Here is a 227,858-nt window from a genome sequence, read left to right on the forward strand (position 1 = left end):
GTCTTGCCGGCCTTCAGCGCGGCATTGCGTTCCATCGAGGTCAGGAAGCGCGCCGCGCCGTAGGGATCGAAATGCGCCTTCGCCGAGATGCCGACGCCGATGCCGTCGGCCTCGAACTCCTGCGTGCGCGAGAAGCTCGCCATCGTCAGTTTTGTTTTCGCCAGCGCCAGCGCGGTCAAATCAGGGTCGTTGCTCATGTCGGTGACGACGCGCGTCACCACCGCCGCCTGCCGCGCCTGGTCCTCGCGGATCGAGGCGTGCTTGGCGAGTACATGCGCCATCTCGTGAGAGAGCACCGAGGACAGTTCCGAGGTGTCGCTGGCAAGGGCGATCAGGCCGCGCGTCACATAGAGCTGGCCGGTCGGCAGCGCGAATGCGTTCACCGCGCCGGAATTGAGGATGGTCACCTTGTAGGCCTGGTCCGGGCGATCGGACGCCGCGACCAGCCGGTCGACGGTCTTGCCGATCAGCGCCTCCAGCCTCGGATCGTCATAGGCACCGCCATAGGAGGACAGGATGCGCTCATGCTCGCGCTCGCTGGCGGGCGTCTGCGCCACGGTGCGGTTCGGCTTGATCGGCGAGATGGCCGAAGACGGCGCCGCGGTCTCGAACCGGCCAATATTGCCACAGGCTGAAAGCGTGAAAGCGGCGCACAAAAGTACAGTCGCCGCAAAAAAGCGGCGCCTGATGCCTCGCTCGCGATGTTCCGCACACGCCATCACGTCAGCCAATCGTGATCTCTATTTTCCGCCGAGCACTTCGATCTGCCCCACCCGGAGCACCTCGACCCGTGGTCCTCCCCGCGACGAGACAAAGCCGCGGACCCGAATCCGTCGATTTTCGAGGGACTTAGGCGAAAGCCCGGCCGCCTCGAACGCCGGGATCATGCGCCTTGAAATAGTCGCAGCAAAGTCCTGTGTCCAGTTCCGTCCGAAATTCAGGTAGGTCACAGACCCTGCCTGTCTTACGGACAGAACCTTGCCCTCGACCACAGTGAAGCGCCCAATCCCTGCCAAAATATCGCCGGGACTTTCCGCGTTTTTTATGGCCGCGGGGGCGGACCAGATTCCTATTTTGGCCTTGATGGCATCGGCCTCGGCGGCGGCAAGGGTTCCGGCGCAATCCCTGTCGGCGACATCGGCGGAAAACAGCGCCTGGCCGCGGCGCAACAGTTCGCTCTGCACCGGCGTCTCTGCCAAAAAACACGAAGGCAGTCTGGCGGCCGTAACGATCCGGCGTGTCGTCCTCGCCGTGCAGCGTCACGTCGTGTCCGCCGATAACCGCCGCCAGCGCGGCTGTGCCTTTTGCCTTGTCGGTATCTGCCGGCTCAATCCCGGCCAGGCGGATCTCGCGGCCGTCGTCGAGGCGAAAGCTGCGCGCATCGATCACGGCGGCGACCCGGCCCTCGCCGAGGCTTGCGAACAGGCATCCGGCGGCGTGCGCCTGCCCGAGCGCGAACAGCGCCAGACACGCCGCGACAGGCGCCCGGCACGGCAAGGCCAACCCGGTCATGACGTACCTCGCAATCCCGCCTGTCCTGTATGCTTGCGGTCAATGTTACTGCTATCCGAAAAAACCGCGGAGGGGGAGACGATGGAAATCAACGGCGTCGCGCATATTTTTCTGACCGCCTCGAATTTCGAGCGGTCGCGGGAATTCTATCGCAAGCTGCTGCCGTTTCTCGGGCTCAAGCCGGTGATCGATACCGAAACGACATATTACTGCGTCGGCGGCCGCACCGCGGTCGGCATCAGCGCGCCGTCGCCCGAGTACGCGGGCGCAGCCTTCGAGCAACAGCGCGTCGGCCTGCACCACCTGTGTTTTCGCGCCCGCGAGCGCGCCGACATCGACGAGCTGCATGCTTTTTTGAAGACGCTCGGCACCAGCATCATTCGCGCGCCGCGCGAAGATCAATGGGCACCGGGATATTATTCGATCCTGTTCGAGGATCCCGATGGTATCCGGCTCGAGGTCAATCATGTGCCGGGGAAGGGGCTGTTGACGTAGTTCGTAGGATGGGTGGAGCGCAGCGATACCCATCAATTGCTACGCGTGAAGTCGATGGGTATCGCTGCGCTCCACCCATCCTACGGATCATTCCGCTTAGCGGAAAAACACCGTTCGCGCGCATCGCCTTCACGCCTTGCCGCTGTGGGTGCCATGCGGCATGATCGCGCCGAAATTCAAAGCTGCAGGCAATGCAGCAAGTCATACAGGGAGGCCTCGATGAAGCGGGTTGTGACAGGCATTTTCGCCGCCGCGTTGGCGATGTCGGCGACCTCGGCACTGGCGCAAGCCAAGCCGCCGCTCAAGCTCGGCGGCATCCTTGATATGTCGAGCCTTTACGCGGATATTACCGGCCCGGGTTCCGAGATGGCCGCGAAAATGGCGGCCGAGGATTTCGGCGGCGAAGTGCTCGGCCGCAAGATCGAGATCATCGCGGCCGATCACCAGAACAAGGCGGATCTGGCCGCCAACATCGCCCGCGACATGCTCGACAACCAGGGCGTCGAGATGATCTTCGACGTCGCGGCGTCCGCGACCGCGCTTGCGGCCGGCGAGATCGCGAAGGCGCGCAACAAGATCATCATGTTCAACGGGCCCGGGTCGATCCGGCTCTCCAACGAAGCCTGCGGCCCCTACACCGTGCACTATGTGTTCGATACGTTCGGCCAGGCCAATGTGACCGGTCTCGCCGCCGTCAAGAACGGCCTCGACAGCTGGTTCTTCCTGACCGCCGACTATGCGTTCGGTCAGGATCTCGAAAAGGACACCGCCAACGTCGTGACCAAATCCGGCGGCAAGGTGCTGGGCAGCGTGCGGCACCCGCTCAATACGTCCGACTTCTCTTCCTTCCTGCTGCAGGCGCAGGCCTCCAAGGCCAAGGTGATCGGGCTTGCCAATGCCGGCGGCGATACCGTCAACGCCATCAAGCAGGCGGCCGAGTTCGGCCTGATGAAGGGCGGCCAGAAAGTGGCACCCTTGCTCGCCTTCGTCACCGATATCGACAGCATCGGTCTCGAAACCGCGCAGGGGCTGTTGCTGTCGGAAGCCTTCTACTGGGACCTCAACGACGACACCCGCGCGTTCTCAAAGCGTTTCATGGAGCGCGTCAAGCGCGTGCCGACCTCGGCGCAGGCCGGCGTGTATTCGTCCGTGACGCATTACCTCAAGGCGGTGAAGGCGGCAGGCACCACCGATTCCGCCGCGGTCATGAAGCTCATGAAGGATACTCCGATCAACGACATGTTCGCCAAGAACGGCCGGATTCGCGAGGACGGCCGCATGGTGCACGACATGTACCTGTTCGAGGTCAAGAAGCCATCGGAGTCCAAGGCGCGTTGGGACGACTACAAGCTGCTCGCGACCATTCCCGGCAACGAGGCGTTCCAGTCGCTGGAACTGTCGCGTTGTCCGCTGGTGAAGAAATAATGGAGATGGCGCGAAAGCGCAAAATATAAACGCCGTCATTCCGGGATGGTCCGCAGGACCAGACCCGGAATCTCGAGATTCCGGGTTCGATGCTTTCGCATCGCCCCGGAATGACGGAGAGGCAATCAACAACAACCAAGAAAGAACAACACATGAGCGCAAATGAAATCGTTCTCCAGAATCTCGATCACGGCCTGCTCACCATCACCATGAACCGTCCCGACCGGCGCAACGCGCTCAATCCCGACATGACGCTCGGGCTGGTGGCGGCGGCGCGGCGGGCGGCGGAGGATCATGAGGTGCGCGCGGTGCTGCTCAAGGGCGCCGGCGGCACCTTCTGCGTCGGCGGTGACGTCAAGTCGATGGCGGAGGGGCGGGCGCCGCTGCCGTTCGAAGCCAAGATGACCAATCTGCGCCGCGGCATGGAAGTCTCGCGTATCCTGCACCAGATGCAGAAGCCGGTGGTGGCGCAGGTCGACGGCGCTGCCGCCGGCGCCGGCCTCTCGATCGCGCTGTCCTGCGACCTGCGCGTCGCCAGCGCCTCCTGCAAGATCACCACCGCGTTCGCAAAAGTCGGTCTCTCCGGTGACTACGGCGGGACGTATTTTCTCACCCAGTTGCTCGGCAGCGCCAAAGCGCGCGAGCTCTATCTGTTGTCGCCGGTGCTGACGGCGCAGGAGGCGCTCGCGCTCGGCATGGTGACCAAGGTGGTGCCGGATGCCGAAGTGGGCGCGGCGGCGCATGAGCTTGCGATGTCGCTGGCGCAGGGACCGTCGGTGACGCTCGGCTATATCAAGCGCAACATCAACAATGCCGAGACCATGTCGCTGGAGGAATGTTTCGACGGCGAGGCGATCCATCACTCGCGCTCGGGCGAGACCGCCGACCACAAGGAAGCGGCGAAAGCGTTCGTGGAGAAGCGCAAGCCCGCCTTCTTAGGCCATTGAAAATGGCCGAGGCCGCTGACATGACTTCGTACCTCAGGCTGCGTCAGATCTGCCTGGTGGCGCCGCATCTGGAGCCCGTGATCTCGGATATAGCCGGGATCATGGGGCTCAAGGTCTGCTACCGCGACGGCAACGTCGCCAAATACGGCCTGGAGAATGCGCTGCTCCCGGTCGATACCATCTTGCTGGAAGTGGTGGCGCCGACGCAACAAGGCACCGCGGCAGGCCGTTTCCTCGACAAGACCGGCGGCCGCGGCGGCTATATGGCGATCTTCTGCTGCGACGATCCCGATGCCCGCGGCAAGCACGCCAACGGCATCGGCGTGCGCACCGCGAACGTGATCACGCACGCGCCGTATCACGGCGTGCAATTGCACCCGCGCGATTGCCGCGCCGCCTTCATCGAGTTCAACCACTCCGATGGCAGCGACGATATTCTGGGCGTCTATCCGCCCGCCGGTCCCGACTGGCAGAAATCGATCGCCAAGGACGTGACGCAGGCGTTGACGGAAGTCGAGATGCAGAGCCCGGATCCGCTGGGGCTGGCCGAGCACTGGGGCAGGGTCACGGGCATCGCCGTCAGCAAGGGTAGTGGTGGCGAACCCGAATTGAAGTTGCCCAATGCCAGCTTTCGCTTCGTCAAGGGTGCCAGCGACCTGATGAGCGGGCTGACGTTCAAGGTCGCCGATGTCGCCAAGGTGCGCGAAGCGGCCAGGGCGAAGGGCTGCAAAGTGTCCGGCGACGGCTTCGATCTGTGTGGTGTGAGGTTTACGCTTTCGGCGTAACGGGTGTCGTCCCTGCGAACGCCGATGTGCAATTGCACATCGGGGGACCCATACCGCGTGATCTGTCGATGATGTGCGGCTGAGATCATTCGCACGACGACTGCCGCGGCGTATGGGTCCCGGCTCAAGGCCGGGACGACATGTTGAGAGGTCTGTGCGAGCCTACCTTCCCTTGAAATTCGCGACGCGGCGTTCGGAGGTGGCTTTGACGCCTTCCTTGAAGTCTTCGGTGGAGCGCAGCTTGTTCTGCTCGACAAGTTCGTGGTTGGTCGCGGCGAGCACGCGGTCGGCGAGGCCGGCGCGCATGGTGGCGCGGGTCGAGATCAGGCCGAGCGGCGAACATTCGGCGATCTCGGCCGCGAGCTTCATCGCCTCGGCGCGCACCTGATCCTGCGGCACGCAGACATTGGCAAGGCCCATCCGGGTGGCTTCCTCGCCGGTGACGCGGCGGCTGGTGTAGAAAATCAGCTCCGCATTGTTCTTGCCGACCAGTTCGGGAAGCGTCGCGGTGAGACCGAAGCCCGGATGGAAGCCGAGCTTGGTGAAGTTGGCGGCAAAGCGCGCTTCCGGGCAGGTGACGCGGAAGTCCGCCGAAACCGCGAGGCCGAGACCGCCGCCGATGGCGGCACCATGCACGGCTGCGACGATCGGCTTCTTGTTGCGGAAGATGCGCACGGCCTGGACGTAGAGATGGTTGATCGGCAGGTTGGCGGCCGGATCCTTTTTCGACTCCGCTTCCTGCTCCTGCCGCTTCGGATCGGAGAAATCGGCGCCGGCGCAGAACGCCTTGCCCTGCGCTGCCAGCACCGTGGCGCGGATTTCGACATCCTTGTCGAATTCTTCCAGCGCATCGGCGATCTGGTTGATCAGCGCGACGTCGAAGAAGTTCAACGGCGGCTTGCGGATCTCGATCAGGCCGACATGACCATGCTTCTCGACGCCGATATCAGTGTACTTGCTCATTGGGTTTCCTCGTTGATTTGATCTAAAGCGTGGCCCGCGCTTAGCGCAGACCAAGCCCGCGGGCGATGATGCCGCGCAGTACTTCGGTGGTGCCGCCCTGGATCGTCAGCTTCGGCGCGGTTTTGATCGCGAACGACAATTGATCTTCCAGCGTCTCGCGGTTGGTGGCGGTTTCCTCGACGAACGCCGCCAGGTCGCGGACGCGATGCGGCAGCGCCTGCTCCCACACGGTGCCGATGTCCTTGACGATCGAGGCTTCCACCACCGGCTCCTTGCCGGCCTGCAGCATGCCAGCCACCGACACCGACATGCGGCGCATGGTGTGCAACTGCGCGACCAGGCGGCCGATGCCCTCGGCGCTGCGGGTGTCCGGATTCTTGCCGACCGCGCGAACCAGTTCGGTCAGCACGTAGTAGGTTTCCAGAAAACGTTCCGGTCCCGAACGCTCATAGGCGAGCTCGCTCGTCGCCTGCTTCCAGGCTCCGTCGACTTCGCCGAGCACGTGATCGTCGGGCACGAAATGGTCGGTGAAGACGACTTCGTTGAATTCGTATTGTCCGGTGATCTGGCCGATCGGGTTCACCTCGATGCCCGGCTGCTTCATCTTGACCAAAAACTGGGTCAGGCCGTGGCGGCGGTTTTCCTTGGTCGGCGGCGAGGTGCGGAAGATCGCGATCATGTAGTCGGCGATATGGGCCGAGGAGGTCCAGATCTTGGTGCCGTTGATCAGGTAGCCGCCATCGGTCTTGGTGGCGCGGGTTTTCGCCGCGAACAGGTCCGAGCCGGAATTAGGCTCGCTCATGCCGATCGCAAAGCAGACCTCGCCGCGGCAGATCCGCGGCAGGATGTCCATCTTGATGTTCTCGGGCGCGTATTTCAAAAGCACCGGGCCGCTCTGGCGGTCGGCGACGAAGAAACGCCGCGTCGGTGCGTTGGCGACGCGCATTTCCTCGGTCACGACATAACGCTCGAGGAACGAGCGCTCGTGGCCGCCATACTTCTTCGGCCAGGTCATGCCGAGCCAGCCCTTGGCGCCGACCTTGCGGGAAAATTCCGGCACGTCGGTGTCTTCGCGGTTGGGCTTGTGCGGATCGAAGGTGCCGGCGGCGATTTCCTCGGCGAGGAACGCGCGCACTTCCTTGCGCAACTGTTCGCATTCGGGCGGCAGGCGGATCGGATCGAAACGGAGGGCTGCGGTCATGGAATGATCTCGACTTTGATGCAGGCAAACGGGTGTGAATCAGCGCGAGGCGACCAGCGGCCACAATTCGTCAGCGCCGCGGTTGGCCACAAGCTTGCCGAGCTCGACCGCCCAGTAGCTCTCGGAGCCGAAATCGTCGCGCCACGCCAGCGCGCGCAACGAATAGCGATGCAGGATGTGCTCGATGGTGAAACCGATCGCGCCATGCACCTGATGGGCAATGCCGCCGCCCTTTTCGGCCGCCTCCGAACAGCGGATCTTTGCCGCGGCCGCTTCGAGAAATACCTCGTCGTTGAACGCGGTGGCGTTGGCGATGGCATCCGCGGCTGACGTCGCCGCCGCCAATGCCGCCGCCGACTCGCCGGCCAGCCGCGCCAGATTGTGCTGCACCGCCTGGAATTTCGAGATCTTCTTCTCGAACGCGACGCGCTCGTTGGAATAGCGCACGGAAATTTCCAGCATCGATTCCAGCGCGCCCGCGATCTGCAGGGACCGTGCGACGCCGCCCATCAGCATCAACTGGGTCTGATCGAAACCCTTCGGCGCGGGCTTGATCGCGACCGGCTGAACCTTGTCGAGCGTCACGGTATCGGAATGGTCGCCGCCGAGACCGATGCCGGCTTCGATCCGGCACTTGCCGGCCTCGACCAGCGCGATCTGGAGGCCCGCAATACCGCTGGCCAGCACCGCGATGTGCTTTGCGGCCTTGGCGAACGGCACGCCGCGGGCTTTGCCCGACAGGCTGCCATCGCTGTTGACGGTGATGCGGTCCTTCGGGCTTGCGGGAGCGACCGTCATTTCGCCGTCGGGCGAGGAAATCTTGGCCTGCGCCAACAGCCAGCCCGCCAGCATGGTTTCGGCGAGCGGCACGGCGACCGCGAAACGTCCGGCGGCGCTCAGCACGCCAAAACCTTCGGCGAGGCTTGCACCCGAGCCGCCGCAATCTTCCGGCACCCAGGCCAGCGGCAGGCCGGCTTCGGTCAGTGCCTTCCAGAGCGGGGCTTGCCACGCGTCCTTCTTGTCGCGATTGATGGTTTGGGCATCGGCCAGATCGGCGAAAATCTTTTCCGCGGTCTCGGCAACAATGTTCTCACTCTCCGCCACAGCGTTCCTCATTTTGATTGGCACAGTTCCGGCCCGGCTTTTCGCCAGGTCCCGGTTGATGTCTCGGTGCGATCTTTTCTTGCGCTTTATGATGGGCAAAAGCCATAGCCCTGACAAGCGCTGTCCGCAGAGCCGCCTGCGAGGGCGGCATGAAGCCCGTCAGGCAAAGACTAAATTCCGCGCAATGGATTTTCGCGGATTTGCAGGCACTTTGCCGCACGATATGCTAGGCCCGGAGCCACCAGCGGGCCGTTCAAAACAGCTCACAACAACAAGAGGAAATGCGGATGTCGAAGGATGGTTTGTGCGCGATCGTGACCGGTTCTGCTTCGGGTCTGGGGGCAGCGACCGCGGCCATCCTGGCCAAGGGCGGCGCGCGCATCGTGGTCAATTATTCCAGCAGCAAGGCCGAGGCCGAAGCGACCGCCGATCTCTGCCGCAAGGCCGGCGCCGAAGTCGTCGTGGTGCAGGGCGACGTTTCGCGCGACGAGGATTGCAAGAAGATCGCGGCGGCCGCCGCCGCGTGGGGCGGTCTCGACGTGCTGATCAACAATGCCGGCACCACCAAGCATGTGCCGCACGGCGATATGGACGGCCTGACGGCGGAAGATTTCCAGCGCATCTATGCTGTCAACACCATTGGCCCGTTTCAGATGATCCGCGCCGCGCGCGCGCAGCTTGAGGCGGGCGCGAAAGCGTCGGGACGGCCGTCCGCCGTGGTCAACGTGTCGTCGGTTGCCGGCATCTCCGGCGGCGGTTCGTCGGTCGCTTATGCTGCCAGTAAAGGCGCGCTCAACACCATCACGCAATCGCTGGCCCGTGCGCTGGCGCCCTTGATCCGCGTCAACACGGTGTGCCCCGGCTATATCGATACGCCCTGGTTCACCAAGGGCCGCGGCGAGGCCGGCGCCAAGGCGGTGCGCGATGCCGTGGTGGCGAAGGTGCCGCTGAAGGTGGCGTCAACGGCGGATGACATCGCGCAACTGGTGTGCTTCCTCGCCTCGCCGGCGTCGAGCAACATGACCGGTGAATTCGTGCGCATGGATGCGGGAATGCATCTGGTGCTGTGAGCTGTCATCGCGAGGAGCGCGACTCGTAGGGTGGGCAAAGCCAACGGGTCGCGCGAATGCGCGCCCGATGACAGGCTCCGCGTGCCCACCGCCTCGTCTTCGGAAGACCATGGTGGGCACGGCGCGAAGAGCGCCTTTGCCCACCCTATGATCTTTACTTGCTGCCGGGATCGCCAATCACCCGGCTCGCAACCAGCCGGTTCCAGATGAACAGCACGATCAGCGCGCCGATGGTGGCGGTGATGAAGCCGGCGCCCTGGTCGGGACCGTAGTGGCCGATCGCCTGGCCGATGAAGGTGGCGAGGAACGCGCCGGCGATGCCGAGCACCGTGGTCAGGATGAACCCGCTCGGATTGTTCGGGCCCGGTGAAAGCAGCCGGGCAATAATTCCTGCGATGAAGCCGACAACGATGATCCAGAGAATGCCGCTCATTTCTGTCGTCCTTTTGTTAAGGTGCTGAAGGGTGATGCCGCGCGGCGCTGTCGGCGCCGCGCACATGCCGCGTCAAATCCGGCCCGATACTTCGTTCTCGTTCGGCACGCGTCCGTCCGGCGTCAGGTGGTTGACCACGTCGGGCAGATATTTGCTCAGGCCGCTAAGCAACTCGTCACGCGACAGGCCGCTTTGGGCCGAGAGCGATTCAATCTGGTCGGCGCCGAGCGCGTTGGCGAGATCGCCGGGCGCGATCTGCTTGTTGGGGCCGTTGCTGACCCAGGAGTTCGCGGTGTCGCCATGACCCTTCTGCTGAAACTGGTTCAGGAGGTCGCCGAGGCCGCCGCTGATCACGCTGCCGGCTGCGCCACCCGCGAGCAGGCCACCCAGTCCGCCCTTGAGCACATCGCTGAGACCGCCGCCGCCACCGGGCAGGCTCGCGGTCACATTGCCGGGCAATTTGGTAGGCGGAGCCTGCGTCGGCGCCGCACCAGGCTGGCTGCCGCCGAAATGCTTGACCGCCTTCCAGGCCAGCAGCGCCAGGATCGCCATCGTCATCGGCGACATCCCGCTTTTATCGGATGGATCGCTTGGGGCGCTGGGCCCACGCGGGCCGTTCTGCATGCCGTTGAGTACGTCGAGTAAACCCATAGTCCTCTCCTCAAGCCTGACAGCCCCCGTCTGCGAAACATAACGGTGGCCCATGACGGTTACAAGGCGCGGTTACAAGGCAGGGTTGCAAGGCGCAGCCGGCAAGCGCCCGGCACGTTCAATAGGCACCGGCCGGCCGTTCTGCTATCGAACCTCTACTAAAAAACCTTGGCGTAACGGGGATGAATGGCGAATGAATTCGGGCCGTACCATCGGTATCGCAGGCGCAGGCAGCATCGGCTGCTTTGTCGGCGGCATGCTGGCGGCAGGTAGCCGCCGTGTCGCGCTGCTGGCCCGACCGCGCGTGATCGGAGAGATCGAGGCCAACGGCTTGCGGCTGACGAGCTTTGAAGGCTCCGATCAAACCGTCGCCGCCAGCCGGTTCGCGCTGTCGGAAAATCCTTCCATTTTCGGCGATGCCGGCGTGGTGCTGGTCACGGTCAAGAGTGCGGATACCGCTGACATGGCTGACGTGATCGCGCGAAACGCGCCGCCCGACGTCGTCGTCGTCAGCCTGCAGAACGGCATCGGCAATACTGCTGTGCTGCGCAGCCGCTTGCCGGGCCGCCGCGTGCTCGGCGGCATGGTGCCGTTCAACGTGGTGGCGGCCGGCGAGGGGCGGTTCCATCGCGCTACGTCGGGCGACATTGTCGTGGAGCGGGACGACGCACACACCGCGGACCAACTGTCGGTGCCCGGCTTGAAGATGCGTCCGACCGACAACATCGATGGCGTGCAGTGGGGCAAGCTGCTGGTCAATCTCAACAACGCGCTCAACGCGCTCGCCGACCTGCCGCTGCGCCGGCAACTCGCACAGCGGCCGTGGCGCCGGTTGTTCGCCGATCAGATGGCGGAAGGATTGGCGGCGATCCGCGCCGAGGGTATCCGGCCGGTGTCGCCGACGCCGATCCCGGCGCCCTGGATGCCGCCGCTGCTGCGCCTGCCGGATGCGATCTTCGAAGCCCTGCTGGGGCGGACCATGAAGATCGATCCCGAGGCACGCTCGTCGATGTGGGAAGACCTGCAGCGCGGCCGCCGCACCGAGATCGATTATCTGCAGGGGGTCATCACCGAAATTGCCGAACGGCGCGGCCTCGACGTGCCGGTGTCGCGCCGCGTCGTGGAACTGATCCGGCGTGCGGAGCTTGAGGCCAGGGGCTCGCCCGGCCTGACGCCCGAACAGATACGGGCGACGGATTGAGTCACGCGCGCCTTGAAATGGCGCCGATCCGGCGCGAAGCTCGCCAACGATCGATGGGAGAAGCGGTATGACGCGAACGAGTCTTGTGTCTCTGGCGGCTATTGCCCTTGCGGGATGGGCCTCCCTGATCGCGGCCCATGCCGCGCCGCCAACGGTGACGCCGTCGCCGGGCTATGACGCGCGGTTGCAGGAGCAGCGGGCGGCGACATCGACGGTCCAGCAGCCGGTCGCGCCGGTCGTCACGCCGGCTCGGCCGCGTCGCGGCAAGAAAGCGCCTGCGCATTGATGCATCCAATGCCGGCACGATCCGCAGTGGGGCCGCTTTTGCTCGCGCTCTGCCTGGGCCTTGCCTTCACGGCCGTGGCGAGTGCGGCCGACTATGGCAGGCGCTGTCAGCGCCTATCGCAAGGCGCATGGTCTGTCGGCGGTGAAACTCGACGGCAGACTGAGCGCGGCCGCGCGCAAGCAGGCACAGGCGATGGCGGCCACCGGCTCGATCAGTCACAGCGCGGGAGGAAGTTTTTCGTCGCGGATGGCGCCGTTGCGCCGACGTGGGGCGGCCGAAAATATCGGCGCCGGATTCCTGACCTATGCCGAGATGCTGAAGGAGTGGGAGAATTCAACCGGCCATCGCGAAAACCTGCTGCTGCCGGCCGTGCGCCGCATCGGCGTCGCCTTTGTCGACAATCCGAAATCACCTTACCGGAAATTCTGGGCGATGGTGCTGACGGATTGATACGACGTCATGCCCGCGAAGGCGGGCATCCAGTACTCACCGGCGATGCTCTTTTAATTTGCGGGAAAGCGCTGTGTCCCACGATAGGCCCGTGGGTACTGGATTCCCCGCTTGCGCGGGGAATGACAGAGTCTATCCCCGCTTGCCCTTGCTCGGCGTCGAGCTGAACAGCTTCTTCAGGTCGTTGATGCTCTCTGAAAGCCGCGGCCAATCGCAGGAGAACGAGCTCTTGGCGCAGTTCGCCGCCTTGATGCGGGGGCGGACACCCGCTTTGGTGTGCATAATCGGCCCAAGTTGGACATCGTGCAATGTCCGAAAATCAACTTCGGAAATTTTTGACGGCTTAGAGGACCTGGGGAAGAGCCAAGAAGCTGGTCAAAATCGAATAGGGATGCAGAGGCGGAACATGCTCCGCTGCACGCTCTGGCCTACAACATCAAAGGGTGATGTGCATTCTGGGTGTTGGCGGCCTAATGGAAGCGATCAGGACATAAGATCGACTCCCCGAGCACCTGGCCGCGGGGCATGTCAAACATCTGCGTTTTTTTGCATGGGCTGGGTCATGGAACGAGCGAATATTGGTTTCAGACTCGAAACCAAAGTTGCGTAACTACGCCTCGGGTAACGCCAGCGGCGACGTTTCCGGAAATTCATTGATCTCAAGGATGAGGACGCTATCGCCCGCCTGATATCGGAAAAGTCTAAATTCCTGTTTTTTGAGCGGCGAATGGAAGGTCACGGGCGTTTCGTCCGACCACCTGCTGAGTTCAGACTTCAAATCGCCGACCGTCAAATTGGTTACGGGCTCGATCACGGACGATCCTTTGCTGACAGTTGCAGCCCAACGGTCCGCACGATGTTGGTGGCACTATCAAGCTGGGGATGAAGCGTTGCTTTTTCCGGCGTTTTTAGGCTCTCCACGGGCGGATTTTATTGCATGGTCGCGCTCAACGGCCTTCAGGCGCGCGAGACCGCCCACGGTCAGCCGCTGCTCGTCTTGCTCACCCTGATCGATCATACCGTAAATATGTTGTGTAAGAATTTTTCGTGCTTGTAGTATCACCGAAGGGTCCTGCGGATGTAGCTGCTCATAGACACCGAGTGCGCGTTCAATAGCGGCCGGAGCAACTACCAATTCGACGAGGTTGGTTATGGGCGGCGCGTGTTGCTTCATGACTTCCTCCAACGCCCTCCTTCCCTAGAACCATAGAAGCTCCAAAAAGTTCCAGAGGTTGGAACGGTTGTCTGGTGCAAAGCGTCCAGGTCGGATGCCCGCTTTGGGTGTGCGCCGTGGAAAGGCGGCGCTTTCCAGTGGGTGTAAGTCCCACCCGGCAACCGCTCCAGCCGGAAGCAACCGGAGCAGTCATGGAGGTAACAAAGTGGCTGAAGCCTTCGGTATGCGTGTCACGAATTGGTGACAGCGCGAGTGTGCAGGCCGTAACGCGAGTAAACGCCGAGCAAACCTCGAAAAGGACGATGCGCAGGCCGACCCGACCACTCTTTCGGGGAAGGCTGATACGGTTGGGTGCAAGAGCGAATTAATACTCCCAGCCGCTGCGCCGGGGTAGTGGCGACGGCATGTACACAAGGAAAGCGTACGCAACACGGGAAGCCCCATGGCGTGGCCAGCGATGACCAACCGAACGCCCGCGAGGGACAGGTCGGGCGCCTTGGGGTGGCGGAGAGGTTCGCAGTACCGCTGAAGCCGGGTAACGCCGGTGGAGGGAAGGGACCTCAGTTCAAGACAGACGCAACAAGTAGTGAGGGATTTGGAGATTGGGTAACCTATCAACTCCGAAAACTGTTCAGAAACTGCAGAAGGCGTTGCACGCGAAAGCGAAGGCAGAAGCCGGCTATCGGTTCTATGCCCTGTACGACAAGATCAGCCGCGAGGACATTCTGGCCCATGCCTATGCCCAGTGCCGCTCCAACAAGGGCGCACCGGGTGTGGACGGTCAAGACTTTGCGGATATCGATGCGTATGGCGTAGGGCGATGGCTTGGCGAACTGGCGCTTGCGCTCCGGGAGGAAAGCTACCGACCGGATCCTATCAGAAGAGTGTTCATCCCGAAGGCCAACGGCAAGCTCAGGCCGCTGGGCATCTCGACCGTGCGGGATCGGGTCTGCATGACGGCAGCGATGCTGGTGCTGGAACCGATCTTCGAAGCCGACCTTCCACCCGAACAGTACGCGTACCGTCCTGGGCGAAATGCCCAGCAGGCGGTAATTGAGGTGGACCGGCTGCTGTTCCGAGGCCATCCGGAAGTCGTTGACGCCGACCTCGCGGACTACTTCGGGAGCATCCCCCATGCCGAACTACTAAAGTCGGTAGCGCGCCGGATTGTTGATCGGCGCGTGCTGCATCTGATCAAGATGTGGCTGGAATGCCCCGTAGAAGAAACCGATGATCGAGGAAGGAAGACACGCACGACCGAAGCCCGGGACAACCGGCGAGGCATCCCGCAAGGGTCACCCATCTCCCCACTACTGGCGAATATTTACATGCGCCGGTTTGTGCTGGGATGGAATATGCTCGGGTTGGAGCAAAGCCTCGGCTCTCGTATCGTGACCTACGCCGACGATCTCGTGATCCTGTGTCGGAGAGGCAAAGCCGAAGAAGCCTTGCAGCAACTGCGCAAGATCATGAGCAAGCTGAAGCTCACGGTCAACGAGGAGAAGACACGAATCTGCAGGGTTCCGGAAGGTGAGTTCGACTTCTTGGGCTACACGTTCGGACGGATGTTCTCAGAGAGAACCGGCCAGGCGCGCCTGGGATACCGGCCATCGAAGAAGAGCATCAAGCGCATGGTTGAGAAAATCCACGCACTGACAGACCGAACGGGGACATGGCAAGAAACCACAAAGCTGGTGGGCAAGGTGAACCGCACGCTGCGCGGATGGTCGAACTACTTCCAAGTAGGCACTGTCAGCAAGGCGTATCGGGCACTCGATAGCTACACCGCGATGCGGTTGCGCCGGTGGTTGCGCATCAAGCACAAGGTCAGGCGACGCAAGGGCGGGACCTATCCACTCCCGCATCTCTACGGGCACTTCGGGCTCGTACGGCTGAGCATGCTTGGGCACGACGTGCCGTGGGTGAAGGCGTGACGTTTTGTCCGAGAGCCGGATGCGGGAAATCCGCCTGTCCGGTTCGATGAGCGGAGTGTGAAAACGGGGCCATGGTCGAACCAGTAAGGCACCGCCAAACGAAAGGGGCGGAAACAGATATGTTCGAACCTAAAACTACCGCGTCACACTTCGACTCTACCAAATTCGGGGGGGGGCCGGGCGCGCACCGGGCGGTCCGCTTTCGTCAGCCGGTTCTGTCAGGTCCGAAACGTGCCCCATAAAAATCGGCGGTTGATTCGGTCATCTCGGGGGTCGAGAAACGGGTGCGCGGAAAGATAAGAGGTTAGGGGCCACACCACATTTGCAAACCGGCTTTCTGTGCGCGCGGGAACCGAAACAGACCTTGTCAGTTAGCTTTCCGAGACTTCATCTTTGGAGTGTACGCCATGGACAAAGATCGAATTGTCGGCTCGGCGAAGGATTTCGCTGGTAAGGTCGAGAGCACCGTCGGCAATGTTGCCGGCGACGCAAAGACCCAGGCAGCGGGCCGCGTCCGCGAGGCGGCCGGCGAGGCGCAGAACCTATACGGCCAAGCCAAGGACGTAGCGCGCGAAACTACGGATGCCGCCGTGAGCTATGCCAAGGAAGCCTATGAGAACAGCGGCGATACTTTTCGCGACGGCTCGCAAGCGATTGCGAAGAAAGTGCAGGAGAACCCGCTTGGTTCGATGTTGATCGCGGGCGGGATCGGTTTTGCGTTGGCGCTGTTGATGACGCGCCCGCCGCGCCGCCCGCCGACGCGATATTATGGCTAAGACAGCCATATCGGAAGAAATCACACTTTCGATTGATTGGCTGTTTGTTGGTTTGGAGATTAAATCGTGAGTGATGACGTCCCGCTGGCCCCTTTCGTCTACGAAGGCTTGGATCCTGTTCCAGAACCGAGGTCCACCATCGCGGATGTCTCCGATGCCGTGAAGGGGACTGTCAATCGAGTTAGCGGCGCGATAGAAGCGGGTCGAAAGCCCGGTATGCCATTGAGCGTTTTAAGCAATATCGCGCGCGAAGCGCCTCTCGGTTCGCTGTTAATCGCGTTCCTGTTGGGAGTTGCCGTCGCCCGCCGCCGGTGATTGTTTGAGAGCGCGCTAACAGAACGCGACACCGATCCACTCTTCTTTTCGCTAAACGATAAGACAGAGCGACGTTTTAGACTTTGGCCGATTACTTCCGATCCTCCCCCGGAAGCGGACGTCGCTGATGCCAATAAGCGAGATTGCGCGCCGGTTCGACCATGACCGGTCACCCGACCTCCTTTTTCGAAGTTGAGTGCACTCAACATTAGACCTGGACTAGAAAAAATTTCATCTCTGGTTATCCGGTTGTCGGAACGCTTTCGGGGATGACGAGTTTGTGCCGGCTGCGAGCTAACAACCAACGAGGATTCCATGGCGAGAGACGAGCACAACAAGGCTGCCGAACACCACGAAAACGCTGCCAAGGCACATCGTTCCGCCGCCGAACATCACGGTAAGGGCGACCACGGCAAGGGCAAGGAGCACGCGAGCAGTGCTAAACAACACTCGCAGGCTGCAAACCAGCATAGCGATCAAGCTCATTCGAAGAGTCAGCAGCAGAAATAACGAGGCACGAAAGGCCCGGGTCATCCCCGGGCCTTTCAGTTTCCGTACGCGCGGTGACATTTCTTTCAAAAGGGAGCAATTGGGATGCTGTTATCGAAACAGAAAAAGTAAAGTTATTTAGCAAGGAGAACGAAATGTCCAAAGAGCCAAAGATCGACCACGACTATCATGCGGGCAAGGACAAGCTGACGATAACCATTCATCGGTATTCGCTGAAGAGCAAAAGAACTCGAGATGCCATCATGGAGAAGCTTATGGCGGATCTTGAAAGCAAGCCGGATCGCCTCATCGCCGGGACAAAGAACAAATCGAAAAATGGACCGGCCAAGAAGCAACGTGGTCAACAAAAGGCATCCAAGCTAATTGTGGTTGGCGACTGAAGGCAGGTGTCAATGCAGAGTCTACGGATCAACGGGAATTTTGCTTGTTAATCCTCATCAAAGCTGGGGACCGCGAACTCGCCTTTGCCCGACAACGTCTGCCGCAAGCACCGCTGCCAATCGTCGTTCCACCGTTCACCGGTCAAGCCCCTGGAAAATCAGCCCGGCTGTCGGGTTACTGTTGGGCTCGACGCTGCAATGTCCGTTCTGGGTCCAGGCTGTGTGAAAACACGCTCCGGCGAAGGATGCGCAGAATTGTTTTCTCAATTGCCTTCTTCCGTAAGAGGTTGCCAGTACGATCGACTCCCATATCGACGAAATCGAGATGGAAGTTCTACACGCAAGTTGGGCATCGGAGTTTTCACACAGCCTGAGCCAAAAGCGCCGGGCAGTCTCTGACCGGCATCTTTTGGGCCTTGCGCTCATGCGCTTCCGTCAGCCCCGCTTGCCCTTGCTCGGCGTCGAGCTGAACAACTTCTTCAGGTCGTTGATGCTCTCCGAGAGCCGCGGCCAATCGCAGGAGAACGAGCTCCGGGCGCAGTTGGCTGCCTTGATGCGCGCGGCCCGCTTGACCGGGCTCGCCACCGGCACCGGTACCTTTGCGGCTTCAGCGCGCGCGGGTTCCTGTTCCGATCGCAGCGAGACCTGCTGCACTTGCTGCTGCTGATGCTGCTTGGCCATCAAAGCCGCAGCGATGGTGTTGCGCCGCTCCCGATCGAGATAGGCGGTATACTGCTCGTCGATTTTCTTCTGCTCTTCAGGCGTCGGATTGGGACCTGCGATATCGAAGGTCCGGTCCTGCATGAAGTCGTAATAGGTGTAGCCGCCGCCGGGCTTGCGGCGGCCGGCGAACTTGGCGTTGCACTCGGCAAGCGACGCCGTTCTTTCTTCCTTGGTCTTGGCCTTTTCGGCCGCGTCGGCGCAGGCCTCGAAATCGGCCGGCGCGCTGCGCCACCACTGCGCGTGGGCGCGCACCGGCGTCAGCACGACGAAGGTTCCAATGGCGGCAACAAACAGCGCCGATGGTCGTGACACGAACACGGGACGATACTCTCCAGTCGAATTCTCTCGGGAACTTGCAAGGGGGAACTTGATTGAGTCGATTGTCATCATTTTGGCAGAGCTTGTCACCCCGGAACCGTATTGTTTTCCCACCGGGATGTTGACCTGTGGAACAAGGATGTCGGTGCAATCAAAAATTGCTGAGTGAATTCAACGGTGAAAGAAGCGGTTCACGCGCGGTGCCGCGGCAAACGCCCGACGATGCCGATTTGGGTGGACGGACCGGGCGCGCCACATTGTGGCAACAATCAGCCAAGATCCGTTCGCACGGGCGCGCGCTTGGCGACGGCACGCCGGTCCTGCTAAAGCGCCATTGTTCGTCGGGAAGCCGGCGGGATACGATTTCGATCTGGCAATTGCAGTAGGAATGTTCGATGCGGCGGTTTCTGTTTGCGATCGGCTTGACGGGTTTCCTGACCGTTTTTCTGGCGGGCCTGGCGCAGGCCGGCGTTTTCAAAATTCCCGAAGAAGGTGCGACTGCGATCTCGATCGATGTGCCGGATTCCTGGAATCCCAACGTGTCCGATGACTCCATCGACACGGCTTCGCCCGATCGGGCGGTGTTCTTCTGGCTCACGGTCGAGAAGGAAGCCGACGTCGCCGCAGTGAAGGCCGAAGCGCTGAAGGCGCTCACCCGCAACGGGTTGAAGATCGATCTGGCCGGCGTCAAGGAAAGCACGAGCGCCTTCGCAGGCATCGACTCGACGGAATGGGTGTATTCGGCGACCGATAACGGCCAGCCCAGAACCGTCAAGATCCGCGCGACCGCCCTTGGCAATAATCGCTTCATCCAGCTCGCGCAATGGGGCCCGCAGGCCGCCTTCGACAAGCACGCCGCCGCGCTGACCAAGATTTTTGCTTCGGTGAAGGCGGTCGGGAAGTAGCGCAAACACCCGGATCACGGCGCGGCCGAAGGCTCAAAGGCCAGCCGATCCGGGGTAGCGATTCCGGAGGAGCTCTGGTATGGAATTCGCGATACCCGTGCTTCGGCCGGGTTCGCGGTCCCGTAGCTCAGCCGGATAGAGCGACGGTTTCCTAAACCGTAGGTCGCATGTTCGAGTCATGCCGGGATCGCCAACGTCCAAACCTCGAAACGCTCCATAAAATAGGGCCTTTGCCAGCTGCGTTTCAAGAGCAACGGCATGATGTTGCTGCGCGGCGCCGCAGTTTAAGAAAAATCCAAATACGGGCACGCATGGAGGCGAGCGATCACATGCCATGTGCGTGTCGGATGTTATCTAGAAACTGGCGGGCGCTTTCCCGCCACGTAAAATTCAGCGCATAGGCGCGGCATTGTTGGCGCGAGATATCCAATGCGCCGATAGCGGCGCGGTGCAGATTCATGTCGAGGCGGCCGCATCCTGACCGGTCGATCACGTCGAGCGGTCCCATGACCGGAAATGCCGCAACCGGCAGGCCGCAGGCCAAAGCTTCGAGCAGAACAATACCGAAAGTATCGGTAAGGCTTGGAAAGACGAAGACATCAGCTGATGCATAAACTTCGGCAAGCGCTTCCCCACTCCGGACGCCGAGAAAATGGGCGTTCGGAAACTCGGTTTCCAGCTTCGCGCGTAACGGCCCGTCGCCAACAACGACCATCGAGCCGGGCAGATCCAGCGCCAGAAAGGCCGCGATATTCTTCTCAATGGAAATGCGGCCGACAAACAAAAAAACCGGCTTGGGGAATGCGAGCGGACGCTCAAGGCGCGGGCGGAAAACGTCGGCGTCGACGCCCGGCGACCACTGCATGAGCTTGCAAAATCCTCGAGCCTTTAGGTCGCGCTCAAGCGTTGGCGTGCCGACCATGATGCCGGCGCCGCTGTTGTGAAACCGTCGCAATGCCGAGTAGCTCCACGCCAGCGGCACGGGCAGCCGAGCTGCAAGATATTCTGGAAAGCGGGTGTGGTAGCTCGTCGTAAAGGGATAGCCTTCTCTCCGGCACACAGACCGGGTGACCCAACCAATGGGACCTTCGGTTGCGATGTGCACCGACTCGGGTCGCGCCGCGGCGATGGCGCGTTTGACGGTGCCGGGCGACGGCAAGGCAAGCTGTATTTCGCGATAGCCGGGCAACGGCAGCGTTGGAAAATCCTGGGGTGTCAGGAAGGTGATATCGGCGCCGAATGAAGGCGCCTCAGTCGCCAGATTTTCCAGCGAGCGAACGACCCCGTTTACCTGAGGGCGCCAAGCATCGGTCGCGACCAGCACGCGCATTACGCCGCGACCTTTGCCGGCGGGCTCGACGGCGTCTCGATTGTCAGGGGATGCAACCGCGGCCCGACCCATCGCAGGATCTCGAAGCGGCCATCGTAATGCTCGACCACGGCCGAGCAGGATTCCACCCAGTCCCCGGCGTTGATATAGCGCACGCCGAAGTCGTCGTGCATGACGGCATGGTGGATATGACCGCAGATCACCCCCTGGACATCATGCCGATGCGCCTCGGCTGACAGCATCTCCTCGAAACGGCCGATATAATTGACGGCGTTCTTGACGTTCAGTTTCGCCCAGGCAGACAGCGACCAATAGGTGAAGCCGAGGTGGCGGCGCACGAAATTGAGATACCGGTTGCAAGTCAGCGCGGTCCGATAAGCCCAATCCCCGAGAACGGCGAGCCAGCGCGCGTGGTTGACGACGAGATCAAACTGATCGCCATGGATGACCAGATAGTCCCGGCCGTCAGCGGCCTTGTGGATCGCGTGCGCGACTATTTCGATGCCGCCGAACGTTGACCCGACATGATCGCGCAGGAATTCATCGTGGTTGCCGGGAACGTAGACGAGGCGCGTTCCCTCATTCGCCATGCGTAACAGCTTTTGCAGGACATCATTGTGCATCTCCGGCCAGTACCAGTTCGACTTCAGGTGCCAGCCATCGACGATGTCACCGACGAGAAATACGGTGGCGGCATCGTAGCTGCCAAGAAATTCGATCAGCAGGTCGGCCTGGCATCCCTTGGTGCCGAGATGTACGTCGGAGATAAAAAGAGTTCGGATTTTGGTGACGGCCTGGGATTGGGCCTCCTTTGATGGCGGCGCCTTGCCTGTATCGACGGCGGCATTCCTGCTCGCGAACTCATTGCAGCCATTGCCGGGGTATTCCTCACCAACCTTGTCGCGCTGGACCATCGTCGCGGTCAATGCTGCGAAGCTGATAATGGCCTTGGTTGCGTCGCGGCTGGCTTGCCTCTTGAGAGCCGAGCGCAGCCAGCAAATACTCGCGATCAAGAGGACGAATGTGAAACCGGCCCCCCGGCGTTGGTCATCAGCGAGAAAGGGCGCAAGCTTGTAGCTCGAAAAAAGAACCATGGCCGTGGCCGCTGTGCGCTCAAGAGCGTCAGCGCTGGGCCTCAAGTGGGATAGGGAAGCTCTCATGCAAACTACTCCGCAGGGATGGGATCAGTGCGATCGATCATGCGATGCCGGGCCCGATCAATTTCAGTGACGTTCAGATGCTGCTCTTGCGTTCGCCCGCAGCTATCCCGGAAGAAACCGCGACGGGCCTTTTGCAAAAGCGAAATCCCAGGAGGATGGCGAATTCTGCCGCAATGAGGGTCACCGCCACCCAAAAGCCGATGCTGACCGGATCGTGACTGCTGCCGCGCAATGCGTATCCGAGGCTCAGGAATGGCGTGTTCCAGATCAGCGTGCCGAGCGACGTGGCGGCGAGAAATGCCCTGGGCTCGAGCTTGAGCACGCCAGCCGGCAAAGCCAAATAGATCCGCACGGTCGGAAGGGTCTGGCCGATCAGCGTTACCCAAAAGTGATTGCTGCGGTAGGCGCTCGTTAGTTGTCCATAGAGCGAGGGTCGGAGAAAAATAAATTTCCCGTAGCGAGCGACCAAATTCTCGATTCGCTGTGATCCCAGAGCCCTGCCAAGTCCGTACCAGCCGACGGCTCCGATGACTGATCCGACTGTGGTCACCATGATCGTCATGGTGAGAGTTGTGCTATCGGAGACGGTCATCCCGAGAAACATCAGCAGGACGTAAGACGGAAACAGCGGAACGAATTTCTCGACGATGGCCAGGCAGCCGATTCCCGCGAGGCCGAAGCTCAGCAGTGTTGCGATGGTGCTCGAATTTTCCATAATGCCTCAGGTTGCGGTCGGCTTGCGCCTGGTGATGCGGTACACGGAGGCCGGAGGCACATTGCGCATTGTGTGGCCGATGCAGGTTGCCTGGAGATCGAGGTCATCGAGAATGCTGTCTGCGATCGGGCAGCGCGGACCGTAGGTGATTTGATAGAAGGCGCCTTCCGGACGCAGGTAGCTGAACGCGCCGCTCAGGATGGCGACAACCTTGTGGGGCGGCATCGTGAGCAGCCCGAGGCCGCTGACGACAGCGCCGGCCGGTGCGTTCTCGAACAGCCGGTACTTCTCCAGCCAGGTAGCGTCCATCCAGAACACGCGGGCGTGCGGGAAGCGTGCGTGCAACAACCGAACGAAATCGGAGGCATATTCAACCAACGTCAAATCCTGCTCCCGCACACCGCGCTCCAGCAGCGCATATGTGAAGGGACCGGTGCCTGGGCCAAGTTCGATGACGGGCCCCGTTTTCGCCGTGATCTCCTGCGTCATGAGTGTTGCGACGGCGGTGCCCGATGGCGCCACCGCGGCGACCCGCAGTGGATTGCGAATCCAGGAAAGCAAGAACGGCAGAATGTCAGCGGCCGGCATATCGGTTATCCATCGCGATGAGGGCGCGGCCGGGTTCAGGGTCGTCGTTCGATCTCAAAATCATTTGTCTCTTTCAGGTGGCGCATTCGCATTTGCTGCGGGAAGAGGGCATACGGCCGAGCCGTAGAGCGATACCGATCGGTGACAGAGTGGAAATCGCCCGGTCCGGCCGACGGGGTGCTGTGTCTCATGGCTAGATTGCGGGAACCTGTCGCGCATGCGCTCTGAAGAAAATAATCGGCACGGCGTCCGCGGAGTTCCGGTGCAAGGTTGCCGCAATGAAAGGTCGATAGAATGGATTGCGTAAGACGGAAGAGCCGGGTGTGGCGAGGCGGGGGAATCTAGCTGATGCGCGTATTGTTGGTGGAAGACCACCTGGAAATGGTCGCTGCCCTGCGTGCCGCCCTGACGCGGCATGACATGATCGTCGATCACGCACTCAACCTGTCCGAGGCTGAAGTAATCGCCGCGGATGGCAACTACGATGTCGTGGTGCTGGATCGTCAGTTGCCGGACGGCGATGGCCTGTCTCTTATTCCGAAACTGCGCGCCAGCGGCAACGTCGTGCCGGTGCTCGTGCTGACCGCCCGCGGTGATCTCGCCGACCGGGTTGCCGGCCTCGACAACGGTGCGGACGATTATCTCGCCAAGCCGTTTGCCTTCGAGGAACTGCTGGCCCGGTTGCGGGCTCTCTTGCGTCGGCCGGCTGGTGTGCAATCCGATATTGTGCGGGTCGGGCGCATCTCGTTCGACTTTACGCATCGCGAGGCGAGTATCGAGGGAAAGGCGCTGGAAATGCCGCGTCGCGAGTTGCTGGTGCTGGAAGCCCTGGTGCGTCGCATGGGACGAATGGTGCAGCGGGCTTCCCTGATGGAAGCGGTCTTTGGCCTTGACGACGAGGTTCAGCCCAATGCGCTCGACTCCCACATCTCGCGGCTGCGCCGCAAGCTCGCAGAGGCAGACGCCGGGGTAACGATCAACGGCATCCGTGGCGTCGGATACCTTCTGCGTGATACGCCATGACCTTGCTGCGGCCGCGATCCCTCAGGTGGCGCCTGGTCGGGCGCCTGGTGCTGTTGCAGGCGACGGTGCTGAGCGCGCTGATCGTGCTCGTCCTGCTGGTCGTCGCGGCATTGTGGTGGAGCGGCGTTCTGGGCGAAGACTATGAAGGCAGCAGCCTCGATGTGCTCAAGGAGGCGGTGGAACGCGATGCTGGCGGCGGATTGACGCTGCGCCCGACGCCGGAACTCGCAAATCTGCGATCGGAAATTTCCGGCCTGTGGTTCGTCGTCCGGGACGCGCAGGGGCATCGCCTGTCGGAGGGCGTCGTGCCACCGGACTTTGTGTCGATCGCCGGTGCGCTTGACCACGTCCGGGAGGCACGGCTCTCATGGACGGCAGGACAAACGTCGCCGCTGGCGGGGCTCGTCAAATGGGTTGATAGCCGAGCCGGGAGCGTTCAAATCATGACGGGAACGCAGGGGCGTATCTCGGTTGGCAGGGTTATCGCAGTCGCGCCGCCTGTGTTCCTGAACTTCTTGTTGCCGATTATCGGGCTGATGGCGTTTGCGACACTCGTCGCGACGCCGTTCGTGGTTCGCCGGGCCATGGCGGGCCTGGGGCAAGCGGCCGCGCAAGCTGAACGGATCGACATCGACCGCCGCGGCGTACAGTTGTCTGTGGACGAAGTCCCAACCGAGATCATTCCGCTGGTCAAGGCGGTCAATGACGCCCTCGGCCGCCTCGACAAGGGCTATGAGCGTCACAAGCGCTTTCTGGCCGATGCGGCGCATGAGCTTCGAACCCCGATCGCCATTCTGACGACGCGGGTCTCTTCGCTTCCGACGGGACCGGAGAAGACGCGGCTGCTTGAAGACGCCACCCGCCTGACAGTGCTGACCGGGCAGCTTCTTGACCTTCAACGGCTCGATCAACAAGGCGACCGGCTTGTCCCGGTCGATCTGGTCGGCATCGCCCGGCGTGTTGTCCTTGATTTGGCGCCGCTCGCGTTCGCTGCAGGCTACGAAATGTCCTTCGAACCAGAAGATGAAGACATCGAGGTAAGAGGCGATCAGACCTCTCTCGAGCGGGCATTGACCAATCTTGTGCAAAACGCCATCGACCACGGCGGCCGTCGCGGCACAATCATGGTTCGCGTGGCGCGTGCCGGATGGATCGAGGTCTGCGATGACGGAGGCGGCATTCCGGTCGCGGAGCGCGAGCAGATATTTGAACCGTTCTACCGCCTGCAGCAAGGCGGACGAGGCGCGGGCCTCGGTCTCGATCTCGTGCGGAAGATCATGTATCTGCACGGTGGCCGCGCTGAAGTGGTCGCTGGGCCATCTGGAGGGGCGTGCTTGAGAATGACATTCCCAAATGTTCAGCGCGCCGTTTCGTAGTTTCTAACGAGCGAAACAATGATCGTCATGATTCCGCGTGGAGTGACCGGGATCGCCCGGCTCGGGGCCTAAAGGAAACCTGTGAAACACTACCGTAATCCCCGCGCCGATCCGCACGGTGGGTATCGAGATGCCTAAGGGCGGAGGGCGCACCTTCGATGCTTATCCTCACACCAACACGGCGAGGTGCGCTTGGCCTTGGCGACAGCGGCGCCTTCTGATCGGAGGACTTCGCCATCATATCGAAGGTGGCGCCGTCGCATGAGCGGCCTCCGTGCGGCAGGCTTGAGGACTCACCTTCGCCGAAACACCTCGCGAACAAGATGAAGTCACCTCTGCTTCACTGCATTAAAACAGAACGCGGCTTCTCGAATGGCAGTCGACGTCAGCAATTGCTGGCGCGATCGCCAACCGTAATGCGCGACAGTCGGCGGGCGGATCATTTTCAAGGATGTGCAAATGAGGTCCCGGGAATTTTTTCGATGGCAATCCATCGCCGGCTCTCTCATGGTCTGAGCGATCGCTCGGCATCTGCTTCCTCCGGCCGCAGCGCCGAGAGAAGAGCGTGGCCCCTTCGATGCAATCGCCAATCCAGCAACACGACACCTCCAGCAGACGAAACCTTCCCCTTGATGGCGTGACCGTCGTCGATCTCGGCCAGGTCTATCAGGGGCCGTATGCCACGTTCCTGATGGCGCAGGCCGGCGCCGATGTGATCAAGATCGAGCCGTTGACCGGCGAGCCGATCCGCGAACGCGTTCATGTCAGCAAGGGCTCGGCAGTCCCCTTTGCCATGCTCAACGCCAACAAGCGCGACGTGTCGCTCAACCTCAAGAGCGAGCGCGGCCGGGACATTCTCAAGCGCCTGACGGCGAACGCGGACGTGCTGCTGGAGAACTATGCGCCGGGCGTGATGGAGAAGCTCGGCGTCGGCTGGTCCGTCATGAGCCAACTCAACCCGCGTTTGATCTATGCGTCGGGCTCCGGCTACGGCCTGTCCGGGCCGGATCGCGATAATCTGGCGATGGATATCACCGTTCAGGCGGCATCGGGGATGATGAGCGTCACCGGGTTTCCGGACGGGGCGCCGGTCAAGTGCGGTCCCGCGGTGGTCGATTTTCTCAGCGGCATTCATCTCTATGCCGGCATCATGACCGCGCTTTACGAACGGACTTTCACCGGCAAGGGACGGCTTGTCGAAGTGGCGATGCAGGAAACGGTTTACCCCGCGCTCGCCTCGAACCTCGCCTTCGTTTACGACAAGGGCATTGCGCCGCCACGCACCGGCAATCGCCACGGCGGCCTCGCGGCGGCACCTTATAATGTCTATCCGACGCGCGACGGATACATCGCGATCATCGGCATCAACGAAAATCACTGGAACAATTTGCTCAAGGCGATCGATCGCGAAGACCTCGTTGGTGACGAACGGTTTTCGACCAAGCCCGCGCGGGTCAGGCATATCGAGGAAACCGACGAACTGATCACCGAATGGACGCGGCGGCACACCAAGGCGGAGGCGTTTGGCGTCTTCGGCAAGTACAAGGTCCCGTCGGCGCCGGTTCGCGATCTCATCGAGGTCACCAACGACAAGCATATGCATGAGCGCGGCATGCTCGAATGGATCGATCATCCGCAGTTCGGACGGATTGTGGTTCCGAACAGCCCGCTGCGCATTCATGGTGCCGATAAAGTCGAGCGCACCGCGTCGCCGCGTCTTGGCCAGCACAACCACGAAATCCTCGGTCAGATGCTCAAACTGAGTGCCGACGAGATCGGCCGGCTCGAGGCAGATGGGGTGATCGGGACCGCCGAGGCGTAATCCCTGGAAGCCTCCCGCCACCGCCGATCTTGCCCGCAGTAGGGTGCTTCCTGCGGTGCACGCCCGCGTCGTTCTACCTGAAGGCGAGATTGGATTTTATTTAATTATATCAATGGTTTTCGGTGACTGGAGCCGGCTCGCGAAACTTGACATTCCCTGCGATAAATTCACACTGGAGGATGTCATTTCCACATCAATGAAAAAGGCTTCCCGGGTGGCACCGCAGGATAGCGTGATCAAGACGGCGAGGCGGCTGTTCGAAGTTCTCGAATACTTCGACGAGGTCCAGCATCCGATCAGCCTCAAGGATCTCTCGCTCCACTTCAGCTATCCGGTCTCGAGCGCCTCGGCGTTGCTGAAAAGCATGGTCGTGATGGGGTACCTCGACTACGACAGCTACTCCCGCACCTACATGCCCACCATGCGCATCGCCACGCTCGGCAACTGGGTGCAAGGCGCGCTGTTCGGCGAGAGCCGTATTCTCGCGCTGATCAAGCACATGAGCGACGCCACCGGCGAGATGATCAGCATCAGCACGCAGAGCGATCTGTTCGCACAATATATTCACGTCGAGCCGTCGCAGCATCCGATCCGCTTTCATCTCAAGCCGGGTACCGTCCGGCCGCTGGCGAGATCCGGTGTGGGCTGGCTGCTGCTGAGCGCCCGAGCGGACGACACCATCGATCGGCTGGTGCGGCGGATCAACATCGAGGAAGAACCTGCCAACCGGATCGAACTGGTCGACCTGATGCAGCGGATCCGCGAGATCCGCGAGCAGGGCTTTGTGTTTTCGAAGCACACCGTGATCGCAGGCGCCGGCGTCATCGCCAAGCTGCTGCCGATCAGGCGGCACGGCCGTATTCTGGCGATCGGTGTTGGCGCACCGGTCGACCGGCTCGAAGCGAACGAAAGCCAGATCGTGCGTGAACTCACCGACGGGATCGCACGCTTCGTTGATCGCGACGAATAGTCCCAAGGCGAATAGTCGCAAGTCGCGTCACGCCAGCATTTTCACGGATATGGAAGTGAATTCCAGCATCTGAATAGACTTGGCTCAGCGCTTTGCTGCGCCCCATAATGCCCAGGCCCGGACGGCATCCGCCGCCGTGGCTAAACAAGAAAATCAGGGCAGGGAACGCACGCAAGATGCGGGAAACGGTCGTCGATCTACAGACTAAGGACGGGTTGATGAACACTTTCGTGTTTCATCCGGATGGCCCTGGGCCATTCCCCGTCGTTATTTTTTACATGGACTCGGTCGGGGTTCGCGAAGAACTCTGCGACATGTGCCGCCGCATCGCGACCGTCGGCTACTACGTCATCATGCCCAACCTCTATTATCGCCTCGCCCGTTCGGTCGATCTCGATGCCGATCGCCTGCACGATCCGGCCTATGCCGAGAGCCTGGCCTGGATGTGGAAGCTCAACCGAAGCCTCTCCAATACGATGGTCGAACAGGACACCCAGGCGGTCTTCGGTTATCTCGACACCGACAAGGCGGCGCGGAAGGGAAAGCTCGGCGTCGTCGGCTATTGCATGAGCGGCCGCTTCGTCTTCCGGGTCGCTGGTGCGTTTCCGGACCGCGTTGCGTCCTCGGCTTCGGTGTATGGCGCGAGGCTGATCACGGATGCACCTGACTCCGCGCATCTGCTGGCGGACAAGATCAAGGGCGAGATGTATTTCGCCTGCGCCGAGCACGACAGCTACGCCCCTCCGGAGACGCTCCGGGAGCTGCAAGGCGTTCTGGACAAGGCGAAGATCAATTCGAGGATCGAGATCTATCCCGAAGCCGAGCACGGCTTCGCGTTTCCCAAGCGCCGGCTGTTCCACAAGACCAGCACGGAGCGCCATTGGGAACGGCTGTTCGACATGTTCCGCCGCACCTTGGCGGCGTAAATCACATCAACCTCACGAGGCAGGTCTAATGTCACGCTTTTCGACTTTCGCGATTCTTTCCCTCGCTGCCGGCCTGCTGGCTGCAAGTCCGGCGTCAGCGGCCGATCCGGTCCGCATCGGAATTGCAGCGCCGTTTTCCGGTTCGGCGGCGACCTATGGGCAGGACACCAAACAGGGCGCTGAACTTGCGGCGGACGAAATCAACGCCAAGGGCGGCATTCTGGGCGGCCGCAAGATCGAACTCGTGTTCGAAGACGACAAGGGCTCGCCGCAGGGCGGCGTGGCCGCGGTGCAGAAGCTGATGTCGGTCGAGCGCGTCAACGCGATTACCGGCGGTACCAACAGTTCGGTGGTGCTGGCGGAATCTTCCGTGACGCGCAACAAGGTGCTCCACGTCAACGCCGCCGCGCAAGCCGACGCCATCACCGATCAGGGCAGCCCGTGGCTGTTCCAGGTCAACAACACCGTGTCGGGCAATTCGAGCGCGTTCAACGACTATATCGTCACGACGATGAAGCCCAAGAGCGTCGCCTACATGGGCGAGAACACCGAATTCAACAAGACGGTGCTCGAGCTGCTGAAGGAGAAGCTGAAGGGTGCCGGCATCGAACTGGTGAATGTCTCGACCTACGACGCCGAGACCAACGACTTCACCTCGATCATCACCAAGATCAAGTCGCTCAATCCCGATATGTTGTATGTCGCCGATGCCTATCCGGCCCGCGCCGCGCAGCTCTGGAAGCAGGTCCGCCAGCTCGGTGGTTTCTCGAAGGAAGTGATGTCGCCCGGCGTGATCGTCCCCGGCATGCTGAAGCCGGCGGAAGGCGCGATGGATGGCGTCATCACCGGCGAAATCTTCATGGTTCCGGCGCCGTCGCCGGAGGCCAAGGCCTTCATCGAAGCCTTCAACAAGAAATGGAACGGCAATCCCGGCAAGGGCCATCTCGTGATCTACGAGGCGGTTCACCTGATTGCTGCCGCCATGGACAAGGCCGGCACCGAAAAGGACTATGCCAAGATTTCGCAGACCATTCGCGACAACGCCTGGCCGTCGCCGCGCGGCGAATTGAAATTCGATGCCAAGGGCCGCGCCCGCGCACCGTATTTCTTCATCCAGCAGGTCAAGGGCGGCGTGCTCACGCAGCTCGAAGTGGCCAAGGTGAATTGATTTCGCAGGCGCCGGGCACGACATGAACCTCTTCCTGCAAACCCTGGCGAACGGGCTCGTCCTCGGCGCGAGCTACGCCGTCATCGCGGTCGGGCTGACGCTGGTGTTCGGGATCCTCCATATTGCCAACTTTGCGCATGGCGCGTTCTTTGCGATCGGCGCCTATGCGGTCCTGCTCCTGAGCATGTGGGGCGTGCCGTATCTGGTGACGCTGCCGCTCGCCATCCTGATCGTCGCCGTCGTGGCCTGGGTGACCGAGTTCGTCATCATCCGGCGCGCGATCTATGGCGAGGGCCATCACGGATCGATCATCGTGACGTTCGCGTTGGGTCAGGCGCTGGTCGCCTCGCTGATACTGATCTTCGGACCCGATCCGCAGCCGATCGGTTCTCCGTTCGCGCAAAGCACCTGGTCGGGCCTTGGCATTCTGATCGCGGGTCAGCGCATCTTCATCCTCGCGGCCTCGATCCTGGTGCTGGCCGGGTTCGGCGCCTGGCTGAAATACACCGTCAAGGGCCAGCAGGTGCTGGCGGTCGCGCAAAATCCGCGCGGCGCGCTCTATTCAGGGATTAACGTGCCGATGATCCGCAGCCTGTCCTTTGTGGTCGGCGTCGCGGCGGCGGGATTTGCCGGCGCCTTGCTGGCTCCCATCGTCACGGCCTATCCGACGATGGGCAACGCGACGCTGATCACAGGCTTTACCGTTGTGATCCTGGGCGGCATGGGCAGCATCTCCGGCGCCATGCTGGGTGCGCTCCTGATCGGCGTCGCCAATGCGATGTTCGAGACCTATGTCTCGGTGTCGTGGACGCCCGCGCTCGGATGGATCCTCGTAATCGCCGTCCTGCTGCTGTGGCCGCAGGGGCTGATGGGCCGTGCCCAATTGCACAGGCACTGATCAATCATGTCCGAATCCTCATCGGTTGAAACCATCGTCGTGCCGGCCGTCTCGTCGATCGCACGACCTGTCGCGCCTTCGAAATCACCGTTCCGCCTGCCACTGATCGTGCTCGGCGCCGTCGCCCTGGCCGCGCTGTTCGGCTTCCAGGTCAGCAACGTCTTCATCGTGACGCTGGCAGGCTACACCTGTGCCTTTGCGCTGTTTGCGCTCAGCATCAACATCATGCTCGGCGGCCTCGGCGAGGTTCCGCTCGGGCAATGCATCTTCTTCGGCATCGGCTCCTATGGCGTCGGCATCGGCATGGTGAAGCACGGCCTGTCGTTCGAGACCGCCGTTGCCATCGCGATGCTGGTATCGATGGCGGCGGCGGCCATCATCGGCTGGCTGACGTTGCGCCTGACCGGCGCCTATTTCTCGATCGTGTCCTGGGGGCTTTCGGGTGTCGCCATGGTGGCGGCGATGAACCTGACGCAATTCACCGATGGTCCGCTCGGCATCTTCGGATTTCCTCCGATCATGCTGGGCCCGATTCTGCTGGCCGAACCGAGAAACTATTTCTTCGCGACGTTCTCCATTCTCGTGATCGTGCTGCTCGTCCTGCTGGCGGTCAAGAATTCGAAATTCGGCGGCGCGATCGAGAGCATCAGGCAGAATCGCCATCTGGCGCAATCCGTCGGCGTCAATGTGTTTCGCGAGCGGTTGAAAGCATTCGTGCTCAGCGCGCCGATCGCCGCACTCGGCGGCGCGCTGTGCGTGCCCTACACGCAGATCGTGACGCCGGAAGTGTTCTCGGTCACCAATACCGTGGACGCGTTGCTGATGGTCCTGATCGGCGGTACCGGCGTTCTGGTCGGACCGCTGATCGGCGCCGTCATCTTCAGCATCATCCCGTATTATCTCAATCTCGATCCGAATGTTCGTATCTTGATCTTCTCCTCCGCCATCGTGCTCATCATGATGTTTGCGCCGGGCGGCCTGCACCAGATTGCCACGCGGCTGTTCAACCGTGTCACCGGAGGCCGCCGTGCAAGCGACAGCTGACACCAACGGCCGATCTCCGATCGTGCGCGCCGTCGACATCCGCAAGCGGTATGGCGGCGTTCGCGCGCTGGACGGCGTCAGCCTGACGGTGAACGCGGGCGAAGTCTTCGGCATCATCGGCCCGAACGGCGCCGGCAAATCGACGCTGTTCGATATCCTCTGCGGCATCACCAAGCCGACCAGCGGCAGCATCGAGGTACTCGGGCACGATGTCGGGCAAATGAGCCCGCATCTCGTCGCCCGGGCCGGCGTCGGCCGCACCTTTCAACGCACCGCCGTGTTCGGCGAGGCGACCGTCTACGACAACCTGCTGTTCGGCCGCCATATGGAATTTCGTCATTCCGTCGTCGGCCGGATGTTCGCCAGCAGGACCTGGCGGACCGAGCAAAAGCAGTTCGAGGACAAGGCCGAATATGTACTGACGCTTTCGGGCCTGCAGGAGGACCGCGATCGGGTCGCCAGCGTGCTGGCCTACGGCGTTCAACGGCGGCTGGCGGTTGCCGTTGCCCTGATGTCGGATCCGAAGATCCTGTTTCTTGACGAGCCGGCCGCCGGCATGAACGGCCGCGAGACGGCCGATTTCATCGCGCTGATCGAGACCATCGCGCCGGGGCGCACGGTGGTGATCGTCGAGCACGATATGACAGTCATCAAGGCGCTGTGCAGCCGTGTGCTGGTCGTGGTCGACGGACACCCGGTGACGATCGATGCGCCAGGCGAGGTCTTCAAACATCCGGAAGTGATATCGGCCTATCTTGGGGCGGAAGATGACTGATCTGCTCAGGGTTGACGGAATAGAAGCGGCCTACGGCAAGGTCACCGCGCTCAAGGATGTCTCGATCGCGATCAGGCCGGGAGAAATCGTCGCCATTCTCGGCGCCAACGGCGCCGGCAAGACGACGCTGCTCAACGCGATTTCGGGCGTGCTGCCGGTGACCGCAGGCGAGATCCGGTTCGACGGCGCGCCAATCAACGGCAGGAAGCCGTGGCAAACCAGCCGTCTCGGCATCAGCCACGTCCCGGAGGGGCGCGAAATCTTTCCGGACATGACGGTCGAGGCCAACCTGAACATTGTCGATTCCAACGGCGGCGGTCCGGCGTTCACTGTCCCCGACATTCTCGAGATGTTTCCGCGGCTGCAGGAGCGTATTTCCCAGCTCGCCGGCGGCCTGAGCGGCGGCGAGCAGCAGATGCTCGCGATCGGGCGTGGCCTGATGGCGCGCCCGCGACTGATCCTGTTCGATGAGCCGTCGCTGGGGCTTTCGCCGGTGCTGACCAAATTCGTGCTCTCTTCGATCGCAGGGTTAAGAGCAAAGGGTATCGCGACGCTGCTGGTCGAGCAGAACATGCGCGCGGCGCTTCGGATCGCCGATCGCGCCTATGTGCTGCGGGTCGGACGCATCGTGCGGGCCGGCACCGCGGCGGAAATAGCGAATTCGCCGGACATCCAGGAAGCCTATCTCGGCGTCTAGAAGACCATGCGGCTGAAGCAAGAAGGAAAAAGAAAATGGCGTCAGAGCTTCGTTTCCCCGACGGCAGTTGCGATTGTCATGTCCACATCTACGGTCCCTATGATCGCTTTCCCGCGCAAAGCGAAGGCCGCTTCTCGCCGACACAGGCAAACCCGGTCGAGTCGCTGTTTGCGATGTGGGACTCGATCGGCGTCAGCAGGGGCGTCATCGTTCATGCGCTGGCGGCGGGCGAGGACAATGAGGTGACGCTGGACGCGTTGCGAAGGTATCCGGAACGGTTGCGCGCGGTTGCAATCCTCAAGCGCGATGTTTCGGACCGGCGTCTCGACGAGATGACTGATGCGGGTTTCAAGGGTGTGCGGATCAACCTGCTGCGCCAGGACGGCAAGCCGGTCTCGTCGGGCGGCATGAATCTCGACGACCTCAAGGCGCTGGCGCCGCGTCTGGCGGAGCGCAAATGGCACGCGCAGCTCTGGATCGAAACCGGCGACCTCGACGCGCTGGCGCCCGAACTGGAAAAGCTTCCGCTGGATTTCGTGATCGACCACATGGGCCGCACGATGGTCGACAAGGGCATCGACTATCCCGGCTTCCAGAAGTTCTGCGAACGCCTCAAGACCGGGCGCTACTGGGTCAAACTGTCAGGCGCCGACCGCAACACCCGTGCGGGTGCGCCCTATGCCGACACCGCGGTATTCATGACGGCGCTCGCGCAGGCGAACCCCGATCGGCTGGTTTGGGGTACCGATTGGCCGCATGTCGGCCACACGCCTGAATCCTTCCCGAAGGAAGCTGATCTGATCGACCTGTTCTCCAAATGCGCGCCGGACGAAGCCGCGCGCCGCAAGATACTGGTCGACAATCCGGTCCGCCTTTACGGCTTTTGATTCAAGGAACGGCGCCGATCGCAGCGGATGCGTTGCACGGCGACAGCTTGCAAGGAGTTCGTCGAATGACTGACAAATCTCTCAACGGCGACACGGCCGCGCGGCCGATGCTGTTCCAGCCCCTCACGATCCGGGGGCTGACGCTGAAAAATCGCCTCGTCGTGCCGCCGATGGTCCACTATCGCTGCGACCCCGGCAATACCTGCGGTACGTTTCACGTCGTCCATCTCGGCCGCTACGCGCTGGGCGGCTTCGGCCTCGTCTTCGTCGAGGTGACGGCGGTCGAGGAAGTTGGCCTCACCAACGAGAACGACCTCGGCATCTGGAACGATGCGCAGGCCGAAAGCTTCAAGCCGCTGATCGCTTTCATGAAGCGACAGGGGACAGCGATCGGCATTCAGATCGGGCACGGCGGTCGCAAATCCTCGGCGCAGAGTGCCATGCAGGGCATGGGGCCGTTGACCGAGGCGGACCTGAAAGCCGGCGCCAAAATCTGGCAGCCGGTGGGACCGACGGCCGAGCCGGTCGCCAAGGGCTGGCTCACGCCGCACCAGCTGACGACTGCGGAATGCAAGGCGATGGTCGGCACCTGGGCGGCTGCCGCAAGGCGGGCGGTCGCTGCCGGATTCGACACCATCGAAATCCACACCGCACATGGTTATCTGCTGGCCTCGTTCCTGTCGCCGGTCTCCAACACGCGCAATGACGAGTACGGCGGCGACCGCGCGGGGCGCATGCGGCTGCCGCTGGAGATCGCCGAGGCGGTCCGCCGCGAAATGCCAGATACGATGCCGTTGTTCGTCCGCGTCTCGTCGGTCGATGGTACGGTCGAAGGCTGGAACATGGATGATACGGTTGTTTTTGCGCGCGAACTGAAGGCGCGTGGCGTCGACGTGGTCGATTGCTCCTCGGGCGGCATCGCCGGCGCGGCCACCGCAGCCCAGGTGCCGCGCAGTCTCGGATTTCAGGTCCCGTTTGCCGAGCGCGTCCGCCAGGAGGCCGACATGCCCACCATGGCCGTCGGCATCATTCTCGAGGCGGAGCAAGCCGAAGCCATCCTCCAAAAGGGCCAAGCCGACCTGATCGCGGTCGGCCGCCAGTCGCAGTTCAATCCCAACATCGCCCACCACTGGGCGCATGATCTCGGCATCAACGCGCGCTTCGAGGACTGGTCGCCCGAGTTCGGCTGGTGGCTCGAGAAGCGGATCAGGACCCTGCAAGGCTTCGCCACGCCGACGGGCGTCGTTACGAGCCAGCTTTGACCGCGCGTCAGGTCTATGGCGTTTTCGAGCGAAGTGGATGCCGGTTCGCGTCAGGAAAACGCGTCACGACAAAAGTCTAGGCTGGAATTCCAACGACCTTTCGTTCGACCAACGAGGCGATGTCTTCATCGCTCAGGCCGGCCTCCTGCAAAACGGCCTGCGAGTGTTCGCCGAGCCGGGGAGGCATGCGCCGGATGGCCGCGGGACTTTCCGAAAACCGGGCTGAGGGACGCGCCTGGCGTATCTCTCCCTCGGTCGGGTGATCGAGCGTCGGGAACATGCCGACAGCCTTGAGGTGCGGTTGCTCCGCGATCTCGGTAACTTTTGCAAATGCGGCGTGAGGGACATCGATCCGCAGCAGCAACGCTTCCCATTCGGCCGTTGTGCGGGTCAGCGCTATCTCGGCCATTTTCTGGTAGATGCGGTCGATATTCTGCGCGCGCGCAACGGGATCCCGCACCGCAAAGTCTTCAATACACTCTGGATGCCCGACAGTTTCGAAGAACGAGCACCAGTTATCGCCAGAGTAGGGCAGCATCGTAAGCCAGCCGTCTTTGGTACGTATGGGGCGCCGTTCCTTCACCCGCTTGTAGCCGGCGGGACCGATCGGAGGAACAAAGGCGTGACCACCCAGCATTTCAATGCTGTTGAAGGCGGCGATGGTCTCGAGCATGGGTATCTCGACCATCTGTCCTCTACCGCTCCGCTCGCGGTGCACTAGCGCAGCCGATATCGCCGCCGTCAGCACCAATCCGCAGATCTTGTCGCCGACCAGGCTTGGAACGAAGACGGGCTCCTCGTCGGTGCCCATCGAGGAAGCAAAGCCGGAGCTTGCCTGGATGATCTCGTCAAAGGCCGGACGCGCGGCCCACGGACCATCCTGTCCGAAGCCGGTCGCCGCCGCATAAACCATTCGCGGATTGAGTTGCTGGCAATCCTCGTAGCCAAAGCCCAGCCGTGCCAACGCTGCCGGACGGATGTTGGTCACCAGGACATCGGCCTTGGCGATCAAGCGCTGCAACACAGCCTTGCCGTCGGGATGCTTCAGATCCAGTGCCAGGCTGCGCTTGTTCCTGTTGGTCGCCATGAACTGGCCGCTCATGCCGCGGGTGCGAAACTGGCCGGCATATCGCCACGTGTCTCCCGTCAGGGGCTCGACCTTGATGACTTCGGCGCCCCAGTCGCCGAGCGTCTGCGCCGCGTACGGACCAAACAGCACGCTGGTGAGATCCAGAACCTGGATGCCGGCGAGTGGACCAGTGGATTGATTCATCGGAATGAGAACCTCAAGTGAGTATTATGGGAGTTCTGGACAGGTTCGCAGCGCGGCATCGCCGCTTTTTTCGGCGCCTACGCGCCCTTGTCCAGTAACGCCTTGAAATCGGCGCGTGCGGCTTGTGCCTCGCGCTTCGCGGTCTCGGAGGCCTCGCCGAGGCCGAAATAGCCGTGAATCAGTCCGGCGCCATGATGATATTGGGTCGGAACGCCGGCAGCTTGCAACGCGTCCGCGTAGGCCTTGCCTTCGTCGCGCAAGGGATCGAACCACGCTGTGGTGACCACCGCGGGCGCGAGGCCTGCGAGGTTTTTCGCGCGCAGCGGCGAGACACGCCAGTCGGTACCGTCAGAGGGATCGGCGAGATAATGGCCGCAAAACCATTCCATCACGGCGCGTGACAGAAAATAGCCCTCGGCGTTTTCCGCGCGCGAGGGGAAGCGCGCGTTCGCTTTTGTATCGGCGAAATTACCGGCGACGTCGGTGACGGGATAGACCAGCAACTGCGCGGCGAGCTTGATCCCGGCGTCGCGGCAGGCGATCGCAGTGGCCGCCGCCAGATTGCCGCCGGCGCTGTCGCCGGCGACGCCGACGCGCGCAGCGTCGCCGCCGAACTCGGCGATGCGGGCCATCACGTCTTTGGTGGCGGCGAAGGCGTCCTCGAACGCGCCGGGAAAGCGCACTTCGGGCGGGCGGCGGTAGTCGACGGAGATGACAACCGCACCGGTTTCGATGGCAAGCAGGCGCGCTTGCCGGTCATGGGTTGCGAGATCGCCGGCGACCCAGCCGCCGCCGTGAAAAAACACCACCGTCGGCGATTTGCCGTTCGAATTGCGGTAGAGCCGCGCGGCAAGCGGGCCGGCGGCGCCCTTTACCTCGATATCTTCCGCGCTCATGACCGGCGGCGGAGGCACGGCCGCGCGTGCGGCTGCCAGCGCGCTGAGCGCGTCGCGTGCGCTCTGCGGGGTCATGTTATCGGGGTCACGCAACGGCAACAGCGGAATGATCTGGGCGATGACGGGATCGAGCGGCGTAGTCATGCGGGGCCTCGCGTTGGACAGGGCGGCACCATAGGTCGCGCCTCACGCGCCCGCAATTATGTTTGCTGCATGCCCGCAGCACGCCGGCGCTGGCTTGCGTTTTGCGGCAGCGACGAAGAGGTGCGCAACGCCCATTTCGATCAATTGCCCGCTCACACCACCGGCACGCGCCGTGCGGCGACGGCGGCGGGTGAGATCACGTCGATGTCCAGCGGTACGCGCCACCGTTCGGTCAGCCGGATGCGCGGTTCCTCGTTGCTGACCGTGGCGCCCTCGATGACAAAGCCTTCAAAGCCGTTGCTCATGACCTCGTTGCACTTCTGCACATAGACCGGGAAGCCGCCGATATAGGGCATGAACACGCGCGGCCGTCCCGGAATGTTGGCGCCGACATACCAGGAGCTGCAGGTCGACCGCAGCGACACTTTTGAAACTTCGTTGACGTGTTCGACCCACTCGTCCTCGTCGGACTGCACCGGTTCGATGGTGGCGGCGCCAATGTCACGCAGATGCGCCATGCAGTCGGCCATCCAGTCGACATGCTGCTCGATCGCCTGGATCATGCTGGCGAGCACCGACGGGCTGCCCGGTCCGGTGATCGTGAACAGGTTGGGAAAGCCCACCGTCGCAACGCCGAGATAGGCGCGGGGGCCGGCGCGCCATTTCTCGGCGAGTGTTCGTCCCTGGCGGCCGGTGATCCTGATCCTGTCGAACGAACCCGTCATCGCCGCAAAGCCGGTCGCGCAGACGATGGCGTCAAGCCTGTATTCGGTGCCGTCGACCTCGATGCCCTCGGCGGTGAAGCGCTCGATCGGCGTTCGGGAGACGTCGACCAGTTTCACATGCGGCAGGTTGTAGGTTTCGAAGTAACCGGTATCGACGCACAGCCGCTTGCAGCCGAACACATTGTCGGGGCACAGCAGCTCGGCGGTGGCGGGATCCTTGACGATGGAACGGATCTTGTTGTGCGCGAATTCGGCAATGGTGTCGTTGGCGGCCTTCTCGAACAAGAGGTCGCCATAGGCGCCGAGGAACGGCAAGCCGCCGCGTTCCCAGGCTTCCTCATACTGCTGCTCGCGCTCTTCCGGCGTGGCTTCCAGCGCGGGCTTCATGTTGAAGGGGAAATAGAAGCCGGTCGGCCGTCCCCGCGCCTTGGCGCGCAAGGCCGGGTAATCGGCCTTGATCGAGTCACGGTATTCCGGCGTCAGCTTGGCGTTCCAGGCCGGCACTGAATAAGTCGCGGTGCGCTGGAACACGGTCAGGTGTGAAGCCTGTTGCGCGATGATCGGGATCGACTGGATCGCCGACGAGCCGGTTCCGATGACGCCGACGCGAAGCCCAGTGAAGTCAACGCCCTCGTGCGGCCATTCGCCGGTGTGATAGATGGGCCCGCGAAAATCCTCGCGTCCGCTGAACGGCACATGGTTTGCCGCCGACAGGCAGCCGACCGCCATGATGCAGAATTTGGCGGCAACCCGGTCGCCGCGATCGGTCTCGACCTGCCAGCACTTTGCGGTTTCGTCGAAGGTCGCTGCGATGACGCGGGTATCGAACTGAATGTGCCGGCGCAGGTCAAAGCGGTCGGCGACATGGTTGGCGTAGCCAAGGATCTCGGGCTGCGGCGCGTACTTCTCCGACCAGTTCCACTGCTGATCGAGCTCTTCGGAGAACGAAAACGAATATTGCATGCTCTCGACGTCGCAGCGCGCCCCGGGATAGCGGTTCCAGTACCAGGTACCACCGACGCCGCCGCCGGCTTCATAGACACGCGCGGTGAAGCCGAGCCCGCGAAGGCGGTGCAGCATGTACAGGCCGGCGAAGCCTGCGCCCACGATGACGGCATCAAAGACCGTATCGGTCTCGGGCTGATGATGGTGACCATTGGTGGTGCCAGTCATGGTGCGTTTCCAGATCGAGTGTTTTTTTGTTGTTCTTGCCTAGATCAACCCAAAGAGCGCCGGGGGTCAATCGCACAGGCCCGGTCCTGTCCCGGCCGTTGCGCTGGCCTGACATGTCCGCATGCGGGGCTCGCGCGGGCCAGCGACGCGGCGCGCGGCGGTCGTCGCATCCAAGGGATTGTGAAACAGGTCACGATCTCGCCGCGGAGTGGAAGGCTGAGTTGTGAGATAGGCCGTCATGCCCGGCCTTGTGCCGGGCATCCACGTCTTTGCTGACTGTGAGAAAAGGCGTGGATGGCCGGGTCCCGGCTACGCCCCGGCTCGCCGAAGCTTTAGCGAAGGCGGCAAGCCCGGCCATGACGAAAAGAGAGAACATTCCTCACAGCGTCTTGAGATACTCGATCAGCGCCTTGCGTTCCTCGGGAGCCAGTTTCTTCTTGCCGATCACGCCATCGCCCGGGGTGTCGCTGAATTCGTGGCCCTTGTTGGAGTTGCCGCGAATCGAGGTGTCAAACTCGAAACCGTTGGGGAGATAGTCGGTCTTGTAGCCGAGGTTGACCGGATCATATTCGCGGTTGCCCAGCCAGAACTTCTTCGGCCGTTCCGCAACCGGCGACAGCAGCGCGTAGACGCTCGGCACCGAGGCGTTGTGGAGATAGGGCGGGGTCGCCCAGACGCCGTTGAGCGGACGCACCTTGTATTTCATTTCGCCCCGCAGTTCGTTCGGCATATATCCGTCCAGGCGCTGCCGCTCCGCCTCGCTCAGCGGCGGTTTCGGCTTGCCGTTCTCGTCCAGCGGCGGCTGCGGCCGGTCGTAGATGTAGTTGACGGTCTTCTCGACCACTTTGCCCAGCGCAAAGGCGAATCCGGTCTCGTCGATTCCGAGATTGGCGGGAAGCGCGACCGTTCGCGCAATCATGTCAGCGGCCTGCGCGGGATCGGTGCCGACATGATCGATCGGGATGTTTTCGAGCACCATCACGTGCTCGCCGTTCTGGTTCGTCCGCCACCAGTCTTTGTTATTGAAGTCGTAGAAGGCCTCGCTAGTGATGGGCGGGCGATGGCATCCCTGGCAATGCTCCTCGTAGAGTTTGGCGCCCTTTGCAGCCAGCGCCTGGTCGATCGGCGGCAGAATATCGGCGGGCCATTTTGGAGACTGCAGGCCCGAGAATCCGTCCTTGGCGTTCGGCGGGTTCTTGCCTTTGATCATCTCCTCCATCTCGTAAAGCGTTTCCGTTTTCACGCTCGATTTGAACAGGCCCTTCGACGGGTCGGTCAGATTGAGTTCGGATGAGACGCCGAGGGACTCGCCGGCGTTGCGCACCATCGGCTGCATGATCGAGCCGTTATACTGCACCCAGTCGAACCACGGCGTGTTCCAGATCCGGGGGTAGTGCACCGGCGCCGAGGAGCTGGCATAGTTGTCCGGATTCTTCAGGTCGATGGAAAACACCTGGTTGCCGATCCGGTTCAGCGCGTCGAGCCGCCCGTAGCCTTCCTCGATGCTGCGGGAGGCGACGCGCTTCTCGAGGGCGAGAGTCTGGTTGTACTGGTTCAGGACCTGGTCGATCTGGTATTTCAACGCTTCGCGTTCGTCGAGTGTCGAATCCGGCCCCAGAATAAGTTTGGCAAACCGGCCGAAGCGGCCCGGCAGATACCGGGTCTCGAACAGTGCGACGCCGATCCCCTGCTTCAACTTGAGCAGGTCGGTCAGCGCCGGTCCGCCGTTGATGATCACGGCGGTGTCCTTGTAGGTGAACCGGCCGGTGTGGCAGGCCGCGCAGGTCAGCCCGATGCCGGTCATGTCCTGCTTGTTGCTCGGGTTGCGCCAGGGCTCACCCGTCGGATCCAGCATCGCGTCGCCATGCGCGAAGCCGATCGGCAGCGCCTTCTTGTCGAGGGGATCGGGAATGAAACCGTAGCGATCCAGATAGGCCGGATCGCTGAACGGATCGGCCGACCAGAGCATCGCCGACAGGCTGGGTTGCTCCAGCGCCATGAACCATTCATAGGGGATGCCGAAGGTCCGCGTCCCTTGGTCGGCGTGGTAGAACCAGCCGATATCCTTGTCGCTGACGTTCTGATTGAGCCACTTGGTGTTCTTCGGCGCCGGGTATTCTGCAAGCTTCACATGAAGCCCGTCCCAGAACTGCGTGATGTCGTCCTTCAAATAGGCGTAAGCGCCGATGGCGACTAATACCGCGATAGCAATCTTTGTCCTGCGACGCATTGCCGGCCCCTGTCTCGCTGCGCCCGAAGCGCAAAAATCATCTGTTATCAAAAGCCAGCGGAGAGCGTTTCGCCTCTGGCGTGTATTCGATCAATATACCATCTTACAAGGGCGTCATGTTTCTGTCCATGAATCCGGTTGTGCCGGCCTTGCCGGCGCTGAACCGGCCGGCCGGCGTGCCGCGGCAGGTTTGCGTGCGCCGCGCCTGGAATGTAGAATCAGGCGCGTTCAATAACATAGCTGAAATCTCACATTTGAGATCACATACTCAAAATCACCTACTCAAAATTGCGTCGTTGGGGATCGCCGATTTGAAAGCCGTTGACGCGCAAAAGCTCGAGATCGCGATCCCGGATGCGGCGCCGGTCTCCGCGTTGCTGATCCGGCCCGCGCGGGCGCGCGCAGCTTACGTGTTCGCGCACGGGGCCGGCGCCGGCATGACGCATGCGTCGATGCAGGCGATCGCAGCCGGCCTCGGCGAGCGCGGGATTGCGACGCTGCGCTACCAGTTTCCCTATATGGAGAGCGGCAGCAAGCGGCCGGATTCGCCCGCCGTCGCTCACCTCGCGGTACGTGCCGCGGTGACGGAAGCCGGACGGTGTTGCGACGGGTTGCCACTGGTCGCCGGCGGCAAATCGTTCGGCGGCCGGATGACGTCGCAGGCGCAGGCACTTTCACCCCTGCCCGGCGTGCGGGGGCTGGCGTTTCTCGGCTTTCCCTTGCACCCGGCCGGCAAGCCTTCCAGCGACCGGGCCAAACATCTCGCCGATATCCGTATCCCCATGCTGTTCCTGCAGGGGACGCGCGACGCGCTCGCGGAATTGAGCCTGCTCGAACCTGTCGTCAAAGGGTTGGGACGCCTGGCGACCTTGCATCTGGTTGACGAGGCCGATCATTCCTTCCACGTGCTGAAGCGTTCTGGACGAAACGACCGCGAGGTGATGGACGAGGTGCTGGACAGTTTCGCGGCGTGGGTTGACGGGTTGTGAACTGACGCGCGATTTCAGCCCGCGCGCTGATCGCCATAGATCTTGTCGCGCAGCCGCCGCATGCCGGTCAGCCAGCGATCGCGGCTGGATGCCTTGCGCTGCATGTATTCCCCGACCTGCGGGTGCGTCAGGATGAGAAACTGTTCGGCTTCCATTGCCTCGATCACCATGCGCGCCACCTCCGGCGGCTGCAAGACGCCATCGACCCGCGCGGCGCTGGGACCGGGGGTGGTCATGCCGGTCTGCACCGATTGCGGGCACAGCACGGAAACGCGGATGCCGCGGTCGCCATATTGAATGGCCAGATGCTCGGCCAGCGCCACGGCGGCGTTCTTGGTGACTCCGTAAGGCATCGAGTTCAGCGAGGCCAGCAGGCCGGCTGCCGATGCGGTATTGAGCAGATAGCCGGAGCCGCGTCCGAGCATGCCGGGGACCAGCGCGCGCGCCGCAAACACATGGCTCATGACATGGACCCGCCAGCTGACGTCCCAATCGGCGTCGGAGGCGCTTTCCTGTCCCTTGCGCGACAGGCCCGCGTTGGAAAAGAACACGTCAACCTGGCCATATTTGTTCTCGGCCGCCGCCACCAGCGCCTTGATATCGTCTTCGAGGCCGACATCGCCGGTCACGGCGAGCCCATCGATATCGCCGGCGACTTTCGCCAGCTTGTCACGCGAGGTCTTGAGGTCGGCGACCACGACGCCGCGCGCGCCGGCGTCGGCATAAGCGCGCGCCACCGCTTCGCCGATACCGCTCGCCGCCCCGGTTACGACACAAACCTTGTCTTTGACGTGCATGTTCCGTCCTCGCGCACCGGCATCCGCTGGCTTCATAACGCAAGATTGATATCAGTGCGCGGTGTACGGTCAATGCCGTCGCGCGGATAATCGACGCGCGCTGGTTTCGGTCTCGCTATTGTGCAATAAGCCCGCCGAGATCGAAGTCCCGGAGAATACGAATGCTTGAACTGAGCAACGAAAAGAATGTGGCGACCGCGGTCGCACCGGCATGGACAGCGGAGGCCGCATGGTCGATCTACCGGCTCCCGTTCAACGACCTGCTGTTCAAGGCGCAATCCATTCACCGGCAGCATTTCGATCCCAACCGCGTGCAGTTGAGCAAGCTGCTGAACATCAAGACCGGGGGCTGCCCGGAGGATTGCGGCTATTGCAGCCAGTCCGCGCACAATGCGACGGGCTTGGCGGCCTCGAAACTGATGGATGTCGAAAAGATCGTCACCGAGGCGCGCAAGGCCAAAGCGGCGGGCGCGACCCGTTACTGCATGGGTGCAGCCTGGCGCAATCCGAAGCCGAGGGACATGGACGCCATCGTTGAAGTCGTGGGCGCGGTGAAAACGCTCGGGCTCGAGACCTGCATGACCCTGGGTATGTTGGATCGCGAACAGTCGGATCGGCTCAGCGCGGCCGGTCTCGACTATTACAACCACAACATCGATACATCGGAGCGCTACTATCCGCAGGTCACCTCCACGCGGACATTTTCCGACCGCCTCGACACGCTGGAAAATGTTCGCCAGTCCGGCATGAGGGTCTGTTGCGGCGGCATCCTCGGAATGGGTGAGGAAGAGGTCGACCGCGTCGATATGCTGGTGACGCTGGCCAACCTGGCTGAGCCGCCCGAAAGCGTTCCGATCAACATGCTGATTCCGATTGCCGGCACCCCGCTGGCCAACGCTGCCCCGATCGGGCCGATCGAATTCGTCAGGATCATTGCGCTGGCGCGGATCATGATGCCGAAATCGCATGTTCGCCTGTCGGCCGGTCGCTCGGCCATGACAGACGAGATGCAGGCGCTCTGCTTCTTTGCGGGGGCCAATTCGATCTTTGTCGGCGATACCTTGCTGACCGCGGGCAATCCGGCAAACGAGGCCGACACAAAACTGTTCGATCGGCTGGGGTTGCTGCCGGCCTGACGCCGCGACGGCTCGCGCTATCCTGCCTGATACAGCCCCTTCTCCCGCGCCTGGCGGATCGCCAGTGCGGCCATCAGATCGAGCATCGGCGTCGAAAGTCCGGCGGCGCGCGCGAACGCGGCGGGTGCGCGGACCAGCACGTCGATCTCCATGGCGCGGCCGAGCTCGTAATCCTGCAGGATCGACGGCTTGTGGTCCGGCGCGGGGCCGGTGCGGCTGACGCGCTTGACCTCGGGGAAACAGGTTTGCGCGATGCTGTTGGCCTCGTCGAGCAGGCGCGGGATGACCTCGGCCAGCGAAGGATCGTCGCGGACCCCGCGTGCGGTCTGCCCGGTCAGCGAACACAGCACCGACATCGACATGTTGGTCAGGAGTTTCGACCAGATCGTTTCCCTGATCTGCGGCACCTCCGGCGATTCGATTCTGGCCTCGTTCAGCGCCGCGCGCAGCTTTGCAATCCGATCGCCGGCGCGGTCGTCGCATTCGCCGATCAAGAGCCGGTTGCGCTCGGGCGAGAGGTTGGCGGCGATGCCGGGCGCAACGATTTCGTTGGAGGAAAAGATCACGCCGCCGATGATGCGTTCCCTGGGGATCGCGGCGCGCAGCCGTCCGCCGGGATCGAGAAAGCCGAGATCAGGCACCGGCGGATGCTTGGGGGAGAGTCCGATATCGTACCACCAGGGAATGCCGTTCTGCGCGAACACGACGGAAGTGTCGTCGCGCAGCAGCGGCTGAAGGCCGGTGGCGAGGCTGGCCACGCCAGTCGCCTTCAATGTGCTGATCACGACATCCTGTGCCCCGAGCGCTGCCGGGTCGTCGGATGCTTTCACGTTGGCCTTGAACGCGGCGTCCCCGACCCGAAGCGTCAGGCCGTTGGTCTTTGCCGCGTCGAGATGCGGGCCCCGCATCACGCAGGAGACATCGTGTCCCGCCAGCGCCAGCCGCACCGCTATGTGGCTGCCGACGGCGCCCGCACCGAAAACGCAGATACGCATGGAGTTGAGGTCCTGCTGAAGGGATTGACGTGTAAGGCGCCACTTTCCACAAGCTTGCGCCGCAGCGCAACCACTGAAGCGGTTCGAGCTTGCCGCGAGGCGGAAAGTGATGGATCAAGGTCGGCGATATCAGGCATATTGCCCGGCAAACAAACGCAAGAAAACGAAAGGAAACGCCGATGAGCGCCAATCCGGTCCTGTGGAGCCTCAGCGAAAACGGTGTCGGCACGGTCACGCTCAATCGCCCCGAGGTGAACAATGCCTACGATGCCGGCCTGATCAACGGCGTGCTCGCGGCGATGGACGATCTGGGCGGCAAGCCAAATCTTCGCGTCGTGGTGCTGAAGGGCAACGGCAGGCATTTTCAGGCCGGCGCCGACCTGAAATGGATCAACGGTGTGCGGCCGAAATCGGTCGAAGAGAACGAGGTGGTGTCGCGGGCGACGTTCGAGGCGGTGCAGCGGCTCAATACCTTGCCGATCCCGACGGTAGCGCTGGTGCAGGGCGGCTGCTTCGGCGGCGGCACCGGTGTGATTTCGGCCTGCGACGTCGTGATCGCGGCCGACAATGCGCTGTTCTCGATCACCGAAGTGCGCTGGGGGCTGACGGCTGCGATCATCATCCCGCAGCTCTGCGACGCCATTGGCGTGCGCCAGGTCCGCCGCTACGCACTAACCGGCGAGCGCTTTGGCGCGGAAGACGCGCGCCGCATCGGCCTGGTGCATGAGGTGGTGCCGCTGGCCGACCTCGAGGCCGCAGGCGCCAGGGTCGTTGAACAATTGCTCGCCAACGGTCCCGCTGCGATGGCCGAGACCAAGGCGCTGGCGCTGGAAAGTTCGTTCGGCGGCATGAGCGTCGACGATGACGCCTATGCGCGGCTGGTCAAAATGCATTCGGCGCGCCGGCAGACTGCGGAGGCGTCGGAGGGACTGGCGTCGTTTGCGGAGAAGCGCGCGGCGAACTGGAAGTAGTATTCCGCGACGCCACGAGGACAGGAGCTGCCATTTGTCTTTCAAACGCATTGCCATTGCCGGGCTGGGCGAGATCGGCAAGACCGTGGCGCGCAAGCTGGCGCAGGGGCTGCCGGGTCTCGTGCTGTCGGGTATCGCCACGCGAGACCGAGCCAAGGCGCAGGCCTGGCTCGATCGCGAAGGCATTTCCTGTTCGCTGGTCGCGCTCGATGAGCTGCCTGAACATGCCGACCTCGTGGTCGAATGCGCGCCGGCAGCTATCCTCGATCAGATCTGCCGGCCGATGCTGAACGCGGGCAAGCAGGTCATGGTGCTGAGCGCCAGTGCGTTGCTGCCGCGCCACGATCTGATCGAACTGGCGCGTGCGCACGGCGGCCGGATCATCGTGCCGACCGGCGCCCTGATCGGCTTCGACGCGGTCTCGGCCGCCGCCGAAGGCACGATCAGCTCGGTGCAGATGATCACGCGCAAGCCGCCCAACGGCTTGGCCGGCGCGCCTTATCTGGTCGCCAACGGAATCTCGATGGATGGATTGAAGTCCGCGCTGTGCGTATTCAAAGGCTCGGCCCGCGATGCCGCAGCGGCGTTCCCGGCCAATGTCAACGTGGTCGCGGCGCTGTCGCTGGCCGGCATCGGTCCCGATCGCACCACGATCGAGATCTGGGCCGATCCGGCGGTGACGCGCAACTGTCATCAGATCAAGGTCGAATCCGACTCGGCGAATTTTACGATGGCGATCGAGAACATCCCCTCGGAGAATCCGAAAACCGGCCGCATCACCGCACTCTCGGCGATCGCTGCATTGCGCAAGCTCGGCTCGCCGCTGCAGGTCGGGACTTAACCGTCAAGGAAACCGCAATTTGCCTCTCAAAACCGTCACCGAACCCGCGCGCCAGATCCCGCTCTATGGCGAATACGAAGTCGTCGTGCTCGGCGGCGGGCCCGCGGGGATTGCGGCGGCGGTTGCGGCCGCCCGGGCCGGCCGCCGCACGCTGCTGATCGAACGCTACGGCTTTCTCGGCGGCATGGGCACGGCGGCCGGTGTGACGAACTTTTGCGGCCTTCATGCCAATGTCTACGGTGAGGCGCATCGGGTGGTGCAGGGCGTGGCCTCCGATCTGCTTGCTCGGATCGACCGGCTCGGCGGGCTCAATGCGCCGCATTTGATTCTGGGCAAGATTTTCGCGCAGGCCTATGACACCGCGGCCTATAAGATCGCGGCTGACGATCTCCTGGCCGCGCACAAGGTCGATATTCTCTTTCATGCGCTCGGTGCCGGCGTGGTGATGGAGGACGACAGGCGCATCAATGTGCTGATGGTTGAAACCAAGGCCGGCCGGCAGGCGGTACGCGCGGGCATCTTCATCGACTGCTCCGGCGACGGCGATCTCGCGGCCTGGGCTGGCGCGCCGTTCGAGGTCGGCGACAATGCCGGCAGCATGCTTTTTCCTTCCATGATGCTCCGTCTCAACGGCATCGACCCGGAGAAGGCGGGCGACGCCTGGCGGACGATTCCCGCGTTGATGGAAAAGGCGGAAGCCGCAGGTACCCATAAGTTTCCGCGCAAGGGTGCGATCGTGCGGCCGCAAAAATCAGGAATTGAGTGGCGGGTGAATTTTACCCAATTGGCCCGCGAGGACGGCAGCGCGGTCAATGGCCTCGATCCGGACCAGATGACCCGCGGCGAAATCGAGGGCCGCCGCCAGGCGGTGCAGGCGTTCGAGTTCCTGCGCACGGTGCCTGGTTTCGAGAAATCCTACATCGTCGATTTGCCGCCGCAGCTCGGCATCCGCGAAACCCGCCGCGTGGTCGGCGGCTACATGCTCTCGGGGGAGGACGTGCTGGGCTGCGCCTCGTTCGAGGATTCCATCGGCGTCAATGGCTGGCCGATGGAGCAGCATGTCGCCGGCGACGTGGTCTTCAAGTTCCCGCCGATCCCGGAATCGCGCGGGTTCAACGAATTGCCCTATCGCATGCTGGTTCCCGAAGGCGTCGACAATCTGCTGATGGCCGGCCGCTGCGCCTCGATGACCCATGACGGCCAGTCGGCGGCGCGGGTTTCCGGTGCCTGTTTCGCGATGGGGGAGGCGGTGGGCGCCGCGGCGGATCTGGCGCTGTCCGGCAATACGATTCCGCGCGACATTGCGGTGGAAAAGTTGCAACAAACGTTGAAACAACAGGGCGCCTTCATCGGGCGGGACCAGCGCGTGCCCGATGGGCTATAGGTTTTTTGCGGAGGGAACGGAATGAGACGGTTTGCACGGCTCGCGGTGGCGGGTTTGTTGGCGATTGTCGTTGGCGGGATCGCCCGGGCCGATGACGCGCTGAAGGCCAAGGTCGGCGTGCTCCGGCTGTCGTCGTCGGCGCCGGTGTTCATCGCGCAGGACAAGGGTTACTTCCGCGAGGCCGGGCTCGATATCGAACTGAAATTCTTCGACGCGGCGCAGCCGATCGCGGTGGCGACGACCTCGGGCGACGTCGATTTCGGCATCACGGCATTTACGGCCGGGCTCTATAATCTCGCGGGCAAGGGCACGCTAAAGGTGATCGGCGGCATGAGCCGCGAAAAGGCCGGCTATCCCCTGATCGGCTATTTCGCCAGCAACAATGCCTATGCGGCCGGCCTGAAGACACCGAAGGATCTCGCCGGCAAGCGGATCGCGGTGACGCAGGTCGGCTCCAGCTTCCATTATTCGCTGGGTCTGCTCGCCGACAAATACGGTTTCAAGCTCGCGGACGTAAAGGTGCTGCCGCTGCAGTCGCTGTCGAATGCCGCCGCCGCCCTGAAGGGCGAGACCGTCGATGCGGCGCTGCTGCCGGTCTCGACCGCGCGCACGCTGATCGATTCCGGCGGCGCCAAGTTTCTTGGCTGGGTCGGCGACGAAACGCCGTGGCAACTGGGTGCGGTGTTCGCCTCGCCGAAGACGCTGACCCATGGCGCGCTGGTGACGAAGCTCTTGGCCGCGCTGGTGCGCGCCGATCGCGAATACCACGATGTGGTGCTGGCGTCCGTCAAGGACGGCAAGGCCGACATCAACGACAAGACCAGGCCGTTGCTCGAGATCATCGCGAAATACACCAACCTCCCGGTCGAGCAGGTGGTCGGCAATTGCGCCTATGTCGATCCCGACGGCAAGCTCGACGTCAAGAACGTCGGCAACCAGATCGCCTGGCTGCAGGAGCAGGGGTTCGTCGACAAGGGATTTTCGGCGGATGCGATCGTCGCCAAGGAATATGTGAAGGCGGATTGATCTTACCTCTCCCGCTTGCGGGGAGGTCGACGCACGCGATAGCGTGCGGCGGGTGGGGGAAGGTCTCTCCACTCGGCGAGCCGTGGCGGGGAGAGACCCCCACCCCAACCCTCCCCCGCAAGCGGGAGAGGGGGCGCAGCGGAGCAAGGTTTGAGAAACAGGAACCGATGGACCTGATCGCCGACCATATCAGTCACCGTTTCGGCACGCTCGAGGTGCTGGACAAGGTGTCGTTCCAGGTCGCCTCGGGCGAGGTGGTCGCGATCGTCGGTCCTTCCGGCTGCGGCAAGAGCACGCTGCTGTCGATCCTTGGCGGTCTGCTGCGGCCGAACGGAGGGCAGGCTGACCTGCGCGGCGCACCGCCGGCCGACAGCCTCAATCCGCTGACCTTCGTGTTCCAGGATTTTGCGCTGCTGCCCTGGTGCACGGTAGCGGAGAACGTCGAGTTTCCGCTGGTGCATACGGCGCTGGACGTTGCCGCGCGCGGCGCCGTCGTCGACGACGCGCTGCGCCGGACCGGATTGTCCGATTTCCGCGGCGCCTATCCCAAGCAATTGTCGGGCGGCATGCGCCAGCGCGTCGGCATCGCGCGGGCGCTCGCGGTTAAGCCCGCGATCCTGTTGATGGACGAGCCGCTGTCGGCGCTGGATTCGCAGACCCGCGAATTGCTGATGGAGGATTTCATCCGCCTGCTCGCCGACGGCGGGATGGCCGCGGTCTATGTCACGCATAATCTGGAAGAAGCCGTGCGGCTTGCCGATCGCATCGTGGTGCTGTCGCGCCGTCCCGGCCGCGTTCGCGAGGTCGTGACCATCCCGATGACCCGCGACGAGCGCGGCGGCATCGATGCGCGCGGCAAGCTGATCGGATTGCAGAACGAGCTGTGGTCGTTGATCCGCGAAGAGGCGATCGACGCCGAGCGCGAGGTCCAGCATGCTTGACCGCGCGGCATCGCAGCAAGCAGGACCGGACGAGCAGCAAACGCGGCCGGTCGCCTTTCGCGGCGCCGGCTTCACGCCGCGCGCGGGCCGAGCTTCGGGCTGGATCGCGCTGGCGCTGGTGATTGCGTTCTGGCAGTTGGCCGGCAGCGCCGGTTGGGTCAATCCGCTGTTCCTGCCGGCACCGTCGGCGATTGCGGTCGCCATCTACAAGCTCGCGCTATCAGGCGCGCTCTGGCAGCATCTGTCGTGGTCGATCATGCGGATCGGATCCGGCTGGGTGCTCGGCACCACAGCCGGCGTCATCGTCGGCTTCGCGATCGGACTCTCGACCCTGGCGCGCGGTGTTGGCATCACCTTCATCTCGGCGCTGTTTCCGATTCCGAAGATTGCACTGCTGCCGCTGCTGATTCTCTGGCTCGGGATCGGCGAGGAGCCGAAGATCGCGACCATTGCGCTCGGCGTGTTCTTCTCCACCGCGATCTCGGTCTATAGCGGCGTCGATGCGGTGCCGCGCAACCTGATCCGGATGGCGCAGAGCTTTAATGTGCCGTTCCACGCCATTGTGACCCGGGTGATCTGGCCTGGCGCGATGCCCTCGATCCTCGCGGGATTCCGCATCACGGCCTCGGTCGCGCTGCTGCTCGTGGTCAGCGCCGAGATGATCGGCGCCCAATACGGCATCGGCGCCTTCGTGCTGCAGGCCGGCAACCTGATGCAGACCGATCAGCTCCTCGCCGGTGTCGTGATCCTGTCGCTGTTCGGGCTGGCGGTGAGCCGGTTGATCAACTGGCTGGAAGCGCGGTTGCTGCACTGGCGGTAGGGCGTCGGTTGTCATTCCGGGGCGATGCAAAGCATCGAACCCGGAATCTCGAGATTCCGGGTCTGGTGCTGCGCACCATCCCGGAATGACGACGGAAACGACCATCACGCGTTGCCGCGGTCCTCGCGGAACAGATCCAGCTTCTGCTGCACCGGGCGGTCGGAGAAGCTGAACAGCACTGAATCGACCTCCGCCTCGTGGGTGACCCATTGCCAGCTCGGCACCACGAACAGGTCGCGCGCGCCCCACTCGAAGGTCTGATCGCCGACCCTTGTGCGGCCCTTGCCTTCGATAGCGGCGAACACGGTCGCATCGGTCGAGCGATAGCGCGCGGTTTTAAAGCCCTTCGGCAGCATCTGGATGAAGGTGCCGATGGTCGGCATCGCAAAATCGCCGGTTTCCGGATTGGAGAATTTCAGCTTCAGCCCGTGGCAGGCGTCCCATTCGTTGCGGGTCTTGGCCTGCTCCAGCGCCTCGCGGGTGTAGCTGTAGGGATAGTTGAAGATCGGTGACGTCTTCGATTTTCGCTTCTCGTCGACCGGCAGCAGATTGTGCCCGTAGCGGGCAAAGCTGTCGCCGGCGGGACGGGTGATCTTCTGCTGGTCCTCGTTGGAGCCTTCGGCAAACGACGCGTCGAAGAACTGCACCATCGGAATGTCGAGGCCGTCGAGCCAGAACATCGGCTCGGACGTTTCGTTGGAATGGTCGTGCCAGGTCATCGACGGCGTGATCACGAAGTCGCCGGGCTCCATCAAGGTGCGCTCGCCGTCGACTGCGGTTGCGGCACCCTTGCCTTCGAGCACAAACCTCAATGCCGACTGGCTGTGCCGGTGCGCCGGCGCGACGTCGCCGGGGACGACCATCTGCACGCCCGCAAACAGCGAGGTGGTGATTTTCGATTGCCCGCGCAAACCGGGATTTTCCAGCACCAGCACCCGCCGCTCGGCTTCCTTGGCGGTGATCAGCTTGCCGGCTTCGGTCATGTAGTCGCGGATCGCGTCGAACTTCCACAAGTGAGGCCGGCAGGCAGAGCGCGGCTCAGGCGTGATCAGGTCGCCCATCACGTTCCACAGCGCGGAGAGATTTTCGCCGTCGATCTTCTTGTAGAACGCCTCGCGTTCCGGGGTCTTCTGCACGGCTTCCATGTCAGCCTCCCGCCATTCTTGTGGGTCGATTTATTGACAGCATACTGACAATATGGATAGCGTCAATCACGCCATCAGCGGCAAACGACAAATTTACCGGGAGGTTCCGATGAAGCTGCACGGCTATTTCCGCAGTGCCGCGGCATACCGGGTCAGGATCGCACTCAATCTGAAGGGGATGCAGCCTGAGCACCTCGCCCATCACCTTCGCAAGGGGGAGCAATGCGCGCCGGCCTATCTCGCGATCAATCCGCAGGGTCTGGTGCCGGCGCTGGAGAGCGACACCGGCGCGATCCTCACCCAATCGCTTGCCATTGTCGAATGGCTGGATGAGACCCATCCAGAACCGCCGCTGTTGCCGAAGGACCCGCTGCGCCGCGCCAAAGTCCGCGCCTTCGCCATGGCACTCGCCTGCGACACCCACCCGGTGCAAAATCTGAAAGTGTTGAACCGGCTTCGCCAGCTCGGAATATCAGAAGAGAAGGTGACGGAGTGGGCGGCCTGGGCCAACCGCGAGGGGCTGGGCGCCTGCGAAGCCCTGATCGCGGACGAGCCGGGGCCGTTCTGTTTCGGGCCAACGCCTGGTATGGCCGATCTGTCGCTGGTGCCGCAGCTCGGCAATGCGCGCCGCTTCGGTGTCGACGTCTCGGCCTATCCGCGCTTGCTCAAGGCCGAGGCCGCGGCCAAGGAGATGAAGGCGTTCGCCGACGCCGCGCCGGACAGGCAGCCCGATGCCGAGTAAGCCCGCGCCCGCACCCAAGGTACCCGTTACCAAGGCCGCGCCCATCACGATGGATGCGGTCTACACCGCGCCGGGCTATCTGTTCCGGCGGATGCAGCAGATCGCGGTCGCGATCTTTGTCGAGGAATGCCGGGCGTTCGACCTGACGCCGGTGCAATACGCCGCCCTGGTGGCGATCCACACCCATCCCGGGATCGATGCGACGCGGCTGTCCGCGGTGATCGCCTTCGACCGCTCCACGCTCGGCAATGTGATCGAACGGCTGGAGACCAAGACCCTGATCGAGCGCAAGCCGGCGCGCGAGGACAAGCGCGTCAAGCTGCTCTATCTCACCAAGGCGGGCACCGCCCTGCTGCGCGAGATCATGGTGGCGGTCGAGAAGGCGCAGGCGCGGATGCTGCAGCCACTGAAGCCGGCCGACCGCAAGACGCTGCTGGCGCTGCTGACGCAGCTGGTCGATCTCAACAACGAGGCGTCGCGGGTGCCGCTGCGCGCCGAAGACGCGCTCGAACATCTGGGAAAGTCGGGCTGATGGACGTGCGACCGGTATTGATCGCTGGCGGCGGCATCGGCGGGCTGGCCACGGCGCTGGGCCTGGCGCAAAAGGGCATCCGCTCGATCCTGCTGGAGAAGGCTTCCAGCCTCGGCGAAATTGGCGCCGGCATCCAGCTCGGGCCCAATGCGTTTCATGCCTTCGACTATCTCGGCGTCGGTGAGGCGGCGCGCGGCATGGCGGTTTATATCGACCAGCTCCGGCTGATGGATGCAATGACCGCCGAGGAGATCACCCATGTCGATCTGCGCGAGGCGTTTCGCGCACGCTTCGGCAACCCTTACGCGGTCGTGCATCGCGGCGACCTGCATGGCGTTTTCTTAAGGGCCTGCCAGAACCACGAACTGATCGAATTGCGCGTGAGCAGCGAGGTCATCGGCTACGATCAGGACGGATCGTCGGTGACGGCGCGGCTGGCGAATGGCGAGCGCGTCGCGGGCCGGCTCTTGATCGGCGCCGACGGACTGTGGTCGAACGTTCGCAAGCAGGTCATCGCAGATGGCCCGCCGCGGGTGTCCGGTCATACGACCTACCGCTCGGTGATTCCGACCGAACAGATGCCGGAAGATTTGCGCTGGAACGCGGCGACGCTGTGGGCGGGCCCGAAATGCCACATCGTGCATTATCCGCTGTCGGGCTGGAAGGTGTTCAACCTCGTCGTCACCTATCACAACGATGCGCCGGAGCCGGTGGCGGGCAAGCCGGTTTCCGACGAGGAAGTCATGCAGGGCTTTGGCCACGTGCATGAGCGTGCGCGCGAGATCATCCGGCACGGCAAGAACTGGCGGCTATGGGTGCTGTGCGACCGCGATCCCGTCGAGCGCTGGATCGATGGCCGCGTCGCGCTGCTCGGCGATGCCGCGCATCCGATGCTGCAATATTTCGCGCAAGGCGCCTGCCAGGCGATGGAAGACGCGGTCTGTCTGTCGCATATGCTGTCGCATCATGACGATCAGGCCGCAGCGCTTGAAGCCTATCGCGCGCAACGCTTTCCGCGCACCGCCCGGGTGCAGATGCTGTCGCGCGCGATCGGCGAGCACATCTATCACCCGTCCGGCGAGCACGCCCGCATCCGCAACGCGATCATGCGCGGCAAGTCGCAGGAGGATTATCTTGGCGATCTGACCTGGCTCTATGGCGGGACGGGGCTGGCGGGGTAGCACCGCCGTCGTCCCGGGCTTGACCCGGGATCCATACGCCGTGGCCGCGGTTGTCGGAAAAGAAAGACAACGACTATCGAGCAAACGATTGGCGCCGGTGGCTATGGGTCCCCCTGAGTTCACAAACGAAGTGCAACACTTCCGATTGGAGGTGTTGCCATGGGGCGGAGTTACGGACAGCTTTCGCTGGAAGATCGATGCGAGATTGCCCGGCTTTCTGCCAATGGCAGCTCGGTCCGGCAAATCGCGGCAGCTCTGGATCGCTCGCCATCAACGATCTCTCGGGAACTGAAGCGCAATCGCGGCGCCCAGGTGGGGTACAAACCCGGCTACGCCCAGCAGCAGACCAAAGCGCGGCGCTGGAAGGGCCCGCGCCTGGAACGCGATGAGAGCTTGCGAGCCGCCGTCCTTGAGCGGCTCGCGAGCGGATGGTCGCCCGAGCAGATCGCCGGCCGGCTCAAGCACGAGCAGCGGCGCAAGGTGATCTCCTATGAGAGCATCTATCGCTTCATCTACGCCCAGCTTGCCCGCACCAGAGACTACCGTTGGCGGCACTATCTGCCCCGTGGCAAAAGCAAGCGCGGCTGCCGGGGCAGGAAGGGCGGAGGCTCGCCAAACTTCATTGAAGGCCGTGTTCCGGTGGCAAAACGGCCGATCGAGGTCTCCACTCGCCAGACCTGCGGTCACTGGGAAGCCGACCTGATGATGTTCTCAAAATACGGGCAGGCCATCCTGACCGTGCATGAGCGCAAGTCCCGCCTCTTGCTGGCGATCCGGCTGGCCAACAAGGCGGCTCACGGCGTCGCCCGCCATCTCGTCAACCTGTTCGGCTCCATGCCGCAACTGCTTCGTCAGACCGTGACCTTCGACAACGGCACCGAGTTCGCTCGTCACCTCGCGTTGCGCAGCCTGGCGATCGAGACCTTCTTCTGTGATCCCTACGCCCCCTGGCAAAAGGGCGGCATCGAGAACGCCATCGGCAGGATGCGCCGCTTCATGCCCCGCAAAACCGACCTCGCAACACTCTCAAACAGCCGATTTCGCAGTCTCGTTGCCGCCTACAACAACACCCCGCGCAAATGCCTTGACTTCAGGACCCCGGCTGAGACCTTTGCCCAAGTGTTGCACTTCGAGTGTGAATCCACCCCCGGCTCAAGGCCGGGACGACACCGGAGCTTGTAATGACGATCACATCTTCATCACGGCTTGCCGATCAATCTTCCCTGTGCCGGTCTTCGGCAACTCCCCGGTGAACGTGATCTCGCGCGGATATTTGTACGGCAACAGTTTTGCCTTGACGTAATCCTGCAGCCGCTTGGTCGCATCGTTAGCGTCGAAACCGCCCTGGTTCATCACCACTACCGCCTTCAGCGTCATGCGACGATCCGGCAGTTCGGCGGCGTAGACCGCGCATTCCCTGATGTCAGGATGTTCGGCGAGGCAGAGTTCCACTTCGAGCGGGTAGACCCATTGGCCGGAGATCTTTATCAGGTCGTCGGCGCGGCCGCGGAAGAAGTGGAAGCCGTCGCTGTCGCGCACGAAGCGGTCGCCGGTGTAGATCCAGCCGCCGTCGCGGATCGTCTCCGCCGATTTGTCGGGCCGGTTCCAGTACAGCGGCGTGTTGGAGTCGCCGCGCACCCACAGGATGCCTTCCTCGTTGTCGCCGACCTCGCGGCCGTCCTTGTCGCGGAGCGCTACTTCGAAGCCGGGAACGCGCAGGCCGGCGGCGCCAAGCTTTTTCTGCTCGGGCCGGTTGGAAAGATAGATGTGCAGCGCTTCGGTCGAGCCGAGCCCCTCGACGATTTCAAGGCCGGTCAGCGTCTTCCAGCCGTTGAAGACGTCCGCCGACAGCACTTCGGCCGCCGACAGCGCCATTCGCAGCGACGAGAAATCGGCCGTCGATGCGCCGTCGGCCTTTGTCAGCGAGGTGTAGAGCGTCGGTAATCCGAAGAAGTGCGACGGCCGATATTTTCCGATCGCCTCGAAGATCGCGGCCGGCTTCGGCTGGCCCGGCAGCAGCAGCGTCGCGGCGCCGACCGAGAACGGGAAGGTGATGGCATTGCCAAACCCATAGGCGAAAAAGATCTTTGGTACCGAGAAACAGATGTCGTCGGCCGTCAGCTTGAGCACATTGCGCGCGAAGGCCTGCTCGCTATAGGCCATGTCGTGCTGCAGATGCACGATGCCCTTGGGGCGGCCGGTCGAGCCCGAGGAGTACATCCAGAACGCCATCTCGTCCCGGCCCGTGTCGGCTTCCGCCAGCTCAGTGGCAAAGCCTTGCAGCCATGGCTCAGCGATCAGCGCCGTGGGCACGGCGTGTTCGCCGGCGGCGCCGTTGACGACGATCAGAGTTTGCAGGGGCGTGTCCTTGCAGGCCTCGGCGTTGAAACGCGATGTGAATTCGGCCTCGGCGACCGCGACGGTCGCGCCGGCATCCGAGAGATAGAACTGCAACAGGTCCGGCGGCGTCAGCGTGTTGATCAGCAGCGGCACGAAGCCCGAACGCACCGCGCCGAAAAAGGCCGCCGGATAGGCCGGCGTATCGTCGAGGAACATCAGGACGCGATCGCCACGCTTCAGGCCCAGCGACTGAAAACCATGCCCCCATCGCGAGGCACTCGCGCAGAGTTCGGCGTAGGTAGTGTTGCCGCAGGGGCCGGTCAGCGCCAGCCGGTCGCCGCGGCCTTCAGCCAGGTTATCGAACAGAATGCGGCTGGCATTGTAGCGCTCGAGAATTGTAAACCCGATTTCGCGCGCGCCGGGATTTTCCCGCGGGACAGCGTCAGTGATCGCCTGCGTCATGACCGGCTCCCGCTTTGCTTCGCGGCCTCGTAGCGCGCCATGAATTGGGGCGACATCGCGCGCAGCCTGATATCGTCGATGCGGCCGGACCGGGTGATATAACTATAGGCGAAATCCATCAGGTCGCGCTTCATGTGTTCGGGGAAATGCTCATACCAGCCGGCGCTGGTGCGCGCCGCCGTCACCAGCTTCTTCACGACCGGTTTGCGCTCGGCCTGATAGCGGGCGAGGGCTGCGGAAATCTCCGTCTCCGCTTCCAGCGCTTTGGTCAGCGCGATCGCGTCCTCGATCGCGAGCCGCGTTCCCGACCCGATCGAGAAATGCGCCGAGTGCAGGGCATCGCCGATCAGCACCATATTCGCGTGCGACCAGTTCTCGTTCCAGATCCAGGGGAAATTGCGCCACACCGATTTGTTCGATACCAGCGGATGGCCGTCGAGCGTATCGGCGAAGATTTCCTCGCAGATCGCCTGCGACTGCTCGATGGTCTTGTGCTCGAAACCGTAGGCCTGCCAGGTCGCCGCGTCGCATTCGACCAGGAAGGTGCTCATGGCGGGCGCATAGCGGTAGTGATGCGCGTTGAACGATCCGAGATCGGTCTTCACGAAGGTCTGCGACAGCGTGGCAAAGCGCTTGGTGGTGCCGTACCAGGCGAACTTGTTGGTCGAGTGCGAGACCGAGGCGTCGAACGCTTTCTCGAAGCCGCGGCGCACCAGCGAATTCAGCCCGTCGGCGGCAACGATCAGGTCGTAACCCCTGAGGTCGTCGACCGATTGGATCGTCGTTTCGTATCGCGGTGTTACGCCGGCCGCGCGCACACGCTGCTGCAGGATGGTCAGCAATTCCAGCCGCCCGATCGACGAAAAGCCGACGCCGTCGATTTCGACGCTTTCACCGCGCAGGTTGAGCGTGATGTTCTTCCAGCTCTCCATCCTTGGCGTAATCGCATCGACCGTCTCGGGGTCGTCGGCACGCAGGAAGTCCAGCGCCTGCTCCGAGAACACCACGCCAAAACCCCAGGTCGCGCCTTCGGGGTTCTGTTCGAACAGGTCGATCACGGCGTCCGGATGACGCCGCTTCCAGAGATAGGCGAAGTAGAGACCTCCGGGGCCTCCGCCGATCACGGCGATGCGCACGTGCTTCCTCCCAATCAATCGACAGTATACTTACTAATTGGGCCACACTAATCCGCGCCGGCAAAATCCGCCAGAGGAAATTATGCGACGGTTGGTATGAAGTTCGGCTCCGATGGACCCGGAACCGAACCCCGGTGGTCGCCTGGCGCCTTCGTTAAACGCAGCGGCGGACCTTGACGCCGCCGACCCAAACCCAGCGGCAAGCAGCCACCGGAGGCCTGCGGACGACCACCGCGCCAGATACATGTCGGGCGTTGATCCGCCGATCCCGATTTCCCGGCGGTGCTAACGGCAGCTTCTATTTCTTCTCCGCCGCCTCCAGCACTTTCTTGCAGGCGGGCGCGAGCTTGTCGGTCTCCTTGGCAAGGCAGGCGATGATCCGCCCGCCGCCGGGGACGACGCTCTTGCAGTATTTCTCGTAGTCGCCCTTGCAGGCGTCGCGCTGCTCGGCGGTCAATTCCTGCGCGAATGCGGTCTGTGAAACGCAAAGCAGAGCGGCTGCGATAAGGATGGCGCGATGCATCGGGATTCCTTTCGTCGTTTAGACCACGTGAGAATCGGCGGAAGCACCTGCTTTATTGCGCCCTGAACTGGGCCAGCACATCCTGACATGCCGGAGAAAGCCGTGCGGCGTTGGTCGCGAGACATTGCACGATCCGGCCGCCACCCGGCGCCACGCCGCCGCAGATCGTGCGGACATCGCCGCCGCAGGCCGAGCGCAGCACGAACAGTTCTTCGCGCGGCCGCAACGGCCGCAGCACGATCACGGCGGGGGCTGCTGGCGCCGCCGTAGCGGCGGGGGCCGCGCCTGCCGCAGCCGGGGCCGCTTCAGCCGCAGGCGCCGCGCCGCCGGTCGCCGCGGCGACCGCCTTCTCGCAACCGGCCGAGAGCTTGGCCCTGTTCTTTTCCAGACACTGCAGCGCCGGTGCGCCGCCGGTCGGCACGCCCGCGCAGACCTTTGGATAGTCGGAGCGGCACGCGCTGCGAATTGCGGAAATCTGCGCGCTGGTCGGCTGCTTCGCCGCTGCGGCTTTCGGCGCTGCCGCCGCCGCTGTCGACGTCTTGGGCGCCGCGGTCTCGGTGGCCGGCGCAGTCTCGGTCTTCTTCTCCGCCGGCGCGGCCTCGGCCTTCGGGGCGGCCGGCGCTTCGACGGCTTTCACCGCGCTCTGACAACCCGGGGCAAGGCTCGACATGTTCTTCTGCAGGCATTGCAGCGAGGCTTCGCCACCCGGCGGAATGCCGGAGCAATGCGCCATGTAATCGGAGCGGCATTCGGACTTGATGACGTCACGCTGCGCCTGGGTCGGTGCCTGCGAGAACGCAGGTGCGGCACTCGCGAAAATTGCGGCCGTCATCACGGCGCCAAGCGTCGCCGCACGTGTCAACGTGTTGATCATTTGAATAAATCCTTGTCGTGTTGCGAAGAGCCGCCGCTTCAGCCGAAAAAAATCATGATGAGCCGGGGGAAATAACTTCCGCACGATATCATTTTCGCTTTCGGGTTCCACTGCAAGCAGATTGTTGTTACTTTTACGGGATGGCGGAACGACGGGTTCTGAACAGAAGGCCTGTTGCAAAACAAACATATTGGGACACGCAAAATGAAGCCTACGCGTTCGCAACATGTCTTCACCGCACCGCGAATGGCCTTGGTCATATTTGCATCCATGGCCTTAAGTGCCTGCGAACAGAATAGTTTTGTTCCGCCGCCGCCACCGAAAGTTGAAGTCGCCGTTCCCTTGCAGCGCCCGATCACGCGCTATCTGGAAGCCACCGGCAATACCGCGCCGATCAAGAATGTCGATCTGGTCGCGCGCGTGCAGGGCGTTCTGCAGGCGATCAATTATCAGGACGGCACCTTCGTCAAGGAAGGCACCACGCTGTTCACGATCGAGCCCGAAACCTACAAACTGAAGCTCGAGCAGGCACAGGCCGCGGAGGCCGGCGCGCAAGCCTCGGTGCGGCAGACCGATGCCGATTTCAAGCGCCAGTCGGATCTGGTGCAGCGGCAGGCGGTCTCGCAAGCAACGCTCGATAATTCGACGTCGGCGCGGGACAACGCGCAGGCAAATCTGCTGCAGGCCGAGGCCAACACCAAGATCGCGGCGGTCAATTACGGTTACACCAACGTCGTTGCGCCGTTCGACGGCATCGTCAGCGCCCATCTCGTCTCGGTCGGCGAACTGGTCGGAGCGGCGTCGCCGACGCAGCTTGCCACCATCGTCGCGCTCGATCCGATCTATGTGAATTTCAACGTCAACGAACAGGATGTGTTGCGGATTCGCGAAGAGGCAAGGCGGCGCGGCATCACGACGAGCGAACTTCGGCAATTGCCGGTCGAGGTCGCATTGCAGACCGAGAGCGGCTTTCTGCATAAGGGCAAGCTCGACTACATTTCGCCAAGCCTCAATCAGTCGACCGGAACGCTCGCCGTGCGCGGTCTGCTGCCCAATCCCGACCGCGTCTTGTTGCCGGGATTTTTTGTCCGCGTTCGCGTTCCCTTTGATGAGCAGCAAGATGCGCTGCTGGTGCCCGATGTCGCGCTCGGCAGCGACCAGGCGGGCCGCTACGTGCTGGTCGTGAACGGCGAAAACGTCGTCGAGCAGCGCAAGGTCCTGACCGGACCGCTGGAAGGCGAATTGCGCGTCATCGAAACCGGGTTGAAACCGGATGATCGCGTCGTCACGTCAGGGTTGTTGCGCGCGATCCCCGGCCAGAAGGTCGATCCGCAACTGCAGAAGATCGAAGTGCCGCCGGCAGCAAAAAAGTAGGTCGGCCATGATTTCGAAATTCTTCATCGAGCGGCCCGTCCTTTCCAACGTCATCGCGATCCTGATGGTCCTGATCGGCGGCGTCTGCCTGTTTCGCCTCGCCGTCGCGCAATACCCGGATATCGTGCCGCCGACGGTGCAGGTTACGACCCGCTATCCCGGTGCCAGCGCCAAGACGGTGATCGATACGGTGGCGCTGCCGATCGAGCAGCAGGTCAATGGCGTCGAGGACATGCTCTACATGCAGTCCTACAGCGGTGCTGACGGCACCTATTCGCTGACGGTCACGTTCAAGATCGGTACCGACCTCAACTTCGCGCAGGTGCTGGTGCAGAACCGGGTGTCGAGCGCGCTGTCGCAGTTGCCGCAATCGGTGCAGAACCAGGGCGTCACGGTCCAGAAAAAGTCGACCGCGATCCTGCTGTTCGTGACGCTGAGTTCGCCGAATTCGACCTATGACAGCCTGTTCCTGAGCAACTACGCCACCATCAACATCAAGGACGAACTGGCGCGGCTGCCCGGGGTCGGCAACGTCACCGTGTTCGGCGCCGGCCAGTACTCGATGCGGGTCTGGCTCGATCCAAACAAGCTGCAGGTGCGCGGACTGATGCCGCAGGACGTCATCCAGTCGATCCAGCAGCAGAGCCAGCAGGTCACGGCGGGCCAGATCGGCGCGCCGCCGACGCCGGCGGGCCAGGCGTTCCAGTACACGCTGAACGTCAACGGGCGGCTCGACGACAAGAGCCAGTTCGAGGATGTCATCGTCAAGACCGGCAACAATGGCGACGTCACCCGCGTGCGCGACGTCGGCTGGGTCGAACTCGGCGCCCAGACCTACAGCCAGGTGTTTTCGCTCAACAACAAGCCGTCGACCGGCATCGGCGTGTTCCAGTCGCCCGGCGCCAACGCGCTCGAGGTCGAGGCCGCGGTCCAGAAAAAGATGGTTGATCTGGCCAAGGCGTTTCCGCAGGACATCACCTACGCCACGCCGTTCGACACCACCAAATTCGTCTCGGAATCGATCAACGAGGTCTACAAGACGCTGATCGAGGCCGGCTTGCTCGTCCTGGTCGTGATCCTGATCTTCCTGCAGGACTGGCGCGCGATGCTGGTGCCGGCAACCACCGTGCCGGTGACGATCATCGGCGCCTTCGCGGCGATGGCAGCCCTCGGCTTCACCGTCAATATCTCGACGCTGTTTGCGATCGTGCTGGCGATCGGCATCGTGGTCGACGACGCCATCGTGGTGGTCGAGGGCGCGGCGCATAGTATCGAGAAGGGCATGTCCGGCCACGATGCCGCGATAGCCGCGATGGATGCGCTGTTCGCGCCGATCGTCGGCATCACGCTGGTGCTGATTTCGGTGTTCCTGCCGTCGGCTTTCCTGCCGGGACTGACCGGAAAGATGTACTCGCAATTCGCGCTGGTGATCGCGGCGACCGCGCTGCTCAGCGCCGTCAATGCCGCTACCCTGAAGCCGACGCAATGCGCGCTGTGGCTGCGCCGGCCGGTGCCGCCCGAGCAGCGCAACTTCTTCTATCGCGGTTTCAACGCGGTCTATAATCGCGTTGAGGCGGGCTATGGCCGCCTGATGGGCCACCTGGTCGCGCACAGCAACCTGTCCGTGATCTTTGCCTTGATCCTGATCGGCATCGCCGGCTACGGCCTGTCGCGGGTTCCGACCGGTTTCATCCCGATCGAGGACCAGGGCTATCTGCTGGTGGCGGTGCAACTTCCCGATGGTGCGGCGCTCGACCGTACCCAGCAGGTGCTCAATCAGGTCAGCGATATCGCCGGCAAGGCGCCGGGCGTCGATCACGTCATCAGCATTGCGGGCATATCGGCGCTGGACGGCTCTTCAAGCCTCGCCAATGCGGGCGTCGCCTATCTGATCCTGAAGGAGTGGAGCGCGCGCGGCCCGGGCCAGGATCTCCGTTCGCTGTTCGTGGGACTGAACGAGAAAATGTCGGTGATATCAGAAGCGCGGATCCTGGTGATTCCGCCGCCGCCGATCCAGGGCATCGGCAATGCCGCAGGCTTTGCCATGCAGCTGCAGCTCCGTGACGGCAATGCCGACTACGGCAAGCTGCAGGCCATCGCCGGCGCCCTCGTTTCCAATGCGCAGACGCAAAGCGCGCTGCAGCGCGTCAGTTCGTCGTTCCGTTCGATGGTGCCGCAATTCGACGTCGAGGTCGACCGGATCAAGACCCAGACGCTGCATGTCACGACCGACCAGATCTTCTCGACCCTGTCGTCCTATCTGGGATCGACCTATGTCAACCAGTTCAACAAGTTCGGCCGCACCTTCCAGGTCTATGCGCAGGCGGATTCGCAATTTCGGCTGACGTCGCGCGAGATCGAAAGGCTGATGGTGCGCAACAGCCAGGGCGACATGGTGCCGCTGGGAACGGTCGCCAAGATCACGCCGTCCGTCGGCCCCTCGCTGATCAGCCTGTACAATCTCTATCCATCCGCAACCGTCATCGGCCTGCCAGCGACGGGCTTCAGCTCCGGCCAGTCGATGACGCTGATGGAGGAGATCGCCGCCAAGACCTTGCCGCCGGGTACCGGTTTCGAGTGGACGGCGATGTCGTACCAGGAGAAGGTGGTCGGCGGCCAGATCTACTATGCGTTCGGCCTTGCCTTGCTGCTGGTCTATCTCGTGCTGGCCGGACAATATGAGAGCTGGTACGCGCCGATCTCCGTCATTCTTGCGGTGCCATTGTCGCTGCTGGGCCCGATGGCGGTGCTGACGGGTTTGCGTATCGAGAACAATCTCTACACCCAGATCGGCATTATTCTGCTGATCGCGCTGTCGGCCAAGAACGCCATCCTGATCGTCGAAGTGGCGCTCGAGCTTCATGTGCGCGATCGCAAGCCGCTGCTTGAATCCGCCGTCGAGGCGGCGCGGGCGCGGTTCCGGCCGATCCTGATGACGTCCTTTGCCTTCATCCTCGGCGTGGTGCCGCTGGTGCTCGCGACCGGCGCCGGCGCCAACGCCCGCAAGTCGATCGGCATCACGGTGTTCTCAGGCATGCTGGCGTCGACCTGCCTGGCGGTGCTGTTCGTGCCGACCCTCTTTGTCGTGATCCAGCGTTTCGAGAACTGGCTCGCCGAGCGCAAGGCGAGGAAGGCGGGTGCGCAGACCGCGCCGCAAGCGCCGGGCACGGTGCATTAGTGGCCACTTCGTAGGGTGGGCAAAGCGTAGCGTGCCCACCGTTAGGCGGCGAGAGGATCCATGGTGGGCACGGCGCGAAGGGCGCCTTTGCCCACCCTACGAATCCAAGAACTACACCTTCACCATCCGCTTGCCGCGGTTCTCGCCGGCGAGCAGACCGATCAGCGCCTTCGGCGTGTTCTCCAGCCCCGCGATCACGTCCTCCTGCACCTTCAATTTGCCGGATGCGACCCAGGACTGCAGGTCGGCCAGGGCCTGATCGCGCTGGTCCATGTAGTCCATCACGATGAAGCCCTGCATGATCAGGCGCTTCACCACGATCAGGCCGGGCACGCCGCGCGGGCCGGTGGCCGACGGCACGCCGTCATATTGCGAGATCGCGCCACAGCAGGCGATGCGGCCGCGGTTGTTCATCAGCGAAAGGCAGGCCTCGAGGATATCGCCGCCAACATTGTCGAAATAGACGTCGATGCCCTTGGGCGCTGCGGCCCGCAGCGCCTTGAAGGTCGCGCCGTCCTTGTAGTCGACCGCGGCGTCGAAACCGAGCTCGGACGTCAGCCAGTGGCATTTGTCCTTGCCGCCGGCGATGCCGATGACGTGGCAGCCCTTGATCTTGGCGATCTGGCCGACGATCGATCCGACCGAGCCGGCGGCCGCCGATACCACGACGGTTTCGCCGGCTTTCGGCTTGCCGACATCCAGCAGTCCGAAATAGGCGGTGAGGCCGGCGATGCCGTAGACGCTGAGCAGGTGCGTCATCGGCTCCATCCTGGGCATCTTGGTCATGTGCTTGGCGGGGACGGCGGCATAATCCTGCCAGCCGGTATCGCCGAACACGATATCGCCGGGCGCAAGCCCGGGTGCTTTCGAGGACACGACTTCCGCGATGCCGCCGCCGGCCATCACCGTATTGGCCTCCACCGCGGCGCGGTAGGTCGCGCCGTGCATCCAGGCCCGGTTGGCGGCATCGAGCGAGATGTAACGCGTCCGCACCAGGACCTCGCCGTCCTTCGGCTCGGGAATGGCGCCCTTGGCCAGTTTGAAATGTTCGGGGCCAAGCTTGCCGGTCGGCTTCTCGACCAGCAGGATCTGGCGATTGACGGTGTCGTTCATGATGTTCTCCCCTCGGCTGATTGTTGTTCTGGCATTTCCGGTGGCAATTGACTGCGCGTGAGGCGGCCATTGCACAGATTGTGCGCTGCATTGAACGCTAGTCGGGGCGCGCGCGTTTCACAACGGGAACATTTTGGCAAGACCGCTGATGACAGCGACAGTGTTGCGTCGGTTGCGAAATCTGCCAAACTCCCGCCTGCCGGAACTTACGGGGGTGAGAAATGTCCAGCAGGTTTACGCAATTCATTTTGATCGCGATGGCGCTCGGCATCGTGATGGGAACATTGGTTTTCAACTATCTGCCCGACAGCCGGGTAGAGATCGCGGCCGACGTAAACCTGATCGCCATGCTGTTCCTGCGCCTGATCAAGATGATCATCGCGCCGCTGGTGTTCGCTACCCTGGTCGGCGGCATCGCGCATATGGGCTCCGGCGCCAAGCTCGGCCGCATCTTCGCCAAGACCATGGGCTGGTTCGTCAGCGCCTCCTTTGTTTCGCTGCTGCTCGGCCTCGTGATGGTCAACCTGCTGCAGCCCGGCGCCAACTTCCCCGGCACGCTGCCCGACAAGGCACAGTCGACCGGCCTGCCGGTCTCGGCCTTCTCGATCGAGAAGTTCCTGACCCATCTGATCCCGACCTCGATTGCGGACGCGATGGCGCAGAATGAAATCCTGCAGATCGTGGTGTTCGCGGTGTTCTTCGCCGTCGCGCTCGGCGCCATGCCGGAGCGGTCGAAGCCGATCATGGGGCTGATCGACGATCTCGCCCATATCATGCTCAAGGTCACCGGCTACGTGATGCTGTTCGCGCCGATCGCGGTGTGGGCGGCGATCATGGCGACGGTGTCGAAGAACGGCCTCGCCGTGCTGTGGAAGCTGATCGTGTTCATGGGCGGCTTCTATGTCTCGCTGATGATCCTGTGGAGCATCCTGGTCGTGGTCGGATTCATCGTGATCGGGCCGAGATACAGCCATCTGCTGCGGCTGATCCGCGAGCCGCTGATGATCGCGTTCTCGACGGCCTCGTCGGAAGCGGCCTATCCGAAGACGCTGGAGGGCCTCAACAAGTTTGGCGCCTCGTCGCGGATTTCCGCCTTCGTGCTGCCGCTCGGCTACTCGTTCAACCTCGACGGCACGATGATGTACTGCACGTTTGCGAGTATCTTCATCGCGCAGACCTACCACATCGAAATGTCGCTCGCGACCCAGCTCGCGATGCTGGCCACGCTGATGATCACCTCGAAGGGCGTCGCCGGCGTGCCGCGCGCGTCCCTCGTCGTGATCGCCTCGACCTTGAGCCAGTTCGGGATTCCGGAGGCCGGCCTGCTGATGATCATGGGTATCGACACGTTCCTCGACATGGGACGCAGCGCCACCAATGTGATCGGCAACTCGCTGGCGACCGCCGTGGTCGCCAAGTGGGAGGGCGAGCTGAAGGCCGAGCACGAGCTTGGGCCCGATGAAGCCGTGCCGTCCGATGCCATCGCCGGTGACGCCGTGCCGGCGCATTGAGGAAGAGATGCATGCATCAGTCCCCGAGGAGAACAGGTAGCAGGCCGATAGGAGCCGTCGGCCTGTTGCTGACAGCCTGCCTGCTGGCAACAGGCGCTTCGGCCCAAACCGCTGATAGCGAGGGGCTTAGCCCCACGCTCGCCAATATCAAGCAGACGCACGTGGTGCGGCTCGGCTATCGCGAGAGCTCGCCGCCGTTCTCGTTCCTCGATCCGTCGAACCGGCCGATCGGTTACAGCCTCGAACTCTGCGAGGCCATCGTCGAAGAGATCGGCATCGAGGTCGACGACGCCAATTTGAAGATCGAATACGTCAAGGTCACCTCGGATGACCGCATCCCGGCCGTGACGCAGAACAAGATCGATCTCGAATGCGGATCGACCACGGCAAATGCCGAACGCGCCAAGCTGGTGGCGTTCTCGCCGCTGATGTTCGTTGCCGGCACCAAGCTGATGGTGCCGAAGGCCTCGACGATCTCGGCGCCGGCGGACCTGAAGGGCAAGACCGTGGTGGTGACGAAAGGCACCACCAACGAGCAGGCGATGCATAATGTCGACAAGAAGTTTTCGCTCGGCCTCAACATCGTGGCGTCACCCGACCATGAGCAATCCTATCAGATGCTGGTGGACGGCAAGGCCGACGCGTTCGCGACCGACGACATCCTGCTTTACGGCCTGATCGCGCGGCACAAGAGCCAGGACAAGTTCAAGGTGACGGGCGAATATCTGTCCTACGATCCCTACGGCATCATGTTTCGCAAGGGCGAGCCGCAACTGACGGCGGTGGTCGAGCGCACCTTCCGCAAGCTCGGTTCGAACCGCGACCTGATTCCGCTCTACAACAAATGGTTCGTCGCGCGGCTGCCGACCGGCGAAAAGCTCAACGTCTCGATCTCGCCGCAGCTCGAAGAGGCCTTCAAGGTGCTCGACGACACGCAAGGAACGAGCAACAACTAGACGAGCGATAAGATGAATGTGCAAAGGCGGGTCTGGGCGCAGCCCAAGCCCGCCGTTTCATGAATCGGCGTTCGGGCCGAAGATGGTGTCCAGCGCCGCACCGTAGGCCGCATCGACCAGCTCGGGGTGGGATTGGTTCAGCGCTTCCATCATGACGCCCGAGTTGATTTCCAGGACCTTCCAGCAGCCGTCGACCATAACGACATCGATCGAGCCGAAGCGCATTTCGATCGATCGCGCAGCCGCCACGGCAATCGCAATGCAGGCCGCGGCCCGCGCTTCACCACAATCGAGAACGACGGCCTGCGCGCCCGCGCCGAGATTGTGACGCCAGTTCAGGGCATGGCGCCGCCCCGCGGGCGGGACCTCGTCGAGCGAAGCCTTGCTGATATCGCCGGCCAGTCCCGACAACACAGCCGATAGCCGTCCGGCCGGGATCGTTGCGATCGCCAGCTCCAGAACCGAGCGCTTGCCGTCGCCGACGACCGACAGCCGGTTCTTGCTGAACACCACGATCGGCCGATCGTCGATCAGGATGACCCGGACTTCATCGTCGATTTCCAGATAGGGCGAAATCGCGAGACTTCTTTCGGAAGAGAAAATCTCGTTCGCTGCGACTTCAAGTTCCGGTTCGGTCCTGACCTTGAACACGGAAATTCCGCCGGTGCCTTCGTTGGGCTTGACGACAATGCCTTGCGGATTCTGCTTCAGCAGATCGAGCATCGCCGTCCACGCTCCGGATGGGGTGATGTATTTGTACATCCGCGGGCTCAGAAACGCGGTGTGCGGAACGCAGGGAATGCCGCAAATTTCCAGAACATCCGCGGTCGCCGCTTTGTCGTTCGCGATGCGATGAGCGACCGCGCTGTTCAGCCCGAGGTCATAGCCAAAGGCGAAGCGCCGCTTCGACCCGCGCGTCATGGCAATGAGCCAGCCTTGCGCTCTCAGTTCGACGTCGATGCCGCGGCTGGCGCAGTATTTTCTGACGGCGCCTACGAAAGCGCGTTCGCCGTTGCTCATGCCTGACTTTCCCGCTCTGCCATCCAGGTGCTTTTTGGAGGTAATTTATTGCCAGATCGACGACGATTTCAGCAAGTTAATTGCGCGTGCGCCGGTAGCGTTAACGGACCTCGATTGAACCTTTCCAGAAAATAAACCGACCGCCATGCGGAGTTCTCGATTGCGCGTCAATGCATCTTGACTATCTGCATGATTGGCGCAATGCACACGTCAAATCGCCAATGATTTCGGGGGTTTTTCGCATTTTGCGATCCGAAAAACCGAAACGTTCTACACCAAGACGTCAGGAAAAACGAAAACACATGAGCGCGTTCTATAGAGAGAAAGTTCTTTCTGTCCGGCATTGGACCGATACGCTTTTCAGCTTCACCGCCACCCGCGATTCCGGCTTCCGCTTCCAGAACGGCCAGTTTGCGATGATCGGCCTCGAGGTCGAGGGGCGTCCGTTGCTGCGCGCCTACAGCATGGCGAGCGCCAATCACGAGGAGGAACTCGAATTCTTCTCGATCAAGGTCGCCGACGGGCCGCTGACCTCGAAGCTGCAGAAGATCAGGGAAGGCGACGAGATCCTGGTCGGCCGCAAGGCCACCGGCACGCTGATCACCGACAACCTGATTGCGGGCCAGCGTCTGCTGCTGCTGTCCACTGGAACGGGCCTTGCGCCGTTCGCGAGCCTGATCAAGGACCCCGATGTCTACGAGCGGTACGAGACCATCGTGCTGGTTCATGGCTGCCGGCAGGTATCCGAACTGGCTTATGGCGAGGAACTGGTCGCCAAGCTCCGCGACGATGAACTGTTCGGGCCGCTGCTGTCGGAGAAGCTGTTGTATTATCCGACCGTGACCCGCGAGCCGTTCCGCAACCGTGGCCGCATCACCGACCTGATCACGTCGGAACAGTTGTTCAACGACATTCACCAGTCGCCGCTCGATATCGCGACCGACCGCATCATGATGTGTGGCAGCCCGGGCATGCTGGAAGAGCTGCGTCAGATGTTCGAGGGCCGGGGCTTCCTCGAAGGCAGCCACAGCCAGCCCGGCCATTTCGTGATCGAGAAGGCGTTCGTCGAGCGCTGAGGCTTCATAACGTTCATTCCGGGGCGCATCGAAGACGCGAACCTCGGATGCGCAATTGCGCATCGGGGAATCTCGAGATTCCCCGGGGTGCAATTGCACCCCTGAGGTCTGGTCCTGCGGGCCATCCCGGAATGACAGCCCCACCGTAGCGTCCCCCGTTCATCCGCTGCTATAATCTCCTCCGAACGCCGCGCGGCCTTGCCGACGTGGCGACATCGGGGAGCGGGTGCGCTGTGGCGGTACGCGATGAGATCGGGCTAACGAAGACCGCCTTTGTGTTCGCCGGCGGCGGCAGCTTTGGCGCCATTCAGGTCGGGATGCTGCATTCTCTCGCTTCCCACGGCATTACCGCGGACATGGTGGTCGGCTCCAGCGTCGGCGCCTTGAACGGCGCGTTCTACGCCGGCGATCCGACGCTCAAGGGCGTGGAGAGACTGGGGACGATCTGGCGCGGACTGACGCGGCAGGATGTCTTTCCGATGAGCTGGCGCACGGTGCTGAGTTTTCTGTGGCGCCGCGATTTCCTGATTCCCCATGACGGCATCCGCAAGCTGATCGAGGATCACATCCCCTATCGCAATCTGCAGGATGCCAAACTGCCGCTGCACATCGTCACCACCGATATCGTGACCGGCGACAGCGTGGTCCTATCGGAAGGGCCGATCGACGAGGCGATCGTTGCCTCGACGGCGATCCCCGGCGCGTTCGCGCCGGTCCATTACCGGAATTACTACCTCGCCGATGGCGCCATCTCCAGCAACACGCCGATCCAGGTGGCGGTGAAGAAGGGTGCCAGACGGCTGATCATTCTGCCGACCGGGCACGCCTGTGCGACGCAGACGCCGCCGGTCGGCGCGGTCGCGAATGCACTGCATGCGTTGACGCTGCTGATCGCGCGTCAACTGGTCAGCGAGCTGGAAAGCCTCGGGCCCGAGATCGAATATTTCGTGGTGCCGCCTTTATGCCCGCTGGTGGGATCACCGTACGATTTCTCGCGCACGGCTGATCATATCGCTCGCGCCATCGAGACCACCGACGCCTGGTTGGCCCAGCACAGCCTTCAGGAGGGCAGGATTCCCGACGAGATGCGGCCGCATAGTCACTGAGCGATGCCGTTACGCTGCACTGCAATAGCTTGCCGGCCGATGCCGCCCCGCCAGATCGGATCTGAAAAATTTTTCCGGGTTGCTGTCATATCCGCGATTGCCGGGGCGTATATCGTATGGCGCTTATTCCGCTGATTGGACTAAGCTACCGGTCGACAAGCAATAATCCGGCTGAGGGATTTTATGGAAACGCTGCTGCTTCCGTTCTCGCCACGCTTCATCGTGTTGACGATCTGCGCCGTCGTCACGGCATTGCTGCTCGGCATCGGGGTTTTCGACCATAACCCGAAGATATGGGAAGTCGTGCTGATCCCGACCGTGATCTTCGGCGCCCTCACGCTTCTCGGCCTTCGCGACCTGACGCAGAAGAGCCACGCCGTTTTGCGCAACTATCCGATCTCGGCGCACATCCGTTTTCTGCTCGAAGAGATCCGGCCCGAGATGCGGCAGTATTTCTTCGAGAGCGAAAAAGACGGCATGCCGTTTTCCCGCGACACCCGCGCGCTGGTCTATCAGCGCGCCAAGATGGTGCTCGACAAGCGGCCATTCGGTACCCAGGAGGACGTCTACCGCGACGGCTATGAGTGGATGCACCATTCGGTGGCGCCGAAGGCGCGTGCCGAGGAGCAATTCCGCATCACCATCGGCGGTCCCGATTGCACCAAGCCATACTCGGCTTCAGTGTTCAATATCTCGGCGATGAGTTTCGGCGCGCTCAGCCCCAATGCGGTGCGCGCGCTGAATGCGGGCGCCAAAAAAGGCGGCTTCGCGCACGACACCGGCGAGGGCGGCGTCAGCCCCTATCATCGCGAGAATGGCGGTGACATCATATGGGAGGTTGGCTCCGGCTATTTCGGCTGCCGCAACCGCGACGGAACGTTCAATCCGGATGAGTTCGCGCGTGTGGCGTCCGACGACCAGATCAAGATGGTCGAGCTCAAGATCAGCCAGGGCGCCAAGCCCGGGCACGGCGGCGTGCTGCCGGCGGCCAAGGTCTCGGCGGAGATTTCCAAAATCCGCGGTGTTGCCATGGGCGAGGATTGCATCTCGCCGGCCTTTCACCGGGCGTTCTCGACGCCGTTGCAGATGATGGCCTTTATTGGCGAGATGCGAAGGCTGTCCGGCGGCAAGCCTGCCGGGTTCAAGATGTGCATCGGCCATCCCTGGGAATTCCTGGCGATCTGCAAGGCGATGCTGGAAAGCGGAATCTACCCCGACTTCATCGTCGTCGACGGCAATGAAGGCGGCACGGGGGCAGCGCCGCTGGAGTTCATGGACCATCTGGGCATGCCGATGCGCGAGGGCGTCAACTTCGTCCATAATGCGCTTGTCGGCATCAATGTGCGCGACCGCATCAAGATCGGCGCCGCCGGCAAGATCGCGACCGCGTTCGACATGGCGCGGGCGATGGCGATCGGCGCCGACTGGTGCAATTCGGCGCGTGGTTTCATGTTTTCGCTGGGCTGTATCCAGTCGCTGAGTTGCCATACCGATCGCTGTCCGACCGGTGTGACCACGCAGGATCCCTCCCGCGCCCGTGCGCTGGTGGTGCCGCACAAGGTCGAGCGGGTCTACAACTATCATCACGCCACTTTGCATGCGCTTTCCGAGCTGATCGCCGCGGCAGGCCTCGAGCATCCCCGGGAAATCCGGTCGATCCATTTCTCGCAGCGGAGCTCGACGACCGTAGTACAGTCTTTCGCGCAGCTTTATCCGTCGCTGCGGCCGGGCGAATTGATCGATGGCACCGAGGATCCACGCTTCCGCGAAGCATGGGCGATGGCGCGGGCGGATTCGTTCCAGCCGGTGGCGTGACGGCGCCGGCGCTATGGTGTTTTCTAGCGTGACGACGTGCGAAACAAATCGTCGAACCGGAATGAATAGCCAAGGCCTATGATGTAGTTCGGCGAATTCCGGTTGAGGCCGAATGCAAGGTGAAAGTCGATCTGCTGGGTCTTGGTCAGGAGATATCCGCCCCCGGTGTTGAAGAGCTGGACGCTGCTGCCGCGCGAGGGATAATCGCCGATATATTCGACGAACAGCGACGCGCGCTCGGTGACCCTCTTTTCGAGTACGAACGTCGCCTCCGTGGTCTGCTTGTTGGCGGGATCGGACGGGAAGAAGAACGTCGTCACCATGCCGCTGGTCCCCCAGCCGCCGCCGATCTCATACGACCATGGAAATTGCAGGTAAGGCTGCAGACCCGGGCCGGCGATTTTGGGCGAGCCGGTCGGCAGGCCAGCCCCCGCTGTCACCGACAAATTCCAGGGTTCGGGAAGCGCGGCGAACTGCCACTTGATGGCCGGCGCCACATTGCCGAAACCGCTGCCGGCGTCGCCCTTCAGGCGGCCGACATAATCCGGCACGTCGACCAGAATCTCGAGGCAGTTTGCGATGCCGAGGCGGAGCCGGCTGTTGGTGCCGTCGAACGTCTTGTCCAGACCGCGCCGCGCTGTGTTGATGCCGTTTTCGCCCTGCAGGCTGCCAACGGGAACGACGAGACTGGAGTTCGTGACATCGGGCCTGTCGGTGGCGATCTCCGACGCCGAGGTCGGGCATTCGCCGGCCTGCGCGAGCGCCGGTGCAGCTGCGACGAAGAGAAGCGTCAAGGAGGTCCCAAAGCGAATCTTGGCCAAGATCAGCCGGAACGGCACGCGCGTCATCCTCTGTCTATGGATATCCCACGATCAGTATCATCGTTTCCCGGCTTTTATTCCCGGTGCGGCTTTTTTTTGCACAGGATCGCGGCGATTTCGGCACGTGATTTTGCTGATGCCTGGCGCCGCTAGAACTCGCCGTGGAGACGGCCCGAGAAGATGTGAACCGGGCCGCGGTCGGCATTGTAGGCGGGATTGGTGATGAACTGATAGTCGGCGGTCAGGGTGAACTGCTTGTTGAGCGCATAGGCGTAATACGTCTCGAAGATGCGCTCGTTGCGGTAGTTGAGCTGGCCGTCGCCGATCAGCAGGCCGAGGCCGCCGGCGGCGAGGTAATCGCGATGCGCACTGGATAACCCGTTGACCGCACCGCCGATGCCGATGGTATCGCTCGGGCGTCCCCAATAGCTGCCTTTCACCGACAAGCCGCCCGAAATGCTGCGGTCGATGTCGGTGAACGACAGAATCTCGTTCTGCCCGTCATTCCAGCTTGCGCGGGCAAACAGGCCTACATCCCGGGCGATCTGCTGCTCGGCATTGGCATAGAAACCGTATTTCAGATTGTCGCGGCGAATGCCCGCCATGATCGTGTTGATATCGAGCGCCGGGTTCGTCGCCTCGATGGCCAGCGCGTCGCGATAATTGCCGGTGTTGCCGCGATTGCCGAATGCCCCGAGCCGCAATTTGCCCGGCTGATCGAAGATCGCGTAGCGGCCCTCGAATTCGACCACGGCGCCTCCGGTCTTGAAGGTAAGGATGTCGCTATTGGGCGCAGTGGGCACCTGGAACAGTCCGGCGCGTACCGCCCAATCCTTGCGATTGAGCTCGGCCACGGCGCCGCGTGTGTAACCGGGCAGGTCGGCCGGAAAATCGTAAGCCGCCGACGACCACATCGCCCAGTTCATGAAGTCCGCGCGCGGATCCTTCGCATAGGAATTACCGTCGAAGAAATCGCCGATCGCAAAGCGCCCGACGATCAGCGTGACCCGGTCGATGTCGCGTTTCCCCGCCAATTGGTTGGCTGCGTCCGGGACATCTTCCTGTTCGCCGCCGAGGCCGAAGGTTTGCTTGATGTAATAACGCTGCGGGCGGATTTTCGGGAAGGCGGCGCCGGCCTTCTGCGCTTCGCCGTTCGGGAATCCCGCCAATCCCAGCGTGCCGTTCAGGCCAAAACCCTGTGCAAGCTCCGGATTGAAATAGAACTCACCACCCTGCCACAGCCGCGCGCCGATAAACGCCGTCGTGGTCCAGGTCTCCTGCAACTGTCCGGCGCCGGGAAGACTATAGGCGCCGGCATAGGGCGAACGAATGCTGGGATAGGCCTGCGGCAAAAAGGTGGTTTGCGCGTGGATATTCCAGTCGTTCGATTCCGGAAGCAGCGTTTTTCCATCGGCCGGAGCGATCCACGGGGTGTCACCGAACCGGTAATTCAGGCCGAGTTTCACGAGATGGATGCGGGGGTCGACGTTAATTCCCGGCAGGGCGAAGCCGCTGAGGTCGTACAAGCGCCGCGACAGGTCGATGTAGCTGTATTCGGCCTTTGCGCTCCAGTTGCCGCTCACCGCGAACTCGGCGCCGGCACCCGCGGTCCAGCCGGTGTGGTATTGTCCTGGCGATGAGATGATGTCTCTGACGTCGTCGTGGATATTGACGTGGGTGTGTCCCCAGGCGAACCCGCCGGTCAGATAGGGCATCCAGCTTCCGAATGCGTAACCAATGCGGCCGCGCAGGGTGCCGGTATAGTCGATGGTCGCGTTGAACGGAGCCGGCCTCAGCGCCGCGCCGTCCATCGGGCTCGGAAACGACGCGTCCGCTTCGATGCCAAGCACGAACCGGTTCGAGAACTGCCTGCTATAGCCAGCCTGGTAGCCGCCGATCAGTCCGGTAACGCTGTGCGGCAGGAATACGCCCTGCTCGGGAAGCGGATTGGTTCCCGGCCCAAGACTTCCGCCGCCATAGCCGAAGTGGCCGCCGATATAAAAGCCGGTCCAGTCGTAGACGGCTGCCATATCGGCCGCGGCCGCAGGCCCGCCCAGCGCGAGCGCGCCGAGCGCCACACCAGCCAGGACATGCTTCCGATATCGGCGGTCGCGGTTCATCGTGCGGACATTTCGCAAAGGCTGCGGCGGTCTCGCGTCATCACTGCAGATTTGAAGGCCTGCCGCCACCCAAGAAATGAAGTCATCAACCCCGCCGCCCCCGGTCGGATTTTCATGATTCTCCCGGTCCAAGCCAGACCGGGGAACACACCGCTTATGGTCGGTTCTTATTGCAAGTAATTCGCAATAGCAACAAGACTAAATAGCACACCCGTTGGATGGCATTCAGCGATGACAGTTTTGCAACGGGTCCCGCGGCCGGGGCGGCACCGGTCCAAAAAGATTGACGCCGGGGGGGCAAACCGGGCGGGTCGGGTTGCGACGATCAAGGCCTCCTCATTTGCCGACAAGCAGCGGCCTGGCGAACAAGGATGGAATGAGGTCGTCCAGAAAGAACAGCAGTTGCGCCCGTCCGCCGACCGTGCGTCCGGCCGACGAATTGAGCGGTATGATCGCTTCGACGGCGGCTTGCCAGGTCACCGCGACATAGGACAGGCCGGGATTGACGGTTGCGATGGTCTTCTGCCCGCGCGGTGAATCGAACGCGAATTCGACCAGAGGGACCCATTGATTCAAAGGCTCCTCCCTGGGAGGGCAGCCGGTAAATCGGTTGGTCAGGTAGAGGGTGCTGAACTCGATCGCAAAACCCCAATGCAGGATGTCGACGCTCGGACCAGGCAATGGGCCAAGGCGACGTGTTAGCGGATCAATGCCGTCGTTGATCGAGACCGGACTTGTCGGGTGCTCGAGGACAACGGCGCCGGTGATGCCGAACGGCCGCAGCCACGCTACAGAATCCGGCAGGTCACCGAATCCCTTGCCAAAAAAAATCCCTGGCTTGATCGTATCGGGAGCGTTGGCGCCGACGCCCTGTCCTCCCGAATGTCCGATGCCCCAGCTCAATCCAGCCGAAACCAGCATCTCATGGGGGTTGTCGCGGAACACCTCGCCCTTGACGGTGAGGTTGGTGGTGTCGAAACCGGAACGCTGCGCGGTCCCCCAGTTGCGATAGATCCCGCCGCTGTCGATGCCCACCCCGATGGTTGGGGTGAGGAGGCGGAAGAACGTCCAGTTGATCCTGTTGTCGACGACGTCCCCGCCGTCGCCCGGATGTTTCGAACTCGAGACGAGCGGCAAGATGGCTTCGTCGGCGACCGCTGGATCGTCGAATGTGAGCGTGCCGGGAAAAAACCGGTTACCGGCAATGCCGTGGGCCTCGGCGCCCTGAATGCCGCCCAGCAACGCAATCGCAATGATGACCCGTGATGCCGGCATCGGGAGACTGCTCACGTCGTTCGAAGGGCTTCGGAGCCGATCTAGGAAAGTTGCAAAGCGTGCTGGACCTCGACGGTGACGTGCGACAAGTCACCGAATTTCGCCAGCCGCTGCCGGTAATGTGCCGCCTCGCGCGCCTGCGTGGTTGCGACCGAGACGATGGCGCCGAGATGTCCAGGCCCCAACCGCCAAAGATGCAGATCGGTGACCCGGTCGCCGTCGCTCTCGATGACGGCGCGGACTCGCTCCGCCATCCGTGGATCCGCCGTACGATCGAGCAGGATGCCGCCGGTATCGCGCAGCAACCCAACGGACCAGTTGGCGATGACAAGCGCGCCGATCAGGCCAGCCAGCGGGTCCATCCAGAGCCAGCCGAACGTGCGCGCCAGCAACAGCCCGGCAATCACCAGAACGGACACAGCCGCGTCGGCCACGACATGGATCACGGCGGCGCGCATATTGTTGTCGCGGTGATGCGAGCCATGCCCGTCCCCTTGCGCGTCCCCGTGATCATGCTCCTCGAATTCCAGTTCGCGTTCCTGCTGCTGGCCCGCCTGCGTCAGGCGAACCATGGCTGTGAAGGCATGTGGTTCCGGAATTTCGTCGCGTGACTCCAGATAGTGGCCCCAAAGGTCGAACGAAAACAGCTGGCGGCTACCGTCCGGGCGGATGGTCTCGATGTTGACGTCGGAAGCGTCCGGCAACAGGCCGCTTTCCGCGCGCAGGCGGAACCGTGGCGGCACGTTTTCTTCAAAAACCTCGATTTCCAGGAGGCGGGAGCCGAATGCGATGCGCCGAGGCTCCTCGCCATGATCGTGGCCATGACCATGCGAGTGCCCATGATGATGCCCGCCGGACAATAGCCATGCGCTTACGACATTGACCGCCAGACCAAGAACGGCAATCGGGATCGCCTCGTTGAAGCTGATAGCGACGGGGTTAAGCAGCCGCGATACGGCCTCATAGCCGATCAACAGCGCAATCATCGCCAGGACAATGGCGCTTGAATATCCCGCGAGGTCGCCGAACTTGCCGGTCCCGAATGTGAAACTGCGATCATCGGCATATTTGCGGGCGTAGGTATAAGCCAACGCCGCCAGCAGCAGGGCGCCGGCATGCGTCGACATGTGCAATCCATCGGCAATAAGCGCCAGCGAGCCGAACAGCGCGCCACCGACGATTTCGGCGATCATCATCACGGTGCAAAGGGCGATCACCGCCCAGGTCCGGCGCTCCGCCTTGTCGTGGTCTTTGCCCAGGAACACGTGATCGTGCGGCGTAAACTTGAATGCCGATTCCGTTTCGACCATGACGCTTGTCCTCACTTCAGGTAGGTGTGGACCACTTCGATCAACTGATCCGCCGCGTCGGCGTTGAGTGCTCCCGGATTCCTCTCGGGATCGACAAGATGCGTGCGGATGTGGTCCTCGACCACCTCGGCCATCAGGCCCGCCACGCTGCCGCGAATGCCGGCAATCATATGCATGATGCGCTCGCATTCGGCCTCGTCGGTCAGTGCCCGCTCGATCGCCTCGATCTGGCCCCGGATGCGGCCGACCCGGGCGAGCAGCTTTTTCTTTTCTCGGATGGTATGTGCCATAGATTGGATAAATAGGGTACCCCCCTATTCTATGTCAACGGCAAAAGCACGTCGTCGCCGGCCTCCCCAAAAAAGTTGACCCGCCCGGGGGGACAACCGGGCGGGTCGTGTGCGGCACAGGGTGGATGAGGCGCCCGTGCCGGACGCAGGATCCACTAGCGAAGCGTTTTCAAGCGAAGTGGTGACCGGTTCGCGTGAAGAAAACGCGTCAAACAAGAGGCGAAGCGTTTGGGCGTCAGGTCGGATTGCTTGAAGCAACGCTTCTCAAACAGAAATCAAACTCAGTCGATCAATCAGTAGCCGCAGCTACGAACGCGGCCGATGTAGTTGCCGTAGGCGTCGAACTGGCGAACCCAGCCGCAGCGGCGATAGCCGTCGTAGTAGTAACCGTCGTTGCTGGCGGCGATCGCGGAGCCGACGATGGCAGCGCCGACGAGGCCGGCGCCAACGCCCCAGCCCCAGCCGATCGGCTTGGCCTGTGCCTGGGTGGTGGTGGATGCGATCGTGCCGGTAACGGCAAGCGCGGCGAGAGCGAGCGCGGCAATCCTGGTCTTGATCGACATTGGAAACTCCATCCGGTTGCAAGCGGCCATTGGGGTCCGCATGCCAGTTGGACGGAGGCTTTCCGAATCTGGTTCGAATTCCGCGAGGGCGATTCGGAAAATCGATTATTCTGTAATTATTACAATTATTTGGAAGGATTATTCGGGCCGGCTGCCAGCCTGTTCACGTCGAAGTTATCGACGTCGGCGAGCAATTCGCAGAACGCGCGCGCGCCGTGATCGAGCAATCTCTCGCCCTTCTCCGCGGAGCCCTTGGTGGCGTCGCCGACCGCGCCGCTGGGGTGCAGATCCTGCACCTGCCAGGCGAACGGGGCGGGCCGTTGCGTCGAGAGCCAGCGGAATTCCTGCTCCATCGCGATACTCGCGGGACGGAAATCCGCGATCGCTTCGTTGCGCACCGCGTGCGGATATCGCGCCAGCATGATCGAGGTTTCGACCGCGCCACCATGAATGCCGTGGCGCAGCTCTTCCGCCGAGAACAATCCCTCCGGTACGCCGAACCGCGACCAGCTCGTGGTCACCGCGAGCAGGCGGTGCTTCGCGCGCAAATCCTGCGCCACCAGCATCATCCCGGCACTGTTGCCGCCATGGCTCGTCACCATCACCAGCTTGCGGATGCCTCTGCGCGCAACGTCTTCGCCGAGCGCCATCCAGTCCCTCAGCGCGACGTCGGTCGGCAGCGTCAGCGTGCCGGGAAAATCAGTATGCTCGGTGGAGATGCCGATCGGCTGGATCGGGAGAAAGGTGACGGGGATCGTCCGGGGCAAAAACTCGCGGACCCGCGCCAGATAGGCCTCGCCGATCATGACATCGGTTTCCAGCGGCAAATGCGGGCCGTGCTGCTCGGTAGCCGCCAGCGGCAGGACAGCAATCCAGCACGCGGCCTCGGTCGCGGTGACATCCGGCCAGTGGATGTCGGTCCAGTCACGGGGTGGAACAGGCGAAGTCATCGAGCCAAGTGTTTCTTTGGAGAAGCGTTTCATTGGATGAATTTGCAGGATAGTTTGTTAGTTATGCCGGGGAGTATGCCTTGGATAACACGCATAAGACCCCAGAGGACGTGATCCACGTCCGATGCCTTCCTATCATGTTCCCATCATCTTCCTATCTTGGGCCAGAATGACCGACGGAGTCCAACCATGAACCCGGACTTTTTGCCGCGAGCGTTAACCGCCGGTCTTGTGGCGCTGATGGCCGCGCTGATGCCCGCACGCGCCCAAACCCTCGACAAGGTTTCGTTCGGAACCAATTGGGTGGCGGAGGCCGAACATGGCGGCTTCTTCCAGGCGGTCGCCGACGGCACCTACAGGAAATACGGCCTCGACGTCACCATCGTGCCCGGCGGACCCAACACCAACAACCGCATGCTGCTGACCGCCGGCAAGCTCGACTTCTTCATGAGCGCCAATACGCTGCAATCCTTCGACGCGGTTACCAACAAGGTGCCGCTGGTGACGGTGGCGGCGATGTTCCAGAAGGATCCGCTGGTCCTCCTGACCCATCCTGAAATCAAGATCAGCAAGCTCGAGGATCTCAAGCCGCTGACGCTGTTGATGTCGAAGGAGGGGCTTGCGAGCTATTTCCAGTGGCTGAAGTCCGAATATGGTTTCGGCGAGAGCAAGGTCAAACCCTACACCTTCAACCCGCAGCCCTTCATCGTGAACAAGCAGAGCGCGATGCAGGGTTATGTCACCTCCGAGCCCTATGCGGTGCAGAAGGCTGCCGGATTCACGCCGAACGTGATCCTGATGGCCGACTACGGCTGGAGTGCCTATTCGACCCTGATCGAGACCCGTACCGAGACCGTCGACAAGAAGCCGGACCTGGTGCAGCGCTTCGTCGATGCCTCCATCATCGGCTGGTACAACTATCTCTACGGCGACAACAAGCCGGCGAACGAGATGATCAAGAAGCTCAACCCTGACATGACCGACGAACTGCTCGCTTATTCCCTGGCCAAGATGAAGGAATACGGCATCGTCGATTCCGGCGACACCTTGAAGGACGGCATCGGCGCCATGAACGACGCGCGGGTCGCGAGCTTCTTCGACAAGATGGTGCGGGCCGGCGTGGTCAAGGGCGATATCGACTACCGCCAGGCCTACACGCTTCGCTTTGCCAACAAGGCCGTCGGTCTCAATTTGCGGCCGAAGAACTGACGCCCGATGGCGGATCCTGCATTATCCGAGACGGAGTTTGGCAGCGTCGCCGTACGGCTGCGCGGCGCCACCAAGGTCTACGACAACGGCGTAACCGCGCTGGGGCCGCTAGATCTGGATGTGGCGCGCGGCGAATTCGTTTCGCTGCTCGGGCCTTCCGGTTGCGGAAAATCGACAGCCTTGCGGCTGATCGCGGGGCTCACGACACCGAGTTCGGGCACCGTGAGTGTGTCGCATCGCGCCGGCCAGACCGAACGGCGGCATTCCATCGGCTTCGTGTTTCAGGAGCCAACCCTGATGCCGTGGGCAAGCGTGCGGGAAAACGTTCGCCTGCCGCTGAAATTGTCGCATGCCCCGGCCGGCGAAGCGGATGCGCGCATCCGCGAGGCGCTGGTGCAGGTCGGGCTCGCCGAATTTGCCGATGCCTACCCGCGCGAATTGTCCGGCGGGATGAAGATGCGGGTCTCGCTGGCGCGGGCGCTGGTCACCGATCCGGACATTCTGCTGATGGACGAGCCGTTTGCGGCGCTCGACGAGATCACGCGCTTTCGGCTCAACAACGACCTGCTGACGCTGTGGCGTGACCTGAAAAAGACCGTCGTCTTCGTTACCCATTCGGTGTTCGAGTCGGTCTATCTCTCGCAGCGCGTGATCGTGATGACATCGCGGCCGGGGCGCGTCTCAAGCGAATTTCGCATCGATACGCCGGAGCCTCGCGTCGAGGACTTTCGGATGTCGGCCGGCTATGCCGGCTATTGCCGCGAGGTCTCCCAGGCGCTGTCGCCCTCTTATGCGGGGCTGTCAGGCGCATGAGATCGCTCCCGAACCTCGGTCTCTTCCTGCTTCCCGTCGTCGTGCTGGCGGCGGGCCTGGTGGCGTGGGAAGTCGTGGTTGATGTCAACGACATCCAGCCCTATGTGCTGCCGGGGCCGCTGTTGGTGCTTCGGACACTGGTCGGCGATTGGCCGGTGCTGTCGGAATCGCTTGGCGTCACCCTGCTGACGACGCTGGAAGGATTCATTGCCGCAGCCGTCGGTGGCGTCGCGCTGGCGCTGTTGTTCAATCAATCCCGGTTGTTGGAATATTCGCTGTTCCCCTATGCGGTGATCCTGCAGGTCACGCCGGTCATCGCGATCGCGCCGTTGCTGCTGATCTATCTGCCGCAGCAGACCGCGGTCATCGTCTGCGCCTGGATCGTCGGTTTCTTTCCGGTGCTGTCGAACACCACGCTCGGGCTGAATTCGGTCGATCGCAATCTCGCTGGCCTGTTTCAGCTCTATGGGGCGTCGCGGATGCAGACGCTGCGCTACCTGAAACTGCCGGCGGCGCTGCCCTACATCCTGGGCGGCCTGCGGATCGCGGGCGGCCTGTCGCTGATCGGCGCCGTGGTCGCCGAAATCGCGGCGGGCACCGCGGGCGCCGGCTCCGGTCTGGCGTTCCGGATCGCCGAATCCGGCTACCGCCTCAACATTCCCCGAATGTTCGCAGCCTTGCTGCTACTGTCCGCCGCCGGGATTGTCATCTATGGGCTGCTGGCGCTAATTTCACACTTGGTACTAAGGCGCTGGCACGAAAGCGCGCTCGGAAAGGAAAACTGATGGCTGCCGCGAATATTTCATCCGAGAAAGTTGATCTTCTGATCTACGGACCGATCAGGCCGATCCTCGAAAACGGCTTTTCGGACCAGTTCGTCCTGCATACCGCGGAAACGCGTGCCGACCTCGAACGGCTGACTCCGGACACGCTGGCGAAGACCCGCGGCATGGCGGTCACCTATCACTCGGTGCCGGCCGACCGGAAGGCGCTGTCGCATTTTCCGAAACTGGAGATGATCGCAAGCTTCGGCGTCGGCTACGATCACGTCGATTGCAGTTATGCGCGCGAGCACAATATCGTCGTCACCAACACGCCTGACGTGCTGACCGAGGAGGTCGCCGACGTCGCGATGGGACTGCTGATCGCGACCTTGCGCGAATTCGTCAAGGCCGACCGCTATTTGCGTTCCGGCCTGTGGCAGACCCAGAACTATCCCCTGAGTGTCGGCTCGCTGCGCGACCGCAAGGTCGGGATCGTCGGCATGGGCCGGATCGGACAGGCGATCGGACGCCGGCTCGAGGCCTCGCGCGTTCCGGTGTCCTATCACTCGCGCAATCCGTCCCCGGCGGTGTCATACAAGCACTATGGCGACCTGATGGAGATGGCAAAGGCGGTCGATACGCTGATTGTGATCGTGCCAGGCGGCGCCGCTACCACGAAAATGATCAATGCCGACGTGCTGAAGGCGCTTGGGCCGCGCGGCGTCCTGATCAACGTGGCGCGCGGCTCGGTGGTCGACGAGGAGGCGCTGGTCGCGGCGCTGAAGTCCGGCACCATTCTGGCGGCGGGGCTCGACGTCTTCGCCAACGAGCCCAGGGTGCCCGACGAACTGAAGTCGATGCAAAATGTCGTGCTGTTGCCACATATCGGCTCGGCTTCGGTGGTAACGCGCAATGCCATGGATCAACTCGTCGTCGACAATCTGAAGAACTGGTTTGCCGGCAAGGCGCCGCTGACGCCGGTTCCGGAAACCCCGGTGAAGGGGCGCTGATGTTTTCTTGCCGCAGAGTCATTGCGGTGGCGGCGCTGGCGGCGCTGCCGGTGCTTGCGCCGCCGGTCATGTCACCGGTCCTGGCGCAGGATGCGCCGAACCTGAAGAAAGACATGGTCGGCCAGTGGGAGCTGGCGACCACCGAGCGCAGCAAGACCTGCGTCGTCACGCTGAAGGGCGATGCGGCGCCACAGGGACTTAAGCTGGAATTGGAGCCCGGCTGTGCGGCGGCGCTGCCGTTTACCAAGGATATCACTTCCTGGAACATCAAGGGGCTGGGCGACATCGTGCGGCTGCAGGACGCCGCCGGCCAGCCGGTGATCGATTTCACCGAGGTCGAGAGCGGCATCTTCGAAGGATTGCGCACCAACGAGGGCGTCTACATCCTGCAGAATCTTGCCGCCGCCCGCTCGCTCGCCAAATCGATGGACCAGATGATCGGCGACTGGTCGATGGTGCGCGGCAACGGCCAGGCGGTTTGCGGCCTGACGCTGACCAACACCGAGGCCGGGCAGGATAATTTCCAGGTCTTTCTGAAGCCGAAATGCGATCCCGCGGTCGCCGCCTTCGCGCCGACCCAGTGGCGGCTCGATCACGGCCAGATGCAGCTGATGTCGTCCAAGGGCGAGACCTGGCAGTTCGAGGCCGACGACAACGCGCAATGGCGGCGGGTGCCCGACAGCGCCGATCCGCTGATCATGATCCGCGGGCAGTAGCGGCAGCCCGGCGATCGCCCCTAGCGGCCGATCGCCCCTGCGACCTGGGACGCAATCTGCTCGGCGAGCATGCGGTAGCCTTCCGGGGTCAGGTGTTGGCCGTCGGGCTGATGCGGCAATCCCCTGAACGTGCCGTTTGCGACCATGATAACCGGGATACCACGGGCGCTCAGCCGGCTCTGGATCTCGGATGTCCGGTCGGGCGAGCCCTTGCGCCGGTCGTTGCCGCCGGGTTGCAGGATGACGGCGCTGGTCCCGTTCGGCACGGCGTGATCGAGCCGCCGCAACATGCCTTCGGTCGTATCGCCGTTGATGCCGGCATTTACGACATGAATGCCGGCGCCCTTGGCTCGCAAAATCGCTTCGAGTTGCGCGGGAAAGGCCTGATTGCGCGCGACCCCCTTGCCATAGGTGTTGCTCGCTCCCAGCGCCACGATCGTCGCGGCATCAGCCGACGCAGGCACGAAACTCGACAGGGCTGCCAGCACTGCAAGCGCCCCCAAAATACCAGGCCGAAGGGTGCGCGATCTCACAGCTTCCTCCCAAGTATTGATCCGGATATCCTATCGGGCCGGTATCCCGGGTTGCAATCAGCTTCACGGGGCCGTTTGAAAGATTCTCAGGTTGCCTGTCGATTTCCAGCGGTTCCGTTCGTCGATCTCAATAGCGAGACAGTTCTGCGGCGATCGTCGCCGTGGCTCGCCTCAACGGGAGTTTTCCGATGCGCTTCATGTATGTCGTTACCTCGTCGCAGCCGATGCGCGGGCCCACGCCGGCCCTGATGGAAGCCATGCACAAGCTGGCCGAGCGCGAGATCAAGGCCGGCCGCATGCTGGACAGTGGCGGGCTGATGCCGGTCTCGATGGGCGCCCAGGTCAAGATATCCGACGGCAAGCTCAGCGTCGTCGACGGCCCGTTCGTCGAGACCAAGGAGATGATCGGCGGCTACGCCATCTTCGAACTGCGCAACAAGGAAGAGGCGCTGGCCGCGGCGCGGGAATTCATGCAGCTGCACCTCGACCATATGCCGGGCTGGGAAGGCACCTGCGAAGTCCGCATGATGGCCTCGCCGGAAGCGGAAATAGCCTGCCAGGCCGATGCCAAGATCGCCTCTTGAGCAGGCGGTCCCGGCAGCGTCGGCGGCGATGACGGCCGCCGACGTCAACAGCACCATCCTCGCCGTCTGGCGGATCGAACAGCCGCGGCTGATCACGGGCCTGTCCCGGATGCTGCGCGACGTGCCGCTGGCCGAGGACCTCACCCAGGAAGCGCTGCTGGCGGCGCTCGAACATTGGCCCAAGACCGGCGTGCCGGACAAGCCCGGCGCGTGGCTGATGGCTTCCGCCAAACGCCGGGCGCTGGATCATCTGCGCCGCCGTCACATGCTAGCGCGCAAGCACGAGATGCTGGTGCGCGACCTGGAGCAGGAGCAGCAGGCGATGCCCGATCCGGACGCGGCGCTGGACGACGATATCGGCGACGAACTGCTTCGGCTGATCTTCACGGCCTGCCATCCAAAGCTGTCGCGCGAGGCCCGCGCGGCGCTGGCGCTGAAGATGATCTGCGGCCTGACGACGGAAGAGATCGCGCGCGCCTTCCTGCTGCCGGAAGCGACGACCGCCCAGCGTATCGTGCGGGCGAAGCGGACGCTCTCGGAATCGGGACTTGCCTATGAGATCCCGCGCGGCGAGGAGCTCTCCGAACGCCTCGCTTCGGTACTGGAGGTTGTCTACCTCATCTTCAACGAAGGCTACGCCGCGGCCCGCGGCGACGAATGGCTGCGGCCGCAGCTCTGCAACGACGCGCTGCGCATGGGCCGCGTGCTCACCTCGATCGCGCCGCAGGAGGCGGAAGCGCACGGCCTGCTGGCGCTGATGGAGTTGAATGCCTCGCGCACGTCGGCACGCACCGACACCGCCGGCGATCCGATCCTGCTGATGGACCAGAACCGCGGGTTGTGGGACCAGCTCCAGATCCGGCGCGGAATGCTGGCGCTGGCGCGGGCGCGCGAACTCGGCGGCGCGGGTGGCTTCTACGCGCTGCAGGCGGCGATCGTCGCCTGTCACGCCACGGCGGGCACATCGGATGAAACCGACTGGCCGCGCATCGTCCAACTTTACACCGAGCTTACCGATCTGGTGCGCTCGCCGATCATAGAACTCAACCGCGCGGTGGCGGTCGGCATGGCCGAGGGACCGGCGGTGGCGCTGGCGATGGTCGAGAAACTGGCGCACGAGCCCGCGCTGAAAGCCTATCATCTGCTGCCAGGCGTGCGCGGCGATCTGCTCTGCAAACTCGGCCGCTTCGAAGATGCGCGCGCGGCGTTCGCGGCCGCGGCCGAACTCGCGGGCAACCGCCGCGAACGCGATCTGATGCTTCGGCGCGCCGCTGAAGCTGCCGGTGCAACCGAGATCTGACGATTACGCCAGCGATGGAGGCACATATGACGTGCTACACGGGTGGTTGCTGCTGCGGCAAGGTCCGTTACGAGATCGCGGCCGCGCCTATTCGAGGCTTCCAGTGCCAATGCCGTGACTGCCAAAGGGATACCGGCTCCGGACATGCTTCGGTCATGGTGTTCCCGCGAGCCGCTCTTGGTGTCACGGGTATCGTGACCGAGACATTGCGGACCGCGGATTCCGGCGAGCAGAAACTGAAAGGGTTTTGCGGATCCTGCGGCTCGCCGCTTTACAACAAGCCGCTATCCAAGCCTGACATGCTGGGCGTCTATGTCGGCACGCTCGACGATCCCTCCGATTTCAAGCCGGAGTTGGTGATGTTCGCATCCCGGGGGCACGCCTGGGATCATCTGGATCCAGCCCTGCCCAAAATCCCGAACATGCGGCCGTCAAAATTGTCGCCGCCGTGGACGCGCGGCTGAAGCGACCAGCGGCGCGTTACCATCAGGAATTCAGATGAACCGGAACTGGGACCGCTCGCGCTTGGCGAGCTTGGGAATCGCCTGACCGACGATGATGTTCTTGAAGTGGTCGGTCTGCTGGTGATCGGCGAATGCCGATTCACCCGCGAATACCTCGTAGAAAAAGAATTCCCTCGGCTTTGCGATGTTCTGGTGGATCTGGAATTCCCTGACGCCGGGTTCGCGCTGCGCCCGCGGCAAGAAATCCTGCAGCAGTGCCGCGACCGCGCCTTCCTCACCCGAATGGACCTCCCAGAAGGCGGTGACGACCAGGTTCTGGTTTGCGTTGTTGATGGCTGTCATGGTGTTCTCCCGTGAAACCGCGCCGGCCGGTTTCGACCGCCGGCTGAGCGAAGCATGCCCGTTTCCTGACAACAATGCTTCGGCAGCGGTCGAACTGTCATATGCGCCGCTCGCCATCAGGCGAGCGCAACGAAATCGTGCGTACCAATCCCCTGCAAAACGAGGAACACGGCAGAGGTGTCGCCAGCGTTGGTGACAAGATGTGGACGTCCCGGACGAACAGCGTAGGTTTGACCCGCTGTCAGGCACACCTGCTCTTCAGGCTCACGTGTGGAAATACGTATCGTTCCATCTATCACGTAGAACGTGTCCTGCACTTCGCTGTGGTAATGCCATGGTATCTTTTGCGTCGGGCCTATCTGCAACTCGGCGATGCGAAAGCCTGGCCGAGCGGCGTAGTGCACGCGACGTTCAACCTCGTAGCTCCGGCTGACGTCCGTTATCGGTTGCATATCGGCTCTCTCCAGTTCTGCGGAATATGGCTGTTTGCCGTTAGTTTGCGGATCTGTGGCGTCCGAGCCGCGGTAGGGGGCTGGTCTCACTCCGGCATGATGTTGCCCGCCGAGATCACCTTGGCCCACTTTTCGGTTTCGGCGGCGATGAGCTTGCCGAAGTCGGCGGGCGAGAGCGCAAGCACCGTGCCGCCGAGGTCGGCAAACCGCGCCTTGAACGTGGGATCGGCGAGAGCCCTGTTGATCTCCTTGTTGAGCTTGTCGATGATCCCGGCCGGCGTGTTCCTGGGCGCGCCGAGGCCAAATACCGTGCTCGCCTCGTAGCCCGGGACAAATTCGCCCACGGTCGGGATATCCGGCAGAGCCTCCGCGCGCGTTGCGGTGGTCACGGCCAAGGGGCGCAGCGCGCCCGCCCTGATGTACTCTATCAAGCCGGTCACGGTGCCGAAGTAGACTTGCACCTCTCCGGCGAGCAGCGCGGTCAGCGCGGGTGCCCCGCCGCGATACGGCACGTGAACCATGTCGACGCGAGCCATCATCTTGAACAGTTCGCCGGTCACGTGAGGTCCGCTCCCGTTGCCGGCCGACGCCATGTTGATCTGGCCTGGATTGGCCTTGGCATAGGCGATGAACTCGGGAACGGTCCTGGCTGGAAACGACGGATGCACCACCATGACGCTGGCCTCGCGGCTGATGCTCGCGACCGGCGCGATGTCGTGGATGAAATTGAAGTTGAGCTTTTCATAGAACGTCGCGTTGATGACGTTCGCCGCATTCACCAGCAGCAGCGTATAGCCGTCCGCAGGCGCGCTGACGACTGCCCGAGTGGCGATACCGGCGCCGGCGCCCGGCCGGTTTTCGATGACGAATGGTTGGCCGAGCCGCTCCGAGAGCCATTGACCGATCAAGCGCGCGACAATGTCGGTCGTACCGCCTGGCGCAAGGCCGACGACGATGCGTACCGGCTGCGTCGGATAGGTTTGCGCCCAGGCGAAGCGCGATACGGCCGGGAGCGCGGCAGCCCCCGCTACCAGATGCAAGAACTGACGGCGCGGAAGCCTCATGGCGTCCTTCTTTCGTTCCGGACTTGCGAGACGCACGGTCCCGGGTCGACGGCGAAGATACGTGGATGCCGCTATCCATGTATAATGCTATGTTTCGATACGGGTATATCGGTCTTGCAATGGGTGCCGAAATGCAATTGAGCGATCGCATCGGACTCCGGATGAAGCTGCACGACCTCCATGTCCTGATGGCTGTCGTGCAGGCCGGTAGTATGAGCAAGGCCGCCGCGCTCCTCAACACGACCTAGCCCGCCATTTCCAGATCAATCGCGGAATTGGAACGTATGATTGGCGTGCGGCTGCTCGACCGCAACCCGCAGGGCGTCGAGCCGACCGAGTACGGCCGCGCCTTGCTTGATGGCGGCGTGGCTGTGTTCGACGGCCTGCGCCAGGCGGCGAAGAACATCGAGTTCCTCGCCGACCCTGCCGCTGGGGAAGTGCGGGTCGGATGTACCCCATTGCTGGCGGCGAGCTTTGTTTCGACTCTCGTCGATCGGCTCTCGCAGCGATATCCGCGCATCGGATTTCACGTCGTGACCGGATATGTGGAGCCGCTGCACCGCGAACTGATCGAGCGTAACGTCGATCTCCTGATGGTATGGAGATTCGGTAGCGTTGTGGACGAGCGCCTGGATTTCGAAGTTCTGTTCGATGACTCATGTGTCGTGGCGACGGGCGCGCAGAATCCGTGGGCTCGGCGGCGCCGGGTCGGGCTTGCCGAGTTGGCGAACGAATCATGGGTGCTGCCACCGCCGGGAAGCTGGATTGGGTCGGTGGCAAGGGAAGCCTTTCGCGCCGGCGGGCTCGATTATCCCCGTGCGACTGTGGTCACCGATTCTCCCCAGATGCGGATCAGTCTCCTGGAGACCGGGCGCTTCGTCACGATTTTCCCGGCGTCCGCCGTCAAATTTCCTGCCGTTCGCCCGGAGATCAAGGTCCTGCCCGTCGAACTGCCAATGGCTCGTCTGGCAAACGGAATCGTCACCCTGAAGAACCGCACACTCAGCCCGGTCGCGCAACTTTTCATCGAATGCGCCCGCGAAGTCGCAAAGCCGCTGGCGAAGCGAAAATGATGGATGCCATTTTCAAATCAGCTTCATCCCCTTCAGGCTCGCATGCCCGTTCTTGCCGACGATGATGTGGTCGTGCACGGAGATGCCGAGCGGGGCGGCGATGTCGACGATCGCGCGGGTCATCTGGATGTCGGCCTGCGACGGCGTCGGATCGCCGCTGGGATGGTTGTGCACCAGGATCAGCGCGGTCGCGGACAATTCCAGCGCGCGCTTGATGACCTCGCGCGGATAGACCGGCGTGTGGTCGACGGTAGTTGATTGCGCTTGTCGAGGAACAGCAGGCGAAACTGCTCCTTGTCGGCGAACGCCATGCCGGTCCGGATATAGTCGATCAGGTCGTTCCAGGATGACAGCGCGATGCTTCGTTTGATCTCGCCCTTGGCGACCCGGGCGGCCGACGCGGCGAGCACCTTGATCTGGTGGATCGAGGCCTCGCCGATGCCTTCGACTTCGCGCAAGCGCGCCACCGGCGCATGAATGACTTCGGCGAACGAGCCGAATTTCTTCAGCAGCGCTTTGGCCAGCGGCTTGGTATCGCGCCGGGGCAGGGCCGGGAACAGCGCCATTTCCAACAGTTCGTAATCGCTGAGCGCCTCCGGCCCGGCGCCGTAGAAGCGCTCGCGCAGCCGCTCGCGATGGCCGTGATAATGCGGCGTCTCGGCGGATGGATCGGGCTTGTCGCTGGTCTTGGCGGGCATCGGCAGGGAGCATGCCGTGCCGGCCAGCTTTTGCAATCACGAATTGCGGGGCTCGCGCCGCGAAATCAGGCAGCCGGCGGCTTCTCGCCATGGCGTTGCGACAGCGTGAAGATCTCGACACCGGTCGGGGTCACGCCGACCGAATGCTCGAACTGCGCCGACAGCGAGCGGTCGCGGGTCACGGCGGTCCAGCCGTCGGACAGGATCTTCACATGCGGCTTGCCGAGATTGATCATCGGCTCGATGGTGAAGAACATGCCGGGCTTCAGGGCGACGCCTTCGCCGGGCCGGCCGATATGGATGATATTCGGCTCGTCGTGGAACATGCGCCCGAGGCCATGGCCGCAGAAATCGCGCACCACGCTCATGCCTTGCGGTTCGACGAAACTCTGGATGGCGTGGCCGATGTCGCCGGTGGTGGCGCCGGGCTTGACGGCGGCGATGCCGCGCATCATCGCCTCATAGGTGACTTCGATCAGCCGCTCCGCCTTGCGGGCGATCGGCCCGATCACATACATCCGGCTGGAATCGCCGTACCAGCCGTCGACGATGAAGGTGACGTCGACATTGACGACGTCGCCTTCCTTCAGCGCGCGGTCGCCGGGCATGCCGTGGCAGACCACGTGATTGATCGAGGTGCAGGTCGAATAGCGGTAGCCGCGATACATCAGCGTCGCCGGATAGGCGCCGTGGCTGAAGGCGAAGTTGCGGACGAATTCGTCGATCGCCGAGGTCGGGATGCCTTCCTGCACGAGGTCGGTAAGCTCGTCGAGGCATTTGGCGACCAGCGCGCCTGCCTTGCGCATGCCGGCAAACGCACCGGGCCCGTGCAGCTTGATCTGGCCGGTTTTTCGCAAGGAGGTGTCTGTCGCTTCGATATAGCTCATGGGCGGGTCATGCTTCGGCGGTCAAGGGCAGGGTAATGGGCTGATTTGCCGCCTAATTTAATGATCGGAACGGTCAGCGCAAGCCAAGGTTGGGGCTTTGGAGGGGTTCAAGATAGCGTTTTCGAGCGAAGTGGGAACCGGTTCGCATAGTAATCAAGTTTGCGCAGATTACGTAGACTTATCTGCGGTAGAAAACGCGTCAAAACAAAAAGCATCTAGCCGGAAGCCTCCACCACCACGGTCTCGACCGGCAGCGCGCCGCCACGGACCCGGATTTCCCGCACCGGGTAGGGCACCCGGATGCCCTCGCGCTTGAACACGTCCCACAGCGCCAGCATCACGTCGCTCTTCACATTGTCCATGCCGTCGGGGTCGGCGATCCAGAAGGTCAGGGAAAACTTCATCCCGGCCTCGGCGAATTCGGTCAGGATGCAGTTCGGCGGCTTGTTCTTGATGGCGCGCGGGGCGCTCGCGGCGATCTCGATCGCCAGCTTGCAGACCAGCCTTGGTTCGGCGTCGTAATTGGTGCTGAAAAGCACCTTCACCAGCGTGTTCTTGTCGGTGTAGGTCCAGTTCACGACCTTCTGCGTCACCAGATCCTCGTTCGGGATCAGGAACTCGCGGCCGTCGCCGGCGGCGACCGAGATATAGCGCGTCTTCATCGCGCTGATGCGGCCCTGACTGTCACCGATGGTGACGAGGTCGCCGGGCTTCACCGATTTGTCGACCAAAAGGATCAGGCCCGAGATGAAATTGGCGACGATCTTCTGCAGGCCGAAACCGATGCCGACGCCGGCCGCGCCGGTGAATACCGCCAGCGCCGAGAGGTTGATGCCGACCGCGCTGACCGCGATCGCCACCGCGAAGACCATCAGCCCCATCCGAATCATCTTGATCAGCAGCACCTGGATCGACGGCGTCAGGTCGGTCGAGCGGTTGATCCGGCTCTCGGCAAAGTTGCTGGCAATGTTGGTCAGCCACAGCGCCACGATCAGCAGCGCGCCGAGCTTGATCAGAACCAGGGGCGTCAGCCGCAGCCCGCCGAGCACGATCGACACCTGGTCCGCGTCCAGCAACTCGACGGTCGGCCCGAGCTCGCCGAGGATGCTCAGTGCCGCGATCAGCCAGGCCGACACCGACACCACGCGGACGATGAAGGCATTACGGATGACGGAGGTAATGAGCCGGATCACCAGCCAGGCCAGCGCCAGCTTGGCGGCGACGGCGAGCAGGTAACTGCGGCTCGGCCAGGTCGAATGATACATCGTGATGCGCGCCGCGATCACCAGTATCGCGAACACGACGGTCGACGCGCTGCCGACCAGTACGTGGGCAAGCCGCCGCAACGGCAGCGGCCACTTCATCGCCACCGACGACAGGTCGACGCGCGCGCGAATAGCTGCGTCCGCCGCAAAGGCAATGCCGAAAGCGGCCAGGATCAGGCCGAACTGCAGATAGAACCAGGGCGAGGTAATCTCCGCGCCCAGCGACCGCGCGGTCGCGTGCAGAAACTCGATGACGTCCTTCAGGTCCATATCCATTCGCGAAATCTCATGTCTTGTAGAGTAACGTGGCCGCATCCTTCGAGACGCCGCTGCGCGGCTCCTCAGGATGAGGAGATAGACTGACCCCTCATGGTGAGGAGCGCGGCTTGCCGCGCGTCTCGAACCATGAGACCGACGAACGCAGGCCAGCCATTGGCTCCTCCGATTCGAGTGGCCGGTAGATTCTCACAGCCAGGACGTCGGCGCCATCGATACGACATGCCGGCAGTGTGAGTTAGGCCGGTAAATCGGGCACATTGCCGCTCCTGCCATAAAATGGGTTGGCGTCGAAGTGTGGCAACGATAAGGATGCAATTGCAAGTATTTGCAATGATTTGCGAGACCCCGAGAACTCCGAGAATCTAAGGGATTTGTGAGAATTCATGGCGTCACTGGACTCGGTCAGCGTAGCGGTCTTTCTCGGCGCCATTCTGGTGATGGCCGGGATCCTGTCGAGCCTGCTCGCGCTGCGCTTCGGCGCGCCACTGCTGCTGGTATTCTTGCTGATCGGCATGCTGGCGGGCGATTCCGGCCCCGGCCACCTGCAGTTCGACGACGTCCGCACCACCTATCTGGTGGGATCGGTGGCGCTGGCCCTGATCCTGTTCGATGGCGGCCTGAAAACCCGGTTTCAGAGCATCCGCACCGTGCTGGCGCCGTCGATGGTGCTGGCGACGGGTGGCGTGCTGCTGACCGCGCTGATCACGGCGCCGGTCGCCAAATATGCGCTCGATCTGAACTGGACCGAAGCGGCGCTGCTCGGCGCGGTCGTGGCGTCCACCGATGCCGCGGCGGTGTTCCTGCTGGTGCACACCCAGGGCCTGCGGCTGCGCCCCCGCGTCGGCGCGACATTGGAGGCCGAATCCGGCACCAACGATCCGTTCGCCATCTTCCTGACCCTGATGCTGGTCGAATACATTTCGAGCGGCGAAACCTCGCTCGCGCATATTGCGCTGGAATTTGCCCGCGAAGCCCTGCTGGGCGCGGTCGTGGGGGTGATCGGCGGGCGCCTCGTCGTGCTGGCGCTCAATCGCGTGGCGTTGCCGCAGGGATTGCATGCGCCCTTTGTCACGACGGCGGCGCTGGTGATTTTCGGCGCCGCGCAGATCGCGCATGCGTCGGGCTTTCTCGCGGTCTATCTCGCCGGCATCATCATCGGCAACCGGCCGACGCGGGCGCATAATTCGGTGGTGACGTTCCTCGACGCCGCGACCTGGCTGGCGCAGATCGTGATGTTCGTCCTGCTCGGGCTGCTGGTGTCGCCGCATCGCCTGCTGAGCAGCGTCGGCGCGGCGGTGATTGTCGCGTTCGCGCTGATGCTGGTTGCCCGTCCGGTCGCTGTTTTCCTGTGTCTCGCCCCGTTCAAGTTCAACTGGCGGGAAAAGGTCTTCATCGCCTGGACCGGCCTGCGCGGGGCGGTCGCGATCTTCCTGGCCTCGATCCCGATGCTGATCGGGTTGTCGAAAGCCTATCTCTATTTCGACGTCGCCTTTGTCGTCGTCATCATCTCGCTGTTGCTGCAGGGCTGGACGCTGGCGCCGGCGGCGCGGCGCCTGCATGTGGCGCTGCCGCGCGCCGAGCGCGGGCCGCGGCGTGTCGAACTGGATCTGCCGGGCCAGCTCGAGCAGCAATTGGTCGGTTACCCCGTGCGGGCCAAAAGCCTGTATTTCCGGCGAGGGCTTATTCCGTCCTGGTCGAAGCCGACATTGGTGATCCGCGACCAGCGGATCCTGACGCCCGTCGAGGCCGATCCGGTGGCCGCCGGTGACTACATCTATCTGCTCGCGCCTCCGGAAAAGGCCGGGGCGCTGGATCGATTCTTTGTCGACATGCCTCCGAGCACGGCGCCCGATCCGCATCTGCTCGGCGATTTCGTGGTCCTGGGCGAGCACACGCTCGGCGAACTGGCCGAGATCTACGGCGTCGCCGTCCCTGAAGAACAGGCCAACCTGACGCTATCGGACTATTTCGACATTCATCTCGACCACGCACCGAAGGAAGGCGCCGAACTGGCGCTGGATTCCATCGTCCTGGTGGCGCGCAGCATCGGCGGCGGCCGGGTCAACGTCGTCGGCCTCCGCCTGCCCGAGGATGAGGAAGAGACCATGCCGCTGACGCGCGCGCAAAAGTTCAAGCGCAAGCTTGCGGAGATCTGGTCGTCGGTCGCGGGGGTTTAGGGCGGATATCTGCCGCCGGAACCTCTCAAGGTTTTTCGACGCGGTTGCCCCACGCAGCGAATGCATTTGAATTTAATCGGGCGCAATATGGCCCGGTCAAACCGGGCATGTCAGATGCATTGGCGCCTAGGATCTCAGTTCCCGAATGCGATGTTTTGGCCGGCTCTTGCTGCAGCTTCCGCGGGCGAAATTGCCTCGTTCATGTCGGAGCAAATTCTGATGCTCTCGGGCGACGTCGGTGCCGACAGCGCGTCTCAAGAGCCGGAAGGGGCGACGCCGGGTACGATCACACTCGAGTTGAATTCCGTACGTCTTCGGGATTTCACGAGCGGGGCGAATGGCACCCCCGTTCTCCTCTGTACGCCGCTTGCACTGCATGGAGCGGTTCTCGTCGACCTCGTGGCGGGCCACAGCCTCGTTGCCGCTCTTCGATCAGCCGGCATTGACCGGCTGCTGGCAGTCGAATGGCGTTCGGCGAGCGCTGACATGCAGTTTCGTGGAATCGACGACTATCTGGCCGATCTCAACGTTTTGGTCGATCATGTCGATGGATTGGTCGATCTGGTGGGGCTTTGTCAGGGCGGCTGGCTATCCTTGCTGTATGCGGCCCGTTTCCCTGACAAGGTACGCAAGCTCGTCCTGGCAGGAGCGCCGGTCGACATCGCCGCCGAGCAATCCGGATTGTCGGCCATGGCCGACGCAACGCCGCTGGCCGTTTTCCAGGGACTGGTGAGGATGGGCGGCGGTCGCGCGATCGGCCGCCATATTTCGAGGCTGTGGGGCGCTGACAGGCCTGACGCACACGAGACCCACCGATCACGGCAGACGCTTGCACCGGTTGGCTCACCGGAGTTCGCGCGGCTCGAAGCTACCTTCAACAATTGGAATTCATGGACGCTCGATCTGGCCGGAGGCTATTATCTCGAGGTAGTCGAGAAATTGTACAAGCGTAACGAACTGGCGACCGGTGAATTCGTTGCCCTGGGGCAAAAGATTGACCTCTCGCATCTGCGGCTTCCGATCTTTCTTCTTGCCGGGAATGTCGACGCGGTGGTCGCCCCTCAGCAACTATTCGCGTTGGCGCGACTTGCCGGGACGCCCTCTGAGAGCATTCACTGTGAGCTGGCACCAAGCGATCATCTCGGTCTCTTCATCGGCAGACTGGTTCTCGAAGAGTACTGGCCCAGGATTGCACGCTGGATAAAGCAGGAGCCGCTGTCGCCGGGTAGCGCGTAGCAACCACTAAGAAGCAGGCGTTGTCGCCGCCTTGAGCCGCGGATGGGTGTCGTCCCAAATTGCGGTGACAGTGCACTTAACTCGCGGTGAGTTAAGTGCACTGTCACCGTAATCTATCGCTTTCACAGTTGGGGGACAGTGGAAATGTTCCGCACCACGTAACGGTAACGAACTTCCCATTTGCCTAAAATTGTCCCTCGCGCTTAGATTGCGCGAGGGAGATTTTACGTGCCAGGTACACCAAACGATTTACGACCTCTCGCGGATATTGCTGCGAATAATGCGTCGTCCGATGAAGTCGCAAAGATCGCGATTCAAGATACCGCCAGATATCAGGAACAACTCCTAAAGCTGATCTTTTTTCACGACGAAAAAGGGCACAAGGTTCTGTCGATCTATGTGACCGTGATCGCTGCTATCGTGACCGGTTGCTTTGCGCTGAATCAAGTTGGCAAATTTGACCTTTACGCAAAATTGTTTCTCGGAGGAAACGCAGTCACTTTCCTATTGGGCTGTGTATGGGCTTACATCACCGCTTGGAAAGCTCCAATCTACATACCCGGCAGAAAACCTGATTTCTGGATTTGGGCCCTAGAGAATGAGCAGACCGTTCGCGAATCGACTCTCGCCTATCTAAATCAATCCATTGATGTGGTTAGTTTCAACGAGAAACTAAACGATCGTTCATCAAGCCGGCTCAGCAAGGCCTACTCCTGCGGACTGGCTGCGCCACTTGTGGGTGGCGCGCTGGTTTGGCTCGCCTATTGGGGTGGCCTTTAGGGCCTTTGGGGCGGCGTAGGCGCGGGAGGCCTCGGCATCCCACCCTTCTGAAGAGTGGTCGGCGGCGGCGGCGGCGGCGGTGGCCTATTGCTCGACATAGCTTCCTCCAAATCTGAGGCGATTTTGCTGATCCTATCACGCCGAACTAACAATGGGAACTCAATCAGTTTGACGCTCTCGCTCGCACGCGGCGGTTGTCAAACATAACTCTAATGCGATAGCCGACGAACAAGTCCACTAGGCCACTGCCAATCCGGCCACGAACCGAACGCCGACTGCCCGACGGGCAAATCACCCCAGATGTTGGTCAAGCAGCCGTAGAGAAAATAATCCCCTTGGCGATCAGGTGGAATCAAACTTACAAATTCCGCATCCCGTCCCGCCAGAAGGGCGTTGGCCATCGTCGCAAACGAGGGGCGGGGAGCGGTGGGCGCGGCAGCGCGCGAGACGAACGGGCTGCAGCGTACGGTGAAGTCGTGTGGGCCTGACGCCCCGGTGCTGGCGTCAAGTTTCGCAGAGCGATCTGCAAATGACGGTGGCAAGAAAGCCGGTCACCGGGGCGAACGCGTATAAGCCGTAAAGCCATTGCGCAGGGAAGGCCGGGTGTTCTCCGCTGAACCTGTATGCTCGTGTGCATATTTCTTCGCATCTATCGCACGCAAGACCGCGGGTGCAGCGCGCGCCCGGTCTTCCCTGCGCCCTCTGTATTTCGGGGGCAAGTTTTCGGCAAAACTTCGGGCGCATCGCGCCGCGAGAACGAGAAACTGCATCCATTTTCGTAGCCCGGATGAGCGAAGCGACATCCGGGGTCACGCCGGCACCGCCCCGGATATCGCTTCGCTCATCCGGGTTCGATGCTTCGCATCGCCCCGAATGCCGCTGTGGAGGGCCGGGTTGCCATTTCCGCTGTTGAGCAAACCGCGGACTATCACTAGCTTAGCCAAGAGGTCGCCCGGCGGCCCAACGGTGGAAACGCAGGAGAGACAGCAAATGTCCGGCCCCCTCGACGACCAGCTCGGCTTCGCGCCCGATTACGATGCTCCGGTGCCCTACATGCAGCGGACCCGCGACTATTACACCGCGATCGGCTACACCACGCCCTATCGCTGGGCGCACTATATCGATGCGCCGTTCCAGCCGTTGAAGAAGCCGCTGGCCCAGTCGCGCGTCACCATCGTCACCACGGCGGCCCAATATGACCCGGCCAAGGGCGATCAGGGCCCCGGTGCGGCCTATAACGGCGGCGCCAAATTCTACCAGGTCTATGACGGCGATACGTCGAAGCAGCACGATCTGCGCATCTCGCATATCGGCTACGACCGCAAGCACACCTCAGCGACCGACAGCGGCACCTGGTTTCCGCTGCCGCAGCTCCTGAAGGCGAAAGCCGCGGGGCGGATCGGCGAGGTCGCGCCGCGCTTTTTCGGCGCGCCGACCAATCGCAGCCATCGCGTCACCATCGATACCGATGCGCCTGACATCTTCGCCCGCTGCCTCGCCGACAAGGTCGATGTCGCGGTGATCGTGCCGAACTGCCCGGTCTGCCATCAGACCTCCGCGCTGGTGGCGCGGCATCTCGAAGCCAACGGCATTGCCACCGTCGTGATGGGCTGCGCCAAGGACATCGTCGAACACGCCGCCGTGCCGCGCTTCCTGTTCAACGATTTCCCGCTCGGCAATTCCGCCGGCAAGCCGCATGACCTCGAGTCGCAGGCGCTGACGCTCGAGCTGGCGCTGGGACTGCTGGAGTCCGCGTCCGGCGCGCGCACCACGATGCAGTCGCCGCTGCGCTGGAGCGAGGATGCCTCCTGGAAGCTCGACTACAACAACGTTGCGCAGATGAGCCCGGAAGAACTGGCGCGGCGCCGGGCCGAGTTCGACAAGCAGAAAGAGATCGCGCGCGGCAACCGCGCGGCGTGAGGCGGCTCCTTTCCTTCTCCCATCGAAGTCGGATTTATCCGACTTCGACATATTCATATGCCCAACTCGGGTATACCCGAGTTGGGATGGGAGAAGGTGGCAGCCGAAGGCTGCCGGATGAGCGGTCTCTTACCGCGCATTCAGTGTCAGCGGAGACAAACCCCTCACCCGTCTCAATCGCGCGACGCGCGATTGATCCATCCTCTCCCACAAGGGGAGAGGGAAAAAGAAAATCAGGAGGACTGCGTGACCCGACCGTTCGAAGGCGTGAAGATTCTCGACTTCACGCAGGTGCTGGCCGGCCCCTATGCGAGCTACCAGCTCGCTTTGCTCGGCGCTGACGTCATCAAGGTGGAGCGGCGCGAGGGCGAGGACATGCGCCGCACGCCGCTGAGCCGCGAATGGGCCGACCGTGGCCTCGCGCCGGGTTGGCAGGCGATCAACGGCAACAAGCGCAGCCTGACGCTCGACCTGCAAAAGCCGGAGGCCATCACCATCGTCAAGCAATTGGCTGAGCAGGCCGACGTGGTGATGGAGAATTTTCGCCCCGGCGTGATGGACAAGCTCGGCATCGGCTACAAAGCACTTTCGGCGATCAATCCGCGGCTGATCTATTGCGCGATCTCGGGCTTCGGCCAGACCGGTCCTGAACGCTCGGGCGCGGGCTATGACGGCAAGATCCAGGCGCTGTCCGGGATCATGTCGATCACCGGCCACGAAGAGACCGGACCGACCCGCGCGGGCTTTGCGGTCTGCGACGTGCTGTCAGGTGCAACGGCGGCGTTCGGCGTTTCGAGCGCGCTGTTCCAGCGCACCCACACCGGCAAGGGGCAAATGGTCGACGTCTCCATGCTGGAGGCGACGCTGGCGTTCCTGTCCGGTCAGGTGGCGGATTACTCGGTCGCCGGCCATCGCCAGCAACTGTCCGGCAATCAGGCCGTCAGCCGCCGGCCGACGGCCAACCTGTTTAAGGCAGGAAGCGGCTACCTCCTGCTCGCCGTCAACAGCGAGAAGCAATACCGCGCGCTGATGACCGCGCTCGGCCGCGCCGACGCGCTGGACGACCCGCGCTTTGCCGACTGGTTCGCCCGCCAGGAAAACGAGCCCGCGCTGCGGGCCATTATCGAGGAAGCGCTTGCGAAGAAAGACCCGCGCGAGTGGGAAAAGATCCTGGATGCCGCGGGCGCACCCTGCGCCAGCATCTGGAAGGTCGAGGAAGTGATCGATCACCCGCAAATCGCCGCGCGCGGCGCCATCCAGGAGATCGATACGCCCTACGGCCGGCTGCGGTTCGCCGGCAGCGGCTTTCAGCTAGCCCATGGCGGCGGCCGGCTCGAGCGCATGGCGCCGGCGCTCAGCGCCCACACCGAGGAGGTGCTGGCCTCGCTCGGCTATGATAAGAGCGCGATCGCGGACCTGCGCGCGCGTGAAATTGTCTAGGTGAGGCGCGAAAATCACGGTACCGGTCGACGCTTGCTGCGGAGACGCGCGCCATGACGACGATCGGTAGTGCCGAAGCGCCAGCGGCGGATGTTGCCGTCGCGCCCGCGGTCCTGTCGAGCCAGGAACGGCGGAAAATCATTCTCTATCTCGGCATCCTGATCGTCCTGCTGGCCTTCGGCAGTCCCGCCGGAGGCCTGATCGATATTCCGATCAGCTTCCTGTTGAAGAACAAGCTGCATCTGCAGGCCCATGAGGTCGCCGGTTTCCGGCTCATGTCAGCGATCCCGCTCTACCTCGCCTTCGCGTTCGGCTTCATCCGCGACATCTGGAATCCGTTCGGGATGCGGGACCGCGGATTCATGCTGCTGTTCGGCGGCATCAGCGCGCTGCTCTATGTGTTTTTCGCCTTCACCCCGATCAGCTACCTGACGCTGCTGGTCGCGGTGATCGTTCTCACCGTCTCGTTCCTGTTCGTCTCCAGCGCCCAGAACGGACTGACGGCCGTGATCGGCCAGCAGCATGCGATGACCGGGCAGATCAGCGCGGCGTGGAACGTGTTCCTGTCGATCCCGACCTTCGCCGCCTTGCTCGCTGGCGGCGCGCTCAGCGGCCTGCTCGAAGACAGAGGCTCCGATCAGGCCGTCCGCATCCTGTTTCTCGTCGGCGCCGCGATCATGCTGACCGTCGCCGCTTACGCGCTATGGCGGCCGGGCGACGTGTACGACAATGTCCGCATCGAATACGGGGACGACCGGCATCCGATCGAGGACCTCAAGCGGCTGGTGCGGCATTGGCCGATCTATCCGGCAATGCTGATCTGGCTGTTGTGGAATTTCGCGCCGGGCTCAGCGACCCCGCTGCAGTATCACCTGCAGAACACCCTGCATGCCTCGGATGCCCAATGGGGCCAATGGAATGCGATCTTCGCCGCCTCTTTCATTCCGACCTTCATCATCTATGGAATTCTCTGCCGGAAGCTGGCGCTGCAGACGCTGCTGGTGTGGGGCACCGTCATCGCCGTCCCGCAGATGGTGCCGCTATTGTTCATTCACTCGGTGACGGGCGCCCTGATCGCCGCGGTGCCGATCGGGCTGATGGGCGGCATCGCCACCGGCGCCTATCTGGATCTGATCATGCGGTCATGCCCCCGGGGTTTGCAGGGCACGACGCTCATGCTGGCCAGCAGCCTTTATTTCGTGGTCTCGCGGTTTGGCGATCTGCTCGGCACCCACCTCTACGATCATTTCGGCAGCTTTGACGTCTGCGTCATCGCGATCACCGCCGTCTACGCCCTGATGCTTCCGGCCATCCTGCTGGTTCCCAAAGGCCTGATCGCGACCGCGGACGGGCAAATTGTCTGATGCGGGCTCCATGGTGACCATTCGACGCCGGGACCCCGGCTTGAACCCGCAAGTCCCGGCCTGTATCACCCTTGAAGCGCCCGCCCCGCCGGGGTGTGCGCATAGCGCCTCTGCACGGGGGCGCATTTAATCGATTGAAATCACCGTCTAAAAGACGCCCGCACCACATTGCCCAGAGGACACGCCATGCCCGCCTATCGCTCCCGAACCACGACCCACGGCCGCAACATGGCGGGCGCCCGCGGGCTCTGGCGCGCCACCGGCATGAAGAACGAGGATTTCGGCAAGCCGATCATCGCCGTGGTCAATTCGTTCACCCAGTTCGTGCCCGGCCACGTCCATCTCAAGGACCTCGGCCAGCTCGTCGCACGCGAGATCGAAACCGCCGGCGGCGTCGCCAAGGAATTCAACACCATCGCGGTCGATGACGGCATCGCCATGGGCCATGACGGCATGCTCTACAGCCTGCCGTCGCGCGAGATCATCGCCGACAGTGTCGAATACATGGTCAACGCGCATTGCGCCGACGCCATGGTGTGTATCTCCAACTGCGACAAGATCACCCCCGGCATGCTGATGGCGGCGCTGCGTCTCAACATCCCGACCGTGTTCGTCTCGGGCGGGCCGATGGAATCCGGCAAGGTCAACCTCAAGGGCAAACTCCGCGCGGTCGATCTGATCGACGCCATGGTCGCGGCGGCCGACCCCACCGTCAGCGATGCCGACGTCGAGACCATCGAGCGCTCGGCGTGTCCGACCTGCGGTTCCTGCTCCGGCATGTTCACGGCCAATTCCATGAACTGCCTCACCGAGGCGCTGGGTCTGGCTTTGCCCGGCAACGGCTCGGTGCTGGCGACCCATGCCGACCGCAGAGGTCTGTTCGTCGAGGCCGGCCACCTGATCGTCGACCTGGCGCGCCGCTATTACGAGCAGGACGATGAAACCGCGCTGCCGCGGGCCATTGCCAGTTTCAAGGCGTTCGAGAACGCCATGACGCTTGATATCGCCATGGGCGGATCGACCAACACCGTGCTGCATCTGCTGGCGGCGGCCTATGAGGGCGAAGTGCCGTTCACGATGCAGGACATCGACCGGCTGTCGCGCCGGGTGCCGGTGCTGTGCAAGGTGGCGCCGTCGGTCGCCGACGTGCATCTGGAAGACGTGCATCGCGCCGGTGGCGTGATGGCCATTCTCGGCGAACTCGATCGCGCCAAGCTGCTCAACCGCGGGCTGCCGATGGTTCACGCCAAGTCGCTGGAAGACGCGCTGGCGCGCTGGGACATCAAGCAGACCAAAAGCGAGAGCGTCCGCAAATTTTTCATGGCCGCCCCCGGCAATGTGCCCACGCAGGTCGCCTTCAGCCAGGAACGACGGTTCGAGGAACTCGACACCGACCGCGAGACCGGCTGCATCCGCGACCTCGCGCATGCCTATTCCAGGGATGGCGGCCTTGCGGTGCTGTCGGGCAATATCGCCGTCGATGGCTGCATCGTGAAGACCGCCGGCGTCGATGAGAGCATCTTGAAGTTCGAAGGGCCGGCGCGGATCTTCGAAAGCCAGGACGCCGCGGTTGAAGGCATTTTGGGCAACAAGATCAAGCCCGGCGACGTCGTCGTGGTCCGCTATGAAGGCCCGCGCGGTGGCCCCGGCATGCAGGAGATGCTGTATCCGACCAGCTACCTCAAATCGAAGGGGCTCGGAAAGGTCTGCGCGCTCGTCACCGATGGCCGCTTCTCCGGCGGCTCCTCGGGTCTCTCGATCGGGCATCTCTCGCCGGAAGCCGCCGAAGGCGGTTTGATCGGCCTCGTCGAGGACGGCGATCGCATCAGCATCGATATCCCGGCGCGTTCGATCAGCCTCGTGGTCGACGATGCCACCTTGGCGAAGCGGCGCGAGGCCATGCTGGCCCGCGGCGCGGATGCCTGGAAGCCCGCCAAGAAGCGCAGCCGCAAGATCACGATGGCGCTGAAGGCCTATGCGGCGCTGACCACGAGTGCTGCCCGCGGCGCGGTGCGGGTCGTTCCGGAATAAGCCTCCTTCAGGGCATCGTGGCCGGCGTCGAAAACGGCTGCGTGGCGTCGACGACGAACATGACCAGCGCGTTCAGCTCGCTGGTTCCGCTGCTGGAGACTTCCATGGGCATGCCGGGGCCGTGTCCGGGCATCGACTGGCCGGCGTCGACATGGCTTTCGCCGTGCGGGCTTTTCTGGCTCAACTGTCCGGTCAGCACGTAAAAAGTCTCGGATCCGGCATGGGTATGCACCGGCGTCTTGACCCCCGGCGGGCCTCCGGTGTTGTTGATGCGCAGCAAATATGCCGGCGCGGCGATCGGCGGGACCGGTCCGATCTCGGCCACCGTGCTGCCGCCTGAAGACGATCCGCCCTTGGCGCCGAGCGTAAACAGCCAGACCTTGCCTGCCACTTCGGCAGCCAATCCGGTCGGGCCCGCGGCCGCTTGCGCCTGTGCCAGGGTCGGAAAGTTTTCGATCCGCCAGAACAACGGTCCAACCGGCAGTTCGCTGATTTTTTTCTCGGCGACGGACTTGATCTCAAATTTTTGCGCCAGCGCTGCGGAAGGCGACAGCAAAAGCCCCAGCGCCGCCACGGCCGAACAGCAAAGTCCGATCAATCTGACGCGGCTGGATTCCGTCGGATGACCGTTCATGGCTAGTTCCTCCCAGACCTAGTGCGCCAACGCGACCGCCCCCGATGACTGCTCGCGCCGCACGTCGATCCGCAAGCTCATGACCACGGCCGCGCCGACCACGGCGCATCCGGCGAGCAGCAGCAGGCCGACCGTGAAGTTGCCGGTCAGATCTTTCAGGTAGCCCATCGCAAACGGACCGGCGAAGCCCGAGAGGTTGCCGAGCGAGTTGATGGCCGCGATTCCTGCTGCAGCCGAGGCTCCGGTCAGGAAGCTTGCCGGCAGCGGCCAGAACATCGGCGGCACGGCAGAGACCCCGATCTGCGCGAAACAGAGCAGCGCCATGATGGCGACGGGATTGGAAACCAGCCCGGACAATCCAATTCCGACCGCCGCCATCAGCAGTGCCACCGCGACATGGCCTTTTCGTTCCATGGTGCGGTCCGAATGCCGGCCGAGCAGCACCATGCCGATGCCGCCGAAGATAAAGGGCAATGCAGCCAGCAGTCCGGTCTGGGTATCACTCACCCCAAAGTTCTTGATGATGGTCGGCAGGAAGAACGCGACGCCGTAGCTCGCCGCATTCAGGCAGAAATACACCAGGGCGCAGAGCAGGATGCGGACATCGGTGAGCGCCTGAAACAGCGAGAGATGTTCGACACTCTCCTTGTTCCGTTTCTCGGTCGCCTGCACGTTCTCCAGCCACGTGATCTCGTCTTGCTGCAGCCAGCTCGCCTGGCGCGGAAAATCGGTGAGATAGAACAGCACGGCGAGCCCGACCAGCACCGATGGCAACGCTTCCAGAATGAACAGCCACTGCCAACCTTCCAGCCCCCAGCCGCTCAGGTTCAGCAACATGCCGGAGATTGGCGCGCCGACGATCGACGAAATCGGGATCGCCAGCATGAAGAAGCTGATGACGCGCGCGCGATAGACCGCCGGGAACCACAGCGTCAGATAGAAGATGATGCCGGGAAAGAAGCCGGCCTCGCATGCGCCGAGCAACAGGCGAAGCGTATAGAACACCGTTTCGTTCGAAGTTCCGGTGACGCTTGAGATCGATGGGATGAAGGCGAACGCGGCCGAGACGATTCCCCAGGAGATCATGATGCGCGCGATCCAGACCCGCGCGCCGACCCGCTCCAGGAAAATGTTCGAAGGCACTTCAAACAGAAAATAGGCAATGAAGAACAGCCCGGCGCCGAGGCCGAAGGCTGCCTCGCTGAAACCAAGCGCCTGGTTCATATGCAGCTTGGCGAAGCTGACATTGACGCGATCGAGATAGGCAACGAAATAGCACAGGATCAGAAACGGTATCAGCCGCCGCATCACCTTGCCGATTGCGCGCCGTTCGACGTCTTCCATGGCGAGGGCCTCCCGTTTGCACCGTTCGGTATTTTCGGGAAGGCTTGCACCGGTTTACAGCGCAACTATGGCGTGCTCCGGGGCAACGGCCTGCGGGCTTTCGCGATGCGTCTGCCGACGGGCCGTTTGATGCACTGCGGTCCGGGCCGGGTTACGCCAGCACCTTGACCCCGCCGAGCGCGGTGACCCGTCCACGCTGCAGCATCACGATCTGCGTCGCGAGCTGGCGCAGTTCCGCGGCGTCGTGGCTGACATAGACCATTGGAATACCTTCGTCGCGCAGCCGCACCAGATAGGGCAGGATCTCGACCTTGCGGCCCTCGTCGAGCGAGCCCAACGGCTCGTCCAGCAATAGCAGGCGCGGCTTCGATAACAGCGCGCGGCCGAGCGCCACGCGCTGGCGTTCGCCGCCGGATAGCTGGCCGGGGCGGCGATCCAGCAGGTGACCGATCTCGAGCAAATCGGTGATCCGCTCGTGCTGCGCCGGATCCTCGGTGAGGCGGTTCATGCGCCGGCCGTAGTCGAGATTTTGCCGGACATCGAGATGCGGAAACAGCCGTGCATCCTGAAAGACATAGCCGATCCGGCGCCGGTGCGGGGGCACATGGATGCGCGCCGAAGTGTCGTCGAGCACGTCGCCGTCGAGTGCGATAATGCCGCGGTCGGGTCGCAGCAGGCCTGCGATGATGTTGATCAGCGAGGTCTTGCCGGCGCCGGAGGCGCCGAACAGGCCGGTGACGCGGCCCTGGCTTTCGAAGCAGGCCTGAAGCGAGAATTCGCCGAGCTGCTTGGTGATATCGACACGCAGCATGGTCAATTCCCGTGCAGGCGTTGTGTGGCGCGCCGCGCGAACCACTCGGAGGCGATCAGGGCGCCCATCGCGATCACGATCGAGATGATCACCAGCCGGGCCGCCGCAGCATCGCCGTCGGGGGTCTGGATCAGCGAATAGATCGCCGACGAGATGGTCTGGGTCTCGCCCGGGATGTTGGAGACAAAGGTAATGGTGGCGCCGAACTCGCCGATCGCCTTGGCAAAGCCGAGCACCATGCCGGCCAGTACGCCGGGCAGTGCCAGCGGCAGGGTCACGGTCGCAAACACCCGCCACGGTGCGGCGCCGAGCGTGGAAGCCGCCTGTTCCAGCCGGCGATCGATCGCTTCGATCGAGAGCCGGATCGGCCGCACCAAAAGCGGGAATGACATCACGCCGCAGGCGAGCGCCGCTCCGGTCCAGCGGAACGCGAACACGATGCCGAGATGGTCCGCCAGCCACGCGCCGACGAGACCGCGGCGGCCGAAGGTGAGCAGCAGCAGATAGCCGGTCACGACCGGTGGCAGCACCAGCGGCAGATGGATCAAGGCGTCGATGACCGACTTGCCCCAAAAATCCCGCCGCGCCAGCAGCCACGCCAGGGCGATGCCGAACGGTGTCGCCACCAGCGTCGCAATGACGGCGACCCGCAGTGACAGCAGGATGGCCGTCCATTCGGCCGGCGTGATCTCGGACATCAGGTCGTCGGGCTGACCAGGAACTTGAAGCCGTATTTCTCGAGAATGGTCTTTGCCGCGGTCGAGCGCAGGAAAGCGAGATAGTCCGTGGTCTCCGGCTTCGCGGTCGTCGTCGCCGCCACCGGATAGATGATCGCCGGATGGGAATCGGCCGGGAAGGTGCCGACGATCTTGACGCCGGGCTCGACCTTGGCGTCGGTGGAATAGACAATGCCGAGCACGGCTTCGCCGCGCGCCACCAGCGTCAGTGCGGCACGGACGCTCTCGGCCATCGCGAACTTCGGCTCGGCGGCCTGCCACGCGCCCAGCTTCTCCAGCGCCGCCTTGGCGTATTTGCCTGCAGGCACCGACTTGACGTCGCCGGTCGCGATCTTGCCGTCGCCGGCAAGCTTGGCGAGATCGAAACCTTGTCCGATGTTCACATTGTTGATCCTGGAATCCTTCGGCACGATCAGCACGATGCTGTTGCCGAGCAGGTTGACCCGGCTCGGCTCATTGATGTTCTTCTTTCCGATCGCGTAGTCCATCCAGTCGGTATCGGCGGAAATGAACACGTCGGCCGGCGCCCCCTGTTCGATCTGCTTGGCGAGCGCGGAGCTTGCGGCGTAGCTCACGGTGACCTTGACGCCGGTCTTGGCGGTATAGGCCGCGTCGATGTCGTCGAGCGCGTTCTTCATCGAGGCCGCGGCAAAGACCGTGATGGTCTTGTCCTGTGCAGATGCAGGCGAATGCGCTGCTCCGAGTACGATGACAAAGGCGGCAGCAATTCCGGCGAGACGAGACATGATGGCGCTCCTGCATGTTTGCGAACAGCGCATAAGGCGCGCGCAGAACAGGCGTTGGTTGGGTCAGGGATGCGACAGACGGAAGGCGCTGTTCCGGTAATCCAGATGACTTACGGTCGATCGGGATATCGCCAGCCGGGAACATAACAGGCTGACGGACCGGGTAAAGGTGACCGTTTGTCTACCCGGCAGCCATTATTCGGTCGGAAGGATCGCGATCGAGATCGAATTGTCCTTGGTACCGCTGACCTGCAGCACCAACGGGCTCGCCGACAGCTCATATTTCATGGTCTTGCGGATGCCGTCGCAGTCCGTGGCGCCGCTGAACGCCTTGGGCTTCAGGAAGTGGCCGTCCTGCACCACGTCGACCCAGCCGCCCGAGGACAGGCTGACCGTGTAGAGGCCGGCCTTGGGCGCGGTCTTGATGCTGGCGAAGCCGGCAAAGGTTCCTTCCTTGGGCGCCCGCTCCGGCGGCGTCGGCAGCCTGGCGTCGGCGGGCGCGACCAGGGCCAGCGTCATGCCGGTGGCGGGCAAGGCCGCGAGTTCGCCGCCCGACGATAGCTTGGCGCGATCCGGCGCTGTCAGCGCCGCCCGCTCGCGCTCGATCGGCCATTTGAACTTGTCACAGCCGCTCGGTTCCTCCGCCGCCCATGCAGGGGCTGCGCCGAACAGTACCAGTGCGAGGAGAACGACTGTACGCATGTCAGTCCACCGCGATCATGACGTCGGAGGCCTTCACCACCACCGTGGCCTTGCCGCCGGCCTTGATGCCGAGTTCGTCGACGGCTTCGTTGGTGATGGACGAGGTGATGATCTGGCCGTTGCCGATATCGACGCGGACATGCGAGGTGGTCGCGCCCTTCTTGACCTCGACGACGGTACCCTTGATCTGGTTGCGTGCACTGATGCGCATGACGGTCCTCACAAGGCCAGGCGCGCGGGCATGCCGCAGCGTTGCTGCCTCATTGGTTCGATGAGATTTCGGGACCGTCGTCCCCGGTGTGACGCGCGCTTACGGCGCTGCGATATCAGATACTAGCGCATTTTCCGGCGGCGGGGATAGCCTGCCGGGCGGCTATTGCTTGGCGTCGGGTGCGGCCAGCACCGCCTTGCAGGCGGCCGGAAGCGCCGCCATCGTCATTGGCGGCTTGGGCTTGGGCGGGGTCGGCGGCGGTTTGGGATGGAGCACCGAATCCTTGAACCAGAACGCCAGATCGCCGGTGCTGCAGCCTTCGCTCTCCGACGGATCGGGCTGGCTCTCGCATTCGGCGCCGCTGCCGGGCGGGCATTTGATCCGGATGTGGAAATGATAGTCGTGGCCGTACATCGGCCGTACCTTGGAGAGCCAGTGCCGGTCGCCCTTGGCCTCGCGGCACAGCGCCTTCTTGATCGCGGCATTGACGAAGATCCGCTGCACGGTCGGCTCCAGCGCGGCGGCGCGGATCACGGCGAGATGGCCCGGCGTAAACACCTTGGTGTCGACGTCGAGCCGGTCGTTGCGCACCATCATCACCGCCGACATTTCCTCGCGCTCGTTGCGCGACAATGTCCGTTTCGGCATCGGCGTCAGCCAGATGTCGGCGTCCAGCCCGACCTGATGGCTGGCGTGGCCGGTGAACATCGGGCCGCCGCGCGGCTGCGACATGTCGCCGACCAGGATCCCGGGCCAGCCGGCCTCCTTGTGCGCCTTTTCGGAAAGCCGCTTCAGCAGCTCGACCATGTCGGGATGCGCAAAATAGCGATTGCGCGACAACCGCATCACCTGCCAGGTGTCGCCGTTGATGGGCAGCGCTGCCGCACCCGCGATGCAGCCATGCGCGTAAAAACCGAACACGCGCGTCGGCATCGCCGCCGGCAGCACCTTGCGGCCGAACAGTTCCTTGGCGGCGATCTTGGGATCGTTGGGGTTGGCGAGCGGCGGCAGCGGTTTGGCGTCGACCGTGCCCTTGTCCTGCGCCCATGCGGCAGAGGCACTGGCGGCGGCTATTGCGATCAGGAGCGGGATCAGAATCAGGCGGGGGGTCATCGGATCACTCTATCTGCCCGAACGTAGCATGAAACAAGCGAGGCGGGACAAGCGCGACAATCGCAATTGCTTGATCTCCGACAGTCATTGCGATGCCCCGGCCAAACGACATCATGCCACCGGCGCCGCTGTTTGCGCAGGTCCAGCGCAACGGCGCGCGCAGCACGCGCATCGAGATCAACTAGAGCGTTTTCGAGCGAAGTGGACGCCGGTTCGCGTAAAGAAAACGCGTCAAACAAGAGAATAGAGCCCGGTTCTGATTCAATCAGAACCGATAAGGCTCTAGGGCCGACGTCAACCAAAGTAGGGTGTCGGGGACCGCAGTCTTAACCGCCCGATAACCTTGTCGGTCATTGGCAAATATTCATGCGCAGATGAGCCGTTTCGCGCATTCATTGTGCAATCCGGCCACGCATCGCGTTCCCATCATGCGTAGCCGGCAATTTTGCGGTGTTTATCTTCACTTGCTCCGTACAACGACACACGCCTTGCGCGAACCAGCCCGTTTTGCAGGCATGCAGAGCCCGGTCCGCGAACGCGCGGATCGGCAAGAGATACCAATTTTTCAGATACTTATCGGAGAACATGCACGCAGAATGCGGTGGGGCGGAGCAATGCCGAACAAGAAGTCAAAAACAGCCAAGAAGCCGAAACAGCCGGCGCGTGCCCGCCTGTTCGGCCGGCCGGCCAAACCCGGCCCGCAACGCTCCGGCAGCCGCCGCGTTCGCGCCGAGACCGTTGAGATCGCGCGCAAACGCGTCGAGGTCGAGGCCGCGATGGCGGATGCGCGCAAGTCGGACGAGAGGTTGCGCGAGGCGATCGACATCCTGCCGCAGGGCGTCGTGTTTCTCGACGCCGAAGGCCGCTACATTCTCTGGAACAAGAAATATGCGGAGATCTACAACCGCAGCTCGGATCTGTTCGAGCGGGGCGCGCGGCTGGAAGACACCATTCGCATCGGCGTAGAGCGGGGCGATTATCCCGAAGCGGTCGGCCGCGAGGAGCAATGGATCGCCGACCGGCTCAGCAAGCTCTACCAGCCTGGCGAGCGGCATGAGCAGACGCTGGCCGATGGCCGCGTCATCCTGATCGACGAGCGGCTGACCGAGGACGGTGGCGTCATCGGCCTGCGCGTCGATATCACCGAACTGAAGCAGCGCGAGGCTTCGTTCCGGCTGCTGTTCGACAGCAACCCGGTTCCGATGATCGTATGCGCCCTCGACGGCGAACGGATTCTCGGCATCAACGACGCCGCGATCGAGCATTATGGCTACAGCCGCGGCGAGTTCGAAAAGCTGACGATCCGCAATCTGCAGGCCTTCGATCCCGAACTGCCATGGAGCGGCGACCGTTCCAGCGACGAGCAGAACGCCCGAACCTGGAAGCATGTCAGGGCCGACGGCGCATTGATCGACCTGGCGATCTATTCGCGCCAGCTCGTCTACGGCGACAGACCGGCCGTCCTGCTGGCGCTGATGGACATCACCGAGCGCAAGCGCGCCGAGGCGCGGCTGGCCTTCATGGCCCAGCATGACGGATTGACCGGCCTGCCGAACCGCACCCTGCTGCGGCAGCAGATGGACGACATCCTGCTGCACACGCGGCGCAGCGCCGAGAAAGTCGCGGTGCTGGTGCTCGGCCTCGACAATTTCAAGGCGGTCAACGATACGCTCGGCCACGGCGTCGGCGACAAACTGCTGCGTGGCGTCGCCAAACGATTGAAGTCGACGCTGCGCGAGGAAGATACGGTGGCCCGGCTCAACTCCGACGAATTCGCGATCGTCCAGAGCGGTGTGACACGTCCCGAGGACGCGGTGCTGCTCGCGAAGCGGCTGCTGGAGGCGATCGGCGACCCCTATCTGCTGGACGGCCATTCCGTCGTGATCGGCGCCAGCATCGGCATTGCGGTGTCGCCCGGCGACGGTGACGAGTCCGACAAGCTGCTGAAAAACGCCGACATGGCCTTGTCGCGCGCCAAGAACGATTCGCGCGGCACGTTCAGCTTCTTCGAAGCCGAGATGGACGCCCGCGCCCAGACCCGGCGCAAGATCGAGACCGACCTGCGCGAAGCGATCCACAACGATGTGCTGCGGCCGTACTACCAGCCGCTGATCGATCTTTCGACCGGACGCATCACCGGCTGCGAGGCGCTGGTGCGCTGGCGGCATGCCGAGCGCGGCATGATTTCGCCCGGCGAGTTCATTCCGGTGGCCGAAGAGACCGGCCTGATCAACGCGGTCGGCGGCCTGATGCTGCGCCGCGCCTGCATGGATGCGGCACAATGGCCTGACGACGTCCGCGTCGCGGTCAACCTGTCGCCGCTGCAGTTCCGCGTCGGCAATCTGTTGTCGGTGGTGATGGATACGCTGAAGCAATCCGGCCTGCCGCCAACGCGGCTGGAACTGGAGATCACCGAAACGCTGCTGCTGGAAAAGAGCGATCAGGTGCTGGCGACGCTGCACGCGTTGCGCTCGCTCGGCGTCCGCATTTCGATGGACGATTTCGGCACCGGCTATTCCAGCCTGAGCTATCTGCGCAGCTTTCCGTTCGACAAGATCAAGATCGACCAGTCGTTCGTCCGCGATCTCGCCGCCAATCCGGATGCCCAGGCGATCGTTCGCTCGATCATCAGTCTCGGCAAGGGCCTCGGGGTCACGATCACGGCCGAAGGCGTCGAGACCGAAGCCGAACTGAGCTGCCTGCGCAACGAAGGCTGCCACGAGGGGCAGGGTTTTCTGTTCAGCCGCGCACGGCCCAATGTCGAGATCGTCAGCCTGTTGCAGGCGCAGCGCGGCGAGAGGCCGGCGGCGGGTGCGGCGCTGGTGGCGTGAGGTAGACTGTCATTCCGGGGCGATGCGAAGCATCGAACCCGGAATCTCGAGATTCCGGGTTCGCATCTTCGATGCGCCCCGGAATGACATTTCATTATCGCTTCCGCTTCCCCAAATGATACGTCAGCGCCAGCGCTACGCAGTGGCGCAATTCGGCTTCGGGAAGCCTGTCCCCGGCATCGAGCAGGATGGCGCGGTTGCCGCTGTACCTCAGTTCCGGATAGAGCTCGCGAAAGGTCTCGACCAGATTGGTCTGGCAATGGAAATAGACCGCGACCTGGCCGGCCTCGGCCTTCACCTGGTCGATCCGGATCGTGCTGCCGCTCCTGCTTTCGGGCGTGAGATAGCTCGGCTGCCCCCATTTCAGGATTTCTTCCAGCGCGCCCACGCCCTCGGTCGCCTTCGCCGTGGCGAGGATCAGCCGCCGCAGCGCCAGCAATCTTGCTTTGACCGGCCTCGGATAGGCGTCGAACACCCCGTCCACCGCGGGATCTGAATGTCCGGTGCGCCTGGTAGCGACGGCCTTTTTCCTGGTCGACGTTTTCATCCCAGCCCGTCCGCGCATTTCCTTACGGCGGAAAGTCTAGGATATTCGACGCACAATCGGAAGCGGGCCGCGACCGTGACCTAGGCGGCGTCGCGCAGGCCGGCGAGGAAGGTATCGACGCTTTCGTGCAGCGCATCGGCCTGACGGCCGAGCTGGCCAGTGGCGGCCAGCACGTTGTCGGCGAGCGCGCGCGAGCGGTCGGCGGACTGGCTTGCGCCGGTCACGTTGACCGAGACCTCGCTGGTGCCGGTGGCCGCCTGCTGGACGCTGCGCGCAATCTCCCGGGTCGCCGAATCCTGCTGCTCGACGGCGGCGGCGATCGTGGTGGCGATGCCGCTGATCTCGCGGATGGTGTCGCTGATGCCGCCGATCGCGGTTACACACTCGCCGGTCGCGGACTGGATGGCGGCGACCTGCGCGGCGATTTCCTCGGTCGCCTTCGCGGTCTGGCTGGCAAGCTCCTTGACCTCGGAGGCGACGACGGCAAAGCCCCTGCCGGCATCGCCGGCGCGTGCGGCCTCGATGGTGGCGTTGAGCGCCAACAGGTTGGTCTGGCTCGCGATCGCGCCGATCAGGCGCAGTACGTCGCCGATCTTTTCGGCAGCGGTAGCGAGGCTGCCGACCATTTCGGTGGTCTTCCCGGCCTTGACCACGGCGTTGTCGGCGACCTGGCTTGAATGGGTGACCTGGCGGCCGATCTCGGTGACGGAGGAGGCCAGTTCCTCGGTGGCGGCAGCAACCGTGCTGACGCTGGCGGAGGCCTCTTCGGACGCCGCCGCCGCGGCGGCGGCCTGTTCCGACGTGCCGTTGACGCTGGCGGTGATTTCGCCGGCCACGCGCTGCATGTCCGACGTCGCTTTGGCGACGGTCGCGACGACGCTCTTGACGTCGGCCTCGAAGCGATCGGCCATCTGCCGCTGCAGGGTTCTCTTTTCGAGTTCGGTCTGCTGCTTGGAGGCTTCCTGCGCCTCGCGCATGCCGCGCGCCTCGATCATGCTGCGGCGGAACACGTCGACCGCAGCCGCCATGGTGCCGAGTTCGTCGCGGCGTTCGCTGCCGGGGATCGTGACGTCGATTTCACCGCTCGAGAGCCGGTTCATGACGGCGGTGATGGCGGCGAGCGGCCGTGACAGGCCGCGGCCGAGCAGGAACGCGAGCACGATGGCAACCGCCAGGATGGCAACGGTGCCGAGAATCAGGTTGCGTTGTGACGTCGCGGCCGCGGCGTCGTACTCGGTCGTATCCTTGATGATCTCGATGACGGCGACCGGGTGACCGGCATAATCCCTGATCTGCCCGAGAAAGACGGCGGCGGGATGACCGTCGAGCGTCGCATCGCGGCGCAACGCTCCGCCATCCATCACGCCCTTGAGTTCGTCCTGGGTGGCAATCGCGGTCTCGCCAAAAGTCGAGGACAGCTTTTTGAACACTTTGCCGTCGAACGAATGCACCGCAAGGTCGATGCCGAAGCGCCTTTTGGCGCGATCGACGAACTCCTTGCCGAAGGCTGCTCCGACATCGACGTTCGCCAGACTTTTGCCGTCGCGAATGATGGGAGTCATGCCGAAAATGCCGAGCGCTTCTCTCCCGGGCTCGACGCCGACGATCGGCTTGCCTGTCTTGATCGCCTCGACAACCGTGCTCCGGCGGCCGGATACATCGTCGCCGAAAATCTTGGGTTCGTGAACACGATAAAACGAAGTCGCGGGAGGCACCTGGAAGGTGATCAGCGGGATGCCTTGCGCCTTCAATGCCTTGTTGGCATCGCCGAGCAGTGCCGCCAGTTCGTCGCGATTACCCCTGATGATGGCTTCGCTGACCGGCGGCAGGGCTGCGACCACCGAACTCACCGCCAGCGCGGCACGCCCCTCATAGTCGACGGCGGCTATCACACTGTCATATTGCAGCTTGAGTTGCTGATCGAGTGCGAGCCGCGTCAAGGCGCGCTGCTGCAGGATCGAAAAGGTTCCGAGGATTCCGCAGGCGAGGGCGACGGTCAGCGAAATGGCGAGGATCAGGCGGGCCGCGATCGATCGAATTTTGAACATGAAAGGACGGAAGCTCCACGAGGCGGGATTCCGTCACGGTATTTCATAAACTGTTTAACAATCGGACTAGACCGTCGTTACGTAAAATTACGGGACAGGCCCGGCCGCCCCTCAGCGCGCCGTCGGCGGGGTGCCGAGGCTGGCGGAAAGGATCGCCTTGCCGGCATCCTCGTAATGGGTGTCGCGCGCCTGGATCTGCTGGGCGATGGCGTGCATGTCGCGAAAACGCCGCTCGAACTTGTTGGCGGCGAACACGGCGGTGGCGCCGGCCATATGATAGGCGGTGTCGACCACGGCCGCCGATTGATGAATGGTCCAGGTCGCGGCGATGCGAAGCGCGATACGGTGCTGTTCGGTGAGCGGGTCGCCGCGCGCCAGATCGCGCCAGACTTCGCCGGCGGTGGTGTAGAGATAGGCGCGCGCGGCGCGCAGGGTCGCCTCGGTCCGCCCGATCAGGCCCTGCACCGCATTGTTGTCGCGCATCGCCTTGAGGCCTTGCGGTGTCTTGCCGCGGGCGAGATCGGTGGCGGCGTCCAGCGTGGCGCGGGCGACGCCGAGCGAGGTCGCGCCAAAACCCATGCTGAACACCATGTTGGTGGTGAGCTTGTACAGCGGGCCGTTTTCCCGCAGCGCCGTGGGGTCGTCGCGCAGCGCGGCGAATTTTTCCGGGATGAACAGATTCTCGACCGAATAGGAATCGGTGCCGGTTCCCCTGAGGCCGATGACGTCCCAGACGTCGTACATCGTGGCGCTGGCCATCGGGAACAGGATGGTGCGGATCTCTGGCGAACCGTCTTTCTTGCGCCGCTGAGTGCCGTCGGCTTCGACGACCCGGACATGGGCGCCCAACCAGCTCGCCTGCCGCGAGCCGGAGGCAAAATCCCAGCGCGCGCTGGCCCTGTAGCCGCCGGGAACCGCCTGCACTTCATGCGCGACCGCGCCCCAGGCGAGGATGCCGGGCGTGGTGTTGAAAATCTCGCTCGCGGCATCGGGATCGAGATAGGCCGCCGTCATGGCGCAGACGCTGCATTGGCCGAGGCACCATGCGGTCGAGGCGTCGGCCTTGGCGATTTCTTCCTGCATCTGCATGAAGGTTTCGAGCGGCGCCTCACTGCCGCCGAGGCTTTGCGGCAGCAGCGAGCGATAAAGTCCGTTCTCGACAAGGGCCGAGGTCACGGCCGGCGTCAGCCGCCGCGTTCGCTCGATCTCGTCGGCGTCGCCTGCGATCAATGGCTGCAGCGCTCGCGCGCATCCGACCAGATCGATGCCGGGCTGTCTGTTCATGCGCTTCCTCGCAGTCTTTTATTTTTGGCGCAGGCGTGATGGTGACCTATCCGCCGCGCGCGATCAAGCCGGGGAGGGCGTCTGTCCTATCAGCATCACGCCATCGCGCGGCCGAGATCGAGCGAGGGCAGTGGCGGCCGCTTCGCCGAGGGAAAGCTCAGCGCCACCGCGACTGCGGCCATTCCGATGCCGAAGGAGCCGACATAGAGCCAGCCATAGCTCTGGAAGGTGTCGAACACCCATCCGCCGGCCAGCGGTCCGAGCGCCATGCCGAGGCTGGCAAACGCCGACACGGCGCCGAATACGGACCCCATGATGCGGGCGCCGAAATATTCGCGCACCAGCACCGCATAGAGCGGCATCACGCCGCCATAGGCGATGCCGAACACCACCGACAGCGCATAGAACTCGCCGAGCTGGCCGACCGCGAGATAGGTCGCGACCGAAAGCGCCTGCAGGAACAGGCCGCCGACCAGCACCGGCTTGGCGCCGAGACGGTCGGCCATCGCGCCGAGCAGCAGGCGACCGCCGAGGCCGGAGAACCCGGCGAGGCTATAGACCGTGACCGCGGTCAACGGCGCGATGCCGCAGATCATGGCGTAGCTCACCATGTGGAAGATCGGCCCGGAATGCGCCGCGCAGCAGGCGAAATGGGCCAGCGCCAGCGTGATGAATTGCGGCGTCCGCAACGCCTGCGCCACGGTCCATTGCGTTTGCGGCGCGCCTGCCCCGCCTGCCGTGGCGGGTGCTGCGGCCGGCGGCGCCGGGCGCACCAGCAGGGCTGCCGGAATCAACAGCGCCCATGCCGCGATGCCGATCACCAGCATTGCCGTGCGCCAGTCATAGGCCGTGATCAGGTAGCTGGCGGAAGGCGCCACCGTCAGCGGCGCTACGCCCATGCCGGCGGACACCAGTGCGACCGCGAGGCTGCGGTGCTGCTCGATCCAGGCGCTCGCCACCGCGACCATCGGCGCGTAGAAGCTGCCGGCCGCGATCCCGATCAGCACGCCGAACGAAAGCTGGAATTGCCAAAGTGTAGTGGCCTGGCTGGCCGCGACCAGGCCAGTGCCGAGCAGCAGGCTGCCGGCGAGCACGACGATGCGGGTGCCGAACCGGTCGGACAGCGCGCCCCAGAAAAACGCCGCCAGCCCCATGCAGAGGAAATCGATCGTCGCCGCCGCTGAGACGCCGCTGCGCGACCAGCCCATCGCGTTCGATATCGGCTGCAGGAACACCGCCAGCGACAGCATCGCGCCAAAGCCGACGCAGGTCATCATGGCGCCGGCGCCGACCACGACCCAGCCGTAGTTGAATTCCCGGTTGATTTCTTGGGATTTGCTCATGCGCTTCCCCCGCTGTTTTTGTGTTTTTAAACTGAGCGGGGCGATGGTGGCCTATTCACGGCCGTGGGGCAAGGCAGAGGGAGTGGCGGACAGCCTCAGCTATCCACCTTCAGGGCAGCAATGAACGCTTCCTGCGGGATGTCGACCTTGCCGAACTGCCGCATCTTCTTCTTGCCTTCCTTCTGCTTCTCCAGAAGTTTTCGTTTACGTGTGATGTCGCCGCCGTAGCACTTCGCGGTGACATCCTTGCGCAGCGCGCGGACGGTTTCGCGGGCGATCACCTTGCCGCCGATCGCGGCCTGGATCGGGATCACGAACATGTGCGGCGGGATCAGTTCCTTCATCCGCTCGACCATGGCGCGGCCGCGGCCTTCGGCGCGGGTCCGATGCACCAGCATCGACAGCGCATCGACCGGCTCGAGGTTGACCAGGATCTGCATCTTCACCAGGTCCGCCGGCTTGTAGTCGGTCAGGTGATAGTCGAACGAGGCATAGCCCTTCGAGACCGACTTCAGCCGGTCGTAGAAATCGAACACCACTTCGTTGAGCGGCAGGTCGTACTTCACCATCGCGCGGGAGCCGACGTAAGTCAGCTCCTTCTGCGAACCGCGGCGGTCCTGGCACAGCTTCAGCACGCTGCCGAGATATTCGTCGGGGGTGAGGATCGTGGCTTCGATCCACGGTTCCTGGATTTCGGCGATCTTGACCACGTCGGGCATGTCGACGGGATTGTGGATCTCGATCTCCTGGCCGTCGGTCAGATGCATCTTGTAGATCACGCTCGGCGCGGTCGCGATCAGGTTGAGGTCGAACTCGCGGCTCAGCCGCTCCTGGATGATCTCCAGATGCAGCAGGCCGAGGAAGCCGCAGCGGAAGCCGAAGCCGAGCGCGGCGGAGGTTTCCATCTCGAACGTGAAGCTGGCGTCGTTGAGCCGCAACTTGCCCATCGCCGCGCGCAGCGTCTCGAAGTCGTCGGCGTCGACCGGGAACAGGCCGCAGAACACCACCGGGATCGCCGGCTTGAAGCCCGGCAGCATCTCGGTGATCGGTTTGCGGTCGTCGGTGATGGTGTCGCCCACCCTGGTATCGGCGACTTCCTTGATCGCCGCAGTGATGAAGCCGATCTCGCCGGGGCCGAGTTCGTCGACCTGCGTCATCTTCGGCGTGAAGAAGCCGACGCGCTCGACGTCGTAGGCGGCGTTGGTGCCCATCATGCGGATGCGGCTGTTCTTCTTCATCACGCCGTCGACCACACGAACGAGCACGACGACGCCGAGATAGACGTCGTACCAGCTATCTACCAGCAGCGCCTTCAGCGTCGCCTCGCGGTCGCCTTTCGGCGGCGGCAGGCGGGTGACAATGGCTTCCAGCACGTCGGGAACGCCGAGGCCGGTCTTGGCCGAGATCATCACGGCGTCGGAGGCGTCGATGCCGATCACGTCCTCGATCTGCTTCCTGACCTGTTCGGGCTCGGCTGCCGGGAGATCGACCTTGTTGAGGATCGGCACGATCTCATGACCGGCGTCGAGCGCGTGATAGACGTTGGCGAGCGTCTGCGCTTCGACGCCCTGGCTGGCGTCGACCACCAGCAGCGATCCCTCGCACGCCGCCAGCGAGCGCGAGACTTCGTAGGCGAAGTCGACATGGCCGGGCGTGTCCATCAGATTGAAGATATAATCCTGGCCGTCCTTGGCGTGATAGCTGAGCCGGACGGTCTGCGCCTTGATGGTGATACCGCGCTCGCGCTCGATATCCATGGAATCGAGCACTTGTTCCTTACCCGCCATTTCGCGATCGGTCAGCCCGCCCGTCATCTGGATCAGGCGGTCGGCCAGCGTCGATTTGCCATGGTCGATATGGGCGACGATGGAGAAGTTGCGGATGTTGGAAATGGGGACGGTTGTCATGGGCGCGGGATAGCATTCACATCCCCGTGCGGCAACCATATTGCTGTATTTTAAGGGGCTTTCTTCGCGCCTGGCTGATTCCATAGCAACGAAAAACGCGCTACGCACGCAGGCATGTCGACTGCATCCATTTTGCCCGCGAACGCCCGCGGCAGGCGCTTTCCCTCCCTCCGGCGGCTGGGGGCATGGCTGGCCTCGCGCGCCGGCGACCCCAAGGCCAGTCTTTGGCTGGTGATCGGCTTTGCCACGGTCCATGCCGTGCTGTGGACCCTGATTCTGGTCAACCTGAAGACCGGCCAGGACGTCCATATGGACGTCGCCGAAGCCTACGCCTGGGGCCAGAAGTTCCTGCTGGGCTATGGCAAGCATCCACCGCTGTCGGGCTGGGTCGCCGGCGTCTGGTTCATGATCTTTCCGGTCAAGGACTGGGCGACCTACGCACTGGCGATGACGACGCTGGGTTGCGGGCTCGTGATCTGCTGGCTGCTGGCGCTGCGCGTGGTCGATCGCCGCCGCGCCTTCCTGGTCGTGGTGATGCTCGCGCTTTATCCGATCTTCAATTTCAAGGGCTTCAAATACAATCCGGATATCCTGCAGCTCGTGACGCTGCCGCTGTTGATGCTGGCCTATCTGGACGCGTTTGAAAAACGCAGCGTGAAATCCGGTATCTGGCTCGGGCTTGCCGGCGCGCTGGCGCTGATGACCAAATACTGGGTGCTGACCATGATCGGCGCCATCGGCCTTGCGGCATTGATCCATCCCGCTCGGCTGCAGTTCCTGCGTTCGCCGGCGCCGTGGGTCGCGATCGCGACGCTTGCGGTGGCGATGTTCCCGCACTTCCTGTGGCTGAAGCAGGTGAATTTCATCGCGCTGACCTATGCCGGCGACAGCTACACCATCACCGACCGCGCCCAGATCCACGATCTCGCGCTCGGCTATATCGGCCATAACCTTGCGCTGGTGGCGGTGCCGGCGGTGCTGGCGGCGATGGCGCTGGCGTGGCCGCCACGGCGCTGGAGGCTTTTTCCGTTCTGGTCGCGCGGCCCAAATTCCGGTGTCAACGTTTCGCAGGCGCTCAACGTCTGGATCGTCCAGGCCATCGTCGCAATCGGGCCGCCGCTCGGCGCGGTGATATTCCATATCTACATCAAGACCGACTGGGGCATCCCGCTGTTCTTCCTGGTGCCGCTGGCGCTGGTCGCGATACCTGCGGTGCGGGTGCGGCAGATCGCGCTGTCGAACCTCGCGGCGACCTGGCTGGTGATTTCGCTGGTCGTGCTCGTGGCCTCGCCAAAGATCGTCGCCTATGAACTGGATCAGAAGCGCAATGAAGGCGCGACATATCGCGCGCGTTCCGAACTGGCGCGCGAACTGACCGACGTGTGGCAAACCCGGTTTCATTCGCGCTGGCCGGTGGTCGCGGCCTATACCGATACCGGCGAGCCCATCACCTTCTACAGCCCCGATCATCCGGCGCCGCTGACGCCGGACGAGCCGTGGTCGTCCGGCCTGACTTCGCTCGAGGAAGCCAAGCGTTCCGGCTTCATCGGCGTTTGCGAAACCGGCGACTGGAAGCTGGAAAAATGTGAGGCCTGGATGAAGCTCCATGCCGCCAATGGCGAGCGCATGGGGGTCACCACCCGCCGGTTTACGCTCGGTATCGCCAGTGCGGCGACGGCGTGGAACGTCGTCGTTGTTCCGCCGGCCAAATAGCGGTCATCGGGAATTTTCAATACAGGCAAGATGTCGCCGGCGCTGGCCGCGCGCGAAAGCCGCGGGCACCACCGTCGACGACCTCACCTCGCGGATGTTCACCGAGCGCCGGCCGGCCTCGCTGTTGCAGCGTTGTGCCACACCGGAAGAGGTCGTCAATCTGATCTGTTACGTCTGCTCGAAAGCCTCCAGCGCCACCAACGGCGCCGCGCGCCGCGCCTACGGCGGCATCGTCACCAATCCGTTTTGAAAGTGTCAGACCTCATCCTGAGGAGCCGCGCAGCGGCGTCTCGAAGGATGAATGGGGCCTCATGGTTCGAGACGGCGCAAAGCGCCTCCTCACCATGAGGGTTTCTCACGTACCTTCTTCGTTGAACTTGTCGGCGATCAGCGCGGTGAGCGCATCGACCGCGGCCTGGGCTTCGGGGCCGATGGCGGCGACCGTCACCGTGGTGCCGGGGCCCGCCGCCAGCATCATCAATCCCATGATCGAGGTGCCGCCGACGGTCTCGTTGCCGCGCGTCACGAACACCTCGGCATTGAAGCGTTCGACCATCTGAACGAATTTGGCCGAAGCGCGGGCGTGCAGGCCGCGTTTGTTGATGATCAGAAGTTCGCGCGAGACGGCGCCTTCAGGCACGCTCAGCCCGATTTCCTTTTCGGGCTCGACCTCGTCGCTCATTTGCCGGCGAGCACGCGGCTGGCGATGGTGACGTATTTGCGGCCGGCTTCCTGGGCCATGGCGATCGCGTCGGGAAGCGAACGCTCCTCGCGCACCTTGGCGAGCTTGACCAGCATGGGAAGATTGATGCCTGCGAGCACTTCCACCTTCGGGCGGCTCATGCAGGAAATCGCGAGGTTGGAGGGCGTGCCCCCGAACATGTCGGTGAGGATAGCTACGCCGTCACCACTGTCGACGCGGTTCACCGCCTCGATGATGTCACTTCGACACAAATCGGAGTCGTCCTCGGCTCCAATCGTGATGGCTTCAATTTGTTTTTGTGGACCCATGACATGTTCGAGCGCCGCCCTGAACTCGTCGGCAAGGCGCCCATGGGTCACAAGCACTAGACCAATCATCGGAAACTCCTCGTGGGCGCTTTTTGGTGCACCGCACGAACGCGCCACTTTGACCATCCAGAGGCCCCGCGCAAGAGGGCATCTTGGCTATTCTCCCGGATCTGGCGGTAGTGATGGGAGCCTGCGCCGATCTTATTCGGTCGCGATAGTGGGACTTATATGGTTACCAAACCCCTTCAGACAATCGGGCGAATGGTTACCAGAAGATGAACTCTCAGTTGTCGTCAGTGCGGCGACAACCAGCGGGAGGGGTAAGTAGCCCACTGGAACCGGGATTCGCGGTATCAAAACACCATTAAGGCGTGTTGAGAGCGTTTCTGGCGGCGGCAGCCGTTCGGCGTCCGCGGCGGCCAGATCCACCACGAGGCCGACAACAGCCTCGCCGGCGAACTCGCAACGCCGGATTCCGAGCCCCCGGATCTCGATCAGACCGGCCAGTTCCGGTGCAGGGCGAACCCACAATTGTTCCGCGACTGTGTCGAGATGGACACGGTCGTCACCGACCAAAACCGCCGCCGGGAGCTGTCCCGCACGCCCGGCCAGGATCAGGTCGAACGCCAGCCGCGACTTGCCGGCGCCCGAGGGCCCCCGGATCAGCACGGCATGCCGGCCGACAAGCACCGCGGAGGCGTGGACGGTAGGCTCCGGCGTCATGGTGCCGGCAGCCGGACCACGAAGCGCGCGCCGGCGACCGTCGGCTGACCGTCGGCATCGGCCGGGCCAGGGCGATTCTCGGCCCAGATCCGCCCGCTATGCGCTTCGATGATCTGCTTGGAAATCGACAGGCCCAGTCCGGAGTTCTGGCCAAAGCCCTGATGCGGCCGGTCGGTGTAGAAGCGCTCGAAGATGCGCTCCAGCGCATCCTCGCCGATGCCCGGTCCGTCATCGTCGATCAGGATCTCGATTTCCGACCGTACGCGGCGGCAAACGATGCGCACCTTGCCGCCGGCGGCGGAGAAGGACTGCGCGTTGGACAGCAGGTTGGAAATCACCTGTCCGAGCCGCGAATCGTGGCCGGGCACCGAGAATGCATCGGTCGGGCCGCGGCCTTCGAAGCGAACCTCGACCCCGACGTCGTGTCCGAGCCGGGTTTCGTTGGCAACCGTCGTCAGCGTCGTCAGCAGGCGGCGCAGATCGACCGGCGCCATGTCCTGCCGCTGCAGTTCGGCGTCGAGACGGCTGGCGTCGGAAATATCCGAGATCAGGCGGTCGAGCCGTTTGACGTCGTGCTCGATCACCTCGAGCAGCCGCGCGCGGCTGGTTTCGTTGCGCGCCAAAGGCAGCGTCTCGACCGCCGACCGCAGCGAGGTCAGCGGGTTCTTCAGTTCGTGGGCGACATCGGCGGCGAACATCTCGATCGCCTCGATCCGGCTGTAGAGCGCGTTGGTCATGTCGCGCAGCGCGCCGGAGAGATGGCCGATCTCGTCGCGGCGGCGGGTGAAATCGGGAATCTCGACGCGGGTCTGGATGCGGCGGCGGACGCGCTCGGCGCCGTCGGCCAGCCGTCGCACCGGCCCCGCGATCGTGCTCGCCAGCAGCAATGACAGCACGATCATGACGGCGGAGGCGACGCCGCCGACCTTCAGAATCGCGAGCCGCTCGGCGGTCACCATCTGGTCGATGTCGTCACCCTGCGTCGACAGCATCAGCGCGCCATGGACGGCGCGGAACCGCTGCACCGGCACCGCGACCGAGACGATCACCTCGCCGCGGTCGTTGACGCGCACCATGCTGGTCTTGATGCCGTCAAGCGCCTGCACGACTTCCTGATAGCCCTTGCCGTTCTCGGGCCCGAGTTCGCGGTACAGCGGCAGGTCGCCGCGATTGAGCCAGGTGCGGATCGCGATCATGGCGCGCTCGACGAAGCCCGGCTTCTCCAGCGTTGGCGGCGGCAATTCGAAACGCAGCACGTCGCCGCGGCCATAAAGGTTGCGGCTGTCGAGAATCATGCCGCCGTCGCCGCCATAGATGCGGGCGCGGGTCTTGGTCGGCGAAATCAGCCGCCGCAGCACCGGCGCGACCCGCTCCGGATTGATCGGAAAATCGAGCCCGGAATATTCGTCCGGCACGCCGTAGCTTTCGCCGGGCTTGAGGTCGAGCAGCCGGTCCGGATCGATGGTGATGGTATTGGTTTCGACGGTGGCGGATGCAGCTATAGCGCCGGCAATGATCTCGGCCTGCACCAAGAGGCTCTGCGCGCGGGCGTCGATCAGGCCGGCGCGAAACTGCGAAAGATAGAGGATGCTCGCCACCAGCGCGACGAGGCCCGCCAGATTCAGCGAGACGATGCGCCGGGTGAGGCTCGAGAATGACAGGGCGAAGAAGAACTGCCCGGCCCGTCGCAGCCAATCCAGCGGCCGCCGCCAGCCCTTCGCGGACGGGTTGCCGTCGACAACACCATCCCGATCGAGGGACGACGACGCATCCTCGTGGTTCAGGCCTGGATCAGGCTGCGTTCGATCTAGCAATGGCCAAAACTGCCGGTTGTCTCGACTTACCGTCCCGCGATGCGCGCCGCGCGCATATCCTGCCCGGGCATCCTATCCGAGCCGCGTGGGCGGCGTCAGTTAACAAACCCCGCCAAAAATGCGGATCAGGCTTCCTTGAAGCGATAGCCGACGCCGTACAGCGTCTCGATCATCTCGAAATCGTCGTCGACCACCTTGAACTTCTTGCGCAGCCGCTTGATGTGGCTGTCGATGGTGCGGTCGTCGACATAGACCTGATCGTCATAGGCGGCGTCCATCAGCGCGTTGCGGCTTTTCACCACACCGGGGCGCGTCGCCAGCGCCTGCAGGATCAGAAATTCCGTCACCGTCAGCGTGACCGGCTCGTTCTTCCAGGTGCAGGTGTGACGCTCCGGATCCATCCGTAGCAGGCCGCGGTCCAGAGCACGTGCATCCGGCTCCTTCGGCACAGCGGTCGGATCCTTGGGCTGGCCGCGGCGAAGCACGGCTTTGACGCGTTCGACCAGCAGGCGCTGCGAGAACGGCTTGCGGATGAAATCGTCGGCGCCCATCTTGAGGCCGAACAATTCGTCGATCTCTTCGTCCTTGGAGGTCAGGAAGATCACCGGCAGATCGGATTTCTGCCGCAGCCGCCGCAGCGTCTCCATGCCGTCCATGCGCGGCATCTTGATATCGAGGATCGCCAGATCCGGCGGCGAGGTACGGAAACCGTCGAGCGCCGATGCACCATCCGTGTAGGTCATGATGCGATAGCCTTCGGCTTCGAGCGCAATCGAGACGGAAGTGAGAATGTTGCGGTCGTCATCGACCAGGGCGATTGTGGGCATGAGCCTGCTTTCGAAAGAGACAGTGGCTGAAACGGCGGGCAATCCAGCCATGCGCCGCATAAATGGTCTTCGTATACGGTCAACGAGCAATGCAAGCTGGGCTGAAGTGTGACCGAGTTCCGCAAAAAGCTTCCACGAGCGATGGGTACCCCCATATAGCACCCTCCTTGGCCGGGAAAAGGCCCTTTTTGCAATAAGATGGCTGGATCGTAACGATGGAACTGACCGCGGATTTCAATGCTTCCAGGCTCGCCCGCTCGCTGCTGAGGCGTAGCCGCCAGGGGGCGCTGGCGACCCTGATGCCCGGGAGCGGCGATCCCTATTGCTCACTGGTCAATGTTGCCAGCCGTACCGACGCCTCGCCGATCCTGCTGATCTCGCGGCTGGCGCTGCATACCAGGAACATCCTCGCCGACAACCGGGTGTCGCTGATGCTGGACGAGCGTGCCGCGGGCGATCCGCTGGAGGGCGCCCGGATCATGCTGGCGGGCCGGGCCGAGGAGGCCGCGGGCGAAGCGGCCGGAATGCTGCGCCGGCGCTACCTCAACGCCCATCCGTCGGCGGAAGCCTTTGTCGATTTCAAGGATTTCTCGTTCTTCCGGATCGTCCCGTCCGGCGCCCACCTGGTCGCCGGCTTCGGCCGCATCATCGACCTCACGCCGGTGCAATTCCTGACCGATATCGGCGATGCCGGCGAGCTGCTGGAGGCCGAGCAGGGTGCTGTCGCGCACATGAACGAGGATCACCGCGAGGCGATGAACCTCTATGCCACCAGGCTGCTCGGCGCCGAGAGCGCCGACTGGACCTGCACCGGCTGCGATCCGGATGGCATGGACATGCAGGCTGGCACCGCGACGCTCCGGCTGGATTTCCCGGAGCGGGTCACCAGCGGCACCGCCTTGCGCAAGATGCTGGTGCGTCTTGCCGGGGAGGCGCGGGCGAAGGGCTGATTAACGAGCTCTTGGGTTCGCCGGACCGGCATTGAACGGGCGCGGCTTGTTGCGCGACTTAAGCCAAGCCCGCTTCAGTTTGGCCAACCCAAGTCCGGATCATGAAATCTCGAAATCGTTTGGTATTTTCGCTGTGTCTCGCGCTGCTGTCGAGCACCTGCCTCGGCGCGCCTTCATGGGCGCAGAAGGGAGATGGCGCCGCGCTCAGCGCCAAAATCAATGAGCTCAGCCGAGCCGGGAAATATGCCGACGCGGTGGCGCTGGCGCAGGGACAGGTGGAAAGCCTCGAGAAAAAATTCGGACCCGCCCACCGCGACGTCGGGGCGGCGCTGAACAATCTGGCGCAGCTCTACGACAGTCAGGGCAGGGATGGCGAGGCGGAGCCGCTGTTCAAGCGATCGATCGCGATCCTCGAGAAGACCGCCGGACTGGATTCGCTCGAGATCGCATCCGCATTGAACAATCTGGCGGCGCTGTATCAGCGGCAGGAACGCTATGCCGACGCCGAGCCGCTGTTCAAGCGTGCGCTGGCGATCCGCGAAAAGTCGCTCGGCAGCGGTCATCCTGATTTGGGGCAATCCCTCAACAATCTGGCGACGCTGTACGAAAAGCTGGGCCGCCACGGCGACTCCGAACCGTTGTTCAAACGCGCGCTGGCGATCTATGAAAAGGCGGCGGGTCCGGAGCATCCGGCGGTCGCGACGCTCTTGAACAATCTGGGCCAGGTCGACAAGGTCCAGGGCCGCTATGCCGAGGCCGAACCGCTGATCCGGCGGTCGCTGGCGATCCGCGAGAAAGTACTCGGACGCGACCATCCCGATGTCGCGCGCTCGCTGAATAATCTGGCCGATCTTTGCGAACGGCAGGGCCGTTATGCCGACGCCTTGCCGCTCTACCAGCGGGCAGCCGATATCCGCGAAACAGCCCTCGGCGCCAACCATCCCGATGCCGCGATATCGCTGAACAACCTCGCTTCGCTCTACCAAACGCAAGGCCGCACCGCGGACGCCTTGCCGCTGACCGAGAAGACGCTCGCCGGCGGCCGCGCGCAGTTGCGCGTCGCGCTTCCGGTGCTGCTTGCCGCGCAACAGCAGCAGATCATGCCGGCCGGGCAGGCGCTCGACGATGCCCTCAACGCGGTTCAGGCCGGCACCCAGTCTTCCGCGGCGTCGGCCGTCAACAAGCTTGCGGTGCGACTGGCTGCCGGGTCCGACCGGCTCGCGCAACTGGTACGTCGTGATCAGGATCTCGCCAATGAGGCCGGGACGCTGGACAAGGCGATCGTCGCGGCGGTCTCGAAGGAGCGCGCCAAACGCGACGCGGCTTCCGAGCAGAAGAGCCGCGACCGGCTCACGGCCATTACCGCCGAGCGCGCGAGCCTGCAAAAGACCTTTGCCGTCGAATTTCCCGATTACGCCGCGCTGTCGAATCCGCTGCCGTTGAAGGCAAGGGAGATGCAGGCGCTGCTGTCCGATAATGAAGCGCTGGTGCTGTTCGCGGTTGCGGAGAAAGAAAGCTACGTGTTCGCGATGACGCGCGACCGGGTCGACTGGCGACAGATTCCATTGGGCGCGGAAGCGCTGTCGCAGAAGATTGCGATGTTTCGCCGCGGCCTCGATGTCGGCAACGCGAGTGATGCGTCCGGCAAGTCGGGACTGTTCGATCTGGCGCTTGCCCATGAATTGTACGGAACGCTGCTGGCGCCGGTCGACGCGCTGGTGAAGGACAAGCCGTCGCTCTTGGTCGTGCCATCGGGCGCGTTGACGGCGCTGCCGTTCCATCTGCTGGTGACCGAGAAGCCGGCGGCTGCGATTCCGGATACGTTCGACGGCTATCGGGAAGCCGCCTGGCTTCTCAAACGTCAGGCCGTGTCGGTGCTGCCGTCGGCTGCGAGCCTGAAAACGTTGCGCGTGTTGGCGCGCAAGGAGGAGAGCAGCAAGCCGATGACCGGCTTTGGCGATCCGCTGTTCAACCCCGGTTTGAAGCCCGCCAAAGGCCAGCGCTCCGCCACGACCGCGGCACGGAGTCTCGCAGCCGGCGCCTATACCGACTTCTGGCAGGGCGCCGGCGTCGATCGCGCGCGGCTCGTCGATGCCCTGCCGCAACTGCCGGATACGGCCGACGAGCTCAACGCCGTCGCCAGGGATCTCGGCGTTGCCGCTTCCGATATTCATCTCGGCGAAGACGCCAGCGAAACCACGGTCAAGCGCGCCGCGCTTGCCGATTATGGCATCGTCTATTTCGCGACCCATGGTCTGGTCGCGGGTGATGTGAAGGGTGTTGCCGAACCGTCGCTGGTGCTCAGCATTCCCAAAGTGCCGTCGGAGTTCGACGACGGCCTGCTCACCGCAAGCGAAGTTGCGCAACTGAAACTCAATGCCGACTGGGTGGTGCTGTCCGCCTGCAACACGATTGCAGGCGACAAGCCCGGCGCCGAGGCGTTGTCGGGCCTGGCGCGCGCGTTCTTCTATGCCGGCGCGCGGGCGCTGTTGGTTTCGCATTGGGCGGTCAATTCGGAAGCAGCGACCCGGCTGTCGATATCGACCTTCGATCGCCTCAAGGCCGATCCGAAGCTCGGCCGCGCCGAGGCGCTGCGGCAGGCCATGCTGGCCTATCTCAACGACACGTCCTCGCCGCGAAACGCCTATCCGGCGCTTTGGGCGCCCTTTGCCCTGATTGGCGAGGGGGCACGGTAGTTGTGCGCTGCAGCAAGTCGTCCGCCAAACCTCGCTTGCGGCGGATGGTCGCGCAATCATGAAAGCAAACGAAAGAAATGCGCGGCATCAAGTTGATCCAGATCAACGCCATAGCCGGAATAAACCAAAACCTGCCGGATCGGCTTGGCAAGGGCGGCGTTGCCAAGTATTAGGTCGCCGGACCAAGGCCGGAAGGCTATATTCAGGGTCACCGCGACAGAGCGCGTTTGGCGGCATTCGCGCGATCGAGATACGCGGGTTCGAGGAGGATTCTTCGTGCAAGAGACGGGACTACGCAACGGTGCCTTCGGCGCCGATAAATTCGGCTTAAAAAATCTCAAGACGGTGCATTGGAACCTCGGTGCGCCGCAGCTCTATCAATTCTCGCTGTCGGCGGGTGAGGCGGTTCTATCCGCGGATGGCGCGCTTTGCGCCGACACCGGTGACTTCACCGGCCGCAGCCCGAAGGACAAGTTCACGGTTCGCGACGCGACCACCGAAAAGATGTGGTGGGCCGGCAACCAGTCGATCACGCCGGACCAGTTCTCGGCGCTCTATGCCGACTTCCTCAAGCATGCCGAAGGCATGACGCTGTTCGCGCAGGACCTTTACGGCGGCGCCGATCCGACCTTCCAGATCAAGACCCGGGTCTTCACCGAACTCGCCTGGCACTCGCTGTTCATCCGCACGCTGCTGATCCGGCCCGAAGCTGCGGCGCTGAAGGATTTCGTGCCCGAACTGACCATCATCGATCTGCCGAGCTTCCGCGCCGATCCGAAACGTCACGGCGTGCGTTCGGAGAACGTTGTCGCGATCGATTTCGCCCGCAAGATCGTCCTGATCGGCGGGTCTTATTATGCCGGCGAGATGAAGAAGTCGGTGTTCACCACGCTGAATTACTATCTGCCTGCCAAGGGCGTGATGCCGATGCACTGCTCGGCCAATGTCGGCCCGAACGGCGACAGCGCGATCTTCTTCGGCCTCTCCGGAACCGGCAAGACCACGCTCTCGGCCGATCCGAAGCGGACGCTGATCGGCGACGACGAACATGGCTGGGGCTCCGACGGCATCTTCAACTTCGAAGGCGGCTGCTATGCCAAGTGCATCAAGCTGTCGGCGGAAGCCGAGCCCGAGATCTACGCGGCGAGCAAGCGCTTCGGCGCCGTGCTCGAGAACGTGGTGCTCGACGAGAATACGCGGGTGCCGGATTTCGACGACGGCTCGAAGACCGAAAACACCCGCTCGGCCTATCCGCTCGACTTCATCCCGAACGCTTCGCGCACCGGCCGCGCCGGCCAGCCGAAGAACGTGGTGATGCTGGCGGCTGACGCCTTCGGCGTGCTGCCGCCGATCGCAAGACTTTCGCCGGCGCAGGCGATGTATCACTTCCTGTCCGGTTACACCGCGAAGGTCGCGGGCACCGAGCGCGGCCTCGGCAACGAGCCGCAGCCGGAATTCTCGACGTGCTTCGGCTCGCCGTTCCTGCCGCTCGACCCCTCCGTCTACGGCAACATGCTGCGTGAGCTGATTGCCAAGCACAATGTCGACTGCTGGCTGGTCAACACCGGCTGGACCGGCGGCAAATACGGCACCGGCAGTCGGATGCCGATCAAGGTGACGCGCGCGCTGCTGACCGCGGCGCTCGACGGTAGCTTGCGCAACGTCGAATTCCGCACCGACAAGTATTTCGGTTTCGCGGTGCCGACCGCGTTGCCGGGCGTGCCGAGCGAGATCCTCGATCCGGTCAACACCTGGAAGGACAAGGCCGAGTTCGACAAGACCGCGCGTGCGCTGGTCGGCATGTTCCAGAAGAACTTTGCCAAGTTCGAAGCCCAGGTCGACGCCGATGTCCGCGCCGCCGCGCCGGACCTCAAGCTGGCGGCCGAGTAAGGCTCAATCGTCCATCATTTAAAAAAGGGCGGCTCGGTGAGCCGCCCTTTTTATTTCAGAATGTTTCCAGCGCCATCACGGCAACATCCCGACACGGCGATCAAACCCTCGTTAACCGCGCTCACCTGCAAGTAGCCCATCGCGGATTGCAGGTTAAGGAAAACGTCGACATGGGCGACATCATGAGCATTCTCCAGAGCAGCTACTCCTCGGCGTCGCAGAATACGCCGTCGAACACGCCCTATACCAATGTCGATCCCACGCTCTATCAGGGCACCTGGAACGGCACCTATTCGAACAACCAGAAATTCGAGATCTCCGTCTCGCAGGTCAACGGATTTCGCGCGCAGGTAAAGTATCAGAGCGGTTCGACCGTTCGGTATCAAAGCGTCCTGATCAAGGATAGTTCGTTCCGGATCGGCGACACCAAGTTCACGCTTACGGCGCAGGGGACGGCGACCGTTGGGAACGTGGTCACCGATCCCGCGTCCGGCAATACCAGCCTTGTCCAGGGCAGTGCGGCGCTGGCCAGTTGAGGCTCTTTGTTTTCGCGTTTTCTTTACGCGAACCGGCGTCCACCCCGGATCAAGTCCGGGGCAGGCTTTCACTCGAAAACGCTATTGTCAGGTGTTGTCCGGAAATACAGCGTTGCTCGGCGTCGGACGGTCGGTGATCTGCAATCCGAACAGGCTGCCGATCAGCTCGACCGCCACGCGCGCGGTGCGGCCGCGTTCGTCGAGAAACGGATTGAGCTCGACGATATCGACCGATCGCACCAGACCAGAGTCGTGCAGCAGCTCCATGATGAGATGCGCCTCGCGGTAGGTGGCGCCGCCCGGCACCGTGGTGCCGACGCCGGGGGCCACCGCGGGATCGAGAAAGTCGACGTCGAAGCTGACATGCAGCACGCCGTTCTGCGCCCGCACCCGTTCGATCACCTTGCGGATCAGCACGCCGACGCCGAACTCGTCGATCGCGCGCATGTCGGCGATCGCGACGCGGCGCTCGGCCACCAGTTTCTTTTCCAACGGGTCGATCGAGCGGACGCCGAACAGTTCGATCCGGTCGGGGCCGACAGAAGCGCGCGGCCCGCCGCCGAGCAACCCGTCGAGGCCGGGCTCGCCGGCGAGGAAGGCCGCCGACATGCCGTGCATGTTGCCGGTGATCGTCGTGTCCGGCGTGTTGTAATCGGCGTGGGCATCGAGCCACAGCACGAACAGCGGCCGGCCCTGTTGCTGCCAGTGGCGTGCGACGCCGTTCACCGAGCCCATCGAGAGCGAGTGATCGCCGCCCAGGAAGATCGGGACCGCGCCGGAGCGCGCCAGATCGAAGCTGCGGTCGCTAAGCGCACGGATCCAGGCCTTGATCTCATCGTAAAATCTGGCGTTTGACGGCGCCGGTGCTTCCGCTGGCGCGATGCCGGGCGCTGTCATGTCGCCATGGTCTTCGACGCGAAATCCGAGCTGGTCGAGGATGCGGCCGATGCCTGCGGTTCGCAGCGCCGCTGGCCCCATCAGCGTGCCGGCCTGCGAGGCGCCGATCTCGATGGGGATGCCGAGCAGGGCGATCCGCGACTTGCTTGTGTTGGTTTTGGACATCAGGCCTGACTCTCGATGAAATCGTAGGGTGGGCAAAGCGAAGCGTGCCCACCATTCACAAGACACGATTCAGACGGTGGGCACGGCGCATAGCTCGCCTTTGCCCACCCTACGAAGTGCCGAACAGAATTGCAGGTTCCACTACGCCTTGAAATAGGCGATCTGCGTCGTGGTCGCGAGCAGGCGCCCCGACGGCGACCACAACTCGCCGTTCTGGTCGCCATAGCTCTTGTGGAAAATTTTTGCGTCGGCAACCGCCAGAACCCGCGTGATGTCCTCGGCCTCGAGGTCGCCGGCATCGACGTGGAAGTAAGTCGTGATCGACACCGTGCCGAACGGCACCAGCTCGCGCTTGGCATGAAAGATGCGGCCAAAAAACGCATCCGACATCGACATCAGCGAAAGTGCGTCGATCTTGCGCGGCACGCGATCGCCGATCCACAGTTTGGAGTACGAGTTCGGCGGCGCCGAGCTGGTCGTCGGCCAACTCGGCTCGCCCTCGACAAAGCGGAAATCATACTGCTTGACCCAGGGAGCGGCGATCTTGGCGTAGGGCAGGGTTTGCTCGTACGGTTTGGTATCCGGAAACGGCGCTTGCGCGTGCGACCATGACGGCCGGCGCTCGGCGAACACGGCAGTCGCCAGCGTCGCGACCTCGCCGCCGGCCTGCGTCATCTCGACGCTCCAGTGCTGTGACGAACGGTTGGCCTTGACCAGGCGAACGTCGAGATCGAAGCCGCCTTCCGCGACCGGGGCGCAGAAATTGACGGTGAACGACAGCGGATCGCCGGCACGCTGCGGATGGTCGATCAAGGCGCGCAGGACGGTCGCCGCCGTGCAGCCGCCGAACGGGCCGACAAAGGCCCAGTAGTCCGGGCTGGTCTTGCCCTGCCAGCAACTGTCGCCGGCGGTGACCTGGGTGGCGTCGTCAAAGAGGTGCGGGGTCTTGGTGAGCATGGGGCCTTCTTTTCCGTCATTGCGAGCGAAGCGAAGCAATCCAGAAGCGACAAAGCAAGTATGGATTGCTTCGTCGCTATCGCTCCCTTGCACAAACGCTTCGCGTTTGTTGCAGGCAATGACGATCTTTGTCCAATGCGCAGTATCACGCGCGCTTTGCGAAATTCAATGACGTCGGAAGTAATCGTCATGGCCGGGCTTGTCCCGGCCATCCACGCCTTTCTTGCGGTCCAACAGTAAGACGTGGATGCCCGGCGCAAGGCCGGGCATGACGACGGGACGGAGAGGCTGTACTACCGCATCGCCTCACGCGCCTCCAGCAGGCCGGACGCCGCCGCGCGCACCGGGACGTTCCAGATGTCCTCGGCATATTCGCGGATGGTGCGGTCGGAGGAAAACCACGGCATCCGCGCCACGTTGAGGATCGAGGCGCGGGTCCAGGCCGGCACCACCTGCCAGCGCGCGTCGATGCCGCGCTGCGCTTCGTAATAGGAATCGAAATCGGCACAGACCATGTAGTGGTCGAGATAGCGCAGCATGTGTCCGATCGAAGCGAACCGGGAGGGATCGTCCGGTGCGAACGCACCGCTCTCGATGGCGCGGATCGCGCGTTCCAGCCGCGGCGAGCGGCTGATCACGTCGGTCGCGTCGAGGCCCTGTTTGCGCCGGACCATGACGTCGCCGGCCTCCATGCCGAAGATCGCGATGTTCTCAGGCCCGACATGGTCGCGGATTTCGATGTTGGCGCCGTCCAGCGTGCCGATGGTCAGCGCGCCGTTGAGCGACAATTTCATGTTGCCGGTGCCGGATGCCTCCATGCCCGCGGTCGAAATCTGCTCGGACAGATCGGCGGCGGGGATGATCACTTCGGCCAGGCTGACATTGTAGTTGGCGAGGAACACGACCTTGAGCCGTCCGGCGACCACGGGATCGTTGTTGACGACCTCGGCGACGTCGTTGATCAGCTTGATGATCAGTTTGGCGGTGCGATAGCTCGCGGCGGCCTTGCCGGCGAAGATCTTGATGCGCGGCACCCAGTCGCGCTGCGGCTCGTCCTTGATCGCCTGGTACAGCGCGATGGTCTCGACGATGTTGAGCAGTTGCCGCTTGTATTCGTGGATGCGCTTGATCTGGATGTCGAACAGCGCCGACGGATCGACATTGATGCTGAGCCGCTCGCCGATCAGCCGCGCCAGCGCCAGCTTGTTGTGGTGCTTGACGTCGCGGAAACGCTGCTGGAACGCATTGTCGCTGGCGCGGGCTTCGAGCCGCTCGAACAGCGAGAAATCGTCGAGCACGGCCTCGCCGCAGACCTCGCGCAACAGGCCGGTCAGGCGGGGATTGGCCAGCATCAGCCAGCGGCGGAAGGTGATGCCATTGGTCTTGTTGGTGATGCGGCCGGGATAGAGATGGTTGAGATCGTGAAACACGGTCTCCTTCATCAGGTCGGAATGCATCGCCGAGACGCCGTTGATGCGATGCGAGCCGACGAAAGCGAGCTGTCCCATCCGGACCCTGCGGCCGGACTTTTCGTCGATCAGCGATACCGAGGCGCGGAAATCGATGTCGCCGGGGCAGCGCTGGTCGGCCAGCGCCAGATGCTGGCCGTTGATGCGGTAGATGATTTCGAGATGCCGCGGCAGCAGCCGTTCGAACAACTCGACCGGCCAGGTTTCCAGTGCTTCCGGCAGCAGCGTGTGATTGGTGTAGGACAGCGTGTCGACCGTGATCTTCCACGCCTCGTCCCAGCGGAAGTTGTGCAGGTCGACCAGGATGCGCATCAGCTCGGTGACGGCGAGGCTCGGATGGGTGTCGTTGAGCTGCACCGCGACCTTGGAGGCGAGGCTGCGCAACTGCCCGTCGGAGGCGAGATGCCGCTTGATCAGGTCCTGCAGCGAAGCCGAGACGAAGAAATATTCCTGCCGCAGCCGCAGCTCGCGGCCGGCCGGGCTTTCGTCATTCGGATAGAGGAATTTGCAGATCGATTCCGCGCGCGCTTCCTCGGCGACGGCGCCGAGATAGTCGCCGGTGTTGAAGACGTCCAGCCGCAGCGGATCGGGTGCGCGCGCCGACCATAGCCGCAGCGCGTTGACGTGCTGGCCGCGCCAGCCGACGATCGGCGTGTCGTAGGCGACGGCCTGCACGGTCTCGGTCGGACGCCAGGTGGCGCGATCGCGTCCGCGGTCGTCGACATGCTCGACCTCGCCGCCGAAATGAATGTGATAGATCACCTCCGCCCGCTGGAATTCCCAGGGGTTGCCGAAGCCGAGCCATTCGTCCGGATATTCGTGCTGCACGCCCTGCGAAATGATCTGGCGGAACAGGCCGAAATCGTACCGGATACCGTAGCCGGTGGCGGGGATGGCGAGCGTCGCCATGCTCTCCATGAAGCACGCCGCGAGCCTTCCCAGGCCGCCATTGCCGAGCGCCGCGTCCGGTTCGCATTTGCGTAAATCATCGAGCCCGACGCCGAGGTCGCCGAGGGCTGCCTCGAACACCGGCAGCAGGCCCATATTGTTCAGCGCGTCGGTGAACAGGCGGCCGATCAGGAATTCGAGCGAGAGGTAATAGACGCGCTTGCGGCCGGCGTCGTAGCTCGCCTTTTCGGCCATCAGCCAGCGGTGCACGATGCGGTCGCGCAGCGCCAGCGCGGCGGCCTTGTACCAGTCGCGCTTGGTCGCCATGCCGGCGTCCTTGCCGATCGCCAGCCGGAGCTTGGCGAGGATCGCGCCCTTGATCTCGGCCAGCGCCAGCTCGTCGACCGGCTGGCCGGGCACCGGGTAACTCCCTGGGAATTGTTCTTGCAACGCTTCAATCCCTGCGGTTGAGACTCATACAAACGATACGCGCCTTGCACGACAATCGGAACCGCGGAGGGGGATTGTTGTGCACTGCGCTGGTATGTTTTTATGCAAGGACCGGGCCGATTTCGTGGCCTCCGCGCGATCCGATTTGGTGCTAGGATCGGGCGGGAAAGCCGAGAGATCGCGACAGTTTAGGGAGGAATCGGCCATGAGATTGATGATCGAGATCGCCGCCGCCGTACTGCTGTTATTCTGCATCAGCGCCACCAGCGCCGCCTTCGCTGCGGGCATGGCCGGCAAGAGCGCCGACGGCTTGAGCTGCTCCTTCAGCGTCCCCGCCAACGCCTCGCCCGCCGCGCGCTGTGCGTCGATCAAGCGGCAATGCGGCGGAAAATTCTACCCCAACTATTGCGGCGACAAGCTGCTGTCGGCGATGTGAGGGGATTACGCAGTCCAACCGCTGACCGTCGTCCCGGCGCAGGCCGGGACCCATAACCGGCGCTTTTAGAGCAGATGGGAAAGATCATCCCAATCCAGATTGTTTTCTTCGATCAATCGAATCTTCCACTTGCGCTGCCAATTCTTTAGCTGCTTCTCGCGTGCAATCGCTTCGAGGGCTGTTGCAAACGTCTCCACGTGAACGAGCCGATACACTTTGTACTGCTGCACAAAGCGTGATCCTCGACCAGCGCGATGCAGCTCTAACCGTGCCCGCAGATTATTTGTGACGCCGATGTACAGCGTACCGTGCTGGCCGCTGACGAGGATGTAGACGTAGTAGGCTCTCGCTTTGCTCATCGATGGCACCCATCAAACCGCGGCGGTTATGGGTCCCGGCCTTCGCCGGGACGACGATGAGGGAAAAAGGAACAAATTAAGAACACTTTAGCAAGTACTTGATATATCATTGTGATTCGGCGCAATGCCGACACAATATCTATGGTCTATCCGAGTTTGTGAGGACTACATGTCCACCATCGCCTTCGATCAGTTCGCCCTTACCCGCATCGCCGACTTCGCGCGCTCGCTGTCGCGGCTGCATCAGACCTCGCGCCGGCAGGCCGTCGACGACGACGCCATTGATCGCGAGTTCAACGCCGTCTGCATGTCGGTGTGGGGCTACACCACGGACGATTTCAGCGACGATCTGTTCTCCGTCGCGGACCACGCCTGGCTCGACACGCTGGACGAAGCGCATGCGCGCATCTTCGCCGCCGAGCAGGGCTACGACCTCGTCGACGATCAGGGCATGCTGACCGACTGGTGGGGCTATTGCTGGATGATTCTCGCCGAAAAGCGGGGATTGCTGACGCCGGAAAACCGCGCGGCGTCGCGCGCGGCGATCGAGGAGAAATATCTGTCGGCGCCGAACGTGATCGGCGTCATCGTCGGAAGGTAGTTTCCGCCGTAATTGCGCTCATTCGGGCGACGAGCCTACTTTGCATGGGGTTGTTTTCGAAATTTTGTATCGGTCGTGCGGTGCCTATTGCGCTTCCGCCCGCTTCGCCGGTTTCGACGCAGCCGTCTTCGGCACCACCGATGCCGGCAGCGCCACTTCGCGGCTGGCTTCGGGCATGACGGTGTCGCGAACCATTTCGGCGCTGACGGGCGCGACCCTCATTTCACCGAGCCGCGCGCGGACATCCGCCGTCAAACCGGGGTAGCTCGCGACCGGCGTGAATTCCGCGGTCTGCTCGGCGCCGAGCCGGACGCCGGTATAGGCGACCAGACCGTCGGTGGTGGCGACGACGTCGCCGGAGCGCAGCGAGGTGTCGAGCGTCAGGTCAACCGGCGCCAGGCCGGAGGGATTTCGTCCGTTGCAGGTGCAATCGGCGCGCAGCGCCTTGCGGTAGGCGAAGGCGTTTTCGCTGTCCGCATAGCGCTCGCCATTGCTGGATGCCGCGCCGTCGATATGGCTGCCGTAGAACACCTTGGTGGCGCTGGCGGGACAGAACGCCTGGCAGGTCTGAACCGCCGAGGCGTTGCCGCGCATCGTCAGCGGAAAATATTTGCCATCACAGCTTCGGACACAGAAGGCAGGTCCGGAGCCGGCCACGCGCTGCGTCGGCGCAGGCTGTGGTGCCGGCTGGTTATTGCCAAACGGATCGGCGAAGAAGCTGGCCTGGGGCGGGGCAGGCCGCGCCTGCTGTTTCTGGGCGCCGCCGAAAAACATGTCGAACAGGCCTTCGGCAGAAACACTGCCGGGGGCCAGCGTGAGCGATCCCGCTATCGCGGCGGCAACAAGCGTCGCGCGGCGCCGCACGCGCAAAAAAGCCAACTCTGTACGCAACGCTAACTCCACCCAACGCAACAAAACGCGCCGAAGCACAACAGGCCTCAGTGTGATTCACCATAAAAGCGGATGGTAAACGAGCGGTGCACGGCGCGCGGGGGGTGAAAAAGAAATGCGGGCGAGGGAGGTTGGGCTTCTTCGCTCTTCGTCATGCCCGGGCTTGACCCGGGCATCTACGTTCTTGCTTCATTGACGCACCAAAATCGTGGATGGCCGGGTCAAGCCCGGTCATGACGGCAGAGGGATTGCCGCGGGATTACGAGTCCTTCAAAAACTCGCCGGCCTTGTAGAGCGAGCGAAACGCAATGCCGGCTTCGGCGAACATTTCGGTCGCCCCCTCTTCGCGGTCGACCATCGTGAAGACCAGCACGATCTCGCCGCCGGCGTCGCGCACGGCTTCGACCGCCTTCAGCGCCGAGCCGCCGGTCGTGGTGACGTCCTCGACGATCACGATGCGCTTGCCCTGCAGGCTCTCGCCCTTGGCGAGGCCTTCTACGGCGAGACGCGCGCCGTGCTCCTTCGGCTTCTTGCGCACGAAGAACGCGGCGATCGGATGGCCCTTGAGCCACGACAGTTGCGCGATCGCACCGGCCAGCGGCACCGCGCCCATTTCCAGCCCGCCGACGTAATCGAGATTGTCGTCCTTCAGCGCTTCATAAGTCAGTTCCGCCAGGAGCGCAGCACCCTCGGGGTCGAGCATGGTCGGCTTGAGGTTGAAGTAGAAGTCGCTCTTGCGGCCCGAGGCCAGCGTGATCTCACCGCGGCCGAACGAACGCTTGCGGATGATCTCGGCGAGTCGGGCGCGGGAAGCTGATTTGGACAAGGTTTTACTCGGCGTTTTGAGGTGGCGCGCAATCTATCGGTGCTGACAGGGACATTCCAGAGCCGATCTGCGCCGTCAACAGGGTACCGCGAGACGCAGGCGCGGCCCGCGCACAGCGCAGTTGTAGAGCGGCGAGGTTCCGCGCTACGGGAGGTCAAAGCCTTTGTTGGGGAAGCCGGAAATGACCATCGAACTGCATACCTGGAACACGCCGAACGGCCGCAAGATCTCGGTCGCGTTGGAGGAGATGGGGCTGCCCTACAAGGTGTTTCCGGTGAACATCAGCAAGGGCGAGCAGATGGCGCCTGCCTTCCTCAAGATCAGCCCGAATAACCGGATCCCGGCGATCGTCGATCCCGACGGCCCCGACGGCAAGCCGGTCAGCGTGTTCGAATCCGGGGCGATTTTGCTTTATCTCGGCGAGAAGACCGGAAAATTCCTGCCGAAACCGCTGGCCGATCGCATCCCGGTCTATGAGTGGCTGATGTGGCAGATGGGCGGGTTCGGGCCGATGCCGGGCCAGGTGCATCATTTCATCGCGCTGGAGCACGAAACCGACCGCGCCTACGGCCTGAAGCGCTATATGGCCGAGACCCGCCGCCTCTATGGCGTGCTGGACCGGCGGCTGGCGGGCCGCGAGTTCGTCGCCGACGCGTTGTCGGTCGCGGATTTCGCGATCCTCGGCTGGGCCTGGCGCCACCCGCGCCACAAGGTCGAGCTGAAGGATTTTCCCAATGTCGAGCGCTGGTACAACGCCCTGATGGCGCGCCCGGCGACCAGGCGCGGCATGGAAGCGAAGCTGGATTGAGTTCTGGGCGTCATTGCCGGGAGCCGGACGGGCAGAGCGATGCAAATTGATCGCAAGTCATTATCCGATCGACTCGCTGCTTTTCCCCGCCTGGGGTTGGCCAGTTTGCCGACGCCTCTCGAGCCGATGAAGCGACTGACATCTTTCCTTGGTGGACCGCGGCTGTGGGTCAAGCGCGAAGACGCTACCGGCCTCGGTTTTGGCGGCAATAAGTTGCGCAAGCTGGACTACGTCCTGCATGAGGCACTTGCCCGTGGTGCCGATACGATCGTGTCAGGTGGCGTTGTGCAATCGAATAGCCAAAGACAGGTTGCTGCGGCCGCGGCAAAGCTCGGCCTCGCATGCCATCTTGCGGTCTACCATGGCCGGCTCGAACCACCGACGCCGGAATACAGGACCTCGGGCAACGCGTTTCTCAATCGGTTGTTCGGCGCGCAGCTCCATGAAGTGCCGTGGACCGGTGACCGTAACGCAGCCATTCGCACGCTGGTCGGCGACCTCGAAGCGAAGGGCCACAAGCCGTACTTTGTGCCATACGGGGTGTCGAATGCCCTGGGCGCCGTCGCTTATGCCACGACGATTTCAGAGATCGAACCGCAGGCAACGCTATTGGGCTTCGTGCCAAACGCTATCGTGCACTGCACCGGAAGCGCCGGCACGCAGGCCGGTCTCGTGGCCGGTGCCGCCGTGGCAATGCCGAACACGCGGATCGTGGGAATTGATATCGACGCCGAGCCCGTGCGGGTGCGAGCCGATGTCGTGGCGTTCGCGCGCGAGGCGTCCAATCTGCTTGATGTACCGTTCGACGAAGCCGCGGTGGAGGTCGTCGCAGGGCATGCGGGACCCGCCTATGGCGTTCCGCATGAAGCCACAATCGAAGCGATCCGACTTGCAGGCCAGCTTGAGGCCCTCCCGCTTGATCCGGTCTATTCGGGCAAGGGACTCGCAGGATTGATCGCCCTGATCCGCCAGGGGCGCTGGCGCAAGGACGAGGATGTCGTCTTCCTGCACACAGGCGGCGCGCCGGCGCTGTTCGCCTACCAGAGCGTGCTCGGTATCTGAACCGGGCGTTAGCTAAGAGCGAGCTTCGCTCGTCTCGACCCCCGCAAGCGGGAGAGGCAAGAAAGGCCGCGCTACGCCTTCCGCGTCTCCAGCGCCATCCGCACCGCCAGGCCCGCCAGCACCGTCCCCATCAGCCAGCGCTGCACCAACAGCCAGGTCGGGCGGGTGCCGAGAAACATCGCGATCGATCCGGCGGTGAGCGCGATTACGGCATTGATGCCGACGCTGATGACTGTCTGGATCGTGCCCAGCACCAGCGATTGCGTCAGCACGCTGCCGACAGCGGGATCGATGAACTGCGGCAGCAGTGCCAGATACAACATTGCGATCTTGGGGTTCAGCAGGTTGGTGACGAAGCCCATCGCGAACAGTTTGCGCGGGCCGTCGACCTTCAATTGCTTCACCTGAAACGGCGAACGGCCGCCCGGCTTCAGCGCCTGCCACGCCATCCACAACAGACAGGCCGCACCGGCAAACCGCAGCGCGTCATAGGCGTAGGGCACCGCGAACAACAGCGCGGTGATGCCGAACGCCGCGCACAGCATGTAGAATACGAAACCGAGCGCCACGCCGCCGAGCGACACGATCCCCGCCGCGGGGCCCTGCGTCAGCGAGCGCGAGATCAGATAGATCATGTTCGGCCCCGGCGTCAGCACCATGCCGAGCGAGACCAGGGCGAAACCGAGCAGCGTGGCAATGTGAGGCATGGCAGACTCGCGCGAGGGGATGTGCGCGTTCTAGCGCGTCGGCAGTCGCGCTGTCATTTCGGAAATTGCTCCGAGGACATTTCTGGATGCGGTCGCAGTCTGCTCCCTCGCCCCCGCTCTTGCGGGGTCGAGACGAGCGAGGCTCGCTCTTAGAGGGTTGGGGTGAGGGGCTCTGTCGGCGACTTCAGAACGTTGTGAGACCTGTACCCCCTCACCCGGATCACATCTGCGATGTGATCCGACCTCTCCCCGCAAGCGGGGCGAGGTAAGAGCTAATGCGCCTCGTCCCAATTGTTCGCCGCCCGCGCGTCTACCTGCAGCGGCACCGAGAGCAGCACCGCGGGGAACGGCGCGTCCTGCATGACGTGCTGCACCACCGGCAGCGTCGCCGCCACCTCCTTGTCGGGCACTTCGAAGATCAGTTCGTCGTGGACTTGCAACAGCATCTGCGCCGAGAGGTTCTTTTCGGCGAGCGCGTCTTCCATCCGGGTCATGGCGCGGCGGATGATGTCGGCCGCAGAGCCCTGCAATCGCGCGTTGATCGCGGCGCGCTCGTTGAAGGCGCGATGCGAGGCGTTGGAGGCCCTGATATCGGGGTAATGACATTTCCGCCCGAACAGCGTCTCAACGTAGCCGTTGGCGCGGCAGAAATCGCGCGTCGCATCCATGTAGGCGCGGATGCCCGGAAAGCGCTCGAAATACTTCTTGATGTAGGCGGAAGCTTCCTCGCGGGCGATGCCGAGCTGGTTGGCCAGACCGAACGCCGAGATGCCGTAGATGATGCCGAAATTGATCGCCTTGGCCCGGCGCCGCACCTCGCTCGGCATGTCCTTGATCGGCACGCCGAACATTTCGGACGCCGTCATGGCGTGAATGTCGAGCCCGTCGCGGAACGCCTGCTTCAGCACCGGGATGTCGGCGATCTCGGCCAGCAGCCGCAATTCGATTTGGGAATAATCCGCCGACACCAGCTTGTGGCCGGGCGTGGCGACAAAGGCGCGGCGGATCTTGCGGCCGTCCTCGGTACGAACAGGAATGTTCTGCAGGTTGGGCTCGTTGGACGAGAGGCGCCCCGTGGTGGTCGCCGCTAGCGCGTAGGTGGTGTGCACGCGATGGGTCTGCGGATGAACATATTCCGGCAGCGCATCGGTATAGGTCGATTTCAGTTTCGATACCTGCCGCCACTCCAGAATCTTCTTCGGGAATTCGTGGCCCTGCTCGGCGAGTTCGTCGAGCACCTGCGCCGAGGTCGACCATGCCCCGGTCTTGGTCTTGCTGCCGCCCGGCAATCCCATCTTGCCGAAGATGATGTCGCCGAGCTGCTTCGGACTGCCGACATTGATCGGCTCGCCCGCGATTTCCTGAATTTCAGCCTCGACCCGTGCCGCGGTCTGGGCGAATTCGCCCGACAGCCGCGACAAGACCTGTCGGTCGATCGAGATGCCGCGCCGCTCCATTCGCGCCAGCACGCTGACCAGTGGCCGCTCCAGCGTCTCGTAGACCACGTTCATGTGCTCGGCGACGAGGCGCGGCTTCAACAGCCGCGACAGCCGCCAGATCACGTCGGCGATCTCGGCCGAGTATTCGGTCGCTCTGTCGATCGCGACCTGATCGAAGCCGAGCTTGTTCTTGCCGCTGCCGACAAGATCGCCGTAGGCAATCATGGCATGGCCGAGCCAGCGTTCGGCCAGCGCATCGAGCGCATGCGAATTGCGCCCGGCATCGAGCGCGTAGGACATCAACTGGGCGTCGTCGAGGTCGCGCACGGTGATGCCGTGCTGTGCCAGCATCACGGCGTTGAACTTGATGTTGAAGCCGATCTTGAGAACCCCGGCCGACTCCAGCAGCGGCTTCAGCGCCGCCAGTGCATCGGCGGCCTTGATCTGGTCCGGCGCGAGGCCGGCGTCGAACAGGCCGGCACCGCCGCCGGACTGCTTGTGGGCCAGCGGTACGTAGCAGGCATCGTTCGGCCCCAGCGCCAGCGCGATGCCGATGATGTCGGACTGCATCGGGTCGTCGGTATTCGCCTGGGCATCGATCGCAAATGTGCCGGCGTCCCAGGCTCTGATGATCCAGGCCTTGAGTTCGTCGAGGCTGCGGACGGTCTTGTACTTGGTCCGATCGACCGGCAGTTTACGCGCCGCCTCTGCGCGGGCGGCGGCAAGCGAAATCGGCGTGCCCTTGACGCTCGCGGCCTTGTCCTGCCTGTCGGCGCCGGGCTTGGCGGTAGCGGGCGGGCTCGCAAACAGGTCGCCGGTGGCGCCGCCGGCCTTGGCCGCGGCAGGCGAAGGCGAGGCGGCATTGGCGCCGCCGGCCTTGGCCGCGGCAGGCGAAGGCGAGGCGGCATTGGCGCCGCTCTTGCTGGCCGCATCCGCTTCCACATCGGAAGGGTCGATCTGCGAATAGTCGGCGACGCGGCGGGTCAGGGTGGAGAATTCCATCGCCTTGAGGAAGGCGATCAGCTTGCGCGCGTCAGGCTCGTGCACCGCGAGTTCGTCGAGCGGCACGTCGAGCGCGACCTTGTCGTCGAGCAGCACGAGTTTTCGCGAAATCCGCGCCTTCTCGGCGTTCTCGATCAGGGCTTCGCGGCGCTTCGGCTGCTTGATCTCGCCGGCGCGCTTCAGCAGCGTTTCGAGGTCGCCATATTCGACGATCAGTTGTGCCGCGGTCTTGATGCCGATACCGGGCACGCCGGGCACGTTGTCGGTGGAATCGCCGGCCAGCGCCTGCACCTCGACGACCTTCTCGGGCGGTACGCCGAACTTTTCGATCACCTCTGCGATGCCGATGCGGCGGTCTTTCATGGTGTCGTACATGGTCACCTTGTCGGTGACGAGCTGCATCAGATCCTTGTCTGACGATACGATGATCGCGGTGGCGCCGCGTTCGCCGGCCTCGCGGGCGTAGGTCGCGATCAGGTCGTCGGCCTCGAAGCCGCCTTGTTCCAGGCAGGGCAGGTCGAAGGCGCGCACGGCGTCGCGGATCAACCCGAATTGCGGGATCAGATCGTCCGGCGCCGGCGGCCGGTGCGCCTTGTAATCCGGATAAAGCTTGTTGCGGAAGGTGATCTCCGACTTGTCGAAAATGATCGCCAGGTGGGTCGGCCGGTTATCCTCGGGCATGTCGCGCAACAGCTTCCACAGCATGTTGCAGAAGCCGAGCACGGCATTGACCTGCAGTCCGTCGGATTTGCGGTTCAGCGGCGGCAGCGCGTGATAGGCGCGGAAAATGTAGGAGGAACCGTCGACCAGAAAGACATGGTCGCCCTTCTTGAGGGATTTGACGGCGTCGGGCTTTGCGGCGGCTTTGGGGGCTGTTTTCGGCATGGCCGAAATTTAGGGATTTTTGCGCGGGATTGACAGCCTTGGGGACGGGTTTTTGCGTCCAATACACACCGTCATCGTCAGCGAACGCGGCTTGGGGAAACCTACTCCGCCGCTTGCAGCGCCGGTTCCGGCTTTTTCGGCGCGATCCAGAATGCGTCGGGACGCTCGAACAGGAAGTTGGCGTGCAGTGCCAGTGCCAGCCGCCAGATCGCCAGTGCGCCGGCGACGCCTGCGATAGTCACGATCAGCGAGACCGTGCCGATGTCGCCGATCAGCCCGCTGCGCAGCAGCAGCGTGCGGGTCGCCGCCATCGGCAGGAAGAAGGCGAGATAGATGACGATGGAATGTTCGCCGCAATAGCGCAGGAAGTTGAGCCGGTGCGCCCGCGCCAGCAGCGTGCCGATCACGATGATGGCGCAGGCTCCCGCAAACCCGAGCGCCAGCGAAACGAGGGGCCACTCGCTGATATCAGATGCGACCAGACCGCCATTGACGAGCGCCCACAGCGCCAGCCCTGCGAGAGCGAGCGCAGGCCGCGCCCGCGCCCGGTCCGACAGCGCGAACACGTAAGCGGCAGCCCAATAGCCGGAATAGAAATAGACGAAGCGCGCGCAGAATTCGTCGACCACGGTCCAGCCGGTGGCGATATGCGCCGTCTCGAGTGCCGCTGCCACGAGCCAGATCGCCAGCGGCGGGATTCGGCGTGACAGTTTCGTGACGACGAAGAAGATCGGCAGCAGATAAATGAACCACAAGGTGCCGAACGGCTCGATAAAGGATTCCAGATACAGGTAGCCGACATGATGCCAGCTGGTTTCGGCGGCAAACGATGGCGCCTTGAAGCCGAACTGGATCGTCACCCACAGCAGGTAGAAATAGGCGAAGTGGACGACCTTGCGGTCGAGATAGGTGCGCCAGTCGCGGTCGATCACGACGGAGAGGAAAAGCCCTGAAATCAGGAAGAAATCCGGCATCCGGAACGGTTTGGCGAACATCACGAACAGGTGCATGAAACCGGTCTGGCCGGCCGCGGCCTCCACGCCCAGCACCGAATGCATCATCACGACCATGACGATGCATACGCCCTTGGCATAGTCGACCCAATCGACACGGACGGGCCGCGCGGCTGCCCCCGCAAATGCGGGACGCTCTGACATAGCGGATGTGCCGTTTATGGTCATCAATGCCTCTTTTCGGCGCGGTAAACCGGCATCATCTGCCTGATCGGTTTCTTTCTCCTTTATTCATACGAATGACATGCCGGTTCGGCGGCTTTTCCGGATTCCCCTTTGCCCGCAAATGTTTTAAGAGGCGACGCAAAGCTGAACGGGCGTTAACCACCACAGAGCGTTTTCGAGCGAAATCGATGCCGGCTCGGGTAAAGAAAACGCTTCAAACAAGGGCTGAAGACCAAGGTTCTGATCTGGTCAGACCGGTCCGGCCCTGGAAGCAGGTTCTTCGATGCGCATTGCCATGATTGGGACGGGCTATGTGGGGCTGGTATCCGGCGCCTGCTTTGCCGATTTCGGCCACCAGGTAACCTGCGTGGACAAGGATGCCGGCAAGATCGCTGCATTGCTCAGAGGCGAGATCCCGATTTTCGAACCCGGCCTCGATGACTTGGTGGCGTCCAACGTCAAGGCCAAGCGGCTCGACTTCACCACCGACCTGACCGGGCCGGTCGCGGAAGCCGATGCGGTGTTCATCGCGGTCGGTACGCCGTCGCGGCGCGGCGATGGTCACGCCGACCTCACTTACGTGCACAGCGCCGCCCGCGAGATCGCCGCCGCATTGTCCGGCTTTACCGTGGTCGTCACCAAATCGACCGTGCCGGTCGGCACCGGCGACGAAGTCGAGCGGCTAATCCGCGAAACCAATCCCTCGGCCGACGTCGCGGTCGCCTCCAATCCGGAGTTCCTGCGCGAGGGTGCTGCGATCCGCGATTTCAAGTTTCCGGATCGCATCGTGGTCGGCACCTCGGACGAGCGCGCCCGCAAGGTGATGGGCGACATCTACCGGCCGCTGTCGCTGAACCAGGCGCCGCTGATGTTCACCGCGCGGCGGACCGCGGAGCTGATCAAATACGCGGCCAACGCATTTCTCGCCACCAAGATCACCTTCATCAACGAGATCGCCGATCTCTCCGAAAAGGTCGGCGCCAACGTACAGGAAGTCGCGCGCGGCATCGGGCTCGACAACCGCATCGGCTCGAAGTTCCTGCACGCCGGACCGGGTTTTGGCGGCTCCTGCTTTCCGAAGGATACCCGGGCGCTGGTCAAGATCGCGCTCGATCACGATGTGCAGTTGCGGATCGTCGAGGCCGTGCTCGGCGTCAACGACAACCGCAAGCGCGCGATGGCGCGCAAGGTCGCCAACGCGGTGGGCGGCAATCTGCGCGGCAAGACCGTCGCGGTGCTCGGTCTGACCTTCAAGCCGGATACCGACGACATGCGCGAGGCGCCGTCGATTCCGCTGGTCACCGGGCTGCTCGACATGGGGGCCAAGGTGCGCGCCCACGATCCGGTCGGCATGGAACAGGCGCGCAAGGAACTGCCCGATATCGAATATTGCGAGGACCCCTATGAGTGCGTGCGCGGCGCCGACGCGCTGGTGATCGTCACCGAGTGGGTGCAGTTTCGCGCGCTCGACCTCGACCGGATCAAGAGCGCGATGGCGCAGCCCGTCGTGGTCGACCTGCGCAACATCTACCGCGCCGACGACATGGCGGCCCACGGCTTCGTCTACGAGAGCATCGGGCGGGGCGTCGAGCCGGGACTGTAGCCGCAACCACGGTTGTCATACCCCGCGCATGCGGGGTATCCAGTACCCCCGGTCTTCGTAATCGGGGATGCCTGCGTTTACTGGATCACCCGCTCCCGTGCGCAATTGCGCGCAAGGCGGGTGATGACGGGTCAGAGAACTTGCCTCGCACTTTCGATACGCCGCTTCCGATCGACGTCGTGCTCGATGAGCTCGCGTACACGCTGGCCGGCCATAACGCCGCGGTGCTGGTGGCGCCGCCGGGCGCCGGCAAGACTACGCGAGTGCCGCTGGCGCTGCTCGACGCGCCCTGGCTGAAGGGCAAGAAGATCATCATGCTGGAGCCGCGCCGGATTGCGGCGCGCGCCAGTGCCGAACGCATGGCGAAGACACTCGGCGAGCGCGCCGGCGAGACGGTGGGCTATCGCGTTCGCTTCGGCTCGAAGATTTCGCGCGCGACCCGGATCGAGGTCGTGACCGAGGGTATCTTCTCGCGGCAAATTCTCGATGACCCCGAACTCAACGGCGTTGCCGCCGTGCTGTTCGACGAATTTCACGAGCGCTCGCTCGATGCCGATCTGGGCCTGGCGCTGGCGCGCGACGCCCAGACCGGCTTGCGCGAGGATTTGCGCATTCTGGTGATGTCGGCGACGCTCGACGGCGCGCGGGTCGCCAAGTTGCTCGGCGATGCGCCGGTCGTCGCCAGCGAGGGCCGCGCCTTTCCGGTCGAGACGCGCTATCTCGGCCGCAAGCCCGATGCGCCGCTGGAGCGGCAGATGGCGGATGCCATTGCGTCAGCGCTGCGTGCCGATCCCGGCTCGGTGCTGGCCTTCCTGCCAGGCGCCGCCGAAATCCGCCGCACCCAGAATTTCCTCAGCGAACGCGTTCACGACGCCAGCATCGAGATCGTGCCGCTGTTCGGTGCGCTCGATGCCGCCGTGCAGGATCGCGCCATCGCGCCGGCGCCAAAGGGCCAACGCAAGGTGGTGCTGGCGACATCCATTGCCGAGACCTCGCTGACCATCGAAGGCGTCCGCATCGTCGTCGATTCCGGCATGGCGCGGGTGCCGCGCTACGAGCCGGACATCGGCCTGACGCGGCTGGAAACCGTGCGGGCCTCGCGCGCCGCGGTCGATCAGCGCCGTGGCCGCGCCGGCCGCACCGAACCCGGGGTGTGTTACCGGCTGTGGGACGAGCCGCAGACCGCCTCGCTGGCGGCCTACACCCAACCCGAAATTCTTTCCGCCGACCTGTCCTCGCTGGTGCTCGATCTCGCGCAATGGGGCGTCAGCGACCCGACGACGCTGGCGTTTCTCGACCCACCGCCGGCGCCGGCACTGAAGGAAGCGAACAGCCTGCTCAGCGAGCTCGGCGCGCTCGACGGCGATGGCCGGATCACCGCGGAGGGGCAAAGCCTGCGCGCGCTGGCGCTGCCGCCGCGGCTGGCGCGCATGATCGTGGATTCGCACCGGCTCGGCGCCGGCGAGGAGGCGGCCTCGATCGCCGCCATCCTGACCGAACGCGGCCTCGGCGGCGACAGCGTCGATCTCGATGTCCGGCTCGATCAGTTTCGCCGCGACCGTTCGCAGCGCGCCTCCAGCGCACGGAGTCTCGCGCAGCGCTGGGCCTCGCAGGTAGCCTCAACCGAGGGAGCGCCCGCCGAAGACACTGCGCCACCCACCGGCATCATGCTGGCGTTTGCCTTTCCCGACCGGGTCGCGCGCAACCGCGGCAACGGCAGCTTCGTGCTTGCCAACGGCCGCGGCGCCGCGGTCGAGCAGACCTCGTCGCTGGCGCGCGCGCCCTATATCGCGGTCGGCGAACTCACAGGCACGGCGGCGCAGGGGCGAATTCTACTGGCGGCGTCGATCACGCAAGCCGATATCGAGCTGCGCTTCGCCGGCCAGATCGAAAACGCCGAAGAAGTTTCGTTCGATCGTGCGGCGATGGCGCTGCGCGCGCGCCGCAAAAAGACGCTGCACGCGATCACGTTGTCGGAAGCGCCGATGGCGCTGTCGCCGTCGGCGGAAACGGCGCGCATTTTTGCCGCCGGACTGATCGGCGCAGGATTCGACAAATTGCCATGGTCGAAATCGCTGCAACAATGGCGCGACCGCGTCACCTTCCTGCGCAAGGCGGAAGGCGATAGCTGGCCCGATCTGTCGGATGCGGCGCTGGCGGCCGAATCCGAGAACTGGCTGGTGCCTGTTCTCTACGACAAGATTTCGCTGAAAGAGGTTTCGGCCGGCGATCTCTCGGATGCGCTGATGGGGCTGTTGCCGTGGGAGCTGCGCGCCCGGCTGGAGCGCGAAGCGCCGACGCACTTCGAAGCGCCGACCGGCACCATGCTGGCGATCGACTACGAGGCCGAGCAGGGGCCGACGATTGCGGTCCGGTTGCAGGAACTGTTCGGGCTCAACACCCACCCCTCGATCGCCAAGGGCGCGATGCCGCTGGTGCTGGAACTGCTGTCGCCGGCGCAGCGGCCGGTCCAGGTGACGCGCGATCTGCCGGGTTTCTGGCGCGGCAGCTACGCCGCCGTTCGCTCCGATTTGCGCGGCCGCTATCCCCGGCACCCCTGGCCGGAAGACCCCGCCAGCGCGCTGCCGACCCGGCGGGTCAAGCCGCGGGGGACGTAATCCGCGCTCGCCGTTAACACTTCACTCATCCTTTTCGCTGAAATGACGGCCCTGGCCGTCTCCGTTAGTCGCGGCTTGGCGGCTGCCGTGGTGTTATTGGCCGCCCCGGAAACGAGTGTGTGGCGTCATGCGTAACCTGATGATTTTTGCCGCCATCCTGGTCGGCCTCGGCACCTTCATGGCGCAGATGGCGGACAAGATGTCGCCGGCGGCGGCTTCCGCGACCACAGCGCCGCGAAAGGCTTCGGTTGAGACGGAAGCGCCAGCCTCCAGCCGCACCTTGAGCATTGCGCGCGACGCCCGCGGCCATTTCCAGACCGACGGCCGGATAGACGGTCAGCGCATCGACTTCATGGTCGACACCGGCGCCTCGGTGATTGCGCTGAACGAGAAGTCCGCGGCGCGGTTCGGCCTGCGCCCGGCCCGCGGCGACTACAATGCGACCGTCAGCACCGCCAATGGCACCATCAAGGCGGCGCGCACCCGGCTCGCCATGGTCGAAATCGGCGGCCTCATTGTCCGCGACGTCGATGCCATGGTGCTGCCCGACTCAGCGCTGTCGGAAAACCTGCTCGGCCTGTCGTTCCTGTCGAAGCTGAAGCGCTTCGTATACGCCAACGGCAAGATGGTGCTGGAGCAGTAAGGTTTCCCGGTTACCAAACCGCCGCAATTAACCGTCACAAGGCGCCGATCCCGCCTATCGCGGCGCGCATGCATCCGCTAAGGCTGCGGAGTTCCTTTTCATTTTGAAGACAAGGCGATCTGATGTTTCCGAAGCCGAAATCCGTGCTGGTTCCGAATACCTATGCGTTCGAATCTGCCCCGATGGTGAAGGCGACCGGCTTCCGCGAATATGATGCGCGCTGGCTGTTCGAAAAGGAAATCAACCTGATGGGCATTCAGGCGCTGGGCATGGGGCTCGGTGCGCTGATTGCGGAACTTGGCGTCAAGCAGGAAATCGTCGTCGGCCACGACTTCCGCAGCTATTCGGCCTCGATCAAATACGCGCTGATGTCGGGCCTGATGGCGGCCGGCTGCAAGGTGCACGACATCGGGCTCGCGGTAACGCCGATGGCCTATTTCGCGCAGTTCGATCTCGACGTGCCCTGCGTCGCGATGGTCACCGCCTCGCACAACGACAACGGCTGGACCGGCGTCAAGATGGGCGCCAACCGGCCGCTGACCTTCGGTCCCGACGAGATGACGCGGCTGAAAGCGATCGTGCTCAATGCCGAATTCAACAACAAGGCCGGCGGCGCCTATCAATTCCACGAAAATTTCCCGGCGCGCTACATCGCCGATCTCACCGGGCGCACGAAAATCAAGCGCAAGCTCAAGGTCGTGGTCGCCTGCGGCAACGGCACCGCCGGCGCGTTTGCGCCGCAGGTGATGGAAGCGATCGGCTGCGAGGTGATCCCGCTCGACACCGAACTCGACTACACCTTCCCGAAATACAATCCGAACCCCGAAGACATGGAGATGCTGCACGCGATCCGCGATGCGGTACTCGAGCACAAGGCCGACGTCGGCCTCGGCTTCGACGGCGACGGCGACCGCTGCGGCGTGGTCGACAACACCGGCGAGGAAATCTTCGCCGACAAGGTCGGCGTCATGCTGGCGCGGGATATGTCGGCAATCCACAACAATGCGCAGTTCGTTGTCGACGTGAAGTCGACCGGATTGTTCGTGACCGATCCGGTGCTGCAGAAGCAGGACGCGCACACCACCTATTGGAAGACCGGCCATTCCCACATGAAGCGCCGCACCAACGAGCTTGGCGCGCTGGCCGGCTTCGAGAAATCCGGGCACTTCTTCTTCAACAAGCCGTACGGCCGCGGTTATGACGACGGTCTGGTTTCGGCGATTGCGGTCTGCGAGATGCTCGATCGCGCACCCGGCAAATCGATGGCGGACCTGAAAGACGCACTGCCGAAGACCTGGTCGTCGCCGACCATGTCGCCGCACTGCGCGGACGAAACCAAATACGGCGTCGTCGATGCGGTGGTGAAGCATTTCGAGGCGTTGCAGAAAGACGGCGAGAAAGTCGCAGGCCAGAAGATCCGCGATCTCGTCACCGTCAACGGCGTGCGCGTCACCGTCGAGGACGGCAGTTGGGGTCTGGTGCGGGCCTCATCCAACAAGCCGGAACTGGTTGTTGTGGTCGAGAGTCCCGTCAGCGAGCAACGGATGCGGGATTTGTTCGAGGCGATGGATTCGGTGCTGCGCACGCATCCGGAAGTCGGCGCGTATAACCAGAAGATTTAATTCGTCATTGCCGGGCTTGACCCGGCAATCCATCTTCTTGAAAGAGCAATTTACGAAGGTAGATGGATACGCGGGTCAAGCCCGCGTATGACAATCCCTACGCCACGTGCAGCGAACCCAGAAAATTGCCGACCTCGGACTTCAGGCGGTCGGATTGCGACGACAGGCCGTTGGCGGCATCCAGCAGCTTTGACGTCGCCCGGCCGGCCTGTTCGGAAGCGCGGCTGACGCTGAGGATGTTGTCGTTGACCTCCCGCGTGCCGTCGGCGGCCTGCTGCACATTGCCGGCGATTTCCCGGGTTGCGGCACCCTGCTGATCGACGGCGGCGGCGATTTCGTTGGAGATCTCGTCGATCTCGGCAATGGTGCCGCCGATCGCCTGGATGGCGTTGACGGCCTCGGTGGTGGCGTTCTGGATATCCTGGATTTGCGTCGAGATCTCTTCGGTCGCCTTGGCGGTCTGGTTGGCCAGCGCCTTGACCTCACTGGCGACCACGGCGAATCCGCGGCCGTGCTCGCCGGCGCGGGCCGCTTCGATCGTGGCGTTCAGCGCCAGCAGATTGGTCTGGCTGGCGATGTTCTGGATCAGCGTCACCACTTCGCCGATTTTCTGGGTGCCGGCGGCAAGCCCTTCGACCACGCTGTTGGTGCGGCGCGCTTCGCTGGCGGCCTTGTTGGCGATTTCGGCCGAACGCGTCACCTGCTGGGCGATGCTGTTGATCGACGCCGTGAGTTCCTCGGTCGCCGACGCCACCGTTTCCACGTTCGACGAAGCCCGGTTCGACGCCGAGGCTGCTGCCGCCGTCTGCCGCGTGGTTTCCGCGTTGCTGCTACTCATCGAGGAGGACAGGCCCTGCATCTCGCTGGCGGCTATCGCAACCGCCTCAACGATACCGCCGATCTTGCGTTCGAAGCCGGCCGCGAGTTCGCGTCGCGCCGCGTCGCGATCCTGCTTGGCTTGCCGGTCTGCCTCGGTGCGATCGACATTGGCGCGGGCTGCGGCGGCGCTGGCCGCTTCCGCCTCGGCGGTTTTCTCCGCGGAGGTCTCGAACAGTCGCGACAACGTCAGCGAGAGCCAGATCAGCACGCCGGCCTCGATCAGCAGAATGACGGCGTGAAGCACGACGCGGCCGAAGTCGGCGCCGCCGGGATAGATCGCGGCCGGCAGCAGGGAATTCAGCACCAATTGATGCAGCGCGACCGCCACCGTGCCGGCGATGATCGGGCGATAATCGCAATAGGCGACAAGACAGGCGAGTGCGGCAAAGAAGTACATGTGCATGTCGATCTGCCAGGCGTGCCCCGCGAGCTGGAAGGCAAACACCGACACGCCGCCCATCAGGGCGAGGGCAAAGATCAGGCGGGTGGAAAGTCCGTTGCCGGACGCGCGCCACGATACCGTCGCGGCCAGCGCCATCGCCATCATGACGGCGCCGGGTACGATCCAGCCGGTGCCGCGCATCATGCCGATGGTGACGGCAATCGGCACGTGCAGCCACAGCACCGCAAGCAGCGTCTTGCTGGTGGTCTCGCGTAGGTTTGCCAGATCATCGCTTTCGATGGTCATTCCCAGTCCCCCGATTGAGTTCGAAAAGTATGTGTTCTATTTCGCGAAGCAGGTGGCGATCGCCTGCGGATCCATCGTCAGCCAGGCGCCGGCTTGTCGTCGTCTCGTCAGCCCGTCATGATCGTCCGGACGCACCACCAGCAGCGCGGGCAGCGCAGACATCCCGACATGGCGGCATTGGCGGATGCGGCCCCGCTCCATCGCGTGAAGGTATCGTGATGAAGCTAATTGCGCGTAAATGGATAGGTTAATGGATTGTTTAAATGCGATCCCGTGCGACTACGGCCGGTCGAGCGGCATATTCAGCCGTCATACCCCGCGAATGCGGGTATCCAGTACGCCGCGGCCTATCGATTCTAATCGGACCGCTCTGGAATACTGGATCGCCCGCACCAGTGCGCAATCGCGCACAAGGCGGGCGATGACCGTGTCCGTTACGCCGCCGGCACCGGCAAGGCGGTAACCGACTTGATCTTCTCCATCGCAAAGCGCGAGGTGACGTTCTTCAATGGTACGGCGCTGATCAGCTTTTTGTAGAACACGTCATAGGCCGGCATGTCCGCGACCACGACGCGCAGCATGTAATCGACGTCGCCGGCCATCCGGTAGAATTCCATTACCTCGGGCATGGCGCTGACAGCGCCCGCGAAGGTCTTCAGCCACGCCTCGGAATGATCGGCGCTCTCGACCGAGACGAATACCGAAATGCCGAGCCCGATCTTGTTCTGATCGACCAGGGCGACCCGGCGCAGGATCACGCCATCGGCCTCAAGCCGCTGGATCCGCTTCCAGCACGGCGTCGAAGACAGCCCGACCCGGTCGCCGATCTCGGCCACCGACAGGGAGGCGTCTTCCTGCAGCACGGTCAGGATTTTGCGGTCGATGGCGTCGAGGCGGCGATTGGCTTCAGGGATTTGAATGGCTAGGTCGGTCATGAGAAAAATGTTCCATAGAAGAGGTTTATCTACCTCATATATAGAAAAATCTTCTCGTGCAAGTCCCCGCTAGCGACCCGTCCGAGCCGCATCGGCCCCTTGGTTTTGGCTCAAAAGTGCTTCAACTTCAGCACGTTGCGGGGCCGCGAAGGCGCCCCCGAACCGGGTGCATTTCAGCGCTGCGGCGGCGGAGGCGAATCGGAGCGCCTGCCGCAGTTCCTGCTTCTCGGTGATCGCGAGCGCGAAGGCGCCATGGAACACGTCGCCGGCGCCCAGCGTATCCACGGTGTGGACCGGGAAGGCCGGCGTCTCCTGGATGGCCCCGTGCTCGTCGAGCCAGATGGTGCCCTGGGGCCCCCGCGTACCCGCCAGAAACGACTTGGTCAGCTTGGCGATCTTGTGCAGCGCCTTGGCATCGTCGGCGACAGCGGCGGTCTCCTGCAGCGGTTCGCTCGAGAACACCAGATGCGAGGACGCGTTCAGCAACCCCTCGCGCAGCGACATCGCGCGGTCGACGTCGACGATGACGGGGATGCCGCGCCGGACGGCTTCGGCGCAAAGGTCGGTGCAGAACTCCGCACAGCGGCTTTCGGTGAGAATGGCGGCGCAATCGTCCAGCAGCGTCTCGGTGGGCGGCAGGTGAACCTTCCAGAGCTCCGGATCGCGGAAGGTCACGATGGTGCGCTCGCCGCTCGGGTCGATCATGATGGCCGAGATCGGCGTCACGAGGCCCGGCATGTGGACGACGTGCTTGGTCTCGATGCCCTCATGCGCGAGCTTGTCGAGGATATACCGGTCCGAAGTGTCACGGACATCGCCCATCGGCCCGCAGATCGAGGCGCGGCCGCCGAGCCGCACGATGCCGATGGCGGCATTGAGGGCATTGCCGCCGCAGATCTGCTCGAAATGGGTGGCGTTCTCCTTGGAGCCGCGGGCGGGAACGCCGCTGACGCGGAAAGTCAGGTCGCGCACCGGCATTCCGATGCAGAGGATACGGGGCGGGATTTTGGGGGCCTTGTCGTGAAAGTTCATCCGGGAATCCGTCATGCCGGCTCCGCTGTGTGCCGGAACCTTGGTCCGGGGTTAATCGACTGAACCATGGCCGGGTTCCCGCTATGCGCCGGTATCGTTGCCCCCATGCACCCAGCGGCCGATCAGATGGTGCGCGATCGCGAACGGGTGCGCGGCAAACAGGCCGTCGGGATGCTCCCGCTTGTGCATCAGGGTCGCCTCGGCGCGGGTGAACCAGCGCGCATCCTCGAGTTCCGCACGGTCGACGACGATATCCTCCGTGGTGGCGCGCGCGGTGCACCCGATCATCAGCGATGACGGGTAGGGCCAAGGCTGCGTCATGTAATAGTTCACGTCGGTGCAGCGGATCCCGGATTCCTCGAAAATCTCGCGGCGGACCGCGTCCTCGATGGTCTCGGCCGCCTCGACGAAACCGGCCAGGCACGAATACATCCCCGGCATGAACTGCTTCTGGCGGCCGAGCAGGATTCGGTCGCCATGGGTGACCAGCATGATCACGACCGGATCGGTGCGCGGAAAATGCTCGGCCTTGCAGTTCGGGCATTCACGCTTCCAGCCGCCTTCCTTCATCGAGGTGCGGGTGCCGCAATTGGCGCAGAAGCCGTGGCGCTGATGCCAGGTCACCATCGATTTGGCCATCGCGATCGCAGAGAGTTGCTCGACCGGAGCCAGTCCCTGCATCGCCATGCCGCGCAGCTCGGTGATGGCGACGTCGTCGCGGCCGACCAACTTTTCCGCCGCCTGTGCCGCGATGCCCATGCCGAACAGCGGCGCGCCGTCGCGCAGCCCCAGGAAGATCGTGCCGGGGTTGGCGCCGAGTTTCACCGCCTCGTCGATGCCAAGCAGCAGCCGCGGGCCACTGGCTTCCTGCTTCACCACCAGCGAATCGCGATAGATCACATAAGCGCGGGCGTCGCGGTGGCCTTCCAGCGCGAACAGTTTTTCGTCGTTGCTGCGCAGATGCGCGGCGCGGTCGAGAACGTGGGTAACGAAAGCAGGCTTTCCGAGCGGATACTTATCGAATGCAGACATATTTCAACCCAACCAGATCTTGCGGCGAAGTGCGCTGATGAAATTCTGTACTTCCTCGGCGTCATGCGGCAGCGGCGGCATCACGCCCCAGACCGGACGCGGCCAGGCGGCATCGTTCGACCGCCGTGCGATGACGTGGACATGGAGCTGCGGCACCAGATTGCCCAATGCCGCGATGTTCAGCTTGTCGCATTGGGTGACCTCTTTCAGCGCTTTCGCGACCCGGGAGATTTCGGTCATCAACTGCGCCTGTTCGACCTCGTTGAGGTCGATGATTTCCACCGCATTGTTCCGGCGCGGCACCAGCAGCAGCCACGGATAATGCGCGTCCTTGATCACCAGCACCCGGCACAGCGGCAGGTCGCCGATATCGATGGTGTCTTTCTTGAGCTGGGAGTGCAGCGACCAGTCGGAGGCGTCAGAGGGCATAACAGTTCCCGTACCCGATGCATGTCGGGCTTATAAAGTGCCTTCTTGTTGGGGGCACTCATACCGTTTCATATCAAGGCATCATCATCCGCGAAAGCGGATGATCCAAACCCCCGCGGCCTTGCCGTTTTCGGTCGGGCCGCGGGGTACTGGATACCCCGCTTTCGCGGGGTATGACAGGGAAAGCCCCGCTTGCTTTCCGGCCCTTTTGGCCCCAAATAAGGACCGGGAGATTGGCGGTGGACGAGCCTCTCGCCAACCGGGTCAGGTCCGGAAGGAAGCAGCCCTAACGAGGTCCGGATCGGGTCGCTCGTCAGTCTCCTACCTGTTTTTCGAGCGAAAAGCGCATGGAAGCGGCCAGTTCGTACCGTGCGCTTAATTTCGTTCCTTTCCGCAAGCCGGCCTTGAGAGACAATCAATTGCGGATCGACCGATGAGTGATGCTGGCGCTCCCCCCGATCATCCCGATAGCGCCAGCCAGGGCGGTTTCGCGCTTGGCGGCGCGCCGGACGCGACAAAACCCTACCGGGTGCTGGCGCGCAAATACCGCCCCTCCAGTTTTGACGACCTGATCGGCCAGGAGGCCATGGTCCGCACCGTTTCGAATGCGTTCGAAACCGGGCGAATTCCGCAGGCCTGGATTCTGACCGGCGTCCGCGGGGTCGGCAAAACCACCACGGCGCGGATTCTCGCCCGCGCGCTGAACTACGAAAAGCCCGACGGGTCAGTGAAGGGGCCGACCATCCACATGCCGGATCTCGGCGTGCATTGTAAGGCGATCATGGAAAGCCGGCACATGGACGTGCTGGAAATGGACGCTGCCTCCCATACCGGCGTCGACGACGTGCGCCAGATCAATGACAGCGTGCGCTATGCGCCGGCCAGCGCGCGCTACAAGGTCTACATCATCGACGAAGTCCACATGCTGTCGACCGCGGCCTTCAACGCCTTCCTGAAGACGCTGGAGGAGCCGCCGGAACACGCCAAGTTCGTGTTCGCCACCACCGAAATCCGCAAAGTGCCGGTCACGGTGCTGTCGCGCTGCCAGCGTTTCGACCTGCGCCGGGTCGAGGCCGACGTGCTGATGACCCATCTCGGCAACATCGCCACCAAGGAAAACGTCGAGGTCGAACCCGAGGCGCTCGGCATCATCGCCCGCGCCGCAGAAGGCTCGGTGCGCGATTCGCTGTCGCTGTTCGATCAGGCGATCGCGCATGCGGCGGGTACGGTGCGCGCCGACGCGGTGCGGCAGATGCTGGGCCTCGCCGACCGCACCCGCGTGATCGACCTGTTTGATTCGCTGGCGCGCGGCGACATCGCCAGCGCCTTCAACGAATTCCGCGCCCAATACGACGTCGGTGCCGATCCGGTCGTGGTGCTGAGCGACCTCGCCGAATTCGTCAACTTCGTCACCCGCGTGAAGATCGTTCCTGCTACCGCCGACAATGTCGCCTTCGGCGAGACCGAGCGCGTCCGCGCCCGCGAATTCGCATCCAAGCTGTCGATGCGGGTGCTGTCGCGGATGTGGCAGATGCTGCTCAAGGGCATCACCGAGGTGCAGACTGCGACGCGGCCGGCGGCCGCGGCCGAAATGGTGCTGGTGCGCATCGCCTATGTCGCCGACCTGCCGACGCCGGACGAAGCGATCAGAATGATCGAGCAGAACGGCGGCGGCGCGCAGGCGGCCGCCAGCGCCTCGGCGTCGCGATCGGCACCGGCTTCGACAGCGTCGTCGTCTTCGTCCGCGGCTTCGTCGTCGATGTCTTCCTCGCCGATGCGCGTGCCCACGTCGCCGCGAAGCGGCGCCGAAGCATCCGCGCGCCCGCAAATGATGGCGCCTCAGCCTGAGGCGAATTCCGCGCCGGCGGCATTGCGGATCACGAGTTTTCCGCAGCTCGTCGCGCTGGCCGGCGAGAAGCGCGATATCATGGCCAAGACGGCGCTGGAGTCCGACATGCGGCTGGTCCGTATCGAGGACGGGCGGCTGGAAGTGGCGCTGGAGCGCAACGCCGCGCGGGGGCTGGTCAACGATCTCTCCCGCAAGCTGGAACAGTGGACCGGACGGCGGTGGACCGTGATCGTGTCCAACGAGGCCGGCGAACCGACGCTGCGTTCGCAGAACGAGGTCAGGAAGAACGAGCAGGCCCGCGCCGCGGAAGCCGATCCACGGGTGCAGGAAGTGCTGGCGAGGTTTCCCGGCGCCAAAGTCGTCGAAGTGCGCAAACTTGCCGCCGAGCCGCCGGAATCCGATGCTACCGGGGAAGACCCCGCTGAGAGTTCCGACAGCGACGACGATTGATCGATAGACGAGTCTTAAGGAAACATGATGGCTGATTTTCTCGGCATGATGAAGCAGGCGGCGCAACTGCAATCCAAGATGCAGGCGATGCAGGAAGAGCTCGGCAATGTCGAGGTCGAGGGCATTTCCGGCGGCGGGCTGGTCGCCGTGCGCATGACCGCGAAGATGGAAGTGAAAGGCGTCAAAATCGATCCGTCACTGATGAAGGCCGAGGAGCGCGAGGTGCTCGAAGACCTGCTGGTGACCGCGCATAATGACGCCCGCCGCAAGGCGGAGGCGGCGATGCAGGAAAAGATGCAGGCGCTGACCGGCGGGCTTGGTCTGCCGCCAGGTCTTGGTCTTACTTGAGTGCTTGGCCTTATTTGAATGCTTGGTCTGACCTGAAATGGCTTCTGCGGTTGCCGGCCCCGAAATTGAACGCCTGATCCAGCTCTTGGCGCGGCTGCCGGGGCTTGGCCCGCGCTCGGCGCGGCGTGCCGCGCTGCATCTGATCAAGAAGCGCGAGGCGCTGATGACGCCGCTGGCCGGCGCATTGCAGGTGGCGATCGACAAGATCCAGGTCTGCAAGACCTGCGGCAATATCGACACGCAAAACCCCTGCACGGTCTGCACCGATCCGAGGCGCGACGGCGCCACCATCGTCGTGGTCGCCGACGTCGCCGACCTCTGGGCGCTGGAACGGGCCAATGCGACCAATGGCCGCTACCACGTGCTCGGCGCGACGCTGTCGCCGCTCGACGGCGTCGGTCCGCAGGATCTCACCATCGACGCGCTGGTGGCGCGCGCGCATGATCCCCAGGTCGGCGAAGTCATCCTGGCGCTGAACGCCACGGTGGACGGCCAGACCACCGCGCACTACATCACCGATTTGTTGCAGGAAGCTAACGTCCGGGTGACGCGGCTCGCCCACGGTGTTCCCGTCGGCGGCGAGCTTGATTATCTCGATGAAGGTACGCTATCCGCAGCCATGCGGCAGCGTACGCTGTTCTAACCATCTCAGACGGAACTGATCGACATGACGAAACGACGATTCGGCAAACGCTCCTGCTTTGCGGTGATGATGGCCGTGGCGCTGGCTGCGCCTTCCGCACAAGCGCAGCAGGCCGAGCCCGCGCCGGCGAAGGCCGGCAAGCCGATCAATGCCGGCGATGTGCTGTCGGGGGAACTCAGCGCCATGAAGATTCGTGGCGGCAAACGGGGTGCCAAGGTCAATACCTTTCAGGTCACCAGCGAACCGCGCCGGCTGCCGCCGCCGAACGGGCTCTGCAATCTCGAGACCGGGCCCGAGACATTCCAGCTCATCACCAATAGCGACGCGCAGGCGTCGCAACTGAAGAACTTCATCGGCAAGGAAATCTCGGTGAAGGTCGATGAAATCGCCTGCGCGCAGGATGCCGGGCAGATGAGCGAAGCCGTCATCACCAAATGGAGCGTGGTGACCAAGCACTAGGTTGCTGTCATCGCCCGGCAAGAATGTAGGGTGGGTTAGCGAAGCGTAACCCACCATCTTTCTTGTACGCGTCGCGGTGGGTTACGGCTTCGCCTAACCCACTAAATCTAAACCCGCACCGGCCCGAGCGACGCAAAATGGCCGCGCCGTTGCAGCCACGCCAGCAGGATCAGGCTCGGGATTGCGACCACGACGCAGATCGCAAAGAACGCCGGCCACCCCGTGGCCTTCGCCACGTAGCCCGCGCCAGACGACAGATAGGTCCGCCCCACCGCGGCCAGCGCCGTCAGCAGTGCATACTGGGTCGCGGTGTGCAGCGGATTTCTGCACAGCGCCGACAGATAGGCGACGAAGATCACGGTGCCGATGGCGCTGGTGAAATTCTCCGCCGTGATCGCGAACGCCAGCGCCCATTCATTGACACCGACAATCGCCAGCCACGAGAACGACAGGTTGGCGATGGCCTGCAGCACGCCGCCGATCCAGAGGCTGGCGGCCAGCGAATAGCGCCGCGCCACGAAGCCGCCGGCAAAGCCGCCGATCAATGTCGCGGCCAGTCCGACGCCCTTGACGATAGCGGCGTAGTCGTTGCGCGTGAAACCGAGATCGATCACGAACGGGGCGGTCATGGTGCCGGAAAACGCGTCGGTGAATTTGAACAGCACCACGAAGGCGAGCGCTGCGAGCGCGTCGCGCCGGGTGAGGAATTCGGAGAACGCGCCGACCGCGGCCTTCAGCACGCGCGCCAGTGCGGTCTCGGTGCGGGTGGCGGCCTCGGCGCGCGCGGATTGCTCCGGCTCGGTCGCGGCCAGCGCGGTGACGGTGCCGATCAGCACCAGCGCCGCCATCACCACATAGCCCCACATCCAGGCGCTGCTGCGCGCGATACCGGTGCCTTCGAACCCGGAGACGATGAACAGCGCGCCCGCGGTCGAGACCAGCATGCCGATGCGATAGGCCGCGACGTAGGATGCCATGCCGGCGGCCTGTTCGCTTTCCGGCAGGCTCTCGACCCTGAACGCATCGACCACGATGTCCTGCGTCGACGACATCGCCGCGACCAATAGCGCGCCGAGCGCGACAAACAGCGGCGAGCGCGCAGGGTCGGTCAGCGCCAGCAGCAGGATCGCGACAACCAGCAGCAGTTGCGAAAACACCAGCCAGCCGCGCCGGCGGCCGAAGGCGCGCGTGAACAACGGCACATGCAGCGCATCGACCAGCGGTGCCCACAGGAATTTCAGCGTGTAGGGCGTTCCGACCAGCGCGAACAGCCCGATGGTGCCGAGATCGACACCGGACTCGCGCATCCACACCAATAGCGTCGATCCTGACAAGGCCAGCGGCAACCCGGAGGAAAAGCCGAGCAGCAGCACGATCAGGACGCGAGGCTGCAGATAGACCGCGAGGCCATCGCGCCAGGAGGTCGCGGGTCTGGGTGTGGTCGATGTCGGGGGGACGGCTTCGGGAGTGGTCATGCAGGGGTGTTAGCAGATTCGGGCAGGAAATGACCCCGTCTTCAAATACCCTGTCATCGTCCGCGAAGGCGGACGATCCAGTATTCCGCGAAGCTTGCGGTCAACAATGGTCGCGCCGGAATACTGGATACCCCGCCTTCGCGATAGCCGGGTAAGGTCATCCCAATTGGGATTGAGTTGGAATACTGGGGCGCCCGGTCAAGCCGGGCGATGACAGCTTAGTATGTGGCGTCAGCTAAACTCAAACCCACGCTACTCCCCCGCCTGCAGCTTGCGCGGCAGGGGAAACAGTTCGGACGTATCTGCCTTGACCGCACGCGGCAGCTCCGCCGGCGCGTCGGGCTTGCTGAAATCGAGCTCCTCGATCCGCCCCGCCCGTTTTTCGATCTTGTCGGCGGAGATCAGGATTTGCCGGACGTCCTCGTTGGCGTCGCCAAAATGCTTCTGCAACTTCACCACGCGATCGCGCAGGCGGCCGAGGTCGTCGCCGAGGTTGAGCACTTCGGTGCGGATCTGGTCGGCGGCATCGCGCATCCGCGCGTCTTTCAGGATCTGCTGCATCACCTGGATCGCCAGCATCAAGAGCGAGGGCGACACCAGCACGACGCGGGCGCGGTAGGCCTTCTGGATCACGTCGTCGAAACCGTCGTGGATTTCGGCGTAGACCGATTCCGACGGCACGAACATCAGCGCGGTATCCTGGGTCTCGCCGGTGATCAGGTATTTTTCGGCGATGTCGCTGACATGCTTCATGACGTCGTTGCGCAGCCGCTGGGCGGCGAATTTCTTCTCGTCGTCGGTACGCGCGTCATGCAGTGCGGTGACGGCTTCCAGCGGAAATTTCGCATCGATGCACAGCGGCCGCTGGTCGGGCAGGAACACCACGCAATCCGGCCGCTTGCCGGTCGAGAGCGTGTGCTGAAACTCGTACGAGCCCATCGGCATCCCGTCCTGGACGATCGCCTCCATCCGGGCCTGGCCGAAGGCGCCGCGCGACTGCTTGTTGGCGAGCACGTCGCGCAGCGTGGTCACCTGCGAAGTCAGGTCGGTGAGGTTCTTGTGCGCATTGTCGATGATGCCGAGCCGCTCGTGCAGCACGCGGAGGCTATCCATCGTGTTGCGGGTGGTCGCTTCCATCGACTGGCCGACGCGGTGGGTTACCGAATCCAGCCGCTCGTTGACCGCGCGCGCCATCTCGGCCTGGCGGCCGGCCAGCGCCTGCGCCATCGCATCGACGCGGCCGGTGGACTGGTTCTGCGCCTGCAACATTTCGCTGAGCCGCTCTTCCAGTTCGTCGGCGCGGATCGCCTGCGCCATCGCCAGTTCCGCGCCACGGCGGCCCGAGCGGGCAATGACGATGGCGATGACAAGCAGCAGCACCAGCGCGAGCGCGCCAAAGCCGATCAGGGCGTCGCTGAAGCGAATCGGCAGGTCGCCGGCCGTGAAAAGAATCTCGTTCATGCACGCCTTGTAGCCGATTCGGACGCTGGAGCGAACGAAGAGGGAACATTTATGGTTAACAGCAGGTTTATTTTCGTGGTTAACAAAGCCTCAAAAATCATGGTTAAGGCCGGGTTAATGGCTTCCTGCGCGCATTGACCCCGGCAGACCGGCGGCTTAAATCGCGCGATATGGCACTCAGAGAAATCATCATCCTGCCCGACAAGCAGTTGCGGCTCGTCTCCAAACCCGTCGAGAAAGTGACGGCGGAGATCCGCAAGCTTGCCGACGACATGTTCGAGACCATGTACGACGCGCCCGGCATCGGGCTAGCGGCGATCCAGGTCGCGCAGCCCGTGCGGCTGATCACCATGGACCTCGCCAAGCGCGACGAGGACGGCGAGACCACGCCGCGGCCGCGCGTCTTCATCAATCCGGAAATCATCTCGTCTTCGGAAGAGCTGTCGGTCTACGAGGAGGGCTGCCTCTCGATCCCCGAATATTACGAGGAAGTCGAGCGCCCGGCCCAGGTGCGCATTCGCTTCACCGACCTCGACGGCAAGGTGCATGAGGAGGACGCCGACGGCCTGTTCGCCACCTGCATCCAGCACGAGATCGATCACCTCAACGGCGTGCTGTTCGTGGACTATCTGTCGAAGCTGAAGCGCGACCGCGTGCTGAAGAAGTTCACCAAGGCCGCGAAGCGCGCGGCGGAGTAAGTGAAAGACAGGACTCTTGCCCCTCGGCCGGTCTGCTCTCTCCCCCCTTGCGGGGGAGAGGTGGAGAGGGGGGTACCGCGAATTCGGTGCCTGTGGCTTACCCCTCTCCCTAACCCTCCCCCGCAAGGGGGGAGGGAACGCATCGAGTTCTTGTCATGCCACTCCGCCTGATCTTCATGGGCACGCCCGATTTCGCGGTGCCGACGCTGCTGGAACTGGTGGCCCATGGCCATGAGGTCGTGGCGGTCTATACCCGCGCGCCGAAGCCGGCCGGGCGGGGCATGAAGCTGCAGCCGACCCCGGTGGAGCAGGAAGCGCGGCGGCTCAATATACCGGTGCTGACGCCGAAGACGTTGAAGACAGCGGAAGCGCTCGACGAATTCCGCGAGCACGAGGCGGATGCCGCCGTCGTCGTCGCCTATGGCATGATCCTGCCGCAGGCCATTCTGGATACGCCGCCGCTCGGTTGCTTCAACCTGCACGGCTCGCTGCTGCCGCGCTGGCGCGGTGCGGCCCCGATCAATCGCGCCATCATGGCGGGCGATGCGGAGAGCGGCGTGATGGTGATGAAGATGGATGCCGGCCTTGATACCGGCGACGTCGCGATGGCCGAGCGCCTCAGGATTACCGACACCATGACCTCGTCCGACCTGCACGATGCGCTGGCGCCGCTCGGCGCCGATCTGATGGTGCGCGCGATGGGCGCGCTGGCGCGCGGCGGGCTGCAGTTGAGCAAGCAGAGCGAAGAGGGCGTCACCTACGCCGCCAAGATCGACAAGGCCGAAGCGCGCATCGACTGGAACAGGCCGGCGCATCAGGTGCTGCGGCATATTCACGGGCTGTCGCCATTTCCCGGCGCCTGGTGCGAACTCGCGACCGATGGTGAGCCGGCCCGCATCAAGATCCTACGCTGCGAACCCGCAAAAGGCGCGGGCGCGCCCGGCGATGTGCTCGACGACCGCCTGACGATTGCTTGTGCGGATGGCGCGATCCGGATTCTGGAACTGCAGCGCGCCGGCAGGGCGCCGATGAAAGCCGCGGATTTCCTTCGCGGTACGCCGCTAAAACCACCGGCGCGGCTAGCCTGATGCCCCGTTACAAACTCATCATCGAATATGACGGCACGCCGTTCTCCGGCTGGCAGATCCAGGACAATGCACCGACCGTCCAGGGCGCGCTGGAGACCGCGGTGAAAGCGATCTGCGGCGAGCAGGTCCGCGTCCATGGCGCCGGCCGCACCGATGCCGGCGTCCACGCCTTGGGACAGGTTGCCCATTGCGATATCCAAAAGCCGTTTCCACCGGGCCGGCTGCGCGACGGATTGAACGCGCATCTGCGCCCGCATCCGATCGGTGTACTCAGCGCCGACATCGTACCCGACGATTTCGAGGCGCGCTTCTCCGCCATCAAGCGTCACTATCGCTATCGCATCACCAACCACCGCGCCAATCTCGCCATCGACATCGGCCGTAGCTGGCGGGTGCCGCGCCATCTTGATACGGACGCGATGCATGCCGCCGCGCAGCGGTTGCTGGGAAAACACGATTTCACGACGTTTCGCGACACCGAATGCCAGGCGAAGTCGCCGGAGAAGACGCTCGACCAGCTCGACGTCATCAGGGACGGCGATGCGGTTGATATCGTCACCTCGGCGCGCTCGTATCTGCACAGCCAGGTGCGCTCGATGGTGGGCTCGCTGGTCTGGGTCGGCGAAGGCCGCTGGAGTGCAGATGATCTCACGGCAGCATTGGCCGCCCGCAACCGCACCGCCTGCGGCATCGTCGCGCCGCCGGAGGGGCTGTATCTGGTGCGGGTGGATTATTGATGGTCGTCATACCCCGCGAAGGCGGGGTATCCAGTACTCCGTGGCTCCGTGATCGACCGAGACGTCACGGGCGTACTGGATCGTCCGCTTTCGCGGACGATGACAGCTCAACCGAAATACCGATCCAGCACGCCGCGATAGATCCTCGTCAGCTTTTCCAGATCCGACACCGGTGTGCGCTCGTCGACCTGGTGCATGGTCTGACCGACCAGGCCGAATTCGATCACCGGGCAATAGCTCGCGATGAAGCGTGCATCCGAGGTACCGCCGGATGTCGAGAGTTCCGGCTTGCGGCCGGTGACCTCTTCAATCGCGCTGACCGCGAGATCGGTGAAGGCGCCGGGCTTGGTGACGAACACGTTGGAGTTGGAATACTCCCACTTGATGTGGGCGCGGATGCGGTTGCCGCAGGCCTTTTTCAGGCGCGCCTCGACCAGCGCGCGCAGGCTGTCCTGGGTGTGGTTGTCGTTGAAGCGGATGTTGAACTTCGCGCGGGCCTGCGCCGGGATCACATTGCCAGCGGTGTTGCCGACGTCCACCGAGGTGAATTCGAGGTTCGAGGCCTGGAACTGGGCGCTGCCGTGATCGAGCGGCTCGTCGGAGATCGCCACGATCAGCCGCGAAATATCCGGCACCGGGTTGGCCGCGCGATGCGGATAGGCGACGTGGCCCTGCACGCCGTCGACATAAAGCGTGCCGGACAGCGAGCCGCGGCGGCCGATCTTGATGCAGTCGCCGAGCACCTCGACGTTGCTGGGCTCGCCGAGCACGCAGTGGTCGAATTTCTCGCCGCGCTCGGCCACCCACTTCAACAGCTTGACGGTGCCGTTGACCGAGATGGCTTCCTCGTCGCCGGTGATCAGAAACGAAATCGAACCTTTTGGTTTGCCGCCGTTGTCGGCGAGATATTGCAGCACCGCGGCGACGCTGCAGGCGATGCCGCCCTTCATGTCGACGGCGCCACGGCCGTAGAGAAAGCCGTCCTTGACCTCGCCGGAGAACGCGCCATGGCTCCACGCCGCTTCGTCGCCGACGGGCACCACGTCGGTGTGGCCGGCAAAGGTGATGTGCGGCGCCGAGTTGCCGAGGCGGGCATAGAGGTTGTCGACGTCCTCGGTGCCGGGCTCGCTGAAGGTGACGCGGTGCAGCTCGAAGCCGGCGGCCTTCAGGAGGTTTTCAAGGACACCCAGCGCACCGGCATCGGCGGGGGTAACGGACGGGCAGCGGACGAGGTCGCGCGTGATGGAAACAGCATCATTCATAGCCCGGCTTAACACGCCAAACCGGCGGCGGGCCAGCCTTGTGCGGCACCATTTCGATCTCGCTTTGCTGGTCCCGAACCGGTTTTCGGCCGCCTAAAAAGCCGCAATTCTAATCGCGGAGCAGTTCGTTAATGCTGGTCTTGGCGCGGGTCCGCTCGTCGACGCGCTTGACGATGACGGCGCAGGCGGTGGCAGGGCCGGGCTGGCCGTTCTTCAGCGGACGCGCCGGCAGCACGCCGGGCACCACCACGGCATATTCAGGCACTTCGCCGATGAAGGTTTCGCCGGTGTCGCGGTCCACGATCTTGGTGGAGGCGCCGAGGAACACGCCCATCGCCAGCACCGCGCCCTTGCGCACGATCACGCCTTCGGCGACTTCCGAGCGTGCGCCGATAAAGCAGTCGTCCTCGATGATCACGGGCTCGGCCTGCAGCGGCTCGAGCACGCCGCCGATGCCGACGCCGCCGGAAATGTGCACGCGCTTGCCGATCTGCGCGCAGGAGCCGACCGTCGACCAGGTGTCGATCATGGTGCTCTCATCGACATAGGCGCCGAGATTGACGAAGGACGGCATCAGCACGACGTTCTTGGCGATGAAGGCCGAGCGGCGCACGATCGCGCCGGGCACGGCGCGAAAGCCGGCATCGCGAAAACGGTTCTCGCCCCAGCCCTCGAACTTCGAGGGCACCTTGTCCCACCACGACGCCTTGCCGGGGCCGCCGGGAATCGGGCTCATGTCGTTGAGGCGGAACGACAGCAGCACCGCCTTCTTCAGCCACTGATTGACCTTCCACTTGCCGTTGGCCTCGCGCTCGGCGACGCGCACCTCGCCCTTGTCGAGCAGTTCGAGCGAATGATCCACGGCGTCGCGAACTTCACCCTTGGTCGCGGTCGAAATGCCGTCGCGGGCATCGAACGCAGTGTTGACGGTGGATTCAAGCGCGGACAGGGACATCGGGATTTCCTTAGGAGCGGGATGTTAGGGCGGCAATTTGAGAGGCTTTTTCGGGATTTGGAGAGGGAGAGTCAAGCACTCCCGTCGTCCCGGACAAGCGAAGCGCGATCTCAGATGTGCAATTGCACATCGGGGGACCCATAACCACAAATCTCGGTTGTTGCACCCCGCTGTGGCTCCAGCTTCGTACAAGTCTGACAGTTGGGGTTATGGGTCCCGGCGTTCGCCGGGACGACGTGGAGAGAGTTAAGCGAGACGCTGCAAAAACCCGGTCAGATCGTCCGTGACATGATCGACGTAATCCGCATCCCGGCCCTCCAGTTCCCAGTCCTCGCGCACCACTTCCTTGGCGCCGTCGGGCACCACCAGCACCGTGGTCATGCCGAGTTCATGCGGCACCACGAGGTTGCGGGCGAGGTCTTCGAACATCGCCGATCTGGTCGGGTCGACGCCGTGGACGCGCAGAAACTTCTGGTAGGTCTGCGGCGCCGGCTTCGGCTCCAGTTCGGCGGCGATGATGTCGAACACCGCTTCGAAATGCTCTCCGATGCCCAGACGATCGAGAACGGCGCCGGCATGATCGGTCGAGCCGTTGGTCAGGATCAGCTTGCGTCCCGGGAGTCTGGCGATCGCCGCTCCCATCGCCGGGTTCGGCTCCAGCGGCGAGTGATCGATCTTGTGCACATAAGCGAGGTAGTCGTCGGCGCGCACGCCATGCACGGTCATCATGCCGCGCATGCTGGTGCCGTAACGCTTGTAATAGTCCTTCTGGATCACGCGGGCCTCGTCCGCGGAGATTTTCAGGTAAGCGCTGATGAACTCGCCGATCCGGGCATCGACCTGCTGCCAGAGATTGACGTGGTGCGGATACAGCGTGTTGTCGAGATCGAACACCCAGGTGTCGATATGGCCGAAGGCGCGCGATGATTTCATAGCTCTCTCAATCCGTCGTCCCCGCGAACGCGGGGACCCATACGCCGTGCAGGGAATTATTGAGCGCAGTGCCAATTGCATTTGGCTGCGGCTGGCATAACGCCCCAAACATTGTCCTGTGGTTATGGGTCCCCGCGTTCGCGGGGACGACGATGGAGGGGCGTGCGAGTTGTATCATCACGGCAGCGCAAACCGCAGCGTCTTGCCGCCGCCTGACATGTCGACAGGCGCGAAGCCGATCGGGGTGAGGCCGCGGCTGCGGCAGTCGCTTTGCTCGGCAAATTCGAACTTGCTGTCGCGGGTGCAGAGCTCTTTTCCGCCGCCCCAGTTCAACGGCCTGTCCTTGATCCTGATGGTGCGGTTCTCGCTGTCGACCGCTTCGGCAAAGCTGAACACCTGCTTGGGCTGGCCGGTGACGTCGGGGTGCAGGCACTTGCCGGGATCGATGCGATACCAGCCGCGGCTGGTGATGGCCTTGCCGTCGTCGGTCGCGACCGCGGCCATGATCTTGTGCGGCGTGTCGTTGCACCAGGTCAGTCCGGTGGAAGAAGGTGTCTGTACCGCGTCGATCATGGCGGTGAAGAAATTCGGCGACTGCACGATGTCGGGGCTAAGCCCGCGGCTCTTCAGGAAGGCGCTGAGTGCGGCCTGCGTCTTCGGCCCGTCGACGCCGTCGATCGGGGCGGCGTCGTAGCCCGCGATCACCAGGAGGCGCTGGATGCCGGCCAGCCGCGCCTGCTCGTCGTCATATTCGGAGTCTTCGGCAAGATACGCGACCATATGGCCGTCGTCGGTCGAGGTCGGCGTGATCTGGGTGAATGGCGCCGGCGTCTGCCCGGCGCGGCACTGGCGGGCCGCGGCGATGACGAAATTCTCCGGCGCGATGCACAGCGTGTCGCCGCCGTTCTGCGGGATCGGCGAGGCGCCGTAGACGCCGAGCGCGCGGGCGTTCAGCAGGATCCGGTCGGCGGTCAGCGATCCCTGCAGCACCACGCGGCAGGCGGCGGGGTCGATGCGAAACCAGCCGCGGGTCGCGGTGGCCGATTTGTCGTCGATGCCGATCGCGGCCTCGACCACATAGCTCATGCGGTTGCAGAGTTTGAGATCGGCAAAGGCCGGTGCTGCCGAGACGAACAGCGAGATCGCCGCCGCCGGCAGCGCCAGGATCGTGCGCCTCCCATACCGCCGCATTCTTGCGCTGAGGCGGCGCGTTTGCATCGCAGGCGTGGGGATCGCGCGGGTCACTTGTGGATCAGCGTGCCGGTGCCTTGATTGGTGAACAATTCGAGCAAGACCGCGTGCTGCGTCTTGCCGTCGATGATGACGACGCCCTGCACGCCCTGTTCCAGCGCGTAGATGCAGGTTTCGACCTTCGGGATCATGCCGCCGGAAATGGTGCCGTCGGCGATCAGCTTGCGCGCCTCCTTGACCGACAATTCCGGAATCAGCTTTTTCGACTTGTCGAGCACGCCGGGAACGTCGGTGAGAAGCAGCAGCCGCTTGGCCTTGAGCGCGCCCGCCACCGCACCCGCAAAGGTGTCGGCGTTGACGTTCAGCGTCTGGCCCTCGTGCGAGGTCGCCAGCGGCGCCAGCACCGGAATCAGCTCGTGGCCGATCAACTGGTTGAGCAGCGTCAGATCGACCTTGTCGGGATCGCCGACGAAGCCGAGATCGATCGCCTTTTCGATATTGGAATCCGGGTCGACCATGGTGCGCGTCGTCTTCGACGCCTTCACCATGTTGCCGTCCTTGCCCGAGAGACCGACGGCCTTGCCGCCGGCTTCGTTGATGTAGCCGACCAGCTGCTTGTTGACGGAGCCGGCCAGCACCATCTCGACGATCTCGATGGTGGCGGCGTCGGTGATGCGGAGCCCGGCGGCGAATTCGGAGTGGATCCCGAGCCGCTTCAGCATGGTCGCGATCTGCGGGCCGCCGCCATGCACCACCACCGGATTGATCGCGGTCTGCTCCAGCAGCACGATGTCGCGGGCAAATGCTTTCGCGGTTTCTTCCGCGCCCATGGCATGGCCGCCATACTTGATGACGATGGTCTCCTCGTCATATTCCTGCATGTGCGGCAGCGCTTCCGACAGGATGCGGGCCTGATCGAGGGGGCTGATATTCGGCACGTCGGTCATGAAGCGGCTCTCGTCATTCCGGATGTCGGGCGGGGTTCTATCTGATTGCCGGGCAGGGCGCAAAGTGCTCTTGCCTTCTCCCACCCCAACTCGGGTTTACCCGAGTTGGGCATATTAATATGTCGAAGTCGGATAAATCCGACTTCGATGGGAGAAGGTGGAAGGTTTCAACCCTGCCTGGGCCATGCGGCAGCGACGCCCAGCGCGAGCCAGCTTGCGATCAGCAGCGTGCCGCCGGTTGGCGCTGCCATCGGGAACAGGCCGTGGCCGGCATATTGGCGCAAGGTCAGGTCGCCCGCGAACAGGCTGGCCGCAATGACGAAGCCGATGGCCGACGCGATGCCGAGCCGGGCATGGAGGAGGCCGCGGTCGGCCAGGGCGACGGCACCGAGCACGGCTGACGCGTGAAACAGCAGCATGGAGGACGCCGATGCCAGCCGCGATGCTTCGGCGCCATGCGCGGCCGCGGCGGCCAGGATGACGCCGTCGGCGCCCATGATGGCGGCGAGAACGATCAGGATACGCGAGAGGCGGGACATCAGCTTCGCTCGCCCAGCAGGCGCACCATCGCGGCGCGCAGTTCGGGCATGCCGGTGCCGTTCTTCGACGACGTCACCAATACTTCCGGAAATGCGGCGGGATGCTTGGCAAGCGCGGCCGTGGTTTCCTCGATATGCTTCTGCAGCTCGGCCGGCTTCACCTGGTCGGCCTTGGTCATCACCACCTGATAGCTGACCGCCGACTTATCCAGCGTCTTCAACACGTCCTGGTCGACGTCCTTGATGCCGTGGCGGGCGTCGATCAGCACATAGACCCGCGCCAGCGTGGCGCGTCCGAGCAAAAATTGATGGATCAGCTTGGTCCAGGACGCGACCTTGGTTTTCGGCGCCGAGGCGTAGCCGTAGCCGGGCATGTCGACCAGCCGCAGGCCGGCGTTATCAGGGCCTTCGAAGAAGATCAGTTCCTGGGTGCGGCCCGGCGTATGCGAGGTGCGCGCCAGCGCGCTGCGGCCGGTCAGCGCATTGATGAGGCTGGACTTGCCGACATTGGAGCGGCCGGCAAACGCCACTTCCACGCTGGCCATCGGCGGCAGCGTCTCGATCGAGGGCGAGGCCCAGACGAACTGCCATTCGCCGGCGAACAGTTTTCGCCCCTGCTCGATCAGCTTCGCATCGGTTTCAGCGTTCATGCGAAGGGGTTTCCGTTGTTCGTCATGGCCGGGCTTGTCCCGGCCATCCACGTCTTTTGTCATCAACACCGTAAAGACGTGGATGCCCGGGACACGCCCGGGCATGACGTCTTGGATAACAGTTTGACTGTCACCTGCGTGGGGTGATCACGTCTTCTCGATCGCCTTCTTGGCGAAGGTCGACTTGATATTGTCGAATAACTCCACCTTCACGCCGTTCTTGCGCATGATGAAGCTCTGCTGGAGCACCGACAGCGTGTTGTTCCAGGCCCAGTAGATCACGAGACCTGCGGGGAAGCCTGCCAGCATGAAGGTGAAGATCAGCGGCATCCAGGCGAAGATCATCTGCTGGGTCGGATCCGGCGGCGTCGGGTTCAGCTTCATCTGGAACCACATCGTGATGCCCATGATGATCGGCCAGATGCCGAGCGCGAGGTAGTGCCCGAACAGCGGCAGTTGCGTCGGGTCGTAATGGAACAGGCCGAACAAAGTGAACAGGTTGGTCGGATCGGGCGCCGAGAGATCCTTGATCCAGCCGTAGAACGGCGCGTGGCGCATTTCGATGGTGACGAACAGCACCTTGTAGAGCGAGAAGAACACCGGGATCTGCAAGGCGACGGGAAGACAACCGGCGATCGGGTTGATCTTCTCCTTCTTGTAGATCTCCATCATCTCCTGCTGCTGCTTCTGCCGATCGTCCGGATAGCGCTCCTTCAGCGCGGCGAGCTGCGGCTGCACCGACTTCATCTTCGCCATCGAGGCGTAGGACTTGTTGGCGAGCGGGAAGAACAACAGCTTCACCAGCACGGTCACCAGCAGAATGGCGATGCCGAAATTGCCGACCAGGCGATAGAAGAAGTCGAGCGCCAGGAACATCGGCTTGGTGATGAAGTAGAACCAGCCCCAGTCGATCAACAGATCGAAATGGTTCAGGCCGAGTTCCTTGTTGTAGCCGCCGAGGCCGGCGAACGGGAAGTTGATGCCGACGACGCTGGCTTCCTTGGCGCCGGCGAACAGCCGCGCGTTGGCGCTGGCGGTGCCGCCGATCGCGATCGTCTGCGGGTCCTGCAGATAATCGGTCTGGTAGGTCCTGACCGTGCCGACGAGGTTGGAAGAAAAGCGCGCCTGCAGCTTGGCGGTGGTGTCCGGCAACAGCGCCGACGCCCAGTATTTGTCGGTCATGCCGAGCCACGCGTCGGTGACGTTGAAGCCGACCGACTTGGCGTCGTCGATTTTCTTGTAGCCGTATTCCTGCAGGCCCTGTTCGCCAAGATAGCCGATCAGGCCTTCATGCAGGATGTAGTAGCCCGAGACCTGCGGGGTGCCGTGGCGCGAGATCAGCGCGAACGGATAGAGCGTGACCGGCGCGTTGCCGACATTGCTCACTTCGTCCTTCAGGGTGAACAGATAGCGGTCGTCGATCGCAATGATGCGGCGGAAGGTGAGGCCGTCGCCATTGTCGTATTTCAGCGTGACCGGATGGCCCGGCGACAGGCTGCCGATGCCTTCCTGCTGCCAGACCGTGTTCTGGTCGGGAATCCGCGCGGTCGAGCCCGACGCCGGGACCCAGCCGAACTCGGCGTAATAGGGGCTTGCGGTGTTCGACGGGGAGTACAGCACGATCGGCGGCGAGGTCGGATCGACGGTATCGCGGAACTTGACCAGCGAGAGGTCGTCGATGCGCGCGCCCTTCAGCGAGATGCTGCCGATCAGGCTCGGGGTCTCGATCTTGACGCGCGGGCTGGCGGCAATCGCGGCATCGCGGCTGACGACGGCGGCTGCCGCCGGGGCGTTGGCCGGCGCATTGGCGGACGGTGTCGCGCCAGGGGTGGTCGAGCCGGGCGCGGTCTGCGGCGTCGGCTTGGCCAGTTCGGCCTGCGTCTGGGTCTGCACGCGCTGCTTTTCCATCTGCGGCACGTTGTAGAAATACTGCCAGGCGATCAGCACGATGCCGGACAGAATGACGGCCAGGATGGTGTTGCGATTGTCGGTCATCGTTTCAAGGTCTCGTCATTCAATTCGGTTTACGGCTGCCATCGCCGGTTCGCGATGGTTGCCGGTCGAGCCGGTGCATTGCCGAGCGAAGATCGTCGAGCATGGTTTCGAAATCGCGGCTGAGTGCGGCACGCCGCCCGACTAGCACATAATCATGGTGCGGTCGCATCGATATGACGTCCAACCGCTTCACCAGTTCGCGAAGCCTGCGCCGGATGCGATTGCGCTCGGGCGCGTTGCCGTTCTTCTTGGTGACGGTGAAACCGATCCGGACCGGGCCGTCATCGTCGCGCGAGCGGCCTTGCAACACGAAAGCCGCAGCGTTGGCCCGCGCGCCATTGGCAACGGCGAGGAAGTCCGCCCGCTGCCTAAGCCGATCCATATTGTAATCTCCGGAAGATCCGGTTCAGGCGCTCAGGCGCTTGCGGCCACGCGCACGACGTGCGGCGAGAACCTTGCGGCCGCCGGTCGTGGCGAGACGGGCGCGGAAGCCGTGACGGCGCTTGCGCACCAGTTTGCTGGGTTGATAAGTCCGCTTCACGGGTAGTTCTCCGCTGACCGGGCAATGTGCCTGTTGAATTGAGATTAAGTCCGGTGATGCTGGCCGGCCCGAAACGAGGCCATTACGGCCCCAAATGAGCCGCCCCCGGAGAACCGGGCCATCGCGGACAGTTGGCGCGGCTTATACGGGAGCGACCTGTTTTCGTCAACGCTTCGCAGCGCCGCAACCGGGGTTCTTTGAAATGGCGCAATTGGGGCGAATATATCTGTTTTCGCGGGGTTTTTAACGGTGAGACGGCGGTCCGCGCCCGGCTCCCGGAACCCGCCAACATGAGCGATCGGTAATTTGACCGGTCGGGAATATGAAACGATCCTCGGAATCAGGTAGTTCGGGGTCGAGATCGGTTTGGGCCTGGTTTTTGGGTCCGGCCGGACCCAAAGCAGGGTTATCAAAGGCAAATATCAGGTGTCAGCGACCGACGACCAGCCGACCATGGAAGCGCCTCGGCCCAAGCCGCGGCGGCGCCTCGGGCTGTCCGGCAAGCTGTTGCTGCTCACCATTCCCCTCGTCATGATCGCCGGCCTGATGATCTACGTACCCGCGATCGCGAATTTTCGGATGAACCGGCTGAACGACCGGCTGGCCGCAGCCAATACCGCGGCCCTGGTGCTGGATGCCGCGCCGCTGGGCATGGTTCCGGACTCGCTGGCGCGGCAGATCCTGACCAGCGTCGGAGCCCGCGCGGTCGCCATCAAGATGGGTCAGCAGCGGCGCCTGCTCGCCAGCGCCGACCTGCCGGACGCGATCGACCATGACATCGACATGCGGACCATGACCGCGTGGTCCGCGATCGTCGATACCTTCGAGACCATGCTGGAGCGCGGTAACCAGACCATCCGCGTGGTCGGACCGGCACCCGGCGGCGCGCAATTCATCGAGGTCGTGATCGATGAGCTGCCGCTGCGGCAGGCGATGTACCGGTTTTCCCGCAATCTCTTGGTCGTGTCGCTCGGAATCGCGATGCTGACCGCCGGCCTCGTCTACCTCGCTCTGCATTACCTGTTCGTGCGGCCGATGCGGCGGCTGACGGCAAGCCTCGTCGGCTTCCACGAAAACCCGGAAAGTTCGGCGCGAATCATCGTGCCGAGCCAGCGCGGCGACGAGATCGGCGTTGCCGAGCGCGAATTGTCCGACATGCAGCGCGACCTGGTTTCGATGCTGCATCAGAAGAGTAGGCTCGCTGCGCTTGGCCTGGCCGTCTCCAAGATCAACCATGACCTGCGCAACCTGCTGGCGTCGTCGCAACTGTTGTCGGACCAGCTGTCAAGCGTGCCGGATCCGCGGGTGCAGCGCTTTGCGCCGAAACTGATGCGCTCGCTGGAACGTGCCATCGATTTTTGCCAGTCGACGCTGTCTTATGGCCGCGCGCAGGAAGCCGCTCCCGACCGCCGCATGATCCTGGTCGAACCTGTGGTGGCCGAGGTGCGCGAATCCGCCGGCCTTGCCGCCGACGCGTCGGTCGGCTGGATCAGCGCGATCGAGCGCGGGCTCGCCATCGACGCCGATCCGGACCAGTTGTTTCGCGTGCTGCTCAACCTGGTGCGCAACGCCGCCCAGGCGCTGGAAAGCCGCCCCAAGGGGGATGCGGCGACGATGCAGATCCGCATCACCGGCCGCCGCGAAGGCTCGGTCGCGATCATCGAGGTTTCCGACACCGGCCCCGGCGTGCCGGGGCGCGCCCGCGAGCATCTATTCGAGGCGTTCCAGAGTTCCGGCCGCCCCGGCGGCAGCGGGCTTGGGCTGGCGATTGCCGCCGAACTGGTCCGCGCCCATGGCGGCGACATCCACCTGGTCGAAGGCACCATCGGCGCCACCTTCCGGGTCTCGATTCCGGACCGTCCGGTGGAACTGCAGAGCGTCCGCAACGAGCGGGCGCGGGCGTAAACCGCGCCATCCCGTCATTCCCCGGCGCGCAATTGCGCACCTGAGGGCATCGCGAAGCGATGAACCCGGAATCTCGCGCGATTACCTCTGGATTCCCCGATGTGCAGGGCACATCTGAGGTTCGATGCTGCGCATCGCCCTCATCTGCGCAAATGCGCACCGGGGAATGACACCCTTAATTATGCGCCCCGACCGGCCTTTCCCCCGCTTGCCAATCAGGGCCGGAGCGGGTAGCTAAGGCGCTCTTCGCGAGATTTCCGAGCTTTATCGGATGCATCCGGGCCTTGCGCCCAAATGCCTTAGCGAAAAACGCGCCCGTAGCTCAGCTGGATAGAGCACTAGACTACGAATCTAGGGGTCAGGAGTTCGAATCTCTTCGGGCGCGCCATTTTCACACCATTCGGAATAAATCTGCGAACACGATCGTTCATGTCCGCATGTTTCTGCAATCAAATGCGAAGCGGACACTGCGTGCAGTCCGCCCGCTATTTCGCACTTTAGACCCGTCGTGAGGCTACTTTCTCATTAATACCCAATCGGCCGCGTCCGGGTCTGCCAAACTGGGCTTTGTAGGACTTTCGATCCCTTGTATTGTGAAGAGAAGCATGCGGAACTGGCATGGCCGCTGCCAGAAGGGCGCTGGTCACCATAAGCAGGCGCGAACCAACGCGCCGGTTTTTCGGTGGAGACCGACATGGCCGTTGGCGGATCGTTTGACACGTTCCCCAAGTTGCTGCTGCGAAATGCCGCGCAGTTTAGCAGCCGTCCGGCGTTTCGGCATAAGGATCTTGGCATCTGGCAGACGTGGACCTGGACCCAGGTCGCCGAGATCGTGCGGGCTTATGCCGCGGGCTTGCAGCGACTTGGATTGCAGCCAGGAGACACGATCGCCATCGTCGGTTCCAACCGGCCGAAGCTCTACTGGACCGTGATGGCAGCGCAGACGCTGCGCGCGATTCCGGTTCCGGTCTATTCGGATGCGGTGGCTGACGAGCTTGCCTATGTCCTCGCTCACGCCGACGTGAAGTTTGTCGCCGCGCAAGATCAGGAGCAGGTCGACAAGGTTTTGTCCGTATCGGACCGGGTGCCGCATCTCCACACGATTGTTTATGACGAGGCGCGTGGACTCCGTGACTACGATCACAGCCGATTGACCGCAATCCACGATGTCATCGAAGACGGCCGCGCCGCGCTTGCGGCCAACGCTGCGCTTGGCGGGAAGATCGATGAATTCATCCGGCAGGGTGAAGGTTCTGACATCTCGATCATCCTCTACACCTCGGGAACAACCGGCGCGTCGAAGGGCGTCATGCTGTCGGCGCGAGGCTGCATCGACGCTGCGACGGATACTGTCAGATTCGATCGATTGACCGACAACGAAGTGGCGCTCGCCTACCTGCCGCTCGCCTGGGCGGGCGATCATTACCTCAACTATGCACAGGGCCTTGCCGCTGGATTCTGCATGGCGTGTCCCGAGAGCGGTGAGACGATCGAGCAGGATTTGCGCGAGATCGGACCAACCTTCTATTTCGCTCCGCCGCGCGTTTTCGAAAACATGCTGACGCGGGTGATGATCCGCATGGAGGACGCTGCGCCAATCAAGCGGCGAATGTTCGACTACTTCCTTGGCATTGCGCGACGGTATGGCGAGTCGATTTTGACCGGAAAGCCGGTGCCGCTGTCAGGCCGGCTGCTCTATGCGCTCGGGCGCTTGATGCTCTACGAGCCCCTTAAAAACGTCCTTGGCCTGTCTCGCGTACGCGTTGCCTATACTGCAGGTGAGGCCATCGGTCCGGATCTTTTCGCGTTTTACCGCTCGATCGGATTGAACCTGAAGCAACTTTACGGTCAGACCGAAGCCTTCCTCTACGTCACCTGTCAGCCTGACGGGGAGATCTACTCCGATACAGTTGGGCCGGCGGCGCCTAACGTCGACATCCGCATTGCGGAATCAGGTGAAGTGCAATTCCGCTCACCCGGCATGTTTGTCCGATATTTCAAGGATCAGGCGAAGACTGCGGAGACCCTGACGCCTGACGGTTACGTCAAGACCGGCGATGCCGGTTTCTTCGACGAGAAGACGGGCCATCTGAAGATCATCGATCGCGCAAAGGATGTCGGCCGGCTGGCCGACGGCACGATATTTGCGCCGAAGTATCTTGAGAACAAATTGAAGTTCTTTCCCAACATCAAGGAAGCGGTCGCGTTCGGCGACACCAGGGAGTTCGTTTGCGCCTTTCTCAATATCGACCCGGCCGCTGTGGCGAACTGGGCCGAACGTAACAACATCGCCTACGGTTCCTACCAGGAGCTGGCGGGGCATCCGCTGGTCTATGACATGGTGGCGAAAGATGTTGCCAAGGTGAACCGCTCCCTCGCGGAGGAAAAGGTGATGGCTGGCGCGCAGATTCGCCGCTTTCTCATTTTGCATAAGGAACTCGACGCAGACGATGGCGAATTGACCCGCACGCAGAAAGTTCGCCGCGGGTTCGTCGCCGAGCGCTATGCGCCACTGGTCACGGCGCTCTACAACGGTTCGCATGAAGCCGACATTTCCACCGAAGTCACTTTTGAGGATGGCCGCAAGGGCGTGATCGCGGCGCGGGTCAAGATCCGCGACTTGCAAACAGCTGGTTCGACGGAATCCCTGGGGAAGGCCGCATGAGGGCGCCGGACACAAACGAAATCCTGCTTCAGGTCAAGGGCGTATCGCTGGCGTTTGGCGGCGTGAAAGCGCTGACGGACGTTTCGTTCGACATCAGGAAGGGCGAAATTCGCGCCATCATCGGACCGAACGGCGCCGGCAAAACCTCTATGCTCAACGTCATCAATGGCTTCTATCATCCGAATCATGGTGCCATCACCTTCAAGGGACGGACCCGCGCCCGGATGGAGCCTTTCGAGGCGTCCCGTGGCGGTATTGCGCGCACCTTTCAGAACGTCGCGCTGTTCAAGGGAATGAGCGCGCTCGACAATATTATGGCTGGCCGCACATTGAAGATGCGCCGGGGCCTTCTGTGGCAGATGCTGCGTTACGGCCCTGCGCTGGCAGAGGAGATCGAGCATCGGCACCGGGTCGAGGAGATCATCGATTTTCTGGAAATTGAGGCGATCCGCAAGGTGCCGGTTGCGCGTTTGTCATACGGCCTGCAGAAGCGCGTCGAACTCGGTCGCGCCCTTGCGATGGAGCCCGATCTTCTTCTCCTCGACGAGCCGATGGCAGGCATGAACCTCGAAGAGAAGGAGGACATGTCACGGTTCATCGTCGACATAAACGACCATTACGGCACGACCATCGCGCTGATCGAGCACGACATGGCTGTGGTGATGGATCTCTCCCATCGCGTGGTGGTGCTCGATCATGGCGTGAAGATCGCTGACGGCACGCCGGATGAGGTCAAGAAGAATCAGGCTGTCATCGACGCCTATCTCGGCGTCGCGCATTAAGGAGCATTGCGTGATCGCGTTGGGTCAATTTCTCGAAGTGCTGATCGGCGGATTGATGTCCGGCGTGCTGTATTCGCTGGTCGCGCTTGGCTTCGTGCTGATCTTCAAAGCATCCGGTGTCTTCAATTTTGCCCAGGGTGCAATGGTATTGCTCGCAGGGCTTGCGCTGGTTCGCTCGCTCGACCTCCTGGTGGCCAAGGGCTTCCCGCTTTGGGCTGCGATCATCTTCGGCATCGGCTTCGCTGTCGTGATCATGGCGATAACGGCCTGGCTGATCGAGCGGTTCGTGATCGGACCCCTTGTCAACCAGGACGGCCTCACGCTGTTCATGTCCACGATCGGCGTGACATTCATCCTCGAGGGTGCGGCGCAGATGATCTTCGGTTCCGATGCTTACCCGTTGCGGCTGTTCCCGACGGACGCCTGGTTCCTGTTCGAAAGTCACTTTCCGGGTGGAATTCTGGTCAACAAGCTGGATGTCTGGGGCGGCATTATCGCCGGCATTCTGGTCGCCGGCCTCGCGATCTTCTTCCAGGGTACCAAGACCGGTCGCGCACTCCGGGCTGTTGCCGACGACCACTTGGCCGCGCAGTCGGTCGGGATTCCAATCAGCTGGATCTGGTTCGTGGTCTGGCTTGTTGCCGGTCTCGTTGCGCTGGTTGCGGCGACTGTGTGGGGCACCAAGCTGGGCGTACAGTTCTCCATCACTTTTCTCGCGTTGAAGGCCTTGCCGGTTCTGATCATTGGGGGCTTTACCTCCGTTCCAGGAGCCATCGTCGGCGGGCTCATTGTGGGTGCGGGCGAGAAGATCGCCGAGGTGTTCTTGGGGCCGTATATGGGTGGCGGTATCGAATATTGGTTCGCCTATGTGCTGGCGTTGGCGGTGCTGCTCGTGCGGCCGCAGGGTCTGTTCGGCGAGAGGATCATCGAACGTATCTAAAGACGAGGAGTGAGTTGTGCTTTATCGCGAGGCTGGCCAATTCAAGACGACCTACGCGGAGGATATGGCGATCTTCCCGATCCGTCAGGACCGCATGGCGCTCGCCGTCTTGCTCGGTGTCGCCTTCATTGGGGTGCCGCTGCTGGCAACTTTCCACATTTGGCCGTTCGGCAGCGACTATCTGCTGCGCGCCATTCTGCTGCCCTTCCTGATCCTCGCACTCGCCGCTATCGGCGTAAACATTCTCGTCGGTTATTGCGGCCAGATCTCGCTCGGCAGCGGCGCGTTCATGGCCATCGGCGCCTACTCTGCCTACAAGTTTGGGACCGGCGTTCATATTCCGCTCGCCTGGCTCGACTTCGCGATTTCGATCCCGCCGTTGCCCGTGCTGCTATCCATTTTGCTCGGCGGGCTCACGGCGGCGGCTGCCGGAATCCTCTTCGGTGTTCCCAGTCTACGGATCAAGGGCCTCTATCTGGCGGTTGCAACGCTCGCAGCGCAGTTTTTCTTCGACTGGGTGTTCCTGCGGGTGCCGTGGTTCACCAATTACGCACCGTCAGGGTCGGTCAATGCACCGACGCTGAATTTCTTCGGTCTGGTCCTGGACACGCCGATCGAGCGCTATCTGCTCTGCCTGACCTTCGCAACGGTGTTCGCGGTTCTGGCGAAGAACCTTGTTCGCGGCAATCTCGGTAGGCAATGGATGGCGATCCGCGACATGGACATCGCCGCCGAGTTGATCGGTATCCGGCCGCTCAACGCAAAGCTCACGGCTTTCGCGGTCTCTTCATTTATCATCGGCGTGGCGGGCGCACTCTGGGCGTTCGTCTATCTGGGCTCGTGGGAGCCGCTCGCGTTCTCGATCGACCGCTCACTGCAGCTTCTGTTTATGGTGATCATCGGCGGGCTGGGATCGATCATGGGTTCGTTCGTAGGTGCGGCCTTTATCCTCATTCTGCCGATCATGCTGAACCTGATTCCAACCCAGCTCGGCGTGCCGCTGTCGACGGAAACGATCACTCACCTGGAGTTCATCATCTTCGGATCGTTGATCTGCTATCTTCTCATCAAGGAGCCACATGGGTTTGCCCGGCTCATATCGCTTGGCAAGGAGAAGCTCAGACTTTGGCCGTTTCCCTACTGAAGGGGCGGTCAATGCGAAGGAAGCCGGAGATCGCAACGCGGAGCGGCGGTCGTTGGCAGAAGGAGCAAGGAAGCCCGCAAAACAAAACAAGACCCGTTACCGCAAAACCGGGCTGAACGAGGAGGACGTCGATATGGTACGCAACAAACTGATACTGGCGGCAGCCATACTATCGGGCGCGGCGCTTGCCGCTCCGGCTGCGGCGCAGAACGAGCAGTTCATCCCGATACTGTCCTACCGGACCGGCGCGTACGCCGTGAATGGCGTACCGTACGCAAACGGCGTGGCCGACTATTACAACCTGATCAACGAGCGCGACGGCGGCATCAACGGAGTCAAGCTTCTGGTCGAGGAGTGCGAGACCGCCTACGCCACCGACAAGGGCGTTGAGTGTTACGAGCGTCTCAAAGGCAAAGGCCCGACCGGCGCGGCCTTCTTCAATCCGCTGTCGACCGGCATTACATTCGCCCTTACCGAAAAGACCACGACTGACAAGATCCCGATTATCACGATGGGCTATGGCCGCGCCGATTCCAAGAACGGGGCCGTGTTCGCCTACAATTTCCCGCTGCTCGGCACGTACTGGTCCGCGGCCGATATCGCGATCCAGCACATCGCCAAGGAGGTCGGCGGCTTCGACAAGCTGAAAGGCAAGAAGATTTCGTTTGTCTATCACGACAGCCCGTACGGCAAAGAGTCGATTCCTGCGCTGCAAGTGCTGGCACAGAAGCACGGCTTTGAGTTTACGCCGATCCCGGTCACGCACCCCGGTGTCGAACAGAAGTCGCAATGGCTGGCGATCCGCCAGAACCGGCCGGACTATGTTTTACTCTGGGGCTGGGGCGTCATGAACGGCACGGCAATCAAGGAAGCGGCGGCTGTAGCCTATCCGCGCGACAGGATGATCGGTGTCTGGTGGTCGGGCGCAGAGCCGGATGTAACGCCCGCAGGCGATCAAGCCGCAGGCTACAAGGCGCTGATGCTTCAGCATGGCGCCGGCAAGTTCCCCGTGCACGCCGACGTGGAGAAGTACGTCTATGCAAAGGGCAAAGGTTTGTCGGAGCCGGGCAAGGTCGGCGAAATTCTCTACAACCGCGGTTTGGTGAATGCCATGCTCGGCGTGGAGGCGATCCGCAAGGCGCAGGAAAAGTTCGGCAAGAAGCCGCTCACCGGCGAGCAGGTCCGTTGGGGTCTGGAGAACCTCAACCTCTCCGAGGCGCGTCTCAAGGAACTCGGCTTCGAGGGCATGTTGAAACCGATCAAGATTTCCTGCTCCGACCACGAGGGCGCGCGTGTGGGGCGGGTACAGCAGTGGGACGGCAAGGGCTGGAAAGTCATCTCCGACTGGTACACGGCCAACCAATCCATCACCGAACCACTGGTCGACGATGTTTCCGCGAAGTATGCCGCGGAGAAGAAGATTCAGCCGCGCGACTGCTCGAAAGAAAGCTGAACGCATCTCGGCGGTCCGGGAGGAGCGTTCACCTCCTCCCGGATATCCTGAAAGCCGCAACCGTTTGGAGAGAGCTGCGTGTCAATCCCTAAGGCCGCCACGGCGACAGAAACGACAGCGATGTTTCTGTCGGTCAACAATATCGAGGTTGTCTACAGTCACGTCATCCTCGTGTTGAAGGGTGTATCGCTGGATGTGCCGCGGGGCGGAATTATCGCGGTTCTCGGCGCCAATGGTGCGGGCAAGACAACGACGCTGAAGGCGGTCTCCAATCTGCTGCATGCAGAGCGTGGCGAGGTCACCAAGGGCTCGATCCTGTTCGACGGCGTTGAAGTGCAGTCCCTGTCACCAAACGATCTGGTGCGGCGCGGCTGCATTCAGGTGATGGAGGGGCGGCGCTGCTTCGCTCACCTTACTGTCGAAGAGAACATCCTGACCGGCGCCTTCACGCGCAGGGACGGCAAGGCGGCGATCGCGCAGGATCTGGAGCGAGTCTACGCCTATTTCCCTCGTCTCAGGGAGCGGCGTGCTTCGACCGCCGGCTATACGTCGGGCGGCGAACAGCAGATGTGCGTGATCGGCCGTGCCTTAATGTCGCGCCCGAAGATGATCCTGCTCGACGAGCCTTCGATGGGGCTCGCGCCGCAGATTGTCGAAGAGATCTTCGAGATCGTGAAGGATCTCAACCTCAAGGAAGGTGTCTCGTTTCTTCTCGCCGAGCAGAACACCAATATGGCGCTCAAATACGCGAGCCACGGATATATCCTCGAAAATGGCCGCGTGGTGATGGACGGCGAGGCGCGGGCGCTCGCCGAAAATGAGGACGTCAAGGAATTCTACCTTGGTGTCGCCGGCGAAAAGCGAAAATCATTCCGCGATGTGAAGCACTACAAGCGGCGCAAACGTTGGCTCGTTTAGGCGATGACGCTGAGTGATCGTTCCCCCTCCTTCGAAATTATATCGTTATTTCAATGACATACGAGTTCATTGTTTTATTCTGAATGGCGCGCCATTTCCGCTTCGCTTGCGATGCCGCCAAATCAATCGTCGCAATTGCTGGCGCCCCCCGTGGCTTACCGGATCCTTGCCACAACGTCGGGCCGGTTCTTCTCGAGCCAGGCCACGGCGTCGGGTCCATCGACGACGCACTCGAAGGTTTCCCAGGTTGGGTCCTCTAGGGATTCCGGTTGCAGTCGCTTCGCCGCATACTCAACGAGGTCGTGCAGGCGTTCGTATCCTCGTCGGCGCTCAAGGGAATCTGCAATCGCCGTGCTGGCCCATCCTCGTTGGGCTAAATCGATAATGCTGGGAGCGTCAGCCTCGCTGAACCATGGTGTGGCATCGAACTCGATGCAGCGGACATTATCGGCGGTATGGCAAGTAGCGTGGATCATTGGATTCCTCCGTTCGCGGGCTAACAGCCTGCGCTAGCATTGCCCTTTAGAGTTTCACATCGCTGCCTCGCACGCCTCAGGCTTTGACCAAGTCCCCCAGCAGGTTCGCCGCCACCGTCAGCTTGGCGAGCGTCAGGCCGCTGGCAGCTATCTCCTCGACCGAGCGGCGGATGCGCGTCGCCTCGGGGTGAGCCGCGAGCCAGGTCTCGACAGCATGCTGGCCGGACTGGCCGGTTGCCAGCATATCCGCGGCCAGTCTTCTTTCGGCGCCAGCGATCTGCTCAACTGCGCGATCGATCGCCATACGTTCGAAATAATCGTTTGCCGGCACGCTGCGCGCGGCGGCGACGATCCGGTCGAGACGGAAATTCGCCTCGACGGCGAAGAAGGTCGCGGCGGCGTCACCGATGGGGCGGCTGGTGCGCTCCGCAACCGTCACGATATCGGGTGCCGAGACCAGAGCGTCGAGATCGGCCAGTTCGCCGGCGAGGCCTGCCGGGATACCGGCATCGGTCAGGTTCTGCCGACGCTTGGCACGTGCCGCCTGCAGGTCCGGCGGCAGGGCGGTGTCGAGCCCGGCGACGATCTCGCGGATAGCCGGGCCGAAGCGCGCGACGACGGCCTCCAGCCCGTCCTTGAAATCGACATTGCGCACGTACCAGACCATGCGGGAGAGCAGGAGGTCCTGGACAGAAGCGTAGAGGGACAGCTGCACCTGCCCGTCGATGCAGGTATCGAGTGCATCGATCACGTCATTGAGCCACTTCAGTCCGTAGCATTCATCGACCGCCACGTAGGCCATAACAATGGTTGGGATATCGGCGTCCGTCTCGTCGATCAGGCGCACGACACAGGCCGGGCCGCCGCGGTTGATCACCGCATTGGCGAGGCTGGTCGCAATGATCTCCCGCCGAAGGCGATGGAATTCGACCGCTGTCGGGAATTTGTCCTGAACCTCGCGCGGAAAATACTGAGATAGTTCTCGGGCAAGATAGGGATCATCGGGCACGCTGGTGACGAGCAGGTCATCGTAAAGTGTCAGCTTGGCGTAGGCGAGCAGCACGGCGAGTTCGGGCCGCGCGAGGGACTGGCCGCGCCGTGTGCGCTCGGTGAGCGCTGCGTCGTCGGGCAAGAACTCCACCGCGCGGCTGAGCAAGCCGCGCTGCTCGAGCGACTGCATCAGGCGCGTGAGGAAGCCGGTCTCGGCCACGCCCTTGCGTTCGGCGAGCGAGAGTGCCAGCGACTGCAGATAGTTGTTGCGCAGCACGAGCGTGCCGACCTCGTCAGTCATCGCGGCAAGCAGGCTGTTGCGGTCAGCGGGGCTGAGGCGTCCCTCGCGCTCGAGGCGCGCCAGCGCGATCTTGATATTGACCTCGACGTCGGACGTGTTCACGCCGGCCGAATTGTCGATGGCGTCGGTGTTGAGCTTGACGCCCTTCTGCGCCGCTTCGATGCGGCCGCGCTGGGTGACGCCGAGATTGGCGCCTTCGCCGATCACCCGGGTGCGCACGTCGCTGCCCGTGATGCGGATCGGATCGTTGGCGCGGTCGCCGACCTGATCGTCGCTTTCCCCGGCGGAGCGGACATAGGTGCCGATGCCGCCAAACCACAAGAGATCCGCGCGCGCCTTCAGGATCGCCGTCATCACCTCGAAAGGCGTGGCTTGCGGCTTGTCGAGATCGAGCAGGGTGCGCACCTCCGGAGCGAGCGGGATCGCCTTGAGCTGGCGCGAGAACACGCCGCCGCCCGGCGAGATCAGCGACTTGCTGTAGTCCTGCCAGCTCGATCGCGGCAGGTCGAACAGGCGCTTGCGCTCGGCGAGGCTGATCGAAGGATCAGGCGAGGGATCGATGAAGATGTCGCGGTGATCGAAAGCCGCCACAAGCTTTGTCGCTGGCGAGAGCAGCATGCCATTGCCGAAAACGTCGCCGGACATGTCGCCCACGCCGACCGCGGTGAACGGCATGGTCTGAATGTCGGTGCCGAGCTCGCGGAAGTGGCGCTTGACCGCCTCCCAGGCGCCGCGTGCCGTGATCCCCATCTTCTTGTGGTCGTAGCCCTGGCTGCCGCCGGATGCGAAGGCATCGCCGAGCCAATGGTTCTTCTCGGCCGAGATTGCGTTGGCAAGGTCGGAGAAGGTGGCGGTGCCCTTGTCGGCGGCGACGACGAGGTAGGGGTCATCGCCGTCATGGCGCACGGTGGATTCGGGTGGCACGACGATGTCGCCGTCGAGATTGTCGGTGAGTTCCAGCAGTGAGCGAACGAAGATGCGATAGGCTTCGGTGCCTTCCGCGAGCCAGGCGTCGCGATTGGAAAGCGGCGGCAGTCGCTTGGGCACGAAGCCGCCCTTGGCGCCGACCGGCACGATCACGGCGTTCTTGACCTGCTGCGCTTTCACCAGGCCAAGGATCTCGGTGCGGAAATCCTGCGGCCGGTCGGACCAGCGCAAGCCACCGCGCGCAACCTTCCCGAAGCGTAGGTGAATACCTTCGACACGGGGTGAATAGACGAAGATCTCGTAGAGAGGTCGTGGGGCCGGCAGGTCGTCGATCCGACGCGCGTCGAACTTGAAGGAGATCACCGGACGCGGATGTCCATCCTCGCCGATCTGCCACAGATTGGTGCGAATCGTCGCCTGCACCAGGTTGGTGAAACGGCGCAGGATGCGGTCTTCATCCAGCGAGGCGACGGATTTGAGCTGCTCCTCGACCTCGGCAAGCAGGGCCGTTTCGCGTGCCGAGCGCTCGGCATCCGTGGAGGCGAGGCGTGGATCGAGGCGGGTCTGGAACAGCGCGACGAGGCTGGCCGTGATAGCGGCGTTCTTGCGCAAGGTCTCCCACATATAATCCTGGGTGAACGGCGCGCGGATCTGGTGCAGGTAGCGGGACAGCGCCCGGATGGTCGAGACTTCCCGCCAGCCCAGGGTGGTGCGCAGGATCAGGCCGTTGTATCCATCGGATTCGGCGCGATCGCGGACCACCGCCATGATCGAGGCTTCAAGGCGATGGCTGAATTCCGGGCTGATCGTGATCGGCTGGCCGTCGCTGGTCTCGATCGTCATCTCGTGGAGCCAAACCGGCGGAGGCGCCGGCGTGGCGCGCGGCGCGATCTGATAGGTGCGTTCGTTGACCACGCGCAGGCCGTGATTTTCGATCACGGGCACGCGGTAGGACAGCGACAGGGGCGCGCCGCGCGAGAACACCTTCAGTCCAAAGCGCTTGGGATCGGCCTCGCTTTCGTCACGGTGAACCGAAATCGCCACGGGGCGGGTTGGCGTGAGTTTTTCGGTGGTGGCGATATCGGTGATCGCCTGTTCCGCGCCGAACACCTCGGTATAGCCGCCGCTGAAGGCCTGGGCATATCGGTTGGCGAGCATGCGCGCCCGCATGCCATCGGTCGAGACAGTGAGCGCGGCCTTCAGCTTGTCGGCCCAGGTCGCGGCAATGGCGCTGATCCCGGCTTCGAGCGTGGAGCGTTCGACGACGGGAGTTTTGCCTTCATAGCGCCCGATGATGTAGTGGACGCGCACAAGCGCCCCTTCAGGGAATGAAACGTAGGAGGCCGACAGCGTCCCCTTGTAGATCTGCGAGAGGAAGGCGCCGACGCGCATGCGAACGTCGGTGTCGTATTTCTCGCGCGGAATGAAGGTGAGGATGGAGGCGAAGCGATCGAACTTGTCCACCCGCACCAGCGCTCGGACGCGCGGACGCTCGTAGAGGATCAGTACCTCCATGACGAAATTGTAGAGCGTATCGACGTCGACCTGGAACAGTTCATCACGCGGATATTCTTCGAGAATATGCATAAGCGCCTTGCCCGAATGGCTGTTCGGGTCGAAGCCGGCGCGTTGCAGCACCCGCGTCACCTTGTGGCGGACATAAGGGATCTGCCGTGCGGAGCGGGTATAGGCGCCCGAGGTGAACAGGCCGACGACCCGCAATTCGCCCTCTAGCCGGCCGTCGGGCGCATAGAGCTTGATGCCGACATAGTCCATGCGAATGCGACGATGAACGCGGCTGGAGACGTTGGCCTTGATGACGATGAGCAGGGTGGGTTCGTGCATGAACTCGCGTATTTCCGACGTCATCACCACCATTTCGCTACCGCGGCGCAGGACCTTCGCATCCGGATCGCGGAGGATTCCGAGGCCTTCACCGGTCGTGATGTCGTCGGACGCATCGCTGTCGGGCGAGAAGCGATATTCGCGCACCCCCAGGAAGGTGAAATTGTCCGCGCAGAGCCATTGCAGGAACTGGTTGGCTTCGGCGACCTCATCGATCGGCAGCGGCGGCGGATTGGAAGAGAAAGTCTTGATCGCGTCCTCGACGCGGTCACGCATGGCGCGCCAGTCGGTGACGCAGGCGCGGACGTCGTTCAACGTCCTGGTGAGGCCATCGATCAGCTTCTGGCGATCGGCATCGGCGTCCAGGCGGGTGATGTGGAGATGAATCAGGCTTTCCCGCGTGCCCTTTGCTCCCTCCGGCAGTGCTTCGCCGTGGAAGCGCAGGAGCTTGCCTTGGTCATCGCGCTCCACCGCGAGGATCGGGTGAGCGACGAGGGTGACTTCGATGCCCTGCTCGGCCAGCTCCGCCATTGTGGAATCGAACAGGAAGGGCATGTTGTCGTTGAGAATCTCGAGCACGGAAATCTCACGCCCGTCCGGCATCATCGGATTGACGACGCGGATATCGGCGCTGCCGGCCGTGCGTTGCTGCACGTGCTCCCAGGCCTGTTCCGCCAGGAAGGCCAGCGACGAGGCATCGTGATTGGCGAGGTCCTCGACATTGGTGTAGCCGAACAGAAGTTCGGCAAAGGTCCGGGGAGCCTTGCCCGGCTGCACGCTTCCCGCCGCATCGCGGATCAGGGTTGAACGGGCTTTATCGTCACGCCAAGCCATAATGTCCTCCATTTGCCGCGCCGTCCGACCGCAGTCGCGATCATCAGCTTGATTCTGGAGTGCATCTCTTCGAGCGCCAATGCCTTGACCCGCGATCGAGCGCGTACGCGAAATCCCCGGTCTCAAAGCTTCGACAGCTCCTGACGACAATACTACGATCCCAAAGCTATCCAAGGCGCACGCTGTCGTGAGAAGTGCTGAGATGCCCTACTGCAGTGCGGGAGGCCGAAGTCGATGCCGACGGCCCGCCGAACCATTGGACTAGGAAAAATCACAAGCAATTTCAATTGTGTAGGAGTTCGCGGTTTTATTCTGAATGGCGCGCCATTCTGCCACCACTCAGAATAAAACTGCGAACCGCACGCCCGCGGGGATGCGATCGGTATGCGCGAGCTTGCGGTGCCGAACGCAATCCGTCGTCTTCATGCAAGTTGATGTTCTTCGCATTCTGAAAGAGCGCGAAGCACCGTCTGAAACAAAAAAATCGCGCCGAAGCGCGCAGGTCATGTCGCATTCGGTCCCGCCGCGCTTCACCGCGCGAACGAGATCATCCGCCGGATCAGTTGCTCAATGCTGGCGTGACCTCCGCGGAGGTATCGCCGCCCGCGATACGATTGATCGGATGCGCCCATCCGCTGCGGGCCGATCGCGTCGAAGGCTGCCTTCTGCTCGTCAGTGAGCGATCCGTAGAAGTCATTCATCGCCACGCGCACGGTCCTCACCGCCTGCAGCATGATGTCAAGCCGTTTGCCGACAGCTGCAAGCCGCGCCGGCGGCGTCAGCGCAGCCTCCGCCTCGGTCTGGCACGACGCCTTGAGCGTGTCCGCAGCCCGGGCGGCGGCGCTCTGAAGCGTATCAAGATACTTGTGCTGCTGATCGGTCGGCCTGACCGACTGCTCGATCGTGGCGGCCGGCCAGTCCGTCAGACCCGGTTGCGCCACGTCGCAAGCCTGCGCGGCTGAACCGGCTCTCTCCGCGGGCCGGGCAGGACGTGGTCTCGTGATGGAGAGCCCATTGAGCTGCGCCTTCTGTTCGTCACTCAGGAGGCCGTAGAATTTCTCCAGCGGCGGTTGCACCATTTGCACCGCCGCGATCATCGCTTCGATGCGCTGCTGCATTACCTCAAGCCGGCGCGGCGCCGTAAGCGCGACGTCGGTCGGGCAGGAGGCCTTGAGGCTCGCGGCCGCCTTTTCCGAGGCGCTTGCAAGTTCGTCGAGCGCTGCGCGCTGCGCTTCATTCGGCTGGATCGCGCTTTGGAAGCTCTCAACCGGCAGTCCGGCGATCGCGCGGCTGTCCTCGCCGCACATTTGCGTGAGGTTCGCCTGGCCGCTCCGCGGCGCATAGGCATAGGCATCGACGTTGCTTCGGCCTCTGCCGGCATAATTTGGCAGGTAGCCTGCATAGCCCATCAGATCGTCGTAACCGTAGAGCCCGAAGATGCCGGCGTAGAGGTCAGGGTAGCCATAGCCCCAGAACGTATCGTAGTAGGGGTAACCCCAAAACGCATAGTCATAGATGTCGTAGAAGGCGAACGGCCAGAACACCGGGCCGACCCATCCGAATCCGCCGTTGCGATGGCGCCACCACCCGTTTCCGCCGTGCCACGCCGCCGTCGCTACGCTTGCGGTGACCAGCGCGCGGGTTCTCGGATTGCGCAGCGCGGCGGTGTTGCTCAAGGCCCGATTGACCGGCCGCGAGTTCAGCGCGTGCTGCACGGCGTTGGCATTCCGCGTCGCGTTGAAGTGTCTCGCGGCAAGCGCCGAGCCGCCGACCGCAGCCGCGGTCCCCATCGCAGCGTGTGCGCCGAAATGCGGTCTCGCGGCAACTGCGCGCGCGCCACCGAAATGCCCGCCACCGCCGCGGAAGCCGCCAATGTGAACACCGCCGCGATGGAAGCCGCCACCGTGGAAGCCGCCACCGTGGAAGCCGCCACCGTGGAAGCCGCCTCCACCACCGTGGAAACCGCCGCCATGGAAGCCGCCACCACCGTGGAAGCCACCGCCACCACCGTGGAAGCCACCGCCGCCGCCGTGGAAGCCACCGCCGCCGCCATGAAAACCGCCACCACCGCCACCATGGCCTCCGCCGCCTCTCGGGCCGGCATACGCCACGGCGGACAGCAACATTACGCAAGCGAGCGCGGCAACGCCTGATCCAAGTTTCGAGCTCAACTTCCACGTAAATATCGTCATGGCAGCCTCCACTGCAACTCACGACGCCGCAAAGCGGCTCAGGAACGGAGGCCATAATTCAATCCATGATGCGACAAATTGTTCCAACGGTCGGGGGGAGAATCTGGACTTCATCTCAGCCGATGCGGATTTCATGGCGCCGCCGATCCGCTGCGGCGTTGCGGTGACGGCCCTACGGAGCCGTGATGGTGCGCCTCGATGCCGCCGGTTGGACCACGGGTTGGCGATCGCGAGCACAGGGTGCGCAATCAGTAATCTTCTAAATTATACAATAATTTCAATTACATAAGAGTTCATGATTTTATTCTGAGTGGCGCGCCATTTGCCATCATTCAGAATAAAACGACGAACATTTCCGATCCGTGCTTCGGTCAGGAATCGTAGAGCGGCGGGCAGAGGAAGTTGTTTCGCATATCCGGCTAATACGGACCGTGGGGACCGCCCTCGTATCGAACGCCTATGGTGTTTCGGAGGGCGGCTTGGTCAAACGTCGCGAAGACCGGTCGAAGCGAAGATCGTGGGCGGAATCGCGCTTTTTACTGAAACAGGACATGCTCTAGCGAGATTGGCCGGCGGCGCGCAACACCGCCTCGACATCCGTCAGCCAGACGAGGTGGTTTGCTTTGAGGCTTTGCAAGACACGGCGCAGCGCAGCAGCCCCGGCCGGGGTGCCGACGACAAAGGGATGAATGCCGATGGCGACCACCGTCGCGGGTTTCTTGGGATCGGCAGCGGCCTCACGCGCAAGTTCATGGACATAGTCGATCCACAGTCGCTCGAGATCGCCGGCCTCCTTGAAGCGGGAGAGGTACTGCCCCATGTCGACGACGCTTGGAGGGTAAGGCACCAGCACTAGCGGCGCCGGCTTTGTGTCGAGCCGCGACAGCAAGTCCGAATCCATGCCGTCAAGAGTGTAGCGGATGCCTTCTGCGGCGCTCGCTTGAAAGGTCTCCGCATCGGGATAAACGCTCGGGCTCGACCAGCCGATGCTGCGAACGCCGGTGCTCGCCTCGATCATGTCGAGCGTCTTGCGGATATAGACACGCTGTGCGGCCGTGCCCTCGGAAAGCGGCAGAAGGTCGGTGGAATTGTTGATCCCGTGAGCGATGATCGGCGCCGTGGGAACGAGCGCGCGGAGCACCTGCCATGTTTCCGGCTGGGCCTGCGGAAACTGGGCATTCAGCGCCAGGCTGAGCGGGACGTCCATCTCCTTAAACAGTCGGCCCGTGCGCGGCAGGCCAAAATTGATCGCATACTGTCGAAATCCCTCGTCGACGAGATCGGGCGTGCGCCCGGTCATGTCAGGGCGGAAGTTGGGCCCGTGTCCACGCCCCCACACTTCGACGTAGAGGACGAAGGTGACGGCGACCTTTTTGCCTCCAGGCCACGATACGACAGGGATGTCCTGCCGCGGCAGGCCGGTGATCCAGTCCGTGCCGGATCGCGCCGTCGCTGGGGCGAGCGCGAGACTGGCGGCAAGAAGAAGAGCGAAAGTCAACTTACGCATGTGTCATCTGTGTGCTGGCGAGGCCCCGGACGCAGGCCTCCTGCGTCCGGGATCCATCTCTGTGACCAATATGGAACGTAAGCCTGAATGGCTGCGCCGCAGAAGTTGTTGCGATAAAAAATCATATCGCAATCTCAATTACCTAAGAGTTCGCAGTTTTGTTCTGAATGGCGCGCCAAAATTAAGCTATTCCGCGATATTCTACGATACGGGCTCTATCAAGACCTGGCGGTCGCGTGTTCTCCGTCGCCCTTCCTCTTCTCATGGAAGGCGTCCCTCTCCGCGTGATATTTGATTGCCCATTCACCAGCTGGCGTTAAGCGCCATTTGTTGCGGAACGGTTTGACGAAGTCGCGGTCGTTCAGTGTCTTCAGGGCCTGTTTGTGAAGCCGTACATTGGCGTGCTTCGCGATTTGACGCAGCGTGGCGAGTGCAGTTTCGGAAAGAAAATCTGCATCGTGGGTATACCGCCGCTGCGGATGCTCGATCCGATATTTATACTCATCGATGTCGGCTTCGCGCCTCAAACGAAAGCACTTCTCGACCCCATAATAATACTCATCGTGTGCGAGCGGTTGTCCGTTGAGGGTCCATTGTTTGAGCTTTTTAAGCACGGCGTGCGTGACCTGCTTATGAGCAAGTTCTTTTTTGTCCGTTCCGTCGTTCGCGTTGCGCTCGCGCTCCTCAGAGAACACGAATTTTTCTGGTTCGGATCTTTCGATGACATCAACCGACAACGCATCGCGTAAAATGTCAGGTATGCGATCCGGCGCGTTCAATTTGCGATAGGCCTCAATTCGTTTCTGCGCAACTGTGATACTTTGCTCTAACGCTTCGTGTGGTGACTGCTCATCGACGGCGCGGAAGAGATCGAACGCGAGCGATTTCACAGCGGTGATCATCTGTTGCTTAATTTGCTCGGGAGACTGCCCTGAACTAATAGCGGGCAACCGTTTCCCGGCGGCGCGCTGCTCTTTCTTTTCGACTCGTTTTTTTATACTTACCATCCGTGCTTTGTGCAGCTTCTCGCCCGATATGCCGTCTTCCGATTCGATCTGGCCTTCGGGCAGAATGAAAAAGCGGACGCTTTCGGCGCCGATGCCAACCACGTCATCGAAGTTGTGGATGGAAAGGTACTGGTTGCGTCCCTTGAGCAATCGCAGGACTTCGTGCTCACCATAATAAAGCTCTTGTAGGAGATTGAGATTGTGGCGACCAGCGAGCTTCCATCGCTCGTGCGACCAATCGTGCCAATCTTTGTATTCGGGTGGTCGTCTCCTTCGACCAAGGTCATATGCGATATCGACATCGCCGAAGCTCTCGGCCTTGCGATCCATGGCGCTGCCGAGCACGCGAATCTCATTCACGAAATAACAGAGGTCAGGGTTAGCGTTGATCTGCGTGACCCGTTTCAAAAGCTCGGCAATGATGTTGTCGACCTTCTCCCGGTCAATGCGCTTGAGCATGCGGGCGAGTGTAAACCGTGTGCCATATTCGCCCAGCGCATAGCGAATTTGGGGTGTAGGGTCCTTGTCCCACGACGGTGGAGGCTTTCTTTCGAGAATTTTCTGCTCAACCAATGTTTCGCTCAGCCATTCGGCGTGGGTCGGAGAGATGTTCATATGATTGGCCAGAGAAGTGACGGTCCAACCACTGTCATTCATATCGTGCCGGGCCATTTCGCGAATTGCGTCACGAATCACCTTAATCTTTATTCCGGCAATGACGGTCGTTCGATCTAGGTCCAATTTATGCTCCCCATCTCTCGTATTCGCTTTGACTAGCGCCGCTGGTTCGCATTCGTTAGCGCGCCCGACTGCCGTAGGATGGCAATCCGAGTCATCAGACTAGCCGTCTTAGTGTTAGTGCGAAATTCGGAAAGGCTCCATGGCTCCTCCGTCGCCTCTATAGATAGTTATATAGCAATATCAATGACATGAAAGTTCGGTGCTTTATTCTGATGGTGCGCCAAAACACCACCACACAGAATAAAACTGCGATCTCCAATCTCCCGTACGGCTGTCGTTTGCGCGAAGCGGAGATCGGTCATAGGGCCGAGGCGGCGAAAGGGCTGGTTCTGGACGGCGCGCGAGCGACGCGCCACGCGACTTCTGCCAACAGCCTAGGGAGACATTCTCTCGGTGGCGATGCCGCCGGTTCGCAGTTCGCGCCTGCGGCGAAGCACATGCAATAATCCGACGATCGCCGCGGCAAGGCCGGCGGCCGCGCCGACGCCGAGCGACCAGCGCGGACCGAAATGGTCCGCCACCAGGCCGACGATCGGCGCTCCGATCGGCGTACCGCCGAGAGCGACCGCCAGTCGCATCGCCATTGCGCGGCCGCGCATCGCCGGCTCGGTGGCCAACTGCATCAGGCTGTTGGTGGAATTGCTGAAGGTCAGCGCCGACACGCCGATGATCACGAGCGTGACGCCAAACAGCCAGTAGCTCGGCATCACAGCAGCCAGCGCACAGCCCAGCCCGAAAAACGCGGCGCCGGCAACCAGCCGCACAAAGCGCGGCTTTTCCTGGCCCGCGGCGAGCAGCGCGCCGGCGATCGTCCCGATCGCCATGATCGACGTCAGCAGCCCATACTCGCCTGCGCCGGCATGAAAAACGGTGACGGACATGGTGGCGATGAAGATCGGAAAATTCATGCCGAAGGTGCCGACCAGAAACAGCATCACCAGAATGGCCTTGAGGTCGGGTCTTCGCCACACATAGCGAAAGCCGTCGATGAGGCCGCCGCGGGTGGGTGTCGCCTTGTCGGTGCGATGCAGATCGCCGACGCGGAGCAGCAGCAGCGAGCACACCACCGCGACAAACGACGCGGCGTTGATCAGGAACGCCCCGCCGGAGCCGACGGCGGCAATCGTGAGGCCCGCCGCTGCCGGACCGATCATCCGTGCGGCGTTGAACGACGTGGAGTTCAGCGCCACCGCGTTCGACAGATCGGCTTCACCGACCAGTTCCGAGACGAAGGTGTGGCGCGCGGGCGCATCGAACGCCGTGATGCAGCCCTGCACCAGCGCTATCGCATAGACTTCCCACAACTGAATTGCGCCGGTGATGGTGAGAAGTCCGAGGCCCGCGGCCAGCGCGCTCATTCCGAGCTGGGTCGCCTGCAACAGTTTGCGCCGGTCGAGCAGGTCTGCCGCGTAGCCGGTGAAGGGCAGCAGCGCCAGATGCGGCCCGTATTGCAGTGCCATGACCACGCCGACCGCCGTCGCATTGTGGGCGGTCAGCTGCGTCAGCACCAGCCAGTCCTGGGCAATGCGCTGCATCCATGTCCCGATGTTGGACACCAGCGAGCCACCGGCCCAGATCCGGTAATTGTAGTTGCGGAGGGATCTGAAGGCGCCCCGCGAGGGCGCCGTCATTCGTCGACCGCCACGTTGCCGCCGTGGAAGCGTCCGAAGCGCCGTGCCATCGCCAGAGCCAGCAGCAATGCGCCGAGGCCCAACACCGCGACATCCACGGTGGAGTGGAGATCGAAATCGCCGACGCGGCAGACCAGGACATAGCCGACAACCAGATTGAAGAATCCCCAGAGCACGTTGACGGTCGACGACGATAGCCCTTCACCCGGAGGCTTGGCGAACGGGCTTTGAAACGCACGTCCCATCACGCCGCTGACGAAATGCGGGATCACATTGGTGAGAAAGGCACCGCCGAAAAACCATGAAAGATAGTGCAGCCAGAGCATGTCAGGCCCTCCGCTTGTCGAGCAGGTCGATGATTTGTTGCGTCGTGCCGGTCTCACCGAGCCGCGGGAAAACCTTTGCGATGCTGTAGTCATGGGCCTCGGCGCGCATGTCGGTCATGGCGTCGATGGCGAGCGTGACGTTGAAGCCCGCCTCATAGGCCTGCCGCGCCGTGGCTTCGACACCGGTGCCGGTGGCGACGCCGGTGATCACCACCTGCGTTACGCCGCGCGCCTTCAACTGGCGCTCGAGATCGGTGCTCGAAAACGCGCCCCACGTCCGCTTGGTCACCGTGATATCGCCGGGCTGCCGGTCGAGTTCAGGAACGAGGTCGGTCCATCCATCGGCGAATGGTCCGGCGTGCCGCGGCTGTTCGGTTCGGCCGGGCGCGCCGCCGGCAACATTGACCAGCACGACCGGCAGGTCGCGCGCGCGGAACGCATTGGCCAAAGTGCGCGACCGGGAAATGACATCCGCGGTCGGGTGCACGGCCGGCAGCGCGACGATGCCTTTCTGCAGGTCGATGACGATGATCGCGGTTTGGGGATCGAGCGTGGTCAGGGGCATGCGGGTCTCTTCCGTTGCAGTGAGTTCGGCGCACCGACAGCGCGCGACAGGCATGTCGGCGATATCGGTCAGGACTCAGTCAGGCGCTTGAGCAGCGCGAGGCCGTTGGCGAGCTGCTCCTGCTCGGCGGCCGAGAGCTTTTTCTGGATCACGTGAAACAACCAATCCTCGCGGGCGACGCGGCCGACCCGGATCCGTTCGCGGCAGGCCGGCGTCAGCGACCAGATGGTCTGCCGGCCGTCGTTCGGGTCCGGCGCGCCGCTGACCAGCCCCGCGGTCTCCAGCGCCGACACCGTCGCGCCCATGGATTGCGGCCGGATGCCGTCAGCGCGGGCGAGGTTGGTCACCGTCGCGGGGCCGTCGCGATCCAGTCGGCCGAGCACCGACACCTGGGACAGCGTCATGTCGCCCAGGGACGCCTGGTCGCGGAACATCCGCTTGAATTGGCCGATCAGGGCGCGGAGATCGCCGGCCAGAGCGTGCGCCGTCGCTTCGTCGCGATTGTCTTGATGTTCGGTCATACCGAACGACTAGCAGATATGAAGGTAAACTACAAAGTTAAACTTGGTACATGTATCGACATCTGTATTCTATCGTAATTTCAATGGGATAAGCGTCCGAGATTCCTCTGACTGACCCCATTCGGTACCCTTCCGTGAAGCGCTCCATCGCGTTCAGATAGCGACGATGGTTGATCCCGATCGGTCGCAGCTGAGGTCATCGTCGGATCGATCACCAGTCCGCCCTTCGCGGCCGCCTACGTCCCGCGCCGCGGTTGTTTCGCCGACACCTTGGCGAAGCCGGCCTTCATCTGGCTGACCGTATCAATGAAGGCCTTGATGATCGGGGAGTGCGCGCGATCCTTGTGATAGGCGACGCTGTATTGCGTCTTGATGGCGCGGCCCTGGATTTCCAGTGCGCGCAGGTTCGGGTGCGGAACGAATTCAAAATCGGCGACCACACTGATGCCGAGGCCCCGCTCGACCGCCTTCCACACACCCTCCCGGCTCTCGATCTCGAACACCGGATTGATCGTCAGCCCCTCGCGCTGGATCGCCGCCTCGAACGCGCGTCGCGTGGTTGAACCGCGCTCGCGCAACACGAAGCGCTGATCCGCAAGCTCGTGCAGCTTGACGGATTTTCGATGGAACCACGGATGATCTCCATTGACGAAGACGACCACGCGGTGGGTTCGATAGGGGATCATCACGACGCGCGGGTCATCAGGGACTTCCGCGAGAATGGCGACCTCGGCTTCGAAGTCGGTGATGTGGCGAAGCGTGCGTTCGGAATTCCCGAGCAGCGTCGAAATTTGCACACCGGGATGATCGCGGTTGAAGGCCGCCAGAATCTCCGTGGCGTGAAACGGGCCCACGGTGGCGAGGCGGAGGTGGCCTTTTGTCGACTGGCCATGCGCGTCCAGCAGCTCGTGGGCCTCGTCGCAAAATTTCATGATGCCGCGCGTTATTTCAAACAACGCGGCGCCGGTCTTCGTCAGTTCGACCGTTCTCGATTTGCGGATCAGAAGTTCGACGCCGTAACTCTCCTCGAGTTCCTTGACCTGAATGGTCAGGGTCGGCTGGCCCACGTTCAGGACGCGCGAGGCCGCGGTAAAACCGCCGTGCTCGGCGACCGCGTGGAAAGCCCGGATTCGGCTGAACACTATTGACATAATCAATAGTTCTCCTCGGAATTATGAATTTGTCAATAACAGGCCGCTGCCTACCATCGCTCGAAAGGGAGTAGCGCGATGGTGTGGAAATACGGAAACCCGGTCCAGATCGAATTCGGCGTCGACAGTTTCAACAGACTGTCCGAGCTGATCGGAAACCGACGATATGCTCTGGTTACCTACGGCGAGTCGTTTTTCGACGAGCTTGCGAGCCGGTTGAAAGAGACCGCCGGCGCAGCCGTTCTCATCGTCAACGACGTGGCGCCGAATCCCGATTACCGCTTGCTGGCTGAGCAAACCGGCCGCTTCGCGAAGCTGGAGCGGCAGCCGGACGTGATCGTCGCGCTCGGCGGCGGCTCCGTTATCGACTCGGCCAAGGTATTCGCAGCGGCCGGAGGCGACTTCGGAAAGATCAGGACTTTTCTGGAAAGCCAACAGGGTGCCGATCTGCTCTCGGCTACTCCCATCATCGCCGTCCCGACGACGGCAGGCACCGGCAGCGAAGTGACCTGCTGGGGTACCGTCTGGGACGAGGCCAGGGGCAAGAAATATTCCCTCGCTCGGCCGAACCTCTATCCGACTCACGCCGTGGTCGATCCGCGCCTGATGCTGGGCAAGCCGCAGTTGCTGACGATCAGCACCGGGCTCGATGCGTTATCGCACGCGCTGGAAAGCCTGTGGAACGTCAACAACAATCCGGTGTCTGCCAATCACGCCGTTTCCGCTGCCCGCAATATCCTGGATGTGCTGCCGAAGCTCGTGAAGGATCTCGGCAATATTGAATTGCGCAGCCGGATGGCGATGGCCGCCTTGTTCGCAGGTCTGGCATTCTCGAACACCAAAACCGCGATTGCTCATTCGTTGTCCTACCCGATCACGCTGCGGCACGGCGTGCAGCACGGAATCGCGTGTTCGTTCTCGCTGCCGATGGTGCTGCGCAGCGTCCAGGGCGTCGGCGGCATCTGCGAAGACAGCCTGAAGCAGATCTTCGGTGCCGACCTGATGCGCGGGGCCGACGAACTGGAAGATTTCCTCGGGCGACTCGGAATCTCCAGCAACCCCGCAGCGTACAAGATCGACCACCGCGAATGGCGCCTCCTGATCGAAGATTCGCTGCAGGGTGAACGCGGAAGAAACTTCCTCGGCTCGGGCGAACAGTTGATCGAGGCGTCGCAAATGCTGCGGCTGCCGACAACCAGGACTGCATAAGGACAAGCCGCCGGAAGGTGCAGACGCGAAACGTCCGCACCCTGGCGTGACAGGGAGAATGATCATGAAGACCAATGGGAAGACTATCGTCGTCAATGGCCGCGGCTACAATCCGCCGCAACGGCCGACCGTCGTCATCTGCCTTGATGGATCCGAGCCCGGATATATCGAGAAGGCGATCGAAGCCGGCGTCGCACCGACCTTTGCGCGGTTCATGAAAGACGGCGCGCACGTTCACGCCAACAGCGTGATCCCGAGTTTTACCAATCCGAACAATCTGTCGATCATCACCGGCCGGCCGCCCTCGGTCCACGGGATCGCCGGCAATTTCTTCTACGACGCCGCCAACGGCGTCGAAGTGATGATGAACGACCCGAAGTTTCTGCGCGCGCCGACCATCCTCTCCGGCGTTCACGATGCCGGCTTCAAGGTCGCAGCCATTACCGCCAAGGACAAGTTGCGTACGCTGCTGTCGCACGGGCTGGATTATTCGACCGGACGCGCCTTCGCCTTCTCGTCCGAAAAGGCCGACCAGGCAACGATGAAGGACAACGGGATAGATGATGTTCTCGCATTCGTCGGCTTGCCGCTTCCCGAAGTCTATTCTGCCGATTTGTCGGAGTTCGTATTCGCGGCCGGGGTCAAGCTGGTCGAGCGCTATCGTCCCGACCTGATGTACCTGTCGACGACGGATTACATCCAGCACAAGGTTGGTCCGGGCACGAAGATCGCCAACGACTTCTACGGCATGATCGATGGCTATCTGGCGCAACTAGATGCGCTGGGCTGCAATATCGTCGCCACCGCCGATCATGGCATGAATGACAAGTTCATCCCCGGCGGCCAGCCGGACGTGCTGTATCTCCAGGATCTGTTCGACGACTGGATGGGGCAAGGGAAGGCGCGCGTGATCCTGCCGATCACCGATCCCTATGTGGCGCATCACGGCTCGCTGGGCTCGTTTGCAACGATCTATACCCCTGCCGGCAGCGACGTCGATGCGCTCATCGCCCGGCTGAAGGACACGCCCGGCGTCGAACTGGCGGTGACCCGCAAGGCCGCCTGCGATCGTTTCGAACTTCCCGCCGACCGCGTCGGCGACATCGTCGTCATCTCGTCGCGGCACAAGGTGCTGGGAACGAGCCGGGATCGCCACGACCTGTCGGGGCTGACCGAACCGCTGAGGTCGCATGGCGGGATCACGGAGGAGCGCGTTCCGCTGATTGCAAACGGCAAGATCGTCATTCCCCCCGGTCACGTCCTGCGAAATTTCGATGTCTTCGACGTGGCCCTCAATCGCATTCAGTGACCGGCGGCAGTCCGACAGGAGCGTTCCATGAATATGCAAGCTCAAGCCGTCCGTCACGAGAAGATGCGGATCGCAGGTGCGCTCGTCGATACCGACGAACGCGTCAACGTGGTCAATCCCTATACCAATAAGGTGATCGGAACGGTGCCGGCCGCGCGCCCCGAGCATGTGCGCGACGCCTTCGCCAGGGCAAAGGCCTTCAAGTCCAAGCTCACGCGCTATGAGCGTCAGCAAATTCTGCTCAGGACCGCGGACATTCTGGCAAGCCGCAAGGAAGAATTCGCGCGGTTGATTACGGCAGAATCCGGTCTGTGCTGGAAGGATTCGCTCTACGAAGCCGGCCGTGCCTACGACGTGTATTCGTTCGCGGGCCAGTTGACCATCAAGGACGATAGCGAGGTGTTTTCCTGCGATATCAGCCCGCAGGGCAAGTCGCGCAAGATCTTCACCATGCGTACGCCGTTGCTGGGGGTGATCTCGGCGATAACGCCCTTCAATCATCCGCTGAACATGGTGAGCCACAAGATCGCGCCGGCGATCGCGACCAACAACCGGATCATCTTGAAGCCGACGGAACTGACGCCGCTCACCGCGCTTGCTTTGGCCGACGTGCTCTACGAAGCCGGGTTGCCGCCGGAAATGCTCTCGATCGTCACCGGAAATCCCCATTCGATGGGGGATGCCATGATTACCGATCCCGATGCAGATCTCGTCACCTTCACCGGCTCGGTCCGCGTCGGCAAGCACATCGCTGCGAATGCCGGCTACAAGCGGCTGGTTCTCGAACTCGGCGGCAACGATCCGCTGATCGTCATGGAGGATGCCGACCTCGAGAAAGCGGCGGAGCTTGCGGTTCTGGGGGCGACCAAAAATTCAGGCCAGCGCTGCACCGCTGTCAAGCGCATCCTTTGCGTGGAAGCTGTCGCCGACGAGTTCGCCGAGCTCGTGCTCAAGCGAGCCAGGAAACTGAAGTGCGGGGATCCGATGGATCCTTCGGTGGATGTTGGAACGGTTATCCATGAAGGGGCGGCGAAGGAGTTCGAGCGCCGGGTCGGGGACGCCGTGAAGGACGGCGCTCACCTGCTTCACGGAAACGATCGTCAAGGAGCGCTGTACCCGCCCACCGTCGTCGATCATGTCCCGTACACGTCCGAGCTGGTGCTGCAGGAAACGTTCGGTCCCGTGATTCCAATCATCCGGGTGCCCAACGACATCGAGAGCGTGATCAGGATTTCCAACTCGACCGCCTTCGGTCTGTCGTCGGGCGTTTGCACCAACCGTCTCGATTACATCACGCGTTTCGTCAACGAACTCGACGTCGGCACCGTGAATGTCTGGGAAGTTCCGGGCTATCGCATCGAGATGTCGCCGTTCGGAGGCATCAAGGACTCCGGGCTTGGCTACAAGGAAGGCGTGCAGGAGGCGATGAAGAGCTTCACGAACGTGAAGACGTACTCGCTTCCGTGGTCGACGTAGCCGTCGAGGCCCGTCGGGCGGTCGTGCCCGCCCATTCAACTACGTCAATCGGAATCGGCCCGGAAGAAGGCCGACCGGCATCGAAGTCAAAAACAGGGAGGTTGAAATGTCTGTGATGCAAAGTCCGGCGATGGGGTCCGTCGGTATCGTGAATCCCGAGCTAGCCACCAGTTTTCGACGCGCGCAATGGCGAATGCTGCTGGCCGCGATGTTCTGCTACCTGTTCTTTTATACGGGCCGGCAGACCTTCGGTTTTGCCATCCCTGGAATTCAGGCCGAGTTTGGCGTCAGCAAAGCCGCGTTGGGCTGGGCCAGCGCCGCGCTCTTGTGGTGTTACGCCATCGGTCAGGCCATCAACGGCAACCTTGGTGACAAGCTCGGCGGCCGGCGCGTGATGAGCGCAGGCGCGATCCTGTCGTTCATCATGAACTGGGCGACCAGCCTGTCCACCGGCATCGTCAGCCTGTCGGTGTTCTGGGGCATCAACGGATATTTTCAGTCGATGGGATGGGCGCCGGGTAGCCGGCTGTTGTCCAACTGGTGGGGGCGTCACGAGCGCGGAACGGTTTACGGGCTCTATACATTCGCCGCCGGACTGGCCTCAGTGCTGTCGTTCGTAACGTCTCTGATCGTTGTAGGCTACTTCCAGCTCGACTGGCGCTGGATATTCAGAATTCCAGTCCTGCTTCTGCTGATCGGCGGGATCGCATTCTATCTGATCGCCCGCGAGAAACCGGAAGATATGGGCTTCGCATCGCCTCACGATGATACGGTTGACGATGGCCCGACATCGGCTGTCGCCGATAGCGAAAGCTCGTTTGCCAGGTACAAGGCGGTGTTGTCGAACTGGCGGCTCCTCGTCGCGGGTCTTGCGATCGGATTCCAGAATGCCGCCAGATACGGTCTCCTGGTGTGGGTGCCCGTGCATTTTCTCGGTGCCAACTGGACCAAGGCGGATGCGGCGGCGGCCATCGATCCCCGCTGGATCAGCATTGCACTGCCGGTCGGCATGGCGTTTGGCGCATTTTCCAACGGCTGGGTTTCCGACAAGCTGTTCAACTCGCGCCGCTCGTCCGCGATCGTGCTCTACATGGTGCTGGCGGCGATCACGTCGCTGTACATGTACACCATTCCGACCACGGCCGTTTACCAGGGAATGGTCGTATTGTTCCTGTGCGGCTTCTTCGTCTACGGCCCGCAATCGTCGTTCTGGGCGCTGTGTCCCGATCTGGTCGGCCACAAGCGGGCGGGCACGGCGACCGGCGTCATGAACTTCTGCGCCTACCTGTTCGCCGGTTTGGGTGAACCGATCATCGGGCATTTCATGGATGGCCATCCGACGTCGGTCGTGTTCCTGGTCGTCTCGGCATGTGCCATCGCCAGCGCAGCCGTCGCAAGCTTCATTCGCCGATAACGCCTTGCCTGCACCGCTCCCTCGTCACGTGCGAGGGAGCGGTGTTTCGTAAAGCGGTAACCGCATGGGCGCCGTCCCGGCTACCTCCGCGTCCCGCACCGTCCCGACTAGTTGCGAAAATCGAGGCTGCGCAGAATGATGCCGGGCGGCGCGCCCTCGAACTCCCGCGCCTCGAATTTGCGCGACGCGCATTGTTCGATCCGGTCGCGCAACCGCAGGAATTGCGCGTCGCGCTGATCCGGCTTTGCCTTCACGCCGCGCTCGAGGTCGTCCATCGCCGAACTGCTGATGGCGCAGGATATTTCCGCGCCGCCATCCATCATCGAAAACAGCATCACCATCCGGTTGTGCTCGAAGCCTTTGACGCTGCCGCGCTCCAGTGTCATCGGCGAACTCCGGGTCTGGCCTTCACCACCGGCGGATTGATTTCGTCGATCCGGCGCAGGCAGTCGGCTTCGGAATCGTGCGGGCCCGAGACGAAGGTTCCGCTGACCTTGGTCGAATACCAGCCGGATACCACCCCGAGGCGAAGCGATTCTTCGGTCTTGACGTGACGCGGCGAGAGATTTTGCATGGAATGCTTTCATTGCGCGTTCGCGGCTTTGTCGAACGCAGGGGGTGATGTTTTCGGTTTCTACGGACGTATGGTTTTCAAAAGACGTGTGTTGGTCTGGTCAGTTCTCACCGGAGAGCCGGACAAAATCCGCCAGCACCGCCGCAACCAGGTCGCGATGATGGGCGTCGGTGGGCGGAAGCTGAGCCGCGTATAAATTCAGCACGTAGCGCGCCTTAGCCGCGGCTTCGATCCACGAAGCCGCCGGCGCGGCCAGCAACTGGATTTCGACGACGCCCTGATGGTCGCGCAGCAGCTTCGCCTTGGTCTCGACGTCGGTGAGGATGCGGCGGATATCGGTCGCCTTCTGGGCGGCCATGCCGCGATGCTTGTCGAGTTCGATCGGGGTGTCATTCATGCGCCGCACCCGCGTCTTCGCGTTGCGCGTCCGACAGATCGACCGAACCGATCGAGATCATTTCCATCGAGGGTGTCCGCGGTGCCGCCCCGGGCACCATGATCATGGTGGCGACGCGCCGGAAGCTCGCGAATGACAGGCCCTCGATCATCTCCTCGTCGGTGATGACTTCATAGGCGCCCGGCGCCAGCAGGCGATCGATACCCTTGATCCGGAACGGGTGTTTGAAATGAACGGTCTCGCGGCGCGAGCGCGTGGTCATTTAGAGTGACCAGCGTTTTCGCGCGCGGGGGCGCCAACAGGTTTGGACATAAGTTCACTGTGCGCGCTTTCGTGGCAATTAGCTATTGCTTTCTCGGGCAAGCGCGTATTCTGCCAAATAAGGCAGCCCGGATCCGCAGCCGTGGCTTGATATCCGGCGGCTTCGTAGCCATCTCGAATGTTTGGCCGGGAAGGTATTTCGAATGAAGCTCCGCGTCGGATTCGAAATGAACTATGAGTTCCCGCAACCGACGCCGATGATCATGGTTTTGGGGACGCATTTCACGCGCGCGTCCGACGTCATCGTGCCCGACTACCTCACCACCACGCCTTCGGTGCCGATCACGCCGTATCGCGACATGTTCGGCAACTGGTGCAGCCGTATCGTGGCGCCGGCCGGAGCGATGCGCTTGGCCGCCGACGGCATCGTCCGTGACAGCGGCCAGCCCGATACCGTGGTGACCTCGGCCATTCAGCACACGGTCGAAGACCTGCCGCCGGACACGCTGGTTTATCTCCTTGGCAGCCGTTACTGCGAAACCGACCGGCTGTCGGAAACCGCCTGGCAATTGTTCCAGAACACGCCGCCGGGCTGGGCGCGGGTGCAGGCGATCTGCGATTTCGTTCACCGCCATATCGCGTTCGGCTACGAGCACGCGCGCGCCACCAAGACGGCGTGGGAAGTCTACAATGAACGCAAGGGCGTCTGCCGCGACTACGCCCATCTGGCCATCGCCTTCTGCCGCTGCATGAACATCCCGGCGCGCTATTGCACCGGCTATCTCAGCGACATCGGCACGCCAAAACCCTGGGCGGTCGGCGACTTCGCCGGCTGGTTCGAGGCCTATATCGGCGGCCGCTGGCAGATGTTCGATCCGCGCAACAACGTGCCGCGGATCGGCCGCGTGCTGATCGCGCAGGGTCGCGACGCCTCGGATGTTCCGATCACCCAGACGTTCGGGCCGAACACGCTGGTCAGCTTCAAGGTGTGGACCGACGAAACGGCGTGAACGGCGCCGCGCCGGCGCGCGGCCATTTTCCCGCCGGGGTGTCGCTTTGCGCTGCCGGTGACGGGTGCTATCAAGCGTCCCGTCGTCGCGCGCAGGAGACCCCATGGCCGAACCCGACTACGAGCTGTTTGCCATCCGCTATGCCACCCGCGACGCGCGGCGCAGCGATCATTTCATTGGCGGCGACCCGCATGACGGTCCGATGCCGATGGATTATTTCGTCTGGGTGGCGCGGGGCGGCGGGCGCACGTTTGTCATCGACACCGGCTTCAGTGCGGAAATCGCGCAGAAGCGCAAGCGCACCTTCCTGCGTTCCCCGATCGAGACGCTGGGTCTGCTCGGCATCGATGCGAATGCGGTCGAGGACGTCATCCTGACGCATCTGCATTACGACCATGCCGGCAATTTCGACCGCTTCCCGAAGGCACGCTTTCATCTGCAGGAGCGCGAACTGGCCTATGCCACCGGCCGCTACATGCAATATCCGCGGCTGTCGCATTCCTTCGAGGTCGAGGATGTCTGCGGCATCGTGCGGCTGAACTACGCCCGCCGCGTCGTGTTCTACAATGGCGACGCCGAGCTGGCGCCCGGCATCACCATCCACGCCGCCAGCGGGCATTCGGCCGGGCTGCAGTTCGTGCGCGTCAAAACCCGACGCGGTCCGGTGGTGCTGGCGTCCGACGTCAGTCATTTCTACGAGAACATGGCGAGCGAACGTCCGTTCACGACCGCCTTTCACATCGGCGAAATGCTCGAAGGTTTCGACAAACTGATCGCGATGGCGCCGGACGAGAGCCATATCGTTCCCGGTCACGATCCGCTGGTCATGAAGCTGTATCCGGCGGTGAGCAGGGAATTCGAAGGCGCCGTCGTGCGCCTCGACGTGCCGCCATCCGGCACAGCACCGGTGCGCGCGGATTATCGATCAGGTCACTAACGTCTGGGGCCTCATGGTTCGAGACGCGCAAAGATGCGCTCCTCACCATGAGGGTGCGATACCTCATCCTGAGGAGCATCGCAAAGCGATGCGTCTCGAAGGATGAAGCCGTTGAACTCGAAATAGCTCCTTGACCGTCAGCCTCCGCCTATTTCGCCGCCGCGCTTTCAGGATCGCCATCAGCCGCGCGGTTTTGCGGCGATCGGCGCTGCCAGATCAAATAGCCGAGCGCGATCAGCGGCGCAGAAATGCAGAGATAGGGAACGAGAGTCTCGGTGTAGCCGACCAGCGCCATCGGATAGCGTATGGCGAAAATGGGAATGCTCTGGCTGGTCGAATTGCCGATCGCCTCCAGAACCCAGATCTGTGCGGTATTCCAGTTCACCGCCACGGTGGGCGTCAGCCCGAGCGGCATCAATACGATCAGCGCCCATTTGCGCCAACCCGTCTGTCGCCTGGAGGCGACGATCATCGCCCAACCCGTTAGTCCGATGGTGGCAAGCCAGCAGGCCAGAAACAGGTATTGCACCGGTCCCTTGCCGAACAGGTGAAACGCGTTCAGTTCGCTCAGCGGCAGCGTGTTGCTGGTGAAGAACAACCGGTAGAACCGCCCAGTGCCGGCCTCGGTCTTGACCGCCGCGTCCACCACCAGCCATTTGCCGGCCAGTGCATATTCGAGCAGAATCCGGCTGCTGCCGTTGCCGGTGTCGAGGCTGTGGCGTTCGGTCGACCAGATCGTTTCGATCGAGGTGGGCTCGCTGGTGCCGATCAGGTCGGCCATCTGACGCAACTGGTCGTCGGAGATCTCGCCCATCGCCGGATCGAGCCGGTTGCGAACCGCTGCAAAATCTTTCGCGACCAGCGCGGAAACGGTCACTTTGGTCAACGCGATGTCGTCGGCCAGCCGGGACCCCTCCGGCGCGTCGGCGGCCAGCGTCGGGATCGCCAGGGCTGCCATCATCAAAATGGATGCGACGATACCGCCTATCGTTCGAAGCACTGTGGGCGTGAACATGGTTTGACTGGTCTTCATCATCGAGGCCGCGCCATGTTCGTCGCACTTCGGAACGATTGGTTCACCGGTCGGCTACTTCGTTGCCGCGGCTTTCAGGATCGGCATCAGCCGCGTGGTTTCGCTGTTGATGAGGTCACCCAGCGCCTTGGGGCCGCGGCGGCCGGGTTCGATGATATCAGCGCCGAGATCGGCCAGCCGCTTTTGCACGGCCTCCTCGCCGAGCCCCTTGTTCAGGGCCTCGGCGAGTTTCTCGACGATCGGCTTTGGCGTCCCTGATGGGGCGAACACCGCATAGAACGGCGCGATGTCGAACTCGGGCAGGCCCTGCTCGTAGGAGGTCGGCACATCCGGCAACATCGGGCTGCGCTTCTTCGCCGCGACCGCCAGCGCCTTGACCGTGCCGGCGCGGACATGTTCCAAGGTACCCAGCACCGGGTCGCATTCATAATCGATTTCACCGCCGAGCATGGCGTTCAGCACCGGCGCCGTGCCGGTAAACGGCACCATCGCCGGCTTGATGCCGATCGCCGAATGGAGCAGCAGGCAGCCGATATAGGATACCGAGCCGAGGCCGGCGTGGCCGACGTTGAGCTTGGCTTCGTTGGCCTTGGCGTAGGCGACGAATTCCTTGAGGTTGTTGGCGGGAAAGTCCTTTCGCACCACCAGCAGTTCCGGATATTCGGCGGACAGCCCGATCGGTTCGAAATCCTTCAGTGGATCGTAGCCGAGGTTCGGATAGAACGCCGCCGCCAGCGCATTGGTGCCGACATGACCGGACAGGATGGTGTAACCGTCGGCGGGGGCGCGCGCGGCGCGCAGCGCGCCAATGGTGCCGCCGGCGCCGCCGACATTTTCCACCACGAATTTCTGGCCGAGATAGCGCGAGAAGATATCGGCGACGATCCGGCCCGTGATATCCGCCGGCCCGCCGGCGGCAAAGGGCACGATCACGGTGACCGTCCGCGCCGGATAATCCTCGGCCTGGGCGCTGTTGATTCCGGCCGCGATCAGAAGTGCAGCGGCCGCGGCCCAGTGCCTGTGCATGTTCGTCTCCCTGATATCTTTTTTTATCACCATAGGGCGGTTTCAGGGCCGGGCAAGCCGGGCTGGCTATAATCGTTGGGTTTCAAGCTGGCGCTCGCCGCAGGATGGCGTGGCTATCTATCCTCGACTATCGTGCGTTCATGAAACTTCTGGTGTTTGGTTTGGGTTATTCGGCGCTGCATGTCTCGCAGCGTTTGCAGATGTCGGGGGCTCAGGTGACGGCAACCGTCCGCAGCCGCGCGAAGGCCGATGAGCTGGCGCAGGTGGGAATCGCGGCACGGCTGTTCTCTCCGGACCATGCCGGTGCGGAGATCGTGGACGATATCGCGGCCAGCGATGCCATCCTGATCTCGGTCCCGCCGGGTGAATCCGGCGATCCGGTGCTCGCGTCCTTTGCCGGCCGCATCGCCGCGGCGCCGAACCTGCGCTGGATCGGCTATCTCTCCACGGTCGGCGTCTATGGCGACCATGCCGGCAACTGGGTCGACGAGACGACGCCGACCACGCCAGGAAAAGGCCGTTCGCGGCTCAGGACCACGGCGGAGCAGGCGTGGCTCGCTTTGGGCGCGCATGTGTTCCGGCTGTCAGGAATCTACGGCCCCGGCCGAAACCAGCTCGTGCAATTGGCGTCGGGCGCGGCGCGCCGCATCGTCAAGCCCGGCCAGATCTTCAACCGCATTCACGTCGCGGATATCGCCGCCGTGATCGAGGCGTCGCTGGCACGGCCGCGGCCGGGCGGCATCTATAATGTGACCGACAACGAGCCGGCCCCGCCGCAGGACGTCGTCGCCTTCGCGGCACGGCTTTGCGGGCTGGAGCCTCCGGCCGAAATTCCTTTCGAACGCGCGGAGCTCTCGCCGATGGCGCGCAGCTTTTACAGCGAAAACCGGCGGGTTCGGAACGCCCTCATCCGCGAAGAACTCGGCGTCACCCTGAACTATCCGACCTACCGCGAAGGGCTGACCGCCTTGCGGGCACTCGGGGACGGGCCGCCTGCGTAGCTGTTGACTTGCCCGACGAGACTGAGCAAGAAGTCGTTGCTAGTCGGACAGCTCGGTTTAGGACAATCGGACAGAGAGACTTGGGACGATTTGCGCCCAGAACGGCTCCAGGGTGCGCTGTAGGACATTCATGACCGCGCCAAAGGGGCGTTTGCGCGACGTGAGTGCCTTTACCACGGCTGCAATGAAGCCTTCGAAGCCGAGAATGTTGAGCACGCGGGTCAAGTTGTAGCAGAGCGCCATCAGGCTCCATTCACCGCGGACCTTGTCGAAGCCGCGGACCAGGAAGTGACGATAGCCGGCGCGGCATTTGATGGTGCCGAAGGGATGCTCGACAATCCCCGAGCGACGGCGCATCAGCTCGCGGCTACCTTGCATCCGCGCGCGATGACGTTCGAGAACATCTTCGTGCTCCCAACGACCGATGGTCCGCCGAGATGCTTTCGGACTCAGACAACGGGCCTTTAGCTGGCAGGCCCCGCAGGTCTTGGTGCTGCTCGCATAGCGGATCTCGGTCCGGCCACTGGCGTTCTGCCAGCGGCCCTCCATCGGACGCAGCAATTCGCCGGCCGGACAACGGTAAGCATTGCCTGCGGGATCGTAGCTGAACTCCTTGAGGCTGAAGCGGCCTTGCTTCTCGAGCCGCCCGTTGCCCTCCGGCACCGGTACATAGGCCGTGATGCCGTCATCCTCGCACGCCTTCAGTTCGAGACTGCTGTAATAGCCCTCGTCGGCCAACGCCTGCAGAGCCTCGGCTTCAAGGGCGTCTTTTGCCGCCTTTGCCATCGCGTGAAGCTGGCCGACATCGCTGCTGGCGTTCACCACTTCGCTTGCGACAATGAGCTTGTGTTTGTCGTCGACGGCGCTCTGCACATTGTAGCCCGCAACGGCCTGACCGTTCTTGACCAGAAGCCGGGCGTCCGGATCGGTCACGGACAACTGCGTCTCGCCGCTTGCTTCTAGCCGAGCCAGATCGGCCTCGGCGCGCGAGCGCTTCGCCATCAGCGCCGATACTTTGGCGCCGATATCGCCGGCGTCCCCTCCGCTGCCAGCACCTGGACCGTCGGCGCGATCCTTCTTTGGTTCGTTGGCTTCCGCTGCATCATTGTCTTCGATCGACCTGCCGTAAGCCTCGATCTCCAGGTCCAGCCTGGCGATCTGTTCGGCAAGCCTCTTGCGCGTAAAGATACTCGTCTTGCTGGCATCGCCGTGGAAGAACGAGCCGTCGATCGCTACAACACTGCCGCCGACCAGTCCAAGCTCGCGAACCAGCAGCACGAAGCCGCGGTTCACCGCCTTCAGCGCCGCCCAGTTCTCCTTGCGGAAGTTGGCGATCGTTCGATAACCAGGCCTCAGGTTCCTGAGCAGCCAGATCAGTTCCAGATTGCGGCTCGCCTCTCGCTCCAGCCGCCGAGACGACCTGATCTGGTTGATATATCCGTAAAGGTAGAGCTTCAGCAGATCGCCCGGATCGTAGGGCGGCTGCCCCATTGCTTCCGCGCCTCGGTCAGCATGACGGAAGCCCAGCTTTGCAAGGTCCAGGGCGCAAACGTAGCTCTCGATCGCTCGGACCGGATTGTTTGGTTCAACATAGTCTTCCACCCGCGGTGGAAGCAGGCTGGCTTGCTCCCGGCTCTCGCCGGTCTTGAATGGGCGATTCGTCATAAACCGAATCGTACATCAAATCCCAAAAAGGCCGAGTTCTTGCTCAGTCTCGACGGGCAAATCACGCCAGATGTGGGTCAAGACTTTCGTCTGAAAATATTCCGCTTCGGTGGCAGGTGGAATCACGCTTACAAATCCCGCCATCCTGTCCCGCCAGAGGGGCGTTGGCCATCGTCGCAAACGAGGGGCAGGGAGCGGTGGACGTAAGGTCGCGACTGACGAGCGCGGCACTCGCGTACGGCGAAATCGTTTGGGTCCGACGCCCCGGTGCTGGCGTCAAGCGAGCGAGAAGCTAACGCTTCGAGCTGGCGATGGTGGCAAGAAAGCCGGTCACCAGGACGAGATCGTATAAGCCGTAAAGCCATTGCGCAGGGAAGGCCGGGTGTTCTCCGCTGAACCTGTATGCTCATGTGCAGCATTTCTACTTCGCATCGCACATGAGACCGCGGGTGCAGCGCGCACCCGGTCTTTCCTGCGCCCTCTGATTTTCATGGGGCAAACGAATGCAAAACTTCGGGCGCATCGTGCCGCGAGAACGAGAACGCTTACCCTCCCTTGGTGGGCGAAGAAAGAGAGGGAAGCCGCGTTCGAAACTTCGTAGCCCGGATGAGCGTAGCGACATCCGGGACCACTCTCACGCCGCCCCGGATATCGCTTCGCTCATCCGGGCTACAAGCCCCACCCCCGGCCTTTCAATTTTGCAATAGAAGCCATGTCGACATTGATATTCCTGCCCTTGCCCCCGCCATCTAATGTGAGCGCAAATCGCCCCCTTGGGGATCACGGAGGAAATTTGGTCCGATGACGGAAGTTGCAGCAAAATCGCCAGGCGCGGCGCCGTTGCCGACATGGCCGGACGAGGTCTACCGCGTCCTCAAGGACGCCGGCGTCAAGCAGGTGGCGATGGTGCCGGACGCCGGCCATAGCCGGCTGATTCGTTCCTTCGAGGCCGATCCGGAAACCCGTGTCGTGACCCTGACGACGGAAGAAGAGGGCGTCGCGATGCTGGCCGGCGCGTGGCTCGGCGGCCAGCGCGGGGTGCTGCTGCTGCAGTCGAGCGGCGTCGGCAACTGCATCAACATGCTGTCGCTGCCCACGATCTGCCACATGCCGCTCTTGATGATCGTGACCATGCGCGGCGACTGGGGCGAGTTCAACCCGTGGCAGATCCCGATGGGGCAGGGCACGCGCGCGGCGCTGGAATCCGTCGGCGTGATCGTCAACAAGGTCGATGAGCCGCATCTGGTCGCCTCGGCGGTGCAGGGCGCGGCGCACCTTGCCTTCAACAGCTGGAAGCCGGTCGCGCTTCTGATCGGACAGCGCGTGCTCGGCGCCAAGAACTTCAAGGAGCTCGCCCGCAAATGAGCAATCCGCAAAAGAATCCAAACGCGCTGCTGCACCGTCGCGACGTCGTCAACGAACTGGTGCGCGCCCGCGGCGAGCTGCTGGTCATCGCCGGCCTCGGCGCGCCGAACTGGGACGTCTCGGCCGCCGGCGATCACGTCAATAATTTTCCGCTCTGGGGCGCCATGGGTGCGGCTTCGATGATCGGGCTCGGACTCGCGCTGGCGCAGCCCAAACGTAAGGTGCTCGTCATCACCGGCGACGGCGAAATGCTGATGAACCTCGGCTCGCTCGCCACCATCGGGGTCGAAGCGCCGCCTAACCTTACGGTCGCCGTGCTCGACAACGAACGTTTCGGCGAGACCGGCATGCAGAAGACCCACACCGCGGCCGGCGTCGACCTCGCGGCCGTGGCGACGGCAGTCGGAATTCGCACCTCGCGGATTGTCAGAACCATGGCCGAAGTCACCGAACTGCGCGACCTCGCCCATGAAGGGCGCGGCACGGCCTTTGCGCAGATCAAGATCGCGCCGGAAGCCCTGGTGTTCGTGATGCCGCCGGCCGACGGCGTCATCCTGACGACGCGGTTCCGGCAATCGGTACTGGGCGACGAAGCGCTCTATAACTGAGACGCGCCGCACTTCGTTCGACCGGGTGAACAATAGCGTTTTCGAGTGAAGTGGATTCCGGTTCACGTAAGAAAACGCGTCAAAACAAAAGAGACATCCGGCGAAATAATAAAGGGAGGATCGATGATGCGGCGCTCGATTTCGCTTGGCGTTGTGCTTGGCATGATCCTGCTGGGCGCGGCGCAGGCGCAAACCGCCTGGCCAGCGAAGCCGATCAAGATCCTGGTTGGCTATGCGGCAGGGGGCAGCACTGACGTCACGGCCCGCATCATCGCCCAGGCGCTGTCGGAACGGCTCGGGCAACCGGTCCTGATCGAGAATCGCGCCGGCGCCGGCGGCAATATCGCGGCCGAGGCCGCCGCGAAGGCCGATCCGGACGGCTATACGCTGTTGATGGCGACCAGCTCGACGTTCGCGACCAACCCGGCGCTCTACAAAAGCCTGCCGTTCGATGTGCAGGCCGATTTCGCGCCGATCACGGTGACGGCCTTTATCCCGAACCTGATGGTCATCAATCCCGCCGGGCCGGCCAGCAACCTCAAGGATTTCGTTGCGCACGCGAAGGCCAATCCCGGCCAGCTCAATTATGGTTCGGCCGGCAACGGCACCTCGCAGCATATTTCCGGTGCGTTGTTCAGTTCACTGGCCGGCGTGCAGATGACTCACATCGCCTATCGCGGCGGCGCGCCGGCGGTCAACGATCTCCTCGGCGGACAGATCCAGGTGCTGTTCGCGCCGCTGGTCGAGGTGGTTCAGCAGGTGCGCGCCGAAAAGCTGCGGGCGCTCGGTATCACTACGGCGAAGCGGTCGCCGTTGCTGCCTGACGTCGCCACCATTGCCGAGACGTTGCCCGGCTACGAAGTTACGCTGTGGAACGGACTGCTGGCGCCGGCGAAGACGCCGCCCGAGATCATCGACCGCATCAACCGTGCCGCGATCGACGCGCTGCGCTCGGAGGATGTGAAGGCGAAATTGGCCGAACAGGGCAGCGAGCCGGTCGGCAACACGCCTGCCGAGTTCAAGGCCTTCATCGGCAGCGAGCTTGCGAAATGGAAGCGGCTGGTGGAGATCTCGGGTGCGACGGTGCAATAGACACCAACACGGGCGGAACGCGTTACGCCGTCATATCGATCTTCCAGAGGCCTTCCTTGGCGAGCTGTTCGATCTCGGACATGATGAGGGTCGCGATGGTGGTCGTCGCAATCGACGGCTGATCGGCGATCGGGGACGCCAGGATCAGTTCGCGCGACACCGGAGGATTGACGAGGGCGGCCATCTCGAGCCGCTTCGCCGCCAGTTCGGCACGGATCGCCGACGGCGGCAACAGCGTATAGCCGAGGCCCTCTTCCATCAGGCTGATCTGGGCGCGGTAGGAATCGGCCTCGATCATGGCGTTCAGCGTCAGCCGTTCCCGGGCGACGGCCTTCTCCAGCAACGCCCGCAGGCCGTGCGAAATGCTGGGCAGGATCAGCTTCTGCTTCACCAGCCACTTCAGGTCGACCTGCTTCTTGCGGTTCAGCCCCGATCCCGGCGGCCCCACCACGGCGATGGCCTCGCGGCCGATCGACTGGACCTGGAGATGCAGGTCGACGGCGGGGCCGTAGGTGATCGCAAGGTCCATCTCGCCGCGGTGCAGCCATTCGACCAGATGTCCGCCATAGCTCTCGACGATGCGCAGCGAGATATCGGGAAATTCCGCGATCACGCGGCGGGCGAACCGGCCGGAAAACACCGCGCTCACGGTCGGAACCAGGCCGAGGATGACACGGCCCGACGGACTGCCCTTGGCCGACTGCAGATCGTCGCGGACCTGCTCGATCTGGCGGATGAGCCCGGTGGTGCGGTCGAGCAGCATGCGGCCCGCGCTGGTCAACAGCATGCCGCGCCCGTTGCGCACGAACAATTCGACACGCAGCTCATGCTCGAGCAGCTTGATGTGCCGGCTGAGCGCAGGTTGCGCGGACCGAAGCCGGTCCGCTGCCTTGCTGAGGCTGCCGAGTTCGGCCACGGCCCGGAAGGTGCGCAATTGTTTGAGGTCCATAGGCCCACCTTAAACACGCTTGCGCCGCGCTTTCAAACCTGACGGGAGTGCAATGCGATCCGGCGTGGCAGGTCAGCCGCGATGCTGCTATTCAGGTCTCAACGTTCCCGTTTCAGAAATCGGCCTTCATGACCATCCCCTCCGTCACGCCTTCGCAAATCCGCAGCGCCCTCTTGCTGCGCGAGGAAATCGCGCTGCTCGATGTCAGGCACGAAGCGGCCTTCGCGACGGGTCATCCGCTGTTCGCCGCCAACATGGCGTCCGACCGGATCGAGCTGGAGGCTGCGGTCCGGCTGCCGCGCCAGGATGTGCCGATCGTGCTGTACGATGCCGGCGAGGGCCTGGTTGCCGCTGCGTCGGACCGGTTCAAGGCGCTGGGCTACACTAATATTCGTCAGCTCGAAGGCGGACTCGAAGGTTGGCGGCAGGCCGGCTTTGAGATTTTCGAGGACGTGAACTCCTACGCCAAGGCGTTCGGTGAACTGGTCGAACACCGGCGCCATACGCCCTCGCTGGTTGCGGACGAGGTTGCAGCGCTGATCGAGGCGAAAGCCAATATCCAAATTCTCGATGTTCGCCGCTTCGACGAATATACGACCATGAACATTCCGGGCTCAATCAGCGTGCCCGGCGCCGAACTGGTGCTGCGCGCCGGCCGCGCCGCACCGGATCCTGAAACCACCATCGTGGTGAATTGCGCCGGCCGTACCCGCTCGATCATCGGCACCCAGTCGCTGATCAATGCCGGCGTTGCCAACAAAGTGGTGGCGCTGCGCAACGGCACCATCGGCTGGACCCTGGCGAGCCAGCAGCTCGAGCATGGCTCTGACCGGCGCGGCGAGATCGGTGCGTTCAAGGGCGCCGAAGCCAATGCGCGCGATGTCGCCTATCGCGCCGGTGTTCGCCATATTGGCGTGGAAGAGATCACGGCGCTGCAGGCGCAGCGCAACCGTACGCTCTATCGCTTCGATGTGCGCGACGAAGCCGAACACACCGCGGGTCACCTCAAAGGCTTTCGCCATTACCCTGGCGGGCAACTGGTTCAGGAGATCGACATGGCCGCACCCGTGCGCGGCGCGCGCATCGTGCTGACGGATGACAGAAGTGTGCGCGCCGACATGACTGCGTCATGGCTCGCGCAAATGGGCTGGGACGTCTTCGTGTTCGACGGCGGCTACGACGGCGCGCTGGAAGTCGGGCCGCCGCTCGTGTTGCCGAAACCCGATCCGTCGCATCGCTACCGGCGTCCCTACGAGGGCACCGACATCAACACATCGGCGATGCAGGCCTATCTCGATTGGGAATACGGCCTCGTCGATCAGCTCCGCCGCGATGCGACGCACGGATTTTTCGTGATCTGACGCTGCATCCGCCGGCGCGCGGAATAGTTGACTGAATTGAAGCGCGCGCGAGCAAGGAATTTGTCCTCGCGGTCGGTCTACATGGCAGACACTGGTCGTTAGACTGCAAAGTGCTCACGCATGATGCAGTGATCGGCCAATGAGCGTTTGAGTCAGCAAAAATCGTTTCATCGTCGTGCCGCGCGAATGTGGAGATAATCCCTTCGATGCCAATGACATTCGAAATTCCATTTCATTGACGATTGCTGCATCGCGCCGCATCATTTGCACATCCAATTTGACGGCGCGAGTTCGCCGAACCGAAGTCTAACCACTCATCGCGACCCCGGGTTTCGGGACGCAGAGCCACGCGCTCTGCGTCAACGGGGGAGCCTTGCCCAACAAAAGGTATAAAAAATGTCGAGACGAGACAGACCGGAGCCATCGTTGCTGGATCGCCGCGCCCTGCTGCGTGGCGGTGCCGCTGCGGCGTTGGCGCTGCCCGCCGGGGTGATCGGTGCGCAGGCTTTCCCGTTTCGCGCGACAACCCCCGACATCGATTTCTCGCAATTCCCGATCTGCAAGACGGCGTCGGACGCGCCGCCGCTGACCGGCGCACCGCGCAAGTTGAAACTGTCGTGGAACGCCGGCGCGGTCTGCCTCGCGCCGCTTCCGGTGGCGATCGATCAGGGATTTTTCCAGAAGCACAATCTCGACGTCGAACTCGTCAATTACAGCGGCTCGACCGATCAGTTGCTGGAGGCGATCGCGACCGGCAAGTCGGATGCGGGTCTCGGCATGGCGCTGCGCTGGCTCAAGCCGCTGGAGCAGGGGTTTGACGTCAAGATCGCCGCCGGAACGCATGGCGGCTGCATGCGGGTGTTGACGCGCGCCAATTCCGGCGTCGACAAGCTCAGTGATCTCAAGGGCAAGATCGTCGCGGTCGGCGACCTCGCTGGACCCGACAAGAATTTTTTCTCGATCCAGCTCGCCAAGCTCGGCATCGATCCCAACAAGGACGTCGACTGGCGGCCCTATCCCGGCAATCTGCTGAACCTCGCGGTCGAGAAGGGCGAGGTGCAGGCGTTCCTGTCCTCCGATCCGCTCGCCTATCTCTGGCTCAAGGACAGTGCCTACAAGGAAGTCGCCTCCAATCTCGACGGCGAATACAAGGACAAGAGCTGCTGCATCGTCGGATTGCGCGGCAGCCTGGTGCGCGAGGAGCCGCAGGTGGCGCGCGCGATCACCCAGGCGCTGCTGGATGCCGCGATGTTCGTGTCGCAGAATCCGGAGAAGGCGGCGAAATCGTTCCAGCCCTATGCGCCGAAGGCCGCATCGCTGGCCGATCTCGAAGGCATGGTGCGCTACCACACCCATCATCACCATCCGGTCGGTGAAGTCCTCAAGCGCGAGCTGCAGGGCTATGCCGAGGACCTGAAGAAGGTCGCGGTATTCAAGCCCGGCACCGACACGGCGAAATTTGCGGAGCGAATCTATGTCGACGTATTCGGCGTCTAAGGCTGTCGCGATCGCGCAATCGGCGGAGGAAGGCGCGGCACTTTCGGGGCGGCCGCTGTTGCTGTCGGTTTCATTCCCGTCAGGCGGAATCGGCGTGTTCGCCAGCCTGGCATGGGTCGGCTTCGGGGTGGCGTGCCTGTGGTGGCCCGACATCGGTGACTGGTCGCGCACCCGGGAACTCGCGGTTGCCGCCTTCGTCCTGTCGGGCGCAATTTTCGTAATCACCTTGGCCGGCAGCCGACTCGGACGTTTCGACGCGGGCCTGCAGCGGCGTGCACCGTGGTTGTTGGCGCTGGCGTTGTTCCTGACCCTGTGGGAAGTCGCGACCGCGAAGCTGGCGTGGCTGCCGTTGCCGTTTTTCCCGCCGCCGCAGTCCATCATCGAAGTCTATACCGATGATCTGCCGAAACTGCTCGATAGCATCTTCGCCTCGGTCAAACTGCAGCTCGGCGGTTACGCCATCGGCGCGGCGGTCGGCTTCCTGACCGGTGTCTCGATCGGCTGGTCGCGCGGTGTCGGCTACTGGGTGCATCCGGTATTGCGGTTCATCGGACCGCTGCCGGCGACCGCCTGGCTGCCGATCGCCTTCTTCACGTTTCCGTCGAGCTGGAGCGCCAGCACGTTCCTGATCGCGCTTGCCACCGGCTTTCCGGTGACGGTGCTGACCTGGTCGGGCGTCGCAAGCGTCAGCAACGCCTATTACGACGTGGCGCGGACGCTGGGGGCCAAGCCGTCTTTCCTGGTGCTGAAGGTCGCGATCCCCGCAGCGCTGCCGCACGTTTTCGTCGGCCTGTTCATGGGGCTCGGCTCCTCCTTTGCGATGCTTGTCGTGGCCGAAATGATCGGCGTGAAGGCCGGCCTCGGCTGGTACCTGCAATGGGCGCAGGGCTGGGCGGCCTACGCCAACATGTATGCCGCGCTGATCGTGATGTCGCTGTTGTGCTCCGGTGCCATCACCCTGCTGTTCCGGGCGCGCGATCATCTGCTGGTCTGGCAGAAGGGAGTCGTCAAATGGTAGCGCTCGCGCGGGCCGAACAGGCCACGCCGGATACGGTCGGCGCTTCGCTTGACGTCGACCATGTCAGTCACGCCTTCGATATCGACGGCGCCGTGCTTCCGGTGCTCGACGACGTCAGTTTCGGCGTCAAGCCCGGCGAATTCGTCGCATTGCTCGGTCCGTCCGGCTGCGGCAAGTCGACCTTGCTGCGCCTGGTGGCGGGATTAGAACCGCCGCGCGCCGGTACGCTGCGCGAAGACGGCGATGCGATCACGGGGCCGTTTCCGTCAAGAGTGGTGGTGTTCCAGGATCCGACGCTGTTCCCATGGCGCACGGTCTGGCACAATGTCGCGCTCGGCCTTGAAGCGCAGGGCATTCTCAAATCGCAGCGCCATCGCGTCGATGCGGCGATCGATCTGGTCGGGCTGTCCGGGTTCCGGAACGCCTACCCGCATCAGCTTTCCGGCGGTATGGCACAGCGCGTCTCGCTGGCGCGGGCGCTGGTCAACGATCCCAGGATCCTGGTGCTCGACGAGCCGCTCGGCAAGCTCGATTCGTTGACGCGTATTTCCATGCAAACCGAAATCCTGTCGCTGTGGCAGCGAACCGGCTTCACCGCGCTGCTGGTGACGCATGACGTCGAGGAAGCAGTGTTCCTCGCCAACCGCGTCATCGTTTTCAGCGACCGGCCGGCACGCATCAAGGCTGATATCGCGGTGGACCGCCCCTATCCGCGACATCGCGGCGATCCCTATCTCGCCGACCTCCGCCGCAACATTCTGGGATTGCTCGGATTGGATGCGACATGGTGAACGTTCAAGGTTCGCTGCGAAAGCCACCGGCAGCCGATGCAGCGCCGTCGGTCATCCCGTGCGCAAGGTTGCTCGCGTCCGAATTCGCAGCGCGGGCCGCCCAGCACGACCGCGACGCGAGTTTTCCGTTCGAGAATTTCACGCAACTGGCAGACGCGGGACTGCTCGCTCTGACGGTCTCTGCCGCGCTTGGCGGCGGTGGCGCCAATGCCAGCGAGGCCGCGCGCGTCATCAACATCATCGGCAAGGCCGATCCGTCGACGGCGCTGGTGCTGTCGATGCATTACATCCAGCACCTGGTGATGGCGCGAAGCGCGCGCTGGCCGGGCCGTCTGTCGCGGAAGTTGGCGCGCGAGACCGTCGAAGGCGTATCGCTGATCAACGCGCTGCGGGTCGAACCGGATCTCGGCTCGCCGTCGCGTGGCGGCCTGCCGGCGACAACAGCGCGAAAGACCGAGACCGGGTGGCGGCTAAGTGGCCGAAAGATCTATTCGACCGGCGCGCCGATCCTGAAATGGTACGCGGTGTGGGCGAAAACCGATGAGCCGGACGTACGTGTCGGCCTGTTTCTCGTCCCCGCCGGCCTGCCGGGGACGCGGATTGTCGAGACCTGGGATCACCTCGGCCTGCGCGCCAGCGGCAGCCATGACGTCGTGTTCGATGACGTCGTGTTTCCGCTCGATCACGAGATCGACGTTCGCAAGCCGGACGAATGGGGGATTCCGGATTTTACCCAGGCGACTATCCATGCGATCTTCGTGGCGGCGATCTATGACGGCATCGCGCGCGCGGCGCGGGACTGGCTGGTCGAGTTCCTGAAAAGCCGCGTGCCGTCCAATCTCGGCGCGTCGCTGGCGACACTGCCACGCGCGCAGGAGATCGTCGGCCGCATTGAGGCGCGCCTTGCGGTCAACGCGCGCCTGATCGAGAGCTTTGCCGGCGATTTCGACGATGGCGTCGAGTTGAGCGCATCGGAATCCAACATCATCAAGCTCACCGTGACCAATAACGCGGTCGCGGTGGTCGAGGACGCGCTGTCGCTGACCAGCAATCACGGCCTGACCCGCGCCAATCCGCTCGAACGGCACTATCGCGACGTGTTGTGCGGGCGTGTGCACACCCCGCAGGACGACGCCACGCGCCTCAACGCCGGCCGCCTCGCGCTCGGCATCTGACCTTCAATCGAAACTGGAGCCCATATCATGTCAGTGGAATTCATCGGATATATCAGCAACAACAATTCGTCGGAGACCATCGTGCGCTCCGGCCCGGTGCTGGATCGCCACCATATCGAGACCGTCGCCAAGGCCCATGAGAATGCGGGCTTCGATCGGGTGCTGTTGGCGTTTCACTCCACCACGCCCGATGGCTTGCAGGTCGGGCAGAACGTGCTTGGCGTCACCGACCGGCTTAATGTCCTGATCGCGCAACGGCCCGGCTTCACCGCGCCGACGCTGCTGGCGCGACAGCTCGCGACCATCGACCAGTTCTCGGGCGGACGGGTTGCCTTGCACGTTATCACCGGCGGCAACGCGACCGAGTTGAGACAG

At 63.1% G+C, this 227,858-nt stretch carries 212 protein-coding genes, 2 tRNA genes, 1 other RNA gene and 2 pseudogenes (2 of these 217 running past the window's edge); 111 read left to right on the forward strand and 106 right to left on the reverse strand.

The annotated features are described in order from the left end of the window. Together BLR13_RS19785 and BLR13_RS19790 are read right to left on the reverse strand one after the other, a co-directional pair. Positions 1-719, reverse strand: partial view of a M48 family metalloprotease gene (locus tag BLR13_RS19785; RefSeq protein WP_079586138.1) — the 5' end (the start) only. The gene continues 772 nt to the left of window position 1, outside the view; the window shows 719 of its 1,491 coding nt (coding positions 1-719); it begins with the start codon at positions 717-719; its stop codon lies off the left edge, out of view. Between the two features lie 21 nt (positions 720-740). Next, positions 741-1,512: pseudogene (locus BLR13_RS19790) on the reverse strand (thermonuclease family protein). 81 nt (positions 1,513-1,593) lie between these two features. Here BLR13_RS19790 and BLR13_RS19795 point away from each other — a divergent pair. The 4 genes from BLR13_RS19795 to BLR13_RS19810 all read left to right on the forward strand — a co-directional run bounded on the left by BLR13_RS19795 (position 1,594) and on the right by BLR13_RS19810 (position 5,164). Beyond that, positions 1,594-2,007, forward strand: coding sequence for a VOC family protein (locus tag BLR13_RS19795; RefSeq protein WP_074820361.1), 414 nt, complete (start codon positions 1,594-1,596; stop codon positions 2,005-2,007). A 219-nt stretch (positions 2,008-2,226) separates the two neighbouring features. Continuing rightward, positions 2,227-3,432 carry an ABC transporter substrate-binding protein gene (locus BLR13_RS19800; protein ID WP_074820359.1) on the forward strand — a complete coding sequence of 402 codons (1,206 nt, stop codon included), beginning with the start codon at positions 2,227-2,229 and terminating at the stop codon, positions 3,430-3,432. A 152-nt stretch (positions 3,433-3,584) separates the two neighbouring features. Then, positions 3,585-4,379, forward strand: a complete 795-nt coding sequence (locus tag BLR13_RS19805) for an enoyl-CoA hydratase (protein ID WP_074820357.1) — start codon at positions 3,585-3,587, stop codon at positions 4,377-4,379. Between the two features lie 20 nt (positions 4,380-4,399). Further along, on the forward strand, positions 4,400-5,164 hold the full coding sequence (locus tag BLR13_RS19810) for a hypothetical protein (protein WP_074831317.1): 765 nt from the start codon (positions 4,400-4,402) through the stop codon (positions 5,162-5,164). A gap of 162 nt (positions 5,165-5,326) precedes the next feature. Here BLR13_RS19810 and BLR13_RS19815 read toward each other — a convergent pair whose 3' ends face one another. From BLR13_RS19815 to BLR13_RS19825, 3 genes are read right to left on the reverse strand one after another with little or no spacing between them, the layout of a single operon-like run. Then, entirely contained in the window at positions 5,327-6,127 is an 801-nt protein-coding gene (locus BLR13_RS19815) for an enoyl-CoA hydratase/isomerase family protein (protein WP_074820355.1), read from the reverse strand. Between the two features lie 40 nt (positions 6,128-6,167). Beyond that, positions 6,168-7,328: an acyl-CoA dehydrogenase family protein gene (locus BLR13_RS19820; protein WP_074820354.1), complete on the reverse strand. Its 1,161-nt coding sequence runs from the start codon at positions 7,326-7,328 to the stop codon at positions 6,168-6,170. A gap of 39 nt (positions 7,329-7,367) precedes the next feature. Then, on the reverse strand, positions 7,368-8,432 hold the full coding sequence (locus BLR13_RS19825; protein ID WP_074820352.1) for an acyl-CoA dehydrogenase family protein: 1,065 nt from the start codon (positions 8,430-8,432) through the stop codon (positions 7,368-7,370). A gap of 287 nt (positions 8,433-8,719) precedes the next feature. Here BLR13_RS19825 and BLR13_RS19830 point away from each other — a divergent pair, with 287 nt between their 5' ends. After that, positions 8,720-9,502: an SDR family NAD(P)-dependent oxidoreductase gene (locus BLR13_RS19830; RefSeq protein WP_074820349.1), complete on the forward strand. Its 783-nt coding sequence runs from the start codon at positions 8,720-8,722 to the stop codon at positions 9,500-9,502. Positions 9,503-9,656: 154 nt separating this feature from the next. Here the strand turns inward: BLR13_RS19830 and BLR13_RS19835 are convergent, their stop codons facing one another. Continuing rightward, complete coding sequence (locus BLR13_RS19835; protein WP_074820347.1) at positions 9,657-9,935, reverse strand: GlsB/YeaQ/YmgE family stress response membrane protein; 279 nt, start codon at positions 9,933-9,935, stop codon at positions 9,657-9,659. A 72-nt stretch (positions 9,936-10,007) separates the two neighbouring features. Beyond that, a complete protein-coding gene (locus BLR13_RS19840; RefSeq protein ID WP_074820346.1) occupies positions 10,008-10,586 on the reverse strand; it encodes a YidB family protein in 579 nt (192 codons plus the stop codon). Between the two features lie 193 nt (positions 10,587-10,779). On the opposite strand from BLR13_RS19840, the gene BLR13_RS19845 reads away from it, so the two are divergent. The 3 genes from BLR13_RS19845 (at position 10,780) to BLR13_RS19855 (ending at position 12,523) form a co-directional block, all read left to right on the forward strand. Next, the gene (locus tag BLR13_RS19845; protein ID WP_074820344.1) at positions 10,780-11,787 is read left to right on the forward strand and encodes a 2-dehydropantoate 2-reductase; all 1,008 of its coding nucleotides are present in this window, start codon (positions 10,780-10,782) and stop codon (positions 11,785-11,787) included. A gap of 67 nt (positions 11,788-11,854) precedes the next feature. Beyond that, entirely contained in the window at positions 11,855-12,073 is a 219-nt protein-coding gene (locus BLR13_RS19850; RefSeq protein WP_074820342.1) for a hypothetical protein, read from the forward strand. A gap of 93 nt (positions 12,074-12,166) precedes the next feature. Next, entirely contained in the window at positions 12,167-12,523 is a 357-nt protein-coding gene (locus tag BLR13_RS19855) for a CAP domain-containing protein (RefSeq protein WP_244524901.1), read from the forward strand. A 132-nt stretch (positions 12,524-12,655) separates the two neighbouring features. On the opposite strand, the gene BLR13_RS40245 is transcribed toward BLR13_RS19855, so the two are convergent. From BLR13_RS40245 to BLR13_RS40250, 3 genes are all read right to left on the reverse strand, one after another. Further along, positions 12,656-12,805, reverse strand: coding sequence for a hypothetical protein (locus BLR13_RS40245; RefSeq protein WP_154070809.1), 150 nt, complete (start codon positions 12,803-12,805; stop codon positions 12,656-12,658). Positions 12,806-13,133: 328 nt separating this feature from the next. Further along, positions 13,134-13,337: a hypothetical protein gene (locus BLR13_RS19860; RefSeq protein WP_074820340.1), complete on the reverse strand. Its 204-nt coding sequence runs from the start codon at positions 13,335-13,337 to the stop codon at positions 13,134-13,136. 57 nt (positions 13,338-13,394) lie between these two features. Next, a complete protein-coding gene (locus BLR13_RS40250; RefSeq protein WP_143039708.1) occupies positions 13,395-13,697 on the reverse strand; it encodes a hypothetical protein in 303 nt (100 codons plus the stop codon). A gap of 602 nt (positions 13,698-14,299) precedes the next feature. Here BLR13_RS40250 and ltrA point away from each other — a divergent pair. The 5 genes from ltrA to BLR13_RS19885 all read left to right on the forward strand — a co-directional run bounded on the left by ltrA (position 14,300) and on the right by BLR13_RS19885 (position 17,612). Then, positions 14,300-15,631, forward strand: coding sequence for a group II intron reverse transcriptase/maturase (gene ltrA / locus BLR13_RS19865; protein ID WP_143039567.1), 1,332 nt, complete (start codon positions 14,300-14,302; stop codon positions 15,629-15,631). A 407-nt stretch (positions 15,632-16,038) separates the two neighbouring features. Further along, positions 16,039-16,407: a CsbD family protein gene (locus tag BLR13_RS19870; protein ID WP_074820338.1), complete on the forward strand. Its 369-nt coding sequence runs from the start codon at positions 16,039-16,041 to the stop codon at positions 16,405-16,407. A 66-nt stretch (positions 16,408-16,473) separates the two neighbouring features. Continuing rightward, complete coding sequence (locus tag BLR13_RS19875; RefSeq protein WP_074820336.1) at positions 16,474-16,722, forward strand: hypothetical protein; 249 nt, start codon at positions 16,474-16,476, stop codon at positions 16,720-16,722. 315 nt (positions 16,723-17,037) lie between these two features. After that, positions 17,038-17,232, forward strand: coding sequence for a hypothetical protein (locus BLR13_RS19880; protein WP_074820334.1), 195 nt, complete (start codon positions 17,038-17,040; stop codon positions 17,230-17,232). A gap of 134 nt (positions 17,233-17,366) precedes the next feature. Then, on the forward strand, positions 17,367-17,612 hold the full coding sequence (locus BLR13_RS19885; protein WP_074820331.1) for a hypothetical protein: 246 nt from the start codon (positions 17,367-17,369) through the stop codon (positions 17,610-17,612). Between the two features lie 435 nt (positions 17,613-18,047). Here the strand turns inward: BLR13_RS19885 and BLR13_RS19890 are convergent, their stop codons facing one another. Further along, a complete protein-coding gene (locus BLR13_RS19890; RefSeq protein ID WP_074820329.1) occupies positions 18,048-18,653 on the reverse strand; it encodes a hypothetical protein in 606 nt (201 codons plus the stop codon). 395 nt (positions 18,654-19,048) lie between these two features. Between BLR13_RS19890 and BLR13_RS19900 the strand changes: the two genes are divergently transcribed. Both BLR13_RS19900 and BLR13_RS19905 read left to right on the forward strand, forming a co-directional pair. Continuing rightward, positions 19,049-19,558 carry a hypothetical protein gene (locus BLR13_RS19900; RefSeq protein WP_074820326.1) on the forward strand — a complete coding sequence of 170 codons (510 nt, stop codon included), beginning with the start codon at positions 19,049-19,051 and terminating at the stop codon, positions 19,556-19,558. Between the two features lie 116 nt (positions 19,559-19,674). Continuing rightward, positions 19,675-19,751 (forward strand) — tRNA-Arg (locus tag BLR13_RS19905). A 132-nt stretch (positions 19,752-19,883) separates the two neighbouring features. Here the strand turns inward: BLR13_RS19905 and BLR13_RS19910 are convergent. The 4 genes from BLR13_RS19910 to BLR13_RS19925 all read right to left on the reverse strand — a co-directional run bounded on the left by BLR13_RS19910 (position 19,884) and on the right by BLR13_RS19925 (position 23,351). Then, entirely contained in the window at positions 19,884-20,888 is a 1,005-nt protein-coding gene (locus tag BLR13_RS19910; RefSeq protein ID WP_074820324.1) for a glycosyltransferase family 4 protein, read from the reverse strand. Continuing rightward, positions 20,888-21,901 carry a UDP-2,3-diacylglucosamine diphosphatase gene (locus BLR13_RS19915; RefSeq protein ID WP_244524902.1) on the reverse strand — a complete coding sequence of 338 codons (1,014 nt, stop codon included), beginning with the start codon at positions 21,899-21,901 and terminating at the stop codon, positions 20,888-20,890. The genes BLR13_RS19910 and BLR13_RS19915 overlap by 1 nt, the downstream gene beginning before the upstream one ends. Before the next feature lie 220 nt (positions 21,902-22,121). Continuing rightward, entirely contained in the window at positions 22,122-22,763 is a 642-nt protein-coding gene (locus tag BLR13_RS19920) for a DedA family protein (RefSeq protein WP_074820321.1), read from the reverse strand. 6 nt (positions 22,764-22,769) lie between these two features. Continuing rightward, positions 22,770-23,351, reverse strand: coding sequence for a class I SAM-dependent methyltransferase (locus BLR13_RS19925; RefSeq protein ID WP_074820319.1), 582 nt, complete (start codon positions 23,349-23,351; stop codon positions 22,770-22,772). 348 nt (positions 23,352-23,699) lie between these two features. On the opposite strand from BLR13_RS19925, the gene BLR13_RS19930 reads away from it, so the two are divergent. The 12 genes from BLR13_RS19930 to BLR13_RS19985 all read left to right on the forward strand — a co-directional run bounded on the left by BLR13_RS19930 (position 23,700) and on the right by BLR13_RS19985 (position 36,199). Beyond that, positions 23,700-24,374, forward strand: a complete 675-nt coding sequence (locus tag BLR13_RS19930; protein ID WP_074820317.1) for a response regulator transcription factor — start codon at positions 23,700-23,702, stop codon at positions 24,372-24,374. Then, a complete protein-coding gene (locus tag BLR13_RS19935; RefSeq protein WP_074820316.1) occupies positions 24,371-25,750 on the forward strand; it encodes a sensor histidine kinase in 1,380 nt (459 codons plus the stop codon). Before BLR13_RS19930 ends, BLR13_RS19935 begins: the two co-directional genes overlap by 4 nt. A 565-nt stretch (positions 25,751-26,315) precedes the next feature. Continuing rightward, positions 26,316-27,572, forward strand: coding sequence for a CaiB/BaiF CoA transferase family protein (locus BLR13_RS19940; protein WP_244524903.1), 1,257 nt, complete (start codon positions 26,316-26,318; stop codon positions 27,570-27,572). A gap of 196 nt (positions 27,573-27,768) precedes the next feature. After that, the gene (locus BLR13_RS19945) at positions 27,769-28,542 is read left to right on the forward strand and encodes an IclR family transcriptional regulator (RefSeq protein WP_074831315.1); all 774 of its coding nucleotides are present in this window, start codon (positions 27,769-27,771) and stop codon (positions 28,540-28,542) included. A 218-nt stretch (positions 28,543-28,760) separates the two neighbouring features. Next, positions 28,761-29,468, forward strand: coding sequence for a dienelactone hydrolase family protein (locus BLR13_RS19950; RefSeq protein WP_197679483.1), 708 nt, complete (start codon positions 28,761-28,763; stop codon positions 29,466-29,468). Positions 29,469-29,496: 28 nt separating this feature from the next. Then, entirely contained in the window at positions 29,497-30,636 is a 1,140-nt protein-coding gene (locus tag BLR13_RS19955) for an ABC transporter substrate-binding protein (RefSeq protein ID WP_074820311.1), read from the forward strand. Between the two features lie 22 nt (positions 30,637-30,658). Next, a complete protein-coding gene (locus BLR13_RS19960; RefSeq protein ID WP_074820309.1) occupies positions 30,659-31,534 on the forward strand; it encodes a branched-chain amino acid ABC transporter permease in 876 nt (291 codons plus the stop codon). Between the two features lie 6 nt (positions 31,535-31,540). Beyond that, positions 31,541-32,578 carry a branched-chain amino acid ABC transporter permease gene (locus BLR13_RS19965; RefSeq protein WP_091976613.1) on the forward strand — a complete coding sequence of 346 codons (1,038 nt, stop codon included), beginning with the start codon at positions 31,541-31,543 and terminating at the stop codon, positions 32,576-32,578. After that, positions 32,562-33,353, forward strand: a complete 792-nt coding sequence (locus tag BLR13_RS19970; RefSeq protein ID WP_074831312.1) for an ABC transporter ATP-binding protein — start codon at positions 32,562-32,564, stop codon at positions 33,351-33,353. Before BLR13_RS19965 ends, BLR13_RS19970 begins: the two co-directional genes overlap by 17 nt. Then, a complete protein-coding gene (locus BLR13_RS19975; RefSeq protein WP_074820307.1) occupies positions 33,346-34,050 on the forward strand; it encodes an ABC transporter ATP-binding protein in 705 nt (234 codons plus the stop codon). The genes BLR13_RS19970 and BLR13_RS19975 overlap by 8 nt, the downstream gene beginning before the upstream one ends. 35 nt (positions 34,051-34,085) lie before the next feature. After that, positions 34,086-34,937, forward strand: a complete 852-nt coding sequence (locus BLR13_RS19980; RefSeq protein ID WP_074820304.1) for an amidohydrolase family protein — start codon at positions 34,086-34,088, stop codon at positions 34,935-34,937. Positions 34,938-35,002: 65 nt separating this feature from the next. Beyond that, on the forward strand, positions 35,003-36,199 hold the full coding sequence (locus tag BLR13_RS19985) for an NADH:flavin oxidoreductase/NADH oxidase (protein ID WP_074820302.1): 1,197 nt from the start codon (positions 35,003-35,005) through the stop codon (positions 36,197-36,199). Between the two features lie 76 nt (positions 36,200-36,275). Here the strand turns inward: BLR13_RS19985 and BLR13_RS19990 are convergent, their stop codons facing one another. From BLR13_RS19990 to BLR13_RS20005, 4 genes are all read right to left on the reverse strand, one after another. After that, on the reverse strand, positions 36,276-37,472 hold the full coding sequence (locus BLR13_RS19990; RefSeq protein ID WP_074820300.1) for a CaiB/BaiF CoA transferase family protein: 1,197 nt from the start codon (positions 37,470-37,472) through the stop codon (positions 36,276-36,278). Positions 37,473-37,549: 77 nt separating this feature from the next. Then, positions 37,550-38,512, reverse strand: coding sequence for an alpha/beta hydrolase (locus BLR13_RS19995; RefSeq protein WP_074820298.1), 963 nt, complete (start codon positions 38,510-38,512; stop codon positions 37,550-37,552). A gap of 152 nt (positions 38,513-38,664) precedes the next feature. Continuing rightward, positions 38,665-40,410 carry a flavin-containing monooxygenase gene (locus tag BLR13_RS20000; protein ID WP_074820296.1) on the reverse strand — a complete coding sequence of 582 codons (1,746 nt, stop codon included), beginning with the start codon at positions 40,408-40,410 and terminating at the stop codon, positions 38,665-38,667. Positions 40,411-40,789: 379 nt separating this feature from the next. Beyond that, positions 40,790-42,640, reverse strand: a complete 1,851-nt coding sequence (locus BLR13_RS20005; RefSeq protein ID WP_074820295.1) for a di-heme-cytochrome C peroxidase — start codon at positions 42,638-42,640, stop codon at positions 40,790-40,792. A gap of 311 nt (positions 42,641-42,951) precedes the next feature. On the opposite strand from BLR13_RS20005, the gene BLR13_RS20010 reads away from it, so the two are divergent. Then, positions 42,952-43,629, forward strand: a complete 678-nt coding sequence (locus BLR13_RS20010; protein WP_074831311.1) for an alpha/beta hydrolase family protein — start codon at positions 42,952-42,954, stop codon at positions 43,627-43,629. A 14-nt stretch (positions 43,630-43,643) separates the two neighbouring features. Here BLR13_RS20010 and BLR13_RS20015 read toward each other — a convergent pair whose 3' ends face one another. Next, positions 43,644-44,426: an SDR family oxidoreductase gene (locus BLR13_RS20015; protein WP_074820293.1), complete on the reverse strand. Its 783-nt coding sequence runs from the start codon at positions 44,424-44,426 to the stop codon at positions 43,644-43,646. 161 nt (positions 44,427-44,587) lie between these two features. On the opposite strand from BLR13_RS20015, the gene bioB reads away from it, so the two are divergent. Beyond that, positions 44,588-45,562 carry a biotin synthase BioB gene (gene bioB, locus BLR13_RS20020; RefSeq protein ID WP_074820291.1) on the forward strand — a complete coding sequence of 325 codons (975 nt, stop codon included), beginning with the start codon at positions 44,588-44,590 and terminating at the stop codon, positions 45,560-45,562. 17 nt (positions 45,563-45,579) lie between these two features. Here bioB and BLR13_RS20025 read toward each other — a convergent pair whose 3' ends face one another. Beyond that, the gene (locus BLR13_RS20025) at positions 45,580-46,557 is read right to left on the reverse strand and encodes a 2-dehydropantoate 2-reductase (RefSeq protein WP_074820288.1); all 978 of its coding nucleotides are present in this window, start codon (positions 46,555-46,557) and stop codon (positions 45,580-45,582) included. Between the two features lie 179 nt (positions 46,558-46,736). Between BLR13_RS20025 and BLR13_RS20030 the strand changes: the two genes are divergently transcribed. From BLR13_RS20030 to BLR13_RS20055, 6 genes are all read left to right on the forward strand, one after another. Continuing rightward, entirely contained in the window at positions 46,737-47,528 is a 792-nt protein-coding gene (locus BLR13_RS20030; RefSeq protein ID WP_074820285.1) for an enoyl-CoA hydratase-related protein, read from the forward strand. 34 nt (positions 47,529-47,562) lie between these two features. After that, positions 47,563-48,369, forward strand: coding sequence for an aspartate dehydrogenase (locus BLR13_RS20035; protein ID WP_244524904.1), 807 nt, complete (start codon positions 47,563-47,565; stop codon positions 48,367-48,369). 19 nt (positions 48,370-48,388) lie between these two features. Beyond that, complete coding sequence (locus BLR13_RS20040) at positions 48,389-49,753, forward strand: FAD-dependent oxidoreductase (RefSeq protein WP_074820283.1); 1,365 nt, start codon at positions 48,389-48,391, stop codon at positions 49,751-49,753. 21 nt (positions 49,754-49,774) lie between these two features. After that, positions 49,775-50,779, forward strand: coding sequence for an ABC transporter substrate-binding protein (locus BLR13_RS20045; protein WP_074820281.1), 1,005 nt, complete (start codon positions 49,775-49,777; stop codon positions 50,777-50,779). 167 nt (positions 50,780-50,946) lie between these two features. Further along, positions 50,947-51,720 (forward strand): ABC transporter ATP-binding protein, encoded by a 774-nt coding sequence (locus tag BLR13_RS20050; protein ID WP_074820279.1) that lies wholly within the window; start codon positions 50,947-50,949, stop codon positions 51,718-51,720. Continuing rightward, positions 51,713-52,540 carry an ABC transporter permease gene (locus tag BLR13_RS20055; protein WP_074820277.1) on the forward strand — a complete coding sequence of 276 codons (828 nt, stop codon included), beginning with the start codon at positions 51,713-51,715 and terminating at the stop codon, positions 52,538-52,540. The genes BLR13_RS20050 and BLR13_RS20055 overlap by 8 nt, the downstream gene beginning before the upstream one ends. Before the next feature lie 104 nt (positions 52,541-52,644). Here BLR13_RS20055 and gtdA read toward each other — a convergent pair whose 3' ends face one another. Then, positions 52,645-53,685: a gentisate 1,2-dioxygenase gene (gene gtdA / locus BLR13_RS20060; RefSeq protein ID WP_074820276.1), complete on the reverse strand. Its 1,041-nt coding sequence runs from the start codon at positions 53,683-53,685 to the stop codon at positions 52,645-52,647. A gap of 109 nt (positions 53,686-53,794) precedes the next feature. Between gtdA and maiA the strand changes: the two genes are divergently transcribed. The 4 genes from maiA to BLR13_RS20080 all read left to right on the forward strand — a co-directional run bounded on the left by maiA (position 53,795) and on the right by BLR13_RS20080 (position 57,322). After that, positions 53,795-54,427 carry a maleylacetoacetate isomerase gene (gene maiA, locus BLR13_RS20065; RefSeq protein WP_074831308.1) on the forward strand — a complete coding sequence of 211 codons (633 nt, stop codon included), beginning with the start codon at positions 53,795-53,797 and terminating at the stop codon, positions 54,425-54,427. Further along, complete coding sequence (locus tag BLR13_RS20070; RefSeq protein ID WP_074820275.1) at positions 54,417-54,959, forward strand: MarR family winged helix-turn-helix transcriptional regulator; 543 nt, start codon at positions 54,417-54,419, stop codon at positions 54,957-54,959. Before maiA ends, BLR13_RS20070 begins: the two co-directional genes overlap by 11 nt. Then, on the forward strand, positions 54,959-56,140 hold the full coding sequence (locus BLR13_RS20075) for a 3-hydroxybenzoate 6-monooxygenase (protein ID WP_074820273.1): 1,182 nt from the start codon (positions 54,959-54,961) through the stop codon (positions 56,138-56,140). The genes BLR13_RS20070 and BLR13_RS20075 overlap by 1 nt, the downstream gene beginning before the upstream one ends. A gap of 159 nt (positions 56,141-56,299) precedes the next feature. Further along, entirely contained in the window at positions 56,300-57,322 is a 1,023-nt protein-coding gene (locus BLR13_RS20080; protein WP_074820271.1) for an IS30 family transposase, read from the forward strand. 6 nt (positions 57,323-57,328) lie between these two features. Here the strand turns inward: BLR13_RS20080 and BLR13_RS20085 are convergent, their stop codons facing one another. The 4 genes from BLR13_RS20085 to BLR13_RS20100 form a co-directional block, all read right to left on the reverse strand. After that, positions 57,329-58,942 (reverse strand): benzoate-CoA ligase family protein, encoded by a 1,614-nt coding sequence (locus tag BLR13_RS20085; RefSeq protein ID WP_074820269.1) that lies wholly within the window; start codon positions 58,940-58,942, stop codon positions 57,329-57,331. After that, a complete protein-coding gene (locus BLR13_RS20090; RefSeq protein ID WP_074820267.1) occupies positions 58,939-60,078 on the reverse strand; it encodes an FAD-dependent monooxygenase in 1,140 nt (379 codons plus the stop codon). The genes BLR13_RS20085 and BLR13_RS20090 overlap by 4 nt, the downstream gene beginning before the upstream one ends. 298 nt (positions 60,079-60,376) lie before the next feature. Then, positions 60,377-60,601: a cysteine rich repeat-containing protein gene (locus tag BLR13_RS20095; protein WP_074820265.1), complete on the reverse strand. Its 225-nt coding sequence runs from the start codon at positions 60,599-60,601 to the stop codon at positions 60,377-60,379. A gap of 52 nt (positions 60,602-60,653) precedes the next feature. Then, positions 60,654-61,475: a hypothetical protein gene (locus BLR13_RS20100; RefSeq protein ID WP_074820263.1), complete on the reverse strand. Its 822-nt coding sequence runs from the start codon at positions 61,473-61,475 to the stop codon at positions 60,654-60,656. Between the two features lie 246 nt (positions 61,476-61,721). Between BLR13_RS20100 and BLR13_RS20105 the strand changes: the two genes are divergently transcribed. Both BLR13_RS20105 and BLR13_RS20110 read left to right on the forward strand, forming a co-directional pair. After that, positions 61,722-62,849: an efflux RND transporter periplasmic adaptor subunit gene (locus tag BLR13_RS20105; protein WP_171945043.1), complete on the forward strand. Its 1,128-nt coding sequence runs from the start codon at positions 61,722-61,724 to the stop codon at positions 62,847-62,849. A 7-nt stretch (positions 62,850-62,856) separates the two neighbouring features. After that, on the forward strand, positions 62,857-66,027 hold the full coding sequence (locus tag BLR13_RS20110; protein WP_074820260.1) for an efflux RND transporter permease subunit: 3,171 nt from the start codon (positions 62,857-62,859) through the stop codon (positions 66,025-66,027). A 111-nt stretch (positions 66,028-66,138) separates the two neighbouring features. Here BLR13_RS20110 and BLR13_RS20115 read toward each other — a convergent pair whose 3' ends face one another. Beyond that, positions 66,139-67,140, reverse strand: a complete 1,002-nt coding sequence (locus BLR13_RS20115) for an NADP-dependent oxidoreductase (protein ID WP_074820259.1) — start codon at positions 67,138-67,140, stop codon at positions 66,139-66,141. A 221-nt stretch (positions 67,141-67,361) separates the two neighbouring features. On the opposite strand from BLR13_RS20115, the gene BLR13_RS20120 reads away from it, so the two are divergent. Together BLR13_RS20120 and BLR13_RS20125 are read left to right on the forward strand one after the other, a co-directional pair. After that, positions 67,362-68,651 carry a dicarboxylate/amino acid:cation symporter gene (locus tag BLR13_RS20120; RefSeq protein WP_074820257.1) on the forward strand — a complete coding sequence of 430 codons (1,290 nt, stop codon included), beginning with the start codon at positions 67,362-67,364 and terminating at the stop codon, positions 68,649-68,651. Between the two features lie 11 nt (positions 68,652-68,662). Next, a complete protein-coding gene (locus BLR13_RS20125; RefSeq protein ID WP_074820255.1) occupies positions 68,663-69,607 on the forward strand; it encodes an amino acid ABC transporter substrate-binding protein in 945 nt (314 codons plus the stop codon). A 57-nt stretch (positions 69,608-69,664) separates the two neighbouring features. On the opposite strand, the gene BLR13_RS20130 is transcribed toward BLR13_RS20125, so the two are convergent. After that, positions 69,665-70,627, reverse strand: coding sequence for an ATP-grasp domain-containing protein (locus tag BLR13_RS20130; RefSeq protein ID WP_074820251.1), 963 nt, complete (start codon positions 70,625-70,627; stop codon positions 69,665-69,667). Positions 70,628-70,929: 302 nt separating this feature from the next. On the opposite strand from BLR13_RS20130, the gene BLR13_RS20135 reads away from it, so the two are divergent. The 3 genes from BLR13_RS20135 (at position 70,930) to BLR13_RS20145 (ending at position 74,624) form a co-directional block, all read left to right on the forward strand. Further along, positions 70,930-71,703 carry a ferredoxin--NADP reductase gene (locus BLR13_RS20135; RefSeq protein ID WP_074820249.1) on the forward strand — a complete coding sequence of 258 codons (774 nt, stop codon included), beginning with the start codon at positions 70,930-70,932 and terminating at the stop codon, positions 71,701-71,703. 233 nt (positions 71,704-71,936) lie between these two features. After that, positions 71,937-72,809: a patatin-like phospholipase family protein gene (locus BLR13_RS20140; protein ID WP_074820246.1), complete on the forward strand. Its 873-nt coding sequence runs from the start codon at positions 71,937-71,939 to the stop codon at positions 72,807-72,809. A gap of 183 nt (positions 72,810-72,992) precedes the next feature. Then, positions 72,993-74,624, forward strand: a complete 1,632-nt coding sequence (locus BLR13_RS20145) for an FMN-binding glutamate synthase family protein (protein WP_074820244.1) — start codon at positions 72,993-72,995, stop codon at positions 74,622-74,624. Positions 74,625-74,647: 23 nt separating this feature from the next. On the opposite strand, the gene BLR13_RS20150 is transcribed toward BLR13_RS20145, so the two are convergent. The 7 genes from BLR13_RS20150 to BLR13_RS20180 form a co-directional block, all read right to left on the reverse strand. Continuing rightward, complete coding sequence (locus BLR13_RS20150) at positions 74,648-75,418, reverse strand: transporter (protein WP_244524905.1); 771 nt, start codon at positions 75,416-75,418, stop codon at positions 74,648-74,650. A gap of 176 nt (positions 75,419-75,594) precedes the next feature. After that, positions 75,595-77,565: a carbohydrate porin gene (locus BLR13_RS20155; protein WP_074820241.1), complete on the reverse strand. Its 1,971-nt coding sequence runs from the start codon at positions 77,563-77,565 to the stop codon at positions 75,595-75,597. A gap of 336 nt (positions 77,566-77,901) precedes the next feature. After that, positions 77,902-78,807, reverse strand: a complete 906-nt coding sequence (locus BLR13_RS20160) for a hypothetical protein (protein WP_197679484.1) — start codon at positions 78,805-78,807, stop codon at positions 77,902-77,904. Positions 78,808-78,881: 74 nt separating this feature from the next. Further along, a complete protein-coding gene (dmeF, locus tag BLR13_RS20165; protein WP_074820238.1) occupies positions 78,882-80,150 on the reverse strand; it encodes a CDF family Co(II)/Ni(II) efflux transporter DmeF in 1,269 nt (422 codons plus the stop codon). 11 nt (positions 80,151-80,161) lie between these two features. Beyond that, complete coding sequence (locus BLR13_RS20170) at positions 80,162-80,440, reverse strand: metal/formaldehyde-sensitive transcriptional repressor (RefSeq protein WP_074820236.1); 279 nt, start codon at positions 80,438-80,440, stop codon at positions 80,162-80,164. A 293-nt stretch (positions 80,441-80,733) separates the two neighbouring features. Beyond that, positions 80,734-81,003, reverse strand: a complete 270-nt coding sequence (locus tag BLR13_RS20175) for a hypothetical protein (protein ID WP_074831306.1) — start codon at positions 81,001-81,003, stop codon at positions 80,734-80,736. 125 nt (positions 81,004-81,128) lie between these two features. After that, positions 81,129-81,953 carry a creatininase family protein gene (locus BLR13_RS20180; RefSeq protein WP_074831305.1) on the reverse strand — a complete coding sequence of 275 codons (825 nt, stop codon included), beginning with the start codon at positions 81,951-81,953 and terminating at the stop codon, positions 81,129-81,131. Between the two features lie 189 nt (positions 81,954-82,142). Here BLR13_RS20180 and BLR13_RS20185 point away from each other — a divergent pair, with 189 nt between their 5' ends. The 5 genes from BLR13_RS20185 (at position 82,143) to BLR13_RS20205 (ending at position 86,465) form a co-directional block, all read left to right on the forward strand. Further along, the gene (locus tag BLR13_RS20185) at positions 82,143-83,162 is read left to right on the forward strand and encodes an ABC transporter substrate-binding protein (protein ID WP_074820234.1); all 1,020 of its coding nucleotides are present in this window, start codon (positions 82,143-82,145) and stop codon (positions 83,160-83,162) included. 6 nt (positions 83,163-83,168) lie between these two features. Beyond that, entirely contained in the window at positions 83,169-83,975 is an 807-nt protein-coding gene (locus tag BLR13_RS20190) for an ABC transporter ATP-binding protein (RefSeq protein ID WP_074820232.1), read from the forward strand. Next, the gene (locus BLR13_RS20195) at positions 83,972-84,760 is read left to right on the forward strand and encodes an ABC transporter permease (protein WP_074820231.1); all 789 of its coding nucleotides are present in this window, start codon (positions 83,972-83,974) and stop codon (positions 84,758-84,760) included. Before BLR13_RS20190 ends, BLR13_RS20195 begins: the two co-directional genes overlap by 4 nt. Next, positions 84,760-85,749, forward strand: coding sequence for a 2-hydroxyacid dehydrogenase (locus BLR13_RS20200; RefSeq protein ID WP_074820229.1), 990 nt, complete (start codon positions 84,760-84,762; stop codon positions 85,747-85,749). The genes BLR13_RS20195 and BLR13_RS20200 overlap by 1 nt, the downstream gene beginning before the upstream one ends. 68 nt (positions 85,750-85,817) lie before the next feature. After that, positions 85,818-86,465 (forward strand): AprI/Inh family metalloprotease inhibitor, encoded by a 648-nt coding sequence (locus BLR13_RS20205; RefSeq protein WP_074831303.1) that lies wholly within the window; start codon positions 85,818-85,820, stop codon positions 86,463-86,465. A gap of 20 nt (positions 86,466-86,485) precedes the next feature. Here BLR13_RS20205 and BLR13_RS20210 read toward each other — a convergent pair whose 3' ends face one another. Beyond that, positions 86,486-86,998, reverse strand: a complete 513-nt coding sequence (locus BLR13_RS20210; RefSeq protein ID WP_349517539.1) for a GDSL-type esterase/lipase family protein — start codon at positions 86,996-86,998, stop codon at positions 86,486-86,488. A 188-nt stretch (positions 86,999-87,186) separates the two neighbouring features. Between BLR13_RS20210 and BLR13_RS20215 the strand changes: the two genes are divergently transcribed. Genes BLR13_RS20215 through BLR13_RS20225 form a run of 3 tightly spaced genes read left to right on the forward strand, consistent with a single transcriptional unit; the run spans position 87,187 to position 89,346 of the window. Next, on the forward strand, positions 87,187-87,582 hold the full coding sequence (locus tag BLR13_RS20215) for a YciI family protein (RefSeq protein ID WP_074820227.1): 396 nt from the start codon (positions 87,187-87,189) through the stop codon (positions 87,580-87,582). A gap of 28 nt (positions 87,583-87,610) precedes the next feature. Then, positions 87,611-88,882, forward strand: a complete 1,272-nt coding sequence (locus BLR13_RS20220; protein ID WP_074831300.1) for an RNA polymerase sigma factor — start codon at positions 87,611-87,613, stop codon at positions 88,880-88,882. A gap of 26 nt (positions 88,883-88,908) precedes the next feature. Further along, a complete protein-coding gene (locus tag BLR13_RS20225) occupies positions 88,909-89,346 on the forward strand; it encodes a GFA family protein (RefSeq protein WP_074831299.1) in 438 nt (145 codons plus the stop codon). A gap of 30 nt (positions 89,347-89,376) precedes the next feature. Here BLR13_RS20225 and BLR13_RS20230 read toward each other — a convergent pair whose 3' ends face one another. The 3 genes from BLR13_RS20230 to BLR13_RS20240 form a co-directional block, all read right to left on the reverse strand. Beyond that, positions 89,377-89,688, reverse strand: a complete 312-nt coding sequence (locus tag BLR13_RS20230; RefSeq protein ID WP_074831297.1) for a putative quinol monooxygenase — start codon at positions 89,686-89,688, stop codon at positions 89,377-89,379. 116 nt (positions 89,689-89,804) lie between these two features. Continuing rightward, positions 89,805-90,140, reverse strand: a complete 336-nt coding sequence (locus tag BLR13_RS20235) for a cupin domain-containing protein (RefSeq protein WP_074820225.1) — start codon at positions 90,138-90,140, stop codon at positions 89,805-89,807. Positions 90,141-90,226: 86 nt separating this feature from the next. Further along, positions 90,227-91,204 carry a Bug family tripartite tricarboxylate transporter substrate binding protein gene (locus BLR13_RS20240; protein ID WP_074820223.1) on the reverse strand — a complete coding sequence of 326 codons (978 nt, stop codon included), beginning with the start codon at positions 91,202-91,204 and terminating at the stop codon, positions 90,227-90,229. A gap of 137 nt (positions 91,205-91,341) precedes the next feature. Between BLR13_RS20240 and BLR13_RS41100 the strand changes: the two genes are divergently transcribed. Both BLR13_RS41100 and BLR13_RS20245 read left to right on the forward strand, forming a co-directional pair. After that, positions 91,342-91,452, forward strand: a complete 111-nt coding sequence (locus tag BLR13_RS41100; RefSeq protein ID WP_143039707.1) for a LysR family transcriptional regulator — start codon at positions 91,342-91,344, stop codon at positions 91,450-91,452. 6 nt (positions 91,453-91,458) lie between these two features. After that, positions 91,459-92,277: a LysR family transcriptional regulator gene (locus tag BLR13_RS20245; protein WP_283806917.1), complete on the forward strand. Its 819-nt coding sequence runs from the start codon at positions 91,459-91,461 to the stop codon at positions 92,275-92,277. Positions 92,278-92,289: 12 nt separating this feature from the next. Here the strand turns inward: BLR13_RS20245 and radC are convergent. The 3 genes and pseudogenes from radC to BLR13_RS20260 all read right to left on the reverse strand — a co-directional run bounded on the left by radC (position 92,290) and on the right by BLR13_RS20260 (position 95,403). Beyond that, a pseudogene (gene radC / locus BLR13_RS20250) lies at positions 92,290-92,975 on the reverse strand (RadC family protein). Positions 92,976-93,040: 65 nt separating this feature from the next. After that, on the reverse strand, positions 93,041-93,862 hold the full coding sequence (map, locus tag BLR13_RS20255) for a type I methionyl aminopeptidase (RefSeq protein ID WP_074820221.1): 822 nt from the start codon (positions 93,860-93,862) through the stop codon (positions 93,041-93,043). A gap of 215 nt (positions 93,863-94,077) precedes the next feature. After that, positions 94,078-95,403: a mechanosensitive ion channel family protein gene (locus BLR13_RS20260; protein ID WP_074820219.1), complete on the reverse strand. Its 1,326-nt coding sequence runs from the start codon at positions 95,401-95,403 to the stop codon at positions 94,078-94,080. A gap of 386 nt (positions 95,404-95,789) precedes the next feature. On the opposite strand from BLR13_RS20260, the gene BLR13_RS20265 reads away from it, so the two are divergent. From BLR13_RS20265 to ilvD, 7 genes are all read left to right on the forward strand, one after another. After that, positions 95,790-97,583, forward strand: a complete 1,794-nt coding sequence (locus BLR13_RS20265; RefSeq protein WP_074820217.1) for a potassium/proton antiporter — start codon at positions 95,790-95,792, stop codon at positions 97,581-97,583. Between the two features lie 201 nt (positions 97,584-97,784). After that, positions 97,785-98,819, forward strand: coding sequence for an alpha/beta fold hydrolase (locus BLR13_RS20270; protein WP_157793710.1), 1,035 nt, complete (start codon positions 97,785-97,787; stop codon positions 98,817-98,819). A gap of 228 nt (positions 98,820-99,047) precedes the next feature. After that, on the forward strand, positions 99,048-99,599 hold the full coding sequence (locus tag BLR13_RS20275; protein WP_074820213.1) for a hypothetical protein: 552 nt from the start codon (positions 99,048-99,050) through the stop codon (positions 99,597-99,599). A gap of 990 nt (positions 99,600-100,589) precedes the next feature. Further along, positions 100,590-101,519, forward strand: coding sequence for a glycine reductase (locus tag BLR13_RS20285; protein WP_074820208.1), 930 nt, complete (start codon positions 100,590-100,592; stop codon positions 101,517-101,519). A 246-nt stretch (positions 101,520-101,765) separates the two neighbouring features. Beyond that, complete coding sequence (locus BLR13_RS20290; protein WP_074820207.1) at positions 101,766-102,959, forward strand: CaiB/BaiF CoA transferase family protein; 1,194 nt, start codon at positions 101,766-101,768, stop codon at positions 102,957-102,959. Positions 102,960-103,012: 53 nt separating this feature from the next. Beyond that, on the forward strand, positions 103,013-104,323 hold the full coding sequence (locus BLR13_RS20295; RefSeq protein ID WP_079586115.1) for an MFS transporter: 1,311 nt from the start codon (positions 103,013-103,015) through the stop codon (positions 104,321-104,323). 186 nt (positions 104,324-104,509) lie between these two features. Next, the gene (ilvD, locus tag BLR13_RS20300; protein WP_074820205.1) at positions 104,510-106,354 is read left to right on the forward strand and encodes a dihydroxy-acid dehydratase; all 1,845 of its coding nucleotides are present in this window, start codon (positions 104,510-104,512) and stop codon (positions 106,352-106,354) included. 7 nt (positions 106,355-106,361) lie between these two features. Here the strand turns inward: ilvD and BLR13_RS20305 are convergent, their stop codons facing one another. The 8 genes from BLR13_RS20305 to mepA all read right to left on the reverse strand — a co-directional run bounded on the left by BLR13_RS20305 (position 106,362) and on the right by mepA (position 112,652). Beyond that, complete coding sequence (locus tag BLR13_RS20305) at positions 106,362-106,988, reverse strand: hypothetical protein (protein WP_074820203.1); 627 nt, start codon at positions 106,986-106,988, stop codon at positions 106,362-106,364. An 18-nt stretch (positions 106,989-107,006) separates the two neighbouring features. Beyond that, entirely contained in the window at positions 107,007-108,332 is a 1,326-nt protein-coding gene (locus BLR13_RS20310) for an MFS transporter (protein ID WP_074820201.1), read from the reverse strand. Positions 108,333-108,483: 151 nt separating this feature from the next. Continuing rightward, positions 108,484-109,143 carry a molybdenum ABC transporter ATP-binding protein gene (modC, locus tag BLR13_RS20315; RefSeq protein WP_074820199.1) on the reverse strand — a complete coding sequence of 220 codons (660 nt, stop codon included), beginning with the start codon at positions 109,141-109,143 and terminating at the stop codon, positions 108,484-108,486. Between the two features lie 2 nt (positions 109,144-109,145). Further along, the gene (modB, locus tag BLR13_RS20320) at positions 109,146-109,841 is read right to left on the reverse strand and encodes a molybdate ABC transporter permease subunit (protein WP_074820197.1); all 696 of its coding nucleotides are present in this window, start codon (positions 109,839-109,841) and stop codon (positions 109,146-109,148) included. After that, positions 109,841-110,626, reverse strand: a complete 786-nt coding sequence (modA, locus tag BLR13_RS20325; protein ID WP_074820195.1) for a molybdate ABC transporter substrate-binding protein — start codon at positions 110,624-110,626, stop codon at positions 109,841-109,843. Before modA ends, modB begins: the two co-directional genes overlap by 1 nt. Positions 110,627-110,821: 195 nt before the next feature. Continuing rightward, positions 110,822-111,328 (reverse strand): hypothetical protein, encoded by a 507-nt coding sequence (locus tag BLR13_RS20330; protein WP_074820192.1) that lies wholly within the window; start codon positions 111,326-111,328, stop codon positions 110,822-110,824. Between the two features lies 1 nt (position 111,329). After that, a complete protein-coding gene (locus BLR13_RS20335) occupies positions 111,330-111,539 on the reverse strand; it encodes a TOBE domain-containing protein (RefSeq protein WP_074820190.1) in 210 nt (69 codons plus the stop codon). A gap of 162 nt (positions 111,540-111,701) precedes the next feature. Further along, positions 111,702-112,652: a penicillin-insensitive murein endopeptidase gene (gene mepA / locus BLR13_RS20340; protein WP_074820188.1), complete on the reverse strand. Its 951-nt coding sequence runs from the start codon at positions 112,650-112,652 to the stop codon at positions 111,702-111,704. Between the two features lie 614 nt (positions 112,653-113,266). Here mepA and BLR13_RS20345 point away from each other — a divergent pair. Continuing rightward, positions 113,267-115,483 carry a putative bifunctional diguanylate cyclase/phosphodiesterase gene (locus BLR13_RS20345; RefSeq protein WP_079586114.1) on the forward strand — a complete coding sequence of 739 codons (2,217 nt, stop codon included), beginning with the start codon at positions 113,267-113,269 and terminating at the stop codon, positions 115,481-115,483. 94 nt (positions 115,484-115,577) lie between these two features. Here BLR13_RS20345 and BLR13_RS20350 read toward each other — a convergent pair whose 3' ends face one another. The 5 genes from BLR13_RS20350 to lepA form a co-directional block, all read right to left on the reverse strand. Next, the gene (locus tag BLR13_RS20350) at positions 115,578-116,030 is read right to left on the reverse strand and encodes a DUF1801 domain-containing protein (protein WP_074820185.1); all 453 of its coding nucleotides are present in this window, start codon (positions 116,028-116,030) and stop codon (positions 115,578-115,580) included. Positions 116,031-116,110: 80 nt separating this feature from the next. After that, complete coding sequence (locus BLR13_RS20355) at positions 116,111-118,078, reverse strand: methyl-accepting chemotaxis protein (RefSeq protein ID WP_074820183.1); 1,968 nt, start codon at positions 118,076-118,078, stop codon at positions 116,111-116,113. 111 nt (positions 118,079-118,189) lie between these two features. Next, complete coding sequence (locus BLR13_RS20360; RefSeq protein ID WP_074820181.1) at positions 118,190-119,362, reverse strand: acyl-CoA dehydrogenase family protein; 1,173 nt, start codon at positions 119,360-119,362, stop codon at positions 118,190-118,192. Between the two features lie 95 nt (positions 119,363-119,457). Next, a complete protein-coding gene (locus BLR13_RS20365) occupies positions 119,458-120,705 on the reverse strand; it encodes an MFS transporter (protein WP_074820179.1) in 1,248 nt (415 codons plus the stop codon). A 95-nt stretch (positions 120,706-120,800) separates the two neighbouring features. Further along, the gene (lepA, locus tag BLR13_RS20370) at positions 120,801-122,612 is read right to left on the reverse strand and encodes a translation elongation factor 4 (RefSeq protein ID WP_074820177.1); all 1,812 of its coding nucleotides are present in this window, start codon (positions 122,610-122,612) and stop codon (positions 120,801-120,803) included. Positions 122,613-122,726: 114 nt separating this feature from the next. On the opposite strand from lepA, the gene BLR13_RS20375 reads away from it, so the two are divergent. Both BLR13_RS20375 and BLR13_RS41370 read left to right on the forward strand, forming a co-directional pair. Further along, positions 122,727-124,325: a glycosyltransferase family 39 protein gene (locus BLR13_RS20375; protein WP_074820176.1), complete on the forward strand. Its 1,599-nt coding sequence runs from the start codon at positions 122,727-122,729 to the stop codon at positions 124,323-124,325. Further along, on the forward strand, positions 124,306-124,575 hold the full coding sequence (locus tag BLR13_RS41370; protein ID WP_079586111.1) for a hypothetical protein: 270 nt from the start codon (positions 124,306-124,308) through the stop codon (positions 124,573-124,575). Before BLR13_RS20375 ends, BLR13_RS41370 begins: the two co-directional genes overlap by 20 nt. 105 nt (positions 124,576-124,680) lie before the next feature. Here the strand turns inward: BLR13_RS41370 and BLR13_RS20385 are convergent, their stop codons facing one another. The 5 genes from BLR13_RS20385 to BLR13_RS20405 form a co-directional block, all read right to left on the reverse strand. Further along, positions 124,681-125,007, reverse strand: a complete 327-nt coding sequence (locus tag BLR13_RS20385) for an HPr family phosphocarrier protein (RefSeq protein WP_074820174.1) — start codon at positions 125,005-125,007, stop codon at positions 124,681-124,683. Next, complete coding sequence (locus BLR13_RS20390; protein ID WP_021076632.1) at positions 125,004-125,405, reverse strand: PTS sugar transporter subunit IIA; 402 nt, start codon at positions 125,403-125,405, stop codon at positions 125,004-125,006. Before BLR13_RS20390 ends, BLR13_RS20385 begins: the two co-directional genes overlap by 4 nt. 132 nt (positions 125,406-125,537) lie before the next feature. After that, positions 125,538-126,059 carry an HPr kinase/phosphorylase gene (locus BLR13_RS20395; RefSeq protein WP_074820172.1) on the reverse strand — a complete coding sequence of 174 codons (522 nt, stop codon included), beginning with the start codon at positions 126,057-126,059 and terminating at the stop codon, positions 125,538-125,540. Then, a complete protein-coding gene (locus BLR13_RS20400) occupies positions 126,056-127,873 on the reverse strand; it encodes a sensor histidine kinase (RefSeq protein WP_074820171.1) in 1,818 nt (605 codons plus the stop codon). The genes BLR13_RS20395 and BLR13_RS20400 overlap by 4 nt, the downstream gene beginning before the upstream one ends. Before the next feature lie 125 nt (positions 127,874-127,998). After that, positions 127,999-128,700, reverse strand: coding sequence for a response regulator transcription factor (locus BLR13_RS20405; RefSeq protein ID WP_027541437.1), 702 nt, complete (start codon positions 128,698-128,700; stop codon positions 127,999-128,001). 215 nt (positions 128,701-128,915) lie between these two features. Between BLR13_RS20405 and BLR13_RS20410 the strand changes: the two genes are divergently transcribed. From BLR13_RS20410 to BLR13_RS20425, 4 genes are all read left to right on the forward strand, one after another. Next, positions 128,916-129,650, forward strand: coding sequence for a HugZ family protein (locus BLR13_RS20410; RefSeq protein WP_074820170.1), 735 nt, complete (start codon positions 128,916-128,918; stop codon positions 129,648-129,650). A 101-nt stretch (positions 129,651-129,751) separates the two neighbouring features. Then, a complete protein-coding gene (locus tag BLR13_RS20415; protein WP_074820168.1) occupies positions 129,752-132,346 on the forward strand; it encodes a CHAT domain-containing tetratricopeptide repeat protein in 2,595 nt (864 codons plus the stop codon). 276 nt (positions 132,347-132,622) lie between these two features. Then, positions 132,623-134,236 carry a phosphoenolpyruvate carboxykinase gene (locus BLR13_RS20420; RefSeq protein ID WP_074820166.1) on the forward strand — a complete coding sequence of 538 codons (1,614 nt, stop codon included), beginning with the start codon at positions 132,623-132,625 and terminating at the stop codon, positions 134,234-134,236. A gap of 170 nt (positions 134,237-134,406) precedes the next feature. Then, positions 134,407-134,772, forward strand: a complete 366-nt coding sequence (locus BLR13_RS20425; RefSeq protein ID WP_074820164.1) for a hypothetical protein — start codon at positions 134,407-134,409, stop codon at positions 134,770-134,772. A gap of 87 nt (positions 134,773-134,859) precedes the next feature. On the opposite strand, the gene rocF is transcribed toward BLR13_RS20425, so the two are convergent. From rocF to BLR13_RS20445, 3 genes are all read right to left on the reverse strand, one after another. Further along, positions 134,860-135,834, reverse strand: a complete 975-nt coding sequence (gene rocF / locus BLR13_RS20430; RefSeq protein ID WP_074820161.1) for an arginase — start codon at positions 135,832-135,834, stop codon at positions 134,860-134,862. A gap of 141 nt (positions 135,835-135,975) precedes the next feature. Then, on the reverse strand, positions 135,976-136,791 hold the full coding sequence (locus tag BLR13_RS20435; RefSeq protein ID WP_074820159.1) for an acyl-CoA thioesterase: 816 nt from the start codon (positions 136,789-136,791) through the stop codon (positions 135,976-135,978). 293 nt (positions 136,792-137,084) lie between these two features. Then, complete coding sequence (locus BLR13_RS20445; RefSeq protein ID WP_074820156.1) at positions 137,085-139,598, reverse strand: glycogen/starch/alpha-glucan phosphorylase; 2,514 nt, start codon at positions 139,596-139,598, stop codon at positions 137,085-137,087. A 205-nt stretch (positions 139,599-139,803) separates the two neighbouring features. On the opposite strand from BLR13_RS20445, the gene BLR13_RS20450 reads away from it, so the two are divergent. Next, positions 139,804-140,034, forward strand: a complete 231-nt coding sequence (locus tag BLR13_RS20450) for a hypothetical protein (protein WP_074820152.1) — start codon at positions 139,804-139,806, stop codon at positions 140,032-140,034. A 65-nt stretch (positions 140,035-140,099) separates the two neighbouring features. Here the strand turns inward: BLR13_RS20450 and BLR13_RS20455 are convergent, their stop codons facing one another. Next, complete coding sequence (locus BLR13_RS20455; protein WP_074820150.1) at positions 140,100-140,393, reverse strand: GIY-YIG nuclease family protein; 294 nt, start codon at positions 140,391-140,393, stop codon at positions 140,100-140,102. 169 nt (positions 140,394-140,562) lie between these two features. On the opposite strand from BLR13_RS20455, the gene BLR13_RS20460 reads away from it, so the two are divergent. Further along, positions 140,563-140,994, forward strand: a complete 432-nt coding sequence (locus BLR13_RS20460; protein ID WP_074820148.1) for a hypothetical protein — start codon at positions 140,563-140,565, stop codon at positions 140,992-140,994. An 84-nt stretch (positions 140,995-141,078) separates the two neighbouring features. Here the strand turns inward: BLR13_RS20460 and BLR13_RS20465 are convergent, their stop codons facing one another. Further along, a complete protein-coding gene (locus BLR13_RS20465; RefSeq protein ID WP_244524907.1) occupies positions 141,079-141,885 on the reverse strand; it encodes a DUF2865 domain-containing protein in 807 nt (268 codons plus the stop codon). 259 nt (positions 141,886-142,144) lie between these two features. Beyond that, positions 142,145-142,711 carry an orotate phosphoribosyltransferase gene (gene pyrE, locus BLR13_RS20470; protein WP_074820146.1) on the reverse strand — a complete coding sequence of 189 codons (567 nt, stop codon included), beginning with the start codon at positions 142,709-142,711 and terminating at the stop codon, positions 142,145-142,147. 181 nt (positions 142,712-142,892) lie between these two features. Here pyrE and BLR13_RS20475 point away from each other — a divergent pair, with 181 nt between their 5' ends. Together BLR13_RS20475 and BLR13_RS20480 are read left to right on the forward strand one after the other, a co-directional pair. Continuing rightward, the gene (locus BLR13_RS20475) at positions 142,893-143,519 is read left to right on the forward strand and encodes a glutathione S-transferase family protein (RefSeq protein ID WP_074820145.1); all 627 of its coding nucleotides are present in this window, start codon (positions 142,893-142,895) and stop codon (positions 143,517-143,519) included. Between the two features lie 39 nt (positions 143,520-143,558). After that, on the forward strand, positions 143,559-144,581 hold the full coding sequence (locus BLR13_RS20480; protein WP_074820143.1) for a D-cysteine desulfhydrase family protein: 1,023 nt from the start codon (positions 143,559-143,561) through the stop codon (positions 144,579-144,581). A gap of 71 nt (positions 144,582-144,652) precedes the next feature. On the opposite strand, the gene BLR13_RS20485 is transcribed toward BLR13_RS20480, so the two are convergent. The 3 genes from BLR13_RS20485 to BLR13_RS20500 form a co-directional block, all read right to left on the reverse strand. Then, positions 144,653-145,288, reverse strand: coding sequence for a LysE family translocator (locus BLR13_RS20485; RefSeq protein ID WP_074820140.1), 636 nt, complete (start codon positions 145,286-145,288; stop codon positions 144,653-144,655). A gap of 272 nt (positions 145,289-145,560) precedes the next feature. Continuing rightward, positions 145,561-148,614, reverse strand: coding sequence for a DNA polymerase I (gene polA / locus BLR13_RS20495; RefSeq protein ID WP_074820136.1), 3,054 nt, complete (start codon positions 148,612-148,614; stop codon positions 145,561-145,563). A gap of 101 nt (positions 148,615-148,715) precedes the next feature. Next, positions 148,716-149,795, reverse strand: a complete 1,080-nt coding sequence (locus tag BLR13_RS20500; protein ID WP_074820135.1) for an acyltransferase family protein — start codon at positions 149,793-149,795, stop codon at positions 148,716-148,718. A 280-nt stretch (positions 149,796-150,075) separates the two neighbouring features. Between BLR13_RS20500 and BLR13_RS20505 the strand changes: the two genes are divergently transcribed. The 4 genes from BLR13_RS20505 (at position 150,076) to BLR13_RS20520 (ending at position 156,278) form a co-directional block, all read left to right on the forward strand. After that, the gene (locus tag BLR13_RS20505) at positions 150,076-151,395 is read left to right on the forward strand and encodes a UDP-glucose dehydrogenase family protein (protein WP_074820133.1); all 1,320 of its coding nucleotides are present in this window, start codon (positions 150,076-150,078) and stop codon (positions 151,393-151,395) included. Between the two features lie 140 nt (positions 151,396-151,535). Continuing rightward, positions 151,536-154,013: an ATP-dependent helicase HrpB gene (gene hrpB, locus BLR13_RS20510; protein WP_074820131.1), complete on the forward strand. Its 2,478-nt coding sequence runs from the start codon at positions 151,536-151,538 to the stop codon at positions 154,011-154,013. A 139-nt stretch (positions 154,014-154,152) separates the two neighbouring features. Continuing rightward, on the forward strand, positions 154,153-154,656 hold the full coding sequence (locus tag BLR13_RS20515) for a TIGR02281 family clan AA aspartic protease (RefSeq protein WP_074831291.1): 504 nt from the start codon (positions 154,153-154,155) through the stop codon (positions 154,654-154,656). A gap of 122 nt (positions 154,657-154,778) precedes the next feature. Next, the gene (locus tag BLR13_RS20520; RefSeq protein ID WP_074820129.1) at positions 154,779-156,278 is read left to right on the forward strand and encodes a phosphomannomutase/phosphoglucomutase; all 1,500 of its coding nucleotides are present in this window, start codon (positions 154,779-154,781) and stop codon (positions 156,276-156,278) included. 97 nt (positions 156,279-156,375) lie between these two features. Here the strand turns inward: BLR13_RS20520 and BLR13_RS20525 are convergent, their stop codons facing one another. The 6 genes from BLR13_RS20525 to BLR13_RS20545 form a co-directional block, all read right to left on the reverse strand. Further along, on the reverse strand, positions 156,376-157,845 hold the full coding sequence (locus tag BLR13_RS20525) for a methyl-accepting chemotaxis protein (RefSeq protein ID WP_074820127.1): 1,470 nt from the start codon (positions 157,843-157,845) through the stop codon (positions 156,376-156,378). A gap of 36 nt (positions 157,846-157,881) precedes the next feature. Continuing rightward, positions 157,882-158,007 carry a hypothetical protein gene (locus BLR13_RS42265; RefSeq protein WP_283806901.1) on the reverse strand — a complete coding sequence of 42 codons (126 nt, stop codon included), beginning with the start codon at positions 158,005-158,007 and terminating at the stop codon, positions 157,882-157,884. Positions 158,008-158,279: 272 nt separating this feature from the next. Continuing rightward, a complete protein-coding gene (locus tag BLR13_RS20530; RefSeq protein ID WP_074820125.1) occupies positions 158,280-158,780 on the reverse strand; it encodes an Lrp/AsnC family transcriptional regulator in 501 nt (166 codons plus the stop codon). Positions 158,781-158,849: 69 nt separating this feature from the next. Further along, a complete protein-coding gene (locus BLR13_RS20535; RefSeq protein ID WP_074820123.1) occupies positions 158,850-159,812 on the reverse strand; it encodes a sugar kinase in 963 nt (320 codons plus the stop codon). 81 nt (positions 159,813-159,893) lie between these two features. Further along, positions 159,894-160,844, reverse strand: a complete 951-nt coding sequence (gene nudC, locus BLR13_RS20540) for an NAD(+) diphosphatase (RefSeq protein WP_074820121.1) — start codon at positions 160,842-160,844, stop codon at positions 159,894-159,896. Positions 160,845-160,847: 3 nt separating this feature from the next. Then, a complete protein-coding gene (locus tag BLR13_RS20545; RefSeq protein WP_074820119.1) occupies positions 160,848-161,273 on the reverse strand; it encodes an HIT domain-containing protein in 426 nt (141 codons plus the stop codon). A gap of 228 nt (positions 161,274-161,501) precedes the next feature. Between BLR13_RS20545 and ffs the strand changes: the two genes are divergently transcribed. From ffs to BLR13_RS20570, 5 genes are all read left to right on the forward strand, one after another. After that, an RNA gene (ffs, locus tag BLR13_RS20550) (signal recognition particle sRNA small type) lies at positions 161,502-161,598 on the forward strand. Positions 161,599-161,706: 108 nt separating this feature from the next. Then, on the forward strand, positions 161,707-163,572 hold the full coding sequence (locus BLR13_RS20555) for a DNA polymerase III subunit gamma/tau (RefSeq protein WP_074820117.1): 1,866 nt from the start codon (positions 161,707-161,709) through the stop codon (positions 163,570-163,572). Between the two features lie 27 nt (positions 163,573-163,599). Continuing rightward, the gene (locus tag BLR13_RS20560) at positions 163,600-163,920 is read left to right on the forward strand and encodes a YbaB/EbfC family nucleoid-associated protein (protein WP_074820115.1); all 321 of its coding nucleotides are present in this window, start codon (positions 163,600-163,602) and stop codon (positions 163,918-163,920) included. Positions 163,921-163,957: 37 nt separating this feature from the next. After that, complete coding sequence (gene recR, locus BLR13_RS20565; RefSeq protein ID WP_074820113.1) at positions 163,958-164,563, forward strand: recombination mediator RecR; 606 nt, start codon at positions 163,958-163,960, stop codon at positions 164,561-164,563. A gap of 24 nt (positions 164,564-164,587) precedes the next feature. After that, positions 164,588-165,022 carry a hypothetical protein gene (locus BLR13_RS20570; RefSeq protein ID WP_074820111.1) on the forward strand — a complete coding sequence of 145 codons (435 nt, stop codon included), beginning with the start codon at positions 164,588-164,590 and terminating at the stop codon, positions 165,020-165,022. 107 nt (positions 165,023-165,129) lie between these two features. On the opposite strand, the gene BLR13_RS20575 is transcribed toward BLR13_RS20570, so the two are convergent. Both BLR13_RS20575 and BLR13_RS20580 read right to left on the reverse strand, forming a co-directional pair. Next, on the reverse strand, positions 165,130-166,497 hold the full coding sequence (locus tag BLR13_RS20575) for an AmpG family muropeptide MFS transporter (RefSeq protein WP_074820110.1): 1,368 nt from the start codon (positions 166,495-166,497) through the stop codon (positions 165,130-165,132). Positions 166,498-166,749: 252 nt separating this feature from the next. Continuing rightward, positions 166,750-167,958, reverse strand: coding sequence for a DNA recombination protein RmuC (locus tag BLR13_RS20580; protein WP_074820108.1), 1,209 nt, complete (start codon positions 167,956-167,958; stop codon positions 166,750-166,752). Positions 167,959-168,128: 170 nt separating this feature from the next. Between BLR13_RS20580 and def the strand changes: the two genes are divergently transcribed. From def to truA, 3 genes are all read left to right on the forward strand, one after another. After that, positions 168,129-168,656, forward strand: coding sequence for a peptide deformylase (def, locus tag BLR13_RS20585; RefSeq protein WP_074820107.1), 528 nt, complete (start codon positions 168,129-168,131; stop codon positions 168,654-168,656). A 155-nt stretch (positions 168,657-168,811) separates the two neighbouring features. Next, positions 168,812-169,744 carry a methionyl-tRNA formyltransferase gene (gene fmt, locus BLR13_RS20590; protein WP_074820105.1) on the forward strand — a complete coding sequence of 311 codons (933 nt, stop codon included), beginning with the start codon at positions 168,812-168,814 and terminating at the stop codon, positions 169,742-169,744. Continuing rightward, complete coding sequence (gene truA, locus BLR13_RS20595) at positions 169,744-170,481, forward strand: tRNA pseudouridine(38-40) synthase TruA (protein WP_074820103.1); 738 nt, start codon at positions 169,744-169,746, stop codon at positions 170,479-170,481. Before fmt ends, truA begins: the two co-directional genes overlap by 1 nt. A 107-nt stretch (positions 170,482-170,588) precedes the next feature. On the opposite strand, the gene dapE is transcribed toward truA, so the two are convergent. The 10 genes from dapE to rpmH form a co-directional block, all read right to left on the reverse strand. Continuing rightward, on the reverse strand, positions 170,589-171,743 hold the full coding sequence (dapE, locus tag BLR13_RS20600) for a succinyl-diaminopimelate desuccinylase (protein ID WP_074820102.1): 1,155 nt from the start codon (positions 171,741-171,743) through the stop codon (positions 170,589-170,591). Positions 171,744-171,852: 109 nt separating this feature from the next. After that, the gene (dapD, locus tag BLR13_RS20605) at positions 171,853-172,698 is read right to left on the reverse strand and encodes a 2,3,4,5-tetrahydropyridine-2,6-dicarboxylate N-succinyltransferase (protein WP_074820100.1); all 846 of its coding nucleotides are present in this window, start codon (positions 172,696-172,698) and stop codon (positions 171,853-171,855) included. Positions 172,699-172,944: 246 nt separating this feature from the next. Next, positions 172,945-173,631, reverse strand: coding sequence for a pyrimidine 5'-nucleotidase (locus BLR13_RS20610; RefSeq protein WP_074820098.1), 687 nt, complete (start codon positions 173,629-173,631; stop codon positions 172,945-172,947). Between the two features lie 177 nt (positions 173,632-173,808). After that, a complete protein-coding gene (locus BLR13_RS20615; protein ID WP_074831290.1) occupies positions 173,809-174,795 on the reverse strand; it encodes a DUF1036 domain-containing protein in 987 nt (328 codons plus the stop codon). A gap of 77 nt (positions 174,796-174,872) precedes the next feature. Next, the gene (gene argB / locus BLR13_RS20620; protein WP_074820095.1) at positions 174,873-175,769 is read right to left on the reverse strand and encodes an acetylglutamate kinase; all 897 of its coding nucleotides are present in this window, start codon (positions 175,767-175,769) and stop codon (positions 174,873-174,875) included. Between the two features lie 167 nt (positions 175,770-175,936). Further along, entirely contained in the window at positions 175,937-176,308 is a 372-nt protein-coding gene (locus BLR13_RS20625) for a DUF423 domain-containing protein (protein WP_074820093.1), read from the reverse strand. Further along, positions 176,308-176,958, reverse strand: a complete 651-nt coding sequence (gene yihA, locus BLR13_RS20630; RefSeq protein ID WP_074820092.1) for a ribosome biogenesis GTP-binding protein YihA/YsxC — start codon at positions 176,956-176,958, stop codon at positions 176,308-176,310. Before yihA ends, BLR13_RS20625 begins: the two co-directional genes overlap by 1 nt. Before the next feature lie 147 nt (positions 176,959-177,105). Then, on the reverse strand, positions 177,106-178,953 hold the full coding sequence (gene yidC, locus BLR13_RS20635; RefSeq protein WP_074820090.1) for a membrane protein insertase YidC: 1,848 nt from the start codon (positions 178,951-178,953) through the stop codon (positions 177,106-177,108). Positions 178,954-178,972: 19 nt separating this feature from the next. Then, a complete protein-coding gene (gene rnpA, locus BLR13_RS20640; RefSeq protein ID WP_074820088.1) occupies positions 178,973-179,335 on the reverse strand; it encodes a ribonuclease P protein component in 363 nt (120 codons plus the stop codon). A 24-nt stretch (positions 179,336-179,359) separates the two neighbouring features. Further along, positions 179,360-179,494: a 50S ribosomal protein L34 gene (gene rpmH / locus BLR13_RS20645; RefSeq protein ID WP_006609582.1), complete on the reverse strand. Its 135-nt coding sequence runs from the start codon at positions 179,492-179,494 to the stop codon at positions 179,360-179,362. A 453-nt stretch (positions 179,495-179,947) separates the two neighbouring features. On the opposite strand from rpmH, the gene BLR13_RS20650 reads away from it, so the two are divergent. The 8 genes from BLR13_RS20650 to BLR13_RS20685 all read left to right on the forward strand — a co-directional run bounded on the left by BLR13_RS20650 (position 179,948) and on the right by BLR13_RS20685 (position 189,301). Next, positions 179,948-181,399: a sensor histidine kinase gene (locus BLR13_RS20650; protein WP_091977566.1), complete on the forward strand. Its 1,452-nt coding sequence runs from the start codon at positions 179,948-179,950 to the stop codon at positions 181,397-181,399. Between the two features lie 311 nt (positions 181,400-181,710). Further along, positions 181,711-181,787 (forward strand) — tRNA-Arg (locus BLR13_RS20655). 306 nt (positions 181,788-182,093) lie between these two features. Next, positions 182,094-184,064 (forward strand): AMP-binding protein, encoded by a 1,971-nt coding sequence (locus BLR13_RS20660; protein ID WP_074831287.1) that lies wholly within the window; start codon positions 182,094-182,096, stop codon positions 184,062-184,064. After that, positions 184,061-184,846, forward strand: a complete 786-nt coding sequence (locus BLR13_RS20665) for an ABC transporter ATP-binding protein (RefSeq protein ID WP_074820085.1) — start codon at positions 184,061-184,063, stop codon at positions 184,844-184,846. Before BLR13_RS20660 ends, BLR13_RS20665 begins: the two co-directional genes overlap by 4 nt. A gap of 55 nt (positions 184,847-184,901) precedes the next feature. Further along, positions 184,902-185,786, forward strand: a complete 885-nt coding sequence (locus tag BLR13_RS20670) for a branched-chain amino acid ABC transporter permease (RefSeq protein ID WP_197679578.1) — start codon at positions 184,902-184,904, stop codon at positions 185,784-185,786. 16 nt (positions 185,787-185,802) lie between these two features. Continuing rightward, positions 185,803-186,930, forward strand: coding sequence for a branched-chain amino acid ABC transporter permease (locus BLR13_RS20675; RefSeq protein WP_074820084.1), 1,128 nt, complete (start codon positions 185,803-185,805; stop codon positions 186,928-186,930). Then, positions 186,866-188,383: an ABC transporter substrate-binding protein gene (locus tag BLR13_RS20680; RefSeq protein ID WP_244524910.1), complete on the forward strand. Its 1,518-nt coding sequence runs from the start codon at positions 186,866-186,868 to the stop codon at positions 188,381-188,383. The genes BLR13_RS20675 and BLR13_RS20680 overlap by 65 nt, the downstream gene beginning before the upstream one ends. A 120-nt stretch (positions 188,384-188,503) precedes the next feature. Then, positions 188,504-189,301: an ABC transporter ATP-binding protein gene (locus tag BLR13_RS20685; RefSeq protein ID WP_074820081.1), complete on the forward strand. Its 798-nt coding sequence runs from the start codon at positions 188,504-188,506 to the stop codon at positions 189,299-189,301. A 155-nt stretch (positions 189,302-189,456) separates the two neighbouring features. Here BLR13_RS20685 and BLR13_RS20690 read toward each other — a convergent pair whose 3' ends face one another. From BLR13_RS20690 to BLR13_RS20700, 3 genes are all read right to left on the reverse strand, one after another. Next, the gene (locus BLR13_RS20690; RefSeq protein WP_074820079.1) at positions 189,457-189,777 is read right to left on the reverse strand and encodes a hypothetical protein; all 321 of its coding nucleotides are present in this window, start codon (positions 189,775-189,777) and stop codon (positions 189,457-189,459) included. Between the two features lie 76 nt (positions 189,778-189,853). Beyond that, positions 189,854-194,686, reverse strand: coding sequence for an NAD-glutamate dehydrogenase (locus BLR13_RS20695; RefSeq protein ID WP_074820077.1), 4,833 nt, complete (start codon positions 194,684-194,686; stop codon positions 189,854-189,856). Between the two features lie 518 nt (positions 194,687-195,204). After that, entirely contained in the window at positions 195,205-196,464 is a 1,260-nt protein-coding gene (locus tag BLR13_RS20700; protein ID WP_074820075.1) for a Spy/CpxP family protein refolding chaperone, read from the reverse strand. An 18-nt stretch (positions 196,465-196,482) separates the two neighbouring features. Between BLR13_RS20700 and BLR13_RS41775 the strand changes: the two genes are divergently transcribed. Further along, positions 196,483-196,827: a hypothetical protein gene (locus tag BLR13_RS41775; RefSeq protein WP_074820073.1), complete on the forward strand. Its 345-nt coding sequence runs from the start codon at positions 196,483-196,485 to the stop codon at positions 196,825-196,827. 595 nt (positions 196,828-197,422) lie between these two features. Here the strand turns inward: BLR13_RS41775 and BLR13_RS20705 are convergent. The 7 genes from BLR13_RS20705 to BLR13_RS20735 all read right to left on the reverse strand — a co-directional run bounded on the left by BLR13_RS20705 (position 197,423) and on the right by BLR13_RS20735 (position 204,315). Beyond that, positions 197,423-198,373 carry a polysaccharide deacetylase gene (locus tag BLR13_RS20705; protein WP_074820071.1) on the reverse strand — a complete coding sequence of 317 codons (951 nt, stop codon included), beginning with the start codon at positions 198,371-198,373 and terminating at the stop codon, positions 197,423-197,425. A gap of 218 nt (positions 198,374-198,591) precedes the next feature. Then, the gene (locus tag BLR13_RS20710) at positions 198,592-200,121 is read right to left on the reverse strand and encodes a hypothetical protein (RefSeq protein WP_074820070.1); all 1,530 of its coding nucleotides are present in this window, start codon (positions 200,119-200,121) and stop codon (positions 198,592-198,594) included. Positions 200,122-200,495: 374 nt separating this feature from the next. Further along, positions 200,496-201,752 (reverse strand): MFS transporter, encoded by a 1,257-nt coding sequence (locus tag BLR13_RS20715; RefSeq protein WP_074820068.1) that lies wholly within the window; start codon positions 201,750-201,752, stop codon positions 200,496-200,498. After that, a complete protein-coding gene (locus BLR13_RS20720) occupies positions 201,749-202,078 on the reverse strand; it encodes a hypothetical protein (protein ID WP_074820067.1) in 330 nt (109 codons plus the stop codon). The genes BLR13_RS20715 and BLR13_RS20720 overlap by 4 nt, the downstream gene beginning before the upstream one ends. A gap of 1 nt (position 202,079) precedes the next feature. After that, positions 202,080-202,643, reverse strand: a complete 564-nt coding sequence (locus tag BLR13_RS20725; RefSeq protein WP_074820065.1) for an isochorismatase family protein — start codon at positions 202,641-202,643, stop codon at positions 202,080-202,082. Between the two features lie 68 nt (positions 202,644-202,711). Then, positions 202,712-203,164 (reverse strand): MarR family winged helix-turn-helix transcriptional regulator, encoded by a 453-nt coding sequence (locus BLR13_RS20730; RefSeq protein ID WP_074820063.1) that lies wholly within the window; start codon positions 203,162-203,164, stop codon positions 202,712-202,714. A 236-nt stretch (positions 203,165-203,400) separates the two neighbouring features. Further along, the gene (locus BLR13_RS20735; protein ID WP_074820062.1) at positions 203,401-204,315 is read right to left on the reverse strand and encodes a LysR substrate-binding domain-containing protein; all 915 of its coding nucleotides are present in this window, start codon (positions 204,313-204,315) and stop codon (positions 203,401-203,403) included. Between the two features lie 78 nt (positions 204,316-204,393). On the opposite strand from BLR13_RS20735, the gene psrA reads away from it, so the two are divergent. The 4 genes from psrA (at position 204,394) to BLR13_RS20755 (ending at position 209,723) form a co-directional block, all read left to right on the forward strand. Next, complete coding sequence (gene psrA / locus BLR13_RS20740; protein ID WP_074820060.1) at positions 204,394-205,524, forward strand: iron-containing alcohol dehydrogenase PsrA; 1,131 nt, start codon at positions 204,394-204,396, stop codon at positions 205,522-205,524. Positions 205,525-205,588: 64 nt separating this feature from the next. Beyond that, entirely contained in the window at positions 205,589-206,833 is a 1,245-nt protein-coding gene (gene phnA / locus BLR13_RS20745) for a phosphonoacetate hydrolase (protein WP_074831282.1), read from the forward strand. Between the two features lie 27 nt (positions 206,834-206,860). Next, positions 206,861-208,309, forward strand: a complete 1,449-nt coding sequence (phnY, locus tag BLR13_RS20750) for a phosphonoacetaldehyde dehydrogenase (RefSeq protein ID WP_074820057.1) — start codon at positions 206,861-206,863, stop codon at positions 208,307-208,309. Between the two features lie 106 nt (positions 208,310-208,415). After that, positions 208,416-209,723 (forward strand): MFS transporter, encoded by a 1,308-nt coding sequence (locus tag BLR13_RS20755; RefSeq protein ID WP_079586104.1) that lies wholly within the window; start codon positions 208,416-208,418, stop codon positions 209,721-209,723. Between the two features lie 107 nt (positions 209,724-209,830). On the opposite strand, the gene BLR13_RS20760 is transcribed toward BLR13_RS20755, so the two are convergent. The 4 genes from BLR13_RS20760 to BLR13_RS20775 form a co-directional block, all read right to left on the reverse strand. Then, on the reverse strand, positions 209,831-210,109 hold the full coding sequence (locus tag BLR13_RS20760) for a DUF1488 family protein (protein ID WP_074820055.1): 279 nt from the start codon (positions 210,107-210,109) through the stop codon (positions 209,831-209,833). Continuing rightward, a complete protein-coding gene (locus BLR13_RS20765) occupies positions 210,106-210,297 on the reverse strand; it encodes a hypothetical protein (protein ID WP_074820054.1) in 192 nt (63 codons plus the stop codon). The genes BLR13_RS20760 and BLR13_RS20765 overlap by 4 nt, the downstream gene beginning before the upstream one ends. Positions 210,298-210,397: 100 nt before the next feature. Continuing rightward, on the reverse strand, positions 210,398-210,694 hold the full coding sequence (locus BLR13_RS20770; protein ID WP_074820052.1) for a hypothetical protein: 297 nt from the start codon (positions 210,692-210,694) through the stop codon (positions 210,398-210,400). Beyond that, the gene (locus BLR13_RS20775; RefSeq protein WP_074820051.1) at positions 210,687-210,956 is read right to left on the reverse strand and encodes a hypothetical protein; all 270 of its coding nucleotides are present in this window, start codon (positions 210,954-210,956) and stop codon (positions 210,687-210,689) included. The genes BLR13_RS20770 and BLR13_RS20775 overlap by 8 nt, the downstream gene beginning before the upstream one ends. Before the next feature lie 202 nt (positions 210,957-211,158). On the opposite strand from BLR13_RS20775, the gene BLR13_RS20780 reads away from it, so the two are divergent. Then, positions 211,159-211,965, forward strand: coding sequence for a transglutaminase-like domain-containing protein (locus tag BLR13_RS20780; RefSeq protein ID WP_074820049.1), 807 nt, complete (start codon positions 211,159-211,161; stop codon positions 211,963-211,965). 103 nt (positions 211,966-212,068) lie between these two features. Next, positions 212,069-212,902: an N-acyl homoserine lactonase family protein gene (locus tag BLR13_RS20785; protein ID WP_074820047.1), complete on the forward strand. Its 834-nt coding sequence runs from the start codon at positions 212,069-212,071 to the stop codon at positions 212,900-212,902. A 148-nt stretch (positions 212,903-213,050) separates the two neighbouring features. On the opposite strand, the gene BLR13_RS20790 is transcribed toward BLR13_RS20785, so the two are convergent. Both BLR13_RS20790 and BLR13_RS20795 read right to left on the reverse strand, forming a co-directional pair. Further along, a complete protein-coding gene (locus BLR13_RS20790; RefSeq protein WP_143039705.1) occupies positions 213,051-213,863 on the reverse strand; it encodes a hypothetical protein in 813 nt (270 codons plus the stop codon). A 126-nt stretch (positions 213,864-213,989) separates the two neighbouring features. Continuing rightward, positions 213,990-214,961: a Bug family tripartite tricarboxylate transporter substrate binding protein gene (locus tag BLR13_RS20795; RefSeq protein WP_074831281.1), complete on the reverse strand. Its 972-nt coding sequence runs from the start codon at positions 214,959-214,961 to the stop codon at positions 213,990-213,992. Between the two features lie 140 nt (positions 214,962-215,101). On the opposite strand from BLR13_RS20795, the gene BLR13_RS20800 reads away from it, so the two are divergent. Then, the gene (locus BLR13_RS20800; RefSeq protein ID WP_074820043.1) at positions 215,102-215,962 is read left to right on the forward strand and encodes an SDR family oxidoreductase; all 861 of its coding nucleotides are present in this window, start codon (positions 215,102-215,104) and stop codon (positions 215,960-215,962) included. A 57-nt stretch (positions 215,963-216,019) separates the two neighbouring features. On the opposite strand, the gene BLR13_RS20805 is transcribed toward BLR13_RS20800, so the two are convergent. Next, on the reverse strand, positions 216,020-217,627 hold the full coding sequence (locus tag BLR13_RS20805; RefSeq protein WP_074820041.1) for an IS1182 family transposase: 1,608 nt from the start codon (positions 217,625-217,627) through the stop codon (positions 216,020-216,022). An 801-nt stretch (positions 217,628-218,428) separates the two neighbouring features. Here BLR13_RS20805 and BLR13_RS20810 point away from each other — a divergent pair. The 3 genes from BLR13_RS20810 to BLR13_RS20820 all read left to right on the forward strand — a co-directional run bounded on the left by BLR13_RS20810 (position 218,429) and on the right by BLR13_RS20820 (position 220,692). After that, positions 218,429-218,992 (forward strand): thiamine pyrophosphate-binding protein, encoded by a 564-nt coding sequence (locus BLR13_RS20810; RefSeq protein ID WP_074820040.1) that lies wholly within the window; start codon positions 218,429-218,431, stop codon positions 218,990-218,992. After that, positions 218,989-219,600, forward strand: a complete 612-nt coding sequence (locus tag BLR13_RS20815) for a thiamine pyrophosphate-dependent enzyme (RefSeq protein ID WP_074820038.1) — start codon at positions 218,989-218,991, stop codon at positions 219,598-219,600. Before BLR13_RS20810 ends, BLR13_RS20815 begins: the two co-directional genes overlap by 4 nt. Before the next feature lie 123 nt (positions 219,601-219,723). Next, entirely contained in the window at positions 219,724-220,692 is a 969-nt protein-coding gene (locus BLR13_RS20820) for a Bug family tripartite tricarboxylate transporter substrate binding protein (protein ID WP_074820036.1), read from the forward strand. Between the two features lie 22 nt (positions 220,693-220,714). Here the strand turns inward: BLR13_RS20820 and BLR13_RS20825 are convergent, their stop codons facing one another. Further along, on the reverse strand, positions 220,715-221,641 hold the full coding sequence (locus BLR13_RS20825; protein WP_074820034.1) for a LysR family transcriptional regulator: 927 nt from the start codon (positions 221,639-221,641) through the stop codon (positions 220,715-220,717). A gap of 128 nt (positions 221,642-221,769) precedes the next feature. On the opposite strand from BLR13_RS20825, the gene BLR13_RS20830 reads away from it, so the two are divergent. Then, complete coding sequence (locus BLR13_RS20830; protein ID WP_074831279.1) at positions 221,770-223,002, forward strand: rhodanese-like domain-containing protein; 1,233 nt, start codon at positions 221,770-221,772, stop codon at positions 223,000-223,002. Positions 223,003-223,116: 114 nt separating this feature from the next. On the opposite strand, the gene BLR13_RS40260 is transcribed toward BLR13_RS20830, so the two are convergent. Further along, complete coding sequence (locus tag BLR13_RS40260) at positions 223,117-223,266, reverse strand: hypothetical protein (RefSeq protein WP_154070802.1); 150 nt, start codon at positions 223,264-223,266, stop codon at positions 223,117-223,119. Positions 223,267-223,398: 132 nt separating this feature from the next. On the opposite strand from BLR13_RS40260, the gene BLR13_RS20835 reads away from it, so the two are divergent. The 5 genes in view from BLR13_RS20835 to BLR13_RS20855 are tightly spaced (at most 27 nt apart) and all read left to right on the forward strand, a layout consistent with a single transcriptional unit that may run on beyond the window. Further along, positions 223,399-224,499: an ABC transporter substrate-binding protein gene (locus BLR13_RS20835; protein WP_074820032.1), complete on the forward strand. Its 1,101-nt coding sequence runs from the start codon at positions 223,399-223,401 to the stop codon at positions 224,497-224,499. After that, on the forward strand, positions 224,477-225,517 hold the full coding sequence (locus BLR13_RS20840) for an ABC transporter permease (RefSeq protein ID WP_074820029.1): 1,041 nt from the start codon (positions 224,477-224,479) through the stop codon (positions 225,515-225,517). The genes BLR13_RS20835 and BLR13_RS20840 overlap by 23 nt, the downstream gene beginning before the upstream one ends. Beyond that, the gene (locus tag BLR13_RS20845; RefSeq protein WP_074820027.1) at positions 225,511-226,308 is read left to right on the forward strand and encodes an ABC transporter ATP-binding protein; all 798 of its coding nucleotides are present in this window, start codon (positions 225,511-225,513) and stop codon (positions 226,306-226,308) included. The genes BLR13_RS20840 and BLR13_RS20845 overlap by 7 nt, the downstream gene beginning before the upstream one ends. After that, complete coding sequence (locus tag BLR13_RS20850; protein ID WP_074820026.1) at positions 226,302-227,483, forward strand: acyl-CoA dehydrogenase family protein; 1,182 nt, start codon at positions 226,302-226,304, stop codon at positions 227,481-227,483. Before BLR13_RS20845 ends, BLR13_RS20850 begins: the two co-directional genes overlap by 7 nt. 27 nt (positions 227,484-227,510) lie before the next feature. Continuing rightward, on the forward strand, positions 227,511-227,858 hold the start of the coding sequence (locus BLR13_RS20855; RefSeq protein WP_074820025.1) for an LLM class flavin-dependent oxidoreductase. 753 nt of this gene lie beyond the right edge of the window; 348 of the gene's 1,101 nt are visible here — the first part of the coding sequence; its start codon is at positions 227,511-227,513; its stop codon lies off the right edge, out of view.

The sequence above is a fragment of the Bradyrhizobium ottawaense genome (assembly GCF_900099825.1).
GTDB classification, from domain to species: Bacteria; Pseudomonadota; Alphaproteobacteria; order Rhizobiales; family Xanthobacteraceae; genus Bradyrhizobium; species Bradyrhizobium ottawaense_A.

Bases quoted from the DNA above. Each gene is read 5' to 3' on its own strand.
- BLR13_RS20190 (WP_074820232.1), top strand. From the start codon at position 83,169: ATGGCGGATCCTGCATTATCCGAGACGGAGTTTGGCAGCGTCGCCGTA.
- polA (WP_074820136.1), bottom strand. From the start codon at position 148,614: ATGCCGAAAACAGCCCCCAAAGCCGCCGCAAAGCCCGACGCCGTCAAA.
- BLR13_RS20505 (WP_074820133.1), top strand. From the start codon at position 150,076: ATGCGCATTGCCATGATTGGGACGGGCTATGTGGGGCTGGTATCCGGC.
- BLR13_RS20185 (WP_074820234.1), top strand. From the start codon at position 82,143: ATGAACCCGGACTTTTTGCCGCGAGCGTTAACCGCCGGTCTTGTGGCG.
- BLR13_RS19805 (WP_074820357.1), top strand. From the start codon at position 3,585: ATGAGCGCAAATGAAATCGTTCTCCAGAATCTCGATCACGGCCTGCTC.
- BLR13_RS20780 (WP_074820049.1), top strand. From the start codon at position 211,159: ATGAAGCTCCGCGTCGGATTCGAAATGAACTATGAGTTCCCGCAACCG.
- BLR13_RS20800 (WP_074820043.1), top strand. From the start codon at position 215,102: ATGAAACTTCTGGTGTTTGGTTTGGGTTATTCGGCGCTGCATGTCTCG.
- BLR13_RS20200 (WP_074820229.1), top strand. From the start codon at position 84,760: ATGGCTGCCGCGAATATTTCATCCGAGAAAGTTGATCTTCTGATCTAC.
- BLR13_RS20820 (WP_074820036.1), top strand. From the start codon at position 219,724: ATGATGCGGCGCTCGATTTCGCTTGGCGTTGTGCTTGGCATGATCCTG.
- BLR13_RS20775 (WP_074820051.1), bottom strand. From the start codon at position 210,956: ATGACCACGCGCTCGCGCCGCGAGACCGTTCATTTCAAACACCCGTTC.
- BLR13_RS19815 (WP_074820355.1), bottom strand. From the start codon at position 6,127: ATGAGCAAGTACACTGATATCGGCGTCGAGAAGCATGGTCATGTCGGC.
- BLR13_RS19960 (WP_074820309.1), top strand. From the start codon at position 30,659: ATGAACCTCTTCCTGCAAACCCTGGCGAACGGGCTCGTCCTCGGCGCG.
- BLR13_RS41775 (WP_074820073.1), top strand. From the start codon at position 196,483: ATGCGGTCTCGCGGCAACTGCGCGCGCGCCACCGAAATGCCCGCCACC.
- BLR13_RS20840 (WP_074820029.1), top strand. From the start codon at position 224,477: ATGTCGACGTATTCGGCGTCTAAGGCTGTCGCGATCGCGCAATCGGCG.
- BLR13_RS20130 (WP_074820251.1), bottom strand. From the start codon at position 70,627: ATGAGCAACGGCGAACGCGCTTTCGTAGGCGCCGTCAGAAAATACTGC.
- BLR13_RS20145 (WP_074820244.1), top strand. From the start codon at position 72,993: ATGGAAACGCTGCTGCTTCCGTTCTCGCCACGCTTCATCGTGTTGACG.
- fmt (WP_074820105.1), top strand. From the start codon at position 168,812: ATGCCACTCCGCCTGATCTTCATGGGCACGCCCGATTTCGCGGTGCCG.
- BLR13_RS20530 (WP_074820125.1), bottom strand. From the start codon at position 158,780: ATGACCGACCTAGCCATTCAAATCCCTGAAGCCAATCGCCGCCTCGAC.
- BLR13_RS42265 (WP_283806901.1), bottom strand. From the start codon at position 158,007: ATGTCTGCGCTGCCCGCGCTGCTGGTGGTGCGTCCGGACGATCATGAC.
- BLR13_RS20120 (WP_074820257.1), top strand. From the start codon at position 67,362: ATGTCCAGCAGGTTTACGCAATTCATTTTGATCGCGATGGCGCTCGGC.
- gtdA (WP_074820276.1), bottom strand. From the start codon at position 53,685: ATGGAAGCCGTGCAGAAGACCCCGGAACGCGAGGCGTTCTACAAGAAG.
- BLR13_RS20700 (WP_074820075.1), bottom strand. From the start codon at position 196,464: ATGGGGACCGCGGCTGCGGTCGGCGGCTCGGCGCTTGCCGCGAGACAC.
- BLR13_RS20695 (WP_074820077.1), bottom strand. From the start codon at position 194,686: ATGGAGGACATTATGGCTTGGCGTGACGATAAAGCCCGTTCAACCCTG.
- BLR13_RS20205 (WP_074831303.1), top strand. From the start codon at position 85,818: ATGTCACCGGTCCTGGCGCAGGATGCGCCGAACCTGAAGAAAGACATG.
- BLR13_RS20110 (WP_074820260.1), top strand. From the start codon at position 62,857: ATGATTTCGAAATTCTTCATCGAGCGGCCCGTCCTTTCCAACGTCATC.
- BLR13_RS20180 (WP_074831305.1), bottom strand. From the start codon at position 81,953: ATGACTTCGCCTGTTCCACCCCGTGACTGGACCGACATCCACTGGCCG.
- BLR13_RS20155 (WP_074820241.1), bottom strand. From the start codon at position 77,565: ATGAACCGCGACCGCCGATATCGGAAGCATGTCCTGGCTGGTGTGGCG.
- BLR13_RS20560 (WP_074820115.1), top strand. From the start codon at position 163,600: ATGGCTGATTTTCTCGGCATGATGAAGCAGGCGGCGCAACTGCAATCC.
- BLR13_RS40245 (WP_154070809.1), bottom strand. From the start codon at position 12,805: ATGCACACCAAAGCGGGTGTCCGCCCCCGCATCAAGGCGGCGAACTGC.
- BLR13_RS20810 (WP_074820040.1), top strand. From the start codon at position 218,429: ATGACGGAAGTTGCAGCAAAATCGCCAGGCGCGGCGCCGTTGCCGACA.
- BLR13_RS20480 (WP_074820143.1), top strand. From the start codon at position 143,559: ATGCAAATTGATCGCAAGTCATTATCCGATCGACTCGCTGCTTTTCCC.
- ilvD (WP_074820205.1), top strand. From the start codon at position 104,510: ATGCCCGCCTATCGCTCCCGAACCACGACCCACGGCCGCAACATGGCG.
- BLR13_RS20790 (WP_143039705.1), bottom strand. From the start codon at position 213,863: ATGATGGCAGCCCTGGCGATCCCGACGCTGGCCGCCGACGCGCCGGAG.
- BLR13_RS20385 (WP_074820174.1), bottom strand. From the start codon at position 125,007: ATGAGCGACGAGGTCGAGCCCGAAAAGGAAATCGGGCTGAGCGTGCCT.
- BLR13_RS20685 (WP_074820081.1), top strand. From the start codon at position 188,504: ATGTTTCTGTCGGTCAACAATATCGAGGTTGTCTACAGTCACGTCATC.
- BLR13_RS20670 (WP_197679578.1), top strand. From the start codon at position 184,902: ATGTCCGGCGTGCTGTATTCGCTGGTCGCGCTTGGCTTCGTGCTGATC.
- yihA (WP_074820092.1), bottom strand. From the start codon at position 176,958: ATGAACGCTGAAACCGATGCGAAGCTGATCGAGCAGGGGCGAAAACTG.
- BLR13_RS19925 (WP_074820319.1), bottom strand. From the start codon at position 23,351: ATGCCGGCCGCTGACATTCTGCCGTTCTTGCTTTCCTGGATTCGCAAT.
- BLR13_RS20360 (WP_074820181.1), bottom strand. From the start codon at position 119,362: ATGAACAGACAGCCCGGCATCGATCTGGTCGGATGCGCGCGAGCGCTG.
- bioB (WP_074820291.1), top strand. From the start codon at position 44,588: ATGCTTGAACTGAGCAACGAAAAGAATGTGGCGACCGCGGTCGCACCG.
- BLR13_RS20660 (WP_074831287.1), top strand. From the start codon at position 182,094: ATGGCCGTTGGCGGATCGTTTGACACGTTCCCCAAGTTGCTGCTGCGA.
- BLR13_RS19885 (WP_074820331.1), top strand. From the start codon at position 17,367: ATGTCCAAAGAGCCAAAGATCGACCACGACTATCATGCGGGCAAGGAC.
- BLR13_RS20390 (WP_021076632.1), bottom strand. From the start codon at position 125,405: ATGATTGGTCTAGTGCTTGTGACCCATGGGCGCCTTGCCGACGAGTTC.
- lepA (WP_074820177.1), bottom strand. From the start codon at position 122,612: ATGACAACCGTCCCCATTTCCAACATCCGCAACTTCTCCATCGTCGCC.
- BLR13_RS20835 (WP_074820032.1), top strand. From the start codon at position 223,399: ATGTCGAGACGAGACAGACCGGAGCCATCGTTGCTGGATCGCCGCGCC.
- BLR13_RS20195 (WP_074820231.1), top strand. From the start codon at position 83,972: ATGAGATCGCTCCCGAACCTCGGTCTCTTCCTGCTTCCCGTCGTCGTG.
- BLR13_RS20735 (WP_074820062.1), bottom strand. From the start codon at position 204,315: ATGTCAATAGTGTTCAGCCGAATCCGGGCTTTCCACGCGGTCGCCGAG.
- BLR13_RS20005 (WP_074820295.1), bottom strand. From the start codon at position 42,640: ATGCGTCGCAGGACAAAGATTGCTATCGCGGTATTAGTCGCCATCGGC.
- BLR13_RS19830 (WP_074820349.1), top strand. From the start codon at position 8,720: ATGTCGAAGGATGGTTTGTGCGCGATCGTGACCGGTTCTGCTTCGGGT.
- modB (WP_074820197.1), bottom strand. From the start codon at position 109,841: ATGTCCGAGATCACGCCGGCCGAATGGACGGCCATCCTGCTGTCACTG.
- BLR13_RS20175 (WP_074831306.1), bottom strand. From the start codon at position 81,003: ATGTCGATCAAGACCAGGATTGCCGCGCTCGCTCTCGCCGCGCTTGCC.
- mepA (WP_074820188.1), bottom strand. From the start codon at position 112,652: ATGACCCCCCGCCTGATTCTGATCCCGCTCCTGATCGCAATAGCCGCC.
- BLR13_RS20825 (WP_074820034.1), bottom strand. From the start codon at position 221,641: ATGGACCTCAAACAATTGCGCACCTTCCGGGCCGTGGCCGAACTCGGC.
- BLR13_RS20625 (WP_074820093.1), bottom strand. From the start codon at position 176,308: ATGTCCCGCCTCTCGCGTATCCTGATCGTTCTCGCCGCCATCATGGGC.
- BLR13_RS20435 (WP_074820159.1), bottom strand. From the start codon at position 136,791: ATGCTCACCAAGACCCCGCACCTCTTTGACGACGCCACCCAGGTCACC.
- BLR13_RS20580 (WP_074820108.1), bottom strand. From the start codon at position 167,958: ATGAACGAGATTCTTTTCACGGCCGGCGACCTGCCGATTCGCTTCAGC.
- BLR13_RS20410 (WP_074820170.1), top strand. From the start codon at position 128,916: ATGGAACTGACCGCGGATTTCAATGCTTCCAGGCTCGCCCGCTCGCTG.
- BLR13_RS20450 (WP_074820152.1), top strand. From the start codon at position 139,804: ATGAGATTGATGATCGAGATCGCCGCCGCCGTACTGCTGTTATTCTGC.
- BLR13_RS20850 (WP_074820026.1), top strand. From the start codon at position 226,302: ATGGTGAACGTTCAAGGTTCGCTGCGAAAGCCACCGGCAGCCGATGCA.
- BLR13_RS19845 (WP_074820344.1), top strand. From the start codon at position 10,780: ATGAATTCGGGCCGTACCATCGGTATCGCAGGCGCAGGCAGCATCGGC.
- BLR13_RS20260 (WP_074820219.1), bottom strand. From the start codon at position 95,403: ATGGATATGGACCTGAAGGACGTCATCGAGTTTCTGCACGCGACCGCG.
- BLR13_RS20045 (WP_074820281.1), top strand. From the start codon at position 49,775: ATGAGACGGTTTGCACGGCTCGCGGTGGCGGGTTTGTTGGCGATTGTC.
- BLR13_RS20225 (WP_074831299.1), top strand. From the start codon at position 88,909: ATGACGTGCTACACGGGTGGTTGCTGCTGCGGCAAGGTCCGTTACGAG.
- BLR13_RS40250 (WP_143039708.1), bottom strand. From the start codon at position 13,697: ATGAAGCAACACGCGCCGCCCATAACCAACCTCGTCGAATTGGTAGTT.
- BLR13_RS20755 (WP_079586104.1), top strand. From the start codon at position 208,416: ATGTCTGTGATGCAAAGTCCGGCGATGGGGTCCGTCGGTATCGTGAAT.
- BLR13_RS20485 (WP_074820140.1), bottom strand. From the start codon at position 145,288: ATGCCTCACATTGCCACGCTGCTCGGTTTCGCCCTGGTCTCGCTCGGC.
- BLR13_RS20425 (WP_074820164.1), top strand. From the start codon at position 134,407: ATGGGCGACATCATGAGCATTCTCCAGAGCAGCTACTCCTCGGCGTCG.
- BLR13_RS20770 (WP_074820052.1), bottom strand. From the start codon at position 210,694: ATGAATGACACCCCGATCGAACTCGACAAGCATCGCGGCATGGCCGCC.
- BLR13_RS20055 (WP_074820277.1), top strand. From the start codon at position 51,713: ATGCTTGACCGCGCGGCATCGCAGCAAGCAGGACCGGACGAGCAGCAA.
- BLR13_RS20050 (WP_074820279.1), top strand. From the start codon at position 50,947: ATGGACCTGATCGCCGACCATATCAGTCACCGTTTCGGCACGCTCGAG.
- BLR13_RS20345 (WP_079586114.1), top strand. From the start codon at position 113,267: ATGCCGAACAAGAAGTCAAAAACAGCCAAGAAGCCGAAACAGCCGGCG.
- BLR13_RS20305 (WP_074820203.1), bottom strand. From the start codon at position 106,988: ATGAACGGTCATCCGACGGAATCCAGCCGCGTCAGATTGATCGGACTT.
- BLR13_RS19930 (WP_074820317.1), top strand. From the start codon at position 23,700: ATGCGCGTATTGTTGGTGGAAGACCACCTGGAAATGGTCGCTGCCCTG.
- BLR13_RS20460 (WP_074820148.1), top strand. From the start codon at position 140,563: ATGTCCACCATCGCCTTCGATCAGTTCGCCCTTACCCGCATCGCCGAC.
- map (WP_074820221.1), bottom strand. From the start codon at position 93,862: ATGAGCTATATCGAAGCGACAGACACCTCCTTGCGAAAAACCGGCCAG.
- BLR13_RS20030 (WP_074820285.1), top strand. From the start codon at position 46,737: ATGAGCGCCAATCCGGTCCTGTGGAGCCTCAGCGAAAACGGTGTCGGC.
- recR (WP_074820113.1), top strand. From the start codon at position 163,958: ATGGCTTCTGCGGTTGCCGGCCCCGAAATTGAACGCCTGATCCAGCTC.
- BLR13_RS19985 (WP_074820302.1), top strand. From the start codon at position 35,003: ATGACTGACAAATCTCTCAACGGCGACACGGCCGCGCGGCCGATGCTG.
- BLR13_RS20170 (WP_074820236.1), bottom strand. From the start codon at position 80,440: ATGGCACATACCATCCGAGAAAAGAAAAAGCTGCTCGCCCGGGTCGGC.
- BLR13_RS20080 (WP_074820271.1), top strand. From the start codon at position 56,300: ATGGGGCGGAGTTACGGACAGCTTTCGCTGGAAGATCGATGCGAGATT.
- BLR13_RS20525 (WP_074820127.1), bottom strand. From the start codon at position 157,845: ATGACCATCGAAAGCGATGATCTGGCAAACCTACGCGAGACCACCAGC.
- BLR13_RS20070 (WP_074820275.1), top strand. From the start codon at position 54,417: ATGCCGAGTAAGCCCGCGCCCGCACCCAAGGTACCCGTTACCAAGGCC.
- BLR13_RS19795 (WP_074820361.1), top strand. From the start codon at position 1,594: ATGGAAATCAACGGCGTCGCGCATATTTTTCTGACCGCCTCGAATTTC.
- BLR13_RS20680 (WP_244524910.1), top strand. From the start codon at position 186,866: ATGGGTTTGCCCGGCTCATATCGCTTGGCAAGGAGAAGCTCAGACTTT.
- dapD (WP_074820100.1), bottom strand. From the start codon at position 172,698: ATGTCCCTGTCCGCGCTTGAATCCACCGTCAACACTGCGTTCGATGCC.
- BLR13_RS20845 (WP_074820027.1), top strand. From the start codon at position 225,511: ATGGTAGCGCTCGCGCGGGCCGAACAGGCCACGCCGGATACGGTCGGC.
- BLR13_RS20375 (WP_074820176.1), top strand. From the start codon at position 122,727: ATGTCGACTGCATCCATTTTGCCCGCGAACGCCCGCGGCAGGCGCTTT.
- phnY (WP_074820057.1), top strand. From the start codon at position 206,861: ATGAATATGCAAGCTCAAGCCGTCCGTCACGAGAAGATGCGGATCGCA.
- BLR13_RS20765 (WP_074820054.1), bottom strand. From the start codon at position 210,297: ATGCAAAATCTCTCGCCGCGTCACGTCAAGACCGAAGAATCGCTTCGC.
- rnpA (WP_074820088.1), bottom strand. From the start codon at position 179,335: ATGGATCGGCTTAGGCAGCGGGCGGACTTCCTCGCCGTTGCCAATGGC.
- BLR13_RS20265 (WP_074820217.1), top strand. From the start codon at position 95,790: ATGGCGTCACTGGACTCGGTCAGCGTAGCGGTCTTTCTCGGCGCCATT.
- BLR13_RS20125 (WP_074820255.1), top strand. From the start codon at position 68,663: ATGCATCAGTCCCCGAGGAGAACAGGTAGCAGGCCGATAGGAGCCGTC.
- BLR13_RS20535 (WP_074820123.1), bottom strand. From the start codon at position 159,812: ATGAACTTTCACGACAAGGCCCCCAAAATCCCGCCCCGTATCCTCTGC.
- BLR13_RS19800 (WP_074820359.1), top strand. From the start codon at position 2,227: ATGAAGCGGGTTGTGACAGGCATTTTCGCCGCCGCGTTGGCGATGTCG.
- dapE (WP_074820102.1), bottom strand. From the start codon at position 171,743: ATGAATGATGCTGTTTCCATCACGCGCGACCTCGTCCGCTGCCCGTCC.
- BLR13_RS20025 (WP_074820288.1), bottom strand. From the start codon at position 46,557: ATGCGTATCTGCGTTTTCGGTGCGGGCGCCGTCGGCAGCCACATAGCG.
- yidC (WP_074820090.1), bottom strand. From the start codon at position 178,953: ATGACCGACAATCGCAACACCATCCTGGCCGTCATTCTGTCCGGCATC.
- BLR13_RS20000 (WP_074820296.1), bottom strand. From the start codon at position 40,410: ATGACTGGCACCACCAATGGTCACCATCATCAGCCCGAGACCGATACG.
- maiA (WP_074831308.1), top strand. From the start codon at position 53,795: ATGAAGCTGCACGGCTATTTCCGCAGTGCCGCGGCATACCGGGTCAGG.
- BLR13_RS19950 (WP_197679483.1), top strand. From the start codon at position 28,761: ATGAACACTTTCGTGTTTCATCCGGATGGCCCTGGGCCATTCCCCGTC.
- BLR13_RS20270 (WP_157793710.1), top strand. From the start codon at position 97,785: ATGTCGGAGCAAATTCTGATGCTCTCGGGCGACGTCGGTGCCGACAGC.
- BLR13_RS20075 (WP_074820273.1), top strand. From the start codon at position 54,959: ATGGACGTGCGACCGGTATTGATCGCTGGCGGCGGCATCGGCGGGCTG.
- BLR13_RS20690 (WP_074820079.1), bottom strand. From the start codon at position 189,777: ATGATCCACGCTACTTGCCATACCGCCGATAATGTCCGCTGCATCGAG.
- BLR13_RS19935 (WP_074820316.1), top strand. From the start codon at position 24,371: ATGACCTTGCTGCGGCCGCGATCCCTCAGGTGGCGCCTGGTCGGGCGC.
- BLR13_RS19990 (WP_074820300.1), bottom strand. From the start codon at position 37,472: ATGAATCAATCCACTGGTCCACTCGCCGGCATCCAGGTTCTGGATCTC.
- BLR13_RS19945 (WP_074831315.1), top strand. From the start codon at position 27,769: ATGAAAAAGGCTTCCCGGGTGGCACCGCAGGATAGCGTGATCAAGACG.
- BLR13_RS20395 (WP_074820172.1), bottom strand. From the start codon at position 126,059: ATGACGCCGGAGCCTACCGTCCACGCCTCCGCGGTGCTTGTCGGCCGG.
- dmeF (WP_074820238.1), bottom strand. From the start codon at position 80,150: ATGGTCGAAACGGAATCGGCATTCAAGTTTACGCCGCACGATCACGTG.
- BLR13_RS20115 (WP_074820259.1), bottom strand. From the start codon at position 67,140: ATGAACGACACCGTCAATCGCCAGATCCTGCTGGTCGAGAAGCCGACC.
- def (WP_074820107.1), top strand. From the start codon at position 168,129: ATGGCACTCAGAGAAATCATCATCCTGCCCGACAAGCAGTTGCGGCTC.
- BLR13_RS20720 (WP_074820067.1), bottom strand. From the start codon at position 202,078: ATGCTCTGGCTGCACTATCTTTCATGGTTTTTCGGCGGTGCCTTTCTC.
- BLR13_RS20335 (WP_074820190.1), bottom strand. From the start codon at position 111,539: ATGCGCATCAGTGCACGCAACCAGATCAAGGGTACCGTCGTCGAGGTC.
- BLR13_RS20405 (WP_027541437.1), bottom strand. From the start codon at position 128,700: ATGCCCACAATCGCCCTGGTCGATGACGACCGCAACATTCTCACTTCC.
- BLR13_RS20105 (WP_171945043.1), top strand. From the start codon at position 61,722: ATGGCCTTGGTCATATTTGCATCCATGGCCTTAAGTGCCTGCGAACAG.
- BLR13_RS20330 (WP_074820192.1), bottom strand. From the start codon at position 111,328: ATGCGTACAGTCGTTCTCCTCGCACTGGTACTGTTCGGCGCAGCCCCT.
- BLR13_RS20295 (WP_079586115.1), top strand. From the start codon at position 103,013: ATGACGACGATCGGTAGTGCCGAAGCGCCAGCGGCGGATGTTGCCGTC.
- BLR13_RS19850 (WP_074820342.1), top strand. From the start codon at position 11,855: ATGACGCGAACGAGTCTTGTGTCTCTGGCGGCTATTGCCCTTGCGGGA.
- BLR13_RS20285 (WP_074820208.1), top strand. From the start codon at position 100,590: ATGTCCGGCCCCCTCGACGACCAGCTCGGCTTCGCGCCCGATTACGAT.
- BLR13_RS20350 (WP_074820185.1), bottom strand. From the start codon at position 116,030: ATGAAAACGTCGACCAGGAAAAAGGCCGTCGCTACCAGGCGCACCGGA.
- BLR13_RS20355 (WP_074820183.1), bottom strand. From the start codon at position 118,078: ATGTTCAAAATTCGATCGATCGCGGCCCGCCTGATCCTCGCCATTTCG.
- BLR13_RS20100 (WP_074820263.1), bottom strand. From the start codon at position 61,475: ATGATCAACACGTTGACACGTGCGGCGACGCTTGGCGCCGTGATGACG.
- BLR13_RS20555 (WP_074820117.1), top strand. From the start codon at position 161,707: ATGAGTGATGCTGGCGCTCCCCCCGATCATCCCGATAGCGCCAGCCAG.
- BLR13_RS19810 (WP_074831317.1), top strand. From the start codon at position 4,400: ATGACTTCGTACCTCAGGCTGCGTCAGATCTGCCTGGTGGCGCCGCAT.
- BLR13_RS20095 (WP_074820265.1), bottom strand. From the start codon at position 60,601: ATGCATCGCGCCATCCTTATCGCAGCCGCTCTGCTTTGCGTTTCACAG.
- BLR13_RS20725 (WP_074820065.1), bottom strand. From the start codon at position 202,643: ATGCCCCTGACCACGCTCGATCCCCAAACCGCGATCATCGTCATCGAC.
- BLR13_RS19910 (WP_074820324.1), bottom strand. From the start codon at position 20,888: ATGCGCGTGCTGGTCGCGACCGATGCTTGGCGCCCTCAGGTAAACGGG.
- BLR13_RS19995 (WP_074820298.1), bottom strand. From the start codon at position 38,512: ATGACTACGCCGCTCGATCCCGTCATCGCCCAGATCATTCCGCTGTTG.
- BLR13_RS20475 (WP_074820145.1), top strand. From the start codon at position 142,893: ATGACCATCGAACTGCATACCTGGAACACGCCGAACGGCCGCAAGATC.
- rocF (WP_074820161.1), bottom strand. From the start codon at position 135,834: ATGTCCAAAACCAACACAAGCAAGTCGCGGATCGCCCTGCTCGGCATC.
- BLR13_RS20015 (WP_074820293.1), bottom strand. From the start codon at position 44,426: ATGCACGTCAAAGACAAGGTTTGTGTCGTAACCGGGGCGGCGAGCGGT.
- BLR13_RS20795 (WP_074831281.1), bottom strand. From the start codon at position 214,961: ATGCACAGGCACTGGGCCGCGGCCGCTGCACTTCTGATCGCGGCCGGA.
- BLR13_RS20570 (WP_074820111.1), top strand. From the start codon at position 164,588: ATGACGAAACGACGATTCGGCAAACGCTCCTGCTTTGCGGTGATGATG.
- BLR13_RS19900 (WP_074820326.1), top strand. From the start codon at position 19,049: ATGCGGCGGTTTCTGTTTGCGATCGGCTTGACGGGTTTCCTGACCGTT.
- BLR13_RS20785 (WP_074820047.1), top strand. From the start codon at position 212,069: ATGGCCGAACCCGACTACGAGCTGTTTGCCATCCGCTATGCCACCCGC.
- BLR13_RS19955 (WP_074820311.1), top strand. From the start codon at position 29,497: ATGTCACGCTTTTCGACTTTCGCGATTCTTTCCCTCGCTGCCGGCCTG.
- BLR13_RS20230 (WP_074831297.1), bottom strand. From the start codon at position 89,688: ATGACAGCCATCAACAACGCAAACCAGAACCTGGTCGTCACCGCCTTC.
- BLR13_RS20455 (WP_074820150.1), bottom strand. From the start codon at position 140,393: ATGAGCAAAGCGAGAGCCTACTACGTCTACATCCTCGTCAGCGGCCAG.
- BLR13_RS20220 (WP_074831300.1), top strand. From the start codon at position 87,611: ATGACGGCCGCCGACGTCAACAGCACCATCCTCGCCGTCTGGCGGATC.
- BLR13_RS19975 (WP_074820307.1), top strand. From the start codon at position 33,346: ATGACTGATCTGCTCAGGGTTGACGGAATAGAAGCGGCCTACGGCAAG.
- phnA (WP_074831282.1), top strand. From the start codon at position 205,589: ATGAAGACCAATGGGAAGACTATCGTCGTCAATGGCCGCGGCTACAAT.
- BLR13_RS20665 (WP_074820085.1), top strand. From the start codon at position 184,061: ATGAGGGCGCCGGACACAAACGAAATCCTGCTTCAGGTCAAGGGCGTA.
- BLR13_RS20715 (WP_074820068.1), bottom strand. From the start codon at position 201,752: ATGACGGCGCCCTCGCGGGGCGCCTTCAGATCCCTCCGCAACTACAAT.
- BLR13_RS20805 (WP_074820041.1), bottom strand. From the start codon at position 217,627: ATGACGAATCGCCCATTCAAGACCGGCGAGAGCCGGGAGCAAGCCAGC.
- BLR13_RS20235 (WP_074820225.1), bottom strand. From the start codon at position 90,140: ATGCAACCGATAACGGACGTCAGCCGGAGCTACGAGGTTGAACGTCGC.
- BLR13_RS19835 (WP_074820347.1), bottom strand. From the start codon at position 9,935: ATGAGCGGCATTCTCTGGATCATCGTTGTCGGCTTCATCGCAGGAATT.
- BLR13_RS20575 (WP_074820110.1), bottom strand. From the start codon at position 166,497: ATGACCACTCCCGAAGCCGTCCCCCCGACATCGACCACACCCAGACCC.
- BLR13_RS19855 (WP_244524901.1), top strand. From the start codon at position 12,167: ATGGCAGGCGCTGTCAGCGCCTATCGCAAGGCGCATGGTCTGTCGGCG.
- BLR13_RS20520 (WP_074820129.1), top strand. From the start codon at position 154,779: ATGTTTCCGAAGCCGAAATCCGTGCTGGTTCCGAATACCTATGCGTTC.
- BLR13_RS20135 (WP_074820249.1), top strand. From the start codon at position 70,930: ATGAGCGCGTTCTATAGAGAGAAAGTTCTTTCTGTCCGGCATTGGACC.
- BLR13_RS20215 (WP_074820227.1), top strand. From the start codon at position 87,187: ATGCGCTTCATGTATGTCGTTACCTCGTCGCAGCCGATGCGCGGGCCC.
- BLR13_RS20365 (WP_074820179.1), bottom strand. From the start codon at position 120,705: ATGAGCAAATCCCAAGAAATCAACCGGGAATTCAACTACGGCTGGGTC.
- BLR13_RS19880 (WP_074820334.1), top strand. From the start codon at position 17,038: ATGGCGAGAGACGAGCACAACAAGGCTGCCGAACACCACGAAAACGCT.
- BLR13_RS20515 (WP_074831291.1), top strand. From the start codon at position 154,153: ATGATTTTTGCCGCCATCCTGGTCGGCCTCGGCACCTTCATGGCGCAG.
- modC (WP_074820199.1), bottom strand. From the start codon at position 109,143: ATGCTGCGTGTCGATATCACCAAGCAGCTCGGCGAATTCTCGCTTCAG.
- argB (WP_074820095.1), bottom strand. From the start codon at position 175,769: ATGACCGACGTGCCGAATATCAGCCCCCTCGATCAGGCCCGCATCCTG.
- modA (WP_074820195.1), bottom strand. From the start codon at position 110,626: ATGTCTCGTCTCGCCGGAATTGCTGCCGCCTTTGTCATCGTACTCGGA.
- nudC (WP_074820121.1), bottom strand. From the start codon at position 160,844: ATGTCTGCATTCGATAAGTATCCGCTCGGAAAGCCTGCTTTCGTTACC.
- BLR13_RS20240 (WP_074820223.1), bottom strand. From the start codon at position 91,204: ATGAGGCTTCCGCGCCGTCAGTTCTTGCATCTGGTAGCGGGGGCTGCC.
- psrA (WP_074820060.1), top strand. From the start codon at position 204,394: ATGGTGTGGAAATACGGAAACCCGGTCCAGATCGAATTCGGCGTCGAC.
- BLR13_RS40260 (WP_154070802.1), bottom strand. From the start codon at position 223,266: ATGATGCGGCGCGATGCAGCAATCGTCAATGAAATGGAATTTCGAATG.
- BLR13_RS20830 (WP_074831279.1), top strand. From the start codon at position 221,770: ATGACCATCCCCTCCGTCACGCCTTCGCAAATCCGCAGCGCCCTCTTG.
- BLR13_RS19840 (WP_074820346.1), bottom strand. From the start codon at position 10,586: ATGGGTTTACTCGACGTACTCAACGGCATGCAGAACGGCCCGCGTGGG.
- BLR13_RS19820 (WP_074820354.1), bottom strand. From the start codon at position 7,328: ATGACCGCAGCCCTCCGTTTCGATCCGATCCGCCTGCCGCCCGAATGC.
- BLR13_RS20705 (WP_074820071.1), bottom strand. From the start codon at position 198,373: ATGCGTAAGTTGACTTTCGCTCTTCTTCTTGCCGCCAGTCTCGCGCTC.
- BLR13_RS20500 (WP_074820135.1), bottom strand. From the start codon at position 149,795: ATGACCATAAACGGCACATCCGCTATGTCAGAGCGTCCCGCATTTGCG.
- BLR13_RS19920 (WP_074820321.1), bottom strand. From the start codon at position 22,763: ATGGAAAATTCGAGCACCATCGCAACACTGCTGAGCTTCGGCCTCGCG.
- BLR13_RS20760 (WP_074820055.1), bottom strand. From the start codon at position 210,109: ATGACACTGGAGCGCGGCAGCGTCAAAGGCTTCGAGCACAACCGGATG.
- BLR13_RS20545 (WP_074820119.1), bottom strand. From the start codon at position 161,273: ATGCCCTCTGACGCCTCCGACTGGTCGCTGCACTCCCAGCTCAAGAAA.
- BLR13_RS19980 (WP_074820304.1), top strand. From the start codon at position 34,086: ATGGCGTCAGAGCTTCGTTTCCCCGACGGCAGTTGCGATTGTCATGTC.
- BLR13_RS19965 (WP_091976613.1), top strand. From the start codon at position 31,541: ATGTCCGAATCCTCATCGGTTGAAACCATCGTCGTGCCGGCCGTCTCG.
- BLR13_RS19870 (WP_074820338.1), top strand. From the start codon at position 16,039: ATGGACAAAGATCGAATTGTCGGCTCGGCGAAGGATTTCGCTGGTAAG.
- BLR13_RS20415 (WP_074820168.1), top strand. From the start codon at position 129,752: ATGAAATCTCGAAATCGTTTGGTATTTTCGCTGTGTCTCGCGCTGCTG.
- BLR13_RS20650 (WP_091977566.1), top strand. From the start codon at position 179,948: ATGGAAGCGCCTCGGCCCAAGCCGCGGCGGCGCCTCGGGCTGTCCGGC.
- truA (WP_074820103.1), top strand. From the start codon at position 169,744: ATGCCCCGTTACAAACTCATCATCGAATATGACGGCACGCCGTTCTCC.
- BLR13_RS20815 (WP_074820038.1), top strand. From the start codon at position 218,989: ATGAGCAATCCGCAAAAGAATCCAAACGCGCTGCTGCACCGTCGCGAC.
- BLR13_RS20610 (WP_074820098.1), bottom strand. From the start codon at position 173,631: ATGAAATCATCGCGCGCCTTCGGCCATATCGACACCTGGGTGTTCGAT.
- BLR13_RS20085 (WP_074820269.1), bottom strand. From the start codon at position 58,942: ATGACGCAGGCGATCACTGACGCTGTCCCGCGGGAAAATCCCGGCGCG.
- BLR13_RS20730 (WP_074820063.1), bottom strand. From the start codon at position 203,164: ATGACCGAACATCAAGACAATCGCGACGAAGCGACGGCGCACGCTCTG.
- BLR13_RS20310 (WP_074820201.1), bottom strand. From the start codon at position 108,332: ATGGAAGACGTCGAACGGCGCGCAATCGGCAAGGTGATGCGGCGGCTG.